This is a genomic window from Faecalicatena fissicatena (assembly GCF_016900595.1).
Classification (GTDB): Bacteria; Bacillota; Clostridia; order Lachnospirales; family Lachnospiraceae; genus Claveliimonas; species Claveliimonas intestinigallinarum.
The window spans coordinates 1-230,686 of sequence record NZ_JACLYY010000003.1 but is presented as its reverse complement, the minus strand read 5'-3'; the positions used below and the strand labels follow the sequence as shown (position 1 = coordinate 230,686).

The 230,686-nt window shown below is 53.2% G+C and carries 219 protein-coding genes and 3 pseudogenes (1 of these 222 cut by a window edge); 65 read left to right on the top strand and 157 right to left on the bottom strand.

Annotated elements, in window-relative coordinates; all coding sequences use genetic code 11:
• The 9 genes from H7U36_RS04820 to H7U36_RS04780 form a co-directional block, all read left to right on the top strand.
• On the top strand, positions 1-1,450 hold the 3' portion of the coding sequence (locus H7U36_RS04820) for a VirB4-like conjugal transfer ATPase, CD1110 family (RefSeq protein WP_087221613.1). The gene continues 947 nt to the left of window position 1, outside the view; the window shows 1,450 of its 2,397 coding nt (coding positions 948-2,397); its start codon lies off the left edge, out of view; it ends in the stop codon at positions 1,448-1,450.
• The gene (locus tag H7U36_RS04815; protein WP_044942460.1) at positions 1,447-2,403 is read left to right on the top strand and encodes a DNA-methyltransferase; all 957 of its coding nucleotides are present in this window, start codon (positions 1,447-1,449) and stop codon (positions 2,401-2,403) included. The genes H7U36_RS04820 and H7U36_RS04815 overlap by 4 nt, the downstream gene beginning before the upstream one ends.
• Positions 2,400-4,367, top strand: coding sequence for a C40 family peptidase (locus H7U36_RS04810; protein WP_044942463.1), 1,968 nt, complete (start codon positions 2,400-2,402; stop codon positions 4,365-4,367). The genes H7U36_RS04815 and H7U36_RS04810 overlap by 4 nt, the downstream gene beginning before the upstream one ends.
• 21 nt (positions 4,368-4,388) lie before the next feature.
• Entirely contained in the window at positions 4,389-4,655 is a 267-nt protein-coding gene (locus H7U36_RS04805) for a DUF4315 family protein (RefSeq protein ID WP_003508256.1), read from the top strand.
• Positions 4,645-5,370 carry a DUF4366 domain-containing protein gene (locus H7U36_RS04800; RefSeq protein WP_044942466.1) on the top strand — a complete coding sequence of 242 codons (726 nt, stop codon included), beginning with the start codon at positions 4,645-4,647 and terminating at the stop codon, positions 5,368-5,370. The genes H7U36_RS04805 and H7U36_RS04800 overlap by 11 nt, the downstream gene beginning before the upstream one ends.
• Positions 5,367-7,442: a type IA DNA topoisomerase gene (locus H7U36_RS04795; protein ID WP_044942468.1), complete on the top strand. Its 2,076-nt coding sequence runs from the start codon at positions 5,367-5,369 to the stop codon at positions 7,440-7,442. Before H7U36_RS04800 ends, H7U36_RS04795 begins: the two co-directional genes overlap by 4 nt.
• Positions 7,439-7,807: a cysteine-rich VLP domain-containing protein gene (locus H7U36_RS04790; RefSeq protein ID WP_002584962.1), complete on the top strand. Its 369-nt coding sequence runs from the start codon at positions 7,439-7,441 to the stop codon at positions 7,805-7,807. The genes H7U36_RS04795 and H7U36_RS04790 overlap by 4 nt, the downstream gene beginning before the upstream one ends.
• Before the next feature lie 125 nt (positions 7,808-7,932).
• The gene (locus tag H7U36_RS04785) at positions 7,933-11,280 is read left to right on the top strand and encodes a YodL domain-containing protein (RefSeq protein WP_058118381.1); all 3,348 of its coding nucleotides are present in this window, start codon (positions 7,933-7,935) and stop codon (positions 11,278-11,280) included.
• A gap of 4 nt (positions 11,281-11,284) precedes the next feature.
• A complete protein-coding gene (locus H7U36_RS04780) occupies positions 11,285-11,494 on the top strand; it encodes a transposon-transfer assisting family protein (RefSeq protein WP_002584960.1) in 210 nt (69 codons plus the stop codon).
• Positions 11,495-11,695: 201 nt separating this feature from the next.
• On the opposite strand, the gene H7U36_RS04775 is transcribed toward H7U36_RS04780, so the two are convergent.
• From H7U36_RS04775 to H7U36_RS04765, 3 genes are all read right to left on the bottom strand, one after another.
• Entirely contained in the window at positions 11,696-13,030 is a 1,335-nt protein-coding gene (locus H7U36_RS04775) for a relaxase/mobilization nuclease domain-containing protein (protein WP_044942473.1), read from the bottom strand.
• A complete protein-coding gene (locus tag H7U36_RS04770; protein ID WP_002584958.1) occupies positions 12,991-13,320 on the bottom strand; it encodes a plasmid mobilization protein in 330 nt (109 codons plus the stop codon). The genes H7U36_RS04775 and H7U36_RS04770 overlap by 40 nt, the downstream gene beginning before the upstream one ends.
• Positions 13,321-13,519: 199 nt before the next feature.
• Complete coding sequence (locus H7U36_RS04765; protein ID WP_044942672.1) at positions 13,520-13,876, bottom strand: helix-turn-helix transcriptional regulator; 357 nt, start codon at positions 13,874-13,876, stop codon at positions 13,520-13,522.
• A gap of 398 nt (positions 13,877-14,274) precedes the next feature.
• On the opposite strand from H7U36_RS04765, the gene H7U36_RS04760 reads away from it, so the two are divergent.
• From H7U36_RS04760 to H7U36_RS04735, 6 genes are all read left to right on the top strand, one after another.
• The gene (locus tag H7U36_RS04760) at positions 14,275-14,460 is read left to right on the top strand and encodes a cysteine-rich KTR domain-containing protein (protein ID WP_003431289.1); all 186 of its coding nucleotides are present in this window, start codon (positions 14,275-14,277) and stop codon (positions 14,458-14,460) included.
• A gap of 16 nt (positions 14,461-14,476) precedes the next feature.
• Positions 14,477-15,460: a 23S rRNA (adenine(2503)-C(2))-methyltransferase RlmN gene (gene rlmN, locus H7U36_RS04755; protein WP_002584956.1), complete on the top strand. Its 984-nt coding sequence runs from the start codon at positions 14,477-14,479 to the stop codon at positions 15,458-15,460.
• A 473-nt stretch (positions 15,461-15,933) separates the two neighbouring features.
• Positions 15,934-16,371, top strand: coding sequence for a sigma-70 family RNA polymerase sigma factor (locus H7U36_RS04750; protein ID WP_003502131.1), 438 nt, complete (start codon positions 15,934-15,936; stop codon positions 16,369-16,371).
• The gene (locus H7U36_RS04745; protein WP_002604473.1) at positions 16,355-16,597 is read left to right on the top strand and encodes a helix-turn-helix domain-containing protein; all 243 of its coding nucleotides are present in this window, start codon (positions 16,355-16,357) and stop codon (positions 16,595-16,597) included. Before H7U36_RS04750 ends, H7U36_RS04745 begins: the two co-directional genes overlap by 17 nt.
• A gap of 455 nt (positions 16,598-17,052) precedes the next feature.
• Positions 17,053-17,226, top strand: a complete 174-nt coding sequence (locus H7U36_RS04740) for a transposon-encoded TnpW family protein (protein ID WP_002604472.1) — start codon at positions 17,053-17,055, stop codon at positions 17,224-17,226.
• A 77-nt stretch (positions 17,227-17,303) separates the two neighbouring features.
• Entirely contained in the window at positions 17,304-18,977 is a 1,674-nt protein-coding gene (locus tag H7U36_RS04735; RefSeq protein WP_058118380.1) for a recombinase family protein, read from the top strand.
• Positions 18,978-18,984: 7 nt separating this feature from the next.
• Here H7U36_RS04735 and H7U36_RS04730 read toward each other — a convergent pair.
• Positions 18,985-19,170: pseudogene (locus tag H7U36_RS04730) on the bottom strand (recombinase family protein); the annotation flags it as partial.
• A gap of 225 nt (positions 19,171-19,395) precedes the next feature.
• Here H7U36_RS04730 and H7U36_RS04725 point away from each other — a divergent pair.
• Positions 19,396-19,596, top strand: coding sequence for a hypothetical protein (locus H7U36_RS04725; protein ID WP_002596235.1), 201 nt, complete (start codon positions 19,396-19,398; stop codon positions 19,594-19,596).
• Positions 19,597-19,660: 64 nt separating this feature from the next.
• Here the strand turns inward: H7U36_RS04725 and H7U36_RS04720 are convergent, their stop codons facing one another.
• The 13 genes and pseudogenes from H7U36_RS04720 to H7U36_RS04660 all read right to left on the bottom strand — a co-directional run bounded on the left by H7U36_RS04720 (position 19,661) and on the right by H7U36_RS04660 (position 30,296).
• A complete protein-coding gene (locus tag H7U36_RS04720; protein ID WP_002596234.1) occupies positions 19,661-19,855 on the bottom strand; it encodes a transposon-encoded TnpW family protein in 195 nt (64 codons plus the stop codon).
• A 14-nt stretch (positions 19,856-19,869) separates the two neighbouring features.
• Entirely contained in the window at positions 19,870-20,712 is an 843-nt protein-coding gene (locus H7U36_RS04715; RefSeq protein ID WP_002596233.1) for an ATP-binding protein, read from the bottom strand.
• Positions 20,709-21,443 (bottom strand): replication initiator protein A, encoded by a 735-nt coding sequence (locus tag H7U36_RS04710; RefSeq protein WP_456298512.1) that lies wholly within the window; start codon positions 21,441-21,443, stop codon positions 20,709-20,711. The genes H7U36_RS04715 and H7U36_RS04710 overlap by 4 nt, the downstream gene beginning before the upstream one ends.
• A 132-nt stretch (positions 21,444-21,575) precedes the next feature.
• A complete protein-coding gene (locus H7U36_RS04705; protein ID WP_002596231.1) occupies positions 21,576-21,962 on the bottom strand; it encodes an IME_Rho_tet family cysteine-rich VLP protein in 387 nt (128 codons plus the stop codon).
• Positions 21,952-23,577, bottom strand: coding sequence for a relaxase/mobilization nuclease domain-containing protein (locus H7U36_RS04700; RefSeq protein WP_002596230.1), 1,626 nt, complete (start codon positions 23,575-23,577; stop codon positions 21,952-21,954). Before H7U36_RS04700 ends, H7U36_RS04705 begins: the two co-directional genes overlap by 11 nt.
• On the bottom strand, positions 23,549-23,947 hold the full coding sequence (locus H7U36_RS04695) for an IME relaxosome accessory protein (protein WP_002596229.1): 399 nt from the start codon (positions 23,945-23,947) through the stop codon (positions 23,549-23,551). The genes H7U36_RS04700 and H7U36_RS04695 overlap by 29 nt, the downstream gene beginning before the upstream one ends.
• A 497-nt stretch (positions 23,948-24,444) precedes the next feature.
• Positions 24,445-24,657, bottom strand: a complete 213-nt coding sequence (locus H7U36_RS04690) for a helix-turn-helix domain-containing protein (RefSeq protein ID WP_002586615.1) — start codon at positions 24,655-24,657, stop codon at positions 24,445-24,447.
• Positions 24,650-25,072, bottom strand: a complete 423-nt coding sequence (locus H7U36_RS04685; protein ID WP_002586616.1) for a sigma-70 RNA polymerase sigma factor region 4 domain-containing protein — start codon at positions 25,070-25,072, stop codon at positions 24,650-24,652. The genes H7U36_RS04690 and H7U36_RS04685 overlap by 8 nt, the downstream gene beginning before the upstream one ends.
• Before the next feature lie 171 nt (positions 25,073-25,243).
• The gene (locus H7U36_RS04680; protein ID WP_002586626.1) at positions 25,244-26,011 is read right to left on the bottom strand and encodes a class I SAM-dependent methyltransferase; all 768 of its coding nucleotides are present in this window, start codon (positions 26,009-26,011) and stop codon (positions 25,244-25,246) included.
• Positions 26,012-26,061: 50 nt separating this feature from the next.
• Entirely contained in the window at positions 26,062-27,981 is a 1,920-nt protein-coding gene (gene tet(W) / locus H7U36_RS04675; protein ID WP_147513971.1) for a tetracycline resistance ribosomal protection protein Tet(W), read from the bottom strand.
• 657 nt (positions 27,982-28,638) lie between these two features.
• Positions 28,639-28,732 (bottom strand): annotated as a pseudogene (locus tag H7U36_RS15485) (Hsp70 family protein); the annotation flags it as partial.
• Positions 28,692-29,516, bottom strand: coding sequence for a DUF5685 family protein (locus H7U36_RS04665; protein ID WP_033126925.1), 825 nt, complete (start codon positions 29,514-29,516; stop codon positions 28,692-28,694). The pseudogene H7U36_RS15485 and the gene H7U36_RS04665, both read right to left, overlap by 41 nt.
• Before the next feature lie 231 nt (positions 29,517-29,747).
• Positions 29,748-30,296 (bottom strand): pyridoxamine 5'-phosphate oxidase family protein, encoded by a 549-nt coding sequence (locus tag H7U36_RS04660; protein WP_243426693.1) that lies wholly within the window; start codon positions 30,294-30,296, stop codon positions 29,748-29,750.
• A gap of 124 nt (positions 30,297-30,420) precedes the next feature.
• Here H7U36_RS04660 and H7U36_RS04655 point away from each other — a divergent pair, with 124 nt between their 5' ends.
• A complete protein-coding gene (locus H7U36_RS04655) occupies positions 30,421-31,095 on the top strand; it encodes a J domain-containing protein (protein ID WP_191428322.1) in 675 nt (224 codons plus the stop codon).
• 16 nt (positions 31,096-31,111) lie between these two features.
• On the top strand, positions 31,112-31,795 hold the full coding sequence (locus H7U36_RS04650) for an NUDIX domain-containing protein (protein WP_205155766.1): 684 nt from the start codon (positions 31,112-31,114) through the stop codon (positions 31,793-31,795).
• Between the two features lie 98 nt (positions 31,796-31,893).
• Here the strand turns inward: H7U36_RS04650 and H7U36_RS04645 are convergent, their stop codons facing one another.
• Entirely contained in the window at positions 31,894-32,769 is an 876-nt protein-coding gene (locus H7U36_RS04645; RefSeq protein WP_205155765.1) for a putative ABC transporter permease, read from the bottom strand.
• Positions 32,770-32,938: 169 nt separating this feature from the next.
• Between H7U36_RS04645 and H7U36_RS04640 the strand changes: the two genes are divergently transcribed.
• Both H7U36_RS04640 and feoB read left to right on the top strand, forming a co-directional pair.
• Positions 32,939-33,181 (top strand): FeoA family protein, encoded by a 243-nt coding sequence (locus H7U36_RS04640; RefSeq protein WP_191428320.1) that lies wholly within the window; start codon positions 32,939-32,941, stop codon positions 33,179-33,181.
• A complete protein-coding gene (gene feoB, locus H7U36_RS04635; protein WP_033126722.1) occupies positions 33,165-35,207 on the top strand; it encodes a ferrous iron transport protein B in 2,043 nt (680 codons plus the stop codon). The genes H7U36_RS04640 and feoB overlap by 17 nt, the downstream gene beginning before the upstream one ends.
• A 24-nt stretch (positions 35,208-35,231) precedes the next feature.
• On the opposite strand, the gene H7U36_RS04630 is transcribed toward feoB, so the two are convergent.
• The 16 genes from H7U36_RS04630 to H7U36_RS04555 all read right to left on the bottom strand — a co-directional run bounded on the left by H7U36_RS04630 (position 35,232) and on the right by H7U36_RS04555 (position 54,089).
• Entirely contained in the window at positions 35,232-36,599 is a 1,368-nt protein-coding gene (locus H7U36_RS04630) for an aldehyde dehydrogenase (protein WP_191428319.1), read from the bottom strand.
• A gap of 11 nt (positions 36,600-36,610) precedes the next feature.
• Positions 36,611-37,813: an iron-containing alcohol dehydrogenase gene (locus tag H7U36_RS04625; protein WP_191428318.1), complete on the bottom strand. Its 1,203-nt coding sequence runs from the start codon at positions 37,811-37,813 to the stop codon at positions 36,611-36,613.
• A gap of 172 nt (positions 37,814-37,985) precedes the next feature.
• The gene (locus tag H7U36_RS04620; RefSeq protein ID WP_191428317.1) at positions 37,986-38,816 is read right to left on the bottom strand and encodes a PHP domain-containing protein; all 831 of its coding nucleotides are present in this window, start codon (positions 38,814-38,816) and stop codon (positions 37,986-37,988) included.
• 121 nt (positions 38,817-38,937) lie between these two features.
• Positions 38,938-39,114 carry a hypothetical protein gene (locus H7U36_RS04615; protein ID WP_156111855.1) on the bottom strand — a complete coding sequence of 59 codons (177 nt, stop codon included), beginning with the start codon at positions 39,112-39,114 and terminating at the stop codon, positions 38,938-38,940.
• 64 nt (positions 39,115-39,178) lie between these two features.
• Positions 39,179-39,958, bottom strand: a complete 780-nt coding sequence (locus H7U36_RS04610; protein WP_205155764.1) for an ABC-2 transporter permease — start codon at positions 39,956-39,958, stop codon at positions 39,179-39,181.
• A gap of 786 nt (positions 39,959-40,744) precedes the next feature.
• Entirely contained in the window at positions 40,745-41,260 is a 516-nt protein-coding gene (locus H7U36_RS04605) for a DUF6465 family protein (protein WP_205155763.1), read from the bottom strand.
• Positions 41,261-41,454: 194 nt separating this feature from the next.
• Positions 41,455-42,135 carry a TIGR00266 family protein gene (locus H7U36_RS04600; RefSeq protein ID WP_052084120.1) on the bottom strand — a complete coding sequence of 227 codons (681 nt, stop codon included), beginning with the start codon at positions 42,133-42,135 and terminating at the stop codon, positions 41,455-41,457.
• A gap of 130 nt (positions 42,136-42,265) precedes the next feature.
• On the bottom strand, positions 42,266-43,777 hold the full coding sequence (locus tag H7U36_RS04595; RefSeq protein WP_205155762.1) for a CoA-transferase: 1,512 nt from the start codon (positions 43,775-43,777) through the stop codon (positions 42,266-42,268).
• Between the two features lie 145 nt (positions 43,778-43,922).
• Positions 43,923-46,415 carry an ABC transporter permease gene (locus H7U36_RS04590; RefSeq protein WP_205155761.1) on the bottom strand — a complete coding sequence of 831 codons (2,493 nt, stop codon included), beginning with the start codon at positions 46,413-46,415 and terminating at the stop codon, positions 43,923-43,925.
• Complete coding sequence (locus tag H7U36_RS04585; RefSeq protein WP_033126730.1) at positions 46,412-47,083, bottom strand: ABC transporter ATP-binding protein; 672 nt, start codon at positions 47,081-47,083, stop codon at positions 46,412-46,414. The genes H7U36_RS04590 and H7U36_RS04585 overlap by 4 nt, the downstream gene beginning before the upstream one ends.
• Positions 47,084-47,133: 50 nt before the next feature.
• Positions 47,134-48,306 carry a sensor histidine kinase gene (locus H7U36_RS04580; protein WP_205155760.1) on the bottom strand — a complete coding sequence of 391 codons (1,173 nt, stop codon included), beginning with the start codon at positions 48,304-48,306 and terminating at the stop codon, positions 47,134-47,136.
• Positions 48,279-48,968, bottom strand: a complete 690-nt coding sequence (locus H7U36_RS04575; protein ID WP_205155759.1) for a response regulator transcription factor — start codon at positions 48,966-48,968, stop codon at positions 48,279-48,281. The genes H7U36_RS04580 and H7U36_RS04575 overlap by 28 nt, the downstream gene beginning before the upstream one ends.
• Positions 48,969-48,981: 13 nt before the next feature.
• Entirely contained in the window at positions 48,982-49,323 is a 342-nt protein-coding gene (locus tag H7U36_RS04570) for an arsenate reductase family protein (RefSeq protein WP_138304700.1), read from the bottom strand.
• A 36-nt stretch (positions 49,324-49,359) separates the two neighbouring features.
• Complete coding sequence (locus H7U36_RS04565; RefSeq protein ID WP_033126733.1) at positions 49,360-49,983, bottom strand: cytidylate kinase-like family protein; 624 nt, start codon at positions 49,981-49,983, stop codon at positions 49,360-49,362.
• An 87-nt stretch (positions 49,984-50,070) separates the two neighbouring features.
• Positions 50,071-52,938, bottom strand: coding sequence for an AAA family ATPase (locus tag H7U36_RS04560; RefSeq protein WP_205155758.1), 2,868 nt, complete (start codon positions 52,936-52,938; stop codon positions 50,071-50,073).
• Positions 52,935-54,089, bottom strand: a complete 1,155-nt coding sequence (locus tag H7U36_RS04555; RefSeq protein ID WP_205155757.1) for an exonuclease SbcCD subunit D — start codon at positions 54,087-54,089, stop codon at positions 52,935-52,937. Before H7U36_RS04555 ends, H7U36_RS04560 begins: the two co-directional genes overlap by 4 nt.
• A gap of 219 nt (positions 54,090-54,308) precedes the next feature.
• Here H7U36_RS04555 and H7U36_RS04550 point away from each other — a divergent pair, with 219 nt between their 5' ends.
• Positions 54,309-54,671: a CidA/LrgA family protein gene (locus H7U36_RS04550; protein ID WP_033126736.1), complete on the top strand. Its 363-nt coding sequence runs from the start codon at positions 54,309-54,311 to the stop codon at positions 54,669-54,671.
• Positions 54,668-55,345, top strand: coding sequence for an LrgB family protein (locus H7U36_RS04545; protein WP_033126737.1), 678 nt, complete (start codon positions 54,668-54,670; stop codon positions 55,343-55,345). Before H7U36_RS04550 ends, H7U36_RS04545 begins: the two co-directional genes overlap by 4 nt.
• Positions 55,346-55,545: 200 nt before the next feature.
• Here H7U36_RS04545 and H7U36_RS04540 read toward each other — a convergent pair whose 3' ends face one another.
• The 4 genes from H7U36_RS04540 to H7U36_RS04525 form a co-directional block, all read right to left on the bottom strand.
• On the bottom strand, positions 55,546-57,387 hold the full coding sequence (locus H7U36_RS04540; RefSeq protein WP_205155756.1) for an ABC transporter ATP-binding protein: 1,842 nt from the start codon (positions 57,385-57,387) through the stop codon (positions 55,546-55,548).
• A 1-nt stretch (position 57,388) separates the two neighbouring features.
• Positions 57,389-59,626 carry an ABC transporter ATP-binding protein gene (locus H7U36_RS04535; RefSeq protein ID WP_205155755.1) on the bottom strand — a complete coding sequence of 746 codons (2,238 nt, stop codon included), beginning with the start codon at positions 59,624-59,626 and terminating at the stop codon, positions 57,389-57,391.
• A gap of 30 nt (positions 59,627-59,656) precedes the next feature.
• The gene (locus tag H7U36_RS04530; RefSeq protein ID WP_138304710.1) at positions 59,657-60,148 is read right to left on the bottom strand and encodes a MarR family winged helix-turn-helix transcriptional regulator; all 492 of its coding nucleotides are present in this window, start codon (positions 60,146-60,148) and stop codon (positions 59,657-59,659) included.
• 184 nt (positions 60,149-60,332) lie between these two features.
• Complete coding sequence (locus H7U36_RS04525) at positions 60,333-60,896, bottom strand: nucleotidyl transferase family protein (protein WP_033126741.1); 564 nt, start codon at positions 60,894-60,896, stop codon at positions 60,333-60,335.
• A 122-nt stretch (positions 60,897-61,018) separates the two neighbouring features.
• Between H7U36_RS04525 and H7U36_RS04520 the strand changes: the two genes are divergently transcribed.
• Positions 61,019-61,705, top strand: a complete 687-nt coding sequence (locus tag H7U36_RS04520; protein WP_033127071.1) for a Crp/Fnr family transcriptional regulator — start codon at positions 61,019-61,021, stop codon at positions 61,703-61,705.
• 34 nt (positions 61,706-61,739) lie between these two features.
• On the opposite strand, the gene proC is transcribed toward H7U36_RS04520, so the two are convergent.
• From proC to H7U36_RS04440, 16 genes are all read right to left on the bottom strand, one after another.
• The gene (proC, locus tag H7U36_RS04515; RefSeq protein ID WP_205155754.1) at positions 61,740-62,540 is read right to left on the bottom strand and encodes a pyrroline-5-carboxylate reductase; all 801 of its coding nucleotides are present in this window, start codon (positions 62,538-62,540) and stop codon (positions 61,740-61,742) included.
• A 78-nt stretch (positions 62,541-62,618) separates the two neighbouring features.
• Positions 62,619-63,275, bottom strand: a complete 657-nt coding sequence (locus H7U36_RS04510) for a ketopantoate reductase family protein (RefSeq protein ID WP_243426692.1) — start codon at positions 63,273-63,275, stop codon at positions 62,619-62,621.
• A 225-nt stretch (positions 63,276-63,500) separates the two neighbouring features.
• On the bottom strand, positions 63,501-63,938 hold the full coding sequence (locus H7U36_RS04505) for a hypothetical protein (protein ID WP_138304714.1): 438 nt from the start codon (positions 63,936-63,938) through the stop codon (positions 63,501-63,503).
• Complete coding sequence (locus H7U36_RS04500; protein ID WP_033127068.1) at positions 63,938-65,089, bottom strand: YdjY domain-containing protein; 1,152 nt, start codon at positions 65,087-65,089, stop codon at positions 63,938-63,940. The genes H7U36_RS04505 and H7U36_RS04500 overlap by 1 nt, the downstream gene beginning before the upstream one ends.
• Positions 65,090-65,344: 255 nt before the next feature.
• Positions 65,345-65,656 carry a thioredoxin gene (gene trxA, locus H7U36_RS04495; protein ID WP_033127067.1) on the bottom strand — a complete coding sequence of 104 codons (312 nt, stop codon included), beginning with the start codon at positions 65,654-65,656 and terminating at the stop codon, positions 65,345-65,347.
• Between the two features lie 91 nt (positions 65,657-65,747).
• Positions 65,748-67,232 (bottom strand): sensor histidine kinase, encoded by a 1,485-nt coding sequence (locus H7U36_RS04490; protein ID WP_205155753.1) that lies wholly within the window; start codon positions 67,230-67,232, stop codon positions 65,748-65,750.
• A gap of 38 nt (positions 67,233-67,270) precedes the next feature.
• Positions 67,271-67,936, bottom strand: a complete 666-nt coding sequence (locus H7U36_RS04485; RefSeq protein WP_033127065.1) for a response regulator transcription factor — start codon at positions 67,934-67,936, stop codon at positions 67,271-67,273.
• A 15-nt stretch (positions 67,937-67,951) separates the two neighbouring features.
• Complete coding sequence (locus H7U36_RS04480) at positions 67,952-68,695, bottom strand: lantibiotic immunity ABC transporter MutG family permease subunit (protein WP_033127064.1); 744 nt, start codon at positions 68,693-68,695, stop codon at positions 67,952-67,954.
• Positions 68,692-69,480 carry a lantibiotic immunity ABC transporter MutE/EpiE family permease subunit gene (locus tag H7U36_RS04475; RefSeq protein WP_033127063.1) on the bottom strand — a complete coding sequence of 263 codons (789 nt, stop codon included), beginning with the start codon at positions 69,478-69,480 and terminating at the stop codon, positions 68,692-68,694. Before H7U36_RS04475 ends, H7U36_RS04480 begins: the two co-directional genes overlap by 4 nt.
• Positions 69,481-69,491: 11 nt before the next feature.
• The gene (locus H7U36_RS04470; RefSeq protein ID WP_191493893.1) at positions 69,492-70,211 is read right to left on the bottom strand and encodes a lantibiotic protection ABC transporter ATP-binding subunit; all 720 of its coding nucleotides are present in this window, start codon (positions 70,209-70,211) and stop codon (positions 69,492-69,494) included.
• 393 nt (positions 70,212-70,604) lie between these two features.
• Complete coding sequence (locus tag H7U36_RS04465; protein ID WP_033127061.1) at positions 70,605-72,050, bottom strand: WD40/YVTN/BNR-like repeat-containing protein; 1,446 nt, start codon at positions 72,048-72,050, stop codon at positions 70,605-70,607.
• Between the two features lie 66 nt (positions 72,051-72,116).
• Positions 72,117-73,307: a type II toxin-antitoxin system RelB family anti-toxin gene (locus H7U36_RS04460; RefSeq protein WP_171031579.1), complete on the bottom strand. Its 1,191-nt coding sequence runs from the start codon at positions 73,305-73,307 to the stop codon at positions 72,117-72,119.
• A gap of 143 nt (positions 73,308-73,450) precedes the next feature.
• On the bottom strand, positions 73,451-74,872 hold the full coding sequence (locus H7U36_RS04455) for a hypothetical protein (RefSeq protein WP_138304728.1): 1,422 nt from the start codon (positions 74,870-74,872) through the stop codon (positions 73,451-73,453).
• A gap of 15 nt (positions 74,873-74,887) precedes the next feature.
• Complete coding sequence (locus tag H7U36_RS04450) at positions 74,888-75,277, bottom strand: GntR family transcriptional regulator (RefSeq protein WP_138304730.1); 390 nt, start codon at positions 75,275-75,277, stop codon at positions 74,888-74,890.
• A 174-nt stretch (positions 75,278-75,451) separates the two neighbouring features.
• Complete coding sequence (locus H7U36_RS04445) at positions 75,452-76,720, bottom strand: SLC13 family permease (protein ID WP_138304732.1); 1,269 nt, start codon at positions 76,718-76,720, stop codon at positions 75,452-75,454.
• Positions 76,721-76,732: 12 nt separating this feature from the next.
• Positions 76,733-78,244, bottom strand: coding sequence for a UxaA family hydrolase (locus tag H7U36_RS04440; protein WP_243426691.1), 1,512 nt, complete (start codon positions 78,242-78,244; stop codon positions 76,733-76,735).
• A gap of 155 nt (positions 78,245-78,399) precedes the next feature.
• Between H7U36_RS04440 and H7U36_RS04435 the strand changes: the two genes are divergently transcribed.
• Positions 78,400-79,368 carry a LysR family transcriptional regulator gene (locus tag H7U36_RS04435; RefSeq protein WP_033125927.1) on the top strand — a complete coding sequence of 323 codons (969 nt, stop codon included), beginning with the start codon at positions 78,400-78,402 and terminating at the stop codon, positions 79,366-79,368.
• Positions 79,369-79,522: 154 nt separating this feature from the next.
• A complete protein-coding gene (locus H7U36_RS04430; protein WP_033125926.1) occupies positions 79,523-80,587 on the top strand; it encodes a VanZ family protein in 1,065 nt (354 codons plus the stop codon).
• Positions 80,588-80,641: 54 nt separating this feature from the next.
• On the opposite strand, the gene H7U36_RS04425 is transcribed toward H7U36_RS04430, so the two are convergent.
• Complete coding sequence (locus H7U36_RS04425; protein WP_033125925.1) at positions 80,642-81,175, bottom strand: TetR/AcrR family transcriptional regulator; 534 nt, start codon at positions 81,173-81,175, stop codon at positions 80,642-80,644.
• A 167-nt stretch (positions 81,176-81,342) separates the two neighbouring features.
• On the opposite strand from H7U36_RS04425, the gene glgB reads away from it, so the two are divergent.
• Positions 81,343-83,130 carry a 1,4-alpha-glucan branching protein GlgB gene (gene glgB / locus H7U36_RS04420; RefSeq protein WP_033125924.1) on the top strand — a complete coding sequence of 596 codons (1,788 nt, stop codon included), beginning with the start codon at positions 81,343-81,345 and terminating at the stop codon, positions 83,128-83,130.
• 25 nt (positions 83,131-83,155) lie between these two features.
• On the top strand, positions 83,156-83,413 hold the full coding sequence (locus H7U36_RS04415) for a helix-turn-helix domain-containing protein (protein ID WP_033125923.1): 258 nt from the start codon (positions 83,156-83,158) through the stop codon (positions 83,411-83,413).
• Here H7U36_RS04415 and H7U36_RS04410 read toward each other — a convergent pair.
• The 19 genes from H7U36_RS04410 to H7U36_RS04320 form a co-directional block, all read right to left on the bottom strand.
• Positions 83,388-87,113, bottom strand: a complete 3,726-nt coding sequence (locus H7U36_RS04410) for a leucine-rich repeat domain-containing protein (RefSeq protein ID WP_205155752.1) — start codon at positions 87,111-87,113, stop codon at positions 83,388-83,390. The genes H7U36_RS04415 and H7U36_RS04410 overlap by 26 nt on opposite strands.
• Positions 87,031-88,644: a leucine-rich repeat domain-containing protein gene (locus tag H7U36_RS04405; protein ID WP_205155751.1), complete on the bottom strand. Its 1,614-nt coding sequence runs from the start codon at positions 88,642-88,644 to the stop codon at positions 87,031-87,033. The genes H7U36_RS04410 and H7U36_RS04405 overlap by 83 nt, the downstream gene beginning before the upstream one ends.
• A 316-nt stretch (positions 88,645-88,960) precedes the next feature.
• The gene (locus H7U36_RS04400) at positions 88,961-90,109 is read right to left on the bottom strand and encodes a glycosyltransferase (protein WP_243426697.1); all 1,149 of its coding nucleotides are present in this window, start codon (positions 90,107-90,109) and stop codon (positions 88,961-88,963) included.
• A gap of 20 nt (positions 90,110-90,129) precedes the next feature.
• Entirely contained in the window at positions 90,130-91,203 is a 1,074-nt protein-coding gene (locus H7U36_RS04395) for a sulfurtransferase (protein WP_138304739.1), read from the bottom strand.
• A gap of 5 nt (positions 91,204-91,208) precedes the next feature.
• Positions 91,209-92,222, bottom strand: coding sequence for an aminoglycoside phosphotransferase family protein (locus tag H7U36_RS04390; protein ID WP_052084029.1), 1,014 nt, complete (start codon positions 92,220-92,222; stop codon positions 91,209-91,211).
• 26 nt (positions 92,223-92,248) lie between these two features.
• Positions 92,249-93,586, bottom strand: coding sequence for a TIGR04283 family arsenosugar biosynthesis glycosyltransferase (locus H7U36_RS04385; RefSeq protein ID WP_205155750.1), 1,338 nt, complete (start codon positions 93,584-93,586; stop codon positions 92,249-92,251).
• Positions 93,587-94,015 carry a C-GCAxxG-C-C family protein gene (locus H7U36_RS04380; RefSeq protein ID WP_033125919.1) on the bottom strand — a complete coding sequence of 143 codons (429 nt, stop codon included), beginning with the start codon at positions 94,013-94,015 and terminating at the stop codon, positions 93,587-93,589.
• 11 nt (positions 94,016-94,026) lie between these two features.
• On the bottom strand, positions 94,027-95,010 hold the full coding sequence (arsS, locus tag H7U36_RS04375) for an arsenosugar biosynthesis radical SAM (seleno)protein ArsS (RefSeq protein ID WP_033125918.1): 984 nt from the start codon (positions 95,008-95,010) through the stop codon (positions 94,027-94,029).
• A gap of 4 nt (positions 95,011-95,014) precedes the next feature.
• Positions 95,015-95,347 (bottom strand): arsenosugar biosynthesis-associated peroxidase-like protein, encoded by a 333-nt coding sequence (locus tag H7U36_RS04370; protein WP_033125917.1) that lies wholly within the window; start codon positions 95,345-95,347, stop codon positions 95,015-95,017.
• Positions 95,347-96,057 (bottom strand): TVP38/TMEM64 family protein, encoded by a 711-nt coding sequence (locus H7U36_RS04365; protein ID WP_033125916.1) that lies wholly within the window; start codon positions 96,055-96,057, stop codon positions 95,347-95,349. The genes H7U36_RS04370 and H7U36_RS04365 overlap by 1 nt, the downstream gene beginning before the upstream one ends.
• Entirely contained in the window at positions 96,038-97,045 is a 1,008-nt protein-coding gene (locus H7U36_RS04360) for a heterodisulfide reductase-related iron-sulfur binding cluster (RefSeq protein WP_033125915.1), read from the bottom strand. Before H7U36_RS04360 ends, H7U36_RS04365 begins: the two co-directional genes overlap by 20 nt.
• Complete coding sequence (locus H7U36_RS04355) at positions 97,032-97,715, bottom strand: TVP38/TMEM64 family protein (RefSeq protein ID WP_033125914.1); 684 nt, start codon at positions 97,713-97,715, stop codon at positions 97,032-97,034. The genes H7U36_RS04360 and H7U36_RS04355 overlap by 14 nt, the downstream gene beginning before the upstream one ends.
• Positions 97,705-98,151, bottom strand: a complete 447-nt coding sequence (locus tag H7U36_RS04350) for a hypothetical protein (protein ID WP_033125913.1) — start codon at positions 98,149-98,151, stop codon at positions 97,705-97,707. Before H7U36_RS04350 ends, H7U36_RS04355 begins: the two co-directional genes overlap by 11 nt.
• Before the next feature lie 117 nt (positions 98,152-98,268).
• Complete coding sequence (locus H7U36_RS04345) at positions 98,269-99,375, bottom strand: sulfurtransferase (protein ID WP_033125912.1); 1,107 nt, start codon at positions 99,373-99,375, stop codon at positions 98,269-98,271.
• A gap of 129 nt (positions 99,376-99,504) precedes the next feature.
• Positions 99,505-100,656, bottom strand: coding sequence for a double-cubane-cluster-containing anaerobic reductase (locus H7U36_RS04340; RefSeq protein WP_033125911.1), 1,152 nt, complete (start codon positions 100,654-100,656; stop codon positions 99,505-99,507).
• Between the two features lie 6 nt (positions 100,657-100,662).
• Positions 100,663-101,439, bottom strand: a complete 777-nt coding sequence (locus H7U36_RS04335; protein ID WP_033125930.1) for an acyl-CoA dehydratase activase — start codon at positions 101,437-101,439, stop codon at positions 100,663-100,665.
• Between the two features lie 58 nt (positions 101,440-101,497).
• A complete protein-coding gene (locus tag H7U36_RS04330) occupies positions 101,498-101,758 on the bottom strand; it encodes a putative Se/S carrier protein (protein ID WP_033125910.1) in 261 nt (86 codons plus the stop codon).
• 1 nt (position 101,759) lies between these two features.
• The gene (locus tag H7U36_RS04325; RefSeq protein ID WP_033125909.1) at positions 101,760-103,034 is read right to left on the bottom strand and encodes a double-cubane-cluster-containing anaerobic reductase; all 1,275 of its coding nucleotides are present in this window, start codon (positions 103,032-103,034) and stop codon (positions 101,760-101,762) included.
• 179 nt (positions 103,035-103,213) lie between these two features.
• Complete coding sequence (locus tag H7U36_RS04320; RefSeq protein ID WP_205155749.1) at positions 103,214-104,374, bottom strand: aminotransferase class V-fold PLP-dependent enzyme; 1,161 nt, start codon at positions 104,372-104,374, stop codon at positions 103,214-103,216.
• 161 nt (positions 104,375-104,535) lie between these two features.
• Here H7U36_RS04320 and H7U36_RS04315 point away from each other — a divergent pair, with 161 nt between their 5' ends.
• Entirely contained in the window at positions 104,536-105,285 is a 750-nt protein-coding gene (locus H7U36_RS04315) for an acyl-ACP thioesterase domain-containing protein (protein WP_205155748.1), read from the top strand.
• Positions 105,278-106,219 carry a radical SAM protein gene (locus tag H7U36_RS04310; RefSeq protein WP_205155747.1) on the top strand — a complete coding sequence of 314 codons (942 nt, stop codon included), beginning with the start codon at positions 105,278-105,280 and terminating at the stop codon, positions 106,217-106,219. The genes H7U36_RS04315 and H7U36_RS04310 overlap by 8 nt, the downstream gene beginning before the upstream one ends.
• A gap of 16 nt (positions 106,220-106,235) precedes the next feature.
• Here H7U36_RS04310 and H7U36_RS04305 read toward each other — a convergent pair whose 3' ends face one another.
• The 3 genes from H7U36_RS04305 to H7U36_RS04295 form a co-directional block, all read right to left on the bottom strand.
• Complete coding sequence (locus H7U36_RS04305) at positions 106,236-106,922, bottom strand: alpha/beta fold hydrolase (RefSeq protein ID WP_205155746.1); 687 nt, start codon at positions 106,920-106,922, stop codon at positions 106,236-106,238.
• Between the two features lie 22 nt (positions 106,923-106,944).
• Positions 106,945-107,319 carry a hypothetical protein gene (locus H7U36_RS15125; protein WP_243426690.1) on the bottom strand — a complete coding sequence of 125 codons (375 nt, stop codon included), beginning with the start codon at positions 107,317-107,319 and terminating at the stop codon, positions 106,945-106,947.
• A 623-nt stretch (positions 107,320-107,942) separates the two neighbouring features.
• The gene (locus H7U36_RS04295) at positions 107,943-109,145 is read right to left on the bottom strand and encodes a class I SAM-dependent rRNA methyltransferase (protein WP_205155744.1); all 1,203 of its coding nucleotides are present in this window, start codon (positions 109,143-109,145) and stop codon (positions 107,943-107,945) included.
• A gap of 253 nt (positions 109,146-109,398) precedes the next feature.
• On the opposite strand from H7U36_RS04295, the gene H7U36_RS04290 reads away from it, so the two are divergent.
• Entirely contained in the window at positions 109,399-109,911 is a 513-nt protein-coding gene (locus H7U36_RS04290; RefSeq protein ID WP_205155743.1) for a ferritin, read from the top strand.
• 156 nt (positions 109,912-110,067) lie between these two features.
• Here H7U36_RS04290 and H7U36_RS04285 read toward each other — a convergent pair whose 3' ends face one another.
• The 8 genes from H7U36_RS04285 to H7U36_RS04250 all read right to left on the bottom strand — a co-directional run bounded on the left by H7U36_RS04285 (position 110,068) and on the right by H7U36_RS04250 (position 121,097).
• A complete protein-coding gene (locus tag H7U36_RS04285) occupies positions 110,068-112,722 on the bottom strand; it encodes a heavy metal translocating P-type ATPase (RefSeq protein ID WP_205155742.1) in 2,655 nt (884 codons plus the stop codon).
• A 129-nt stretch (positions 112,723-112,851) separates the two neighbouring features.
• Positions 112,852-114,048 (bottom strand): sporulation integral membrane protein YtvI, encoded by a 1,197-nt coding sequence (ytvI, locus tag H7U36_RS04280; protein WP_191428238.1) that lies wholly within the window; start codon positions 114,046-114,048, stop codon positions 112,852-112,854.
• Positions 114,049-114,070: 22 nt separating this feature from the next.
• A complete protein-coding gene (gene yihA / locus H7U36_RS04275; RefSeq protein ID WP_033125103.1) occupies positions 114,071-114,673 on the bottom strand; it encodes a ribosome biogenesis GTP-binding protein YihA/YsxC in 603 nt (200 codons plus the stop codon).
• 16 nt (positions 114,674-114,689) lie between these two features.
• Complete coding sequence (lon, locus tag H7U36_RS04270) at positions 114,690-117,032, bottom strand: endopeptidase La (protein WP_191428239.1); 2,343 nt, start codon at positions 117,030-117,032, stop codon at positions 114,690-114,692.
• An 86-nt stretch (positions 117,033-117,118) separates the two neighbouring features.
• On the bottom strand, positions 117,119-118,378 hold the full coding sequence (gene clpX, locus H7U36_RS04265; RefSeq protein WP_033125101.1) for an ATP-dependent Clp protease ATP-binding subunit ClpX: 1,260 nt from the start codon (positions 118,376-118,378) through the stop codon (positions 117,119-117,121).
• A 126-nt stretch (positions 118,379-118,504) separates the two neighbouring features.
• Complete coding sequence (gene clpP, locus H7U36_RS04260; protein WP_033125100.1) at positions 118,505-119,089, bottom strand: ATP-dependent Clp endopeptidase proteolytic subunit ClpP; 585 nt, start codon at positions 119,087-119,089, stop codon at positions 118,505-118,507.
• Positions 119,090-119,125: 36 nt separating this feature from the next.
• Positions 119,126-120,412 carry a trigger factor gene (gene tig, locus H7U36_RS04255; protein ID WP_033125099.1) on the bottom strand — a complete coding sequence of 429 codons (1,287 nt, stop codon included), beginning with the start codon at positions 120,410-120,412 and terminating at the stop codon, positions 119,126-119,128.
• 133 nt (positions 120,413-120,545) lie between these two features.
• Positions 120,546-121,097: a DJ-1 family glyoxalase III gene (locus tag H7U36_RS04250; protein WP_033125098.1), complete on the bottom strand. Its 552-nt coding sequence runs from the start codon at positions 121,095-121,097 to the stop codon at positions 120,546-120,548.
• Between the two features lie 153 nt (positions 121,098-121,250).
• Between H7U36_RS04250 and H7U36_RS04245 the strand changes: the two genes are divergently transcribed.
• Both H7U36_RS04245 and H7U36_RS04240 read left to right on the top strand, forming a co-directional pair.
• Positions 121,251-121,694 (top strand): CYTH domain-containing protein, encoded by a 444-nt coding sequence (locus H7U36_RS04245; protein ID WP_033125097.1) that lies wholly within the window; start codon positions 121,251-121,253, stop codon positions 121,692-121,694.
• 118 nt (positions 121,695-121,812) lie between these two features.
• On the top strand, positions 121,813-122,232 hold the full coding sequence (locus tag H7U36_RS04240) for a helix-turn-helix transcriptional regulator (RefSeq protein ID WP_052083942.1): 420 nt from the start codon (positions 121,813-121,815) through the stop codon (positions 122,230-122,232).
• Positions 122,233-122,244: 12 nt separating this feature from the next.
• Here the strand turns inward: H7U36_RS04240 and H7U36_RS04235 are convergent, their stop codons facing one another.
• The 11 genes from H7U36_RS04235 to H7U36_RS04185 all read right to left on the bottom strand — a co-directional run bounded on the left by H7U36_RS04235 (position 122,245) and on the right by H7U36_RS04185 (position 135,468).
• Positions 122,245-123,459, bottom strand: coding sequence for an aspartate kinase (locus H7U36_RS04235; protein ID WP_033125116.1), 1,215 nt, complete (start codon positions 123,457-123,459; stop codon positions 122,245-122,247).
• A 19-nt stretch (positions 123,460-123,478) separates the two neighbouring features.
• The gene (locus H7U36_RS04230) at positions 123,479-124,693 is read right to left on the bottom strand and encodes a cofactor-independent phosphoglycerate mutase (RefSeq protein ID WP_033125096.1); all 1,215 of its coding nucleotides are present in this window, start codon (positions 124,691-124,693) and stop codon (positions 123,479-123,481) included.
• 13 nt (positions 124,694-124,706) lie between these two features.
• Positions 124,707-125,927: a homoserine dehydrogenase gene (locus H7U36_RS04225; RefSeq protein WP_191493198.1), complete on the bottom strand. Its 1,221-nt coding sequence runs from the start codon at positions 125,925-125,927 to the stop codon at positions 124,707-124,709.
• 12 nt (positions 125,928-125,939) lie between these two features.
• Positions 125,940-127,044 (bottom strand): peptide chain release factor 2 gene (gene prfB, locus H7U36_RS04220; RefSeq protein ID WP_138303505.1). Its coding sequence is split into 2 segments (ribosomal slippage): positions 125,940-126,968 and positions 126,970-127,044, totalling 1,104 coding nucleotides; the frame shifts between segments, so codons are not numbered across the junction.
• A gap of 40 nt (positions 127,045-127,084) precedes the next feature.
• Positions 127,085-129,661 (bottom strand): preprotein translocase subunit SecA, encoded by a 2,577-nt coding sequence (secA, locus tag H7U36_RS04215; RefSeq protein ID WP_033125093.1) that lies wholly within the window; start codon positions 129,659-129,661, stop codon positions 127,085-127,087.
• A 117-nt stretch (positions 129,662-129,778) separates the two neighbouring features.
• Positions 129,779-130,567, bottom strand: a complete 789-nt coding sequence (gene hisA, locus H7U36_RS04210) for a phosphoribosylformimino-5-aminoimidazole carboxamide ribotide isomerase (RefSeq protein WP_191493196.1) — start codon at positions 130,565-130,567, stop codon at positions 129,779-129,781.
• A 99-nt stretch (positions 130,568-130,666) separates the two neighbouring features.
• Positions 130,667-130,909, bottom strand: a complete 243-nt coding sequence (locus tag H7U36_RS04205) for a hypothetical protein (RefSeq protein ID WP_191493195.1) — start codon at positions 130,907-130,909, stop codon at positions 130,667-130,669.
• 90 nt (positions 130,910-130,999) lie between these two features.
• Entirely contained in the window at positions 131,000-132,952 is a 1,953-nt protein-coding gene (locus tag H7U36_RS04200) for a fructose-1,6-bisphosphatase (protein ID WP_205155741.1), read from the bottom strand.
• Between the two features lie 37 nt (positions 132,953-132,989).
• Positions 132,990-133,748 (bottom strand): 4-hydroxy-tetrahydrodipicolinate reductase, encoded by a 759-nt coding sequence (gene dapB, locus H7U36_RS04195; RefSeq protein ID WP_033125090.1) that lies wholly within the window; start codon positions 133,746-133,748, stop codon positions 132,990-132,992.
• Positions 133,749-133,873: 125 nt separating this feature from the next.
• On the bottom strand, positions 133,874-134,764 hold the full coding sequence (gene dapA, locus H7U36_RS04190) for a 4-hydroxy-tetrahydrodipicolinate synthase (RefSeq protein WP_033125089.1): 891 nt from the start codon (positions 134,762-134,764) through the stop codon (positions 133,874-133,876).
• 74 nt (positions 134,765-134,838) lie between these two features.
• Positions 134,839-135,468, bottom strand: coding sequence for a single-stranded DNA-binding protein (locus tag H7U36_RS04185; RefSeq protein WP_033125088.1), 630 nt, complete (start codon positions 135,466-135,468; stop codon positions 134,839-134,841).
• A 176-nt stretch (positions 135,469-135,644) separates the two neighbouring features.
• Between H7U36_RS04185 and typA the strand changes: the two genes are divergently transcribed.
• From typA to hpf, 4 genes are all read left to right on the top strand, one after another.
• The gene (typA, locus tag H7U36_RS04180; protein WP_138303510.1) at positions 135,645-137,471 is read left to right on the top strand and encodes a translational GTPase TypA; all 1,827 of its coding nucleotides are present in this window, start codon (positions 135,645-135,647) and stop codon (positions 137,469-137,471) included.
• 24 nt (positions 137,472-137,495) lie between these two features.
• The gene (locus tag H7U36_RS04175; protein WP_138303512.1) at positions 137,496-138,395 is read left to right on the top strand and encodes a phosphatase PAP2 family protein; all 900 of its coding nucleotides are present in this window, start codon (positions 137,496-137,498) and stop codon (positions 138,393-138,395) included.
• An 18-nt stretch (positions 138,396-138,413) separates the two neighbouring features.
• A complete protein-coding gene (locus H7U36_RS04170) occupies positions 138,414-139,028 on the top strand; it encodes a hypothetical protein (RefSeq protein WP_033125085.1) in 615 nt (204 codons plus the stop codon).
• Positions 139,029-139,132: 104 nt separating this feature from the next.
• Positions 139,133-139,669 carry a ribosome hibernation-promoting factor, HPF/YfiA family gene (gene hpf / locus H7U36_RS04165; protein WP_033125084.1) on the top strand — a complete coding sequence of 179 codons (537 nt, stop codon included), beginning with the start codon at positions 139,133-139,135 and terminating at the stop codon, positions 139,667-139,669.
• Positions 139,670-139,706: 37 nt separating this feature from the next.
• On the opposite strand, the gene H7U36_RS04160 is transcribed toward hpf, so the two are convergent.
• Entirely contained in the window at positions 139,707-140,342 is a 636-nt protein-coding gene (locus H7U36_RS04160; RefSeq protein WP_033125083.1) for a YigZ family protein, read from the bottom strand.
• Between the two features lie 162 nt (positions 140,343-140,504).
• Between H7U36_RS04160 and H7U36_RS04155 the strand changes: the two genes are divergently transcribed.
• Entirely contained in the window at positions 140,505-143,084 is a 2,580-nt protein-coding gene (locus H7U36_RS04155) for a transglycosylase domain-containing protein (protein ID WP_033125082.1), read from the top strand.
• 108 nt (positions 143,085-143,192) lie between these two features.
• Here H7U36_RS04155 and H7U36_RS04150 read toward each other — a convergent pair whose 3' ends face one another.
• The 4 genes from H7U36_RS04150 to ftsH all read right to left on the bottom strand — a co-directional run bounded on the left by H7U36_RS04150 (position 143,193) and on the right by ftsH (position 149,055).
• Positions 143,193-144,122 carry an ROK family glucokinase gene (locus H7U36_RS04150; RefSeq protein WP_033125081.1) on the bottom strand — a complete coding sequence of 310 codons (930 nt, stop codon included), beginning with the start codon at positions 144,120-144,122 and terminating at the stop codon, positions 143,193-143,195.
• 25 nt (positions 144,123-144,147) lie between these two features.
• Positions 144,148-145,071: an HPr(Ser) kinase/phosphatase gene (hprK, locus tag H7U36_RS04145; protein ID WP_033125080.1), complete on the bottom strand. Its 924-nt coding sequence runs from the start codon at positions 145,069-145,071 to the stop codon at positions 144,148-144,150.
• A gap of 47 nt (positions 145,072-145,118) precedes the next feature.
• Positions 145,119-146,969: an excinuclease ABC subunit UvrC gene (gene uvrC / locus H7U36_RS04140; protein WP_138303515.1), complete on the bottom strand. Its 1,851-nt coding sequence runs from the start codon at positions 146,967-146,969 to the stop codon at positions 145,119-145,121.
• Positions 146,970-147,072: 103 nt separating this feature from the next.
• Positions 147,073-149,055 carry an ATP-dependent zinc metalloprotease FtsH gene (gene ftsH, locus H7U36_RS04135; RefSeq protein WP_033125079.1) on the bottom strand — a complete coding sequence of 661 codons (1,983 nt, stop codon included), beginning with the start codon at positions 149,053-149,055 and terminating at the stop codon, positions 147,073-147,075.
• Between the two features lie 173 nt (positions 149,056-149,228).
• On the opposite strand from ftsH, the gene H7U36_RS04130 reads away from it, so the two are divergent.
• Together H7U36_RS04130 and H7U36_RS04125 are read left to right on the top strand one after the other, a co-directional pair.
• Positions 149,229-150,722 (top strand): DUF1846 domain-containing protein, encoded by a 1,494-nt coding sequence (locus H7U36_RS04130; RefSeq protein WP_033125078.1) that lies wholly within the window; start codon positions 149,229-149,231, stop codon positions 150,720-150,722.
• A 56-nt stretch (positions 150,723-150,778) separates the two neighbouring features.
• Positions 150,779-152,395, top strand: coding sequence for a CTP synthase (locus tag H7U36_RS04125; protein ID WP_191493192.1), 1,617 nt, complete (start codon positions 150,779-150,781; stop codon positions 152,393-152,395).
• Between the two features lie 167 nt (positions 152,396-152,562).
• Here the strand turns inward: H7U36_RS04125 and hemW are convergent, their stop codons facing one another.
• The 14 genes from hemW to argC all read right to left on the bottom strand — a co-directional run bounded on the left by hemW (position 152,563) and on the right by argC (position 168,196).
• Complete coding sequence (gene hemW, locus H7U36_RS04120; RefSeq protein WP_205155740.1) at positions 152,563-153,699, bottom strand: radical SAM family heme chaperone HemW; 1,137 nt, start codon at positions 153,697-153,699, stop codon at positions 152,563-152,565.
• A 12-nt stretch (positions 153,700-153,711) separates the two neighbouring features.
• The gene (lepA, locus tag H7U36_RS04115) at positions 153,712-155,526 is read right to left on the bottom strand and encodes a translation elongation factor 4 (protein ID WP_307875386.1); all 1,815 of its coding nucleotides are present in this window, start codon (positions 155,524-155,526) and stop codon (positions 153,712-153,714) included.
• Between the two features lie 85 nt (positions 155,527-155,611).
• Positions 155,612-156,595, bottom strand: coding sequence for a DNA polymerase III subunit delta (gene holA / locus H7U36_RS04110; RefSeq protein ID WP_033125074.1), 984 nt, complete (start codon positions 156,593-156,595; stop codon positions 155,612-155,614).
• Between the two features lie 64 nt (positions 156,596-156,659).
• A complete protein-coding gene (locus H7U36_RS04105) occupies positions 156,660-158,954 on the bottom strand; it encodes a DNA internalization-related competence protein ComEC/Rec2 (RefSeq protein WP_081957974.1) in 2,295 nt (764 codons plus the stop codon).
• 2 nt (positions 158,955-158,956) lie between these two features.
• On the bottom strand, positions 158,957-159,910 hold the full coding sequence (locus H7U36_RS04100; RefSeq protein ID WP_052083932.1) for a GerMN domain-containing protein: 954 nt from the start codon (positions 159,908-159,910) through the stop codon (positions 158,957-158,959).
• 37 nt (positions 159,911-159,947) lie between these two features.
• Positions 159,948-161,282, bottom strand: coding sequence for a sensor histidine kinase (locus H7U36_RS04095; RefSeq protein ID WP_243425720.1), 1,335 nt, complete (start codon positions 161,280-161,282; stop codon positions 159,948-159,950).
• An 88-nt stretch (positions 161,283-161,370) separates the two neighbouring features.
• Complete coding sequence (locus tag H7U36_RS04090; RefSeq protein WP_138303523.1) at positions 161,371-162,060, bottom strand: response regulator transcription factor; 690 nt, start codon at positions 162,058-162,060, stop codon at positions 161,371-161,373.
• Positions 162,061-162,096: 36 nt separating this feature from the next.
• Positions 162,097-162,753, bottom strand: a complete 657-nt coding sequence (locus tag H7U36_RS04085) for a helix-hairpin-helix domain-containing protein (protein WP_033125072.1) — start codon at positions 162,751-162,753, stop codon at positions 162,097-162,099.
• Positions 162,754-162,820: 67 nt separating this feature from the next.
• Positions 162,821-163,252, bottom strand: coding sequence for a DMT family transporter (locus H7U36_RS04080; protein ID WP_033125071.1), 432 nt, complete (start codon positions 163,250-163,252; stop codon positions 162,821-162,823).
• 109 nt (positions 163,253-163,361) lie between these two features.
• Entirely contained in the window at positions 163,362-164,540 is a 1,179-nt protein-coding gene (locus tag H7U36_RS04075; RefSeq protein WP_033125070.1) for an aspartate aminotransferase family protein, read from the bottom strand.
• The gene (gene argB, locus H7U36_RS04070; RefSeq protein ID WP_138303527.1) at positions 164,530-165,429 is read right to left on the bottom strand and encodes an acetylglutamate kinase; all 900 of its coding nucleotides are present in this window, start codon (positions 165,427-165,429) and stop codon (positions 164,530-164,532) included. The genes H7U36_RS04075 and argB overlap by 11 nt, the downstream gene beginning before the upstream one ends.
• 5 nt (positions 165,430-165,434) lie before the next feature.
• The gene (gene argJ, locus H7U36_RS04065; protein WP_191428405.1) at positions 165,435-166,658 is read right to left on the bottom strand and encodes a bifunctional glutamate N-acetyltransferase/amino-acid acetyltransferase ArgJ; all 1,224 of its coding nucleotides are present in this window, start codon (positions 166,656-166,658) and stop codon (positions 165,435-165,437) included.
• Positions 166,659-166,692: 34 nt separating this feature from the next.
• Positions 166,693-167,142: a GNAT family N-acetyltransferase gene (locus H7U36_RS04060; protein ID WP_033125067.1), complete on the bottom strand. Its 450-nt coding sequence runs from the start codon at positions 167,140-167,142 to the stop codon at positions 166,693-166,695.
• 13 nt (positions 167,143-167,155) lie between these two features.
• The gene (gene argC, locus H7U36_RS04055; RefSeq protein WP_205155739.1) at positions 167,156-168,196 is read right to left on the bottom strand and encodes an N-acetyl-gamma-glutamyl-phosphate reductase; all 1,041 of its coding nucleotides are present in this window, start codon (positions 168,194-168,196) and stop codon (positions 167,156-167,158) included.
• A gap of 432 nt (positions 168,197-168,628) precedes the next feature.
• On the opposite strand from argC, the gene H7U36_RS04050 reads away from it, so the two are divergent.
• The gene (locus H7U36_RS04050) at positions 168,629-169,861 is read left to right on the top strand and encodes an argininosuccinate synthase (RefSeq protein WP_033125065.1); all 1,233 of its coding nucleotides are present in this window, start codon (positions 168,629-168,631) and stop codon (positions 169,859-169,861) included.
• A 270-nt stretch (positions 169,862-170,131) separates the two neighbouring features.
• On the opposite strand, the gene H7U36_RS04045 is transcribed toward H7U36_RS04050, so the two are convergent.
• Genes H7U36_RS04045 through H7U36_RS04035 form a run of 3 tightly spaced genes read right to left on the bottom strand, consistent with a single transcriptional unit; the run spans position 170,132 to position 174,942 of the window.
• Positions 170,132-171,547 carry an APC family permease gene (locus H7U36_RS04045; RefSeq protein WP_330637028.1) on the bottom strand — a complete coding sequence of 472 codons (1,416 nt, stop codon included), beginning with the start codon at positions 171,545-171,547 and terminating at the stop codon, positions 170,132-170,134.
• 24 nt (positions 171,548-171,571) lie between these two features.
• On the bottom strand, positions 171,572-173,620 hold the full coding sequence (locus tag H7U36_RS04040) for a CocE/NonD family hydrolase (protein WP_205155738.1): 2,049 nt from the start codon (positions 173,618-173,620) through the stop codon (positions 171,572-171,574).
• Between the two features lie 41 nt (positions 173,621-173,661).
• A complete protein-coding gene (locus H7U36_RS04035; RefSeq protein WP_033125063.1) occupies positions 173,662-174,942 on the bottom strand; it encodes an MFS transporter in 1,281 nt (426 codons plus the stop codon).
• 381 nt (positions 174,943-175,323) lie between these two features.
• Between H7U36_RS04035 and H7U36_RS15535 the strand changes: the two are divergent.
• Together H7U36_RS15535 and H7U36_RS04030 are read left to right on the top strand one after the other, a co-directional pair.
• Positions 175,324-175,518 (top strand): annotated as a pseudogene (locus H7U36_RS15535) (helix-turn-helix domain-containing protein); the annotation flags it as partial.
• 45 nt (positions 175,519-175,563) lie between these two features.
• Positions 175,564-176,016, top strand: a complete 453-nt coding sequence (locus H7U36_RS04030; protein WP_242842814.1) for a hypothetical protein — start codon at positions 175,564-175,566, stop codon at positions 176,014-176,016.
• A 98-nt stretch (positions 176,017-176,114) separates the two neighbouring features.
• On the opposite strand, the gene H7U36_RS04025 is transcribed toward H7U36_RS04030, so the two are convergent.
• The 8 genes from H7U36_RS04025 to H7U36_RS03990 form a co-directional block, all read right to left on the bottom strand.
• Positions 176,115-177,113 carry a LacI family DNA-binding transcriptional regulator gene (locus H7U36_RS04025; protein WP_205155737.1) on the bottom strand — a complete coding sequence of 333 codons (999 nt, stop codon included), beginning with the start codon at positions 177,111-177,113 and terminating at the stop codon, positions 176,115-176,117.
• A 195-nt stretch (positions 177,114-177,308) separates the two neighbouring features.
• Positions 177,309-178,232: a substrate-binding domain-containing protein gene (locus H7U36_RS04020; RefSeq protein ID WP_191428414.1), complete on the bottom strand. Its 924-nt coding sequence runs from the start codon at positions 178,230-178,232 to the stop codon at positions 177,309-177,311.
• Positions 178,233-178,254: 22 nt separating this feature from the next.
• Positions 178,255-179,190: an ABC transporter permease gene (locus H7U36_RS04015; RefSeq protein WP_205155736.1), complete on the bottom strand. Its 936-nt coding sequence runs from the start codon at positions 179,188-179,190 to the stop codon at positions 178,255-178,257.
• On the bottom strand, positions 179,183-180,673 hold the full coding sequence (locus H7U36_RS04010) for a sugar ABC transporter ATP-binding protein (RefSeq protein WP_205148330.1): 1,491 nt from the start codon (positions 180,671-180,673) through the stop codon (positions 179,183-179,185). Before H7U36_RS04010 ends, H7U36_RS04015 begins: the two co-directional genes overlap by 8 nt.
• 17 nt (positions 180,674-180,690) lie before the next feature.
• The gene (gene rbsD / locus H7U36_RS04005) at positions 180,691-181,101 is read right to left on the bottom strand and encodes a D-ribose pyranase (protein ID WP_205148331.1); all 411 of its coding nucleotides are present in this window, start codon (positions 181,099-181,101) and stop codon (positions 180,691-180,693) included.
• A complete protein-coding gene (gene rbsK / locus H7U36_RS04000) occupies positions 181,098-181,994 on the bottom strand; it encodes a ribokinase (RefSeq protein ID WP_205148332.1) in 897 nt (298 codons plus the stop codon). The genes rbsD and rbsK overlap by 4 nt, the downstream gene beginning before the upstream one ends.
• Positions 181,995-182,219: 225 nt before the next feature.
• A complete protein-coding gene (locus tag H7U36_RS03995; protein ID WP_205155735.1) occupies positions 182,220-182,723 on the bottom strand; it encodes a pyridoxamine 5'-phosphate oxidase family protein in 504 nt (167 codons plus the stop codon).
• Positions 182,724-182,752: 29 nt separating this feature from the next.
• Positions 182,753-183,724, bottom strand: coding sequence for a dipeptidase (locus tag H7U36_RS03990; RefSeq protein ID WP_205148334.1), 972 nt, complete (start codon positions 183,722-183,724; stop codon positions 182,753-182,755).
• 59 nt (positions 183,725-183,783) lie between these two features.
• On the opposite strand from H7U36_RS03990, the gene H7U36_RS03985 reads away from it, so the two are divergent.
• Positions 183,784-184,533: a gamma-glutamyl-gamma-aminobutyrate hydrolase family protein gene (locus H7U36_RS03985; RefSeq protein WP_205155734.1), complete on the top strand. Its 750-nt coding sequence runs from the start codon at positions 183,784-183,786 to the stop codon at positions 184,531-184,533.
• A gap of 16 nt (positions 184,534-184,549) precedes the next feature.
• Here the strand turns inward: H7U36_RS03985 and H7U36_RS03980 are convergent, their stop codons facing one another.
• From H7U36_RS03980 to H7U36_RS03970, 3 genes are all read right to left on the bottom strand, one after another.
• Positions 184,550-185,887 (bottom strand): MATE family efflux transporter, encoded by a 1,338-nt coding sequence (locus H7U36_RS03980; protein ID WP_205155733.1) that lies wholly within the window; start codon positions 185,885-185,887, stop codon positions 184,550-184,552.
• A gap of 43 nt (positions 185,888-185,930) precedes the next feature.
• Entirely contained in the window at positions 185,931-186,359 is a 429-nt protein-coding gene (locus H7U36_RS03975) for a MarR family winged helix-turn-helix transcriptional regulator (RefSeq protein ID WP_033125107.1), read from the bottom strand.
• A gap of 247 nt (positions 186,360-186,606) precedes the next feature.
• Entirely contained in the window at positions 186,607-187,575 is a 969-nt protein-coding gene (locus tag H7U36_RS03970; protein ID WP_205148337.1) for a Gfo/Idh/MocA family protein, read from the bottom strand.
• Positions 187,576-187,761: 186 nt separating this feature from the next.
• Here H7U36_RS03970 and H7U36_RS03965 point away from each other — a divergent pair, with 186 nt between their 5' ends.
• From H7U36_RS03965 to H7U36_RS03955, 3 genes are all read left to right on the top strand, one after another.
• On the top strand, positions 187,762-187,944 hold the full coding sequence (locus H7U36_RS03965) for a hypothetical protein (protein ID WP_033125053.1): 183 nt from the start codon (positions 187,762-187,764) through the stop codon (positions 187,942-187,944).
• 64 nt (positions 187,945-188,008) lie between these two features.
• On the top strand, positions 188,009-188,266 hold the full coding sequence (locus H7U36_RS03960) for a spore coat protein (protein WP_033125106.1): 258 nt from the start codon (positions 188,009-188,011) through the stop codon (positions 188,264-188,266).
• A gap of 300 nt (positions 188,267-188,566) precedes the next feature.
• A complete protein-coding gene (locus H7U36_RS03955; protein ID WP_191428392.1) occupies positions 188,567-189,853 on the top strand; it encodes an aspartate aminotransferase type Ic in 1,287 nt (428 codons plus the stop codon).
• A gap of 74 nt (positions 189,854-189,927) precedes the next feature.
• On the opposite strand, the gene H7U36_RS03950 is transcribed toward H7U36_RS03955, so the two are convergent.
• Complete coding sequence (locus H7U36_RS03950; RefSeq protein WP_191428391.1) at positions 189,928-191,220, bottom strand: cytochrome c biogenesis protein/redoxin; 1,293 nt, start codon at positions 191,218-191,220, stop codon at positions 189,928-189,930.
• A 146-nt stretch (positions 191,221-191,366) separates the two neighbouring features.
• On the opposite strand from H7U36_RS03950, the gene H7U36_RS03945 reads away from it, so the two are divergent.
• Complete coding sequence (locus H7U36_RS03945; protein ID WP_191428390.1) at positions 191,367-192,701, top strand: MATE family efflux transporter; 1,335 nt, start codon at positions 191,367-191,369, stop codon at positions 192,699-192,701.
• On the opposite strand, the gene H7U36_RS03940 is transcribed toward H7U36_RS03945, so the two are convergent.
• Positions 192,698-194,068: an MATE family efflux transporter gene (locus H7U36_RS03940; RefSeq protein ID WP_243425722.1), complete on the bottom strand. Its 1,371-nt coding sequence runs from the start codon at positions 194,066-194,068 to the stop codon at positions 192,698-192,700. The genes H7U36_RS03945 and H7U36_RS03940 overlap by 4 nt on opposite strands.
• A gap of 3 nt (positions 194,069-194,071) precedes the next feature.
• Positions 194,072-194,512, bottom strand: a complete 441-nt coding sequence (locus H7U36_RS03935) for a MarR family winged helix-turn-helix transcriptional regulator (RefSeq protein ID WP_205148338.1) — start codon at positions 194,510-194,512, stop codon at positions 194,072-194,074.
• A 309-nt stretch (positions 194,513-194,821) separates the two neighbouring features.
• On the opposite strand from H7U36_RS03935, the gene H7U36_RS03930 reads away from it, so the two are divergent.
• Both H7U36_RS03930 and H7U36_RS03925 read left to right on the top strand, forming a co-directional pair.
• Complete coding sequence (locus H7U36_RS03930; protein ID WP_191428388.1) at positions 194,822-196,135, top strand: MFS transporter; 1,314 nt, start codon at positions 194,822-194,824, stop codon at positions 196,133-196,135.
• Between the two features lie 77 nt (positions 196,136-196,212).
• Positions 196,213-196,734 carry a methyltransferase family protein gene (locus tag H7U36_RS03925; protein WP_191428387.1) on the top strand — a complete coding sequence of 174 codons (522 nt, stop codon included), beginning with the start codon at positions 196,213-196,215 and terminating at the stop codon, positions 196,732-196,734.
• A gap of 49 nt (positions 196,735-196,783) precedes the next feature.
• Here the strand turns inward: H7U36_RS03925 and H7U36_RS15365 are convergent, their stop codons facing one another.
• The 3 genes from H7U36_RS15365 to H7U36_RS03910 all read right to left on the bottom strand — a co-directional run bounded on the left by H7U36_RS15365 (position 196,784) and on the right by H7U36_RS03910 (position 199,253).
• Positions 196,784-197,770 (bottom strand): pyridoxamine 5'-phosphate oxidase family protein, encoded by a 987-nt coding sequence (locus H7U36_RS15365; protein WP_330637026.1) that lies wholly within the window; start codon positions 197,768-197,770, stop codon positions 196,784-196,786.
• A 14-nt stretch (positions 197,771-197,784) separates the two neighbouring features.
• Positions 197,785-198,432 (bottom strand): flavin reductase family protein, encoded by a 648-nt coding sequence (locus H7U36_RS03915; protein ID WP_191428386.1) that lies wholly within the window; start codon positions 198,430-198,432, stop codon positions 197,785-197,787.
• Between the two features lie 62 nt (positions 198,433-198,494).
• The gene (locus H7U36_RS03910; RefSeq protein ID WP_081958108.1) at positions 198,495-199,253 is read right to left on the bottom strand and encodes a carbon-nitrogen hydrolase family protein; all 759 of its coding nucleotides are present in this window, start codon (positions 199,251-199,253) and stop codon (positions 198,495-198,497) included.
• A 167-nt stretch (positions 199,254-199,420) separates the two neighbouring features.
• Between H7U36_RS03910 and H7U36_RS03905 the strand changes: the two genes are divergently transcribed.
• The 3 genes from H7U36_RS03905 to H7U36_RS03895 are packed head-to-tail and all read left to right on the top strand — an operon-like array spanning position 199,421 to position 201,342.
• Entirely contained in the window at positions 199,421-199,948 is a 528-nt protein-coding gene (locus H7U36_RS03905) for a flavodoxin family protein (RefSeq protein WP_191428385.1), read from the top strand.
• Positions 199,949-199,969: 21 nt separating this feature from the next.
• Positions 199,970-200,974, top strand: coding sequence for an aldo/keto reductase (locus H7U36_RS03900; RefSeq protein ID WP_191428384.1), 1,005 nt, complete (start codon positions 199,970-199,972; stop codon positions 200,972-200,974).
• A 47-nt stretch (positions 200,975-201,021) separates the two neighbouring features.
• Positions 201,022-201,342, top strand: a complete 321-nt coding sequence (locus H7U36_RS03895) for a putative quinol monooxygenase (protein WP_330637025.1) — start codon at positions 201,022-201,024, stop codon at positions 201,340-201,342.
• A 65-nt stretch (positions 201,343-201,407) separates the two neighbouring features.
• Here H7U36_RS03895 and H7U36_RS03890 read toward each other — a convergent pair whose 3' ends face one another.
• The 7 genes from H7U36_RS03890 to H7U36_RS03860 form a co-directional block, all read right to left on the bottom strand.
• A complete protein-coding gene (locus H7U36_RS03890; protein WP_138303545.1) occupies positions 201,408-202,349 on the bottom strand; it encodes an aldo/keto reductase in 942 nt (313 codons plus the stop codon).
• A gap of 165 nt (positions 202,350-202,514) precedes the next feature.
• On the bottom strand, positions 202,515-203,057 hold the full coding sequence (locus H7U36_RS03885; protein WP_033126895.1) for a flavin reductase family protein: 543 nt from the start codon (positions 203,055-203,057) through the stop codon (positions 202,515-202,517).
• 65 nt (positions 203,058-203,122) lie between these two features.
• The gene (locus H7U36_RS03880) at positions 203,123-204,022 is read right to left on the bottom strand and encodes a permease (RefSeq protein WP_191493182.1); all 900 of its coding nucleotides are present in this window, start codon (positions 204,020-204,022) and stop codon (positions 203,123-203,125) included.
• A 27-nt stretch (positions 204,023-204,049) separates the two neighbouring features.
• Entirely contained in the window at positions 204,050-204,892 is an 843-nt protein-coding gene (locus tag H7U36_RS03875) for a DUF362 domain-containing protein (protein ID WP_334299346.1), read from the bottom strand.
• A 176-nt stretch (positions 204,893-205,068) separates the two neighbouring features.
• Complete coding sequence (locus tag H7U36_RS03870; protein ID WP_243426689.1) at positions 205,069-205,821, bottom strand: DUF4405 domain-containing protein; 753 nt, start codon at positions 205,819-205,821, stop codon at positions 205,069-205,071.
• A gap of 12 nt (positions 205,822-205,833) precedes the next feature.
• Positions 205,834-206,319 carry a flavodoxin gene (locus tag H7U36_RS03865; protein WP_191428603.1) on the bottom strand — a complete coding sequence of 162 codons (486 nt, stop codon included), beginning with the start codon at positions 206,317-206,319 and terminating at the stop codon, positions 205,834-205,836.
• A 140-nt stretch (positions 206,320-206,459) separates the two neighbouring features.
• A complete protein-coding gene (locus H7U36_RS03860; RefSeq protein WP_191428602.1) occupies positions 206,460-207,332 on the bottom strand; it encodes a LysR family transcriptional regulator in 873 nt (290 codons plus the stop codon).
• A gap of 105 nt (positions 207,333-207,437) precedes the next feature.
• On the opposite strand from H7U36_RS03860, the gene H7U36_RS03855 reads away from it, so the two are divergent.
• From H7U36_RS03855 to H7U36_RS03840, 4 genes are all read left to right on the top strand, one after another.
• Positions 207,438-207,587, top strand: a complete 150-nt coding sequence (locus H7U36_RS03855) for a hypothetical protein (RefSeq protein ID WP_191493203.1) — start codon at positions 207,438-207,440, stop codon at positions 207,585-207,587.
• A gap of 164 nt (positions 207,588-207,751) precedes the next feature.
• Entirely contained in the window at positions 207,752-208,219 is a 468-nt protein-coding gene (locus H7U36_RS03850; protein WP_191493180.1) for a helix-turn-helix domain-containing protein, read from the top strand.
• The gene (locus tag H7U36_RS03845; protein WP_191493179.1) at positions 208,216-208,974 is read left to right on the top strand and encodes an ABC transporter ATP-binding protein; all 759 of its coding nucleotides are present in this window, start codon (positions 208,216-208,218) and stop codon (positions 208,972-208,974) included. Before H7U36_RS03850 ends, H7U36_RS03845 begins: the two co-directional genes overlap by 4 nt.
• Positions 208,958-209,596, top strand: a complete 639-nt coding sequence (locus tag H7U36_RS03840; RefSeq protein WP_191493178.1) for an ABC-2 transporter permease — start codon at positions 208,958-208,960, stop codon at positions 209,594-209,596. The genes H7U36_RS03845 and H7U36_RS03840 overlap by 17 nt, the downstream gene beginning before the upstream one ends.
• A 68-nt stretch (positions 209,597-209,664) precedes the next feature.
• Here the strand turns inward: H7U36_RS03840 and H7U36_RS03835 are convergent, their stop codons facing one another.
• Genes H7U36_RS03835 through H7U36_RS03820 form a run of 4 tightly spaced genes read right to left on the bottom strand, consistent with a single transcriptional unit; the run spans position 209,665 to position 211,587 of the window.
• Entirely contained in the window at positions 209,665-210,156 is a 492-nt protein-coding gene (locus H7U36_RS03835; RefSeq protein ID WP_191493177.1) for a P-loop NTPase family protein, read from the bottom strand.
• A 4-nt stretch (positions 210,157-210,160) separates the two neighbouring features.
• Positions 210,161-210,538: a DUF6483 family protein gene (locus H7U36_RS03830; protein ID WP_205155732.1), complete on the bottom strand. Its 378-nt coding sequence runs from the start codon at positions 210,536-210,538 to the stop codon at positions 210,161-210,163.
• A 13-nt stretch (positions 210,539-210,551) separates the two neighbouring features.
• Positions 210,552-211,208 (bottom strand): nucleotidyltransferase domain-containing protein, encoded by a 657-nt coding sequence (locus H7U36_RS03825; protein WP_033126908.1) that lies wholly within the window; start codon positions 211,206-211,208, stop codon positions 210,552-210,554.
• 10 nt (positions 211,209-211,218) lie between these two features.
• A complete protein-coding gene (locus tag H7U36_RS03820) occupies positions 211,219-211,587 on the bottom strand; it encodes an ACT domain-containing protein (protein ID WP_191493175.1) in 369 nt (122 codons plus the stop codon).
• Between the two features lie 336 nt (positions 211,588-211,923).
• Between H7U36_RS03820 and H7U36_RS03815 the strand changes: the two genes are divergently transcribed.
• On the top strand, positions 211,924-212,175 hold the full coding sequence (locus tag H7U36_RS03815; RefSeq protein ID WP_191493174.1) for a hypothetical protein: 252 nt from the start codon (positions 211,924-211,926) through the stop codon (positions 212,173-212,175).
• 29 nt (positions 212,176-212,204) lie between these two features.
• Positions 212,205-212,600, top strand: coding sequence for a hypothetical protein (locus tag H7U36_RS03810; RefSeq protein ID WP_205155731.1), 396 nt, complete (start codon positions 212,205-212,207; stop codon positions 212,598-212,600).
• Between the two features lies 1 nt (position 212,601).
• Here H7U36_RS03810 and H7U36_RS03805 read toward each other — a convergent pair whose 3' ends face one another.
• From H7U36_RS03805 to H7U36_RS03780, 6 genes are all read right to left on the bottom strand, one after another.
• Entirely contained in the window at positions 212,602-213,342 is a 741-nt protein-coding gene (locus H7U36_RS03805; protein ID WP_205155730.1) for a riboflavin kinase, read from the bottom strand.
• Between the two features lie 35 nt (positions 213,343-213,377).
• Positions 213,378-214,022, bottom strand: a complete 645-nt coding sequence (locus H7U36_RS03800; protein WP_191493171.1) for an ECF transporter S component — start codon at positions 214,020-214,022, stop codon at positions 213,378-213,380.
• Between the two features lie 131 nt (positions 214,023-214,153).
• The gene (locus tag H7U36_RS03795) at positions 214,154-214,414 is read right to left on the bottom strand and encodes a hypothetical protein (RefSeq protein WP_191493170.1); all 261 of its coding nucleotides are present in this window, start codon (positions 214,412-214,414) and stop codon (positions 214,154-214,156) included.
• A 14-nt stretch (positions 214,415-214,428) separates the two neighbouring features.
• A complete protein-coding gene (locus H7U36_RS03790) occupies positions 214,429-215,007 on the bottom strand; it encodes a hypothetical protein (protein ID WP_191493169.1) in 579 nt (192 codons plus the stop codon).
• Positions 215,000-215,602, bottom strand: a complete 603-nt coding sequence (locus H7U36_RS03785) for a DNA-3-methyladenine glycosylase I (RefSeq protein WP_033126912.1) — start codon at positions 215,600-215,602, stop codon at positions 215,000-215,002. Before H7U36_RS03785 ends, H7U36_RS03790 begins: the two co-directional genes overlap by 8 nt.
• Positions 215,603-215,625: 23 nt before the next feature.
• Positions 215,626-216,264, bottom strand: a complete 639-nt coding sequence (locus H7U36_RS03780; RefSeq protein ID WP_191493168.1) for a hypothetical protein — start codon at positions 216,262-216,264, stop codon at positions 215,626-215,628.
• A 191-nt stretch (positions 216,265-216,455) separates the two neighbouring features.
• On the opposite strand from H7U36_RS03780, the gene H7U36_RS03775 reads away from it, so the two are divergent.
• From H7U36_RS03775 to H7U36_RS03760, 5 genes are all read left to right on the top strand, one after another.
• The gene (locus H7U36_RS03775) at positions 216,456-217,127 is read left to right on the top strand and encodes a response regulator transcription factor (RefSeq protein WP_191493167.1); all 672 of its coding nucleotides are present in this window, start codon (positions 216,456-216,458) and stop codon (positions 217,125-217,127) included.
• The gene (locus H7U36_RS03770; protein WP_191493166.1) at positions 217,111-218,490 is read left to right on the top strand and encodes a sensor histidine kinase; all 1,380 of its coding nucleotides are present in this window, start codon (positions 217,111-217,113) and stop codon (positions 218,488-218,490) included. Before H7U36_RS03775 ends, H7U36_RS03770 begins: the two co-directional genes overlap by 17 nt.
• Before the next feature lie 69 nt (positions 218,491-218,559).
• The gene (locus H7U36_RS15115; RefSeq protein WP_243426688.1) at positions 218,560-219,258 is read left to right on the top strand and encodes a hypothetical protein; all 699 of its coding nucleotides are present in this window, start codon (positions 218,560-218,562) and stop codon (positions 219,256-219,258) included.
• Positions 219,255-219,905, top strand: coding sequence for an ABC transporter permease (locus H7U36_RS15110; protein ID WP_243426687.1), 651 nt, complete (start codon positions 219,255-219,257; stop codon positions 219,903-219,905). Before H7U36_RS15115 ends, H7U36_RS15110 begins: the two co-directional genes overlap by 4 nt.
• A gap of 12 nt (positions 219,906-219,917) precedes the next feature.
• Entirely contained in the window at positions 219,918-221,222 is a 1,305-nt protein-coding gene (locus tag H7U36_RS03760) for an ABC transporter permease (protein ID WP_205155729.1), read from the top strand.
• 333 nt (positions 221,223-221,555) lie between these two features.
• Here H7U36_RS03760 and H7U36_RS03755 read toward each other — a convergent pair whose 3' ends face one another.
• The gene (locus tag H7U36_RS03755) at positions 221,556-222,065 is read right to left on the bottom strand and encodes a flavin reductase (protein ID WP_191493201.1); all 510 of its coding nucleotides are present in this window, start codon (positions 222,063-222,065) and stop codon (positions 221,556-221,558) included.
• 17 nt (positions 222,066-222,082) lie between these two features.
• Positions 222,083-222,856, bottom strand: coding sequence for an SDR family NAD(P)-dependent oxidoreductase (locus H7U36_RS03750; RefSeq protein WP_191493163.1), 774 nt, complete (start codon positions 222,854-222,856; stop codon positions 222,083-222,085).
• A gap of 107 nt (positions 222,857-222,963) precedes the next feature.
• Here H7U36_RS03750 and H7U36_RS03745 point away from each other — a divergent pair, with 107 nt between their 5' ends.
• Positions 222,964-223,668 carry a FadR/GntR family transcriptional regulator gene (locus tag H7U36_RS03745; RefSeq protein WP_191493162.1) on the top strand — a complete coding sequence of 235 codons (705 nt, stop codon included), beginning with the start codon at positions 222,964-222,966 and terminating at the stop codon, positions 223,666-223,668.
• 69 nt (positions 223,669-223,737) lie between these two features.
• Here the strand turns inward: H7U36_RS03745 and H7U36_RS03740 are convergent, their stop codons facing one another.
• The 3 genes from H7U36_RS03740 to leuS form a co-directional block, all read right to left on the bottom strand.
• Entirely contained in the window at positions 223,738-225,069 is a 1,332-nt protein-coding gene (locus H7U36_RS03740; protein WP_243426686.1) for a GntP family permease, read from the bottom strand.
• A 75-nt stretch (positions 225,070-225,144) separates the two neighbouring features.
• The gene (ilvC, locus tag H7U36_RS03735) at positions 225,145-226,131 is read right to left on the bottom strand and encodes a ketol-acid reductoisomerase (protein WP_191493160.1); all 987 of its coding nucleotides are present in this window, start codon (positions 226,129-226,131) and stop codon (positions 225,145-225,147) included.
• Between the two features lie 325 nt (positions 226,132-226,456).
• A complete protein-coding gene (gene leuS / locus H7U36_RS03730) occupies positions 226,457-228,883 on the bottom strand; it encodes a leucine--tRNA ligase (protein ID WP_033127117.1) in 2,427 nt (808 codons plus the stop codon).
• Positions 228,884-229,148: 265 nt separating this feature from the next.
• Here leuS and H7U36_RS03725 point away from each other — a divergent pair, with 265 nt between their 5' ends.
• Positions 229,149-230,552 carry an alanine/glycine:cation symporter family protein gene (locus H7U36_RS03725; protein WP_033127118.1) on the top strand — a complete coding sequence of 468 codons (1,404 nt, stop codon included), beginning with the start codon at positions 229,149-229,151 and terminating at the stop codon, positions 230,550-230,552.
• Positions 230,553-230,686: the final 134 nt, after the last annotated feature.

The following is a 230,686-nucleotide window of genomic DNA, read 5'->3' as shown; positions in this document are numbered from 1 at the left end:
CGGCTACGACATGGATATTATTCCGTCTGACCTTGCCACCTACGGCGGGGAAGCAAAAAACCTACTCCGCGATTTGCAGAGCCGCAACGAAAGAATGTTTCTGCTCACGCTGCTTGTCTTAAACCTTGCAGATACCAAGCAGAAATTGGATAACGAAGTATTTGGGGCGGCGGCAATCGCACAGAAATACAACTGCATTTTGACCCGCCTTGACTACCGGCAGGAACAGGGGCTTATGTCCTCTATCCCGTTGGGGGAAAACCTTATCCATATCCAGCGCGGCTTGACGACCAGCAGCACCGCCGTTTTCGTTCCCTTTACGGTGCAAGAGCTGTTCCAAAGCGGCGAAGCATTGTATTACGGCTTAAACGCCCTTTCCAACAACATGATTTTGTGCGACCGAAAGAAGCTGAAAAACCCCAACGGCTTGATACTCGGCACACCGGGCAGCGGCAAAAGTTTTTCTGCAAAACGCGAAATCACAAACGCTTTTCTTATCACGTCCGACGACATTATCATTTGCGACCCCGAAGCCGAATATTATCCCCTTGTCGGACGTTTGAAAGGACAGGTTATCAAGGTTTCGCAGAACAGCACGCAGTACATTAACCCTATGGATATTAACCTCAATTACAGCGAGGGCGACACGCCCATAGCCTTAAAGAGCGATTTTATCCTTTCCTTTTGTGAGTTGATTATGGGAGGTAAAAACGGGCTGGAAGCTGTTGAAAAGACCTTGATTGACCGCGCTGTTATCAGCGTGTACCGCAACTACCTTGCCGACCCGAAGCCTAAAAATATGCCGATTTTGGGCGACCTCTACGACGAAATCAAGAAGCAGCCGGAAAAGGAAGCGCAGCGTATCGCGGCGGCATTGGAACTCTATGTAAACGGCAGCTTGAACATTTTTAACCACAGGACAAACGTTGACATTCATAACCGCCTTGTCTGCTTTGATATTAAGGAACTCGGTACGCAGCTTAAAAAAGTCGGTATGCTTATCGTCCAAGACCAAGTATGGAACAGAGTAACGGTAAACCGCAGCGAGGGCAAGGCGACGCGGTATTACATCGACGAGTTTCATTTGCTGCTCAAAGAGGAACAGACCGCAGCGTACAGCGTTGAGATTTGGAAGCGTTTTAGAAAGTGGGGCGGTATTCCGACAGGTATCACCCAAAACGTGAAAGATTTGTTGTCGTCCCGCGAGGTGGAGAACATCTTTGAAAACTCGGACTTTGTGTATATGCTCAACCAAGCCCAGGGCGACAGGGAAATCCTTGCAAAGCAGCTTAACATTTCGCAGCAGCAAATGACCTATGTAACCCATTCCGAAGCGGGCGAGGGGCTTATTTTCTACGGCAACGTGATTTTGCCCTTTATTGACCGTTTCCCGCAAAATACAGAACTCTATCGCGTCATGACGACCAAACCCGGCGAGGTGTCGGCATGAGGATAGAAACGGACAAAATCTATTGCGGCGACAGCTTGCAGGTACTTCAAACCTTGCCGGATAACTGTATGGATTGTTGCGTAACGTCCCCGCCCTACTATGCTTTGCGCGATTACGGCACAGACGGGCAGATCGGGCGGGAAGCAACGCCGGAGGAATATGTTTCCCGCATTACGGCGGTTTTCCATGAGGTAAAGCGGGTGCTTACGCCGGAGGGTACTTGTTGGCTGAATATCGCGGACACTTATTGCGGCACAGGCAGCAAAGCCGACCACCAAGACCCGAAATACCCCAAAGGCAGGAACGGGCAGCAAGTGGCGGTAAACCACCGCGCCCCCGGCTGCAAGCCGAAAGACCTAATCGGTATTCCGTGGCTTGTAGCCCTTGCCTTGCGGGGCGACGGTTGGTATTTGCGCAGTTCTATCATTTGGCATAAGGGGAACCCCATGCCGGAAAGCACGCGGGACAGGCCGACCCGCTGCTATGAATATGTGTTTCTGCTTACCAAGTCAAAGAAGTATTTTTACGATTGGCAAGCGGTAGCCGAGCCGATAGCCCTCACAACGGCGGGTCGGCTGAAAAGCGGAGTTAGCAAAGGAAACAAGTATAACGTTACTGTTCCGGGGCAAAACCAACCGCAGAAAATCAACCGCCCCCGCGAAAAGGGCGCATACGCCGATGAGTTGATATGCCCCGTCCGCAGCCGCCGCAACGTTTGGCAGATCAACACAGCTTCCTATCGCGGCGGGCATTTCGCAGCTTTCCCGCCGAAACTTGCGGAAACGTGCATTTTGGCGGGCTGTCCCGTCGGCGGGATTGTCCTTGACCCGTTTTTAGGCAGCGGAACCACCGCAGCGGCGGCAAAAAGCCTTGACCGCCGCTATATTGGTATTGAGATCAACCCCGAATACTGTAACCTTGCGAAACAGCGGATTGGAGGTGAAAGCCCATGAGCAAGGAATGGAAAGCCCCGGACAAGGTAACGCAGAAAATGACCCGCGACGGTGCGGTTGCGGAAAACCTCACGACGGGCGAAACGTCCAGTATCAGCGAAAGGCCGCAGGAGGAAAACTATTCAGCCCCCGCAGGCGCGGCAGCGGAAAAGGTTGTGCAGCATATCGGCGCAGAGATTGAGCGACACGCAGCAAAAGGCGCGGAGAAAAAAGCCCTTGACGCGGCGCAGCCTAAAACCCATTCTTCCCGCTTGCAGTTTTCCGAAGCGGAACGGGCAACGCCGGACCTGCAAAAGGCAATCAAAAAATCCGATACGGCGGCTGACCGTTTAGACAAAGCGCGGGCAGCTATCCCCAAACAGACCAAAATCAAGAAAGAGCGCGTTTTTGACGAAGCCAAAGGCAAAGCAAAGACGCGCCTTGCTTTTGAAAAAACGGATAAGCCCCCAAACGGCAAGTTGCGTCATAACCCGTTATCCCGTCCGGCGCAGGAATTGGACGCCGCCGTACATGGAAAAATCTATGAGGTGGAGAAAGAAAACGTCGGTGTGGAAAGCGGACACAGGATAGAACTTGTGGGCGAGAAAGCGGGCGGCATGACGACGCGGGCAGTAAAACGCGGCATACGCAGCCATAAGCTGAAACCTTACCGGGCGGCGGCAGCAGCCGAGAAAAAGGCAGCAAAGGCAAACGCCGATTTTCTCTATCAAAAGGCGCTGCATGATAACCCCGCCCTTGCGCACTCTAACCCGATTTCCCGTTTTTGGCAAAAGCAGCGCATTAAAAAGCAGTATGCAAAGGCGTTGAAAACGGGCGGCAAGGTGAAAAAGACCGCCGAAGCCACCGCAAAGGCAGCAAAGAAAACGGCGCAGGAAACCAAACGGGCGACGTTCTTTGTCGTCCGGCATTGGAAAGGCTGTTTGATCGTGGGCGGGATTGCCTTTATCGTGCTTCTGTTTTTCGGCGGTTTGTCCTCTTGTTCCCTGTTCGGCGGCAACAGCGGAAGCGGCTTGATTGCGTCGTCCTATCTCTCCGAGGACGCGGATATTACAGGCGCAGAAAGCGCGTATGTCGCTATGGAAGCCGAGTTACAGGATATGCTGGATAACATCGAAAGCGAATACCCCGGCTATGACGAATACCGGGTAACGGCTGACGAGATCGAGCATGACCCGTATGTGCTAATCTCTATCCTCTCCGCTTGGCATGAGGGCGTGTTTACTCTCGATGAAGCGCAAAGCACCCTTGAAATGCTCTTTGATAAACAGTATATCTTGACGGTTACGGAGGAAGTCGAGGTACGCTACCGCACCGAAACGCGGACGGACAGCGAGGGCAACGAATACGACGTTGAAGTAGCCTATAACTATTACATTCTCAATGTGGATTTGGAAAACTTCAACCTCTCCCATGTTCCCGTTTACATTATGGGCGAGGAACAGCTATCCATGTACGCTATGTATATGTCGTCGCTTGGGAACAGACCCGACCTTTTCCCGCAATCCGGCTATATTTCAAAATACTATGAAAACCCGCCAGCGGATTATGAAATCCCGCCCGCCTATCTGGAAGATGAACAGTTTGCGCGGCTCATTGAGGAAGCGGAAAAGTATGTCGGTTTTCCTTATGTGTGGGGCGGCAGCAGCCCGGAAACCTCTTTTGATTGCAGCGGTTTTGTTAGCTATGTGCTGACGAACAGCGGCCTATACAATACGGGCAGACTTGGGGCACAGGGGCTTTACAACATTTCAACCCGCGTTTCCAACCCGCAGCCGGGGGATTTGGTTTTCTTTACGGGTACATACGACACACCGGGCGTATCTCATGTGGGTATCTACGTTGGCGAGGACGGGGACGGAAGCCCCGTCATGCTGCATTGTGGCGACCCGATACAATACGCAAAACTTGATACAAGCTATTGGCAATCCCATTTTTACGCCTATGGGCGGCTACATTACAACTGACTTTGAAAGGAGTTTATTTCTATGGCAAACACGAAACTTGACCGTATCGAACGGGATATTGAGAAAACGAGGGCGAAAATCCTTGAATACCAAAAAAGACTGAAAGACCTTGAAGCGCAGAAAATCGAGGAAGAAAATGCGCAGATCGTTCAAATGGTGAAAGCGGTACACCTTGACGGGGCGCAGCTTGCCGCGTTCCTCTCCGCTTACGCCAGCGGCGAAATTGCTTTGCCGCAGCCGGACGCAGACTATACCGACGAACAGGAGGAAACCGAAGATGAAGCATAAAAAACTGTTCCGCAGCGTTACCGCTTTGCTTGCCGCCCTTGTACTCATGGGCGGCTTTTCTGTTACCGCTTTTGCGGGCGGCGGTGACGTGAGCGACGAGCCGCCTACCCCCGTAACCGAAACCGAGCCGGAAGAAACGACGGGCGGCTATGAGCCGCAGCCTTTAACGCCGGAGGGCAACATGAGCCTTGTGGACGACATAACGGGCGAAGCGTCCGGCGATAAGCAGTTTATTACCGTCGTTACGAAAAACGGAAACTATTTTTACATCATCATTGACCGCGCCGAGGACGGAGAAAACACCGTCCATTTCCTCAATCAAGTTGATGAAAAAGACCTTTTGCAGCTTATGGAGGACGAACAGACCGAAGCCCCCGCTTGTAGCTGTACTGAAAAATGCGTTGCCGGAAGCGTCAACACCGATTGCCCCGTTTGCAGCGTCAATATGAGCGAGTGCGCGGGCAAGGAAGCCGAGCCGGAGCCGGAAGAAACCGAGCAGCCGGAGCCGGAGGAAGATAAAGGCGGCGGCATGGGCGGTGCTATTCTGCTTGTCGTGCTGCTTCTTGCCGCAGTAAGCGGCGGCGCGTTCTATTACTTTAAGATTATGAAGCCCAAAAAGGACGCGGCAAAAGGCAGCAGCAACCTTGACGATCTCGATTTTGACGAGGACGACGAGGAAGAATTAGAAACCGAGCAGGAGGACGAGGAAGTATGAAACTTGTAATTGCAGAGAAACCGAGCGTCGGGGCGGCGATTGCCGCCGTTATTGGCGCGAATGAAAAGCGCAGCGGATATTTTGAGGGCAGCGGCTACCTTGTGTCGTGGTGTATCGGGCATTTGATTAGCCTTGCAGACGCGGCAACCTACAACGAGCAGTACCGAAAATGGAAGTATGACGATCTCCCCATTGTCCCGCAGGATTGGCAGTTTACCGTTGCCAGCGGCAAGGAGCAGCAGTTTTCCGTACTCAAAGACCTTATGCAGCGCAGCGACGTTTCCGAGATTGTCAATGCGTGCGACAGCGGGCGCGAGGGAGAACTCATTTTTCGATTTGTCTACGAACAGGTAAATTGCCAAAAGCCCTTTTCCCGCCTTTGGATTAGCAGCATGGAAGAAAGCGCAATCCGCGAGGGCTTTTCAAACCTCAAAGACGGGCGCAGCTATGACAACCTCTATCAATCCGCGCTTTGCAGAGCAAAGGCAGATTGGCTTGTCGGGATTAACGCGACCCGCCTTTTCTCTATCCTCTATCACAAAACGCTGAATGTCGGCAGAGTGCAGACGCCCACCCTTACCATGCTGGTAAACCGCGACTATGCGATCAGCAGCTTTAAGAAAGAAAAATATCATGTTGTCCGTCTGGACGCGGGCGGTGTTTCGGCTTTGTCCGAAAGGCTGAACGAAGAAGCGGCGGCGCAGCAGATGAAAGCGGCTTGCGAGAAATCGCAAGCCGTTTGTACTTCCCTCAAAAAAGAGAAAAAGACCGTTGCACCGCCGAAGCTGTTTGACCTTACCGCGTTGCAGCGCGAAGCCAACCGCCTGTACGGGTTTACGGCGAAACAGACCCTTGATTATGCGCAAGCCCTCTACGAAAAGCGGCTTTTGACCTATCCCCGCACCGACAGCAAATATATCACTTCCGATATGCAGCGCAGCACAAAGGAACTCATTACCGGGCTTTGTTCGCTGCTTCCCTTTATGCGGGACGTGAAGCTGCAAGCAGACCTTACAAGGGTTTGCGACAACAGCAAAGTAACCGACCACCACGCTATTTTGCCGACAGCCGAGTTTTTGAAAACGGGCTTTTCTTCCCTTACCGACAGCGAAACAAAACTTATGACCCTTGTATGCGCGAAGCTGCTTTGCGCCGCAGCCGCGCCCTATGAATATGAAGCGGTTACGGCGGTTATCTCTTGCGGCGGTTATACCTTTACCGCAAAGGGAAAGACGACGCTTTGCGAGGGGTGGCGTGAGATTGAAAAGCTGTCCCGCGCCGCGTCCGAGGAACAGGACGAGGACGCAGAGCCGGAAACCGTTTTGCCGCCGCTTGCCGAGGGGCAGACCTTTGACAATCCGGCAGCGGAGATCTCCGAGCGTTACACGCAGCCCCCAAAGGCATTTACCGAAGATACGCTTCTGTCCGCTATGGAGAACGCGGGCAAGGAAGAAACGCCGGAGGACGCAGAGCGCAAAGGGTTAGGCACTACCGCAACGCGGGCGGGTATCATTGAAAAACTCATTAGCGCGGGCTTTGCCGAGCGCAAGGGCAAAAAGCTAATCCCCACAAAGGACGGGTATAACCTTGCCGCTATCCTGCCCGAAGTCCTTACGTCCCCGCAGCTTACGGCAGAATGGGAAACCCGCCTTACCGGGATTGCCAAAGGCAGCGACAGCCCGGACGATTTCATGCGCAGCATTGAGGAAATGACAGCGGGGCTTGTCAAGACCTATTCCGCGATTTCCGAGGATAAAGCGAAGCTGTTTACCCCGCAGCGGGAAGCAATCGGCACTTGCCCCCGTTGCGGCGCGGCGGTTTACGAGGGCAAGAAAAACTTTTACTGCTCCGACAGGGCTTGCAGCTTTGTGATGTGGAAGAATGACCGCTTTTTTGAGCAGCGCAAAAAGGCTTTCACAAAGGCGATTGCCGCCGCCCTTTTGAAAGACGGAAAGGTAAAAATCAAAGGTATGTACTCGACCAAGACGGGAAAGACCTTTGACGGAGTTGTGCTGCTTGCCGACACAGGCGGCAAGTATGTAAACTTCCGCGTCGAGCAGAACCGAAAATGATAAGGCTTGATGAAAAGCAATACCGCGCCGTAAAGAAAATGACCCGCGCCGCTTGTGCAAACAACGATTGCGGGAATTGTCTGCTGCTGGACGACGGGGAAACTTGCGTTTGTGTGCAGAGTATCAGCTATTCGCTGCTATGCCGCTATTTCCGCGAAGCGGTATTACCCGCCGACAGGCAGCTTTGCGAACAGATCACCCGCAGCGGGGAAACCGATTTGAAGCGTTGCGCGGTATGCGGCAGCACGTTTGCGGCGGGCAGCAACCGGGCGAAATACTGCCCCGATTGCGCGGCAAAGATACGCCGCAGACAGAAAGCCCAAAGCGAGAGAAACAGGCGTTTACGGATAAAAACAACTACATAGCAAGCACAGCAAACGAGTACCCGTTTGCGAGAAATGCCCGCGCTTCCCATAGAGAGCGCGGGCATTTTGCTTGTTGGGATAGTCCCAAACCCTTATATGACCGAGAAAGGACGTGATGAAAGAATATGCCGTATTCCTCATACGACCATGACAAATTGGAAACCGCCGAAACCATGCGGATAGAACGCCGGATATATTTTGAAGCAAAGGACAGGGAGATTGCCCCTTATGCTTCCTTGCCGATTGCGCAGCTACTTTCCATGCGCAGCGAAAGCGCGGCGGCAGAACAGGCGATTTTTGACGACCTTAAAGAACGCGCCGCCGCATGGGAAGAACAGGCGGGAAGAACGCTTTTGCTGGATAAAACACTTGAATATGTGAGAACGCCGCACGTCCAGCACACCGCTAACGAGTGGCAGACCACCGAGCATAACCGCCATATTCGCAGCAACCGGGTATATCAGATGAATTACTACATTTACGAGAATACCCGCTACGACAAAGAAGCGCAGAAATCTATCCCGTATTCATGGACGCTTACATGGAGCGTGCGCACCAACAGCCCAAGCAGAACCCAAGCGAAGATTGCCGGACAAGATAGAAAGGTTTTCACCGACAAGGCAGCTATGGAAAAGTATCTGAATGGGCGTATCAAAGCGTATGACCGTCTGTTTACGGAAATCTCCCCGCCTATCCCGCAGGAGTACGCCGACTATTTCAAAGTAAACGGTATGCTCATGCCGGACTACACCATAGAGGGCGAAGAACCCCCGCAGCAGCAACAGGCGGCAGCTATCCCCGAAAATACCGGGCAGGAAAAGGAGCGTGAACACATGAGCGAACAGTTTTCTATTATGATAGGCAACCGCAGCCGCTTTGACGCGGGCGACCCCGGCGGCTATTGGCTGGATATGCCCGCCACAAAGGAGCAGTTGCACGAAGCTATGCGGAACGTCGGCATTACCGCCGACAACCCGCAGGATTTTTCCATTCGCGGCTATTCCGACGACCCGGAGAAACATATTGCCTTGCCTTATGAAATGGTATGCGCCGCCGACGTGGACGAACTCAATTTTCTTGCGGCGCGGCTCGAACAGCTTGACCCCGCCGAGGTTGGCAAGCTGAACGCAGCCTTGCAGCAGAAAAACGGGCTTGCAAATATTGGACAGGTAATTGACTTCACCTACAACGTGGATTTCTACGTCCATATCCCCGAAGTACATAACTACCACGATTTGGGCGACTATTACTTAAATCAATCCGGCATGGTACAAATGCCCGAAGAATGGAAAGGCGGCATTGACCTTTCTACTTTTGGCAGGAACGCTGCCGCGCAGGAAAAAGGCGCGTTTACCGAGTACGGCTATATCGTGGAAAGCGGCGACGAGTGGGAACGGCAGTTTGAGGGGCGCGAAGTGCCGGAAGAATACCGCATTATGAGTTACCCGCAGCCGGAGCGCGGCGAACAGGACAAAGCCTATATGGACGCAGCCGAAACGCAGCAAGCAGACGCACAGGCCGCAGAGCCGCAGCAGCCCCGCCCCGTCGTCCCCATTATCCTTACTTCCGAAAAGCCCGCCGAAAAGGTAAAGGAGATCACCGCGCGTTTGGAACAGGGCGTACAGGCGATTTTTGACAGCGACCGCTACAAAGAGTTTCTTACTGCCATGTCGAAGTTTCACGATTACAGCTTGAATAACACTATCCTAATTGCCATGCAGGGCGGCAATTTGGTAAAGGGCTATTCACAATGGCAGAAAGAGTTTGACCGCCATGTAAAGAAAGGCGAGAAAGGCATTAAAATCTTTGCCCCCGCGCCCTACAAGGTGAAAAAGCTGGTTGATAAAATCGACCCCGAAACGAGAAAGCCCATGCTTGACCGCGAGGGAAAAGTGGTAAAGGAAGAAAAGGAAATCACCGTCCCCGCCTTTAAGGTTATAACCGTCTTTGATATTTCGCAGACCGAGGGCAAGGAGTTTCCCGACCTTTCCGTTAAACCGCTGCTTGCCGATGTGGAGCAGTACGAGGATTTTTTCGCCGCCCTTGAAAAAGCGTCCCCCGTCCCGATTGCATTTGAGCAGATCACAAACGGCGCAAATGGGTATTTCAGTTTGACCGACAAGCGTATTGCAATCAAAGAGGGCGTGAGTGAATTACAGGCGGTAAAGACCGCCATTCACGAAATCGCCCATGCGAAGCTGCACGACGTAGACTTAAACGCCCCGCCGGAGCAGCAAAACCGCGTTGACCGCCATACCTGCGAGGTAGAAGCGGAAAGCGTCGCTTATACGGTTTGCCAGCATTTCGGCCTTGATACTTCCGATTACTCTTTCGGCTATGTGGCTGGTTGGAGCAGCGGCAAGGAAATGACCGAGTTAAAAGCGTCCCTTGAAACAATACAGACCACCGCAAAGGAACTCATTACCGAGATTGAGGGGCATTTTACCGAGTTGCAGCAGCAGCGGCAAGCCGAGCAGGAGCAGGGCGATACCTTTTCCATTTATCAGTTAAAGCGCGGGGACGAAACAAGGGACTTGCGCTTTGAGCCTTATGACCGTCTGCAAGCGGCTGGACTTACCATTGACCGGGTAAATTATGAACTCGTCTATACTGCACCGCTTACAAAGGATATGACGCTGGGCGACATTTGGGAAAGGTTTAATATCGACCACCCCGCCGATTTCAAGGGGCATAGCCTTTCCGTTTCCGACATTGTTGTGCTTCATCAGAACGACGAGGACACCGCCCACTATGTAGACAGTATCGGTTTTCAGCAAGTGCCGGAGTTTTTGCAGGAGCAGCAGACCCCCGTATTTGACAAGCTGCCGCCCGAACAGCAGCAAGCCTTGTCCGACACCGTACAAGACACTTTGCAAATGCTGGTTGACGCAGACAAGCGGATTTATGGCGACGTTACGGGCAAGACCCTTGAAGCAATCGCGGCGCAAGGATATTCCTACAAGGACGGGCAGCTTGAAAAGCAGCAGCCGGAAGCGACCCCCGACAGCCTTTTGACGGGTGAAACCGTCAGAACGCCGAGGGGCAATTTTCATATTACCGATATGAGCCGTGAACAGATCGAAGCGGCGGGATTTGGTTTTCACCATGCGTCGGAGGACGGGAAGTATCTCATTATGGGGAATGGCACACAGGCTTATGCCATAGCCGCCGAGCAGCCGCAGCGGGATAATCCCTTAAAGCACGTCGAGGACACCATAGAGCAGAACGACAACAATTTTGACGGGCTTATCAACAATACGCCGCAAACGCCCACCGTTGCAGATTTTGAGCAGCGGGCAAAGGCGGGGGAAGCGATTTCCGTTACCGACCTTGCAAAAGCGGTAAAAGCCGAGAAACGGGAACAGCCGCAGAAAAAACCGTCCATTTTGAAGAAGCTGGACGAATACAAGAAACAGGCGGCGCAGCAGCCGAAAGATAAACAGAAAGAGCATAAAAAGGATTTGGAGGTTTGATAGCATGAATACCCGCTTTACCATTGAGGAAGAAAACATTGTTGCGATCTACGCCGAGGACAGCCGGGAAACAACGCTTGAAAATATCCTTGCCGCCATGCCCTACATGGACGAGGATATGCGCCAGCTTGCCGCCGCAGCGGTGAACAAGCTGCAAGCCATGACGGACAGCGAGTTTTCCGAAAGGGAGTTTATCTTGACCGACGAGGAATAGCCCATAGAAAACAGGGGCGCGGTTGCCGATTTCCGGCACCGCGCCCCTGTTCTTTTTTTGTCCTTGCGTGGACAATTAGAAAGCCGTTTTTGCGGGTTTGAATATACTTTATCGTCTATGCTGTTTCCCCGCGCTGGAAGCCGCAGAAACACAGGCGTTTTCAGCCCTTAACGTTCCACTTGCCACCCCATGTTTTGCGCCTTATCGCTCCTGCTCCCGCGCCCTGCTTTGGGACGGGTAAAGAATACTATCGACGTTCTTTTTGACAATGCCGTATTCTTGCATTTGCTTTTTCGCTTGGCGGTAATCCTCATACAATTTGCTTTTTCTGTCGTTTAAGCTGCTATACTCCTTGCGCAGCGCGGCGAGATCGGGCAGCTTCTTTATCTGCATTTCCTTTAATGCCCTTGCCGCAGCTTCAAACAGGATAATTTCGCTTTCATGCCCCCGCAGATACTTTTCCTTGTCCCGCGACTTCTTGTATTCCTCGTAAATCGGTTTTAATTGTCGGTATGTGGTCGTGTGCTTGATAAGCAGCGACAAATCAGACATACGCTGCTCTACGTCCTTAACCGCCCTTGCCGCCGCGTCATGGGCGGTCATAATATCGGCTATCTTGCTTTCAAGTTCGCTATAATACTCAATCTTGTTTTCGGTTAGGAAGTTCATGCTTTTAGCAGCCTGTTTCAGATTATGGATTTTTGCCCACCGTTCATAGCCCGCCGACTGTTGGGCTTTGATACTGTTTTCAAGATCGACGACAAGCCGGATTTTCTTATCTTCCCGCAGCGTTTTTGTTTTGGCAACATACACGCCCTTGATACGCTCCTTTATCGCTTCTTCCGTATAGGCCGCGCCGAGCGTCTTTGTGCGGGTAAACCGTTCCTGTCCGGCAGCGCGAAAGGAAATGTATTTGCCCTGTTTGATTTCATACCCCATTTCCTGCAAGCGGCGCAGCAGTTCGTCAAAATCTTTCACTTGGGGAATGAGAGTATCTATCGCCGTTTTCAGCTTTGCTTTGTAGCTTGTCCCTTGCTTTTCGGCGGTGTATTCTGCATAGCTTTTTCCCTTGTCCTGTCCCGGTACGACGACGGATAGCCCATGCTCTTTACATATCCTGTCGCTGGTGCGCCGGATAAAGTGATAGCTTTGCTTGTTGGAATGGTACTTTTTGTAGTCAACGAAGCTAACCGCGTTGAAAATCAAGTGATTATGCAGATGGTCTTTATCGACGTGAGTTGTCAAAACAAACTCATACTTGCCGCCTAATACCGCCCCGGCAAGTTCCATGCCGATTTTGTGCGCTTCTTCCGGTGTGGTTTCTCCCACCGCAAAGGATTGTATCAAGTGCCGCCCTAAATGTGTGCCGCGATCTCCGGCAGCTTCCCGCGTCCATGCAAACTCAATATCGGCGGTTTCCAGCCCGCAGCCGAAAGAGGACGCAAGCAGCTTCCCGTCTGTCTTTTCGGGATTTAAGATATAGTCTATCGCAGCCTTTAAGGTTGATTTAATAGGGTGCGTCTTTGTAACCGCCATATCTCGTCCACCGCCTTTTTAATGTCCTCTATATCCTGCCTGTAAACCGTCCCCGTCGCATTGGCGCGTTTTGCAATCTGGTTGATGTTCCGGCTCACCGCTTGCAGTTCCCGGATATATGCTTTTGTGTCGCTTCGGTCAACGACAAGAATATACCCGTCTATCGCCATTTTACGGAAGTATGCCCCATACTGCTTTATGGGAAGCTGCTTCATCTTCTCGTCGATCAGCCGCTTTTCTTCTTCCGTAACGTAAAACTTCATCTGTATATTTCTCTTTCGGTTTTCCATTTCCGCACCGCCTTTCGGTATAAGGGTTTGGGATTATCCCAACAAGCACTTTTCGCAAACGGGTACTCGTTTGCTGTGCTTGCTATCTACTCCTTATCCCGTTTCAAAGGCAGCGTTTGTTGCACTCTCTTTCTAATTTGGCGCAAAAAAAGATTGCAGCCCCTATGCGCTGCAATCTCCTGCTTCCCATATTGTGAGGTTAGTCCTCTGCTTGTTCGACTTCTGTTATCTCCCTTGCCGTTGCGGTTACAATCCGTATGCCTTTATCGCTCATACCGTCCAGCAGCGCGTCAAGCTGCCGCCGCCCGGTGGATTTCTCCGCATTGCTGTTCGGGAAGAAAAATTGATCTACCGAAATATGATACCGGGTTACAAGGTCATAGAATACCTGTAAACTCGGCTGTTGTCCCTTGTTCTCGATATTCGCAAGGTAGCGCGGGGAAATATATAACTCGTCGCTTACCTTTTTGCGGCTCTCGCCGTATTCATTTCTCGCGGCTTTTATAGCTGCCCCGAAAGCCTTAAAGTCGTACAATGGTACGGGTCTTTTTGCCATTTTCATTCACCCTGTTACATTTTACAGTTCACCTTTCTTTTTGGATATGTCCACACAATTCATATCATTAGGTTAAATACTTCCTGTTGTGTATTGACAGTAGACTGATTTTCTGATAAAATAAAATTTATGTAAAAGGAGGCGGCGTTTATGTTGCATAGCATGCGTATTAGATAAGCATTGAAAAAAAGGATTTTCCCATTTTCAACATGGGCTTTTTTGTCATGCTTATTTTGCGGATGCTATACAAAAAACTAACGACGTATAGATATAGTATAGACATAGTGCAAGCTATGCCTTAGTTTTGTTGTACTGCTCTGTGCATTATAAATGCAGGTCAATGCTCATGTTGAGGATTGACCTGCATTTTTTTGTGTAAAAAGGACGAGTGAAATATAATGCTTAAAAAATATTGGATAAAATGTCCGATTTGTAACGGAAAGACGAGAGTTCAAGTATTTCATAATACTGTATTAAAAGATTTTCCTCTTTTCTGCCCTAAATGCAAATTGACGCATATCATTGATGTAGAAAAATTAGAGATTGTAATCAAAAATACAGAAAAACAAACTTTTATTATTTAGAAGAAAGGATATAAAAATGAAACGTTTACCTAAATATACGCCTGCGGAAGTACGGAATGATCCATACGGATTTACTTACAAAGAAATGTCGGAAGTTATTGGCGAGAATGAAGCAAAAGCCTTATATGAAGAATTATATAAGCAATTACCACGCAAAAAAAATCTATCAATGTTGGTAAAAAATATTTGCAAAAGCAGTGATACTGAAAAGTATGTTTACGAACTGAAAGACAACAAATACATTGAAACGGTTTTTATCAAGCGGCGAGATGGTGGAACTGTTTGCGTGAGCACACAAGTCGGTTGTCCTGTTGGTTGTATTTTTTGTGAGTCCGGGCGAAATGGCTTTGTTCGTAATCTAACATCGTCAGAAATCGTACAACAGATTATATTGTTGCGTCGAAAAGTAAACCGTATCGTTTTTATGGGTATGGGAGAGCCTTTATTCAATTATGACAACTTGATAAAAGCAATCCATATTCTCCGAGATAGATATGGGCTCAACTTTCCAACCGACGGCATTACCATATCAACAGTTGGTCCGGTCGATCAATTAAAAAAATTGCGCGAGGAACATCTTAAAATTCAGTTGACAATATCTTTACACGCAGCAACACAATCTGCAAGAAATCGTATTATTCCTCACATGCGCATATATGCTATTGAAGATGTTGTTAAGCAAGCCTTATCCTATTCTGAAAGGCATAATCGCAAAATTGTCTTTGCGTATTTGCTTTTACCGGGTATAAATGACCGGCCCTCAGATGTAAGACAACTTGCAAAATGGTTTCGGGGCAAAAAAGTTATGATTAACGTGTTACAATACAACCCAACAAGCAATTCAAGAATTAAAGCACCACAGAAACGGGAAATAGTTGCATTCAAACATCAATTAGAGCAAGCAGGACTTGAAGTTACTATGAGAGTTTCTCATGGCAGAGAGATTAACGCGGCTTGTGGACAGTTAGCTAACACATATAATAAATTCAAAAAAAAATGATTAAAAGTGCCAGACGCATAGACGCAGAGCCGATAACGCATTAGGTCAAAAAACCTATGTGTTATCGGCTTTTTTATTTAATATTGCGCAAAAGCCGCTGTTCCCTATTATAGAATGGATTGCGGGTAGTGTATTAAAGTCGCCCTTTTTTAAGGATACGGCGGTATCGGGGAGGTATCGCCGTGTCCATTTTTATTTACTGTAACCCGCCTAATGCTTTGCGGTCAAAAAAAGCTATGCTCCGCAAGCGGGATATTCCGGCTATGAGTATGAACTGTCAATACATCTAAATACTTCTTACATTTCCTTTGCGCTCGTCCGCGTCTTGCGGACGGGCGCATTTTGCTTTTTTCAACTTTTTTCTGAAAAACGCACTCAAGAGCCATCTCCCGAACGGGTACGGAGCGAAAGGGGCAGAGAGGACAAGCCCTTAACTCCCGTCCTCTACTCCACGCGGGAAGGAGGTGAACTCTATGGAGCTATCTTCTTCCGACAAGGAAAGAATACAACATCAGTACGACGCATTAGCAAAGAAAACTTTGGTTGGCGAAGCGAAAAGCCACCGCCGCACTCTTGCGAAACGCGCAGCACGCGAAGTACCTTTTTCGGATTTGAGCGAAAGCGAACTCGCGCAGCTTTTCACAACGGACGAATACAAAAGCGATTATTTCCGTTTTCAAGTGTCCGGCTTTGATGTACTCGTCAAAAATGAACTGCTTGCCGAAGCCCTTAACGCTTTGCCCGAAAGGAAACGCGACATTATCCTTTTGTCCTACTTCTTGGACATGAGCGACGCGGAAATTGCTGAACTGCTGAATGTTGTACGCACGACGGTTTTCCGGCACAGGAAATCCGCGCTTGCGAAAATCAAACAGTATTTGGAGGGAAAAGCAGATGATGAATACCGTTAGGAAATCTGAAAATCTGTTGCCGTTCCCTGTCATTTCCGCAGCGGCAAACGGCGACACAACCGCCATGTGCGCGATCTTGAAGCATTACGAGGGTTACATAGCGAAACTTTGTACCCGCACGCTGAAAGACGACGCGGGCAATACCTATTCCTATGTGGACGAGGAAATGCGTAACAGGCTGCAAGTGCGCCTTATTACCCGCACCCTTGCTTTTCATGTAGGATAATCTTTTAGCCCATGCGGGGAGCGTGTCCCCTTTCCACGCTTCCCGTTATGGGCTATTTGTCGTTCCGTAACAGCACATCGGAAACGGTGTACTGTTACAGGCCGACAAAGCCTATTGTTCCTTGACAAAGAAAGCGGCCTTTGGTGCGCAGCATAACAGGCAACGGGTACATTCCGTCTGTACCGAGCCGGGCGGCGGGTACGCCATGACCGCTTTTCCCCGTTGGGGAAAAGTCGAGCGAGAACTACCGCGCCGTAAAACAAGTTTAGCAGCTTGTGGGCGACGACATACAAGGCGGCACAATGATACTCCCGCGTTGAACACCCTCAAAGTATTGCGCGGCGCACCCATAAGCATGGGCCGGGGTGAAACTCCCGTGAGGTTGCAGCTAACAACCGCCCGTTTTGCCTTTTGACGAATATAGTTTATCCATACAGGAAAAGGAGGTTTTTCTAATGGATAAAAAACAGACAATTACAACCGAACGCAAAATAGGGAAAATCACCTATCTTGTTCAAGCGTTGCCGAGTGAAAAGGCAACCGATACAATCCATAAAAAGATTGAAAAACTCATTGTAAAGGATTTGCAGAAAAAGCCCGGAAATCCGGGCTTTTTAGCGTCCGAGTAGTGCATTAGGCGGCGGGATATGGTATAATGATAGCAACACATTATACCTGTTTATTCGGCTGTCGGAAAGGAGGACTAATGTTACAGTCGAATAAAATCACCGCCCTTTACTGCCGTTTAAGTCAAGAGGATATGCAGGCCGGAGAAAGCGGAAGCATACAGCACCAAAAAATGATACTTCAACGCTATGCGGACGAACACCATTTTTTGAACACAAAGTTTTTTGTGGACGACGGATTTTCCGGCGTGAGTTTTGAGCGCGAGGGGCTGCAAGCGATGTTGCAGGAAGTGGAAGCCGGACGAGTGGCGACGGTTATTACCAAAGACCTCTCCCGTCTTGGCAGAAACTATCTGAAAACGGGCGAACTCATAGAGATTGTATTTCCCGAAAACGGAGTGCGCTATATCGCGATTAACGACGGAGTTGACACAGCGCGGGAGGATAACGAGTTTACCCCCTTGCGGAACTGGTTTAACGAGTTTTACGCCCGCGATACAAGCAAGAAAATCCGTGCAGTTAAACAGGCACAGGCGCAAAAAGGCGAGCGTGTCAACGGGGAATATCCATACGGCTATATCCCAGACCCGAACAACCGCCACCACCTTATACCCGACCCGGAAACCGCGCCGATTGTCAAACAGGTTTTCGCTATGTTTGTTAGCGGCGTGCGTATGTGCGAAATCCAAAAATGGCTTGCGGAAAACAAAGTCTTGACGATTGGAGCGTTGCGCTATCAGCGCACAGGACAGGCGCGGTATCAGCGGGCAATGATCGCCCCCTATACTTGGCCGGACAAAACGCTCTATGACATATTAGCAAGGCAGGAATATTTAGGGCATACCATAACCGCGAAAACTCACAAGGTATCCTACAAGTCGAAAAAGACCCGGAAGAACGAAGAAGAACAACGCTATTTCTTCCCAAACACCCATGAGCCGCTTGTTGACGAGGAAACCTTTGAACTTGCGCAAAAGCGGATTGCTACCCGCCACCGCCCGACAAAAGCAGCGGAGATTGATATTTTTTCCGGCTTGCTGTTTTGCGCTGGTTGCGGACATAAGATGTATTACCAACAGGGCGTAAATATCGAGCCGCGCAAGTTTTCCTATTCTTGCGGCGCATGGCGCAACAGGGCAAGGACAGGCAGCGAGTGTACCTCTCATTATATCCGCAAAAACGTACTTCTTGATTTAGTGCTGGAAGATATGCGGCGGATTTTGCGGTATGTTAAGGAACACGAACAGGACTTTATCTGTAAAGCTACCGAGTACGGCGACATGGAAGCGAGAAAGGCATTAGCGCAGCAGCAAAAGGAACTTTCCAAAGCACAGGCGCGTATGACCGAACTTGACACGCTTTTCCGCAAGCTGTATGAGGACAACGCATTAGGCAGACTGACAGATGAACGGTTTGTGTTTCTAACTTCCGGCTATGAGGACGAAAAGAAATCCCTTGCCGCAAGGATAGACGAGTTACAACAGCAGATCGCAACCGTTACCGAGCGAAAAAGGGATATATCAAGGTTTATTCAGATTGTCGGGAAATACAGCGACATACAGGAATTGACCTATGAAAACGTCCATGAGTTTATCGACCGTATCTTGATACACGAATTGGATCGGGAAACCAACACCCGGAAAATCGAAATCCATTACAGCTTTGTCGGACAGGTTGATACCGAGCAGGAGCCGACGCAAGTTGTCAACCATGACCGCCGTAACATGGTTGATGTAAAAAGTATCGCTATCTAACCTCAGCAAAGTTCGCGCCGGAAAAACCGTCGTCGGTGTACCAGCGCAGATTGGTAAAGCCGTTCTGTTTTGCGTAGGTTTCGAGTATCCTTTTTTGGTTCGATATGGAATTACTCTCGCCTTGCAATTCATCCTCGTGGGACAATCTCGGATAAAGGGCGGTAATGAGGTTTTGGGTGGCTTGTCTTAACATAAAATCCTCCGTTTCCGACAGCCAGCCCCACTATTCCGTGGTTTCATTGTACCACGGAACGGCGGGGGCTGTACAGCGGCAAAAGCGTTAAATTTGCTTCTTTACAGCTTTTCAATTTTCCGATTTTTATGGTATGGGTTGTCGTCCCATATTTGCAGTAGAAAAGTTCATAACTCCGTGGTATACTCTGATTTAACAAAAAAATCAGAAGTTAAAGGAGAAAACATGAAGTATACAATAGATGAATTAACCGCGGCCAAAAGGCAAATTGATTCAACTCTGCACAAGCTAAGAGAAACAGTAAAAACATTTGAATCAAAGGATAATTCCGAGCGTTATAAATCACAAATCACATTGGCAAAGAGAAGAATAAAAGCCTTTGAAATTGCAAATTATTTTATAGAGAATGAGATTAAGAATTGCTAAAGCACTTCCGATTTTCGTTCCAGCGGTCATGCTCCCTGGCATGGCCGCTTTTCCATGCCCCGGTTCACGCCGGATAAGTCGGCTCCTGTGTAGCAGCGGCTTCCGCTTCCAGTACCCGCGCCATTTTGTCGGCGGCTGTGGTTGTGGTGTCTTTCTTGAAATAGCCGGACACGACAAGGACGGAATTGCCCATGCGGATTTCCGTCACACAGTCAGGGCGGCGGGTGGTGCGGGTGTCGTGCTGCTTGTTATCTGCCATAGGCAATACTCCTTTCAGTCGGTAATCAGTTTCTTCATGCTCTCCATTTTCCGCTTGGCGGTTTCCTGCCGGAAGTTGTCGCCGGTAAAGCGTACCGGGACGCACATGGAAAGCAGGCGGTCATAAATCCGGGAATGGGCGGTGTCCTCCGGGTTGTGCAGGTCGTCCAGCGTAAGGTTGGTCGTGACGATCAGCGGCTTGCCGCTGCGGTAACGGCTGTCAATCACATTGAACACCTGTTCCAGCCCGTATTCCGTCCCGCGTTCCATGCCGAAGTCGTCAAGGATCAGCAGCGGATAACGACAAAGGCGGGAAATGTACTCGTTGCGCCCCTCAAAGCTGGCGGCAAGGTCATTGAGGATAAGAGCAAAGTTCGTCATGCGGACGGGGATTTCTTTCTCCATGAGGGCGTTTGCGATACAGCCTGCAAGGTAGCTTTTGCCGGTGCCTACGCCGCCCCAGAACAGGCAGCCGATATTGTCTGTCCGCATATCTTCCCAATGCTCCACATACCGGCGGGCAAGCCCGGTCTGCGGGTTCCTGCCGTTGTCGTTCTCGAAAGTCCAGTCCCGCATGGTGGGGTCGGTAAAGCCCCGGCGTTTCAGTTCTTCCACGGTGTCAAGGTGTCTGCGCCGCTTTTCGGCGGCTTCCCGTTCCTCGCGGGCGGTTCTCTGGCAGTCGCACTCTGCCGGGTGGCGGTCGCGCCCGAAGATAGCGGCCTTATCCGGCGCAAAATAGGCTTCTTTCGGCTTGCGGCACTTGCCGCAGTACAGTAAACCGTCCTCGCCGGTGTAGTCCTCCGGCTCCGGGATGGTGGTCGTCATATTCTCCAAAACCGCGTTGATTTCATTCTTCATAAACTCTCGCCCTCCTTGCATGAGTAGTCTGGTATGCCCTTTTTAGGGGCTTCCTTTTTGTCGTTCCCCGCCCATATCCGCAGGGCGGCGGCATAGTTCTGGTAGCTTTTCCCGTTGGCGGCAAGGTAGCGGCTCATTTCCTCGATGAACCGTTCCAGCCTGTCAGGGTACTCTGCCTGCAACTCGTCGTATTCGGTCTGTGACAGAAAAATATTTCCATATCGGCCATAGGGCGCGGACGGCCCCCCACTCACTCCCTTTGTTTGGCTCTCTGTAAGGTTGTTTATAGTAGTTTGGTTAGGGGACGGTTTTCCGACCATCATAAGGTCGGTTTTCTGACCATCAGTAGGACGGTTTTCCGGCTCTATGAGGGGCGGACTTCCGGCCATCAGTTGGTCTGAAAACTGTACCTGTGGCACTGGCGGTACTTTGACATAAAGCCGGTTCGGTGCGGAGAAGCCGCCCCGTTCCCGTTCCAACAGCCCCGCCGTGTCCAGTTCATTAAGCGCCCCCTTGATGGTGGTGCTGCCTTTATCCAGTATTTCTGCTATCTCCGCGATGGGATAGATAATATAAATCCTGCCCTCGTCGTCCAGCCACTTGTTTTTCTGGGAGAGGGTGGAACGGTCTAACAGCAGCGAATACAGCAGCTTGGCGGTCTGTGAAATCTCCATTTTCAGCAGGAAACGGGGATACGGCAGATAGGCGGGCAGCCGCGTGTCTGCGCTGATATAATCAGCGATAGGATCACCTCCCTGTGTTCGGGTTGATTTTGGCGTATTGTCACGCATTAAAACGCCGTTTCCGGGGGAAAAGGATAAATGTATCGCGTACCCTTTGACACCCACGAAAAAAGCCTTGATTTATGCGGGTTTGAAAGGCTCTAAAGCGTGACATCTCTGCCTTTGTTTCCGCTTTCTCTCGGCGGCTTTGATTTTCTTCATGCGCCCGGCGCAGTCGGGGCAGTATTTTCCCCGGTTGGATTTGGGGACAAAGGCCGCCCCGCAGACGGCACACCGTTTCCGGCTTCCCCGGCACAAGAGGGCTGCGGCCAGCTCCCCGTCAAGGGGCAGGACAGCCACACGGAACCAGTGGCACATGAGGGAAAAGGAAATGCTCTGGACGCACACGCAAGGCTCCCCGTCGTCCAATAGCAGGCAGTTCCCCTCATCGTAGTTACAGCACTCATGTACCAGCCGCCGCGCCCGCCGGTGCTGGCGGTAGTCCATGTGGGGCAGGTTATCGCTCATGGCTCTGCTCCTTTCTGCGGTGCGGCTCGTCCCGGCGCAAAATCTGGTCGATGTTCCGCTTGACGGTCTGCAACTCCTTGAACCGCTGTTTCTGTTCGTGATAGGTGTTATACAGGCCGTCTTTCTCGGAGATAAGCTGCTCGATCTCGGCCTGCAACGCTTTCCGGGCGGGCAGCTTGGTAATGCCATGCGCCTTGAAATACCGGGCTGCTGCGTCGGCTATGATAAAATCGCTCTCATGGGCCTGCCGGTATGCGGCGCGGGCTTTCTCGGATTTCTGTGCCCGCAGCCCGTCGCGGGCGGCCTTGGTCTGGGCGTAGGCCAACACCTGCCGCTGCAACTTCTTTTTCCCTTGCAGCTTCGTTTCCAGTGCTTTCAGTTCGCCGCTGGTCTGGCGCATTTTCTGATAGGCGGTGTCAACGGCGGCTTCTAACTGCTCCGGGGAAGTAAAGCCGTATTGCTGGTAGACGGACAGCGTTTTGGCGGCCTGCTTCAGATTGTGTATCTTCGCCCAGCGTTCATAGCCCCGGCCTTTGCCCTCGGCCATTTTCTGCTCAATGTCCACAAGCCGCTGCACTCCGTCCTGTTTCGGGGCGGCTATCTCGGCTCTGGCAACCTGCAAGCGGTCTTTTATGGTGCGTGGGGGATCGGGGGATCTGGCTGGCGCTTCGGCTGCTCTGGCGGCGTTTTGCTCTAAAACGGCAAAGACAGCGGCGCGGTCAAAATCGTCGCCCAGCTTCCGGGCGGTAATTGGCTTTGTCCTGTCCGGCGTGAGGTAGGAAAGCCGCCCCCGGCTCTCCTTGACGGTCACACCCTCCTGCAGCAACAGAGAGGAAAACTCGTCAAAGCTGGCGGCGGTGGCAAGGGCTTTCCGTAGGGTCTGCCGCAGCTTCTCCTTGTTCGTTTCAAACTTGGTCTGCCGGGGCGTGATACTATCGGCAATCATGGGGGCGTTCTGCTTGTCCAGCGCGGCCTGTCCCTTTTTCTGCGCCCAATACTCCCGGTCGGTGACGCGGTTCTTGCTGCCGTTCAAGAGGTCGATTTGATAAAGCCCCTCCCGGTGGCACATCTCCATGACTTCGGATTTGAAGTAGCGCAGGGCAGCGTCGGTACATCGGTGCTTGCAGCCGACTTTCGTATCGGCCGGCCTGTCCATGTAGGGCAGGAACGGCACTTCCTCAATCCGCAGGCTGTTTATGACGATATGCACATGAATGTTGCCGCTGTGGTTATGCCCGTCCGGGTGGGTGCAGACAAGGGCCTGGTGGCCGGGAAAATGCTCTTTACAGAATTGTTCCCCCAACGCCTGCGCCCGGTCTACGGTCAGGCCGTTGTCCGGCCCGTCCCGCGGGTCAAAGCTGATGATGTAGTGGTGGCTTTTCACATCTTCCCGCCGCTGGTTTTTCTGATAGCGGAGATTGGCCCGCATACACGCAACGGCAAAATCCTCCCCGTCGCAGTTCAGCGTGGACAGCCGGTAGTCCTCGCGGGGGATAAGCCTGCCGGTTTCATCAAGGACGGGCTTCATGGTAAACTCGTCATGCTCAAAGAGAAGATATTGCTCGGCGGCTCCGTAGTCGGCGTTTTTAGAGTTGATATGCTTGAGTGTTGCCAACCGCGTCACCTACTTTCTTGAGGACTTCATACTTGAGGACGGCAAGGTCGGATATGGCGGCGCGTACCTCGCCGGAAAGGGTGTTGTAGGGTACGCCGTATTCGTTCAGATACCGGGCAATCTGATTGAGGTTGCCGCCGATCCTGCCGTACTCGGCTGTCAGCTTCCCGACAGCGGAAAGCAACTCGTCATTGACCGACGACACATGGACAACCGGGCGTATGGTCGCCCGCCGTATCGCCTGCCGGAGAAATTCGGACTGGCTGATACCATAGGGCGCAAGCCGCGCTGTGAAGTCGGCATACTCATCTTCGGACAGCCGGGTTTTCACAACGCGGCTGCGGTGGGGCGTGTTGTATTTCTTTCGCATGGTGTGACCTCCTTTCTCGCCCGTAAGGGCGCATGAGCAGGGTTTGGGGAAGGCACTCCCCAACAAGTTTCCCGCGAGGGGCAAAACTGCAGAATTGCGGATTTTGGCACCGTGGTAGAAACTTGCTCTCCGTGACTGCAAACTTTCTCTCACTTCCGTCCGCCACTTTTTTGGAAAACTGCAACCACAAAAGTTTGTTTCTCTTTTTCTGCTACTACTAATCCTGTAAAGGGCATTCCTGCCCGCTTTCGCTAAAATGACACCGGACGCAGTGGTTTCTACCCGGTGTTGGAGAAATCCTTTCTCTTTGCCCTCTACTACGGGTAAATGCTCCAAATGCCAAACACCAGGGCAGAAAAATTCCCTCCTCGCTTACTACTACAACCGGCAGGGGGCAAAATGGCCGGGAGCGGAGCCGGACAACAAAAAAAGCAGTAAATCTTTTTCAAGACTTACTGCTTTCGCTGGCCGCGTCGGTGGCGGCTGGTATTCAGTTTTTATGACTTGTCCGGTGGTTCGTCAAGCCGGAACTTGAATTGACAGTCAATTAACCGCTGCTTTACATAGTCCTCCACCTCGGCGTTGACCTGCCCGTTCACTTTTGAGAAATAGCGGATATATCCGGCGTAGTGGAGCAGGACAGCGTTCACGGCTTCTGGGTCGCCCTCACGGGCTTTGAGGATTGTTTCATAGGGGAGAAGTCTACTCATACCGGCTCACCCCCATTTCTTCGCGTAGCCGCTGCAAGGCAAGCTGGATATGCCGCCCCGCTGTGCTGCGTGACCGGCCAATACACGCGCCGATCACGCGCTGCGGCTGGCGCAGAAAGTAATAGCGCAGGATTTCTTCCCGCGTCTGCTCCGGCAAAACAGAGATCGCGTCGGCAAGGGCGGCGTTGCAGAGCAGGACGGTCTGACCGCAGACGGTAAATGGGTATTCCTCGTCCGGCTCCGACGCGGCAAACTGGACAAACTTCTCGTTCATCAGATAGTCAAGGGAAACTTGCCGTTCCCATTGCCGTTTAAGCTTCAAAATCTTGTCCAAGGCGGCACAGCGGATAACAGTCTTGCAAAAGGCGTTGTACCTGCGCTGGATATATTCTTGATAGGCTATCTGGTCGGTCATGGAAATTCCCCTTTCTGAATAATAGTGCGGGGCGGTGGCACTTCTTGCTGTCGCCCCTTGATTGCCTACCAGCAAAGGCGGGCGGGGCTGTCAACGGCTGCGCATATGCGCCGTTCATCTTGACCGTTGACTGGCTCGGCTGGGTTTGCTATTTACCCGACAAACTTGAATTTATTTTAAGCTATCACGTTTTACCTTCTTAAGCCTTACTATCATTACCATAGGAATTTCTTTGTTGGTTTTAAAACATTCTTCATAAAATCCATCAATGACAAATCCAGCTCTAAAACAAAGGTTAAAAATATCTTGTATGGAACGATGATAATAAATCTGCTCTTTCGGTTGCCCTTCAATCGCTATATCATAGTAACTGTGCGGTGTCATATATTTTTCAGTCAACGTGACAAAACAAGGGTGTTGCGTTGCAAAGACAAAAATTCCGCTTTCCTGCAACAGTTCATAAACAGCCATAAGAAGTGGTTCAATATCCGTAATATCCATAATTGCCATATTAGAAACTGCTTTCGTAAAGGCTCGATTTCTTTTTAATTCTAATATACTTTTTCTATCGGTCGCATCCGCCACACAAAATTCAATTTGTTTTGCATATTGTGATTGCCGTCTTTTAGCCAATTCTATCATTTTTTTGCTGTAATCAAAAGCGACAACCGAAGCGCCTCTTTGTGCAAGATACGAAGAATAATTTCCATTGCCACACGCAATATCCAAAATGTAATCCGCAGGATTAGGAGATAGAAGTTCCGTTACTTTGGGACGCACTACCTCTCTGTGAAATTCATTAGATTCGTCACCCATTGCATTATCCCAAAATTGTGCGTTCTCCTCCCAGATTTTTTTACTTTCCTCTGTTCCCATGTTCTCTCCCACTCCCCAAATTTGCTTTTTTGCTTCCATTAAATCTTCCTTACTATATTCCATTGTTACCCTCCATAACTTCTGATTGTTGCCGTCTTGACGATTATGTATCTTTACATTACCTTCTGAAACATATGGCGCACCTTGTCCAGGCGGCTGTTTGGACGGCGGGGCTGGATGACCGGCTGACCGACAGCGGCCTGATATCCTTTCAGCTCTGTAAGGCATACGCTCCGCCCGTTGGTGTAAAAGGCCAGATCAGTACGGTATGCCTGTATACAGCGGGCGGGAATCTCGCCAGTAAAGACAACTTCATCCTTTTTTACCTGGGCCGTTTCGATGGTGGCACAGTATTTCGGTGCATCATGATAAGCCCTGGAAAGGTATTCCTGGGGCGCATAGAGGATGAAGGAGAGATAAGGTTCCAGCAGCTGCGTCCCCGATTCCTTCAATGCCTGTTCCAATACAATCGGGGCCAATGAGCGGAAGTCCGCCGGCGTGCTGACCGGACTGTAATAAAGCCCGTATTCAAAGCAAATCTTACAGTCCGTTACGTTCCAGCCGAACAAGCCCTGCTCCAGCCCGTAACGGATACCATCCCTGACAGCGTTTTGAAAACTCTGGTTCAAGTATCCCAGCGAAACCCGGCTCTCGTATTGTACACCGGAGCCAAGCGGGAGTGGTGTAACAGACAGTCCGATGGATGCCCAAAACGGGTTGGGCGGCACCTCGATATGGATGGTGTGGCTGGCTGCTTTGAGCGGCCGCTCCATATAAATGACGGTGGGTTCCTTTACCACTGTTTCAAGCTTGTATTTTTCCGACAGCAAAGCGGAAACAACCTCCAACTGCACCCGGCCCAAAAAAGAAAGAATGATCTCATGGGTGATGGAATCCACCTCGCAGCGCAAAAGCGGGTCAGTATCCGCAAGTTGCGTAAGAGCGTCCAGCAGCCGTTCTCTTTGCGCTGCCGTTTTCGGCGCAATCGACGTCCGCAGCATGGGGAGGGGGTCCTCACGCCACCTTTTACGAGGGAGCCGGGTTGGGTCCCCTAATACATCGTTTAACCTCACGCTGTCGCTGGGAAGGATAACAATTTCACCCGGATAAGCGGTGTCTGTCCGAACAATTTCCCCTTTGGATGGAATACGCATCTCTGTGATTTTCAGCTTTTCTCTCCCGGCCAGGGCCACCGTATCCCGCAGGCGCAGCGTTCCGCTGTATAGCCGTAGATAGACACGCCGCTGGCCGCAATCGGTGTACTCCACCTTGAAAACGCTGCCGCATAGGGCGGCGCTCCCCTGTTCCCCAATCGGTTGGAACAGCCCTGTCACCGCATCCATCAACGGTTGAATGCCAAGGCCCTTTTTGGCGCTGCCATAATAGACCGGGAACAGGGAGGCGTCTTGAACCCGCCGCTGTTCCTCCCGCACAAGTTTTTCCCGGCTGATTGGTTCTCCTGCGATATACTTTTCCAATAATTTATCGTTATTTTCGATGACCGCATCCCATGCTTCTATGTCGGTATTTTCCTCCAGGACTATTTCCGGGGACAGCGACACCGTCTGCTTGATGATAATATCGGCGGAGAGCTTATCCCGAACAGACTGAACCACGCTCTGCAAATCAACGCCAGCCTGGTCGATCTTGTTGATAAAGATAACGGTGGGAATGTTCATTTTCCGCAGGGCATGGAACAGAATACGGGTCTGGGCCTGCACGCCATCTTTAGCGGAGATCACCAAGATGGCCCCATCTAAAACAGCCAAAGAGCGGTACACCTCCGCCAAAAAATCCATGTGGCCGGGCGTATCCACAATGTTGACTTTACATCTGTGCCACTGGAAGGAAGTGACTGCCGCTTGAATGGTAATTCCCCGCTGCTGTTCCAAAATCATAGTGTCTGTTCTTGTAGTCCCTTTATCCACGTTTCCCTGTTCCGCAATCGCTCCACTGGTGTATAGCAGACTTTCCGTCAATGTTGTTTTTCCTGCGTCTACGTGGGCAAGAATGCCAATATTGATTATTTTCATGTGATTGTCCTCCTTTTACAGCCCGAAAGGGCACAAAAATCCCCAGCAGTAAAATACTTTTACCACTGGGGATTATAATTTGCGGACATACACATATACAGCATACACCTATTTGTGACTGCTGTTTTTTTGGATATGTCAAAATTGATAAGGCAAAAGTATTCTTAAATTGGGTACAAAAAACTAAGCCCCTACAAAAGGGACTATCATAATCCTTTGTTCCCACTATTTGATTATAGTTTTATTTAAGAATACCTTGCCGCATATTTTTTACTCCTTTTCTGGAATGAAGCTATTATATCACATCAGTTTTAGGAAAACAAGTATCTAAAAGAAATTTTTCTTCCCCTTATATGTAACAATCATACCGGCTTCCTAGCGTTCAGAATGTTTTCTGCTGTCTGCTGTGGTGTTTGGTTGGAATTGTCCAACCAAAAGCCGATCCGTGGTGTTGTCTGCATTTTACTAAATACAAATTCAATGTATACAGAAAGATATAAGGAGTGGGAGGGATTCCGCCGTAGTTGGCATTGTAGGAAAATCCAAAAGTTTAGATTTTCCCACAATGCTTATCTTTTGGTCTTTGGTTCGGAATAGTGTAGTGCTGGCGGTCTATCTCTTGTTTTCGGTTGCTTGCTTCCTTACCGTACATGAGCATCCGGTCCGGGTTTGTCACGGCCTGCCGCCTGGCAGCCTCTCCTACCAGCCGCTCACCCTTCTTTGTAAAAGCCACTACGCTGGGAGTCGTCATGCTGCTGCCACACGCCCCTGTACAGGATATGCCGCATGAGGGCAGCGTCCTGGATAAGGGGAAGCTTCTCAAATATCCTCATGGCGTTCCCCAGAGGGATCTCCATGAGTTCCCTCATGTCCTCCGGCTTTCTTCTCATATAGAACAGAGGATTGTAATTTCCCTTTTTCTCATCCTTTTCATAATCCATGGCCGCGTCCATCAGATAGATGAACCTGCCGATCTCGCAGCCAAAGGTCCGCAGGCTGTCGCTCCAGAAATCCTCCCCGCAGACAAAGAGCTCTGACAGCATCTGCCCGGAGCAGTTGATGGCCCTGTCAAACTCCCGGGCCGCCTTCTTCTCCACCGCTTCCAGACCAGCCGTCCCCTCAGCCACAGCCCTCCACTGCCTGGGATACCGCATTTTCAGCTCCTCACACTTTTTTTCAAGGGACCGGGCATACCAGCGCTGAACGCGCTTTCCCTCGTCCTCCCAGTCGTCCCGGCATTTATAATAGGACAAAATAATGGTCATATCCGCCGCATAATCTGTAAATCTGTTCCTCGTCTCCTCCCTCCCACCGAGAGGATGGACGCTGCACCGGAACCTCCCGCTCCTCTCCTCCGGCTCATAGAGGGAAGACAGAAGGAGGATGAGAAAGGCCATATCGTAGGACAGACACATCCGCTCCATCTGCCCGTACCTCTCCTTTAGGCTCCTGCACAGTCCACAGTAAATACTCTGATACTGCTTCTGCTGATCCTCATCCAGATTTTCTTTTATACATCCGATATATCCGAACATAGATTTCTTCGATCCTTTCCGCCGGCAGACAGCTTGCCGGCCACAGCCATGACAAGCCCTCGCCCATCGTTTTCCAAGGATTACTTGGCACATTTTCCCGGCCGTTTCAACAAAACCCCAAAAAAGTTAATAGATTTCACAGTCTTTTTATTTTTCTCCTGCTCCCGCTCCGCAAAAAGAGACATAAAAAAGACATCCCCACAGGGATGTCTCTGTTCTCACTCTGTCGTCCTAGTTGGTGCCGTCGTGGTACTTGCAGGCGTACTCATCAAGCTCCACCTTCAGCACCTCCACAGCGCCCACCCACTTCTCGTCAAAATTGTCAAAATCCTTTCCGGTCTGGTGTCTCATCAGCTTCTTCAGCCCCTCCAGCTTCTCCTCATAGGTCTTCAGGACCTGCACCTTCCCGGTGCCGATGAGGCTGGCATAGTAATAGCTGTGGCTGCAGGGCAGCTCCGCCTCCATCAGCCCGTGCCGGCAGTCCAGTTCCACGCACACCTCCGGCTCCTCCCTAAACGCCTCGATCTTGCGGCCCACCTTCGCGCTGTGAAGATAGAAGGTGAGCTTTTCACCCTCCTGCTCATAGCCGAAATTCATGGGCACTACATAGATCTTTCCCTGGCTGCTCATACCGACCCGGCACACCATGCACTCCCTGAGCACCCCGGCAATCTCACCCACATCCGTCATCTGTCTCTTTGGCCTTCTCATAGCTTTCTCGTCCTTTCTCCTCTTGTGTCGCTCATTTGGCAGCTTACGCCCCGTCGGACGCTCACGCATTTACAGTCAGTTTACCACTCTTTCCTCTGAACAACAAGCTTGACTTTCCGGTTGATTTCCCGGCCCCTCTGAAGTATTATAATAGGTGGGAGTTTATAAACTGAATGAATAAGGGGAGATGTATATGAAAGATTGTACCTACTATGATCTTCTTGGCGTTTCCATGGATGCAGATGAAAAAGAGATTGCAGACGCCAAGAATTTTTTAGTGAAAAAAATGCATCCGGATGAAAACATAAACAGTACCTTTGACACTACATCCTACATCCAGAACGTGCTGACCGCCTACCGGATCCTGAGCAATCCGGACAGCCGCAGAGTCTACGACCGCAGGATACGCAATCCCATCCGCCGTGAGACCCAGGCTGAGCGGGCGAGGGAGAAGGAGGCCCGCCGCACCGGCCCTCTCTCCCCCAACTTCGCACCCTACTGGGAGGCCGCCAACAAGCTGAACGGCCTGGTCAGCGAGAGCGCCGTTCTGCTGAAGCCCAAAAAATTCAGCCGGCAGGAGCCGGACGCGGAGAGGCTGGCCGCCATCGCCGAGGAGGCCCACCCCCACATCCTGGTGCTAAAGGACGGAGAGATCCCCCGCAGATACTGGTTCTCCCACGCTATGAACTGGCTTTTGTTCCAGTGGAGCCAGAACCGGGATCTACCCTACGCACTGCTCTACTCCATGTACGACAGCTACCTGGAGCAGTGCAAATCCGCGCTGGAGAAGAAAAAAATCACCAGCCAGAACGCACTGTTCTTAAACAACCTGGACAAGCTGATCTCCTACAGACAGCTTCAATCCTGACAGGAGGCGCATGACAATGGAACCACTTCTAGACAAAAACGGACTGACGGAGGAAGAATTTCTGGCACGGTACCGGCCCGGCGACTATCCCCGGCCGTCCATGACAGTGGACATGCTCATCTTCGCCGCCCCGGGGCTTTCCTCCTGCCGCACAGGCAGTGAGGGGAGCGCATCCCCGGATCGGCTGCACTATCTGACTGACGGATCGCTGAAGCTCCTCATGGTCAGCCGGGGCGGGCATCCCTTCCTCGGCTGCCGCGCTCTTCCGGGAGGCTTTGTGGGGCCCAGCGAGACAGTCATGGAGGCGGCCAGAAGGGAGCTTTGGGAGGAGACCCACGTGGAGGGCATCCCCCTGCGGCAGCTCTACACCTTTTCAAAGCCCGGGAGAGATCCCCGCACCTGGGTCATGAGCTGCGCCCATCTGGCGGTCCTGGACACAGACCAGATTCCGGTAAAAGCGGGAGATGATGCCAGCGATGCCAGATGGTTCACCGTTTTCCTGATACGCCGGGAGGAAATCCGGCCGGGGCTGCTTCACTACGAACTCCGTCTGGAGGGAGGCGGTCAGGTCCTCTCCTCCTCCCTGGAATGTCCCCTCCTCTTTGATGAAGACTCCTGTCTTGCGAAGAACAGCCGGGGACTGGCCTTTGACCACGGCGCCATCATCCTGTGCGGCCTGAAAGAATTGTTTCACATTTGATGATTTCGTAATATCTGTTTGAAAAAAGGGCATTTCTGATCCTCTGTGTGATCGGAAATGCCCTTTTTCTGTTTGAAATGCCTTTTTTCTATCCTGCCCTATCTTTTTCTCGTCACTTCCTCCAGCTTCCTCTTCAGTTCCTCCAGCAGCTCCTTGTGCCTTCTGGACTCCATCCTGGGGAAGGCCCTCACAAGGCGTCGGCTGGCCTGAAGGGTCGCACCGGTCAGCTCCGCGTATCGCTGTCTGAGCATATCGTACCGCTCCCTCGTCTCCTCAGAGAGAAGGTCCAGGCGCTCCTTCGCCTCCCCGGAAATGGCGTCAAGCCGCTCTTTTCTGGCCTGAGCCATGTTCTCCAGCACCTCCGCCCTCTCCATGGCATCCATGACATTTTCGTGGATATTGGCTCCCATCCTGTCCGAGATCTCGCGGAGCTCCGCGCCGATCCGCTCCAGCATATCCAGACGCCTGTTCAGCTTCAGTATGCCCGCTGTCGTCACGGCCAGGTCAGCCGCGAGGCCTGCCGTCAGGACACAGATCAGGGCAAGGCCCGCGGCCTCTGGCAGGAGCCCCACCAGCCTTTCAACGAGGGGGTGGACGCCCTTTACGATCACCAGGCAGGCGGCTCCCCAGGCAATGGAGAAGGGCAGACACACATACCCGCCGATATTGAAGGGAAGACCTGTGTAGTCCCACCACTTGTGATGAAATATCTTATCCATGATAAATCCCGTCATGCCCTCGATCAGAGTCACCAGCACGAAGGAGGACAGATAAAGAAGCAGCAGACTGTCCTGGAAACCGTCCAGCAGCGTCACCACCGCGGACACGCCCACCCCGTATATGGGGCACCAGGGGCCGCCTAGAAATCCCCGGTTGACAAACCGCCTCTCCTTCACCGTGGCGTAAGCCACCTCTGTGCACCACCCGAGAAAGCTGTATAGAAAAAAATAAAGCAGCAGTCTGTATATCTGCATATGAAACTCCTTTCACAAAGCCCCCTCTTCCGCCGGCCTCATCAGAAAAAAAAAACAGAAGGCCGCGGGGAGCGTGACAGCAAGATTATACTTCACATTGTCAGTACAGTCAAATAATGCTATAATCATACACTAGAAGATAATTTTTCTCAATAAAGGAGACTTACAAATGACACTGAAACAAGGGAAAAATAACAACACATACCAGGTATGTGGAATACACACTGAAAAAAAGCTGGAGCGCCGTCTGGAGGCTCTGGGGCTAACGGAAGGAGCTCTGATCACCATTTTAAACAATGACAAGAAGGGCTCCCTGACAGCAAAATTCCGGGGCACCCGCTTTGCCCTCGGCCGGCAGATTGCCGACAATATCGATGTGAAGGAGGTGGCGGAAAATGGCAGACTCAATTAATGTGGCCTTCATAGGCAACCCCAACTGCGGCAAGACCACCCTCTTCAACGCCTTCACCGGCGCCAACCTGAAGGTGGCCAACTGGCCCGGCGTCACAGTGGAGAAGAAGGAGGGGCACGCAACCTACGAGGGACAGGATTTCCGCCTTATCGACCTCCCCGGCATCTACAGTCTCACCTCCTACACCATGGAGGAGACTGTGTCCAGGGAGTGCATCCTGAGCGACGAGGTGGATGTCATCGTGGATGTGGTGGACGCCTCCTGCCTGGAGAGAAACCTCTATCTGACTCTCCAGCTCATCGAGCTGGGCAAGCCCGTCGTACTGGCTCTGAACATGATGGACATTGTGGAGGAGCGGGGCATGGAGATCGACCTGCACCGCCTCCCGGAGATGCTGGGCATCCCGGCCATCCCGGTCTCCGCGAGAAAAAAAACAGGGCTGTCCATCCTGCTTCACGCAGTGGCGCATCACAAGGACCATGCCAAGCAGAGCCCCTTTATCCACCATCACCACGGAGAGCACTCCTCCCACAGACACAACCATCATCAGGAGTACGCCATGGTGTACGAGGATTACATAGAGGATAAGATCGACCAGATCATGGACAGATTGAACGCCTCCTATCCGGACATGGACAACAAGCGGTGGCATGCCATCAAATATCTGGAGAGGGATCAAAATGTCAACGACCAGTACCCCATTGATCTAACGGATGTCATCGACCGGGACTACGAAAAGGATATTATTAATCAGAAGTACAATTTTATCGAGGAGATTATTCAGGAGGTTCTTGTCAACAAATCGAAAAACGAGGCGCGCACAGACCATATTGACAGATACCTCACCAGCAGATGGCTGGGGCTTCCCATCTTCCTCGCCATCATGGCCCTTGTATTCTTCCTCACCTTCACAGTGGGAGACTTCCTGAAGGGCTACTTTGAGATCGGGCTGGACGCCTTCTCCAGAGTCGCTTCAGACAGTCTCGCCGCTGTGGGGACAGGCCCCATGGTCACCTCACTGATCGTGGACGGGATCATCTCCGGCGTGGGCGGTATCCTGACCTTCCTGCCCAACATTTTTATCCTGTTCCTGGCCCTGGCTTTTCTGGAGGACAGCGGGTATATGTCCCGGGTAGCCTTTGTCATGGATGATATCATGAGCCATCTGGGCCTCTCAGGGCGGGCTTTCATCCCCCTTCTCCTGGGGTTTGGATGCTCGGTTCCCGCTGTTATGGCCTCGAGAGCTCTGGAGCACAGAAAGGACCGGCTGAAGACGATCCTGATCACTCCTTTTATGTCCTGCAGCGCACGGCTTCCCATCTACGTACTGTTCTCCTCCATGTTCTTCGGGAAGAACGCCATGCTGGTGTGCTACTCCATGTACCTGCTGGGCATACTGGTAGCCATCGCCTCCGCATTCGTCATCTCCAAATTTGACGGAAGCAAGGCCGAGCACGCACTTCTCATCGAGCTGCCGGAGTACAAATCTCCCAACGCCCGGACAATCGCCATCTATGTATGGGAGAAAATCAAGGATTACCTGACCAAGGCGGGAACCGTCATCTTCCTGGCCTCCGTCATCATGTGGGCACTCCTGAATTTCGGTCCCTCCGGTTATGTGACAGATATAGGCACCAGCTTCGGCGCATATGTGGGAAAGGCGGTTGTGCCGCTGTTTACCCCCCTTGGACTTGGCTACTGGCAGATTGTGGTGGCGCTGATCGCGGGCATCGCCCAGAAAGAGGTGGTGGTCTCCAGCTGCAGCGTGCTTTTTGGCATCCAGAACATCACCACATCCCACGGCATGACCGCCATGGCCTCCACACTTGGGTCTATGGGCTTTGGCCCGGTAAACGCGTACGCCCTGATGGTCTTCTGTCTTCTCTATGTGCCCTGCACGGCTACTATTGCAACGATCCGCAGAGAGACAGAAAGCAGGCGTCTCACCGCCTGCTTCGTGTGTTTCCAATTTGTAGTGGCCTGGGTGATGAGCTTCCTCATCTACCACATCGGCCTGCTGCTGTAGCCCGGAGCGGGCGCAGCCGGCCTATCACTGGATCTTCTTGAGAAGATCCAGTTTTTTCTTAAATGGGGCATATCTGACCGGTATGTCGATGAGACAGGACTTCTTCATAATGCTCTTCCTGTGGGTAAACGTATCAAAGCTGTCCTTCCCGTGGTAACCGCCCATGCCGCTGTCCCCCACGCCGCCAAAGGGCATGTAGGAGGTGGCCAGGTGCACCACCGTGTCATTGATGCAGCCTCCGCCGTAGGAGACGTGCTTCAGCACATAGGCCTCTCTCTCCTTTTTCTTTGTAAACAGGTAGAGGGCAAGGGGCCTTGGCCTTGCGCTGACCTGTTCCACCACCTCCTTCAGATCAAAGAAGGTCATGACCGGCAGCACCGGCCCGAATATCTCCTCCTGCATGACCGGATGCTCCCATGTAACCTGGTCCAGGATGGTGGGCTCGATCTGCAGGGTATCCTGTCTGCTCCCGCCTCCACACACCACGTGGGCGTCCCGGATCAGGCCCAGCACTCTGTCAAAGTGCTTTCTGTTGATCATCTTCGGGTACTCCTCGTTTCTGCAGGGATCATTTCCATACATCCTGCGTATCTGCTTTGCCATCTGCTTAAGCAGCTTCTCCTTCACATTTTTGTGGACGAAAATGTAGTCAGGGGCCACGCAGGTCTGGCCGCAGTTCAGGAATTTTCCCCAGACGATCCGCTTCGCAGCCAGGGAGATATCCGCCGTCTCATCCACGATGCAGGGGCTCTTGCCGCCCAGCTCCAGGCTGACAGGAGTCAGGTTAGCGGAGGCCTTCTCCATCACGTAGCGCCCCACGTTCACGCTGCCCGTAAAGAAAATATAGTCAAATCGTTCGTTCAGGAGAGCCTCATTTTCTTTCCTTCCCCCTTCAATCACACTGACATACTTCTCCGGAAACAGCTCTCTGATCATCCGCCCGATGAGCGCCGAGGTGGCGGCGGAGTAGGCGGAGGGCTTCACAACCGCACAGTTGCCGGCACAGATAGCTCCCACGAGAGGAGCAATGGTGAGCTGGAAGGGATAATTCCAGGGCGACATGATCAGCACCACTCCGTAGGGCTCCGGGTAGATAAAGGACCTGGAGGGGAACTGGGTGATGGGAGTTGGCACCCTCTTCGGCCTCGCCCAGCTCCTGAGGTGCTTCAGTGTATATCGTATCTCCTCCTTGACAATCCCGATCTCCGTGGCGTAGGCCTCAAAGGGAGACTTGTGGAGATCCTGCTTCAGGGCCTCCATGATGTCCTCCTCATTCTGATCGATCCACTTCGCCATACGCTCAAGCTGCCGCAGCCGGAAAGCCACATTCTTTGTCTCGCCGGCGCGGAAATACTCTCTTTGCTTCTGCATCATTTCTTTATACTCTGCCATCTTTTCTCCTCCTACGCGCGTATCTGATAATAGATTTCCTTCAGCTGATCCTTCTTCATAATTTTGGGAACCGGGTACAGGGGATTGGCCTCCTTTGACGCCCTCTTTGCCAGCATATCAATATCGTCCTCCCGGATGCCCTCCAGCTTATCCGGAATTCCCATCCGCCTGTTCATGTCCCTGATCTCAGCGATAAACGCATTCGCCTTCTCCTGGTCGCTGTCCAGCTCCTGTCCGATCTTCACGATGTCCGCCAGCTCAGCCAGAGACATGTACACGGAGCTGCCGTAGTCCTCCAGCACATAGGGAAGAATCACTGCGTTTGCAAGGCCGTGAGGAATACCGTACTCCCCGCCCAGGCTGTGGGCAATGGCGTGGACGTAGCCCACATAGGCCCTTGTAAACGCGGCGCCGGCCAGGAAAGAGGCCTTCTGCATGTTCTCCCTGGCCTCCATATCTGATCCGTCCCTGTAGGCCCGCTCCAGATTTTTGAAGATCAGCTTCACAGCCGTCACACTGTCCTCTATGGTCTGGGCTGTGTTGCTCTTTCCTATGTATGCCTCCACCGCGTGGGTCAGGGCGTCCATACCGGTGGTCGCCGTGATAGAGGGCGGCAGCCCCTCTGTCAGGACCGGATCCAGAACCGCATATTTGGGGATCAGCACAAAGTCGTTGAGGGCGTATTTCTCATGGGTCCTCTCATCCGTCAGCACCGCCGCCAGGGTAGTCTCGCTTCCTGTCCCGGCCGTGGTGGGCACGGCGATGAGCAGAGGGATAGGCTTCAGGATCTTCAACTCCCCTCTCATGGAGGAAATCTTTTTGTGAGGCCTTGCCACTCTCGCTCCCACTCCCTTCGCACAGTCCATAGGGGAGCCGCCTCCGAAGGCAATGAGGGCGTGACAGCCGTGCTCCCTGTAGAGCTGCAGAGCCTCCTCCACATTGGCGATAGTTGGATTTGCCGTGGTCTTGTCGTACACCACGCACTCGATCCCCTCCTCCCGGATCCATTCCAGAAGCTGGTTGTGAAGTCCCAGGGCTGCGATTCCCGGGTCTGTCACCAGCATCACGTTCTTAATTCCCTTATGCCGCAGCATATCGGGAAGCTTTTTCAGGCTGTCCCTGCCTGTGATCATTTTCGGCTTGCGCCAGAAGGGAACAATATCCATAAAAAACTTCATCACCCTCTGAAACAGCCTGCACCATAAAACATACATCTTCTCTTTCTCCTTTGTCCTCTCTCTTCTCCGCCGTCCGGCCCGGCCGCAGTCACTCCCGGACACCGGCCGTCCCAGGCATACATAGTACAGGGACAGGCTTTTTTGCAGCCTGCCCCTTCTTTTTTGTCAGCTGTGCCCTGTCGGTCACTGACCTTTGCCCCGCCGCTTCCTATCTCTTGTTGATCTCGTCCAGATAGGGAATTTCGATGGGATCAATGGGATCTACCGGATTTTCAATCCTGCCCTTCTGCTTTCTCTTCCTCTTTCTCAGAAGAGCGCCTCCCTTGTTGTAAAACCAGAAGGAGTAGGGCAGGATCTTGTTCATTTTTCCCAGCTTCTCCTTCGTCGTCTTGCCGTACAGGGTACCTCCCGCCTCAATAGCCGCCTTCTCCCTTATCAGGGTGATCAGCTCTGTCTCACAGGTCACCCGCTGGGGCAGGATCGTATAACCCTTTCCCACACACTCGATCTTGTGGGAGTCGCTGCCGCCGATTCCCACCTTCTGATACTTCTCGGCCAGCCTGGCAGCCCTGACATTGGACTCCTCCGGCTCGCAGGAATTAAACACCTCGATGAAATCAAACCGCTTGATCGTCTCAGGCGATTTAAAATATTTCTTTGTGTTTGTAAAACTCAGATATTTCTCTCCGCAGGGGTGGGCGGGTCCCAGTATGCCGCCATGCCGGTGCACAAAGTCGATCAGCATCTGCACAGGCATCCCCTTCAGCTCCAGAAGGCGCATCTTCACGCCCTCGGGCATAATGCAGATGATATGTCCCGCGTCACAGGTATCGTACTCGATCCCCTTCAGCACGACAAAATCCTCATGGGCCTTCCCCTTCAGCTCATATTTCCAGTGCCTGTACCCCTTGTACGTGTCATGATCTGTAATGAGCATCCCGTCAAAGCCTTCCTGCTTCAGCTTTGTAATATAGTCATCCAAGCTTACCTTACTGTCAAGTGACCCTTCTTTTACATGACAATGCATATCCAGTTTCATCAGTAAGCCTCCTTTGCACTTTAATATGTCCCTTTGACATGATTTTATTATAGCACAACGGAGTGAAAAAACCAATGCGCTGTCCGGCTCTCCTGACCTGTTCTCCGCCTTGTCCCCTGCCTTAATGCTCCTGTGACAGTCCTTTGCTGGAACCGTAGATCATTGCCAGACCCAGAAGGCAGATCCACATATATGCGGTCCCGTCCATCCTGCACTCTGTAAAGCCAAAGATCAGTGCTGCTCCCGCCGCCAATACAAAGCCGGCTCCCATCAATAAAATTCTGCTTATCCTGTACATAAAAGAACACCTCTCTTCCTATGGGTATACCATAGCAGATGAGGTGTCCTATAAATCAGACTTGTTATTTTTCTTCCGTTTTTTCCTCCGGTTCTCCGTCAGCCTCCAGGTCTGTCTCTAGGTCTGTCTCCAGGTCCGCCGGATCATCCTCCAGCAGCATCCTTGCCTTCTCCACTTCCGTCTCCACCGACTTCTCCTCTTTCACAGACTCGGAATAGCGTTTTTCCTTCTTGCCCACTTCTCTGGACTTCATCATAAACTGCACGACTATGCCCAGGATGGCAAGAACTGCACATATCCCGTATGTAAGGAGGATATTCAGGTCAAGTCCCGGAAGCGCCGACACTGCCAGGCCAGCCACAATGCCTCCCCCTACGGAAGAGAGCACGATAATGATGGGATCCATCAGAATGGCTGTGATCACCGCGATCACCAGTCCCACGCCCAGACAGATCAGATGGAAGGGCACCGTGCCCGGCGCCAAAAACCATTCCAGCACACCCGCCGTGAGAACCCATATAAAGAGAAATCCTCCCACTCTCCTGAGGATTGCTCCAAGGCAGGCAAACAGAACTGCCCCCACGGCCGACGCAGCCAGGACAGCCGTCCCCTGCAGGCCGAACACCAAAGCCAGGGCCGCTCCCGCCACAGCTCCGATGCAGATACCCGTTATGGCCGCCAGTACGCGGATCAGCTTTAATCCAAAGAAACAGATGACAAGTCCCAGAACAACAGCAGCCACAGCGGGAACTATACTTTCCTGCATGATCTCCTGCACACTCTGTGCGACCTGCGCCGTCTCCCCATCGGCCAGTTGATTCATCATCGACATCAATTCGTCCATAACCTTCTCCTTTGTCCCTGTATTAATTATTCAGCAGTATTATAGCATCTTTTTCTTTCTCTGTTAAGTCTATATTTTTCTTCCCGTGCCGCACACAGCAGAAGACAGTAGAGACGGGCATCAATTTCAAACTAAACTGACACCCGTCTCTACTTTACTGTTTCAATCATTTTTCTTCCTTTCCCTACACATGTAGTAAAAAATGATCTTCTTTTTATACTGATCACTTTCAATTTCATCGTATGACTTTTACCTGTCTGCTATATTATTCCTGATACTAAAACCTTAATTCCCGGATATTTTCATATCCCTGTTAAAATTCTTTCTCAGTACTCTGGCTTTCAAGTATCAGCCTTTTTGGACTTCCTTCAACAATGATCAGTATAGATAGTTTAATTTTTTGGCGGTCCGTACCTCCTTTTCTTAAACTATTGACTCTGAATTCCGGCTTCTGTCTATAAATCTTTTTTAGAATATGAATACTTATTATCCAACTGTAATAAGCTAATTGTCATATTCCTTTTAACTTATAGATATCATCCGTCTTTCAAAGCTAAAATAATAAACCTATAAAAAACTTCTTATATTCTGTTTTTTATCTCGTTTATTATTTTGTGACTTTATATTACCACTCATTTTCATATTTGTCAATATTTATTTTAAATAAATTTTACTTATCTTTTAATTTATTTTTATTTTAGAAATATTCCGACTTTTTTTCGCGACAAAAAAAGAGGGCGCAGCACCTTTCTGCTCCACGCCCTCTGTCTGTTATGTTTTATGCTCCTAGTAAGCAACAGAACCTGTATCTGTTCCGTTCACCACATAGTAAACCGCGCCCTCCTCAGGCTTTACATAGAGATCGATGGACTTAATGTCTCCCACCTTTTTGCCGGAAGCCTTTGTCCAGCTCTTCTTTACAGCGGCGATCATATCCTTCTCTTCCACTTCTCTTCCCATGTACTGAACATAGGTCTTTACCTTGATCTCCTTTTTAGCTGCAGGCTTCTTTGCTGCCGGAGCCTTCTTCTGCGCTGTCTTTTTTTCTGCTGTCTTTGCTTCGTCAGCCTTCTTTGCCGCTGCGGCTGTAGTCTTTGCCTGCGCGGCAGCCTTCTTCGCTGTCTCCTCTTTGGCAGTTGTCTCTTTGGCAGCCTCTGTCTTAACAGCTTCCTTCTTTGCAGCCTCTTTTGTATCAGCAGCTGCCGCAGCCTTCTGTGCCGCCGCAGTCACAACATTGGTTGATGCCTTGCTTACTGTCTTCTGTGCACCAACTTTTGTTTCTGCTGTCTTTTTTGTAGCCATTTCAATTCCTCCTAGATCTTACTGCTTACAATATTTTTCTCTTTATGCCGTTCCTTTTTTAAGTCGTCAATATTATATCACACTCTCCGGAAAATGCAATCTCTCCTGACTACTGCTGTGAAAACTGCCCAATTTTCAGATTATTCGACATCCGGCGTTAGTATTTCTGCCTATAAAAATCCTGCGTTTTTTTGCTATTTTGCGGTTGTTATGTAATTGCGGAGCACGGCTGCCACATTGCTGATGGGCATAGTCTGAAGCCAGATGCGCCCCGGTCCGGTAATGATCGTGTTAAAAAATCCTTCTCCTCCAAAGAGCATATTTTTCACGCCCGGAACGCTCTTGATCTCCATGTTGCAGCTGGCGGTCATACCGGCGAGATGCCCTGTATCCACCACGATCTGCTGTCCTGCCTGGAGCTCGTACTCTATCACATGCCCGTCAAATTCCGCGAAAACTGTTCCGTTCCCGCTGAATTTCTGCATGATAAAGCCCTCGCCTCCAAAGAGTCCGGCTCCAATCTTCTTATTGAAGAAAATGGACATATTTACCCCTGCCTCGCCTGCCAGGAAAGCGCTTTTCTGGAAGATCATCTCGTTGCCGGGCGTAATCTCAAAGGCGCGGATAGATCCGGGAAAACTGGAGGCAAAGGCGATCATGCCGGGGCCTCCCATGGCCGTATAGTTGTTCTGGAACATGGACTCACCGGAGAACATCCGGCCAAAGGCCTTGCCTACACCGCCGTTGGTGGACGTCTCCATCTTCATGTTGGGGGACATCCAGGCCATGCCGCCGCCCTCTGTGATCATCGTCTCTCCGCCCTCCAGCTCGCAGATAACTACGGGAAGAGTCTCTCCCTGAATTTGATATCTCATGTTTTTTCCTCCTCGCTGATAAAGTATTCTGATTTCAGGATACTATCACGCACTCTGTTCTGTCAATATTATTGTGCTCTTTTGCGCGGCCCTTCTGTCCGCTCAGCCGCCCCTGGGGAAAAGGATGCTCTCAGCTCTCCACGTCAAAGGGGAGGCGGTCAAGGATATCTCTTTGCACATCCACACCCGGGTAGGCCTCTATGAGCTTCAGCCCCTTGGGCGTCAGCCGGAACACACAGCGCTCCGTCACATACAAAACCTTCTGTCCATTGGCAATGGCCCGGCTTGCCGAGAAGCTGACGCTTTTTACCTTTTCCACAAACTTGGGGATGGTCCCCTCTCTCTCAATCGTGACTGTTCCCTTTTTCTGGGAGACCTCCAGCCCTTTTGTGTTGAATGTGAGACAGAACACCACGGTGGGCGTTTTAGCTGTGATATTGGCAAATCCCCCGATGCCCGCGAAGGCTCCCGTTCCCCGGTGAGCATTGACATTCCCCTGCCTGTCCACCTCCAGGGCGCCCATGAAGCAGATGTCCAGTCCTCCGTTGTCATACAGGTCAAACTGGTTGGCCATGTCGTACACGGAAGCCGCCCCGATCATAGCCCCAAACACCTCCCCTGAGACAGGGAAGCCGCCGATGCCTCCGGACTCGACTGTGAGCGTCACCATATCCAGCATGCCGTTTTTGCGGGCGTGTCTGGACACCATCTCCGGGATGCCGATCCCTATATTCACGATGTCATCCACCCGCAGTTCCTTGGCGGCTCTCCTCCCGATGATATTTCCGGCCGCGCTGTTGCTGCGCTGCCTGGAGGAGACATTGTCAATCTTCTCATTCCAGGCGTTCCACTCCGAGTAAGGGATTTCAAAGCTTCCTGTAAGTGCGGAGTAGGCCTCGTTCCTCTCTTCCGGCTCAGCCACCACGATGGCGTCCACCAGACAACCGGGGATGATGGCGTTCCTTGGCCGCGAGGGAGTGTCCACCAGCCGGTCCACCTGGACGATCACCCTGCCGTGGTTAGCCTTCACCGCCTGGCAGATGGACAGAGCGTCACCGGACATGAACATATCGTCAAAGGAAATATTGCCCTTCCTGTCGGCGGCAGTGCCCTTTATGAGAGCCACCGTGATCTTCGGAAGTTTGTAGTAGAGGAACTCCTCCCCGTCCACCTCCACGTATTTTACAAGGGAGTCATCGATAGAGAGCCTGTTGATGCCCGGTCCCTCTTTTCTCGGATCCACAAAAATATCAAGCCCTACCTTGGAGAGAGCCCCCGGCAGCCCTCCCGCCTGCGCGCGGATGGCGTGGGAGATACATCCAAGAGGCAGGTTGTAGGCCTCGAACCTGTCCTCCAGCACCAGCTTCTTGGTGCTTGGCATAGCGCCGAAATGTCCGCAGATCAGTCGGTCCACAGCCCCCTCCCGTATGTACCCTTCCGCGTTTCTGTTTTCGTCCCAGACGCCAAACCCCGCGCTGGAGATAATGGTCAGATGGCTGGGAGACTGCATCCTCTGGTACCGCTTATACAGCGCCTCGTGGAGCTCCACCGGGTTCTCGATCCCCACAAACGAGTTGACGCAGATACAGTCTCCGTCCCGGATCAGGCGGATTGCCTCGTCAGCGCTCATCACTTCATACATAGCTCACATCCTCCTCACAACAGGAGCGCAGAATTTCCTTCACTCCCACATATTCAGTCTATTTTAGCAGAAGAGACCGGCAAAGTCCAGCGCAGCTATAGCGCTGGACTTTTTACAGGCCGCGGTGTTGTGCGGTGTTGTCCCTTTATTCTGAGTAGCGTATCCGGTCGATCAGGCTCATCTTCCGGAAGCTGCGGGACACGGCGCGGGTGAGGAGCATCTGGATGAGCACCACGGTAAGAGCCAGGAGCAGAGCCGGAAAAACCGGGTAGTGATAGCTGGTCACATTCATGATATTTTCCGCCTTCATGTACCGGAAAATGCCGTAGCCTGCCAGGCTTCCGATGCCCAGGGCCACTGCCAGAGTCCCCGCCGTGTAGAACAGGCCCTCCAGCTGCATCATCCCAAGGAGCTGCTTTTCCGACAGGCCGATAGCCTGCATCATTCCCAGCTCCTTCTTTCTCGTGTAGATGCTGTTGATCATGGTGTTCACAAGGTTCATGACGCCGATGGCTCCCAGGACAATGAGGAAGGCGTATCCGAGAAAGGCCATGATCCCCGTGCCGCTCTTCCACGTCTCGAGATGGGCGTCATAGGTGTCCGTGGCCAGGTAGGGGCTTGTCTGGGCCAGAGTGTCCAGGGTCTGGAAGGCCGCTTCCTTCTGGCCCTTATCCACAGTGATGACAAGGGTCTGGCTCAGGTTCGCCGGGGTGAACTGGGCAAAGGCCTCCTGGGGCAGAAGGAAATTGCCGCTGCTGATCCCCGATGGATAGTCCCCCACCGCGGCAATCTCAAAGGTCTTCTCCACCGGCCCCTGGTCCGTCTCCAGAAGGAGCTGCACCCGGCTTCCCGCTGTCAGATCCGGGAAGCAGTGCTGCAGACGCCGGTGCATGATGAGCTTTTCCCCTTTTTTCAGCTCCTCCCAGTCCGCTGTTCCCTCTGTGATACCTGACCGGATAACATCCTTATAGGAGTCCTCATAGCCCTCCAGGTTGGCCCTCGTGATCCGGGACTCCGGATCCAGCTCCGGAAGACTGCCTGACAGCCAGGATCGGACCTTCACCTCCTCCACGCCGGGGACAGAGCGAACCTCCTCTGTAAAGGCGGGGGAAAGGGGATTGTCCCTCATGAGGCTGGTCCAGGACCTGTCCGGGTTCATCTTGTCCCCCTCCCAGCTGTCCACGTAGATCTGGTAGTCCCCCTCAAACTCCTGCCTGGCGATCTCCTCCGGCGCAGCGCAGGAAAGGACCGTCGCCACAGCCATAAAGAGGACGCCTATGGAGCCCAGGGTGAGGATCGTGAGAACAGTCCGTCTTTTGTCTCTCCCCAGATTGGTCCGCGTAAGTCTGGAAACGTTCAGGCTCTCATATCCCTTTCTCTCCTTTTTCCGGCCGCCACCTCCCTGATAGCGCATGGCCTCCACAGGGGAAACTCTGGCCGCCAGGCGCATGGGCTTTACAAGGGACAGCCAGACGGTGGCAAGGACCGCCAGGATGGTCAGCAGGTAGATCCACCAGCGAAGGATGGGCACCTGCCCCTTTTCCAGCAGCTCGATGCAGAGCTGGTGCAGGCCCGGCTCTGTGTAGGTGGTCTCTATGTTGTCCGCCATTTTATAGATGATAAGCAGCACCGGCCTGGCCAGGATACTGCCCAGGAGAAGGCCCATGGGGAGCGCCGCAAAGGCCACTGCCAGCCCCTCCCGGAACACGATCTGCCGGATCTGTCTTTTCGTGGCCCCCATGGCCCTGAGGCGGCCGTACTCCTGTATTCTTGGCGCCATAGACACGTAGTAGATGCTGTAGATGGAAAGAACGCCGGCCACGGCTACCACCAGGATGATGGCCCCGATCCCGGTGTAAAGGCCCGGATCTGTATAGTTGGCCAGAAGGTAGGTCTTGTTGACAACTACATCGTCCGGGTCGACGCCAAAGTCCTCTCCTATCTCACAGGCTTTCTCCTCCAGAGCGTCCACAGTCTCGATCCCATCCCCCTCTCCGGCGGTGTCCTTCAGCCGGAGCAGGACCCGGTAGGCCCTGTCGCTTTCAGGGACAGCGGCCCGCATATAGTCCAGGGAGCAGACAACGCCGTAGGCTTTGTCCTCCGGGTCTGTGTCCGTCTCAAGGAAGCCGGTGATCCGGAAGGTGTCCTCCTGCTGCCACCCCAGGCCGCCATCCTCCACCAGCTGAAAGGGCAGCGTCACCTCGTCTCCGATGCCGGCCTCCACGCCGTACTCGGCAAGGAGTCCCCTGGAGAGGGCGATCTCCTTCCCCTCTCTGGGGAAACGACCCTCCCCCAGCTCCAGCTTGCTGAGGCGGGTCGCCTCCTCGTCCATGGCGTAAAAGCCGATGTCCGAGTCGTCGTCCACGCCAAAGGCGAAATCCTCTCTCAGTCCCATGGTCTCAATCTCATTCTGGCTTTCCAGCCTCTGCGCGTTCTCCTCCGTCACGCCCCGGAACATGGCGTGGTAGGTTGGATAGTAGACATTGACGGCGGCCAGCTCCACAGATCCCGCGGCCATCCCGATGGTGATAGTAAAAAATATAAGAAGAGTAGTCAGCAAAATGGCAAACCCGCTGATCAGGTTTCTCCCCCGATTCAGCTTCAGGTTGGCAAGGGCGGTCTTTGTCACTGTCTTCATGCGCTCACCACCCTCCCGTCCTCGATGAGGATCATCCGATCCGCCATCTGGGCGATCGTCTCATCGTGGGTGATCATCACAAGGGTCTGCCCGTACTCGCTGACACAGCTCTTTAAGAGGCTGATCACGTCCAGCTCGTTTTTGGAATCCAGATTGCCCGTGGGCTCGTCCGCCAGGATTATAGCGGGCTTGCTGGCCAGAGCTCTGGCGATAGCAGCCCGCTGCTGCTGCCCCCCTGACAGGGTGGAGGGAAGGGCGTGGAGCCTGTCCTCCATGCCGATCCGCCGTATAATACCCATGACAAAATCCCGGTCCACCCGCCGGCCGTCCAGGCCGATGGGGAGGACAATGTTCTCCCACACATTCAGGGAGGGGACCAGATTGTAGCTCTGGAAGATAAACCCGATTTTCCTCCTGCGGAACACAGCCAGCCGCTCTTCCTTCAGCTTAAATATGTCCTTTCCCTCTATGAGGACCTTCCCGCTGTCCGGCCGGTCCAGCCCTCCCAGCATGTGGAGCAGAGTGCTCTTTCCGGAGCCACTCCTCCCCACGATGGCGGTAAACTCGCCCCGTCGGATCGCAAGATCCGTATGGTCAATGGCCTTCACCACATTGGTGCCGGACCCGTAGTACTTTACCAGGTCGATCGTCTCCAGTATTGGTTTCATAGCTGCTCATCCTCCTTTTTCGACTCTGGTACCAGTATAGTATGCCCGGCTTACAGAACGCTTACAGAATTCATAACAGAATTGTAAGGAAGGGTCACGATAAAATTGCTGCCTCCCTGGCGGCCCCGTTTCACACAGATAGTGCCTCCCTGGGCCTCCAGGATCCGGCGGGCCAGGTAGAGCCCCACGCCGGCCCCCTCCCCCTCCTGGACCTGCCGGGCGCTGCCCCTGTAAAATCTCTGGAAGATCCGGTGAGCCTCCTCCTGGGGCACGCCTATCCCCTGGTCCTCGAACTCGATCATCACAGCGGAGGCAAGATAAGACATCCGCACAGTGACGGACGTGCCCTCCGGGGAGTACTTCACCGCATTGTCCAGGATATTGACAAAGGCCTCCCGCGTCCACTTTGGATCGTGGGGGATCCGGCGGTCCCGGGACTCCTCCAGGGACAGGCCGATGCCGCGGCGGAAGGCCTTCATATAGACGGCTCCCACTGCCCCGGCGAGAGTTTCCCGGATTGCCTCCATCCGGGGACAAATCCGGATCATGTCCGTCTCCAGCCTGGAGAGCTGGGTAAAGCCGTGCAAAAGCTCCTCCAGCTTTGCCACCTCCTGGAGCTCTCTGCCGGAAAATTCCCTCTTTTCCTCCTCCGTCAGCTCTGTAGTTTCCTTGAGCTCCAGGCTCATCCTGAGGGCGGCGATGGGAGTCTTGAGCTGGTGGGAAATATCCGTCACCAGAGACTTTGTCTCCTGCTCCTCCCGGATGAGGCGCTCCCTGGTGCCCTCCTCACGGAGCCGCAGTTCTCCCAGCTTCTCCTCCAGGCGCTCCCTTTCTTCTTCCGCCCTTCTCTGAGCCCGGAGGGCCAGCAGCGCCGCCAGGCAGGCGGCTGTCATACCGCCTGCGAGAAGTCCGCCGGCAAGGAAAAGATAGCGGCGGACTTCCCTGTAGGCCCCGCCGTCCCGGGCCTCATAGCCGTATTTCTCCATAATCCGCTCTCCCAGCCCGGAGGCGTCATCCGGGGCATCCCCGCACATGATCCGGGCATAGCTGTCCTCGTACTCCGGGTGTTCCCTGACAAGGGCGCCCAGCTTCTTTTGCTCCTCCGCCTTCACAGCCTCCCCGGCTGTGTGAAGGAGATCTCCCAGGGCCACCAGTATAAAAAACAGTATAAAAAAGAGCAGTCCCGCGGGCAGGACTACTCTCTGAAGCTTTCTTCGGTCCATATATAGCCAATCCCCCTTACATTCTGAATATAGCTGCCTCCAATCTTTCCCCTGAGACGGCTGATGTTGACAGGCACTGTATTGTCATCCACAAACTGACCCTCCGCACCCCACACCCGCTCCAGTATTTGCTCCTTTGTGAGGATCTGGCAGGCATTTTCCATCAGGAGCAGGAGAAGCTGCAGTTCTTTTTTGCTCAGGGGAACCGGCTCCGCTCCCCCCTCCGGCCTCTGCCGGAAGGCCTTCATCTCCCGCAGGGAGAGGAGGATATCGCCGGAGACGATGCAGGAAGCGGGAGCCTCCCTGGTCCTCCGCATGAAAGCGTGGACTTTGGAGACAAGCACCATAAGGCTGAAGGGCTTGGTCATGTAGTCGTCCGCCCCCAGGTCGTAGGCCGTCACCATGTCAATCTCTGAGTCCAGGGCAGTCAGGAACAGGATGAACACATCGCTGACCTGGCGCACCCTCCGGCAGAAATCCAGGCCGCTGCCGTCCGGCAGCCCCACATCGCAGATGAGAAGATCCCAGGCGGCGGAGGCAAAAAGTTCTTCTGCCTCCTCAAGGGAGAAGGCAGAAGAAACACGGTATCCTTCTTTTTTCAGTTTCAGTGTGATGCCCTGGTTCAGGCTCTTGTCGTCCTCCACAAGCAGTATACTTTTCATGGGATATCCTCTCCTAAAACGTCCACTCTTTTTCCTTAAATCCCACAAGGATCCGGTCCCCGTCTATGAGAAGGGGTCTCTTTACCAGCATGCCGTCGCTGGCAAGAAGGCGGATCTGCTCCTCGTCGCTCATGCCCGGGAGCCTGTCTTTGAGCCCCAGCTCTTTGTACTTCATGCCGCTTGTGTTAAAAAATTTCTTCACCGGCAGACCGCTCATGCGGATCCACTCTGTCAGCTCCTCCTCCGTGGGATTTTCCTCCACAATGTGGCGGTCCTGGAACTCTATCCCCTTGTCCTCCAGGTATTTTTTTGCCCGCCTGCATGTGCTGCATTTTGGATATTCGATAAAAAGCATGTGTTCTGTCTCCTTTTTTGTTCTGTGTCTTATGTCTTACTTCTGCCGCGCCCGGTAAATGGCCTCCAGCGCGTCCACGATCCCGTCCACGCCCATAAGGCTGGCGTTGAAGAGGATCTGGTGGGACTCGATGCTGCCCCAGGGTCTCTGCGCATGGGTCTCATAGTAGAGTCTTCTCTCCCGGTCAGTCCTCCTGATCTTGTCCCAGGCCTGCTTGTCGTTCAGCTTGTAGATCCGGGAAATCCTGCGTATCCGGTCCTCCTTGAAGGCGTGGATGAACACGTGGATGCAGTTGCTGTAGTCTCCCAGGATATAGTCCGCGCATCTGCCCACGATGACGCAGGAGCCCCGGGCAGCCAGCTTCTTCACAAGCTCTGTCTGCACCCGGTACATCTGCTCACTTAAGGGCTCCACATTTTCTCCGCTCATAAAGGTGGTGTAATCCCCCAGGCTCACCACATAGGAGGACAAAAACCTGCCAAGAGAGGTCTCGTTGATATTCTCCGCAGCCTCGTTGCTGATGCCGATCTCCTGGGCCGCCATATGGATCAGATTTCTGTCGTAGAGAGGAATGTCCAGCCGCTGTGCCAGCTTGTTCCCAATCTCGTGGCCGCCGCTCCCAAACTGGCGTCCAATGGTTATGATGGTATGGTCTGTCATATGGATCAGCTCCTTTCTTTATCTTCTGTCTTTATTATACTTCACACAGAGCGGATAAGCAAAAGGTTTTAGCGGTTCTTCCCTAACCTAACGGCTCCATCGTACGTGGCTGCCCCGTTTTGTCTTTGTGACCACAAGCTGCCGGTCAATGCTCTCCTTCAGCTCTGTCACGTGGGAGATGATGCCGATCATCCGGTCCGACCCGGCCAGCTCACTTAACACCCCTATGGCCTGCTCTCTGGAATACTCGTCCAGGGAGCCGAAGCCCTCGTCCACAAACATGGCCTTCATCTGGATACCTCCGGCGCTGCGGGAGATGACGTCCGCCATGCCAAGGGCCATGGACAGGGCTGCCATGAAGGACTCACCACCGGAGAGAGTGCGCACGTCCCGGAGCTTCCCCGTCTCCAGGCTGTACACATCCAGGTCCAGCCCCACACTACCCCGGTTGCCAAGCTGCTCCATGGAACGGCACCGCAGCACGAAATTCCCGCCTGTCATGGTCTCCAGCCGGCGGTTGGCAAAGGCGATGATCTGCTGGAAATAGCGGCGCTGCACATAGGCCTCAAAATCGATCTTGGGGCGGCCTGGAAGGGAGCCTCCTGCGGTCTGATCCAAAAGCCGCAGCCGGGCGCAGCGCTCCTGGAGCTTTTGGTTGTTCCCGTAGATCTTCTTCAGGCGCTCCCCCGCCTCCCGGTTGTTCTCATTTTTGCTGTACCACCTTCTCTGCTCCTCTTCCGCCTCCCGCCTGCTCTCATCCAGGACTTTTTTCTGCTCCTCCAGGCTCTCTGTCCTGGCGGGCTCCTTCCCGTCCAGCTGCTCCTCCAGGGCGTTCACACGGGCGTCAGCCTCTATGCACTTCTGCCGGTAATCCTCCAGATCGTTCTCCAGCCTTTCTTTTTCCTCCTCCGCAAGGAGGCTTCCCCGGCACTGGTCCTCTGTCTCAAAGGGGGACTCTTCCAGCGCCTTCTGGGCCTCCCTCGCAAGAGCCGCCTCCCGGGCGGCCGTCTCCTCCCGGGCGGCCTGGCGGGCCGCCTCCTCGCCTTTTGCCTGGCTGACAGACTGGTCCAGACAGCGGAGGCTCTCATCTGCGAGAGCAGTCTCCCTCTGCTGCTCCTCCTGCCTTTTGTAGCAGACGGCCTGCTGCCCGGCGAGGGACTGCCTTGCCTTCTCCAGCTCCTCCAGCTTTCCAACCTGCTGCCCGGCCTCCTCCTTCTGCCGGCGGCACTCCTTAAGCTCCTGGTCTCTTCTTTTCTCCTCCCGGTCAAGGCGCCTCTCCGGATCCTCACTCTCAAGTGAGAACTCCTCCCCAACCACATTTTTCCCTTCCGCGAGGAGACTCTGTAGCCGGGCGGTGCAGCGCTGCCCCGCCTCCAGAAGAAGCTGCTGCCTTCTGTCCTTCTCTGCTTCCGCCTCGTCCCGTCTCCTCCGGGCCGCTTTCACCTCCGCCTGGTCCGGGGTTCTCTCCGGCAGGGCGGCGGGAGCGGGGTGATGGAGGGCACCGCACACAGGGCAGGGGCTCCCCTCCTCAAGATCCCTGGCCAGGATACCCGCCTGTCCCAGAAGGAAGGCCTCGTTGCAGGCCAGGTAGGCGTCGGCGGCCTGCTGATAGGCCTGGCGGCTCTCCTCAAAGGCCCGGGCGCAGTCATCCCTTCTCTGTTCCTCCTTCTTAAGAAGAGGCAGCTTTTGTCTCAGCTCCCGCAGGCGTTTTTTTCGGTCGGCAGCCTGTACCTCCAGACTCTCCCACTTCTGCAGGAGTGCCCGGCTGCCGGAGAGCCGGGACGCCTGGTCTGTCACCCGGGCAATCTGCTCTGTCAGGGATCGGTACTCCTCCCGGCAGCGCTTCTCCTCCAGGAGCACCTTCTCCTTTCTCTTAAGAAGGGCTTCCCTCTTATGTCCCGCCTGGAGGATCTTCTCCTGTATGCCTTTGATTTCTTTCTCCAGAGACTGCCTCTGCCTGGACGCCTCCTGCCGCCTTTCATAAATCTCACAGACCAGAGCCGCCTCCCGGCTTCTCTCCAGTCTCCCTTTCCGCTGCTCCACAGAGGGGGCTTTTGCCTGAAGCTCCGCGCGGTTCCTTCTCTCTTTTGCCAGCCGGGCGAAGCGGCTGTTCAACTCCTGGGCCACAGCCAGCTCCCGGTTCACCTTATCAAGTTCCCCGTCAAGCTCCCGGATCTTTTTTTCTGCAGCTGCCTCCCGGGATCTCCCGTATTGCAAGATCTGCCGGACTGCCTCCAGCCGCTCCTTTGGCAGGGCAGCCTCCGCCAGCTTCTCAGGGAGGCCCTCAGCCTCCGGGCAGAAGAGGCGGGACAGCTCCTGCTCCTCCTGCCTCTCCATATCCTTCATCTGCCCGTAGAGGGCGCCGGCCTCCTCGTGAAGCCTCTGCTCCACCCGGGCATAGAGGTCTGTCTGGAAAATCCGGGAAAAGATCTCCCTCCTCTCATCAGAGCGGGCAGACAGAAGCTTCAGGAATTCCCCCTGGGCAATCATGACTGTCTGGGTGAACTGCCCCGCGTCCAGGCCGATGATGTCCACGATCTTCCGGTTTGTCTCCGCCTTTTTCCCCGTAAACTCCGTGCCGTCGGGGAGAAAGAGGGTGACGGAGGACCGCTCCAGGGTCATTTTCCTCTCCCCGTCCTTCCCCCTTCTGCGGCTTGCCCTCTCGTATTCCGGGCTCCGCAGGATCCGGTAATCCTGCCCTTTGTACTGGAATGAGAACTCCACAAAGGTGGGGGTGTCCTCCGCCGCGTACTGGCTGCGCATCATCCGGCCCTCCCGCCTGCCCCCGCTTGTCTGGTCATAGAGAGCATAGGTGATGGCGTCAAAAATGGTGGTCTTCCCCGCGCCGGTGTCCCCGGTCACGAGGAAAATGCCGGGCCCTGCCTCTGAAAAATCGATCTCCTCCCTCCCGGCGTAGGATCCAAAGGCCGACATAACTAATCTCTGTGGAATCATTCCATCCCCTCCTTAAATATCTCTCTCATGATCTGCTCTTCCTCCTCATCCATGGGACGGTCCTGCATCTCCTCAAAAAACTGTCCAAACACCTGCAGAGGGTCGCGGGGCTCCAGGTCCCGGAGATTTTCCTCTCCTGACAGGCGGGCCCGGAGATTTTCCAGCCGCACCTGGAGAAGCCTTGGGAAGACTCTCTCCAACTGATCCACCGGCTCATAGAGGGCCTTCTCATCTGTCAGGGTGACGCTTACATAGTCCTGCCGGATCTCCTCTGCGGCGCCGGCCAGGATTTCCTCCAGCGTACCCTTTACCTCCCGCACGTCGCGCAGAGGCACAAGAGGCAGCTCTGTCCGCACAGGGGGCGTACCCTTTTCCCCCAGCTCCACCAGGGTCAGCGTCTTCTCATCCCTGCTCTCAGAGACAGAGTATTTCAGAGGCGTCCCGCAGTACCAGGCAGGACCCTCCCCCACCTGCTGCCTCCTGTGGATGTGACCCAGGGCACAGTAGTCAAAGGGGGAAAGAGCGGAGATATCCACATTGTCCAGTCCTCCCACCCGGACACTCTCCGACCCGGCAGCCAGAGGAGAGACCCCTGCCGCCGTGTAGAACTGGTGGGTGACAATGACGTTTCTCACGGAGGTGTCGATCTCCTCTCTGTCAACAAGTCCCCGGACCGCCCCGTCGTAATCCTCAGGGGCCTGATCCTGGGGGAAGACAGGACGCACATACCCGGGCTTTACAAAGGGGAGCAGATAAAAATGCACCTCCCCATGTTCGTCCTCCAGAGTCACCCTCTTCATCCTCTCCCCTTCCTTTGCGGGGGGCCTGCCGGCTATATGGATATGCTGCCTGCCCAGGATGGAGCTGGCGTAGTCCAGCCGCTCCGCCGAGTCGTGGTTCCCCGCGATGGCCAGCACCGGGATGGCGGGCCGGATATCCGCCAGCCTGGTGAGAAACCAGTCAAAGAGAGAGACCGCCTCAGCGGAGGGAACGGACCGGTCGTAGATGTCCCCGGCGATGACGATGGCGTCGGGCCTCCGCTCACGGGCCATGTCGGCGATCCGGTCCAGGATATACCGCTGATCCTCCTTCAGGTCATAGTAGTGCAGATGCTTCCCAATATGGAGATCTGATATATGAAAAAAACGCATGGTGTACGCTCCTCCTTTTTTGTAAAGTTGTAATACCGTGGCCGCGCAGCGGATTTCTGCGGTTCCGCAGAAACCGCTCTATGCGCAGGTATATTAACCACGATGTGGTCATTATACCATACCCCCACAGCCCGGGAAAGTCTCTGAAAGCCGCCCTTGCGGCCCATGCAACTTTCCTGTATAATACTGAAATTGAGTAACTACGAAAGAAGGGATTGTATGAAAATCATCAAACAGGTGGGCATCATTTTTCTGATCTGCTGGCTGGGCCTGGTCATTGAGGCGGCTCTCCCGTTCTCTTTTCCCGCCAGCATTATCGGAATGATCCTCCTTTTTCTCTGCCTGCTCCTTGGCATCCTGAGGATTGAGCATATACAGGAGAAATCCGACTTTCTCCTGTCCAATATGGCCTTTTTCTTTGTACCTGCCGGAGTCAGCATCATCAACTACCTGGACCTTTTAAAGAGCAGCCTTGTGCCTCTTCTTGTCGTCTGTGTAGTCTCTACCGTTATCACCTTTGCCGTGACAGCCTGGAGCATCCGTCTGACCATGCGGCTGATGAACAGGAGGGACAGATCGTGAAAGAAGTATTTTCGTCGCCGCTCTTTGGTATTTTTCTGAGCATCCTGGCCTTCTGGGCCGGGGAAAAGCTGCAGAAGAAGACGGGGCTGACCGCCTGCAGTCCGCTGCTCACAGCCATCGTGCTGATCATCGGCGTTCTCCTCCTATTCGACATCCCCTATGAGTCCTACAACGAAGGCGGGGAGATCATCAACATGTTCCTGGCGCCGGCCACAGCCTGTCTGGCTGTATCCATCTACACAAGGATCCGGCTTCTGAAGAGGCACTGGCTTCCCATCCTGGTGGGCTGCACCTGCGGCTCCCTGGCATCCATGGGGAGCATTTACCTGATGTGCACCCTCTTCCGCCTGGATGAGAAAATCACCCACTCCCTGCTGTCCAAGTCCGTCACCACGCCCATTGCCGTGAGCATCACGGAGCGTTTCTCCGGCGTGGTGCCTGTGACAGTGGTAGCTGTCCTCATCACCGGAACACTGGGAAGTATACTGGCCCCCTTCTTTGTCCGGATCTTCCGGGTAAAGGATCCTCTCGAGGCGGGTCTTGCCATCGGGGCCTGCAGCCATGCGGTAGGAACCTCCAAGGCGCTGGAGATGGGGGAGACGGAAGGGGCCATGAGCGGACTTGCCATCGGCATCTGCGGCATTATCACAGTCATCTTTTCCCTGTTTATCTGATTTTTCAGGCTGAAGAACACAAAAGGACACAGCCGGCTCTGCCCATATGCGGCGTCGCCGGCTGTGTCCTTTTGTTTTTGGCTCTCGCTTCAGATGTGACATCTGCAGATGCGATTAGATATGCTGTCGACATAAGAAATATTAACATAAGGCTTTATGTCGTGCAATAGGGTTCCGCGAAACGCGTCATTTTGTGCCGATTAGGCACTCTTCTCAAACTGTGAATTATACAGCTCCGCATAGAAGCCGTTCCTGGCAAGGAGATCTTCGTGTCTTCCCTGTTCGATGATATCTCCATCCTTCATGACAAGGATCATGTCCGCGTCCCGGATGGTAGACAGCCTGTGGGCGATGATAAAGCTGGTCCTTCCCTTCATGAGATTGTCCATGGCTTTCTGGATCCGCACCTCTGTCCTTGTATCCACAGAACTTGTAGCCTCGTCCAGGATCAGGATCCGGGGATCTGCCAGGATGGCTCTTGCGATAGTGAGGAGCTGCTTCTGGCCCTGAGACACATTGCTCGCCTCCTCGTTGAGGACCATGTCATAGCCTCCCGGGAGGGTCTGCACAAAGCGGTGCACATAGGCTGCCTTCGCCGCCTCCACCACCTCCTCGTGGGTGGCTGTAAGCCGGCCGTAGCGGATATTTTCCTCGATGGTGCCATTGAACAGCCAGGTGTCCTGGAGCACCATGCCGAACATCCTGCGCAGCTCACCCCTGTTGAAGTCCCGCAGATCGTGGCCGTCTATCTTTATGGAGCCGCTGTTTACATCGTAAAACCGCATGAGCAGCTTTACCATGGTCGTCTTTCCGGCGCCGGTAGGACCTACAATGGCGATCTTCTGGCCCGGCTCCACCTTTGCGTTGAAATCGTGGATAATAATGTGGTCCGGGTTATAGCCAAAGTGTACATGGTCGAACTCTACCCGGCCCTCCAGGTTTTCCGTGGACACCGGATTGGGAACTGTCTGCTCCTCTTCCTCCTCGTCCAGGAACTCAAAGACTCGCTCTGAGGCTGCTGCTGTGGACTGGAGCATGTTTGCCACCTGGGCCACCTGCTGGATGGGCTGGGTGAACTGCCGCACATACTGGATAAAGGACTGGATATCTCCCACCTGAATGGTATTACGGATGGCCAGATACCCGCCCAGAATGGACACTGCCACGTACCCCAGATTTCCCACAAACTGCATGATGGGCATCATCATACCGGAAAAGAACTGGGACTTCCAGGCGGACTGGTAGAGGATCGTGTTTGTGTCGTTAAATGTCTTGATAATGTCCTCTTCCTTATTAAATGCCTTGACAATATTGTGTCCGCTGTACACCTCTTCCACCTGGCCGTTGATGTGGCCCAGGTATTCCTGCTGATCCTTGAAGTACCGCTGTGAGTGCTTCACGATGACAGAGATCAGGCACATGGACAGGGGAAGGATCAGGATGGCAATGACCGTCATCAGAGGGCTGATGCTGAGCATCATCACGAGGACGCCTATGATGGTGGTCACAGAGGTGATCACCTGGGTGGCGCTCTGGTTCAGGCTCTGTCCCAGTGTGTCCACATCGTTGGTGATGCGGGAGAGGATCTCGCCGTGGGTCATTGTGTCAAAATATTTCACAGGCATGCGTCCGATCTTCTCGGAAATCTCTTTTCGAAGCCGGTACGTCATTTTCTGGGAGATCCCTGTCATAATGTACCCCTGTATGAAGGAGAGCGCTGCGCTGACTACATAGAGAGACAGCGCGCTTAAAAGGATCCGTCCCACCTTTCCAAAATCAATGCCGTCTCCACCGGACACGCGGCTCACAAGGCCGTTGAAGATCTCTGTAGTGGCATTTCCCAGGATCTTTGGTCCGATAATGTTGAAGGCTGTTCCTCCCACCGCAAAGAGCATGACAAAGAGGATCGCGATCTTGTAGCTTCCCATATACGCCATCAGCTTCTTCATAGTGCCTTTAAAGTCTTTTGCCTTCTCTCCCGGCATCATGTGTCTTCCGCCGCCCATATGTCCGTGTCTTTTTGTCTGTCTTGTCTCTGCCATATCAGACCGCCTCCTTCATGTCTCGTTCCAGTTCTTCCTCCGAAAGCTGGGAGGACGCGATCTGGTAGTACGCCTCACAGTTTTTCAGAAGCTCCCTGTGTGTTCCTATGCCCGCGATCTTTCCGTCATCCAGGACAATGATCTGAGCCGCATGGAGGATCGTGCTGATCCTCTGCGCCACGATAATGACCGCCGCATCTTTTGTTCTGCTGGAAAGAGCAGACCGGACTGCCGCGTCAGTCTTGTAATCCAGCGCAGAAAAGCTGTCGTCAAAAATGAAGACTCTGGGATGTTTTGCGATGGCTCTCGCAATGGAAAGCCTCTGCTTCTGCCCGCCGGACACATTGGATCCGCCCTGGGAGATGGGACTTTCATATCTCTTTTTCTTATTGTCAATAAATTCTGTAGCCTGGGCGATCTGAGCCGCCTCTTCCATTTCCTCCCTGGATCCTTCCGGATTGCCATAGAGGATGTTGGAGGCTATATCGCCGGAGAACAGCACGCCCTTCTGGGGCACGTAGCCGAGCTGGGCCCGGAGGTCATGCTGGGTAAGACTGCGGATGTCATGGCCGTCCAGGGTGATCTTGCCCTCTGTCACGTCGTAAAATCGCGGGATCAGATTAACGAGAGTGGATTTCCCGCTTCCCGTGCTTCCTATGATGGCTGTCGTCTGTCCGGGGCGGACGGTGAAGCTCAGATCCTGGAGCACATCCTCCTCGGCCCCCGGATAGCGGAAGGACACGTGGTCAAAGCAGATTTCTCCCCGGCAGTCCCCCACCTTCTCCGGCTTCTCCGGATCGCTGATGGAGGTGGAGCTGCGGAGCACTTCATCCACACGCTCCGCGGACACGGCGGCCCTGGGCAGCATGACGGAGATCATACAGATCATGAGGAAGGACATGATGATCTGCATGGTGTACTGGATAAAGGCCATCATGTCGCCCACCTGCATGGTGCCATCGTTGACGCTGTGGGCCCCGGTCCAGACAATGAGGACGGAGATGCCGTTCATCACCAGCATCATGACAGGCATCATAAAGGTCATGGCCCGGTTGACAAACAGGTTCAGCCTTGTCAGATCCTTATTGGCCTTGTCAAACCGCTCCTCCTCGTACCGCTCCGTGCCGAAGGCCCTGATAACCTGCAGGCCTGTCAGGATTTCCCTGGAAACAAGGTTCAGCCGATCCACCATCTTCTGGACGATCTTGAACTTGGGCATGACTACAAGGAAGAGAACGATCACTACCATGAAAATCAGAGCCACGCCAAGAGCGATGATCCAGGTCATATCCACATTTGTGTTCAGCACCTTCCAGATGCCGCCCACCGCCATGATGGGGGCGTACAGCACCATCCGCAGGATCATGACCGTCAGCATCTGGATCTGCTGGATATCATTGGTGCTCCTGGTGATAAGGGACGCTGTGGAGAATTTGTCGAATTCCCCATTGGAAAATCCGACCACCTTCTGGAAGACCTTTCCCCTGGTTTCCCGGCCCACGCTGGCCGCCACCCGGGAGGCCATAAGTCCCACCGTGATGCTGGCCAGCATGCCAAGCGCCGCCAGGGCGAGCATTTTTCCACCTGTGACCAGGATGTAGTGGGTCTGCATAGCATCCATGTCTATGCCAAGCTCCTCGTAGGCGGACTGGATATAGAGAGTGGCCGCCTGCTCTACCATGGTGTCCGGCATGCTGTCCATGCTCTCGTCCATCTGTGCCACCACCTGGTCTCTCGCGGCAGAGTCCATCATTTCCAGCATGTCAAATATGGTCATATCCGATAAATCCACGCCGGCCTGGGCCTGCATCTGCTGGCGCATGGTCTCCTCCATGGATTTGGAGGTGTCGCTGCCGCTCTCAAACCCTGCTGTAAGGAGCATGGGTTTGCCCATGATCTCCGCCAGGTCATCCAGCTCCTCTGTGCTGTCTTTTACCGTTTCCTTCAGTTCAAGAACTGTGCCGTCGTAGTCATATTCCCCTGCTTTGGCCTCCTCATAGGCTTCCCGCACGGTGTCCTGTTCGTCGGAGGGGACAAAAAGAAGCAGCCGTTCAAGCTCGTCGCCAGCGATCTGCTCCGGCACGCTCTCGTCCACGCCTCCCTGCTGAATTCCCACATTTACGATATCCGACGTGTAGGTCGGCAGAGACAGGTCGCACCATGCCTGCACGACCAGTACACACAGGATAGCCAGCACGGTACCTGCATGTGGTTTCAGAAATTTTAATAGTTTTCCCATAAATACTTGTCACTCCTTTTTTGCTCTGGGTTAAAAATTCTTTTCCGGATGCAGCCGGCGCATGATTTCACTCAGATCCATGTCCTTCAGCTCCTTGGAGTCCATGATATTCTCCTCGATCTGCACGAGAAACCTCCGCAGGAGGAGCCTTTCCTCCTCCCGGAAATCCTGCAGGGTGATCTCCTCTGTCTTCCGGAAGAGCTGCTTCAGATCCTCTATGCGGCTCTTTCCCATATCTGTCAGATGGATCCGGGTCTTTCTCTGGTCGTCCGGATCTGCCTCCTTTTTGACCAGCCCCTTCTCCTCCATCTTCCGGAGAGCCACATTCATGGAGGGCGGTGTGATGCCTACCCTCCCGGAGAGCTGACGCTGCGTCAGATTGCCGTACCGTTTCAGGATAAACAGGATCGCCGCCTGCCCCAGGTTCATGTCAAATCGCTCCAGCAGTGAGACCGTCTGGTATTTCAGCAAATGCGCGCTCTTCATCAAAAGCATCTGAATAGGCATATTTCTGCTGTCCAAAAAAATAACACCTCACTTTTCATTAGTTATCTAACGGATATTCTAGAGATATGCCCATAGTAAGTCAACACATGAAGATAATTCTTTATCATTTTTTAATAATTTCTCACAAAAAATCATTTTTTAAACTAACGAAAAAACGCAATTTGGGACGTAATACTTTTAAAAAGTATTACGTCCCAAATTAGCGTTCTTCGTTGAACAGGCGGCGGATGCGCTCCTCAATGCCGTGCTCTGTGATGTATTGATATACGGCCCGGGGGACCAGATGCTCCCACTCCTGGCCTGTGGCGATGCAGCTCCGGATCCAGGTGCCGGTGACGCCGCACTCCTCCTTGCTGCGACGCCAGAGGACTTCCGTCTTCAGATCCAGCCCCTTCAGGATCTTCAGCTTCTCCTCGTCCCAGCCGTCGCAGATCCCCAGATAGTAGACCCCGTCGGAGGGCGTATACTGGGTGATGTACTCGGGGCGGTGGATGGGGAAGGGGACGATCTCATAATCGCCAAGGGGCACATTGAACTCCTCCATGGCTCCCCGGATCATCTCATAGCGCTCCAGATAGGTCAGCGGATTGGCCGCCGGCGTGGAGCGTATCTCATCGTTCACCGACTCCCTCACGCAGGAGGGATCCGGGTTGGTGATCCCGATGTACAGCTTCCGGCACCGCATTTTCGCGGCCAGGACATACTCAATATGCTTCAGGTGCGGGATCTGAAATCTCGCATTTACAACTCCTTTTTCAACCATAACAAACCTCTTTCGTATAATGCAAATCAAACCTAATGACAGTAACTGTAAACGAAACTTGTTCTTTTCCCGGCAATGTACTAAAATGATACCAGCATAAACACACAGGAGGTATCACACCTATGACCGTACAAGAAGACCAGGCATTTCTTGAAAATGCGCTCCCCTTTTTCCCCCGCCTCTCTCCCTCGGAGAGATCGCTGCTGTTGCAGAGCACCACGTCCGTTTCCTATAAGAAGGGAGCCTCCATCCACCGGGCGGACTACAAATGTCTGGGGCTTCTCCTTGTAAAAACAGGATCCCTGCGGGTGTACATCATGTCCGAAGACGGCAGGGAGATCACCCTGTACCGCATCTATCCCGGGGAGCTGTGCATCCTCTCCGCCTCCTGCGTCCTGTCCTCCATTACCTTTGACGTGTACATAGACGCCGTGGATGACAGCCAGGTCCTGCAGGTCAGCTCCGCTGTCATCTCCCTTCTGATGCACGACAACATCTACGTGGAGGCCTTTGCCAACAAGGCGGCGGCCGAGCGCTTCTCGGACGTCATGTGGGCTATGCAGCAGATCCTATTTATGAGCTTTGACAGGCGCCTTGCCATCTTTCTTCTGGACGAGTCCGCCTCCCTTGCCACAGACACCCTCTCCCTGACCCACGAGCAGATCGCAAAGCTCATGGGCAGCGCCCGGGAGGTGGTGACCCGGATGCTGAAATATTTCTCCCAGGAGGGCTATGTATCCCTGGCCAGGGGCAGCGTCACCATCCTGGACAAAAAGGCTCTCCGGAAGCTGGCTGACTCTGCGCAATAGCCGCTCCCTGGCCCGCTGGTCTATTCATAGGTCTCTATTCATAAGTCTTCATGGCGGCCTCCACCGCCTGGATGACGGCTGTACGAAGGCCTGCTCTCTCAAGGGCGGCCACGCCCCGGATAGTGGTGCCTCCCGGGGAGCACACATCGTCCTTCATCTGTCCCGGATGCTTTCCCTGGTGGAGCATCAGCTTCCCTGTGCCAGCCATCATGCCCGCGGCCAGCTCGTAGGCCTGAGGCCTCGTAAGCCCGTACATGACGCCCGCATCCCCCAGCGCCTCTATAAACATGCTGGCAAAGGCAGGCCCGCAGCCGCTGATGGTGTTGGCGATGTTGACTTTCCCTGTCTCCACCTCCACCGCCATGCCGATGTCAGACAGCAGGGAGAGGAAAAATGCGTGCTCCTCCTCCGTGAGGGAATGTCTCTTCTCGCAGGTGTAGATCCCCTCCCCCACTGCCGCCGGGGTGCTGGGGATGGCCGTGATGTGGTGGATGCCGGGCCCCAGCATCTCCTCAAAATCGTCGAACATGACGCCTGCCGCCACGGACCAGAGGACTTTTCCCGCAAAAAGGCCCTTCAGGGGCTCCAGCACCGCCCCGGCCATCCAGGGCTTCACCGCCAGCACTACAAGATCCGACTGCTCCACCACCTCTTTGCTGTCCCGGCAGGCTCTCATTCCCCTCGCCTCCGTGTTCTTTTTCAGCTTTTCCCGGTTCACTGCGCAGGCGCACATCCTGGACGGCTCCAGTGTGCGGGTGTACAAAAACCCATCCGCGATAGCCTGTCCCATATTTCCAAATCCGATAAATCCAAGCTTTACCTCTTCTCTTGTCATACCATACCTTCCATACGGGCGTCCTCATTCTTTTCCCGCGTTTTCTTATCTTTTCTTATCCTGATGCTATTGTAACAGTCAGTAGGACGCCTCTATCTCCTTTATCTTCTCATATAAAAATCTGTTGGCCAGCACAGGGATGCCGTGCCTCTCGGCCATGGGGATCACAGTCCCCGCAAACATCTCCACCTCCGAGGGCCGCCTGGACACAGCGTCCTGGCGCATGGAGGGCATGCCCTCCGGGGAGAGGGTGCGAAGGATGGCGATGTACTCCTCCAGATCCTCCTCTGTCAGCCGGATGCCCTCCGCACCTGCAAGGGCGATCACCTCCCGCATGGCGGCCAGCATAGTCTCATGGGCCCGGCTTCCCTCCTCCAGGGCTCCGCCGTAGTTGGTCTCAAAGTCCATGCATGTCTGATTGACTCCCACGTTCAGCATGAATTTCCCCCAGAGCCTGCGGAGGATATCCTCCTCCACTGTGTAGGGCATCTTTATCTCATCAAAGTAGGCTGCCACCTGCTCCAGATTCTCCTTCTGAGAAGCGTCCTCCGCGCCGATCCGCAGCTCTCCCATTTTTGTGTAGGTCAGCTTACTGCCAAATTTCATGGCGTCCATTCCCTGTGCCACCGTGTCGATCAGCCGCCCATGGCCATACCGCTCCCCGATAATCTTCTCACTGCTTATACCGTTCATCACAGAGAGGATGACCGTATTCTCTCCCACACAGTTTTTCATGGTGTCGAGAGCTCCGGCCCCTTTGCGGAGGCGATCTGGTCTCCGTAGAGAAGGCCCAGGGCACCCATTCCGATGATCGCTGTTCTCTCCATCATCCTCTTTCCCTCCTGCTCTTTTGTCTCCTGTAAAACAGGATACCACGGACCGGAAGGCATGTAAAGAAAAGCCGCCCGGCCGGGGATCATTTCCTCCTCCCCGGCCGGGCGGCCTCTCCTGTTTTCCTGTCTATTTTTTTGAGGGTCTTTTCTTTCTCTGTTCTCTTCGGTCTGTCAGTCGGTTTGTCAGCAGCACGGCCAGATATCCCAGCAGGGCCGCCGCCAGCAGAACGCCGTTGACAAGGTTCTGGGAGGGCGCCTGCCTGTGCAGTGCCAGCCGCAGAATAAAAGCCGGCCTTGTCAGGAGATCCTTCCCGTAGATAAACTGGTAGACCAGTACTGCCGCCAGTGTGCAGACCACCAGATTGACCAGGCTGAACAGGGCCCCTGCCCTCCTCCCTTTCAGGAAGGTAATGCCCCACAAAAGAAGGGCGCCCCCTGCGAACACAGCCAGGAACAGGGTGCCCATATTGACCTTCATGCAGATCACCACCGAGTTGACACAGAGCACCGTGGCCAGGCACGCCCAGATCAACCCGTTATAGACAGCTCCTGTGACCCTCGCCATCACTCCTCAACCGTAAATGTGGCGATGATGTGGGTTCCCTTGGCAGGCATCTTGTCAGAGGGTCCGAAGGTGATCTCCTCCTGATACTGGTAAGCCGCGTTGCTCGTGATGCCGGCCGGGCAGCTCTCCAGGCACATGATACAGCCTGTGGCGTACTCCTGGTTCACCTCCAGGTTGCCGCCGAAGCGCATGTCCATATCCCTCTCCTCGGAGGCCGTAAACAGATCCGCAAAGGAGCAGTTCTCTGTGCCGATCTCCACATTTACATCCAGTCCGGTTCCCTCAATGATGCCGTCCGGATCGTCCAGAGCGATGTTGTTGCCGTCCTGGGCGCCCAGCTGCTTCAAAGCCTCATAGAATTCCTTCGTGTCCGCTGTTGTGGTAAATAAGGTCTTATCCGCATTGGATCCCTCCTCATTTACGATGGCGTGGATTGTCGACTTGTCATAGCCGGTGGAAAGAATGTTCATGGAGATAGTCTTTGCCTCCTCATTTACCACCATGGACGTATCGTCCACTTTAATGGTAAAGGTGACATCTGTCCCCTCCTCCGGCATGCTGTCGGAGGGTGTAAACTCAATAGGCTCGTTGTACTGGTACGCCGCGTCGCTGGCAATACCTACAGAACAGCTCTCCATGCAGAGCAGGCAGCCTGTAGCATACTCCTGATTGAGGGCCACGTTGCCGCCAAAGCGCATATCCATCTCCCGCTCCTCGGAGGCTGTGATCAGATCGTATGTATCATACTCTGTCCCGTCCACTGTGATGGACACATCCAGGCCGCTGCCCAGAATGGTGCCGCTCTCCGCGTCAACAGGAATATTGTTTCCCGGAATACCTCCCAGCTCCACAAGGGCGTCGTAGAAGTCCATTGTGGACGCCTCTGTGGTGAAAAATGCGCTCTTGGCGTTGCTCCCCGACTCATTGACGAGCAGATGGATAGAGGACTCAGTGTTTCCTGTAGCTGTGGCCTGTACCGTGATAGTTTTAGACGCCTCGTCCACGGTCAGGGCATCTGTACCCTCCTGGGTCTCCCCCTGCGCCTCCTTCGTCGTCTCCTCTGCACTGTCACTGCCCGTGTCCTTCTGGGCTCCGCACCCGGTTATTCCCAGCGTCAGAAGCAGGGCGAGAAATACTGCTGTTTTTTTCATAAACCTCTCCTCCTTTGTCAAAAAGTGAACAATATTTCTTCTTTATCTTAACCCTGTCGCCTCCTAAAGGCCAATCGGTATTTATTATATATCATCTCATATATTCATTTTTTCTATATATGGCAGGGCTGCAGAAATTCCCTGACCTTGCGGCCGCAAAATAAAAAGCAGAGACCTCTCATCCCTGCTTTTCTCTCCTGCTCCCACCAACCGCAGCCGGGGAACAACATCTGTTACATTTTTAGGAATTCAAGCCTACACGCCCAGCAGATCCTTGATCTCCTCCTTGCCCTGGGCGCCGATGGCCATGTTCACCTTCTTGCCGTCCTTGAATACAATGAGAGTGGGGATGGACATCACTCTGTACTGCTTTGCCAGCTCCATCTCCTCGTCCACATTGACCTTGCCGATCTTCACGCCTGTCAGCTCATCAGAGAGCTCCTCAATGATAGGGCTCACCATCTGGCATGGGCCGCACCAGGTTGCCCAGAAGTCTACCAGTACCGGCACGTCTGACTGTAATACCTCTTTTTCAAAATTGTCCTTTGTAAAATGTAATGCTGCCATATTATCAATTCCTCCCTTTTGGATTTGTTTTTTTGTTTCTGTCTCTATTATACACGATCCGGGAGGTTTTTCTGTAACCAGGTCACATTCTTTACAGTTTTTTCATATTCTCAGGTTTTTGTAGATCGGAAAGCTTCCTGTCCTGCCCGCTCTGCGGCGTTTCCCGAAGCAGGGGCAGCTCCACAAGAACCTGCGCGCCGCCTTCGCACAGATTGGCAAGGCGGATGCTCCCGCCTGCCTCCTCTGCAAAAGTGCGGGCAATGTAAAGCCCCATGCCGTAATGCCCCTTCCGCCTGGCCTCCCCGTCCTGGTAGAAGCGCTCCGTGGCCCGCCAAAGGGCCTCCCTGGAAAAGCCGGGGCCCTCGTCCTCCACAGCCACCGTGAGCCTTCCCTCCCCGGAGGGGGCGAAGGTGGTCTCTGCCCTCACCTGCACCTTCCCCTTTTCCGGGGAGTGATCCACTGCGTTGGAGATCACGTTCAGCACAGCCCGGGAGAGCCTTTTTTTGTCCCCCTCCAGAACCCAGCCCACGCCGCCGTCTGCTGCTTTTGCCTCACAGCCCCTTGCCGCGCTGCTCCGGCAAATGACCTGCACCTGTCTGGATCTTCCAAGGGCCTGGGCCCTCTCAGCTATCTCCTCCATCCAGGGGCGAACCGGGAAGAGCTCCCGCCCGCCGTCCGCTGCCCTGGCGGAGTCCTTTTTCCCTCCCGCCGGGCCCATGGCCTCCTGGAGGATGGACAGGTAGGCCTCTATGTCTTCTACATTATCCAGGATCTCCCTGTCCCACTCCCGAATCTCCCGGATGTCCTCCGTCTCCAGAAAGAGCTCCGCGTTTCCCCGGATAATGGTGAGGGGCGTGCGGATGTCGTGGGCCAGGGCGCACACCTGCTCCTCCTTTTTTGCCTCCAGCTCCCACTGCTCCCGCAGGGATTTGCGGAGGGCTTCCTTCATTTTATAAATAGCTCCCAGCACCTGGTCGATCTCCCGGATATCCGAGCGCTCCCTCTCAAAATCCAGGTCCTCCCTCTCCACCCGGGCGGCGGCCCGGGACAGCACCAGAAGACGCCGATCCACATATCTGCCAAAGAACCGGGGCACCACCACTGTCAGCGCTGCCAGAAGAAGGCCCAGAACCGCCAGAAAGAGAAGCTCCGCATTGGGGAATATGGTGCGCAGAGCGGGAGAGACAAATTTCGCCATCACCTGGTAGCTGATGAAGGCGATGTTGCCGTTGTCCTTTTCTATTCTCTGCCAGAATTTACCGTACAGTCCGGTTGTCTGCCAGTCTCGCCCCTTCTCCCACACCGCTCTTTGCTCCTGCCCCGATAGGGTGCCGTAGAGATAGGATCCCTCCCTGCTGTATACGCCGTAGGAGCAGGTGTCCGGCAGAAGCTCTCCCTCCACCTGGCCGCCTGTACGGATGGCCTGGGAGGCCGCCATGATCTGGTTCTGCTCATAGGAGGGGATGCGGATGCAGTCGAGGGCGATGAGTGCAAAATAGAGTCCTATGACCACGCAGGCCAGCAGAGCGGCTCCGGTCCCGTATCCCAGGAGGAACCTCACAAAGATTGCATGCAATCTTTTTTGTCTTGGATTTTTCCTGTTTTTAGTCATTTTCAATTTCTCCATTTATAGCCCATTCCCCACACTGTCTCCACAGGCTCACAGCCTGCCTCCCGGCATTTTGCCCGGATGTTTTTTATGTGCTCCGTGATGGCGGAGCTGTCGCTCTCCCCATCGTATCCGAAGACATGTTCATAGATCTGCTCCCGGGAAAACACCTGCCCCCGGTGGAGGGCCAGATACTCGCATATCTCGTACTCGCTTTTCGTGAAGGGCAGCTCCCTCTCCCTGTACACTGCCCGCTTTTCCCGCAGATAGAACCGCACATCGCCGGCTATCACCGCGTGGGTCCTCTCCCGCCTCTCCCGGCGGATGTGAGCCTGTACCCGGGCGCGGAGCTCTCCTATGCCAAAGGGCTTGCGGATATAGTCGTCGGCTCCCAGCCCCAGTCCCCGCATAAGATCCTCCTCCCCGGTCTTTGCCGTGAGAAAGAGGACCGGGCAGTCCACCTCCCCCCGGATGCGTCTGCACAGGGAAAAGCCGTCCATCCCCGGCATCATCACATCCAGGAGGATCAGATCATACTGTCCCAGCCGAGCGGTGTCGATCGCCAGCGGGTCGCTCAGCGCGTCCACATGGCAGCCATCCTTCTCAAGAGCCCGCCTTATGACCCGCAAAATCCCCTCCTCATCGTCTATCGCCAATATATGCACTCCCATATTCTCCCTCTCCCACTAAAAATTCTTTCTCCCCATCCAGAGCAGCGACGCCCCGAAGATGAGGGCTGTCAGCCCGCCGCACACAACAAGCGCCGGCCATGCGTTTCCCGTAAGAACGGCCCGGTCCACGGCGCCCAGGCTATATACTAGCATAAAATCACACCATCTGCCACCAAAGGACCAGGGCAGATACATCCAGATCCCCTCGCCCATACCTGTCAGCATGAGGAAGGCCAGGATGGCACCTCCCACGCCCACACCAATGCTGGCTCCCCTCCCGAACTGGGCAGCCAGGAACAGGTGGAGCATGTACACAGGCGCCTGGCAGATCCAGATTACCGCCGCCTCCAGAAGATATACCTTCATGGAAAATACATTCCCCCCGGGGAGCAGGTGGAACAGAGCCCCAAATCCCAGAGCGGCGATGAGGGCGGCGATAAGGCCCAGGGCCATGAGACAGAGCCATTTGCCAAGGAGAGCCTGCCAGCGTCTCCCAGGCAGCAGAAGAAAGTTCTGAAATCCACTGTTCCTCTCCATCTCCACCGCCATGCCGCAGATGAGCCCTGCAAGAAAGGGCCAGATGCAGGCCAGCACCTCCAGGTAGGCCTGGGCCTTTGCCCCGCTCTCCCAGGCGGAAAAGCTGTAATATAGAAGGAACACCGCCATGCCCACAAGGGGCAGGATAAGGTGTACCCACAGGATGGAGGTGTGGGCGTATTTGCGCATCTCCCCGCAGAAAAGTCTCACACAGGATCTCATGCCTGCACCGCCCCCTTTCTCTCATACCACCTTCGGGACAGATACCAAAGAAAAACCAGAAGGGCCAGGCAGAGCGTCAACCCCGGAAGGATGGCGGAGGTGTCCAGCAGCTCCGGGGAGTAGGTGGGGATCCCCGGCCGGGCCGGCATATTGTTGGGGAGAACTCCTATGACCGCGCACATCAGCCTGGGAAGGACCGCATAGGGGTCTGCCATCCAGAAGGATGTGACGGCTGTGAGGACGCCGCTGGTGGCCAGGGCCACGTTTATGATAAGGGCCGGGAGCATGCCAAGTCTCTGCCCCATCCACAGGCAGAGGGGCACCTGCCAGATGCCGGCCGCTGTCATCACAAGAACCGCCGCCAGCGTCTGTGTCCAGGACACCTGGAGCGTCTGCTCTATCCCTACCGCCGGCAGGAGGATATTTCCCAGCACCCAGGCCAGGACGCCCACCAGGATGTTGGCCTTTGCCGCCGCCAGGGCGCAGGTCAGGATTTTGGCGTCCCACACCCGGGCCGGACGGACGGGGAGGGACAGGACTGCCCGGCTCCCCAGCTTTGCATCTTTTGCCGCTGTCATGCAGCAGACAAGAGAGAGCATGCCCGGATAGAGCCCCACATACCACCAGTTGTAGCCGCTGATAGTGCCGTAGCTCCTGCTCAGCCAGAAGGCCACGGCCAGGGTGACCGCGGGCATGAACAGCCACAGCTTTCCGGTGCCGCTGCGGCGGTATTTCATGGCCTCCGCCCGGCACAGACTCCAGAGAGATATTTTTTCAGAAGACATCCTATTCCCGCTCACGCCTGCCAGCCCCCTCTCCGGTTCTTCTCCACCACTTTCCCAAAGAGCTCCTCCAGATGCCCTCTCCCTGGCATCCCTCCCTGGTAGCCCAGAACGCCTCCTGCCAGGATGCCGATGTGGTCCGCCATCTGCTCCACCTCTCCCAGGATGTGGCTGGATATGAGCACGGTCATGCCCCTGTCCGCAAAGCCCCTCAGCATGGCGCGCAGCTGCTGGATGCCAAAGGGATCCAGGCCGTTGGTGGGCTCGTCCAGTATGAGAAGGTCCGGGTCCGGCAGAAGGGCCGCCGCAATGCCCAGCCTCTGCTTCATACCCAGGGAAAATTTCCCCGCCCGCTTCTTCCCCGTATCCGTCAGCTCCACAATCTCCAGCACCTCATCGATCCGGCTCTTTGGAAGCCCCAGGACAGTGGTGCGCACAAGGAGATTTTCCCGGGCGCTCAGGTTGTCGTAGATGGGCGGCGTCTCTATGAGGACTCCGGTCCTTCTTAAGTCCTGCCTCTGCCAGGGCTTTCCCTCAAAGAGCACCTCCCCCTCGTCCGGCCTCATCATGCCGGTGATAATTTTCAGCAGCGTGGACTTCCCGGCGCCGTTCGGCCCCAGCAGCCCGTAGACGCACCCTCTGGGGATGCGGACCGCCACCTTGTCCAGGGCCCGCGCCTCGCTGCCCCGGAACGTCTTTGTCAGTGATCTTGTCTCTAACACGATTGACTGCATATTCTTCTCCTCCATTTTCTTTTGGAATCGCCCCTTGACCGGGGCCTCCCTGCCTTACATCCGAAAGTATAGAGAGTGGTTATAAGGAATTTATAAGGATGGAGAAAATATGGTATAATGACTACATTGTAGTCATTATACCTGCGCATAAAGCGGTTTCTGCGGAACCGCAGAAATCCGCTGCGCATCTGCCGGAGCCCCATGGCGCTGTGCGGCCATGGTATAATGGCTTACAGAACAGGCTTTCAAATGCCGGAAAAGGAGCTGACATTTGTCACAGCCCCTGCCTTCGGGGCACAGGGCATCGGACAGGCTGCCTTTTGGTCGTCTACACGCTTATTCGGTACGGCATGTTTGTCTTCGGAGCCAAAGCTCCCAAAAAATGATCAACCATCAACCTACCGTGTGGATGGTTCCCTGATAGCTCTCCTTGAAGGTCCATCCGCCGGTCACATCAGTGCTCGTAAAGACAGCCTTTGTGTTGCCGGCTGTCCCCTGTCCCAGGGTCAGTGTGAACACACCGTCCTCCTCTGTGAGAGTGTCCACCTTGTCCAGAAAGCTTACGCTGGAGGGAAGGCTCTCCCAGGGGAGGACAAGCTCTGTAAAGGAGGCGCCTCCGTCAGTAGTCACGCGAAGAGCCGGATACTGCTCGTCCCCGTTCACCGTCTGGAGGCTCGCCACACCGTTTGAGGTGTCCGCAAAGGCAAGGCCGTCCAGCATCATACTGTCCTCATAGAGGCTGGTGGAGGAGGTCCATGTCGCTCCCCCGTCATGAGTCCAGTACACATAGACAGCGCCCCCTGTCCCCATAGTCCAGTCTGTCCCAAGCCCCGCGTAGCCGTTCTCACGGTCCAGGAACCGGACGATCCTTCTCGTGCAGAGCCTTGGCATGTAGTCTGTAAAGGGAATATCCTCCCAGGTCTGCCCTCCGTCCCCGGAGAGGCGGAGCACAGGCGTCTGCCCGTAAAACACGGCGTAGAGGCCGTTTTCCTTGTCCCCGTAATAGCTGTCCTCAAAGAGCAGTCCGCCCCGGCCGTAGGTCTCCACTGTCTCATCTACCTGCTCCTCGGTGAGCCCTGTATCAACCCAGGTCTCTCCCGCGTCTCCTGTCAGGAGCAGTTCCCCTCCGTTTAGCCGGTAATCCATCATCATCACAGACTCCGGGTGCCCCGCCAGGGCCTCCTGGTCCGCAGCCTCACAGTAGTATTCCAGGCGCTCTCCTGTGGCTCCGGTGCCGTCCGTCAGAGAGATGACCATAGCGGAGGAGCCGTCGCTGACACCGCCCTCTCCCCGCTCATACTCCTCCCAGGTGAGCACCGGGAAATCCTCTCCCCCGCTTCCGTCCAGCACAGGAGTCCCGGCGGGGAGCTGGGTGTCCTGCTGGTACTCTACCTTATATCGGTCAAAGGAGAGGAGGCGGATCTGGGCCTCAAAGGGAATTCGCCGGATCTGGCTGTCGATATAGGCAAAATCCGCGTTGGGGTCATAGTAGGTGGGAAGAGCCGTCTCACTGTACTCCCGGCAGGACAGCTCCCCGGCTTCCTCATCCCAGGTGTAGCCCACGTGGGAAATGTACTGGTCCTGGCTGTCAAAGCCGATGACTGTCAGGGTGAAGTCCGTCACCTCTCCCTCCTCTGTGATGTCCGCCCCCAGATAGGCGATATTGCAGTTTTCCGGAAACTCCTCCGTCTCCCTCACTTTATCCAGGATGGAGGAAAGTCCCTCCTGCTCCAGTGTCTCTTCTCCTCCCCGCTCTGTCCACGTTTTTATCAGAAACGCCGCCAGGGCCGCCGCGACCAGTATAGCCGCCACAAGCAGGATCTTCTTTTTTCCCTTCATAGTCTGTCCCCTTTCTGATCCTATACTGTCTGTCCTACGCTCTGTCCGCCAGGGCGGCCGTCTGTGCTATCCGGCCGCCCCGTCCATGACTCTTCTGAGTGTCACCGGCGTGGTGTCCTTCATGCTGACCCGGCACAGAGTGACCGTTCCCCCGTCATTTACCGTTGTCTCCCCGCTCTCCAGGATGCAGTCACGGTTCAGCACAAGAGTCCATTTCGGCCCCTGGCCTGGCAGGACGAGGGCCAGCGTCCCGTACTGCAGGCAGTCCTCATATTCGTAGAACTCCGTCCCTCTCGGAGTTTCAAGGATGATCCCTCCATCCGGACCGCCTGTCAGCTCCAGACGGTACCCGTCTTCTCCCACCCATGTGCCAAGGAGGGCATTTGACACATAGTAGTAAGCGACGCCATCGCTCCTGTCCCCGTAGGTGGCCACAAACTGATGCACGCCGCCGTCCTCCTCAGACTCATAGGTGACCGCGCACACATCCTTCTCAAGCCACTGGGTCTTCACCTCCCCCGCGACCGTAAAGGGAATCTCCTCCGCCGGTCGGACAAAGGGGCCGGCGGCAGGCCGGTACAGCCTTGCCGCCCCGCTGTCCTCCCTGATCTTTAGAACCATACAATTGCCTGAAAGCCCAGGCGAAAGGCGGATGACCTCCCTTTGATCTGTCCCTGTCAGGAAGGCCGCCGCCAGGTTGCCGCAAAAAAGAAGGCCAAAGACTGCCGCCACAGCCGGCTTCAGGGCAAAACGTCGCAGCCGGCGGACACAGATGCCGCCCAGCAGAAGGAAAAGAAGAGCTCCTGCGTTTACCACATAGAACATCCACCAGGCCATGTACTCAATCTGGTACCTCCCCCGGTTCAGAAGGAACCAGACCTGCAGGGCCAGGCAGAGCACCCCCAGCACAAGCAGCACCCACCCGGCTCCCTCAGACAGATAGCCGCCCAGCGAACAGGTCTTTTGGAAATTTATCTGTTTCTTTTGATCGCTTTTTTCTATCACATATAATGGATTGGTTTCTCCGACAGTCTCATAGGCACTCTCCTTGGATCCGCCACGGAGGATCTCCTCCACAGGCACCTCCAGCACCCTGGCAAGCTCAAGAAGGACGCTGATATCCGGCATCCCCTGGCCTGTCTCCCATTTGGAGACGGCTTTGTTGGTCACCCCCAGCCTGTCGGCCAGCTCCTTCTGAGTCATCTGCTTCCTTTTCCTGCAGGCCGCAATATATCTGCCTGTCTTTTCCGCATCCATACACCTGCCTCCCTTCGCTGTTTCTGCTCCTATCATACCCCGGCCCAGGAAATCTGGCAATATACGCAGGGAAGAGCGGGAGTCCACGGACAGTGGAGTCTCCCGCTCTTCCCTGCTTTTCAGCCCTTCCGGACTTTTATTTTCTATTCCCCAATCACCTGTCCGGCCAGCTCTTCATACCAGGAGAGGGTGGTCTCCTCCTGGCGGCTGTTTGCGAACACAGTCATGTCGTCGAGCTGTATCTCCAGGATGGGCTCACATCCCGTGTACAGGAACATCATGCATCTTCCTGTCTCCTTTCCCCTGAAGTATCCCACATGATACTCCTCCGTGCTGCCTCCGTTTGTTCTTGTAAAATTTTCCTCCGGCATACTGTCCAGGAGCTCCACGGACCGGATCCTGGCCCTGTCAAAGGAGCAGTCGTACCCGGCCGCCTCAAAGGTAAAGGTGTCCCCCTCCTGTGTGAACACCACCTCCACGTTGACAAAATCTGACAGGAGCACCGCGGTCCAGACCAGGCCGCCCAGGATGACAGCCGCCAGGACTCCTGTGATCACCTTGGCCGCCGGCCGCCCGTAGTTCATGGACATGTTCATGCTGTTGAACCTGTCCTGGACGAAGAGATGCCGGTCGCCCGGATTGTTGTACCAGCCCTTCTTCCAGTACTCGTCATCGTCAATGCAGCAGGCGGAGGTGTCCGCCTCCAGCACCTCCCTGCGCTTTCCCACGGACAGTCCCAGGGGAAGGAGGAGGACGGCGACGGCCAGGAATATAAGCCCTGTGTAGATAACATACACAGCTCCCGGCATGTCCGGGCCGTACCGGTAATAGGCGATGGCCATGAAGATCCAGGAGACGCCGTTTGCCCAGGAGGCGTACACAAGCCCCTCGGTCCAGGACCGCTTCGTCAGCTGGTTGGCCGCCAGATTGATCTGGCTGTCCTCGCTGTACACCCGGTTGGGACGGCGCTCCACTCCCACATGCATGGCCAGGAAGAGAAGGCAGAGCCCCACGCCGGTCCCGTAGAGCAGCCAGAAGGGCCAGGCCTCCGGGGTGTCCACCTGGAATTTTCTCTCCGCCACGGCCACGAAATACGCTGTGGCCACGGTCAGAACAAGGATGGGCAGATGCCACTTCCAGTCAAGGGACAGCTTCGAGGAAGCCGCCGAGACGGCTGTGTCAATGCGCACGATCTTCCTGCTCCTCTCATCCATCCAGCCGTTCTCCATCTTCAGCCTGTACATCCGCCTGTGGGGGACGATGATCAGATACTCCAGACCGCACACGTACTCCAGCAGCCAGAGCATCCACACGATGAGAAAGGCCATGTAGTCCAGAAAGCAGACAAAGCAGATGAGAAAGCTGGCCGCCAGGTTGATCCGGTGGAATAGGATCCAGCTTTTTTTATGCCTTTCACAGAGCTCCCTCACCCGGGGGTGCTGGACACAGGTAGCCGGAATATGGACCCCCAGCACCATCCCCTCCCGGTATTCCCACAGCTTTCCGTAGGAGTACTGGCAGAGTGGGACAATGATCAGATTGCAGACAAGAAAAATAAAAAACATGGCAATTTTCATCCCTTACCCCTCACTTTCCGCCGGGTGCATACTGGCAAACATCGCCTCACAGATGCCCATGAACTCGTCCTGTTTCATTCCCTTCAGGCAGGCCTCCGCCGACAAAAGCTCCAGCTCTGCCTCCAGCTTTTCCCGAAACCTCTCTTCCGCCTGCCCGGCCGGCAGGACCGTGGCCCCCTTCCTCCGGTCGATCTCGATAAAGCCCTCCGCCTTCAGGATCTGATAGGTCTTGTTGACCGTCATGGTGTTGATCCCCGCGTCCCGGGCCATCTGCCTCACGGAAGGGAGAGTCTCCCCGGCCCGCAGCTCCCCTCTCCCTATGCCTGTGACGATCTGGTTGCGAAGCTGCACGTAAATCGGGGTCTCACTGCTCATATCCAGCGAAATGATCATGGCTGACACCTCCTCTTTGCAATCCCATTTTCCCCTTTGTAATCTATGCCACTATAAAAAAAGTATTATCTGTATTACATTATATAATACAGATAATACTTTTTGGCAAGTACTTTTAGAAAGAAAGATCGCTGTCACAGCGCTTCTCCTGTCTTTATTTTCCATTCTTTATCTTTAATAGAAGGGATAGAAGACAGGCAGGAGTACCATGCTGACCACAAAGCACACAGCGCTGACTGCCAGGCCCGGTTTGATGAAATCCTTAAATCTCACATTTCCCGGCTCCAGGATCATGGAGTTGGCAGGAATAGCCATGGGTGTGCACACCGCCACGCTGCTGGCAATAAACACAGCGATAACCACCGCCCGTGGATCTGCTCCGAGGGCTTCCGCAATAGTCCAGGCAATAGGACACAGAAGGGTGCAGGCAGCCGTGTTGCTCATCACCTGTATCAGTCCCCATGTCAGGATCCAGAGAGCTGCCATCAGGATAATGGGGCTGGCATTTCCCGTCAGAGAGATCACAGCATTTGCGATCATCTCGCCGGCTCCGGTGTTGTTCAGAGCGTCTCCAAGGGGCATCATGAAGGCCAGCATGAACACGGTCAGTATCTCAAAGGAGGCAAATGCCTCTTTCTCCGTCAGCACTCCCGCAAGCACCAGCACTGCGGCCCCCAGACATGCGGTAATATGGATCGGGGGCAGGAAGTCCAGATAATCCTTCAGTACCATTCCCACAATGGTCAGTATCATGACAACCAGTGTAAACGTCCTCTTCCACTGAGGAATGTGGCTGTAGTCCGGGTTGTCCTCTATCTTTCTGCCGCTCTCACGCTCAGCGATCAGCTTGTCCCCGAAGAAGTAGTACAGCACGCCCACTGCGATCAGCATGGGAATTCCGATCTTGGCATACTCGAAAAATCCCACTGTCATTGTGCCTCCGCTGAACTGTTCTATCGTATTCTTGGCAATCAGATTACCCGGAGACCCGATGATGGAGATGTCCGCTCCAATGGTGGCACCTGCCACAAGCGGGATCAGGAGCTTAATCGGCTTGATGCCCGCTCCCCCCGCGATCCCCATAACAATGGGAAGAAGGATGGCCACGGTGCCTCTGTTGGACACAAAGCCGGACATGACGCCAGAGAAAAGGAAGACCACCAGCATCAGCCCTCTCTGGCTTTTCGTGTGCTTCAGCATCATCTGGCTGGTGGTGTAGGCCAGACCTGTCTTGAAAAAGGCCGCCCCAACCACACACATGCCAAGGATCAGGAGTACATTGGAATTGACCACGCTGGCAAAGATTTCTTCAGCCCCGATAACCCCTGTAAAATAGAGGGCCAGCGGGACGCAGAAGGCCACAAGCCCCATGGGCAGTTTGTCTATGACAAACAGGACTATGGCCGCCACAAGAATGATCAGTGTAATAGCTGCCTGAGACATAACCGCACCTCCCTATACAAACCTGCAGACATGGCCTACAGCAATGTCTGAGAACCCGAAGGCCTCAGCCTTTGTCATCTTTCCGTTGCAGATATCCCTGATGGTTCCCACCATCTCCCGGCCCATTTCCTGGTAGGTCTTCTCCCCGCTCACAATGGGACTCAGATCGATATCCATATTGTCCTCCATCTTCTCAAATGTCCGCCTGTTGGCCGTCACCTTCAGCACAGGGACGATGGCGTTGCCTGTGGGCGTTCCCCGGCCTGTGGTAAAGATCACAGCCTGGCAGCCTGCTGCCACCATAGAGGTTACAGAGGAAATGTCGTAGCCCGCCGTGTCCATGACAATAGCTCCGCGTTTGGTGGGGCGCTCCGCCTGCTCCAGCACCTCCACGATGGGCCTTGTCCCGCCCTTGCGGATACATCCGAGACTCTTTTCATCCAGCGTGGACAGACCCCCGGCCTTGTTGCCCGGCGTAGGCTGCCCTGCCCGGCAGTCCTGGCCGGCCGCCGCCAGATGCTCCTCATATCTGCGGCATACATCGATGACCTGGTCGTGGATCCTGCGGTCTGCCGCCCGCTTAGCCACCACGTGCTCACCGCCGATCCACTCGATGGACTCGCTCATCATGGAGGTAGCCCCCATGTCTACCAGGATATCGCTCAGCTCTCCCACCGCCGGGTTGCTGGCAATCCCGGACGTGGCATCCGAGCCTCCGCACTCTATACCCAGGAAAAATTCAGACACATCGAACAGCTCCTTCTGCTGCATAGCCGCCTCTGCAGCCATATCCCTGGCAGCCCTCACAGCCTTCTCAATGGTCTTCAGCGTGCCCCCTTCCTCCTGTATTCCAAAAGACACCCCCGGCTTGCTTGTCATGGATTGGATCTTTTCCCTCAGCTTATCATGGGGCACTGTCTCGCATCCCAGTCCGATGATGACCACGCCGTACACGTTCGGATTGCAGGCAAATCCGGTCAACACCTTCTGGCTCATGGCTGTGTTGGCCTCCACGTCGGAGCAGCCCGTGTTGAACACGATGTTCACCGCTCCCCTCACCTGACTGGCCACAACCCTGCAGCTCTCGCTTCCGCAGGCGCAGGTAGGAAGGATCAGCACGTGATTTCGGATGCCGGGACGTCCCTCCGCCCTGCGGTAGCCCCAGAACTGAAATCCCTTCATGTCCGGCGCCCCCTCTGACTGTCTGGCACACATCTCAAAGTCATTCCCCGCCAGCTCGCTGTCGTAATCCCTGGGAACGCTGAACAGATTGTGGTCAGCTACCCAGCCGCCTGTCCTGATCTCACAGGAGGTCTCTCCAAGGCTCTCCCCGTATTTGATAACCTGCCCTCCCTTCGCGATATCTGCGACCGCAGCCTTATGGCAGTAGGGAATGGGCTCAAGAGCCGTGACTGTACAGACCTCTCCGCCTTTTCTGTAGACGATCTTCTCTCCTTTTCCCACCTCACTGACACAGGTAACTACATGGTCCGTGGGATCCATCATCAGCGCATTAATTTCCATAAAAATATCCTCCTCTTTTTCCTGTTCCCAACTGCTCTTTGCCGGCTTTCGCAGATTGTTTTTCTTTTTGTATCTTTACAGTAACACGGAAAATCTATATAATCAATTTTATAAAATTTATATTAGTATTAATCAAATTTATACAGGAGGAAGTCATGGAACAGGAGATGAAATACATTTACACAGTCTACAAACACGCCAGCTTTTCCAAAGCCGCAAGCGCGCTATTTATGACTCAGCCCGCCCTGAGCCTTGCGGTCCAGCGGGTGGAGGCGAAGGTTGGCATGCCCCTCTTTGACCGCACCTGCAAGCCTCTGAAGCTGACCGCCGCCGGGGAGCTGTACATCCGGAAATACGTGGAGATCGAAAACCTGGAAAACGAGCTGGAGCAACAGATCAATGATCTGTCTACTTTGCAGGCGGGGACGCTGCGGATCGGCGGCTCCCACTACATCAACTCCTACGTTCTCCCTCCCGTTCTGGCCGCCTTTGCCCGGGAATACCCGAAAGTGCGCCTGGAACTGACAGAAGCCGGATCCAGCGATCTTCTGCAAATGCTCTACGACCACGACATTGACATCACCTTCAACTGCACCGAAAAGCCAAACGACTCATTCCGGAGAGCCCCCTGCTTTATCGACATGATCCTTCTGGCCGTCCCAGCGGATTTTCCGGTCAACCGTCGTCTGGCTGACTGCGCCTTCACCTCCGATGACATCCTGGAGAAAAAGCACCAGCTCTTCGGGACGCCCGGCGTTTCAATGGCAGAATTTGCCGACACTCCCTTCATCCTTCTGACTCCCGGCAACAATCTCTACAGCCGGAGCAGCCGTTTCTTCGAGGAGGCCGGCGTGACACCGGATATCCGCCTCCAGGTATCCCAGCTGGTCACCGCCTGGCACCTCTCCTGCGCAGGTATGGGCGCCGCCTTTATCAGCGATTTTCTCGTCACCTCCCGGACCGACAAGGTCCTGTTCTACAAGATCAGCTCCCCCGGCACGATCCGCGTCTTCGATATAGCCATGTCCGGGCGGCACTATGTCTCAAACGCCATGAAGGCCTTTGAGGAGCTGTTCCGCGAATGGTACGGGATGAATATTCCGGACAGAGAGCCGGAGAGATAAAAAAGCGGGAGGAACCGCAGGGGCTGTATGCCCGCGGTCCCTTTCCAGCACTTCCCACATTACATTTACCTTACATTTCTGTCATTTTCACAAATTCTTCGCCATGATGTGCTACAATACGACCCGTAAAAGAAAACACACGGAGGAAATGCTTATGGGTTCCTATGTACACATCATACTGACGGCTGTGATCGCCTTTCCCTTTATCGCCTTTTTATTTACCTTTCCATACATCATCTACAACTACCGGAAGTACGGCTCCGTGCTCAGCTTCCGCATCCTTGTGGTGTACTCCTTCATCCTGTACCTGCTGTGCGTCTACTTCCTTGTCATCCTGCCCCTCCCCTCCATCCACGAGGTGGCGCAGATGACAGGGCCCCGGGTGCAGCCGGTTCCCTTTATGTTCATACGGGACATTTTTAAGGAGTCCTCCTTCCGCCTGGGGGATCCGTCCACCTGGCTCTCTCTTGTCAAAAACGCCGCCTTTTTCCAGGTGTTTTACAACTTCCTCATGGTCATGCCCTTTGGCATCTATCTGAGGTACTACTTTCGGTGCAGCTTTAAGAGGACTCTCCTCTTCTCCTTCCTCCTGTCCCTGTTCTTTGAGCTGACTCAGCTCAGCGGCCTGTATTTTATCTATCCCAGAGGATACAGGCTCTTTGACGTAGACGACCTGATGAGCAACACCCTGGGCGGCGCTGCCGGATACCTGTGCGCGCCTGCCCTCATGCGGCTTCTCCCCTCCCGGGAGAACATGGACAAAGCCAGCCTGCGCAGGGGCCAGGAGATCTCCCTGACCCGACGCCTGCTGGCCCTTTGCTTTGACCTTTTTCTCATCTTTATTGTAAACAGTGTACTCCTTGCGCTGATCCAGGAGGAATGGGCAAAGGACAGCCGGCTTTCTCTGCTCCTCGCCTTTCTCTACTACACCCTTGTCCCCACCCTGACAGGGGGACGAACGCTGGGGAAGCTCATCCTGAGGATGCGCATCGCGGGGACAGACGGGGCTCGCCCGAAATGGTATCAGTATGCCCTCCGCTGTGGCAGCCTGCTGGCCTATCTCTTCGCGTTGCCCCCGCTTCTGTCCCTTCCCACCTTTCTTGTCTGGTTTTTCTATCTGCTGTGGACAGCCATCCTGGCTGTCCGGCACCGGGAGCTGTTCTACGAGAGGCTGTCCCGGACGAAAAATGTGAGCACCGTGCCCTGTGAGGATCCGTAATCGGCAGGGCGGCATCTCCAGGCATTGGCCGCTCGCTGTCAGAGCAGCTCTCCCCTAGAACATGGGCTTCAGGCACCTCACGATCTGCTCCACCACCCGGACAAAGCTTTCCGTATCTACAGACGGATTGTTCAGATAGGCGTGGTAGGTCCCCTGGATGCAGTAGGACAGGAGAATATCCTTCTCCGGATCCCTCTCATACTCCGGGTATTTCCTGTAGATCACCTTCTTCAGCTCCCCCTCCAGCTGCACGCCAAACCGGCTCTGCTCCTTCCCTGAAAACAGGATTTTTATAAGAGAAATATTGGACAGAAAGGCAAGGCAGAGGGCCCTTGTAAACACGTCCGGGTTCTCTGCGGAGTGTCCCTTCAGATCCGGGATGCTGCTCACAATGGAGGCCACGGTCTCCTTTTCCAGCGTCTCGGACAGGGCGTAAATGTCCGTGTAATGGGCATAAAAGGTTGATTTGTTGATGCAGGCCGCCGCGCACAGCTCCCTGACCCTGATCTTCTCCAGAGGCATCCTGGCCCGCAGCTCCATAAAGGCGTTTCGGATCGCCCTCTCCGTCTTTTCTATTCTTAAATCCATAATATCCTCCCATACCTGCCGCTTTTAACCGACCATTTTTCAAAAGGGTTGGTTTTCCGACATATTCGGTTTATTGTCGGTGGACATCCCTCTGTGACCTGTGATAATTATAGGATATAAAACGACTTGTGTCTATTATCTATGCGCATGATTTACGGAGGATAGCTATGGATTTTTATGGATTTTATACAGGGAAAATTTTTGACGCCTACGAATATCTGGGGGCCCACGCACAGAAGGACGGAACCACCTTCCGCACCTTTGCTCCCTCTGCCTCGCGAGTCTCCCTCATCGGGGAATTTAACGACTGGCAGGAGACGCCAATGGAGAAGGTACATGACGGAAATTTCTGGGAGGTTCACATGGAGAAGGCGCTGCCGGGCATGATGTACAAATACCGGATCTACGGCGGCGACGGCCGCTGCATCGACCACTGCGATCCCTACGGGTACGGCATGGAGCTGCGTCCCAACACCGCCTCCATCATTCGCAGCCGGGACAGCTTCCGTTTCCGGGATCAGGCCTGGATGAAGAAGCGGTCCGACTGTACGGACAAGCCTCTGAACATCTATGAGATCCACTTCGGCTCCTTCAGGAAGCCCTCCGGGGAGCCGGACGACTGGTATACCTATGAGCAGATGGCCGATATCCTGATCCCCTGGCTGAAAAAGACAGGCTACAATTATCTGGAGATCATGCCCCTGGCCGAATACCCCAGCGACGAGTCCTGGGGATATCAGGGAACCGGATTTTTCGCTCCCACCTCCCGGTACGGCACAGCCGACCAGCTCAAATACTTTGTCAACGCCTGCCATCAGAACGGCATCGGCGTGATCCTGGACTTTGTGCCAGTCCACTTTGCTGTTGACGACTATGCACTGGCCCACTATGACGGCACAGCCCTCTACGAGTATCCCCACTCCGCCGTGGGGCAGAGCGAGTGGGGAAGCTGCAATTTCATGCACTCCCGGGGAGAGGTCCGAAGCTTTCTCCAGTCAGCGGCCTTCTACTGGCTCTCCGAATTTCACATAGACGGTCTTCGGATGGATGCCATCAGCCGGGCCATCTACTGGCAGGGACAGCCGGAGCGGGGCGTGAACCAGAACGCGGTGGGATTTCTTAAGTACATGAACCAGGGACTGAAAAAGTTCTTCCCTGACGCCATCCTGTCGGCGGAGGACTCCACCTCCTTCCCGGACATCACGAAGCCGGCCGACCAGGGCGGCCTTGGCTTTGACTATAAGTGGGACATGGGCTGGATGAACGACACCCTGGACTACTTCCGCACAGATCCCGCCTCCAGGGTGCGGGATTACCACAGGCTCACCTTCTCCATGGCCTACTACGGTCAGGAGCGGTACCTTCTCCCCCTGTCGCACGACGAGGTGGTCCACGGGAAGGCCACCATCCTCCAGAAGATGTACGGGGACTACGACGGGAAATTCCCCCAGGCCAGAGCCTTCTACATGTACATGTATGCCCATCCCGGGAAAAAGCTGAACTTTATGGGAAATGAAATCGGACAGCTCCGGGAGTGGGACGAAAAGCGGGAGCAGGACTGGGATCTGCTGACCTATCCCATCCACGATGGCTTTTACCATTTCATGCGGGATCTGAACCACTTTTACCTGTCCTATGCCTCCCTCTGGGAGCTGGACTATGATGCAGAAGGCTTCCGGTGGCTGGACTGCCACGAGGAGGAGAAATGCGTCTACGCCTTTGAGCGCAGAAGCCAAAGGGAACGCCTTGTGGCCGTCTTCAATTTTTCCGATAAAGCCTGGGTGGATTTTGATCTGAAGGTGCCCGGAGCCAGGGAGCTAAAGCCTGCGTTTTCCAGCGATCTGGAACCATACGGGGGCTCCCGCCGGAAGCAGGAAACGCCCCTGGCGGAAGAGGATCACGTCTTCCGGATAGAACTGGAGGCCTACTCGGCACAGTATTTTCTGGTAAAATAGCACAGATCCGTGCACGAAAAGAGGGATGTCCTTCCTCCGGTACCTGAACGAGGTACGCGTCGCCCACGTCTACCAGGACCTGGTGAACACAGAGGAGCCCATCTCCTACATCATGGAAAAAAACGGATTTACCAATCAGAAGCTCTTCAACCGCACCTTCAGGGAGCTCTACGGGACGACGCCCTCGGCGGTGCGGAGAGGAGATAAAAAGTACAGCAAAAGGGGCTGCCATGATGGCATGCCCCTCTGTTACTTTATTACTTGTTCTCTTTTTTTCTTTTAGCGCTGACTGCAATAACCACAAGCGCAGCTACCATAACTGTCATTACCGCAATTGCGGATTGGGTGTCACCTGTTCTCACAGCTTTAGCTCCTTTTTGATCAGAAGCTGTTTCCGCTCCATTTCCGGAAGACGAAGACTGTCCATCTCCACTGCCTCCACCCGGTTTCTGCTCCGGCTGTTCTTCAAACACAATCTGTGCTCCTTCCAGCACGATATTTTTTAAACGCTCATAGCAGTCTTTGTCAGTTACAATGAGTTTTACGATCACACCGTTATCGGCAAATGCATCCTCTTCAATAATAGTCACCCCATCCGGAATGTTGATCGACGTCAGGGCATTTCCAGCAAAAGCTCCCTCGCCGATCTTCTGGAGTTTTTCCGGAAGTACAACCCCTGTAATTCCACATCCTTTAAATGCCCCAGGTGCGATTTCTGCCACATCAGTTCCTTCCGGTGTCTGCGACGGGATCACCATATAAGGATATACTTGCAACACTTCTCTTCCTTTATCTGTCAGGCCAGTAACAGTTGTCCCCTCATAAGTAAAACAGTCTGTTCCCCATTGTCCCTGATATACAATGCGGTGAGAACCTGAGTTTCCAAATTTTAGATGTTCCGGATTCATTGTATAGCACACTACGATATGGTCTCCATTGGTACCACTGTTCCCGTAAAATGGTTCTTCCCCCATTTCCTTGAGGCTGGATGGGAGCTGCACGCTCTCCAGATATCCTTCCTTAAACGCATATTTCCCAATCTTCTCAACCCCCTCTTCCAGAGTAAGGTTCCTCAAAGTGATAGCCTTGAAAGTTCCCTCGAAAGCAGACTCTCCGATTTCCTTGACACTTCCAGGAACTGTCAGCTCTGTCAAATGGTGAAGATGGAAAGCCCTTCTTCCTATCTTTTCCACGGAAGCCGGAATCTCCAGACTTGTCAGACGTGCGCCCGCAAAGGCCATTTCACCGATTTCTGTTACTGTATCCGGAATCGTCACCTGCTCCAGACGAATATTCATCGAAAAGGCTCCCTGCGGTATTACGGTGACATTCCTTGATAACGTAAGATCTATGATATTATTCTCGGAAAAGGCACCCGCTCCCAAAGCAGTCACCGTATCTGGGATAACAACTTTTGTCAGTTTATTTCCATGGAACGCACTTTCTCCAATGTCTGTAACAGCAGCGCCAAATCCCATTTCCACAAAATTGTTGTATTCAAAGGCCTTCTTTCCAATCTTTGTGACAGTCTCTGGAATTGACACTGTCTCCATCCCGTTTGGCGAATAAACACTGTCTTTCAGCTGCTCAATCTCATCATCCGGGATTTTGAACGCATTTTCTCCTATCTCTGTCACAGCCTCTCCTGTCTCAGGATTTATCTCTGGAAGTACAAGATTTTTTACTTCTTTTCTCGTCACATTTCCTTTGTCTGACCAACCTGTCAGCACAGATCCGTCAAATGTAAAGTCATCATAGGACCACCCTGTGCCGATCAGATTACTGTATACTACTTTATGTCCTTCGCTCTCCGGGATGAATGTATCTGTCTTCTGCAAATGTGCCGGATTCTTCGAGTACAGGATAACCTGTCCCGCTGCTCCGTCCTGGAAAGTATTCTCAGCAAGAGAAACCAACGTAGAGGGAATTTCCACAGTTGTCAGCGCACATTTTCGAAAAGCGGTTCTTCCGATTTCTTCCAGGCCCTCTCCTAAAACCAGCGTCTTAAGGGAGGAAGGTGACTGCTCAGAATATTGTGAAAATGCGCTGGATCCAATACTCTTTACGCTTCCAGGTATTGTAAGTTCTGTCAGCCGATTCGTTGCAAAAGCATTTGCACCGATTTCTGTCACTGTGTTTGGAATCACCAGAGATTCCACCGGTGCCCCGTTAAATGCCATTCTCCCAATTTCTGTGACTCCTTCCGGAATGCTGACTTCTTTTACCGCAGTCATCGCAAACATGGACTGTTCAATCTGTGTCATATTTTTAGAAAGAGTCACTTTTTCCAGATCAGTGCATGTTGCAAAAGCACCTGCCCCTACTTCTGTCACACTGTCAGGCAAAACTATTTCTGTCAAGCCAGATGCCCGGAAAGCTGCACTTCCAATTGTTGTCAGTGTAGATGGCAAATCCAGTTTCGTCATAGTATTCTGCGCAAATGCACTATTTCCGATTACCTGCAGCCGCGACGGAAGCGTCACGTTTTCGAAGGTCTCTCCTTCTGCTCCAAAGGTTCCATAAGCTCCTCCGTTTCCAATCTCCGTCACATATTCTCCGTTCGGCGTCAGATCCGGTATTCTCAGGTTCTGGTCCACTGTACGCTTGGCCTGTCCAGCCTCGGAGAGTCCGGTAACTTTTGTACCCTCGTAAGTGAAATGGATCGTGTTCCAGGGCTGTTCAGCCGGATCCTGTACACCAATTACCAGTTTCTGTACATTGGATTTGTTCCCCGTATTGTCAATGTGGGCGATCTGAGCCTCTGAATTCAGTACCTCATCCCCATACATATAGACGATACCGCCCTTCTTCTCCGCAGATGAGCCCTCAGTCACTGGCTCTTTTCCTGTATTCTGTAAAAAGGCCCATTTATTGACTTTTTCCGTCCTGTCAGGAAGTGCAACGGATACAATCTGATTGATTGCAAATGCCTGCGCATCTATATTCATCTTAAAATCGCATGTCGCAGGGAAGTCCACTATTGTAATCTGATTCTGAATAAAGGCTCCCTGCTCAATCCACCAGACAGTCTCTGGCAACGTCACATGTGTCAGTTCATTTTTGGCAAATGCCTGTCTCCCGACAAGGAGAACGCCTTCCGGCAGTGTTATCTCTTTCAATCCCTGGCCGTAGAAAGCCATACCCATAATCAGAAAGTTTCCTCTTTCATTCTTATCGGACAGCCGGCCCTCATATGCAGCTTTTACATTCTGTGGGAATGTAACAGAAGCAATCTTCTGCGGCATAGTATCCGCATCATATTTAAATGCATTGTCAGCTATAGCAGTCACCTGCCGTCCCTCCGGATCTTTTTCCGGAATGATAAGTTCCGGGTTTCGTCCCAGTTTCTTCAGGCCATTTTCTGTGAAGCCGGTCACTCCCCAGCCGGATACCTCCACCTCTTCTGTCATGGCCACATCATACAGCTTCTTCGGAGTAACCTCTCCATATGTAAAATCATAAGCACTCCACACCGTGTCGGACGGGTCATCCCTGAGAACAAACTTGTGATATTCTGAATCCGGGAAATTCGTCTTATCCGAAATCTGTGACTCATTCACATAGACCAAAGTCACCATTGCCTGCGTGGAGTCCGAATACTCTCTCGTAAACACATTCGCGGGAAAGGCCTTCACTGTCTCCGGAAGATCCAGGATCTCTACGATCTTATTCCTGAACGCATAGGAGCCTATCTTTTCCAGGCCCTCCGGAAGAGTGACTGTACACACAGTATCTTTCAAATAGTTTTTTGTAGAGAAAGCATAGTTTCCAATTTCCTTAACCGTAGACGGGATATTAATCTGAGTAAAATTGTTACCGGCAAATGCATTGTTCCCGATGACGGTAATTCCTTCAGGTATCTCAATCTGTGTAAGTCCAGCCATCCACTCGTCTGCCGTGCTACATCCGAATGCGCCGGCTGGTATCTCTGTCAAGCCTCTGGAAAGGATGGATGATCTGCTCCAGCTGAGGATTAGTGCCAAATGCACCTCCTCCCAATGTCACTACGCTGTCTGGAAGAATTACACTGGTCAGTTTATTTCTCTGAAATGCGGCAATACCGATTTCTTTTAAGGTCAGCGGAAATTCTATTCTCTGGATACCGCTGTTGCAAAAAGCCCTGTTGCCAATGCGTTCCAAATAGCAAGGAAGTACTACGGATTCAAACTGCTCGCCTTCTGCTGCGAAGAGTCCCGTATCATTTGTGGTATCTGCCAGCTCTGTTATATACTCTCCTGATGCATTCCTGTCAGGGAGAACAAGATTTTTATTCACCGCTCTCTTCCCTACTCCTGAAGGTGACAGTCCTGTAATCGTTGTCCCTTCAATAGTGAAATCATCAAGGCTCCATGTCTGGTTCGCATTTGGGTCTTCCCCTACGATCAGACGCTGATGATAGGACTTCTGGGAGGGTGCTGTCCTGTCAATATGGTGTATTCTTTCCATATTCACAAGATTCGGATTGTCCGTGTACATATACACAACGCCGCCAAACTTGGCCCCTTCATTTTCAGGCGCATCCGCCGGGCAGTCTTCCATACCCGGATTCCAGTAGAACGCTCTCTTATCTACTACCTCCGTATAGTCGGGCAGACGTACAGATTGAATATTGTTCTGGGCGAATGCCATGGCATGAATCTGTAACTGAAAATCACATGTCTTTGGAAAACCAACCGTTGTAAGCTGATTCTTAGCAAACGACTGATTTTCAATCCACCAGATCGTGTGAGGCAATGTCACACTCTTCAGCTGATTGCTTGAAAATGCCATGGACATAACTGCGATCACACCTTCAGGGAGATACACCGAGGTGAGGTTATTTCCATAAAACGCAGACGATCCGATGACAAAATTTCCCCGTCTGGTCACCACATGAGTGACCGTATCATTGTAATCCACCATCATACCTGTAGGAAATTCTACCGTTTCAAGTCCCATATTCTTAAACGCATTGCTGGCAACTCCTACGAGAGTCTCCCCATTATCGTCCGTAGATGGAAGCACAAGATTTTTATTTGTTTTTACTTTTTCCTCGCCATATTCGGAGAAGCCGGCAATGGCCCGGCCTTTAATTGTAAATTCTCTTGTGTAATCACATCCATTTAACGTCTGTTCCATTGTTGTGTAAGTAAAGTCTTCTGTTGTCCATACACTATTTTCAACATTCGTATCCGCCTGAACTGTTTCATTAGCGCTTTGTTTCTCAACTGTCTTCCCTTTATTTCCTAAAATAACTTCCGGCTGTTCTGTATCATCACCTGATTCCTCTGCCTTTGTGTCTTCTTCTGGCTGACCCGAATTATCTACAGTCATCTCCTCTTCAGGCGTATTATCCTCAATATCAGTACTATTTGGCTCATCTTCTAATATCTCATTGGCATCCGTCGTCTCCAATATGTTATCAGAAGACAGCGTCGTTTCCTCTCCTGGAATATCAGCTGCAAATGCCGGCATCGCCATAGATATCGACAAAATCACGGCTAAAATCCCACCTGCTAGTTTTTTTCTTTTCATTTAATTTCCTCCTAATGACCCATCAATAAAAATTCTGAATTTTTATCATTTCCCCCTCTCCAACGAAAAAATTTACGCTTTATTTTCAGAATTTCTTAGTTTGAGAATACCAGATATTCAGATAAGTTTGAAATCTTTCATTTCTATAAGTAATTCTTATTTATTTCTTTTTTCTATAAATATTTTCTCAAAAAAGAAAAACCATTTTAATTTGGTCCGGCTCTAAAAAGTACGGCCGTTTACAAAAAAATCTTCGTCAACTTCCGCTTATAGCCGGGTGCCACAAAACGGAAATCGACGAAGATTTATCCTTACATTATTTTGTTTTCTTGACTATACGCCGAACCATTCTTCCTACGCGCCTGAATGGTTCCGTATATCTCCAGCTGCTTGAATTCCGGTATTGATCTATCAGATATTCCTGCATGTTTACTTTTTCCTGATAAGCAGCCAGCTGCCTCTTTGCCTCAGATATTTTCTGTTCCAATATAAAATCTGTATACCAGTGGCCCCGATTCCAGGAATAAATTTCCTGCAAGGTAAGATCAAAATGCCTCTCCAGGACTTCAACAGCCCCCTCTATTTTCAAAACTTCCTCTAACTTATTTATGCCTGGAAGCCTCATTTCTGGGGAGTCATCTATGCAGTGCATTAAAAGAAACGCTTTTTCAAATTCCAGTTCAAGATGAGATGAAGAAGTTTTCTTCTGAAATTCCGATTTAAAGAACAGCAGCATCTGTTCGTCGCTCAGGCGATCTATCATCTGCTTTCGGATCAGCATCTGCTCGTTAAAAGAGCGGATCAAGTTCTTTTCTGTCGCGCTGCTTACCTGTTCCTGCTTATTTATATCCCACCGGAACCGTATCAGTTTTTCCGGCAGAACATATATAGGATGTTCAGTGACAATACGCACCCAGAGATCAAAATCAGCAAGCTGGCAGTACATCAGGTTAAAACCACCCACCTCATCCATGACTTTTTTTCGTACAAGTGCAGATGGATGGCACACACAGTTCCCCTTATGCAGAAAAAAATGCATCCAGTCTTTCTGATCTTCATAATGGTTTTCAAACAGTTTTTCCATGGGTAGACACCGCTCAGACAGATCATTCCCCTCATTGTCGATTAAAGTAACTTCTGTAAAACAAGCGCCAGCCTCTGTATGCTCCTCCATAAACCTCATCTGTTTTTCCAGTTTGTCCGGCAGCCATTCATCATCACTGTTCTGGAATGCCACGTAATCGCCTCTGCAATTCTGAAGGCCATAATTGGCGGCATAACAGTAAAAACGATTTTTATCCATCTTTATATAGCGGATCCTTGGATCCGGATAGAAAGCCACGAGTTGCTCCGTGTTGTCCGTCGATCCGTCATCCACAATGATCAGTTCCCACTCTGTATATGTCTGCGCTATCACACTGTCGATCGCACGCTTCAGATATTGTTCTCTGTTATATGTACACATCAATATACTGACCATTTTGCCTACTCCACTTCTCCAACTACCGACCAGCGCCAGAAAGACTGGTCATAATTCCATGTGTTCTCGTATCCACACATTTCAAGGACCAGTTGGGTGTACGCTGAACGAATGCCCCCTGTGCAGTACGTAACAACCTTATCATCCTTATCTACACCGGCACTCTCAAACATTTCGATCAGCTCTTGATTGGGCTTCAGTGTCCCGTCTTCCTGAAACAGATCTGTATACCGGACATGGATGGCTCCCGGAAGATGGCCGCCCTGTGCCTCATTGTACAGAATTGCGCCATTATATTCCTCGTCTGTCCTCACATCCACGATTGTATAATCATCATAGTTTTCCTGCAGCTCCTCTGTTGTCATTACATGTGTGTTGTCAATTTTGTCAACTGTAACTTCTCCTGGCTCGGCGCCGGAGGCGAACAGCTGTGTCTCTGCTCCCGCAGCTTTTGCCGCTGCATAACCCCCGTCTATCATTTTGACGTCCGCAAAGCCTGCTGCCAGAAATTCCCACACGAGGCGGGCATCATCCCCCCATCCGTCCACAGTATCGGCAAATACAATGATCTCTTTATCTTTTGTGATCCCAAGCTCTCCCAATCTTTTCTCCAGATCATCCGGCGCAGGAATCTTTCCCCAGCCCGCATCACCGGCCTGTCCCTCCTGACACGTACAGAGATCCTGCCAGGTCGTGGCTATAGCACCTTTCAGTGTGCCAAGGACTGCCTTCTGCCACCCTCTCGCATCGATAAAGAGGGCGTCTTCTGCACCTATTCGATCTTTAGCATAATCACCGGTAACCACATATTCTCCATGAAAATGTCCGTCGTCAGGTATGGTTTCTTCCTCTTCCACCTTATCCTCTTCCTGTTTATACTGCACATCATCATCTATTTTGTCAGTCACAGCCGGAACAGGATCGTCTGCATCGTTCCCACTACAGCCCGTTATCACAGCCAATACCGCCGTCAAACATAATACCAAAACTTTTTTTCTAAAACTCACTATTATTCCTCTCTCCCTCAACACCCTGTCTGCATATTTGCAACGCACTCCTTCTATGACAATACTTTTCATACAGACTATACTTGATGGTCTATAAATTTCTCAATCCTGTTTAGAAACTCCCAACTTAAGTACTGTTCTAGTTTTTCATACGTAGACCGGTTAAAGATTTCTTTATCCGGCTGCTGGTATTCTATCCATGCCATGGCACACCAGGTTATCCCTCTCAGGCATGTGACAGGGACATATACCATTGTTCTTTCTTTCAGACCCTCCGTGTTAAATCTGCCATCTACATATTTTATATATTCACCGATAAAGTCCTTCATTTCCTGCACAGTGAGGATCACATCCGTCTTCCAGAATGTGGTCGTGGGAGCCAGAAAATGTCCAAGATCCTGGGCCGGTTCACCGTATAACGGCTTTTCCCAGTCGATCAGATAGTTGTCCTTTTCCTCTCCGTTAATAAGAAAGTTTGTTGAATTCAGTTCTGTGTTGATACAGCAGCGATATGCCGGCTTATCCAGGCTGTCTGCCTTTTCCCATACCTTGTCCAGCATTTCACGGATCTTTGCAGCTTTCTGCCGGTCTGCCAGCAAGGAGCCCTCATATTTTGCAAACATTTCCTCACATTCTTCCAGTATGGCGCGGAGCTGGTTCAGCGGTGCGATCAGATGCGTATCTTCCGGCACGGATACACTGTGGATATCTGCAAGGCACTGTGCGGCGAAGACATTTTCTGTGCGGTAATCCAGGACATGTCCCGGGAGATATTCCATCACCATCACACCGTACGGTATATGCTTCAAAGATCCATCTACATACAATGGCTTTGGCGTACGTCCGGATCTTTCAAGCAGTTTCAGTGCTCGGTACTCGTACTCTATCTGATCATCCAAATGCATCTGGCTGCCAAAATTGACCCGAAATAAAAGTTTCTTGCCTGTCAGAGGATGGGTAAACAGATAGTTTCTGTTGTATTCTCCCTGTGCCAGCATGGTGTATTCCTCTGTTATATCTGCCGGAAGACCCAGCGCCTGTCTGTATGTGGGAAGCCCGGCATAGGCTATTAACTGTTCCATTTCATTCATAACATATTCCTCTTTCTGCAGGTCACTTATCTGATATCCTTGTACATCTTGGCAATTGTCTGTACAGGGATCTTGTCACGGTACATTTTTCGCATCCGGTTCATTTTCCACATCAGTTTCAGTTTAGGAATAGTTCCCTTTGGAAATCTCCGGTCAGATGTGTAGATCCTTTTTCTTGTCATCCCAAGACGTATCCCTTTCTCTTTCAGTGTCAGAGAGAACTGATAATCCTCCATGATCGGCATTTCAGGAAACATTCCAATATCAAAGAACAGCTTTCTGTCAACAAATATACCCTGATCCCCGAACATGACTTTTCTGTCCTTTACCCGGTGATTGGATATGATCCGGCACGTAAACATGAAAAAATTCCGGGAATGAAAAGCAATCCCAAAGCATCCTGCCCGGTGATCTCTCATGACCTCCCGTATCTGGGCCAGAGGATGCGCCGGGAGCTCGCTGTCACAGTGAAGGAAAAAAAGGACATCACCGTGACTTGCTTTCGCACCGGCATTCATTTGAGCCGCACGGCTTTTTGGAGCATGTAATAATGTGAAATCATTTGAGATCTTATCCAGAGTATGGTCAGTACTGCCTCCGTCTACCAAAATAATCTCACACTTGCCCTTCAGTTCCCTGAGCTGATCCTGCAGGTATCCTATCGTCTTCTCTTCATTATACACAGGCACGATAATGGAAATGCGGCTGTTAGACGCAAGATATTTCCCTGTCTTTGATCCTTTCAGGAAATCATCTGCACGCATACGATCCCTATACCCCTGAAGGTCAGCCGGTGTGTCCATATCCTGCAATTCAGCCGTGGAGCCGATAGAAACCCCGAGACTTCGAAGTCTGCAAAGGGTTTCCTCAAATACTGTACTGACACCATATTGTTCCAATCCAAAAGCTTCTTTCCACGGCTTTTTCATGCCGATCAGGTAATAGCCGCCATCTTTTGTTTTCCCAAATACAATATCATGTTCTACAAGCAGATCAAACGCCCGGATCATGTGCTCAGCTCTGAGCTCCGGGACATCGGTACCGATCAAGATACAGCTTTTGTATCCCTTCTCAAGCACTTTTTCTATAGCGTGGTACATTCTCTGCCCCAATGTATCCCCCTGCTGTGGAAAGTATTCTGCATCTCTGCCGAAAATATCCCGCAGTATCCCTGTTTTCTGTTCATCCTCTGGTGTATAATTCACATACACATCCTCTCTGCACGCCTGACAGGCTTCACATATATCCTGCAGAAAGTAAGTGTGCAACCTGGCACACTCTTTCCCGGACAATGCCGGCATCATACGCGTCTTTGTCTTTCCCGGCAGGGGCACACGTGTGAACACAATAATCGCTCTATCCATTTACAGAACCTTCTCCAGCGCCTCTATAGCAGCTTCCACAACCCCCGGACAGAAGTCAAGCAGGAGCCCTTCCTCCATCACCTTCTCGAGTTCCCCTGGTTTTCCCAGATCATACCCCAAAAGTTCCCGGCACATGCAGGAGGGATATTTCTGCTGAAAATAAGCCTTAAATTCTGCTGTTTTCTGCATCATAATGTTCTTCTGATCCATGTCGTCTTCCTTGCAATGACCATATTTCATTCCAAGAACCATCAAAGCTCCCGTAACTGCCCCGCAGGTTTCCCCGCACATCATCCCACCTCCGAAGCAGGCAGATACTTTTCTTGCCTCTTCTTCTGTCATTCCCATTTCTTCTGCAAATGCCCCGGCGACCACCTGTGAACAGTCTATTCCCTTTATAAACAACTCCCTGATCTCTTCTTGTTTCATTGTATCCTCCCTTACTCTGTTGCTCCGCCACAGCTGGATCCCTGCCCTGCTGTACATCCGTAGCAGTGATTTGCAAGACATATCTTCCGCTTTTTATAGGGTTTACCCACCATGTCAAAAATCGTTTCTCCTGTCAGGACAGGCAGGTCTGCGGCCTGATTAAAATCACAGTCGTACACTTTTCCGTCATATCTCACTGAAATCTGGAACCGGCACATAAGCCCCGGAAGAGTAGCTGTATTAAACGCATCAGAAAGCTTTTTCATATAACTTTCCAAATTTCCGCTTCTCTTCAAAAAGGTCTCAAAACGTCCCATAGGATTATTGGTGATCGTAAAGAGACTATTGAACACAATACCGTAGTCCTTCCACAATTTCATTTTATACTCTTTTTCCATAGCATCCTGTGCCGGCGGGAAAAATGCTCCGGCAGGATTATACACCATGTTCAGCACCAGATCCTCTTCTTTTCCATAGCCCAGCTTGTTGAGTTCCCGGATCACCTCTATAGCAGTCTCAAATGTGCCGTCTCCTCTGACCCTGTTCATCTCCTTGGCCCTGTAATAGGGGAGGGAGCAGACTACCTCCACTTTATGATCTGCATAAAATTTCGGCAGATGTCTATACTTCTCTTCTTTTAAAATAACAAGGTTAGTACGGACAATCACATGACTGCATATTTTACAGGACTCCTCCACAAGCCATTCAAAGTCCGGGTTCATCTCAGGTGCTCCTCCGGTTATGTCGATAGTGGACACCTGCTGCTCCCTGCAGACTGCAAGGCAGGCCTCCATGACTTTTCGGGGCATGATTTCTGTTCTGCCCGGTCCCGCCTCTACGTGACAGTGTTTACAGGCAAGGTTACACAGTCTGCCCACATTAATCTGCATAACATCCAACTTATCTGTTGTATATTTATATTCCTCCGATGTAATCCTGTCCTCAAAATCAGGAATACACTTTAATCCTCTTAAATCTTCCAATGCCTGACTCATATTTTTACAGCTCCAGTTTCTTTACAATATTTTTCATTTGCACACCATGCACCAGTGTAGCTCCCCCTCTGATCGCAGCCGCTACATGAACAGCTTCTATCATCTGCTCTTCGCTGACTCCCTTATTCAGGCAGTCGTTTGTATAAGAGTCTATACAGTAAGGGCACTGCACCGCATGTGCTACAGCCAGTGCGATCAAAGCTTTCTCTCTTGCGGTCAGAGCTCCCTCTGCAAACACAGCTCCATAATAGTCAAAAAATTTCTCTGCCAACTGGGGAGCCTCCTCGCCAATCGTACCAAATTTTGCAAGATCCTCCGGGTTGTAATAAGTTTCCATTACTCATTTCCTCCTTTTTTCTTTTGTCTATCCATATATATTTTTCTGATCATAACAATCAGAGCTGATAGAGCAAACAATATCATTAAAGCTGTCACAAACATTTGTGCACCGCCTGTCAACATTCCTCCCACATAGGAATAAACAATCGTTGCAGGCAACTGTCCAATACCTGTCGCGATAAAAAAAGATCCAAAAGACATGGATGTAAGCCCCGCCGCATAGCTTACGATATCAAATGATACAAATGGAAGTAAACGGCATACAAGGACTGTATTTTTCCCATATTTCTCAAAAAACTCATCTATTTGTTTCAATCCGGCTTTACTTGTCAGCCGTTCCACCACATCTCTCCCAAGTATCTTTGCAATACAAAAGCATACAGCTGCTCCTGCCATAGCACTGGTCCAGGATAAAATAGCGCCCTGCCACCAACCGAACAGATTGGCATTGGCAAAAGTCAACAAAAAGGCCGGCAGAGGCGCTGCCACGGACTGAAATATCATCAGAAGAAAGGAAATGAGCGCAGCATATGCACCATATGATGCCACAAAATCCTTTACAACTCCAAAATCGCCACTCGCAAACATCTTAAAGACTTTATTCATATTCTCATTGACTGCCGGTATCAGATAATAGCATGCAACAGCAGCCGCTGCGCATAACAGTAAGATAACTTTTTTCATCCAGCTATTTTTCTTTTTTTCCATACGCTCCTCCCTGCCAGTACTTTGTCTTCATTCGATTTATCATTGATTTTGCAGTATCTGGTTTCTCAGTAATTCCCAGGATTTTCAGGAGAATGTGATCAGCCTGATCGAAGCCTTTTCTTGCAAAGCTTCCCGAGCAGGAAGCGCAGTATGTACATACATTTCCTCCCGTTGCTGCCGCTTTTACCATTTCCATCGCCAGATCCGCCTCCTTCTGTCCGGCACATCCCCCCAGTCCGCAGCACTGACTCTCTGTGATAATTTCCGGCTCTTCTTCTAAAAACGGGCGGATCGTACCTAGGATTTTCTCCGTGCCCCGATCCGGACACGGCGGAAAGATCCTGATTTTTTCCTTGATCTTTTCTCCGATCCCTAGTTCCCTCAGCTTGTCATAGATCATAACAACTTTTATATTTAGTCTCCCATTCAAATAGGCATAACAGTTTGGGCAGACCATAATAAGCTCATCCACATGCATAGCCTGCAGTTTTCGATCTATTCGGTTTACAATCTTCTGCGCATCTTCTTCCATCCCCAATTCTGCCACTGGTTTCCCGCAACAGTCAAAGACTATCCCAATCTCATCCTTTTCCCACAAAAGATCCGCAAGCAATCTTGTCGTTTCAGGATAAAAGGACGGAAAATTGCACCCTGGAAAAAGAACTCTTTTATATCTCCCATTCCGGTAATTCTGAAACATATAATCCTTTTTCTCTTTTATGAGCATCGCATAGCCTTTTTCTTTTACTCTTCCCTTATTTTCCCTTACCTGACTGCGTCTGAGATTTAATATGATCTCTCTGCCGTCTATCCCTTTTGGACATACCTGTGTACATTTTCCACAGAGGAAACAATGGTATGCCAATGGTTCTATCTTATGGATATCCCCAATGTCCATCTGATACTTTTCCAAAAACCGACAGCTTTTCTGACAAAGATGGCAGTGCACGCAGGCAGAGGGATCCGCGGTCTTCTTATTCTGACTCATCTGTCTTCTCCTGTATATATTTTTTCTTCAAAACCATTCCCACAAGGATCACCACCACCGCAATGGCCACCGCGATGCCTATGTAGAGCAGACGGTTCTCGGCGTCCGCCAGGCCGGCTGTCCCGATGGTGTACATAGCCGTCCCGGGGATCATGAACACAAAGGATCCCACCGTGTAGGTGGCAAAGCTGATGTCTGTCACACCGTAGGCAAAGTTCTGGAGATTGTAGGGAAAGACCGGCACAAGCCTGGTGATCATGAGGATAAAGATCTGGTTCTTCCCGGACTCGTCAAAGAGCCATTTTTTCAGATACCTGTTCTTCATAGCCGCGGGCCTTATGCTGTCCCGCAAGAAAAATCTTCCCGCCAGAAAGGCAAGCACTGCCCCGGCTGTGGCGGACAGGGCGCACAGCACCGTGCCAAGCGCCGGTCCGAACAAAAGACCTGCCAGTATGGCAAAGGTAACGCCGGGGAGGGCCAGGACCACGCTGCCAATCACCGTCACCGCCATGTAAATGGCGATGGCCCCCGCCAGATTGTCCTGTATCATGGTCTCCAAAAAGGCCAGGTTGTCCGTGTCCCCCAGGTAGGAGGACCACCCGAATATGTGGTTGAGGATCAGAACCAGAACCACCAGCCCCACAAAAATCCAAAGCTTTTTATTTTTCACCTTGCTCTCCCTCTGCTCTCCTCTTTGATATCAGCACGGCAATGCCTGTCTTGAGGATCTGGATCATCGCCGCCACAAGGAACAGGATGCTGATAAAATAGTAGTCTGTCATGACGTCCGTGGAGCATCCCAGTGTGTAACCCCCATACAGCGCCGTCAATGCGATCATGAGGGCCGTCATAGCCCCTGCCAGCAGGGTGGTCTCCCTGCGCTTTTTCAGGAAGAAGAGAAGGATCAGGACTGTCAGCAGGGCCGCCGCTGCCACGCAGGCCAGCTTCAGCGCCTCCACCGGGTAGTCCCTCTCCCAGGACATGTTCTTGTAATTCAGATACCTGACCATCCCCAGCTTCCGCCTTGCGAAATAATGTATGATCCAGGCGCCTGCATAGGCCCCGATCTCCAGGATCAGCGCCAGGATATATGCTATCTTTTTCATTGTCTCCTCCAGCTTTTGTCAGGATGCTTTTCGAGAGAAAAAGCGCTGCCGTCAGGTTAAACGGCAGCGCTTTTTGCATCCTGCTTATCATTCGGCAGATTATAATCCGTCAGCTCCTTATTTAGCAGCTTTATCTGTCGGCAGCTCGCCTACTGTCGTGTGCACACAGTCATCGCTTGCAGGGTCGCCTACCTGTACCGGATAATCGTCATGCATCTGCCACTCGTACCATCCGCCGTCATATACGGAAATGTTGTCGTATCCATTCTCGTACAGGACAAGGAAGGGAACGCTTGCTCTCCAGCCTGTGCCGCAGTAGAAGGAAAGCTCATTGTCCAGTGTGAAGTCACAGTCTGCCCACACTTCCTCAAAGCCTGCCAGATCCTTTACTGTTCCGTCATCGTTGAGGAACTGGTTTACATCGGAGGAGGAGTCTGAGCCCTTGCCCCACACGGCGCCCTCCGGCTCACCTGCCCTGTCAATGTAGTTGTATCCGCTTGTCTCGCCAAGCCACTCTTCCTCGCTGCGGATGCTGACAAGCTTAAAGTTGTCATCTGTCTCCAGCTTCTCTTTCGCATCTACTATATCCAGACGGTACTCCGGATGCGCGGGGGCCTCTACGCCGAAGTCATCTGCGGCCTCGCCCTCGTTCACATCTGTCTCTGTATCATAGCCCGCAGCCTTCCAGGCGTCAATTCCGCCGTTGATAACCTTGACATCCTCAACACCTGCCCAGAGGTAGGCAAATGCCTGTCTGGCTGTACCGCTGACGTCCGCTCCGTAGAGAACTACCTTTGTGTCCTTTGTGATGCCGTGGCTGAGCATGTTGTCCACTACCTCGTCCGCTGCCAGAAGGTTGTATGCACCCTCCTCGCTTCCTGTGGCGTCCTCCACCTCGCAGTTATCTACATAGATAGCTCCAGGGACATGTCCCTCATTGTAGGACGCGCAGTCTGCCACGTCGCCGTAGCCTACCTCCGCGATCAGGATATCCTCATATCCCTCCTGGTCACCGTTCAGTGCGCTCTGTACCCACTGGGGAGTTACATACACGGTTCTCGTCTCCACCGGCTCTGCTTCCACATTCTCTGCTGACTCATCTGTCGTCTCGTCTGTGGACTCCTGAGTGGTATCCTCCTTCGTGGATGACTCTGAGCCGCATCCGGCCAGCATAGCTGTTGTCATGGCCATACATAAAAGTGCCGCTAACACTCTCTTCTTCATAATACTATATACCTCCTTATGACTGTAGTATGTCCTCCATTATTATAGCCATTCATACCTGGCCCGTCCAATCGATAAGAAGTATATATAAACAAATTTATAGATAATATCTATATCCATCCGCGCGCCTTACAGCATCTCGATAAAGGCTGCAATACGGGTGTTCAGCTGTCCGATATCTGCCTGGGAGTAATCCGTCTCCACATTGATATAGGGGATGCCCTTCTCCTCATTGACAAATTTGCGGATGGCAAAGGATTCCACATTGTAGGTGTGGCACGCCTGGAGAGTCATCTCCACCACGCCGTCCACCTTGTACTCGTCGATCAGCCTTCCCAGGAGCTCAAAGCGGTTCTTGTCCGGTGTCATGACGGAGCATCCGATATTAAGATACCTCTCCGCCAGAGCCTGGTATACATCCGGCTCCTCCTCGTCCACCAGCTTGTCGATGGATTTGGCTCCGCTGCAGTTCTCAAAGGTGACTACAACTCCGCCGTTGTTCTCCACCGCGTCGATGATCTTCTCCGTGGCGCCGCCCACCGGGCAACCGGTGATGAGGATGCGGGGCTTCTTCTCCAGCATTTTCCCCTCCGCGTACTCCTTATTGATCTTCTCAACCAGGGCGTCTACCTCTCCCGGGATGGCCTTCCTGTCAAATTTGAAGGTGCTTCCGTACAGGACCTTGAAGAGATCGTGGCCTGTGATGGGAGCCGGGTCATTGCGCATCACTTCGTAGAGGTGCTTCAGGGATGTCCTGACCTGGTTGTTGACCCGGATGGCCTCCCGGATGTCGTCCTCTGTGATGGTAACGTCGAATTTCTTCTCCAGGTATTCCTTAAAGCGGATGATCTCCCCTTTCCAAAGCTGCAGAGCCTCCGGTCTCTGGGTGTTGGGCAGCTCCATGATAAATACATCCTTAAACTGGGACATATATTCATACATCTTCTTCTTTCCGTCGCAGGTCGTCTCACCCACAACCACGTCAGAGAAATAGAAGAAGGGACATTTGTCTGTCTTGGCAAACCCGTAGCTGGACTTGATAAGAGGGCACAGGTTCTTGGGCAGATCCCTCTCCGCGTCCGCTATGGTCTCATCGGAGGTGGAGCACAGAGACACTGTGGCGGCCCCCAAGGCCATGGCAATCTCCTGGGGGAAATAAGTACAGTAAGATCCCACAACGGGGACTCCCTGCTCCTTCAGCTTTTTCACCCCGAGGAAAGAGTTTTTCCTCTGTTCTGCAAATTCTTCAAATACTTCTGGTAAATCTTTGATCAGTTCCATTTTGTTTTATTTCTCCTTCCGTCTCTTTGTCTTCTCCTCCGCCAGCAGGGCCGCCCCCAGGGCGCCCGCATATCTGCCTCTGTCTGTGGGGGACACGGTCTTTCCAATCTTTTCGGACAGGATCTTTGTAAAATACCGGCTGTCCGAGAGCCCGCCCGTCAGGATGATCTGGTCCGGCAGATTCTTTCTCATAGCCAGCTGGGCCACCTTGGCCGCCACAGAGTCCACCACCCCGGCGGCAATGTCCTCCCGCCTGCGGCCTTCACCGATATAGTTGATGACCTCGGACTCGGCGAACACCGTGCACAGGGAGCTGATGGACAGGGTCTGTCCCGCCTCCGCCATGTCGAACAGCTCGCCCAGATCCACTCCCAGCCGGTTGGCCATGATCTCCAGGAACTTCCCGGTTCCCGCGGAGCACTTGTCGTTCATGAGGAAGTCCTGGACCGCGCCGTGGCTGATGAGGATCACCTTGGTGTCCTGTCCTCCCACGTCGATGACCGCGCAGTCGTCGCTTCCCATCTCACGGCCTCCCCTGGCGTGGCAGGTAATCTCTGTGATGACGTAGTCGGCGTACTCCACCGCCACGCGCCCGTAGCCGGTAGCCACCACTTTAGCCGACTCATCCGACACGTCAACGCCCTCCTGCCCAAGCCGATCCCTGATGATCCGGGCCGTCTCCTTACTGCTCCACCCTGTAGGGAGCGTGAAAGCCATCTCATGGTCTCCCCTGGCCACCACCTTGGCAGCTGTGGAGCCTATATCAATGCCTATGTAATCCATTTTCCTGTTATCCTTTCCACCTTCTGTCAAAGGCTTGTCCTTTTTTCTCAGCAGTTTATCAGCAGTATCTGTCACGGCCCGGGTTCACATCCTTCTCCACCGCCGCGATATCCAGTATCTCAATGCCGTTCTCCTGCACGCAGCCGCGAATCCTCTCTATATCCTTCTCCTTCACCAGAAGGGAGATGCCGCAGCATTTGCTGGCACTTCTCGGGGTGGGCGCGATGACCGCACCCACCCCCTCTTCTTTCAGCTTCTTATAGAGCCTCATCCCATTGTCATGGTTTGGGAAAAGCACATAATACTGTATCTCTTTCATTCTACTCTCCCAGCATCTCGATGAAAGCGCTGATCCTTGTGCGGAGCTGCTGCGCGTCGCTGTCCACGTAGTCTGTCTCAATGCCAAGAACAGGGATGCCGGCCTTCTGGAGCTCTCTCTCCACTGTGTATCCCTCCACATCGTAGAGGCTGCAGAACTTCAGGTTCACGTCAATAACGCCATCCACCTTGTACTCCTTAGCCAGGCGGATAATATCGTCAATCCTTGCGTGGTTGGGAGTGAAGCATGCACAGTTAATGCCCATGTATCTCTCCGCCAGGGCGTCAATCTGCTCGTCCACTGTGGTCTTTGTCTCGTCTACAAGACGCTCAAAGTAGCGGGTTCCCGTGCACATCTCCTCGCAGACTACGGCGCCGCCGCTTGTCTCCACCAGGTTGTGGATCTTCCAGTTGGGGATGGCCATAGGCGTACCTGTCAGCATGATCCTCTTTGTTCCCTCCGGGAACACGCTGACGCCGTCTGCCACCCTCTTCTCCAGCTCATCGCAGAGCTTGTTAGTCATCTCAGTAAATCTTGTGGGATCGTCGTAGAAGGCAATCTGAGAAATGAGGAGCACGTCCTTTCCGCTGATGGGGAGCTTGTCGTTCTTTCGGAAAGCATAGAGCCTCTCCAGGGCCTTTCTCTTGTTGTTGATCATATGTATGCTGGCCGCCAGCTTCTCCGCCGTAATCTCGTTTCCGGTAAAGTCCTCCACTACTTTCTTGAAGGTGCGGATCTCATCGGCCCAGGAACAGACATCCTTCTCTCTCTTCATCTGGGGCAGATCCATCACATGCACCGGCACATCCTCGGCCAGGATCTCCCAGGCCTTCTTTTTGCCGTCGCAGGTTGTCTCACCCACATACATATCCGCGATGCGGAAGAAGGGGCAGGTCCGGTCCAGCCTTGCGCCCACAGACGCCTTGATAAGGGGGCATGTGTTGGTGGGAAGGACCTTCTCTCCTCCCGGCACCCAGAACTGGGAGCCTCCGCACAGCCCTGTGGCGATGGCATCTGCCGCGAACACGATCTCATCGGGCACGTACACACAGAAGGTGCCGAAGACCTTTCCGCCCTTTTTCTGGTGCTCGATGAGCTCCGCCGGCCTCACACCGTGGATCTCCGCCACCACAAAATTATAATAGTCCATAGACTCCGGCCTGTTTTCCTGGGAGAGATAGACATCCCCAAAGGCCTGGGGCAGCACCTCGCAAAGCTGGTCGTGCGTCTCAACATCCATACCAAGATCTTCCCACATTTTTCTGTAATCAGCCATAAAAAAACCTCCTCTTGCGTATCTGAATATTTTCAGAATAGTCCTTTTATAACCGTAACACTTTTACAATTATGGGACAATGACAAGAGCGAGGTTTGCTATTGATTTTTATAATGTATACTTTTATATATAGGTTTTCTCTATTATAATATGCGTTTTTCTGTCCTGGGAAGAGACGCTCAGTCCAGTATGCTGTGGAGAGCCCGGACGCAGCGGTCAATCTCATCCTCTGTGTTGGAGGCGCTGAAGGCAAACCGGACCGTCCCCTGAGGGAAGGTGCCAAGAGCCCTGTGGGCCATGGGCGCGCAGTGGAGCCCGACCCGGGTCATGATGCCGTACTCCTGCTCCAGCCGGAAGGCAGTCACCGCATTGTCCCTTCCCTCAAAATCCAGAGACACAACGGCCACTCTCCCCTCTGTCCCCTGCCTTCCCGCGATGCGGACGGAAGGAAGCTTCTTCACCTCCTCCAGGAAATAGCCGGTCAGTTCCAGCTTCCTCCTGCGGATCGTCTCCAGCCCTGTCCTCTCCAGGTAGGAGAGGGCCGCGTGGAGGCCGATGATGCCGGGCAGGTTCATAGTGCCGCTCTCGTACTTGTCGGGCAGGGTGCGGGGCATGTCCAGGCTGTCAGAGCTGCTGCCCGTGCCCCCCGCGATGAGGGGCTCCATCTGCCCGTCCAGCCTGTCGGAGATGAGAAATCCGCCCACCCCCTGGGGGCCCAAAAGCCCCTTGTGGCCTGTGAAAGCCAGGAAATCCACGCAGGCCTCCTCCATGTGAAGGGGGATAGTCCCCGCGCTCTGGGCTGTGTCCACCACAAAGAAGACGCCCCTCTCCCGGCAGATCCGGCCAATCTCCTCCACAGGCACGATGGTACCGCACACGTTGGAGGCGTGAAGGGCGATGACAGCCTTCGTATCCTTTCGGATCATCCCCGCCACGTCAGAGGCCCGCACATTCCCCTCCCGGTCCGTGGGAATACACTCCCAGGTCACGCCCTCCCTCTCCATGCACCGGAGGGGCCGCATGACCGCGTTGTGCTCCATCCCGGTGACAAGCACATGATCCCCTCCCTTCAGAAATCCCCGGATAAAATAGTTCAGGGAGTGGGTGATCCCCGGCGTAAAAATGACCCGACGGGAATTTTCCGCGTGGAAAAGCCGGGCCAGCTGATCCCTTGTATCCAGCACCGCCTCCTCCACCTCGTAGGCTCCCTCGTAATTTCCCCGGTTAATGTTGAAGGCCCCCTCTGTCAGGAGGCGCCCCACCGCCTCCGCCACTCCCGGTGCCTTGGGCCAGGAGGTGCTCCCGTTGTCAAAATAGATCCTGCCGTTTTCTCCTTCCATATTCCCCTGCCTCCTTTTCTTTCGCGCTGTGTACTGTACTCATTATAGGTCCTGCCGCTCATTCTGCGCAAGATGCTTCTTGAGGGATTAGAAAAATGACTTTTGCCGCGCCCCGCAAAGGGCTATAATAGAAAGGAATGAATAGAAGGAGGATTTGTTCCATGATCTACAGAAAAGAGTATTTTCCCCAGTTCCGCGAGTCCGACCACACCGGGCTTGTGGGAGCCGGCGGCTATTTTGAATATTTTCAGGACGCGGTGACCGCCTACATGCACACTCTAGGCAAGGGCAACGACACCCTGCCAGAGGACTATGGCATCTGCTGGGTCTTCACCAAATATAAACTCCACATCGAAAAGCGGACGGGCTATGACTCTCCCCTGGAGCTGGCCTCCTGGGTGGAAAATCCCCGCCCTTCAGTTCGGTTCCACCAGGCCTTCACCGTCTCCCGTGGGCAGGAGGTCCTGGCCAAGGGGCGGATGGAGAGCTGCCTGTGCGACCTGAATGCTGGGAAAATCTGCCCCCCGCAGGACATCGATTATCCCACAGACACCGATGAGGGCACTGCCCTTGAGCTTCCTCCCTTCCAGCGTTTTCCCAAGACCGCGGAAGGCATGGAGCTCTGCTATACCCACACTGTCCGCTACACGGACCTGGACAAGAGCCGCCACATGAACAACCAGAAGTACATTCCTCTCTTTCTCAACGCCTTTGATCTGGATTTCCAGACAGGAAAGCAGATCACAGACTTTGAGATCCACTACCTGCGGCAGTGCTTTGAAAAAGAACGCATTTCCATCTGGCGCGCAAAGAGAGCGCATGATTTTCTCCTGACGGGCATAAAGGAGGACGGGACTTTGGCAGTCCAGGCCAGCATCACCTTCCGGGAGGAGGCGTGCAGCCATGCATAGTCCCCTGCCCCCCTCTGACACAGCTCCCAATTTCGACCCATGTGACCTTTACCGGGACTGCACTCTCTGTCCCCGCATGTGCCATGCCAACCGGTATGTCCGGACCGGCATCTGCGGCTGCGGCCCCGAAATCAGGGCGGCCCGGGCGGCCCTCCACTTCTGGGAGGAGCCCTGCATCAGCGGTCAGGATGGCAGCGGCGCTGTCTTCTTCTCCGGCTGTACGCTGAAGTGCTGCTACTGCCAGAACTATCCCATCAGCCGGGGGGAAGTGGGAAAGGCCATCTCACAGGAGCGGCTGGAAGAGATCTTTCTTGAGCTGCAGGACCAGGGCGCCCGAAACATCGACCTGATCACCGCCACCCAGTTTCTCCCCTCCATCCTGCCGGTCCTTGAGAAGGTACGCCCGAAGCTGCATATCCCTATCGTCTACAACTGCGGCGGCTACGAGAGAGTGGAGACGCTGCGGATGCTGGAGGGGTACGTGGACGTGTATCTGCCGGACCTTAAATATTTTTCTTCCGACAAGGCAAAAAAATATTCCGGCGCGCCGGATTACTTCCAGCACGCCTCCGCGGCTGTGGAGGAAATGATCCGGCAGACCGAAAAGCCTGTCTTTGACGAAAATGGGATACTGGTCCGAGGCACTCTCATACGGCACATGGTCCTCCCGGGCCAGAAGGAGGACTCCATCCGCCTGCTTGGCTGGATGGCGGAAAATCTTCCAAAGGGCGGCTTTCTCCTAAGTCTCCTGAGCCAGTACACTCCCTTCTTCAAGGCAGCAGAGCACCCTCAGATCAACCGCCGCCTCACCTCCTACGAATATGGGAAAGTGCTGGACGCGGCCCTGGAGCTTGGTCTGGATACAGGCTACATGCAGGAGCGGTCCAGCGCCAGGGAAGAGTACACCCCTCCCTTTGACCTGGAGGGGTTGTAAAAGCAGGCAGGCTCTCCTATGAAACTGTCTCCCGGAGGAACCGATCCACCTCCCGGTTGAAGGCCTCCGGGTTCCCGGCCGCAATAAAGTGGTCGCCCGGGATGATGCGAAGCTCTGCCCCCGGTATCTCCGCCGCGATCAGCCTGGTGTGCTCCTCCCGTATCATATCCCTCTCCCCTGCGATCACAAGCGTGGGGCTCTGGATGTTCCGGAGCTCCTCCTGTTCTATATTGGGATCCTTTACCATGAGCCGCAGCAGCTCCGCGTTGGCCCTGGCTTTCCCGCTGAAGTGGCCGAAAAAGGAGGCCGCGTAATACCCCAGGATAATGGGGATCTGGACCGACGGCTTCACTCCCCGGGACCACAGGTTGGCCCCGTTCAGGATGAGACGATCCACCCTTTCCGGATACCGCAGGGCAAAAATAATCGCGATATTTCCCCCGTCTGAAAATCCCAGAAGATCCGCTCTCTCGATCCCCATCTCCTCCACAAATTCCCGCAGATCCTCGGCGAACTGGCGGATGGTGAAGGGCGCGGGGCCCCGGGGCGATCTGCCGTGTCCCCTCGTGTCCACTGCGATGACCCGCCGCGTCTGTGAAAAATAGTCCATCTGGCTCTCAAAATAGCTGCTGTCCTCCCCGTTTCCGTGGAGGAGGATCAGGGGCTTGCCCTTGCCTTTTTCTTTGTAGTACAGGTGTGTCATAAGCAAATCCTCTCCTGTGGCTTTAATGAATCTTTATCACACATATATTGATCTCTCCGTAGATAAAATCCCCGCCCTCACTGTCCACCTGAAGCACCGCAGGGGCGGAGGGCACTTCCAGTATCTGGGAAAACGACATCCCGGCCGTGGCCCCCTGGACAGTAAAGGTGTGGACAGCCGAGGCGCCTGCCTCCTCTGTCCCCTGCCGGTCAAGGAACAGTCTCACGCTCAGGGGAAGGGAAGTGCCCGGCCCCGGAGTGATGGCCCCGTGAAAAGAGACGTAGTAAACGCCCATCTGCCGGATGGTAATGTCCGAACTGTTCTGTCCGTGGGCTATCGCCTCCCCCAGGACTGCGCCATTTCTGTCAAAGATCAGGGGCATTCCCGGCGTTCCCAACTGAGGCGGAGTGGAAAAAGCGCTGAGGAAATCCCCTGTCCCTCCTGCCGGCCCCTGAGGACCTGGTTCCCCCTGAGGCCCAGGAGGGCCGGCTGGACCCTGTTCTCCACGGGGCCCCGGTTCTCCCTGGGGGCCGGGAGGGCCTGGAGGACCAGGCCGTCCATTCTGGCATCCTAGTCTGCACTTTGGACACTGACATTTCTTCTTTCTATATCCGTCTTCACATTGCATTGAAAAAAACCTTTTTTGTTATCAGTATATGCAGGGGGTGGGGAGGGCGACTCATCAGAGACGTAAAATATAGGAACAGTCACTTATCCTTACATCACTTTTAGTTCACGACCTCACAAGGAGGTCGACTATAGGAATATACACTTATCATTGTGGCAAGATACTCACATCTTTAACTGTCTTGCAATAAATTTTTATATTTCTTCTATAAATAAAATAATAATCTAATAATTTAAAGTCATATTATAATTTCTTACTTTAATCTCTGTCTGTATATGCTATTTTTCTTATGTCAGGTGTAAAGCCTGTAAGTTGAAAAAAATTTTTAGAAATTTGTTATTGTTTTGTCGAAAAAGCGACAGGCTTATGCTTATCGCTTTTTCACATTCTCTCTACTTTTCCCTGCACACCTGAAAAACATAAAACTTCAGATAATAGCTCTCATCCGCCGCCCACAGGATCGGATGATCCGGCGCCTGGGTGCGGAACTCCACCTGCCGCAGGCGCACGTGGGCATTCCTGGCCGCCTCCCGGATGGTCTTTGTAAAAAGCTCAAAGTCCATAAAGTGGGAGCAGGAGCAGGTGGCGAGAAAGCCGCCGTCCTTTACCAGCTTCATGCCCCGCAGGTTGATCTCCCGGTAGCCCTTCACCGCATTTTTGATGGAGCTTCTGGACTTTGTGAAGGCCGGCGGGTCCAGCACTACCACATCGTACTTCTCTCCCTTCTCCACCAGGGAGGGAAGCAGGTCAAACACATCAGCCTCCAGAAATTCCACCCGGTCTGACAGCCCGTTTAGCTCTGCGTTCTCCCTGGCCTGGGCCACTGCAAGGCCGGAGGCGTCCACACCAAGGACGCTCTTCGCCCCGGCAACCCCCGCATTAAGGGCAAAGGACCCTGTGTGGGTGAAGCAGTCCAGCACCCGTGCTCCCCGGCACAGCTTCTGGATCGCCAGCCGGTTGTATTTCTGATCCAGGAAAAATCCGGTCTTCTGTCCGTCCTTGACGTCCACGATGTATTTGACCCCATTCTCCTCAATATGGACAAAGGTGTCAAAAGGCTCCCCAAGAAACCCCTTCGTCTTCCTCATGCCCTCTTTTTCCCGCTCCCTAGCATCGCTCCTCTCGTAGACGCCCCGGATGCTAATGCCATCCTCTGCAAGGATCTCTTTCAATATAAGGAGCAGCTTCTCCTTGTGCCTGTCCATCCCAAGAGCCAGGCACTGGAAGACGAGCACGTCCGAGAACTTGTCCACCACCAGGCCCGGCAGGAAATCCGCCTCCCCGAAGACGATCCGGCAGCTCCCTGTGTCCACAGTCCTTTTCCGGTACTCCCAGGCATCCTTAAGGCGTTGCCTGAAAAATTCTTCATTGATCTCCTGGTCCGGGTTTCTTGTCAGCATCCGGATGCGGATCTTGGAGTGCATATTGATAAAGCCCCGTCCCATTGGATAGCCGTCAAAGTCGTGGACCATCACAACATCCCCATTCTCAAAGGCTCCTGTCACGCTACCTATCTCATTGTCAAAAATCCAGGCGCCCCCCGCCTTCAGCGTGCGCCCTTCTCCTTTTTTCAGTACTGCCAATGCCAAACTCATATCGTTTCTCCTATACTCTCTGCTTTGTATTTTTTTCTGTAGTTTCCCCCGTCTTTTTCAGTCTGCCGTCCATATCATCATACCATATTTCTCCGCTTTTTTCATTCCGGATCAGAGACGAGTTTATCAGAAATATGTCCGGAAGGCATGCACATCCGGTCTTGAGTTTTCACACTAACAGAGCTATACTTATAGGCGGAAAATACAGCATCTTCCTCTGCGGAAGATGCAAATACAAAAGGAGATGCTTGATATGTTGAACGAAAAAGTAGCAAAACTGTTAAACGAGCAGGTAAACAAAGAATTCTACTCCGCTTATCTGTACCTGAGTTTTTCTAACTTCTATAAGGATCTGGGACTGGACGGATTCGCCAACTGGTATAATGTGCAGGCTCAGGAGGAGAGAGACCACGCCATGCTCTTCATCCAGTATATGCAGAACAATGATGTTCCTGTCACTCTGGAGGCCATCGAAAAGCCGGACGCCAAACTGAAAGAGAAAATGGATGCGCTGAAGGCAGGATACGCCCATGAGCAGTATGTGACCGGCCTCATCCACAATATCTATGAGGCAGCCTACGAGGTAAAAGACTTCCGCACCATGCAGTTCCTGGACTGGTTTGTCAAGGAACAGGGTGAAGAGGAGACAAACGCAAGCGACCTGATCAAAAAAATGGAGCTCTTCGGGGACGATGCCAAGAGCCTCTATATGCTGGATCAGGAGCTGGGCGGACGCACATATGCGGCACCTTCACTGGTACTGTAGTAAGCTCTGCGGCGGGAACCGCAACCTGTGCGGCGCCTGCATACATGAAAGACAAGTCCATATAGCATAAAAGACGGCGCAGCCTTCCCTCACGAAAGGGTCTGCGCCGTCTGATTTTTATTCTTCTGCCTTGTCAGCGTTCAGCGGGTCGTCTCTCTACTGTGCTGTGCAGCTCACCGGCTCATATCCGGCCTCTTTGACCGCGTCCATCAGCACCTGGTCAGCCACGTCCTCTGTCATGGAGACAGTGGCTGTCTTTTTCTCCAGATCCACCTGGGCGCTGTCCACGCCTGCCACTCCCGCCAGAGCCTTCTCCACGTGCATCTTGCAGTGCTCACACATCATACCTTCTACTACCAGTGTCTTTTTCATCGTTACCATTCCTTTCTCGTCACTTTGCTCATTTTTACTGTCCAAACCGGAGTCCTCCGGAATGTTCGCTGTCATATGGCCTGCCTTCTCTCCGTCTTCTGCCCTTGCCTTCGGTCCGTCTGTCCGGCCTGTCAGGGCCGGCTTGAAGAACCGCAGCCGCAGTGCGTTGGTCACTACGCACACGGAGGAGAGGCTCATGGCCGCGGAGCCGATCATGGGGCTTAAACGCAGGCCGAAGGCCGGGAACAGAGCTCCCGCCGCCACAGGGATGCCGAGGATATTGTAGAAGAACGCCCAGAACAGGTTCATATGGATATTCCTTATAACCGCTCTGCTCAGCTCGATGGCTGTCACCACGTCCTGGAGGGAGTCCTTCATCAGCACCACATCCGCCGACTCGATGGCAATGTCCGTACCCGCTCCGATGGCGATGCCGATATCCGCCCTTGTGAGAGCCGGGGCGTCGTTGATGCCGTCCCCCACCATGGCTACCTTATGTCCCTTCTCCTGCCAGGAGCGGACGCAGGCCTCCTTCTCTGTGGGGAGCACGTCGGACACGGCCTCGGCGATGTCCAGCTCCTTCCGGATAGCCTCCGCCGTCACCTTGTTGTCCCCTGTCAGCATGACCACCGTAAGGCCCATCTCTTTGAACCTCCGGATGGCCTCCCGGCTGGTCTCTCGGACTGTGTCGGCCACTGCGATGATGCCGGCCGCCTGCCCGTCACGTGAAAAGAGAAGGGGCGTCTTGCCCTGTGAAGCGTACCGCTCCATCCGCTCCTGCACGGAAGCCTCTTCTTCCGGGGATGCCACTGCCTTCTCCTCTTTCATGAAGGCCAGGTTGCCGGCCAGCCATGCCTTTCCGGAGATAAGGGCTGATACGCCCCGACCTGTCCGGGCCTGGAAATCCTCTGCCTTTGACTGGGATACGCCGTCTCCTCTCGCCTTCTCCACCACTGCCTGGGCCAGGGGATGCTCGCTCCCCGCCTCCAGGGCAGCTGCCTGGGCCAGGAATTCCTCTCGGCTCATGGATGGATCCAGGACTTCTATGTCCGTCACCTCCGGGTGTCCGGACGTGATAGTGCCGGTCTTATCCAGGATAACCGTGTCGATGGAGTGGAGATTTTCCAGGCTCTCCGCCGACTTGATAAGGATGCCGTACTCCGCCGCCTTTCCGGTTCCCACCATGATGGCCACCGGAGTGGCAAGGCCAAGGGCACAGGGACAGGAAATGACGAGCACCGCGATGGCGTTTGAGAGGGCAAACTCAAAGTCCTGCCCCGCCGCGATCCACACAATGGCTGTCAGGATGGCAATGCAGATGACCACCGGCACGAAGACGCCGCTGACCTTATCCGCCAGCCTGGCGATGGGCGCCTTTGAGTTGCCAGCCTCGTCCACAAGGCGGATGATCTGGGAGAGAGTAGTGTCCTCTCCCACCTTGGACGCACGGAACCGAAAGGTCCCGTTTTTGTTGATCGTAGCCGAGATGACTGTATCCCCGGGCAGCTTCTCCACCGGGATGCTCTCCCCGGTGATGGCCGCCTGGTCCACGTACCCGGCGCCCTCTGTCACGACACCGTCCACGGGGATGCTGCCGCCGGGCTTAATGACCACGATGTCTCCGGCTGCCACCTGCTCCGCAGGCACAGTCACCTCCTGGCCATTCTTTATAATAATCGCTGTCTTGGGCGCTAAGTCCACCAGCTTCCCGAGGGCGTCGGAGGTCTTTGACTTGGATCTTGCCTCCAGGTATTTTCCCACTGTCACAAGGGTCAGGATCGTAGCGGAGGACTCAAAATACAGGGCGTGGGCGTACTCGTGGACCACAGCCATGTCCTGGTGTCCAAAGCCCCAGGCCATGCGGTACATGGCAAAGAGGCCGTATATCAGGGAAGCCCCTGAGCCGATGGCCACAAGGGAGTCCATGTTGGGAGCCCGCTTTATAAGCGCCTTCAGCCCCACCTTGTAGAATTTCCGGTTCAGCACAAGGATAGGCACAGTCAGGATGAGCTGTGTCAGGGCCGAGATCATGGCGTTCTCCATGCCGGTCAGGATGCCGGGCACGGGAAGTCCTATCATGGGGCCCATGGCCACGTACATCAGAGGAACCAGCAGGATGACGGAGGATATCAGCCGCACCTTCATGCTGCGGCGCTCCTCCTGGGCTCTGCTCTGGCGGGTCTCCCATTCGCTGCGGAAGCCTCCGCCCTTCTCGTCAGGGACAGCGTCCGCAGGGGAGGCTCCGTAGCCAATCCCCTCGACAGCATGGACGATAGCCACGCTGTCCAGCTTCGTCTCATCATAGTCCACTGTCATTTGATTCGCCAGGAGGCTCACGTTCACGTCCTCCACGCCCTCTAATTTCTGCACGCACCGGGTCACATTTGCCTGGCAGGCTGCACAGGTCATGCCGGTTACGTTATATTTTTCTTTTTTCATTACCAGGGTCACCTACTTTCTTCAAATGCTGCCTTTATACCCCCTATTGGTATTTTCAGTGTTATTATATACCCCGGTACGGTGTATTGCAATACCTTTTTCAGCTTTTTTCGAAAAGCATTCTCATTTTTATTTTCCGTCCACATTCTCGGATCCCTCGTTCGTCCCGCCGTCTGCCGGCTCCTGGCACCTCAGGCTCAGGATCCCGTCTGCCAGGATCTTCACATCGTCCAGGATATAGTCAAAGGCTCCCGCCTTGTAAAGGTTGACCACAAGAAGGCCGATGGGCACCGCCAGGATCATCCACAGGATGCCGCCGGCCCGATATCCGGCGTATAGCAGCACCAGGGTGAAGAGGGGATTCATACCCATGCTGTCCCCCACCAGCTTTGGCTGGATCAGCTGCCGCACGATCTGAGTCACAGCGTAGAGCACAGCCAGAGCCACCACCCTGCGGTAGTCGCCTGTCAGGAGCTCATAGAGAGCCCAGGGAAGAAGTGCGGTGCCTGTCCCGAAGAAGGGCAGGAAATCCAGGAAGGCGATACCGATGGCCAGCAGGATGGAAAAATGTACGCCCATGATCCCAAATCCCACCAGCAGGATCGCAAACACTACTGCCATGATCTTGAGCTGCGCCTTGAAATACCCGCCCACCGCATATTTCAGGTTGTCCGTCACCATAGTCATCCGCTCCACAATGGGATCCGGGAAAATCTTTTTCGCCCAGACGATAATGCTCTCTCTGTCAGCAATAAAGAAATAGGCGGAGATGATTGTGACAATGAAGGAGATCAGGATGGAAGGGATACGCTTGGCAAAGTTGCCCGCCGCCTCCACAGTGGGTTCACTTATAGTACTGATGATGCCGCTCATGGTCTCATCCAGGTTGGCAGCCACCGCATCCAGTCCCTCCTGCACATTGTCCGGAAGCAGCTGGGAGAGCTGGGAGGTCCTCTCCCCGATCTGACGGAAGCCTCTCTCAAGATCCCTGTACATGGACGGGAAATCCTGGATGAGGGAGCTGATTTCTCCCCATATCCTGCTGATGGCAAAATAGATCAGGCCGATACAGGCCGCCAGCACCACGATGATGATGATGGCGGAGCCCAGCTTCTTGACGATCTTCAGCCTTTTCTCCAGCCATACTACAAGGGGGCTGGCGATAAAAGACAGAAACCATCCGATCACAAAGGGCATGAAATAGAACAGCGCCCTCACGCCCACATAGATAAACAAAATTGTCCCGATCAGGCTGAAGGCCAGGCTGACGATCACCTTCCAGTAGGGCCTGTTGTCCTTCACGGCGTCCCCTTCATTTGTCCCCATTTTTCTCCACCTCTCTTAGCATTTATTCTTCTTTTCCCCTGTCCAGGAATTCTGTCTCCACGAGCTCCCAGATCTCGTCTCTCCCCTGTTTCGTCACCGATGAGAATGGGATGATCCTTGTACCGGGCACCAGCTTCAGCCCCTGCCGGAGCATTTTCACATGCTTGTCCACCTGGCTTCTCTTCAGCTTGTCCAGCTTGGTGGCGATGATGATAGGGTTATAGCCCTGGCTCACCACCCAGTCGTACATCATCTTGTCGTTGGCCGACGGCTCGTGGCGGATGTCGATAAGGAGAAACACTGCCCGCAGCTGCTTTGAGCCGTGGAGGTATCTCTCGATCATCTTCCCCCATTTTTCCTTCTCCTGCTGGGACACCTTCGCGTAGCCGTATCCCGGCAGGTCTACCAGATACATCTCATCGTTGATGTTGTAAAAATTGATAGTCTGAGTCTTTCCCGGCGTGGCCGATATCCTGGCGTAGGACTTCCGGTTCATGAGGGCGTTGATGAGGGAGGATTTACCCACATTGGACTTCCCCGCAAACGCGATCTCCGGCTTGTCGTTTTCCGGCAGTCTGCTTGTGATGCCGCACACGGTTTCCAGATTAATATTTTTTATGATCATAGCTTTATTCCTCTGTTTACTCTTCTTTTACAAACGCTTCCTCAAGCACCTGCTCCATGTGGGACACAGGGATGATCTTCAGCCCCTTTGTGATTTCCGCGGAGAGCTCTGCCACGTCTTTTTCGTTCTCCTTGGGCACAAGAACCGTCTTCATACCTGCGCTTCCGGCCGCCAGCAGCTTTTCCTTCAGTCCGCCGATGGGCAGGACTCTTCCCCGCAGGGTGATCTCCCCTGTCATAGCCACATCCGCCCGGACCTTCCGTCCTGTAACTGCGGAGAGCATGGCCGTGGCCATGGTGATGCCGGCGGAGGGGCCGTCCTTGGGAACCGCGCCCTCGGGAATGTGGATGTGGATGTCATGGTTCTCAAAGAAATCCTCCGCAATGCCATACCGGCTCCCCACGGAACGGATGTAGCTGATGCCGGTGCGGGCGGACTCCTTCATCACGTCCCCCAGCTGTCCTGTCAGGATCAGCTCACCCTTCCCGGGCATCACGTTGACCTCGATCTGCAGGGTGTCGCCGCCCACACTGGTCCAGGCGAGTCCCCGCACGATGCCCACCTCATCCGTCAGGTTGGCCTTCTGGTATGTATATTTCTCGTTGCCCAGATATTTGTGCAGATTGCTCTCGGTTACACGGACCTTTTCCTTCTTCCCCTCCAGGATCTCTCTGGCCGCCTTCCGGCAGATGTTTCCGATCTCCCTCTCAAGCTGGCGCACGCCCGCTTCCTTTGTGTAGTTCCGGGCCATCCTCCAGACAGCCCCGCGGCTGATAGAGAGCTGCTCCGGCTTCAGGCCGTGGCGCTCAAGCTGCTTGGGGATCAGGTGCTCCATGGCGATGTGGAGCTTCTCGTTCTCCGTGTAGCTGGACACCTCGATGACCTCCATCCGGTCCAAAAGGGGCCTGGGGATGGTCTGCAGGGTGTTGGCGGTGGTCACAAAGAGGACCTCGGAAAGATCCAGTGGCACCTCCAGGTAGTGGTCCCGGAAGCGGTAGTTCTGCTCGCTGTCCAGCACCTCCAGAAGGGCGGAAAAGGTGTCCCCCTTGTAGTCGTTGCTCACCTTGTCAATCTCGTCCAGCAGCATGAGGGGATTTTTCACCCCGGCGCTGCGGATGCCCGCCGCGATGCGCCCCGGCATGGCTCCCACGTAGGTCTTCCTGTGGCCTCTGATCTCCGCCTCGTCCCGCACGCCTCCCAGGGAGATGCGCACGTAGGGCTTCTTCAGCGCCCGGGCCAGGGATCTGGCGATGGAGGTTTTCCCCGTTCCCGGAGGTCCCACCAGGCAGAGGATGGGGCTTTCTCCCTTTCTCGTCAGGGCCCGCACAGCCAGGAACTCCAGCACTCTCTCCTTCACCTGCTCCAGTCCGTAGTGGTCCTCCTCCAGCACCTGCCTGGCGTAGGCTATGTCCCTGTGGTCCTCCACAGCCTTGTCCCAGGGCATCTCCAGCATGGTCTCGATGTAGGTCCGGATCACGCCGTTCTCCGCCGGGCTGTTCAGGGTGCTCTTGAAGCGTCCTATCTCCTTTTGCAGCTTCTCCTTCACCTCGTCGGAGGCCTGCAGTCTGTCCGCCGCGGCCTGGAACTCCTCGGCATCGGAGATGGTGTTCTCCTCCCCCAGCTCCTCCCGGATGAGCTTTAGCTGCTCCCGCAGGATGTACTCCCGCTGGTTCTGGTCCACCCTCTCCCGGACCTTGGTCTGGATCTCCTCCTTGATGTTCATGATCTGCATCTCGTTCACCAGCTTGAAGGCCAGCAGCTGGTAGCGCTTCAGAAGATCCGTCTCCTCCAGGAGCTCCTGCAGGTCCTTCTGCTCCAGGGGCACGTTGGCAGCGATCCAGTTCACCACCTTGGCCAGCTCCGTGTACTCCTGCACCTGCTTCAGCATATCCTTGGGATACTTGGGCAGACGGCCTGCGTACTCCGCGTAGATCTCCTTCAGGCCCCTCGTCATAGCCTCCTGGCTCACCTGGTCCGCCGCAGCCTCCAGCGGCTCCTCCCCGCTGTCCGGCAGGGGGCTCACCTCGGCACGCATGTAGGGCGTCTCAAACTCCACTCGCCGGATGACCGCCCTCTCCTCCCCGGAGATCAGGACCCGAAGAAGGTTCCTGGGCAGCTTGATGACCTGCCGGATGGAAGCGATCGTCCCCACCTCGTACAGGTCCGCCGCCGTCGGTTCCTCCACTTCTATATCTCTCTGGGCCGTCAGGAAAATCTTCTGGCCTTCCTCCTGCATGGCCTCCTCGATGGCCTCAATGGAGCGCTCCCTGCTGACGTCAAAATGGGTCACCATCTCAGGCATCACCGTCATCCCCCGCAGGGCCACCATGGGGAGGCTCATTATTTCTCTATCCGTCATTTCGTCTTCTCCTGTCCTGTATATTTTCACAGTGCATTGCAAAAAGCGGGCGCAATCACTCTTGCACCCGCCCCGTTCACGCACTTTTAAGCACTTTCAATTCTCAGATCATCATGTCCGCAGATCGGCTTGCCTGTGCCGTTCACCACGGATTTCGTGATGCGGCATGTCTTCAGCGTCTCGTCAGATGGGGCATGATACATGGTATCCATCATAATATTTTCCATAATGGCCCGGAGCCCTCTGGCACCGGTCTTCCTCTTCAGCGATGTGTCTGCAATAGCCTCCAGGGCATCCTGGTCAAAGGTCAGCTCCACGCCGTCCAGCTCCAGCATCTTCTGGTACTGCTTGACAATAGCGCTCTTTGGCTCCGTCAGGATGCGGATCAGGGCATCCCGGTCCAGCATCTCCAGCGATACCGTCACCGGAAGACGTCCCACCAGCTCAGGGATCAGCCCGAACTTCACCAGATCCTGGGGAAGCACCTGCTTTAAGAGCCGGTCAATGTCGTCCTCATGTCCTGCAGCGATCTCCGCATTAAAGCCAATGGACTTCTGATCGATCCTCTTCTCAATGATCTTCTCCAGTCCCTCAAAGGCTCCGCCGCAGATAAACAGGATGTTGGTGGTGTCTATCTGGATCAGCTCCTGGTGCGGATGCTTTCTCCCTCCCTGGGGAGGCACATTTGCCACAGTGCCCTCAATGATCTTCAGGAGCGCCTGCTGCACACCCTCGCCGGACACATCCCTGGTGATAGAGGGATTTTCTGACTTCCTTGTGATCTTGTCGATCTCGTCAATATAGATGATGCCGTACTCGGCTCTCTCGATATCCCCGTCAGCGGCCTGGATGATCTTCAGCAGGATGTTCTCCACATCCTCGCCCACATAGCCCGCCTCTGTCAGGGCTGTGGCGTCCGCGATGGCAAAGGGCACGTTGAGGATCTTGGCCAGCGTCTGGGCCAGCAGCGTCTTGCCGCAGCCCGTGGGCCCCAGCATGAGGATGTTGCTCTTCTTCAGCTCCACCCCCAGGTCCTTCTGGGCCATGATCCGTTTATAGTGATTATATACTGCAACAGACAATACCTTCTTCGCCTCCTCCTGGCCGATGACATAGTCGTCCAGGAAGGCTTTGATCTCCTCCGGCTTCAGCAGATTGATATCGTCAAAGGGATTGATATTTCTGGTATTTTCATATTCAAATTCTTCTTCCATGATCTCGGCGCACACGTCAATGCACTCATCGCAGATGTACACGCCTCCCGGTCCTGCAATCAGCTTTCGAACCTGTGACTGGGGCTTGTTGCAGAACGAGCATCTGATCTGGTCGTCATTTCTTCCTGCCATACTCTCACCTCATCTTATCAATTTTCAAGTGACCGGAGGATACTCCCGAAATCGCTCCGGTCCTTGAACACAAACGAAGGACCGGCATACCAGGAGGTTATTCTCCCGGTACGCCCGCCCCCGGTCTTATTTACGGCTTGATATAATTTCATCCACTAATCCGTATGCCTTGGCCTCTTCAGCCGACATAAAATTATCGCGGTCCGTATCGGCACAGATGACCTCCAGCGGCTGCCCTGTGTTCTGTGCAAGGATCCTGTTCAGGGTATCCTTTGTCTTCTGGATATGCTGGGCTGCTATCTGGATTTCCGTCGCCTGTCCCTGTGCTCCGCCGGAGGGCTGATGGATCATGATCTCTGAATGTGGCAGGGCAAACCTCTTGCCCTTTGCTCCCCCGGCAAGGAGGAAGGATCCCATGCTTGCCGCCATACCGATACAGTATGTGCACACATCACATTTAATATACTGCATGGTATCGTAAATTGCCATTCCCGCTGTGACAGATCCGCCCGGGCTGTTGATGTAGAGATGGATATCCTTCTCCGGATCCTCAGCCTCCAGGAACATAAGCTGTGCCACAACAACGCTTGCGGACACGTCTGTCACTTCCTCTCCAAGGAAAATGATCCTGTCCTTTAAAAGTCTGGAATAAATGTCGTAGGAGCGCTCTCCACGGCTGGTCTGTTCAATGACATAAGGTACTAAACTCATGCAAATTCCTCCTGTCTATATGCCACGGCTGTCCACTTACTCTGTAACGGCGTTCTCCACCAGGAAGGTTACTGCCTCCTGTACAGCCATGTCCTCTTTCATCTGTTTTTTCTCTTCCTCGCCCATGTACTCTTTCAGCTTGTCAGCCTCCATCTTGTACATCTCGGCCATCTTGTTAATCTCCTCGTCCAGCTTCTCATCGCTGATCTCAATGTTCTCAGCCTTTGCGATAGCCTCCAGGACAAGGCGTGTCTGGATGCGGTTCACAGCCTGGGGCTTCAAATCCTCAAGCATCTTGTCTGTTGTCTGTCCTGTGAACTGGCAGTACTGCTCCATAGTCAGGCCCTGCTGCTGCATCCTTCTGGCAAAGTCGTCCAGCATCTGTCTTGCCTGGGTGTCGATCATGGCGTCCGGGATCTCCATTGTGGCATTGGCGATAGCCTGCTCCACTGCCTGGTTCTCCTGCTTTGTCTTGCCCTCAGACTCCTTCTGCTCCTTGATCTTTGCCTTGATGTCTGCCTTGTATTCATCTAATGTGTCAAACTCGGAAACCTCTGCCGCGAACTCGTCGTCGATCTCCGGCAGCTCCTTCGCCTTGATCTCATGGATGGTGCACTTGAACACAGCCTCTTTCCCCTTCAGATCCTCTGCGTGGTAATCCTCCGGGAAGGTAACCTTTACTTCCTTCTCCTCGCCGGAATTCACGCCGATAAGCTGCTCCTCAAATCCCGGGATAAAGGAACCGGAACCAATGGTCAGCGGATAGTTCTCTCCCTTTCCTCCCTCGAAGGCCTCGCCGTCAACGAATCCCTCAAAGTCCAGGATCACCTCGTCTCCATCCTGTACCGGACGGTCCTCAACTGTGATAGTTCTCGCGTTCTTCTCAGCCTCCTCCTGAAGCTTTGCGTCGATCTCCTTCTGTGTCACGCGGTTGGAGACCTTGTCAACCTTCAGTCCCTTGTACTCACCAAGTGTCACTTCCGGTTTCACAGCAACCTCTGCTGTAAAGATAAACGGCTTGCCCTTCTCGATCTGAACGATGTCGATCTTCGGCTGGGAGGCAATCTCCAGCTCGCACTCGTCGTAGGCATCGGAATATGCCTTCGGGATCAGCGCGTTTGCAGCGTCATCGTAAAAGATCTCAGCTCCGTACATTTTCTCGATCATCTGGCGCGGTACCTTTCCCTTGCGGAAGCCCGGGATGCTGATCTTGGATTTCTGTCTGTTGTATGCGGTCTGAAGCGCTTTCTCAAGTTCTTCAGCAGAAACCTCGATGGTCAGCTTTGCCATGTTTTTCTCTAATTTCTCTACCTGTAAACTCATGAAAATATTCCTCCTGTTTCTAACCTGCCGTGGGCCCTCACAAAGCGCCTCTTCCCAGAAAAGTATGCAAGGCAGGCAATTCTGCATACACTCATTTAAAGAGTATAACACAAACGTGTAAAAATAGCCAGCTTTATTTCAGATAAATAATGGACTCCGCCACCTCGTCCGCCTTCAGCTTGTCGGACAGAACCTCCACCAGCTTCAGTCCGAAGTCAATGGCTGTTCCCATTCCCCGGCTCGTGATGATATTGCCGTCCTGGACTACAGGCGCCTTCACCAGCACGGCGCCGGAGAGCTTCTCCTCAAAGGATGGGTAGCAGATGGCCCGCTTTCCTTTTAAAAGGCCCATATTCCCCAGAATACTGGGTGCCGCGCAGATGGCGCCCACATACTTTCCGCCCTCGCAGAAGGCCCTCACTACCTGCTTCACGCCCGGGTGAGCCTCCAGGTTCGTGGTGCCCGGCATGCCTCCGGGAAGGACCAGCATGTCAAATTCGTCAAAATTCACCTCATCGAACAGATCCTCCGTCTGCACATTGATGCCGTGGGAGCCCGCCACCATGTAGTCGTCCGATATGGAGACAGTGTCCACATATATCCTCGCGCGCCTGAGCAGGTCCACTGCCGTGAGCGCCTCAATCTCTTCAAAACCATCTGCAAGTAACACTGCTGCTTTTTTCATTGCAATTCCTCCTCTTTTTTCCATATTGTTATAGTAGCAGACTGCCTCTCAAAAAGCAATTCATTTACATTTTTCGTTTTTTACGCTATCTTATATTAGTATAAGAGCGGAGCGCCCACCGGGCGCCGCCAAGGAAAGGAGATCGTATTGATTATGGAAATCGAGCGCAAATATCTGATCCCGGAGATCCCCTCCGGCCTGGACATACAGAAAACCCGCGTCATCGAACAGGGGTATCTCTGCACCGCCCCTGTGGTCCGCATCCGCAGGGACAATGACGACTATATACTCACCTACAAATCCAAGGGCCTGATGGAGCGGGAGGAGTACAACCTTCCCCTGACACGTGAGGCTTACGAGCATCTGAAGGCAAAGATCGACGGCCGTCTCATCGAGAAGGTCCGCCATGTGATCCCCCTGGAGGAGGGCCTCTTTATCGAGCTGGATGTCTTCAAAGGAGACCTGGCGCCTCTTGTGCTGGCGGAGGTGGAGTTTCCCACCCGGGAGATGGCAGAGGACTTCTGCCCGCCGGACTGGTTCGGGGAAGATGTGACCTTCTCCGCCCTCTATCACAACAGCACCTTAAGTCAGATCTGATTTTCCGCAACAATCTGTTGCTTTTATTGTCGTTTCAGCTACGTTTCGTTGCATAAGGATCCACGGATCTGGTTAATTGCTATACTATGTGTTACAAAAAAACGACGGAGGTACAGCAATGGCCAGCATCCAGTATCTTGCCAACAATCTAAAATTTCTGCGGACCATGACCGGCAGGACCCAGGATGACCTGGCTGTTCTTCTGAACATATCCAGGCAGGCCTACTCCAACTACGAGGCCGCGAAGCGGACACCCGGCCTGGATACTCTTCTGCGCCTCTCCGCCCTCTACCACGTCTCTGTGGATGTACTCCTGGGCGTGGATCTGTCCGCCTTTCCGACCAGGTATGCCGGGAACGCCATAGTCATGGAGGAGCAGCCGCCCTACGGCGAAAAGGGGAGCGGATACGAAGAGGATATGTGCCTGTTCTGTCTGACAAAAGAAGAAGCGGAATTTATCACTAAACTCCGCGTTCTCCCACCCTCGGAAAGAGAGAAATTCTTCAGTCTTTCCCGTATTTTCTTTAAAAATCCCTGATCCGCCCCTGCTCTACTCTACAAGGGCGAGGGCGAAGCCCTCGTGCACTGCGTTCATGGCCTCGTCAATATCCTTCTCGTCGATCAGCACTGTGATGCGGATCTCTGATGTGGAGATCATGTTGATGTTGATACGTGAATTGTAGAGAGACTCAAACATCTTGGCAGCCACACCCGGATTGCTCATCATGCCGGCTCCCACAACAGAGATCTTTGCCACCTTTGCATTGTATGTAATCTCCTGGATCGTCAGAGCCTCCTTGTGCTCTTCCAGGATTTCCAGCGCCCGCTTCAGCTCATCTTCGGCCACTGTAAAGGAGATGTCCTTTGTCCCCTCTCTTCCTACAGACTGGAGGATGATATCCACGTTGATATTGTTTGCGGCGAGCGTGTTGAAGATCCTGAAGGCGATGCCCGGTTTATCCTCCACACCGATGACAGAGATCCTGGCTGTATTTTTGTCGGCTGCAACGCCTGTAATTAACATTTTTTCCATCTTTACTTTCTCCTTGATAATCGTTCCTTCGCTGCGGTTCAGGCTGGATCTGACCACCAGCTCAACCCCGTATTTTTTGGCCATCTCCACAGACCGGTTGTGCAGTACCTTCGCTCCCAGCGTGGCCAGCTCCAGCATCTCATCGTAGGTGATGGCGTCCAGCTTTCTGGCAGTCTTCACAACCCGCGGATCCGCCGTGTAGACTCCGTCCACATCTGTGTAGATCTCGCATTTGTCCGCATGGAGGACAGCCGCCAGGGCCACCGCTGTGGTGTCAGAGCCACCTCTTCCCAGAGTGGTGATATCCTCGTACTTGTTCACTCCCTGGAACCCGGTGACAATGACGATCTTCCGGGAGTCCAGCTCATGGCGGATTCTCTTAGTGTCAATGGACTTAAATCTGGCATTGCCGTAGCGGGAGGTGGAGTTCATCTTCACCTGAAAGGCGTTCAGGGAGACCGCCGGCACGTGCATGGCGTCCATAGCCATGGCCATCAGCGCAACTGATACCTGCTCTCCCGTTGTCATGAGCATATCCAGCTCTCTCTTTTTCGGCTCAGGATTGATGGATCTTGCGAGGGAGATCAGGTCATCCGTGGTATCTCCCATGGCAGATAGCACCACCACCACGTCGTGTCCCTCCCTGTAATCCTCAATGCAGCGCTGGGCCACATTGTAGATCCTGTCCTTGTCAGCGACGGAAGTCCCGCCGAATTTCTTTACAATCAGCATCTTCTCTTCTCTCTTTCCTTTATCTTTCATCCAGCTCCAGCAGATGGTCTATGAGCCGGAACCCTTCCGGCCAGGCAAGACCGCTGCGCCTGGCAGCGCTCTCCCCGTATGTATGAACGCTGCCCTCAAAGGGCCTGCGGCTGTCGTAGATCATGTAGGGAACCGGATCCTTTGTGTGGGTCCGCACCTGGATGGGTGTGGGATGGTCCGGCAGCACCATGATCCGGTAATCCTCACCTGCCGCGTCCAGTCCGCCGGTGATGCGCCCTATGACTCTGGCGTCCAGATACTCGATAGCTTTGATCTTATCTGATGCGCTGCCCTGGTGGCCCATCTCATCCGGTGCCTCCACATGAACGTAGGCAAAATCGTATCCGTCCTCCAGAAGGGCCTTTACCGCCGCGTCCGCCTTTCCCTCGTAGTTGGTGTCAAGACCGCCGTTGGCTCCCTCCACGAGGACGCGGTCCATGTCAGCTCCCACGGCCAGGCCCTTCAGAAGGTCCACAGCTGAGATCATGACGCCCCGCTTTCCCGTCCTCTCCTCAAAGGAGGTGAGGGCAGGTCGGGTTCCGGCCCCCCAGAACCAGGCGGAGTTCGCCGGGTGCAGTCCCCTTTTCTTCCGCTCTATATTCAGAGGGTGAGCGGACAGGATCTCATAGCTCTTCTCCATCATCTCCCGCAGCACCGGATCCTGGGGCAGATAGTCTCCCACCCGCTTTGTCAGTATATCGTGAGGGGGCGTCAGCTCTGTCACCTTCCCGTGGCTCCACACGAGGAGATGGCGGTAGCTCGTTCCCCTGTAAAAAGCATAGCCCTCCCTGGCCAGTCCCTGCTTCAGGGCCTCCAGAAGGACGCCCGCATCCTCCGTGGAGATCTCGCTTGAGCTGTGATCCACCATATGTCTGTCTTCGTAGGAGTCCTCCTCCTCGGACAGGGTCACCAGGTTGCAGCGGAAGGACACGTCGTCGTCCGCCATATCCACGCCGATGCTGAGAGCCTCCAGCGGGGAGCGGCCTGTGTAGTAGATCTTCGGGTCATACCCCATGACGGACAGATTGGCCGTGTCGCTTCCCGGCGCCATATCCTCCGGCACCATGGAGGCCGTCCCGATCTCCGCCTCCCTGGCAAGCCGGTCCATGGCAGGGGTGGAGGCCGCCTCCAGGGTCGTCCTCCCGCCCAGCTCCTCCAGGGGCCAGCCGGCCATTCCGTCTCCAAGAACAACTATATATTTCATCGCGCCTTCCTTTCTATTCCTCCACCCGGATCATGCCAAGGATCTGCCCGCCAAACCGCTCTGCCTTTTCCTCGTAGCTTCCCTCCGGCATCTCCTCCGTCACAAAGCCGAACTCGCCGGACAGGCCCTCCGCCTGGACGAACTGAACCATGCCGAAGACCGCTGCCACCTGCTCCTGCAGCTCCTCTCTGTCTCCCTTCACCCGGACAAAGAACCGGCGTTCCACGTCTCTGCGGTCCTCCAGGGTCAGCTTCTCGCTGCTCCACATCACGCCCAGGTTGCGGTCCAGATTGCGGGCCTCCTCCACAATATCGCCCACCACAGCGCTGGCTGTAGGCAGCTTGCCGGCACCGCTTCCGTAGAACATGGCGTCCCCCAGCATGTTGCCGTGGACAAAGATGGAGTTGAACACGCCGTTGACGGAAAAGAGGGGATGCTCCGCCCGCAGTAGACAGGGAGCCACCATGGCGTTCAGCTTCCCGCCGTCCCTCTTGCAGGTGGCCAAAAGCTTGATAGTCATACCCATGGCCTTGGCGTACTTCATATCCTCCGCCGTGATCTTTGTGATGCCCTCGCAGTAGATATCCTCGAAATCCACCTGCTTTCCGGAGATGATGGAGGAGAGGATAGCAATCTTGCGGCAGGCGTCATAGCCCTCCACATCCGCCTCCGGATTGCGCTCGGCAAACCCGTTATCCTGGGCCTCTTCCAGCACCTCGTCATAGTCAGCACCCTCGTAGAACATCTTTGTCATCATATAGTTGGTAGTCCCGTTGAGGATACCTGTGATCTCCTCGATCACATCCCCGGTGAGGGATGAGTGGAGGGGACGCAGGATGGGAATACCGCCGCCCACGCTGGCCTCGAAGAGGAAGTTCACATTCTTCTCCTTTGCCGTCCTCAGAAGCTCCGCGCCGTGCTTTGCCACCAGGGCCTTGTTGGAGGTGGCCACGCTCTTCCCTGCCTCCAGGGAGCGCTTCACAAATGTATATGCGGGCTCAATGCCGCCCATAACCTCCACCACGATCTTCACTTCGTCGTCATTCACAATATCCTCAAAGTCATGGGTGATGAGCTCCTGCACCGGGTCATCCGGGAAATCCCGCAGATCCAGCACATATTTAATGCGCAGCTCCTCTCCCAGCCTCTCGTCTATGACCTTCTGGTTAGTCCGGAGCACTTCCACCACACCGGATCCCACTGTTCCATAACCAAGTACTGCTATCTTTACCATAATTCCTCCCTTTTACTGCTGTGCCTTTAAGTATGCGTTCATAAACGGATCCAGATCCCCGTCCAGTACGGCGGAGACGTTGGCGCTCTCCTCCCCTGTCCGGCGGTCCTTCACCAGTGTGTAGGGCTGCATGACGTAGGACCGGATCTGATTGCCAAATCCAATCTCCTTCACCTCGCCCCGGATATCAGATACCTTCTCCGCCTGCTCCTGCTCCTTCAGCAGCTTCAGCTTGGCCTTCAGCATCTGCATAGCCTTCTCCTTATTGTGGTGCTGGGATCTCTCATTCTGGCACTGCACCACAATCCCTGTGGGCAGGTGGGTAATGCGGATGGCCGACGACGTCTTATTGACGTGCTGCCCGCCCGCCCCGCTGGCCCGGTAGGTATCGATCTTCAGCTCATCATCGGGGATTTCGATGTCCCCCACATTGTCCTCCATGTCCGGTATGACATCGCAGGAGGCAAAAGAGGTCTGTCTCTTTCCCGCCGCGTTGAAGGGGGAAATGCGCACAAGGCGGTGGACTCCCTTCTCGGACTTCAGATACCCGTAGGCGTTCATGCCGTTCACCTCAAAGGTGACGTTCTTGATGCCCGCGATGTCTCCGTCCAGATAGTCCAGTACCTGGATGCTGTACCCCTTTTTCTCCGCCCACCGGGTATACATCCGGTAGAGCATGCCGGTCCAGTCGCAGGACTCCGTGCCTCCCTCTCCCGCGTGAAGGGTGACAATGGCATTACACCCATCATACTCGCCCGACAGCAGCGTCTGTATGCGGAGAGCCTCAAAGCTCTCCGTGAACTGCTGCAGCTCCGACGCGATCTCCGGGAGGACAGACTCGTCGTTTTCCTCCTCCGCCATCTCGATGAGAACCTCTATATCCTCGTAAGCCCTCTTCAGTCCTTCCACCGTGTCCAGCAGGTCCTTCAGGTCCTTAAGCTCCTTCATCACGTGCTGGGACTTCTCCGTGTCATCCCAAAAGCCGGGCTCCTCGATCTTTCGCTCCAGCTCCTCTACCCTTTTCTCCTTGCCAGGGACGTCAAAGTGAATCCCTCATTCCGGCAAGAGGCTCCTCGTAGGCACTCAGTTCACTTTTATACTGATCCAGTACGACCACTTATCCTTCACCTCTTTCATTATGTTCTATTTCCTGCTGCCTATGCACTCTGCTTGCGCCCGCAGCACTGTTTGTATTTCTTTCCGCTTCCGCAGGGGCAGGGATCGTTTGGATAGATCTTCTTCTCCGCCCTCTTCTTGGGAGCTCTCACAGATGTATCGTCCTTGTTGGTTCCGGTCACCTTGGCAACCTGCTCTCTCTCCACCTTCTGCTCGATCTTGATGTGGAACAGGGTGCGGATGGTATCGGCGGTGATGGCCTTCGTCATCTCGTCGAACATCTCGTAGCCAAGCATCTTGTACTCCACCTTCGGGTCACGCTGGCCGTAGGCCTGCAGTCCGATACCCTGGCGAAGCTGATCCATATCGTCGATATGGTCCATCCACTTGGCATCGATCACCTTCAGGAGAACAACCCGCTCCACCTCTCTTAAATGCTCCGGCTCCGGGAACTCCGACTCCTTCATCTCGTAGGCCTTGACAGCCTTCTCCTTCAGGAAGTGCTTCAGCTTCTTCTGGTCCATCTTCTTCACATCGTCGGGGGTGACGGCCTCGATCATGGGGATGGTGTTCTTCAGCGTCACGTTCAGCTCTGTCAGGTTCCACTCCTCCGGATCAAGATCCGCGGAGATCTCTGTGTCAACCAGGTTCTCCACATACTCGTTGATCATATGGTAGATGGAGTCGCGCATGCTCTCCCCGTCCAGGACCTTGCGCCTCTCCTCGTAGATGATCTCCCTCTGCTCGTTCATAACCTGGTCATACTCCAGCAGGTTCTTACGGATACCGAAGTTGTTGCTCTCGATCTTCTCCTGGGCCTTCTCGATGGCGCTGGAGAGCATCTTGTGCTCGATCTGCTCTCCGTCCTCCACACCCAGTGCGTTGAACACGTTCATCAGGCGCTCGGAGCCGAACAGGCGCATCAGGTCGTCCTCCAGGGAGATGTAGAATCTGGACTCACCCGGGTCTCCCTGACGTCCGGAACGTCCCCGGAGCTGATTGTCGATACGGCGGGACTCATGCCGCTCTGTGCCGATGATCTTCAGTCCACCGGCCGCTCTGGCCTCGTCATCCAGCTTGATATCCGTACCACGGCCGGCCATGTTGGTGGCGATGGTGACAGCCCCGTGCTGTCCCGCCTGGGCCACGATCTCTGCCTCCAGCTCATGGTACTTGGCATTCAGCACATTGTGCTTGATGCCCCGCTTCTTCAGCATGCTGCTCAGATGCTCGGACACCTCGATGGTGATAGTTCCCACAAGGACCGGCTGGCCCTTCGCGTGGGCCCGCTCCACCTCATCGCAGACAGCCCGGAATTTTTCCCTCTGTGTCTTGTAGACGGCATCCTCCATATCCACACGGATCACCGGCATGTTGGTGGGGATTTCCACAACGTCCATACCGTAGATCTCGCGGAACTCCTTCTCCTCGGTCAGGGCGGTACCGGTCATACCGCTCTTCTTCGCGTATTTATTAAACAGGTTCTGGAAGGTGATGGTGGCCAGGGTCTTGCTCTCCCTCTTCACCTTCACGTGCTCCTTGGCCTCAATGGCCTGGTGGAGGCCGTCAGAGTAACGGCGTCCGGGCATGATACGGCCCGTAAACTCATCCACGATGAGCACCTCGTCGTCCTTCACCACGTAGTCCTGATCGCGGAACATGAGATAGTGGGCCCGCAGGGCCAGGATGATATTGTGCTGAATCTCCAGGTTCTCCGGGTCTGCCAGGTTCTCGATGTGGAAGAATTTCTCCACCTTCTTGACGCCCTCCTCCGTCAGGTTGACGTTCTTCTCCTTCTCATTGACGATAAAGTCTCCCGTCTCCTCGATCTCCTCTCCCATGAGGGCGTTGATCTTGGAGAACTCTCCGCTGGCCTCGCCCTTTTCCAGCTGGCGGGCCAGAATATCGCAGGCCTCGTAGAGCTTTGTGGACTTGCCGCTCTGGCCGGAGATGATCAGCGGAGTACGGGCCTCGTCGATGAGCACGGAGTCCACCTCGTCGATGATGGCGAACTTCAGTCCTCTCTGCACCAGCTGCTCCTTGTAGATCACCATATTGTCACGGAGGTAGTCAAATCCCAGCTCGTTGTTTGTCACGTAAGTGATGTCGCAGGCGTAGGCGGCTCTCCTCTCATCATTGTCCATGCCGTTGAGGACAACACCCACAGTCAGTCCCAGGAACTCATGCACCTGTCCCATCCACTCCGCGTCACGCTTTGCCAGATAGTCGTTGACTGTAACGATATGGACGCCCTCGCCTGTCAGTCCGTTCAGGTAGGCGGGCAGGGTGGAAACGAGAGTCTTTCCTTCACCTGTCTTCATCTCCGCGATACGCCCCTGATGGAGGATGATACCGCCGATGAGCTGTACCCTGTAGTGACGCATGCCCAGCACGCGGGCAGCCGCCTCCCTCACAACAGCAAAAGCCTCCGGAAGTATATCATCCAGAGTCTCGCCTTTTGAGAGACGCTCCTTGAATTCCCGCGTCTTGTCCTTCAGTTCACTGTCAGAGAGCTGCTTCATCTCCGGCTCCAGGGCCTCGATGTGATCCACGATGGGATAGATGCGCTTCAGCTCATTCTGGCTGTGTGTACCGAATATTTTTTCTATTAAACCCATGGTATTACTCCTTATCCAAAAAAATTACTCTATTCCACATTCTAACACTATCATCCGGCCAATTCAACATGTTTATAAAGTGTTCATAATGTTCACAGACCTGTCATATTTTTGCTTTTACCTGGCTTGGTCTGCCTCACTGTAATTTTTTACTTCCTCGTAAGGGATGGATCCGCCATAGAGATCCAGGCCGCTGCCGATGGTGAAATCCAGTTTCCCGCCGCTCAGCTGCCGAAAACGCTCCAGCTCCTCCAGGCTGCTGATGCCGCCTGCATATGTAATCGGGATGCCCTGGACAGCGGAGAGCATCTCCACCAGAGCGTCCTCCACGCCGGAAGCCTTCCCCTCCACGTCCACGCCGTGGACGAGAAATTCATCGCAGTACTCCTTCATCCAGTAGAGGATCTCCTCGCTGAGCTGCACCTTGGTAAATTTCTGCCAGCGGTCCGTCACAATATAGTACTTTCCGTCCTTCTTTCTGCAGCTTACATCCAGGACCACATGCCCGGCTCCCGCCGCGTCCGCCAGCTTTTCCAGATTGCCCCACTGTACCTCGCCATCCTTGAACACATAGGAGGTGACGATGACATGGCTGGCTCCCGCTTCTATATAAGAAGCGGCGTTGTCCGCGGTGATGCCGCCGCCGATCTGGAGCCCTCCCGGCCAGGCTGAAAGAGCCGCGGCCGCCTGCTGCCTGTCCGCCTCATAATACGGCGAGGAGGGCGGATTGAGCAGGATCACATGTCCCCCCTTAAGGTTGTCCCTGCGGAACAGCTCCGCATAGAAGGCCGCGGATCTTTCGGAGACAAAATTCTCCTCCGCCCGATCCCTCTCGTCCCGCAGGCTTCCGCCTACGATCTGCTTCACTTTGCCATTATGTATGTCGATGCACGGTCTGAATTTCATAGTCTTCCTCCTGCCTACGCTTTGCTCCTTTAATCTGCTGAATTATAATACCACAGGCGGAGAAAAAAATCCACCTGTGGCTTCTTTCGCTCATTGTCTTTAATTCTTGATATCCTCCATGCCGTCCCGGACTTCATCGGCCATATCATCCGCCTCATCCCGAATCTCATCTCCCGCCTCGTCCAGAACGCCCTCGTCTCTCGTCCCGTCTGTGGCGTCGTTCATCGTATCGTCCTCCTGCTTCACCGCCCCATTGTCGCTGCTGTCACTGCCGCAGGCTGTCAGAGAGGCGAAGGACATCATGCATAAAAATAAAAGAATACCTTTTTTTAACTGTTTCATAGCATTTCTCCCTTTCATTGTTTTCTTTAGATACTATCCGCAGTTAAAGCTGTTTTATGCACATCCCCGCAGGGGAAATTTTTTCCTTTTTTAAAGCTTTTCCGGGATCAGGCCGCTCCGGTAGGCGCCAAGGAGCTCGTTCAGATCCTGAATCCGCTCCCTCAGCCTGCGGCCGATGTCCGTGTCTCCCACTGTCTTGCGGGCCAGAGTCCTCTTCACCACAATGCTGTCCGAGTGGATGTCGCTCTCCTTCTCTATGGCCGCCTCCGTGGACTCAAAGGGCTCGTGGGCCGCCAGGATCAGGCCGTAGGAGTTGTAGATGAGGGTGTAGCCGGCAATTCCCGTCTCCTTCTGGTAGGCTCTGGAAAAGCCTCCGTCGATGACAAGCACCTTGCCCCCGCACTTGATAGGGCTCTCCCCTGCCTTGGACTTCACCGGCACATGGCCGTTGATGATGTGGGTTCCCTCCTCCGGCAGCCCGAACTCCCGCAGGATCCGGTTCACCACGGCCTCGTCCTCCAGCAGCTCGTAGTAGGGATTTTTCTTCTCTCTGTGGGTCTCCTTCTCGGCCAGGAAATACCGCTCAAAGGTGGCCATCTTGTCCTTGCCAAAGAGAGGGGAATTCTCGTGGAGCCAGATATACCACATCATATCCTTTCCCCGCTCCCTCTCCTTTTTGTCCAGAGCAAAAAACCCCTTTCTCACGTAGCTCTCCAGCACCTCGTAGAGGGCCTTCCCCTTGTAAGCCCGGCCGTAAATGCGCACCGATTTCAGAGTGCCGTCCTGATTCAGGGGCACGCACCCGTGGTAGAGCAGGTTCTGGTTGTAGACCTTGTACAGCCCGCCCTTGTTCAGCAGAAAACGCATGTGGGCCTGCAGCTTCTCGCAGTTCAGGAAAGCCTTCTCCAACCGGTCCATGACATCCGCCTCCTCCTGGGAGAAGGCATAGGGGTGAGCCGGGTCCACTGTGGGGAAATTCTTATCCAGCAGCTCATAGGTGCGGCCCTCTATCTCGATGGTGCCGGCCTCAAAGTCAATCTGATGCAGAAGGTTTCTCTTCTCCAGCTTAAAGCCCGGATTTTTCCGGATAATCTGGCCCTCCGCCTTGAACTGGATGATGGAGATGGCCTTGTGCATCTTCCTCTCCATCTCCTGCTCACGGGCCGTAGCACCTCCTCTCCCCTTCAGGGCAAAGCAGGCGCAGGGATCATCCCCGTAGGTGTCCATGGCAAAGGATGCCAGGGGGAGCAGGTTGATGCCGTAGCCGTCCTCCAGTATGTCCAGATTTCCATACCTGGCGCAGATCCGGATCACGTTGGCGATGCAGCCCCTCTGTCCCGCTGCGGCTCCCATCCATAGCACATCATGATTGCCCCACTGGATGTCCACCGAGTGGTGCTGCATCAGCCGGTCCATGATGATGTGGGGACCCGGGCCCCTGTCGTAAATGTCCCCCACAATGTGCAGATGGTCCACTGTCAGCCTCTGTATGACGCCGCTCAGCGCCACGATGAACTCCTCCGCCCTCTCCGTCTCAATGATGCTGCTTATGATGGCGTTATAGTAGAACTCCTTGTCCCGCAGGTCCGGCTTCTCTGTGATCAGCTCCTCGATCACGTAGGCAAAATCCTCCGGCAGGGCCTTGCGCACCTTGGACCGGGTGTATTTGCTCATGGCGCACTTGCACACTTCAATGAGCCGGTAAAGGGTGATCCTGTACCAGTCCTCCATGTTCGCCTCCTCACGCCGGATCCGGTCCATCTTCTCCCTGGGATAGTAGATCAGAGTGGCCAGGGACTGCTTGTCCCGGGCGCTTAAGGTGTTGCCGAACACGTCTCCTATCTTGCGCCGGATGGAGCCGGATCCGTTTTTCAGGACGTGGGCAAAGGCCTCGTACTCCCCGTGGATATCTGTCAGAAAATGCTCCGTGGCCTTGGGCAGGTTCAGGATGGCCTGCAGGTTGATGATCTCCGTGGACGCCTTGGCGATGGAGGGGTAGAGGTCTGAGAGTCTCTCCAGATATTTCAGCTTCAGTTCTTCCATATTTTATTTCCTCCGTGAGAGAGTGGGGCTGCCCCTGCTACAGCTGTATCACGTCCGACATGTCATAGCGGCCGGGTCCCTTTCCCGCCAGGAACTTGGCGGCAGCCACAGCTCCCTTGGCAAAGAGGGCCTTGGAGTAGGCTGTGTGCTTAAACTCGATGACCTCGTCCTCCCCGGCAAAGATCACCTCGTGCTCGCCCACGATGGTGCCTCCCCGTACAGCCGATATGCCGATCTCATGGCTGTCTCTCTTCTTTCTCTGGCCGCTCCTGTCATAGACGTACTCGTAGTCCTCCTCCAGAGCGCCGTTCAGGGCGTCCGCAAGGGCGATGGCGGTGCCGCTGGGGGCGTCCACCTTCTGGTTGTGGTGCCTCTCCACGATCTCCATGTCAAAGCCCTCCGGGGCCAGCACCTTCGCCGCATCCTGCAGAAGCTTCATGAGCAGATTCACTCCCAGGGACATGTTGGCTGACTTGAGGACCGCCGTCCTCTTTGCCGCATCCTCCACTTTTTTCAGCTGCTCCTCAGACAGGCCGGTAGTGCACAGGACAACCGGCATCTGCTTCTCCTGACACCAGTCCAGCAGGTGATCCACAGCCGCCGCGTTGGAGAAGTCGATGACCACATCCGCCTCCGCGTCGCAGTCGCTGATATCCCCGAATACCGGATAGTCGTTCAGAGCCTGGGCTCTTGCGTCCACTCCGGCCACGATCTTAAGTTCCGGGTCAGAGGCCGCCATTCTGGTGATGACCTGTCCCATTTTTCCGTTGCATCCGTGCATGATCACTTTTACCATATTGTTTTCCTCCCTTGTGTATGTGTTCAAGTCGTAGATAGATTCAGAAGCCGGCAGGACAGAAAAGGCAGAAAGGCCCCTGCTCTTCCCTGCAGGGGACAGCCTTTCTGCCTCTGTCCGCCTTTTTATGCAAGTTTGATACCAAAATCTCTCATGGCCTGAGCCAGGCTCTTCTCGTGCTCCGGCGTCAGCTCTGTCAGAGGCATGCGCAGTCCGCCGCACTCCATTCCCATCAGGTTCACAGCCTTCTTCACCGGGATGGGGTTCACCTCGCAGAACAGCTGCTCAATGAGGGGGATGGCCTTCACCTGCAGCTCGCAGGCCCCCTTCACATCGCCCGCAAAAAACTTCGCGCAGATGTCGTGGGTCTCCCTCGGAGCCACGTTTGACAGAACCGAGATCACACCCTTTCCGCCCAGGGAGAGGAGAGGCACGATCTGGTCGTCATTTCCTGAGTAGAGATCGAGATTGCCGTCTGTCAGGCTCATGATCTTCGCCACCTGGCTGATATTGCCGGAGGCCTCCTTCACGCCCACAATGTTGGGAACCTCCTTCACCAGGGTAGCCACTGTCTCCGGGGCGATGTTCAGCCCTGTCCGGCTGGCCACACTGTACATGATGATGGGTGCCTTGGCCTCGGCGGCCACGGCCTTGTAGTGGGCGATCAGTCCGTTCTGAGTAGCCTTGTTGTAGTAGGGGGTCACGATGAGCAGTCCATCCACGCCGTCCTCCACGGCCTCCTTTGACATATCGATAGTCGTATATGTAGCATTGGAGCCTGTGCCCGCGATTACGGGAAGGCGGTGCTTCGTCCGCTCCACCGCGAATTTGATACACTCCATATGTTCCTCTTCTGATAAAGTGGATGACTCTCCCGTAGTCCCGCAGATGATCAGACTGTCCGTCCCGTTCTCGCAATGATAGTCGATCAGCTCATCCAGTTTATCAAAATTCACGCTTCCGTCTTCATGAAACGGAGTAACCAGCGCTACTCCTGCGCCTGTAAAAATAGCCATAGTTTTCCTCCTGCCCTTAAAAAATTTATCTTTAAAAAGTGTATCATTATTCATTTCCAATGTCAATGGAACCCTCAGTCGTCCATGCACTCCAGCTTGCTCACAGACACCTCGTAGGCCGTGCGCTTCTCCGACTCGGTCTCTGACAGCCGCTTCACATACTCCCTGCTCTGGATCCTCCCCAGCACCTGCACGTGCTCGCCCACCTCAAAGGAGGCGGCAAACCTGGCGTTCCTTCCCCAGCAGATGCAGGGAATGTAGTCAGACTTCCCGTAGGGCCTGTTTACGGCCAGCAGGAGATCCGCGATCTCTCTGCCCAGGGGCGTCTTCCGGTAGACAGGCAGCTTGCAGATGTAGCCGTCCAGCAGGATGGTGTTCGTCTTTGCCCCGTCCGGCTCCTCGTCGATGAAGGATATCTCCCGCACAAAGACAGAGAGGATCAGCCGGTTCTTCTGCTCCTCGTGCCGATTGTAGGACCGGAACTGTCCGCTGGCCATGATAAACTCCCCTGTGTAGTCCTGGGTCACGTCCAGGAGGCGCTCCGAGATCATGAGCGGGATCCTGTCCTTGGAGCTGCTAAGGCGCCTCACCAGCACATCCACCATATAAAAGCCTTCCCCGAACACCGTGTGGCTGAAGGTGAAGCCGGACGCGATCTGTCCCATAATAGTTACCTGGTTGTTTTCAATGATCTTATCTGACATGGTCTTAATATCTCCCTTCCTCTTGATCGTATTTTGATGCTTTTAGAGTCAATACCTAATCTATGCGGGAATTGCATATATTAGAACTATATTCCTTGTTTTTTTTCCGAAATATGATACACTATTAAAGTTACAGAAAAAAAGTTTAAAATAAGAAGAGAAAAGGAAGATTTCATATGAAGACAAAACGCGAAGATGTGCGTAATATTGCGATCATCGCCCATGTTGACCATGGCAAGACAACACTTGTGGATGAACTTTTAAAGCAGAGCGGCGTGTTCCGCGAGAATCAGGAGGTGGCCGAGAGGGTCATGGACTCCAACGATATCGAGCGGGAACGTGGAATTACCATTCTCTCCAAAAATACAGCCGTCTTCTATAAGGGGACAAAGATCAATATCGTAGACACGCCGGGACACGCCGACTTCGGCGGCGAGGTGGAGCGCGTGCTGAAGATGGTAAACGGGGTCATCCTTGTTGTGGACGCCTTTGAGGGAGCCATGCCCCAGACAAAGTTCGTCCTGCGCAAGGCCCTGGAGCTGGATCTGCCTGTCATCGTCTGCATCAACAAAATCGATCGGCCGGAGGCCCGGCCGGCGGAGGTCATCGATGAAGTACTGGAGCTCTTCATCGACCTGGATGCCTCCGAGGAGCAGCTGGACTGTCCCTTCATCTACGCCTCAGCCAAGGACGGATACGCCATGCTGGACATGGACGACAAGCCGGAAAACATGATCCCGCTTTTCGAGACTATCCTGGACTATATTCCCGCCCCGGAGGGAGACCCGGACGCTCACACCCAGGTGCTCATCAGCACCATCGACTACAACGAGTATGTGGGCCGGATCGGCATCGGCAAGGTGGACAACGGTACCATCCGCACCAACCAGGATGTGGTCGTGGTCAACCACCACGACCCGGAGCGCCAGGAGAAGGTGCGCATCAGCAGGCTCTATGAGTTTGACGGACTGAACCGGGTGGAGGTCAAAGAGGCCACCATCGGTTCCATCGTGGCCATCTCCGGCATCGCGGACCTGTCCATCGGTGACACCATCTGCTCGCCCGAGAACCCCCAGGCCATCCCCTTCCAGAAGATCTCCGAGCCCACCATTGCCATGCAGTTCAAGGTCAACGACAGCCCCTTTGCCGGCAGGGAGGGCAAATACGTGACATCCCGGCACCTCCGCGACCGCCTCTTCCGGGAGCTGAACACAGATGTCAGCCTCCGGGTGGAGGAGACCGAGGACATGGATACCTTTAAGGTGTCCGGCCGGGGTGAGCTCCATCTGTCCGTCCTCATTGAGAACATGCGCCGGGAGGGCTACGAGTTCGCTGTCAGCAAGGCGGAGGTTCTCTACAAGAAGGATGAGAGCGGAAAACTCCTGGAGCCCATGGAGATGGCCTACATCGACGTGCCGGATGAATTTACGGGCGTAGTCATCGAAAAGCTGGGCCAGAGAAAAGGGGAGCTGCGCAGCATGGGTCCCATCGGCGGCAATTACACCCGGATGGAGTTCTCCATCCCCTCCCGCGGACTTATCGGCTACAGAGGAGACTTCCTGACGGACACAAAGGGAAACGGCATCATGAACACCGCCTTTGACGGATACGCCCCTTACAAGGGAGACATCCAGTACCGGAAGCAGGGCTCCCTCATCGCCTACGAGACCGGAGAGTCTGTCACCTACGGCCTCTACAGCGCCCAGGAGAGGGGTACCCTCTTTATCGGGCCCGGCGAGAAGGTGTACGCCGGAATGGTCATCGGCGAAAACGGCAAGACGGATGACATCGAGGTCAATGTCTGCAAGACTAAGCACCTCACCAACACCCGCTCCTCCAGCGCGGACGAGGCGCTCCGCCTGACGCCGCCGCGGATCCTCAGCCTGGAGCAGGCCCTGGACTTCATCGACACGGACGAGCTTCTGGAGGTAACTCCCGAGTCGCTGCGCATCCGCAAGAAGATCCTGGATCCCAAGCTCCGCAAGAGGAGCAATAATAAATAATCTTTCTGATCACAAGGAGCATTTATGGTTTTTTTATGGTTTCTGGAGTCGCTGCGCACCCCAGCCGCAGACCGGATCATGCAGTTTATCACACAGCTTGGGGAGGAGACAGCGGTCATACTGGTGCTCTGTCTCCTCTACTGGTGCGTCAGCAAAGGGCTGGCCCTCCAGATCGGCTTTTCCTACTTTCTGGCAGGGCTTGCCGTGCAGACTCTGAAGATCACTTTCCGGGTGCCCCGCCCCTGGGTGCTGGATCCTGCCTTCTCCCCCGTGGAGAGCGCAGTGCCTGCGGCCACAGGCTACTCCTTTCCAAGCGGCCACACCCAGAGCGCTGCCTGCCTGTACGGATCCCTGGGCCTCCAGACCTCCAGAAAGGGGCTGCGATGGCTCTGCTTTGCCGTCGTCCTGCTGGTGGGCTTCTCCCGCATGTACCTGGGATGCCACACGCCCTGGGACGTGCTGGGCTCCCTGGCCGTATCCGCCCTTTTTATATGGCTGACCCGGCGGTTCCTGCCCCGGCTGACAGCCGACCCGGTGTCCATGCGTGTCTTCTTCGCGCTGCTCCTTCTGGTCTGTCTGGGGATCACGGTCTTAGCCCTCCTCCTTCGCCAATACGGCCTCCTGCCCCAGGTGTACGCCGTGGACTGCTTCAAGGCTGTGGGCGCCGGACTGGGCTTTGCCGTGGGATGGTATCTGGAGGCCACCAGGCTCCGGTTTCAGACCGCCGCTCCCTGTCTCTGGATGCAGGCTGTCAAATTCGCGGCCGGTATTTTCGGGATTTTTGTCCTGAACAGCACCATTCCCCTCATCACGGGCGAATGTGTGATTGCAAAAATCATAAAATACTTTATACTGGTATTATGGATCATGGTAATCTATCCCGCCCTCTTCAGCCGGGTAGTGCCGCCCTGTCCGAAAAACTAATACCCAAAGGAGGATTTTATGAAAAAGTATTTCGCCGCTTTTCTCTCCCGTCTGGCCATGTTCATGGAATTTTTTATCTCCATCATGCTGGCCGTCGGCATCATTCTTCTGTGCTTACGGCTTGCCAGCTCCCTGATCTACATACCGGACCTGGACAGGTACCCGAACTACGAAGATCTCCTTGAGGCCTGCTTTGAGCTCATCATCGGCGTGGAGCTGATACGGATGATGTACTACCACACGCCGGACACCGTGTTCGAGGTGCTCCTCTTTGCCATTGCCAGGCAGATCATCATCGACCACTCTTCCGCTTTTTCCAGCCTGATCGGCGTGTGCGCCATCGCTGTCCTGTTCGCCACGAGGAAATATCTCTTCTTCGGCTTTGACCTGGCAGAGAAAAATATGTTCCGGGGCTCGTCCCGGGTGCGGGTAGTCAATAAGATCATGGGGTGTCAAATCCCCCACGAGACGGACGCCGAGACACTGGAGGCTGTCCTGCGGGCAAAATGCAGGGCAGAGGATATTGAACCCAGAGAGGGGGCCTGCGTCTATTTTGAAGATACCGGCCTGCGGGTGGCCAAAATGCGTGACGGAAAAATTTCAAGAATTGAAGTAATACATGCTATACATTGACAGAAAAACATGTTATACTCCTTATATCAGATAGAAATGAATTGTCCTACATTTTTGTCAGACATTATTTCTCCTGAAATCATATCGTAAAGGAGTTGGACAGCATGAAATTTATCATTAGTGGAAAGAACATCGAGATCACGCCCGGCTTAAAAGACACCATTACACGCAAGCTCGGTAAACTGGAGAGGTACTTCACCCCTGACACCGAGATCATCGTCACACTGAGCGTGGAAAAGGAACGCCAGAAGATTGAGGTGACCATTCCTGTAAAGGGAAATATTATCCGCTCCGAACAGGTCAGCAGCGACATGTATGTATCCATTGATCTTGTGGAGGAAGTCATTGAGAGACAGCTTCGCAAATATAAAACAAAGCTCATCGCGAGACATCAGGACGGCAGCAATTTCAAGCAGGAATTCTTCGACGAGGAGGACGCTCCCGAGAGCGACGAGGAAATTAAGATCGTCCGCACAAAGCGCTTCGGCATCAAGCCTATGTATCCGGAGGATGCCTGCATCCAGATGGAGCTTCTGGGGCACGATTTCTTCGTATTCTGCAACGCGGAGACCGATGAGGTGAATGTCGTATATAAGAGAAAGAACGGAACCTTCGGCCTGATCGAGCCGGAATTCCAGTAAAAATACAGTCTTCCAAAATACAGGTCCTGGAATGAAATCATTCCAGGACCTGTATTTTTCCGTCTATGTCGCCGTAGAAGCACTTTCCCGCCTCCTCCAGCACCGCTTTCCCGTTTGTCCCGTCTGTCAGCTCCTCCTCCAGGGCAGGCCAAAGCGCCTCCGGCACCAGGGCGGTCAGCTCCACCTTCTCTGTGTAGGAGCTGTCCAGCACCGGTATGCCCCTCTCTCCCAGAATGTACTGTATCTTTCCCAGGCCGGTGTAATCTGTGGTGATCTTCAGTTTAACTCCCTGTATCCTGGTTATAATCAAAGAGGAGGCCAGTCCTTCCTTCGCCGCACCCTGGTAGGCTCTCACAAGTCCCCCTGTGCCCAGGAGGATACCGCCGAAATACCGGGTTACCACCACCGCCGTGTCATGGATGTTCTCCCCCAGGAGCACATCCAGCATGGGCCTGCCCGCCGTGCCGCCCGGCTCCCCGTCATCGCTGTACCGCTGTATGTCCTGGTGATCCCCGATGACGTAGGCGTAGCAGTTGTGCCTGGCGTCCCAGTACTTCTTCCTGACCGTTTCGATAAACTCCGCGGCCTCCTCCTCGCTCTTTACCGGGCGGACTGTGGCGATAAATCTGGACCTTTTCTCCGTGATCTCCCCTTCTCCGCCCCGGAATACCATTCTGTGATCCACTTTGCGTTCCTCCTCTGTTCTTTGCGCTGTCATCTACTACTATAACGGATTTCTTAAGTTTTTCCTACCTAAATATGAAGTTTTCATTTTTTTCTTTATTTCAATATGTATATTTGCTATAATGTCTAAAGTATGAAGGAGGCTGAATACATGAATTATGGAAAGAAAAAGGCTTCTAAAAAACAAAAGCAGATAACGTCGAAATCAACCATGCAGGGTAAGCGGGTCACTGTCCGGCTGTTGAAGGCTTTTATCCTGTGTGTTCTTGCTATATGTATCATCGGGATGATCGGCGGTCTGATTTTTGTGAAGAGGATCCTTGACAATTCACCGGAGGTCACACCTGACGATGTGCGTCCGAAAGGGTACACGACCATCGTCTACGCTGACGACGGGGCCACTGAGCTGGAGCGGTTCGTGGAGGCCGGCTCCAACCGCGAATACAAATCCATCGACCAGATCCCCGTGGATCTGCAGCACGCTTTCGTCGCCATTGAGGACGAGCGCTTCTATGAGCACAACGGTATTGACCCGCAGGGTATCCTGCGAGCCGCTGTCACGGGAATTACTTCAGGCGGCGACTTCTCACAGGGAGCCAGCACGCTGACCCAGCAGCTCATAAAGAACAACGTCTTTCCCGACTTTGTAAATGAGGAAACCTTTTACGACCGTCTGGAGAGAAAGATCCAGGAGCAGTTCCTGGCTCTGGACATCGAAAAACAGATGTCAAAGGACGAGATCATGGAGGCATATCTGAACACCATCAACCTGGGGCAGAACACCCTGGGCGTGCAGTCCGCCTCCAAGCGCTATTTCAACAAGGATGTATCCGAGCTGACGCTGTCCGAGTGCGCGGTTCTCGCCAGCATCACCCAGAACCCGTCCCTCTACAATCCCATCACCAACCCAGACGCCAACGCGAAACGGCGCACCGAGGTTCTGAACAAGATGCTGGATCAGGGATATATCGACCAGGCGGCCTACGATGAGGCGGCAGCCGACGACGTGTACGCCAGAATTCAGGCTGTCAACGCGGCCATCGGAGAGGATTCACCTTATTCCTATTTTATAGACGCCCTCTCCGAGCAGGTCATCGACGATCTCATGTCCCGCCTCGGGTACACGGAAAGCCAGGCATACAACGCCCTCTACAGCGGCGGCCTGACTATCATCTCCACACAGAACACTGCCATGCAGCAGATCTGCGATGAGGAGATGAACAATGACGCCAACTTCCCATGGCTGAAGGAGTACGGTCTCTCCTACGCGCTGACCGTCACCCGGGCGGACGGCACCATAGAGAACTACGGCTCTGAGAGCGTGGAGGCGTACAGGGAAAACACCTATGGCATTGAAAACGCCCTCATCTTTTCCTCCGAGGACGCTGCCAGAGCTATGGTGGAGGAGTGGAAGGCCACGATTGCCCAGGAGGGCGACACCTATGACGAGCGCATCACCATCACGCCTCAGCCCCAGGCTTCTGTCACCATCATCGACCAGGCCACCGGCCAGATCAAGGCCATGGTAGGCGGAAGGGGCGCCAAGGAGACAAGCCAGAGCCTGAACAGGGCCTACAGAGGCTCCACAAGGCAGCCGGGTTCCTGCTTCAAGATCCTGGCCACCTACGCCCCCGCCCTGGACACGAACCAGATCACGCTGGCCAGCGTCTTTGACGACCAGCCCTGGCATTACTCAAACGGCACGGAATTCAAGAACGTGGGCAACAAGTACTACGGCAACGTCACCGTCCGGGAGGCCATCGCCCAGTCCATGAACTCTGTGGCCGTGCAGACCATACAGCAGATCGGTCCCCAGCTGGGATATGAGTACGCAAAGAACAACTTTTCCATGAGCTCACTTGTGGAGAGTGATATGTACGAGCCCATCGCTCTGGGAGGTCTGACAAATGGTGTATACAACTATGAGCTGTGCGCGGCCTTTGCGTCCATCGCCAACGGCGGCGTATACAACACGCCAACCCTATACTCAAAGATCCTGGATCACGACGGCAATGTGCTGATCGAGAACCCCACGGAGTCTCATCAGTCCGTCAAGGACAGCACAGCCGCTCTCCTCACAAGCGCCATGCAGAGCGTTGTGGAGGAGGGAAGCGGATCAGCCGCTGCCCTGGACAACATGCCGGTAGCCGGCAAGACGGGAACAGCGGACAGTGACAAGGATATCTGGTTCTGCGGCTTCACCCCCTATTACACCTGTGCGGTGTGGGGCGGCTACGATGACCCGAAATCCATGACCAACATTGACACTACCTTCCGTTTCCGGATCTGGAAGTCCATTATGAGCCGCATCCACGCGGGTCTGGAGACAAAGCAGTTTGAGATGCCCACATCGGTGGAGCAGAAGACCATCTGCACAGTGACCGGGCAGCTCGCGAGGCCTGGATGCCCCTCAAGGACAGAGTTCTTTGCGTCAGACAATTCACCTACAGAGACCTGTCCGGGACACGGTTCTACGGGATCCACCGACGACACAGGAACTGACACCACCACTGATGGCAGCACTTCCGACACTAGCGGAGGCAGCACCACCACGACCACACCGGGCAGCGGCGGAGATACTACCCCCACTCCCGATCCGGGCGCCGGAGGCGGCGGAGGTGGCGGCGAAACCACCAATCCTGATCCGGGCACCGGAGGCGGAGGTGGCGGCGAAACCACCAATCCTGATCCGGGCACCGGAGGCGGAGGTGGCGGCGAAACCACCGGATAGAAATCAAAATAAAAGCAGGTGCGAATGAGCAGCAGCTCATTCACACCTGCTTTTATTTATACCTCTTTTTTCTACATCTCTGCCTATATCCACCCGGCTCTGTCCGTGTCAGATGATCAGCCTTGCCGCTCCGCAGATACCGGCGTCATTGCCCAGTGTGGCCAGCACGATCTTTGTATCCTTGTTGGCAAAGAAAGCCTTCTCCTGGAAGGGCTTCTCGATGAAAGGCAGAAGGGCAGGTCCCGCATTGGAAACGCCGCCGCCGATGACGATCATCTCGGGATCCACGATCACTGCCATGTTGGCGAGGGCATGTCCCAGATAAGCTCCAAACTCCTCCGCAATCTCAATCGCCACTCTGTCGTCCTTCTTCACCGCGTCAAAGACTGACTTTGCGCTGAGGTTTTTCCCCTCCAGCAGCGTCTTCCCGTGTAGCTTTGCAAGGCGCAGCTTTGCAAGACGGGCGATTCCTGTGGCGGACGCGTACTGCTCCAGACATCCGGTCTTCCCGCAGCCGCACTTTTCTGTCTCGCTGTAGTTCACACAGATATGTCCGATCTCGCCGCCGGCTCCGTTTGCCCCTGCAATGACATGTCCCTGGCAGATCACGCCGCCGCCCACGCCAGTGCCCAGCGTCACCATAATCATGTTGCTGCAGCCCTTTCCGGCTCCCAGCCACATCTCGCCCAGGGCCGCCACATTGGCATCGTTTCCGATTTCAGCCCGGATTCCCGGCAGAAGCTCCTCCATCTCCTTTTTAACATTTTTATAGCCCCATCCGATATTGGCGCTGTTCTTTACAATTCCTTCACTAACCGGAGCCGGCACGCCGACTCCCACGCCCGCTGTCTCCTCCGCGGAAATTCCTTTTTCCTCCATCTTAGCGCGGACAGAGGCCGCGATATCCGGCAGGACCTGCTTTCCCTCATTCTCTGTGTGAGTCTTGATCTCCCATTTCTCGTACAGCTCTCCCTCCGTGGAAAACAGTCCCATCTTCACGGTTGTTCCGCCAATATCTACTCCAAAACAATACTTCATCTTCTGACTCCCTATTCCTTATTTTCTATTTCTTTGCCAGGTTCCTCTGCACCCTTTTGTACAGCTCCTCCGCCGCGTTATAGCCCATCTTCTTCTGTCTGTAGTTGATGGCCGCCGTCTCCACGATGATGGAGAGGTTACGCCCGGGACGGATGGGAAGCTGATGGCAGACAACCTTGTTGCCGAGGAACTCTGTGTACTGCTCCTCCATACCAAGCCTGTCGTATTTCTTCTCCCTGTCCCAGTCCTCCAGGGTGATGACCAGCTCGATATTCTGGGTCTCCCTGACGCTCTGCACGCCGTAGAGCATTTTGACATCCACAATACCGATACCGCGCAGCTCGATAAAATGCTTTGTCACGTCGGGCGCGGTTCCCACCAGGGTGTCGTCACTGACCTTGCGGATCTCCACCACGTCGTCGCTGACAAGACGGTGTCCCCTTCTCACCAGCTCCAGAGCCGCCTCGCTCTTGCCGATGCCACTCTCGCCCATGATCATCACGCCCACGCCGTACACATCTACCAGTACGCCGTGGATGGAAATGCAGGGCGCCAGCTGCACATTCAGCCAGCGGATCAGCTCTGCGGTAAAGGCGGAGGTCTTCATCTCCGTGGAGAAGATGGGCACATCCAGCTCCTGCGCCTTCTCCAGCAGCTCCTGATCCGGCTTCAGGGCACGACAGAAGATAATGCAGGGGATCTTGTAGGCGAGCAGCGTCTCGTAGACCTTGATCTTTGTGGCCTCATCCATCTGCTCTAAAAACGTATATTCCACATATCCGATAATCTGCACTCTCTCCGCGTCGAAATGGTCAAAGAAGCCTGTAAGCTGCAGAGCCGGCCTGTTGATATCCGGCACCTCCACATATTTGTCAGCCAGCCCCACGTCGGGAGTCAGATTTTTCAGGTTCATCTTCTCGACGATCTTCTGAATTTCTATTTTTGACATGTCTTATCTCCTTTTCTGTTTTTAAATACTATGACAAGTATAACACATCAGTGAAAAAACTTATACACCTCCTGCGCTGATTTTTCATTCATGCTGGGCAGTTTTTTCAGGTCCTCCACATCCGCCTGCCGTATCTCATCCAGGCTGGCAAAATGCTTCATCAGATCCTTTCTCCTGGCCGGCCCCACCCCGGGGATATCGTCCAGGACAGAATGAACCTGCTCCTTGCTGCGCAGCTTTCTGTGAAACTCTATGGCAAACCGGTGGGCCTCGTCCTGTATCCTGGTGATCAGCTTAAAGCCCTCTGAATTCCGGTCAATGGGAAGCTCTTTATTATTATAGTAGAGTCCTCTGGTACGATGGCTGTCGTCCTTCACCATACCGCACACAGGTATGTTCAGGTGGAGCTCATCCAGCACCTGGAGGGCGATCCCTACCTGTCCCTTTCCTCCGTCCATGAGGATCAGGTCCGGAAAAGCGGTAAAGCTTCCCGTCTCCTTCCCCTCTTCCCGCTCCTCCAGGCCGTGGCGGAACCTTCTTGTCAGCACCTCTTTCATGCTGGCGTAGTCGTCCGGCCCCTGGACGCTCTTAATGCGGAATTTGCGGTAATCGTTTCTCTTTGGCTTTCCCTTCTCGTAGACCACCATAGAACCGACAGAGGCAAACCCGCTGATATTGGAGATGTCATAGGCCTCCATCCGGTTCAGGTGCTCCAGGCCAAGAAGGCGGGCAATCTCCTTCACCGCGCCGATGGTGCGGCCCTCCTCCCGCTTCAGCCTCTCCCTGTCCTTACTGAGCACCAGGGCAGCATTCTTTTCCGCCAGCTCCACCAGCTTCTCCTTTGTCCCTTTTTTGGGCACACGGATATGCACCCTGTGGCCTCGCTTCTGGCTCAGCCATTCCTCCAGGACCTCCCCGTCCTCGATCTCAGTCTGGGTCATCAGCTCCGCCGGTATATAGGGTGTACCGGCGTAGAACTGCTTGATAAAGCTGGAGATGATCTCCCCTGTGGTCTCGTCCCCGCTCAGCTTCAGATAAAAATGGTCTCTCCCAATCAGCCTGCCGCCCCGGATAAAGAAGACCTGCACCACCGCGTCCTCTTTGTCCGTGGCTGCCGCCAGGATATCCCTGTCGTTGCCGGCTGTGTCGGTAATCTTCTGCTTCTGGGCGATCTTCTTCACGCTTCCCAGAAGCTCCCTGTACTCGATGGCCTTCTCGAACTCCAGGTCCTCGGAGGCCTTCATCATCTTCTCCTCCAGCTCCTTCAAAATAACCTCATAATTTCCTCCCAAAAAGCGGAGCACCTCGTCTATGGATTTCCTGTAGGTCTCCTGGGACACGTACCCCTGACAGGGGGCGTCGCACTGGTGGATATGATAGTTCAGGCAGGGCCTCTCCTTCCCCGTATCTCTGGGAAGGCGGCGGTTGCAGCTCCTCACCTTGTACAGCTTGCGGATCAGCTCGATGGTGTCCTTGACAGCCCCCGCGCTCGTGTAGGGGCCAAAGTATTTCGCCTTGTCCTTCACCATGCGCCTGGCCATCATGATCCGGGGAAAGGGCTCATCCACCGACACCTTGATAAAGGGATAGGCCTTGTCGTCCATGAGCATGGTGTTGTATTTGGGCCTGTGCTCCTTGATCAGATTACACTCCAGGACAAGGGCCTCCAGCTCCGAATCTGTCACAATGTACTCAAAGCGGGTGATGTGGGTCACCATCTGCTCAATCTTCACGCTCTTGCCTCGGCTGCTCTGGAAATACTGCCGCACCCGATTCTTCAGGCTGATAGCCTTCCCCACATAGATGATCTCATCCTTCTCATCGTGCATCAGATACACGCCGGGCTTCCCCGGCAATTTTTTCAGTTCTTCCTGTATATCAAAATTACTGTTTTCCATATTCCTGCTTTCCATGGTTAACATTATACTGTCCCGCATGAAAAAGGACAAGGGAAAATCTTCCCCTGTCCTAAACTCAAGCCTTAGTTATCTCACAATCCGCTTATACTGTGCTGTTGTTCTCAGTTTCGCTCTCATCTGTTGCCGTCTCTTCAGTGTTGCCCTCCACCGGCTTCATGGAGATGCGGGCCTCCTTCGGCTCCTCGCCGTCCTGCCTGTCCTCAGTCTCGGGAAGTCCCTCTACCTCCCGGAAGATCTTCATAAACTCTTTTCCGGTGATGGTCTCCTTCTCAATCAGGAAGGCAGCGATCCTGTCCAGCGCCTCCCTGTGCTCGCTCAGCAGCCTCTTGGCCTCCTCATAGGCCCCCTTGAGCATCTTCATCACTTCCTGGTCGATCTCAGAGGCTGTCTCCTGGCCGCAGTTCAGGACCGGTCTTCCATCCAGATAGCGGTTCTGGATCGACTCAAGGCCGATCAGGCCAAATCTCTCGCTCATGCCGTACTGGGTGATCATGGCCCTGGCAATGCTTGTGGCCTTCTCGATATCGTTGGAGGCTCCGGTTGTGACTGTGTCAAAGACGATCTCCTCGGCGGCACGGCCTGCCAGCATACCTACCAGCATGGCCTCCAGCTCCTTCTTCGTGTTCAGGAACTTCTCCTCCTCAGGCGTCTGCATCACATAGCCGAGGGCTCCCATGGTCCTGGGGACGATGGTGATCTTCTGCACCGGCTCCGCGTGCTTCTCGAGAGCGCTCACAAGGGCGTGCCCCACCTCGTGGTAGGATACGATCCTTCTCTCCTCCTGGCTCATGATACGGTCCTTCTTCTCCTTGCCCACAAGGACTGTCTCCACCGCCTCAAAGAGGTCGCTCTGAGAGACAGCGTTTCTGCCGTGCTTCACCGCATTGATAGCGGCCTCGTTGATCATGTTGGCCAGGTCTGAGCCCACAGCGCCGGATGTGGCCAGGGCAATGGCCTCCAGATCCACGGTCTCATCCATGCGCACGTCCTTGGCGTGAACCTTCAGCACGTCGATACGGCCCTTCAGATCCGGCCGCTCCACGATGATCCGCCTGTCGAACCGTCCCGGGCGCAGAAGCGCCGGATCCAGGATCTCCGGACGGTTGGTGGCTGCCAGAAGAAGCAGTCCCTTATTTGTGTCAAATCCATCCATCTCCGCCAGGAGCTGGTTCAGTGTCTGCTCCCTCTCGTCGTTGCCGCCAAGCTGGGTGTCGCGGCTCTTTCCGATGGCGTCGATCTCATCGATGAAAATGATACAGGGCGCCATCTGCTGGGCCTGCTTGAAAAGGTCGCGGACTCTGGAAGCGCCCACGCCCACATACATCTCCACAAAGGCCGATCCTGACAGGGAGAAGAAGGGCACCTTCGCCTCCCCCGCTACCGCCTTGGCAAGCAGCGTCTTTCCGGTTCCCGGAGGTCCCACAAGGAGGGCGCCCTTGGGAAGCTTGGCCCCCACGCCGGTATACTTTCCCGGATTGTGCAGGAAATCCACTACCTCCTGGAGTGACTCCTTGGCCTCGTCCTGGCCCGCCACATCCTTGAAGGTGACGCCTGTCTGCTTCTCCACATACATCTTGGCGTTGCTCTTTCCAATACCCATCATGCCGCCGCCCTTGGACATCTTCTTTGTAAACCACACGCAGAGGCCCACAATGCAGGCAATGGGAAGGAAGGTAAAAATGATACTCAGCAGCATGGAGGATGTGGTGTCAGGTATCTCCTGGTTCACCTCCACTCCCGCATCCAGCAGGCGGTCCACAAGCTGGTCATCGTTGACGATACCCGTGTAGTATTCCTTCTGCACAGTGTCGTCCTTTCCCTGCTTGGCTGTTATATCGATCTGGTTGGCTCCTATATCAACCTTTTCTACGTCTCCGTCCTCTACCATCTTGATAAACTTGTTGTAGGATATCTCCTCAGCGCTCTCCATTCCCTGGAACTGGAAGAGGAGCAGCACGAGGATCGTTGTGATCAGCGTTACGATCAAAACGAACGAGGCTCCCTGCCGGTTGTTCCGGTTCGGATCCTGGTTGTTATTTCTGTTCTGATTGTTCTGGTTGTCCATATTTCTCCTCCTGTACATATGTACCATCTTATTATAAGTATCCCCTGTTTTAAAATCAATAAAAACATTATGAAAAGATTGTAAACTCGGGCTTTCCTGTAGTATACTTGTGAAGGAAATGTGTATTTTTCTTTACATATATTACAGGGAAAATAAATGAAAGGAACTGACAAATGAAAATTGGATTTGACAACGAAAAATATCTTCACATGCAATCCTCCCACATCCGTGAGAGGATTGACAAATTCGGCGGTAAGCTCTATCTGGAGTTCGGCGGAAAGCTCTTCGACGACTACCACGCCTCCAGAGTGCTGCCCGGCTTTGCACCTGACAGCAAGCTTCGGCTGCTGAAGCAGCTGGCAGACCAGGCGGAGATCGTCATTGTCATCAGCGCGGGGGACATCGAGAAGAACAAGGTGCGGGGAGATCTGGGGATCACCTACGATTCAGACGTTATCCGCCTGCGGGACGAGTTCATCCGGGCCGGACTCTATGTGGGGAGCGTTGTCATCACCCAGTACAGCGGGCAGAGCAGCGCGGATCTTTTCAAGGCCCGGCTGGAGCGCCTGGGCATCCGCGTGTACCTCCACTACATCATTCCCGGCTATCCGGGAAATGTGCCTCTTATCGTCAGCGACGAGGGCTACGGAAAAAATGATTATATTGAGACATCCAGACCTCTTGTAGTCATCACCGCTCCGGGGCCGGGAAGCGGAAAGATGGCCACCTGCCTCTCTCAGCTCTACCACGAGCACAATCGGGGCGTCCAGGCGGGGTACGCGAAATTCGAGACCTTCCCCATCTGGAACATTCCTCTGAAGCACCCGGTGAACCTGGCCTACGAGGCAGCCACAGCGGATCTCAACGACGTGAACATGATCGACCCCTTCCACCTGGAGGCCTACGGCGAGACAACGGTCAACTACAACAGGGACATTGAGATTTTCCCGGTCCTGCGCACTACCTTTGAGCGCATTTACGGGGAGAGCCCCTACAAGTCCCCCACAGACATGGGCGTAAACATGGCCGGCAACTGTATCTGCGACGATGAGGTATGCCGCCAGGCCTCCCTCCAGGAGATCATCCGCCGGTACTACGACACCATGGACCGGTTTATCGCCGGCGCCTGCTCCGAGGAGGAGGTGTTCAAGATCGAGATGCTCATGAACCAGGCAGGGATCACCGCCCACGACCGTCCTGTTGTGGACGCGGCCCTGAACCGGGCGGAGCAGACCGGGGCTCCGGCCGCCGCCCTGGAGCTACCGGACGGAAGGATCGTCACCGGAAAGACAAGCGACCTGCTGGGCGCCTCCGCAGCTCTTCTTCTGAACGCGCTCAAGGAGCTGGCAGGCATTGACCACGCATGCCACGTGATCTCCCCGGAGGCCATTGAGCCCATCCAGAAGCTGAAGGTCAACTACCTGGGAAGCCACAATCCCCGGCTTCACACGGACGAGGTGCTCATCGCCCTCTCCGTCAGCGCGGCCACGGACAGAAACGCCCAGCTGGCTCTGGAGCAGCTGCCGAAGCTGAAGGGCTGTCAGCTTCACACCTCTGTCATGGTCAGCCAGGTGGACATCAATATCTTTAAGAAATTGTTTATACAGGCAACTTTCGAGCCAAAATATGAAAAAAAGACTGTTTTTCAGGAAGAAAAAGGTATATAATATGTTTTTTAAAAGAAATGAACCACGAAACATCTGACAGACAAAAGGAGGAAACTATGGCAGTAAAATATGTATTTGTGACAGGCGGCGTAGTATCGGGACTTGGCAAGGGCATCACAGCCGCATCCCTTGGCCGGCTCCTGAAGGCGAGAGGGTATACGGTGACCATGCAGAAGTTTGATCCCTATATCAACATCGACCCGGGAACCATGAACCCGGTACAGCACGGAGAGGTCTTTGTCACAGACGACGGGGCGGAGACGGACCTGGATCTGGGCCACTATGAGCGCTTTATCGACGAGAGCCTCACAAAGAATTCCAATGTGACCACAGGCAAGATCTACTGGTCTGTCCTGCAGAAGGAAAGGCGGGGCGATTTCGGCGGAGGCACCGTACAGGTGATCCCCCACATCACGAACGAGATCAAGAGCCGCTTCTACCGCAATCCTGTCGCAAAGGATACAGAGATTGCCATTATCGAGGTGGGCGGCACGGTAGGCGACATTGAGAGCCAGCCCTTCCTGGAGGCCATCCGGCAGTTCCAGCACGAGAAGGGACGGGAAAATGTCATCCTCATCCACGTCACCCTCATCCCCTACCTGCGGGCATCCCAGGAGATGAAGACAAAGCCCACCCAGGCCAGCGTCAAGGATCTGCAGGGCATGGGCATCCAGCCTGACATCATCGTGTGCCGCTCCGAGCATCCTCTGGACCAGGGCATCAAGGACAAGATCGCCCTCTTCTGCAATGTGCCGGCTGACCATGTGCTCCAGAACCTGGATGTGGAGTATCTGTATGAGGCTCCCCTTGCCATGGAAAAAGAGCACCTGGCAGAGGTTGTCTGCGAGTCACTTCACCTGGAGTGCCCTGAGCCGGATCTGAAGGACTGGACAGAGATGGTGGACTACTTAAAGAGCCCCAACACAGAGGTCACAGTGGCTCTTGTCGGAAAATATATCCAGCTCCACGACGCCTACATCAGCGTAGTGGAGGCGCTGAAGCACGGAGGCATCTTCTCCCGGGCCACCGTCAACATCAAGTGGGTGGACTCGGAGACTGTCACGCCTGACAACGTGGGCGAGCTTCTGGGCGATGTGAGCGGTATTCTCGTACCCGGCGGCTTTGGCAGCCGGGGCATTGACGGCAAGATCCAGGCCATCCGCTATGCCAGAGAGAACAACATCCCCTTCCTGGGCCTGTGCCTTGGCATGCAGCTTGCCATTGTGGAATTTGCCAGGGATGTGGTTGGCTTCCACGACGCACACAGCGCGGAGCTGGACCCGGACACCACGCACCCGGTCATCCACATCATGCCGGACCAGATCGGCATCGAGGACATCGGCGGCACCCTGCGTCTCGGCTCCTACCCCTGTGTGCTTGATAAGAGCTCCAAGGCCTACGCCCTCTACGGCAAGGAGGAGATCCACGAGCGTCACCGCCACCGCTATGAGGTGAACAACGACTACAGGGATGACCTCACCTCTCACGGCATGATGCTCTCCGGCCTGTCACCGGACGGACGCATCATCGAGATGATCGAGATCCCCTCCCACCCGTGGTTTATAGCCACCCAGGCCCACCCCGAGCTGAAATCAAGACCCAACAGGCCCCACCCGCTGTTCAAGGGATTTGTGGAGGCAGCGCTGAAATATCAGAGTGAGCACGAAAAATAGAACAAAAGAAAGACTGGAAATATATAGGGAAAAGCGAAAAAGTTCAGGAGCTTCCGCAAGGGCTCCTGAACTTTTTCTTTGTGGCGTCATCATAATGCTCTGCGCCGTCACAACCTCTGTTGCAACGATTTCCGCCGCTGTCTGCTCCCCCTTCCCACTTTTGCCTCCTACTCCCCATCCAACAGGAACTCGCTCATCACATAGTTGCTGACATCAATCCCTCTCTTCGTCAGCCGCACCTTGTCCCCGGCTGATTTTAGCAGTCCCTGGCCCTGCAGGCGCTCTATGGTCGCTCCATAGACCTGATCCATGTCCTCCTGAAACTGCTCCTGAAAGCGTCGGCGGGAGACCCCCTCCATCTTCCGCAGTCCCAGGAACATGAACTCCTCCATGGCATCCTTCCTGGTGAGGGTTTCCGGCTCCTCTCCTTCCGTCCAGCGCCTTCCGCCCATGAGGGAGGCAGCTCCCGGTCCGATGCCCAGATACTCCCGGCGATCCCAGTAGCCCAGATTGTGGCGGCACTCGTACCCGGGGCGGGCGTAATTGGAGATCTCATAGCGATGGAGGCTGTACTCCGACAGGATTTCCTCTGTCCGCTCATACATCCGCCTCTCTGTGTCCTCGTCCGGCAGCTCCTCTGCGTGCCTGCCACCTCCATACCTCTCATAGAAGGGCGTCCCCTCCTCTATGATGAGACTGTAGGCGGAAATATGGGCAGGTGGCGGGGTCAGTCCTGCCACAGCCCGCAGGGTCTTCTCCCAGCTCTCCTCTGTCTGAAAGGGGATGGCGGACATGAGATCCACATTGATATTGGAAAATCCCGTCTCCACCGCAGCCTGGTAGGTGTCCCTGAAGTCTCTCCATGTGTGGATCCGTCCCAGAGCCTCCAGCTCCCGGTCGTCCGCCGACTGCAGCCCGATGCTCAGCCGGTTGATGCCGGCCTGCCGCCAGACCCTCAGCTTCTCCCGGGAAAGTCCCATTTCTTCTGCCCCGGATCCGGCCACGGTTCCCGGGTTGCACTCCAGGGTGATCTCCGCATCCCCGTCCACAGAAAAGGCCCCCCGGATGGCCGCAAAAATCTGCAGGATCTGCTCTCCTGTCAGGATGGACGGCGTTCCCCCGCCAAGGAAAATGCTGACAACATGATAAGCCTTCGCGATGTCCCGGTAAGACCGGAGCTTTTCGCAAAGGCTGTCCACATACTCCTGCCGCTCCCGCCGGCCTGCGGGGGCGGACAAGAAGTCACAGTATTTACATTTTCTGACGCAGAAGGGAATGTGGATATATAATTCCAGTTCTTTCATCTGCTTCTCCTCTTATTTGTCATCCAGCTTCAGCACGCTCATGAAGGCCTTCTGTGGGATCTCCACATTGCCCACCTGGCGCATCCGCTTCTTTCCTTCCTTCTGCTTTTCCAGCAGCTTTCTCTTCCGGCTGATATCGCCGCCGTAGCACTTGGCAAGCACGTCCTTGCGCAGAGCCTTGACCGTCTCTCTGGCGATGATCTTGCTTCCGATGGCAGCCTGGATAGGGATCTCAAAGAGCTGGCGGGGGATCTCCTCCTTCAGCTTCTCGCACATCTTCCTGCCCCTCTCGTAGGCAGTCCCGGCGTGGACGATAAAGGACAGGGCATCCACCTCCTCCTTGTTGATCAGGATGTCCAGCTTCACCAGCTCAGATCTCTGGTAGCCCAGCATCTCATAGTCAAAGGAGGCGTAGCCCCTTGACCGGGATTTGAGAGCGTCAAAGAAGTCGTAAATGATCTCGTTCAGGGGCAGGTGATACCGGAGAACCGCTCTCGTCTCCTCAATGTACTCCATGCCCTGGTACTCGCCCCGCCTCTCCTGGCAGAGCTCCATGATGGAGCCGATGTACTCGGAGGTCACCATGATCTCCGCTTTTACCATAGGCTCCTCCATGTATTCGATCTCCGAGGGATCCGGCAGGTTGGAGGGATTGGTCAGCTCGATGACCTCCCCGTTTGTCTTGTGCACCTTGTAGATAACACCCGGTGCCGTGGTCACCAGATCCAGGTTGTACTCTCTCTCCAGTCTCTCCTGGATGATCTCCAGGTGGAGCAGTCCCAGGAAGCCGCAGCGAAATCCAAAGCCCAGGGCCACAGAGGTCTCCGGCTCGAACTGCAGGGACGCGTCGTTGAGCTGCAGCTTTTCCAGGGCGTCTCTCAGATCCGGATACTTGGCCCCGTCTGCGGGATACATGCCGCAGTACACCATGGGCTGCACCTTCTTGTAGCCCGGAAGGGGCTCGCTGCAGGGATGGTTCGCGTCTGTCACCGTATCTCCCACCCGGGTGTCCTTTACATTTTTCAGGCTGGCTGTAAAGTAGCCCACCATGCCGGCCTCCAGCTCATTGCAGGGGATGAACTGCCCTGCTCCGAAGTAGCCCACCTCCACCACATCAGCGGTAGTGCCTGTGGCCATCATGTGGATGGACATTCCCTTGCGGATTGTCCCCTCCATGATCCGGCAGAAGACAATGACACCCTTGTAGGAGTCGTACAGGGAGTCAAAGATCAGGGCCTTGAGGGGCGCCTTCGGATCCCCTGTGGGGGCAGGTATCTTCTGGATGATCTGCTCCAGCACCTGATCCACGTTCAGGCCTGTCTTGGCGGAGATGAGGGGCGCGTCCTGGGCCTCGATCCCGATCACATCCTCGATCTCCTCGATGACTCTCTCCGGCTCCGCGCTTGGCAGATCCACCTTGTTGATGACCGGCATCACATCCAGGTCGTGATCCAGCGCCAGATACACATTGGCCAGCGTCTGGGCCTCCACACCCTGTGCCGCGTCCACCACCAGGATCGCGCCGTCGCAGGCCGCCAGGCTCCGGGACACTTCATAGTTAAAGTCCACATGTCCCGGTGTGTCGATAAGGTTGAAAATATATTCGTGACCGTCCTTTGCCTTGTAGACGGTCCGGACGGCCTGGGACTTGATGGTGATGCCCCTCTCCCGCTCCAGATCCATATTATCCAGCACCTGGGACTGCATCTCACGGCTTGTGAGAAGGCCGGTCATCTCGATGATGCGGTCCGCCAGGGTTGATTTCCCATGGTCAATATGGGCAATGATACAAAAATTCCGAATTCTGCTCTGTTCTATTTCTCCCACTTCTATCGTTCCTTCCATAGTAAGTAATATTCCATTTCAGCTCCCATATCATAGCATGACTGCCCCGCTTTGCGCAAGCGCACTGTCATGCCTGAGCGCTGTATTTTACAATAAAGATCTCCACGCACATGGTGTTGTCCAGCCGCCCCGTCTTGGCCGCCTCCTCCATATCCGCGGCGTCCTCCAGTATACTGCGGATCTGCCGCCCGGAAAATCCTTTGCTCTGATCCATACATTTCCCAGCCACGTAGGGGTGTAGCCCCGCGCTCTGGGCAATCTGCTGCCTTCCGAGGCCCTTCTTCATCAGGTCCTTCACCTCCAGCAGGATGCGGAACTGCCTTGTCAGGAGGGCCAGGATCCGAAGAGGCGGCTCCTTCAGCGCCACCAGGTCATAGTAGTAGTCCAGTGCCTTTTTCTGCTGCTTTTTGGCCACAGCGTCCACCATGTCAAAGATCCGGTTTGTGATTTGGGTCGTGCAGATGTCCTCCACGTCCTGTATGGTGATCTCATCCTTAAAAGCCGTGTAGGAGAACAGCTTCTCCAGCTCCTTTTCCAGATTTTCCATATCTGTCCCAGCCTTTGAGATCAGATACCGCACCGTAGACTCCTGGATCCTTTTGTTCTCTCTTTTCACAGCCGAGGCGATCCACAGAAGGAGGGTCTTCTCGTCCTGCATGCCCATCTCCACGACGCGCCCTTTGTCCTTGACCGCCTTGTACAGCTTTCCCCGCTTGTCCACCTCTGTCTCGACAAAGAGAAAGATCACCGTGTCCGGCATCGTCTTAATATAGTCCGCCAGCTCCGGGGATGCGGTCTTGAAAAATCCCGAGTTCTCCACCACAATGAGCCGGTGGTCCGCAAAAAAGGGCATGGTCTCCGCCAGATCTATAATCTCCGGGACACTGGTATTTTTCCCCTCATAGTAGGAATAGTTCATAGTGTCCCCCTCAGGGATGATGGCCTTTGTGAGCCGCTGCTTGTATTGTTTCTTCAGGTAGGCCTCCTCCCCGTAGAGGAGATATACGTTTTTAAATTGTCCGGTCTTTATATCTTCATTTAAATTCTTCATGTTGACTATTATAAGCGATTTGTGCCGGTCTTGACAAGGGAAGATAACATCCGGGGCAGCGAAATCAGATCAGGAACCCGCGGATACTCATTTTCCTGCCGTCTGTCCGGATGGTCACAGCTCCGCTGCGTGCCGTCTGGTATACCAGGCAGCCAGCCTGCGAAAGCCTCTCCATCGTCTCCTTATGGGGATGTCCGTACCGGTTGTCCCGGCCGGCTGAAATAAGGGCCACATCAGGGGATGCCTGCCTTAGAAGCTCCTCTGATGTGGAATTTTTCGAGCCGTGATGGGCCACCTTCAACACATCGTATGTCTTTTCCAGCCTCTGTGCCAGCACCTCCTCGCCCTCCCCCTCCACGTCACCTGTAAGGAGCATGTCAAAGGCACCGCAGGATACGTCCAGCACAAGGGAGGCCCCGTTTCCCGGCATCAGCTCATCTCCTCTCCCGGGCTGGAGGCAGGTCACTGTGAGGCTGCCCCAGGACAGAGCACCTCCCCTGTCCATGAACGCAAGGGGAACGCCCCGCTTTTCAGCCTCCTTTGCCAGAGCCTGCAGCTTCTCATCCCACACTTCGGGAACAGGCAGCACAAGGCAGCACACCTTCACTCCCATCTCCTGCCTTCCCAGCAGCTCTTCCACCCCATTCATGTGGTCGCCGTCCCCGTGGGTCACGAATACATAGTCCAGCTTTCCCACACCTTTCGCCTTTAAAAACGGCTCGATCCGGTATCTGCCGGCCTGGTCCGTATCGCTGCTGCCCCCGTCCACAAGAATGCTGGTTCCGTCGTCCGCCCGGATAAAAATGCTGTCCCCCTGGCCCACATCCAGCACAGTGATCTCCGTCTGGCCCAGACTGCCCAGCCGGGAGGCAGGCCCGGCAAAGAGCAGGACTGCCAGCCCCGCCAGCACAGGGACGAAGGCTCTGCGCCTCTCCCGCGGGCAGTGCCGGTCCTCCTTCCTCTCCCTTCTTCTGGCCAAAGCCCAGAGAACCATGGTGATCCCCAGCGCCGCATAGTAGAACCAGACCGTATCCATCCCCGGCTGCCCTGTCACAAGGCGGCTCCCCGGGAGGGCAAGGGCAGCCCGGCAGCTGACCTCATAGACATCCAGTATCCTGCCGGATATCCAGAGGAGCGCCAGCCCTGCCGGCTCAACTGCCATGTACAGAAGGCTGCCCGCCATCCCCAGAAAAAGGAGGGCTGACATGAGGGGGATCACAAGCAGATTTAAGAGCACAGAGTAGACGGGAAACTCAAAATAGTGGTACAGTGTGACCGGAAAGAGGATCATCTGCACACCCAGGCTGGATTGCAGCGCCTGCACCAGACCTGTCTTTGCTTTCGCCAGCCTGCCCCTGCTCCCTGCCTGACGTCTCCTGTTCTCCTCCGCCTGCCGGTTCTTTCCTGGCAGCCGGATCAGCTCGCCGAGAAGCCACATCCCAAGGATCGCCCCGAAGGACATCTGAAATCCCCCGTCATAGAAGGACAGGGGCTGCCACAGGATGACCACCACAGCTGCCGCGGACAGGGCGGTGATCATGTCGTAGACCCTTCCTGTCATATCTGCTCCCACCCGTATGAGAAACATGACAAGGGAGCGCAGCACCGCCACGCCTGCGCCGATCATGAGGATGTACAGCAGCAGAAACCCAATGCCGAGAAGACCTCCCACCAGATAGGAGCCTGTGCGGCGCCTCAGAAACTGATAGGAGCCGATGCCGATAAAGGACAGGTGTAGCCCTGATATGGACAGGATGTGGGCAATGCCGTTGACCTGGTAGAGCTCCTTTGTCTCCGGATCCATGCCCTGCCGGTCCCCCAGGATCATAGCCGCCAGGATGCCGCCGTCCTTCTCTCCCGCCGCCTCCAAAAGAGCGGCTTTCCACGCTCTGCGGAACCTCTCAAGAGCGTCCCGCAGACGCCAGAAGGTGCCATCTGTCACCTCTACGCTCTGTGTCCACAGGCCTGCGTGTATGTTCTGTCTCTGATAATAAAACTTCTGATCAAAATTTCCGGGATTTCGCGCCTCATCGAAGAAAAAGAGCTGTCCCCTGGCGCGCAGGATATTTCCTGTCCGAAGATCCGTCTTATCAGGATCGTATAAGATCACGCCGGCCTCCCCCACGGTTCGGCCGGACTTTGTGATAGAATTCTCTCTTAGATAAAATACATTGTAATCTGCCTTCTCTTCCCTTTTCCACACCTGCCCTTCTATAAGGACCGTGTCCCCCTCCTCAAAGGCCGCCCGGGCAGGGGGATCCCTAAGCTCCTCCAGGAAAACGTCTCCGCCCAGGTGGACGGCGAGAAAAGCGGCAAGCAGGAAGAGCGAGCAAAAAATAAACAATCGTCTTTCTTTCAATATTATTCCGTTTCCTCCACCAAATCCGGATTTCTCTCCAGGGGATGGCTCAGATCCACCGCATTTCTGAATTTGATATCAGACTCTCCATTCACAGAGATCTGCACAGACTGAACCTCCCCGTCTCCGTTCTCCACAAGGGAATTCACTATGGAGTAGACTGCCAGCTCCGGGGAGACCTGGTAATCCTGGGAGAGAAATCCCTCATCAAAATTCACATAGCAGATGCCATCCTTTACAGAAACTCCCAGGAGGATCGTGTCCGACGGCAGCGTGTCCTGGCACTCCTGGGTCCGGGGCCCCTTCAGGAGCTGCTCCAGGATCAGCTTCTGCAGGGATGTATTGCTGTTGTACCTCACATTTACCGTCTCCCGCGCCAGACTGTTCCCATCTGCGTCGGCAAAGTACAGAGTCAGATCTGTCTTCTCATAGGAATTCAGGGCAGAGCCTATATTTCGCACAAAGTCCTCCGCCCCCATGTAGCCTGTCTCTGTCCCGTCCGCCTCCCGGAGAGGCTGATCGCCTATGAAGAAGCGGACCCTGCTGATGCCCTCGATCTGCGTCAGGGACTGAACCACAGCGGCCCGCAGCAGTACCTCGCTCTTCTTGGAGAGACTGCTGTAGGAGTCGCTGAAGGTCAGGTCCAGCTTCCCGTTCCGGAGATCCTTTACCTCCACGGACACCTCCTCAGGGATCGCACTCACATACCCCTCCGGGGCCCCGGGCTCTTTCATCTCCTCAAGGGCCTCCCGAACCATATCCCGGGTTTCTCCTGCGGACGGCTCCCAGGCCACCGGCATAAGAGACACGCTTCCCTGCTCCACATAGAGCAGATACTCCTCTCCCTGCTTCGGGGCGCTCCTATCCCCACCGCATCCGGTGAGAAGTCCCAGGGCCAGAAGAAGGGCCGCAGACAGGGCTGCCGCTCTCTTCACTGGTCTGTACAGATTTTTCATATGCAGAAACCTCCTTCCAATCTCCCTGTCCAGGCGATCAGACAACATAGCTCAAGGGGATGCGCACTGTAAATGTGGTTCCCTCCCCCACCTGGCTGTACACCTTGACAGCGCCCCGGTGAAGAACCACCGCATTTCTGGCAATGGCAAGGCCAAGCCCGGTGCCGCCGATCTCCCTGGAGTGGGATTTATCCACCCGGTAGAACCGCTCGAAAATGTGCTCCTGTGCCTCCGCCGGTATGCCGATGCCCGAGTCAGCCACCTCGATGTAGAAGAATTTATGGTCTGCGTTCAAGGACACATGAACCCATCCGCCCTCCACATTGTACTTCACAGCGTTCTCCACAAGATTTGTAATAGCAAGGGAAAGCTTTACCTCGTCAATTTCTGCGTTTACAGGCCGAAAGCTTTCAAAGACCACCTCGATGTTGGCCGCCGCCGCGATGGGCTGAAGCCGCTTCAGGATCTTCTCCACCAGTTCGTTGATGTTGGTCTGCTTCACATCCAGAGTGGAAGCCGTCTTGTCCATCTTGACAAGGGACAGAAGGTCGTTGATGATCTTGTCCTCCCGCTCGATCTCCTCCGAAAGATCCGCCATAAACTCCCTGTACAGCTCCACAGGCGCGTCCTCCTGCACAAGCAGGGAGTCCGCCAGCACCTTCATGGAGGTGATGGGTGTCTTCAGCTCGTGAGACACGTTGGCCACAAACTCCTGCCTGGAATCGTCTAGTATCTTCAGACGGCCCAGCATCTTGTTAAAGGCCTCAGACAGAAGACTTGTCTCTGTGTATGCATTTTCGTGGAGATAGTTGGTGTCATAGCCCTCGCTGACCGCCTCGATGGAGGAGGTGATCCTGGCAAAGGGGCGGACCATGACAGAGCCCAGTATGACAGCGAGAGCTGCTACCAGGAGGGCTGTCACTCCCACAGCCACCCAGGCTGTGCCTCCCAGCACGCTCAGGCCGTCCAGGACAGAGTCAGCGGACACGCTGGCAAGCAGAACGCCGGACACCTGCTCGCTTCCCGGGACGAACACCGGAGAAGTCACCTCAATATACTGGTTGTCCCGGTCGTAGATCTTCGTTCCCTCCCCCTCAAAGCACTGCATCACATCCTCGGACACAATGATCTTCCCTGTATCCAGGTCATATGTATCCTCCGTGATCTGATACTGACTGTTGATCAGCATGATGCGGCCATTGTAAATACCTGACATCTGCTCCAGCTCAGCCTCCAGCACCTCCGAGAGACCTGTATCCAGGTATCCCCCGGCGCCGATCTGATTGCACAGGATCGTGCACTGGTTCTGCAGCTGGGCGGTCCGCACATCGACCGCCCTGTTTTCATAGCTTTCCAGGATAACTGCTTTCAAGACAAGGCAGGGAATGATCCCCACTGCTATAAAAAGAAATATGATTCGAAACTTCAGACTTTTCAAAAAATGATTTCTGAAATATAATCTAACCCCTGAAATAGTAACCAACTCCCCACTTTGTGTACACGTATTTCGGATCGCTGGGCTGCGCCTCGATCTTCTCCCTGAGCCTTCGGATATGTACATCCACTGTGCGCACGTCGCCCGGGTACTCGTAGCCCCACACAAGGTTCAGCAGATTCTCCCGGCTGTACACCTTATTCGGATGGGTAGCCAGAAGCTCCAGAAGGTCGAACTCCTTGGCAGTCAGGTTAATCTCCCGATCACCGATCACCACTCTGCGGCTCTCGCAGTCAATCTTCATATCTCCCTTGACCACCAGCTTTCCGTCTTCCTTCTGATCCTTCTTCTTCCCTGTGCGGCGAATGATGGCCTTGATCCTGGCCTTCACCTCCAGGATGTTGAAGGGCTTGGTGATATAGTCGTCAGCCCCGTACTCCAGCCCCAGGATCTTGTCCATGTCCTCTCCCTTGGCGGTCAGCATGATGATAGGGACGTCCGAGTACTCCCGAATCTGTCTGCACACCTCAAAGCCGTCATGCTTGGGCAGCATGACGTCCAGGAGGATAATGTCGTATGTATTTTCGGCGGCCAGCTTTAAGGCCTCCTCCCCGTCGTAAGCGCAGTCCACTTCCATGTCGTCCTGCTCCAGACTGAACCGTATTCCCTTCACGATCAGTTTTTCATCGTCCACAACCAATACTTTCCAACCCATAATGTCTCCCTTAGCTTTTTTGTTCTTCTTCTGTCATCACACAGTGATCTCATCCTTCAGCTTCTCGTAGATGCCTTCCTTGATGCCGTCCACCTTCATAATATCCTCCGGCGCTTGGAAAGCTCCCTCTTCCTCCCGGTAGGTGATAATGGCCTCCGCCCGGGTCTGTCCGATCCCCGTGAGGGTCATCAGCTCCTCCAGACCAGCGGTGTTCAGGTTCACCTTTCCTCCGCCCTGCTCCCGGGAAGAAGACGCCGCCCCCCAGGAGTCGTCCTGAGGAAACGTGCCCGCCTCTGCCTCCTCCTTTGAGGGGACATAGATCTTCTGTCCGTCCTCCGCCTGCTGGGCCAGGTTCAGGCTCTCCGGGCTGGCCCCCTCCAGAGTGCCTCCGGCCCTCTCTATGGCCTGGTACACGCGGGCCCCCGCAGACAGCTCATAGACGCCCGGGGCGGCCACCTGGCCGCACACATAGACAAAGATGGCGTCAGTCTCCTGTTCCGGCTCCTGCCCCTTCTCCCGGGTCTCCTCACCTGTCTTCTCCGGGGAGTCCTCCTCGCCTGAAGAGGCCTCCTCCCCGTCTTCTTCCAGAGAGATCTCCTCTATGCCGGAGGTCTCTTCCTTCTTTTCACATCCGTTTAAACAGCCGGTCAGGATCACAAGAATCCAGAGAACCGCTGTCAGTCTTCTACGCATAATTTACTCCTTTACAGCCGTATCCCAGCTGCGGACACCCCTCTTATGCTTAGATAAAGCCATTGTACTATTTCCACTGAAAAATTGCAACTCCAATCAGAGCCAGGGCCATGCCTCCCACCTTCCGCCATTCCAGGGGCTCCTTCTCCACACCAAAAAGCCCTGCCAGCTCGATGAGATAGGCCACGATGAGCTGGGCGATGACGATGAGAAGAGCCGCCTTTGCAGGCCCCAGCTGCTCCATGCTGCGGATGACAGTCCAGGTGATCCCCGCCCCGATGACGCCTCCCAGGAGCATATATTTCGGTTCCACCCGGGCGATGGCCCCAAAGCTGTCCCTCCCCGCAAAGAACCAGACCCCCAGACAGACCGCCAGGGCAGAGAACTGCACCCAGGCATTGCTCACATACTCCCCCGTGGTCTTGGTGACCTGGGTGTTAAATACGCCCTGCACACTCATGAGGGCGCCCGACAATAGTGCAATAAAAAAGCCGGCCATAGAAAATCACTTCCTTCCTCTTGATCAGAAGTTAGTATTTCCCACAGCCAGCCTGTATATTCCGCCGAAATCTGTATTTATCCGGTCATTTTCTTTTGTGGATCTTCTCCTAGAGCGCCTTCTCCAGCTTTTCGATCATCTCGTCCACATGCTCCTCCGTGATCACAAGGGGCGGAACCATGCGGAGCACATTTCCCCCGGCGGTGATGACAAGAAGCCCCTCCTTCTGCGCCTTCACCACGACCTCGCCCACCGGCACGTTCAGGACAAGGCCCTGCATCAGGCCCTTTCCTCTGCGCAGCTTCACGGACTCTTTGCGCTCTGCCAGGGCGTCCAGCTGCTTCTCCAGGTAGGCTCCCACCTGCTTCACGTGATCGCAGAGCTTTTCCTTTTCAAAAATGTCCAGCACTGCGCTGACCGCCGCGCACACAAAGGGATTTCCCCCGTAGGTGGTGCCGTGGTCTCCCGGAGCCAGGGACTTCTCCGCCACCTTCTCTGTCATGGCAAAGGCACCCACCGGGACGCCGCCGCCGATGGCCTTGGCCATAGCCATGATGTCCGGCTTCACGCCATAGTCCTGCCAGGCGAACATGGTGCCTGTGCGCCCCATACCGCACTGGATCTCATCCAGGATGAGGAGCACATTGTTCTCATCGCAGAGCTTCCTCACGCCCTGCAGGAATTCCGGGTCAATGGGATAGATGCCTCCCTCGCCCTGGAGTGTCTCCATGATCACCGCGCAGGTGTGCCCGTTCATCTGCTCCTTCACGCTGTCCAGGTCATTGTACCGGGCAAATCGCACGCCCCCTATAAGGGGCTCAAAGGGAGTCCGGTATGCCTCGTTGCCTGTCACAGCCACAGCCCCCATGGTGCGCCCGTGGAAGGAGTGCTCCATGGCGATAAACTCATACCGGCCGGAGCCCTCTGTGTAGGCGTATTTTCTGGCCGCCTTCAGGGCTCCCTCTATGGCCTCGGTGCCGCTGTTTGTAAAGAAAACCCGGTCCATCTGAGCCGCCTTTGTCAGCTTTTGGGCCGCCTCAGCCGCCGGTTTGCTGTAGTACAGGTTGGAGGTGTGGAGCAGGGTGTCCACCTGGTTCTTCAGAGCCTCTGTGTACTCCTTGTGGCCGTAGCCAAGTCCGCACACAGCGATGCCTGCGGCAAAGTCCAGGTATTTTTTCCCCTCCGTGTCATACAGGTACACGCCCTCGCCCCTCTCCAGGACGATGGGATACCGGTTGTAGGTGTGCAGGAGCGACTGCTCCGCCTCGTCGATCCATTTATTTGTCATTGTAAAATCTGCTCCCTTCATCGTCTAAGATGGCGGTTCCGATTCCTCTGTTGGTGAAAATCTCCAGCAGGAGGCAGTGGGGGATCCTGCCGTCCAGGATATGCACTCTGGAAACGCCGTTTTCAATTGCGTCGATACAGTTGTTCAGCTTGGGAAGCATGCCGCCTCCGATGTAGCCCTCCTCCATCAGCTTTCTGGCCTCAGACACCTTCAGCTCCGAGATCAGTGTCTCCGGGTCCTTGGGATCCTTGTAGACACCTTCAATGTCTGTCAGGAAGGCCAGCTTCTCCGCATGCATGGCCCTGGCGATGGCGCAGGCCGCGTCGTCCGCGTTGATGTTGTAGGTGTTGTTCCTGTCGTCCAGTCCCACAGGGCACACGATGGGGAGGAAATCCTTCTCCAGCAGATCCCATAGGATGTCCGCGTTCACTTCCCTCACATCTCCCACAAAGCCGATGTCCTGGCCGTCGGAGAGCTTCTTTGTCACCCGCAGGAGGCCTCCGTCCTTTCCGCTGATGCCGATGGCCCGCACGCCCAGGCCCTCCACGAACTGGACCAGCTCTTTATTTACCTTTCCAAGAACCATCTCCGCCAGCTCCATGGTGGCCGCGTCGGTCACCCGCAGACCGTTGACAAAATGGGGCTCCATGCCCACCTTGCCCACCCAGCGGCTGATCTCCTTTCCGCCGCCGTGGACGATGATGGGCTTAAAGCCCACCAGCTTCAGCAGGGTCACGTCCTGAATCACTCTCTCCTTGAGGGTCTCGTCCACCATGGCGCTGCCGCCGTATTTCACAACAATGACTTTCCGGTTAAACCGCTGGATGTAGGGGAGGGCCTCGATGAGCACCTCCGCCTTGTCCAGATATTTCTGCATATTGTTATCCATTTTTTTTAGCTCCTGTAATCCGCGTTGATTTCAATGTATCCGTGTGTCAGGTCGCAGCCCCAGGCGGAGGCGCTCTCCTGTCCCAGCTTCACGTCCGCGATGGCTGTCACCTCCGGCTGGGAGAGGATTTTCGTTGCCTCCTCCTCGCTGTAGTCCACAGCCGTGCCGTTCTCTATGATCTGGATTTTGCCTGCCTGGCTCTCAAAGAAGAGGTCCACCTTTTCCGGGTCAAACTGGGCGCCGGAGTAGCCCATGGCGCAGAGGATCCTTCCCCAGTTGGCGTCGTGGCCCGCGATGGCTGTCTTGGTCAGATTGGAGCAGACGATGGATTTGGCCAGCACCTTTGCCTGCTCCTTGCTCTCGGCTCCGATGACCTTGGCCTCGAAGAGGGCTGTGGCACCTTCTCCATCCCCGGCGATCTTCTTTGCCAGGTACTCGTTGATCACGTGGAGAGCTGCCTTGAACTCCTGGTATTCCGGCGTACCGCAGGTGATCTCCTCGTTTTCCGCCATCCCGTTGGCCAGCAGGAGCACCGTGTCGTTGGTGGAGGTATCCCCGTCCACGGAGATCATATTGTATGTATCCGGCACATCCTCACTGAGAGCGCTCTGGAGAGCCTCCTTTGTGATGACTGCGTCTGTTGTGATAAAGGAGAGCATAGTGCACATGTTGGGATGGATCATTCCGGAGCCCTTTGCCATGCCGCCGATGGTGACGGTCTTATCCTTCACCTGGATAGTGACAGCAATCTCCTTCTCCTTTGTGTCTGTAGTCATGATGGCCCTGGCTGCCTCCGTGCCGGCCTCCAGGGTGGACGCCTTTTTCGGGGCCAGAGCCTCAATGCCGGCCTTCAGCTTTTCAATGGGCATCTGCTTTCCGATCACGCCGGTGGAGCCGATGAGCACTCCGGCCGGGTCAATGCCCAGCACCTCTCCGGCCTTGTCCGCCGTGTCCTTGCAATAGCCGAAGCCCTCCGCTCCTGTGCAGGCATTAGCAATTCCTGAGTTTACAATGATAGCCTGTGATTTCTTTCCACTCTTTACCACCTGCTGGTCCCACTTTACGGGAGCTGCCTTTACTACATTTGTGGTAAAGGTTCCTGCTGTCACGCAGGGCACCTGGCTGTAGATCAGGGCCATATCCGTGCGGTCCTTGTACTTCAGCCCTGCAGCCGCGCAGGCTGCCTCAAATCCTTTTGCCGCGGTCACGCCGCCTTCTATTCTCTCCATGTTATCCACCTTCCCCTGAAAATATTTTTCTTTATTACTGTTCATTGAACGCCGTGATGTTGGCGTCATTCAGCACGAAATCGTAGTAGTTCAGATCTTCTCTCTCTGTCCAGCCGATGGTGTTCCAGAAGGCATTTCCGATGTCATTTTTTGTAAATGCAATAAGACAGACCTTGTTGATCTTCTCCGCCTTCAGGGCCTCCATGGCCCTCACCACCATGGCCTTTCCTATGCCGTGGCGCCGGTAGGCCTCGTCCACGCACACGTGGTAGAGACAGCCTCTCCTGCCGTCATGTCCGCACAGGATGCTGCCCACGATCTTCCCGTCCTTCTCCGCCACTACACTGGTGGTGGGATTTCTCATAAGGAAGCGCTCCACGCCCTCCCTGGAGTCGTCAATGCTCCGGATACCGAAGCCCTTGATCTGCTTCCAGAGGTGGTACACCTCCTCGTAATCATCTATTGTCATTTCCCGGATTGTCATGTCTGGTTACCTCCTATGGGAACATGGGCACAAGATCCAGCCCTGTATCCTCGGTCAGTCCGAAGGCCAGGTTCATGTTCTGCACCGCCTGTCCGGCCGCTCCTTTCACAAGATTGTCAATGGCTCCGATCATGATGATGCGGCCTGTCCTCTCATCGATCTTAAAGCCGATGTCCACGTAATTGCTGCCCTCCACCCACTTGGTTTCTGGGTAGACGCCCTCATCCAGAAGGCGGATGAATTTCTCATCCTTATAATATTTCTCGTACACGGCCTTCACGTCCTCATAGCTCACATCCTTTGTCAGCTTCGCGTACTCTGTGGCCAGGATGCCCCGGTTCATGGGTACCAGATGAGGCGTAAAGTTCAGCACCACCGGGTGTCCGCAGGCGTAGCCGAGCTGCTCCTCAATCTCCGGAGTGTGCCTGTGGGAGGCGATGCCGTAGGCCTTCATGTTTTCATTGACCTCACAGAAGAGGTTGGGCACCTTGACCCCTCTCCCTGCGCCGGAGGTGCCGGACTTGGCGTCAATGATGAGAGTGTCCATGTCGATGAGCCCCTCCTTCGCCAGAGGGTAGGCCGTCAGGATGGAGCAGGTGGTGTAGCAGCCCGGGTTTGCGATGAGCCGGGCCTTCTTCACATCCTCCCTGTTGATCTCGCACAGGCCGTAGACTGCCTCCTTTATAAACTCCGGGCTCTTGTGTTCTATGCCGTACCACTTCTCGTAGGTAGCCACGTCCTTGATTCGGAAATCCGCGCTCAGGTCAATGATCTTCACCTTGCTTAGGATGTCCTCATTGACAAGGGAAGCGCACAGTCCCTGGGGGGTGGCTGTGAAGATCACGTCCGCCGCCGCTGCCAGCTCGTCCATGTTGTCATCCATGCAGACCGCGTCCACGATCTGGAACATATTCTGGTACACACTTGCGTACTTCTTATCTATATAGCTCCTGGAGCCGTACCACACGATCTCGGCGTCCTTATGTCCCATCAGGATGCGGACCAGCTCTGCTCCCGCGTATCCGGTGGAACCGATAATTCCTGCTCTTATCATCTTTCGCATATCCTTTCTTATTAAAATAGAATAACACTTGTTAAAGTTTATACCACTTTTCTTTCTGTGTAAAGTGGATTGCCGGAACTTTTTCCCCGCTGTACGTTTGTACTGCATGATTATACATCCATAATGAATATTATGCAAGTTTTTTCTGTCATTATTTCCTGTGCCCCTCCTGTTTCCCTCTGTTCGCCCAGCGTTCCCTGCTCCCGCGCGCTCTCGTCTATCCCTCATTTTTATGCGGTTTCTCCCGGCGCAATCGGATTTTTTCCAAAAGCTTTGTATAATATACACTAAAATTCGTTTTTTTTGCATTACACTTGCATAATTATAAAATATGGTGTATAGTAAACCTTGCGATTTAGGTTATTTTAAGCGCGGCTCACAGCAGCGCAGAAAAATGAAAATACATTTCAGGAGGAAAATGCAATGAAAGAAAAAGTGGTACTTGCCTATTCAGGCGGACTTGACACAACAGCCGTCATCCCGTGGCTGAAGGAGACATTCGGATACGATGTTATCTGCTGCTGCGTGAACTGCGGACAGGGCGAAGAGCTGGACGGTCTGGAGGAGAGAGCGAAGATGTCCGGCGCTTCCAAATTATATATAGAAGATATTGTGGATGATTTCTGCGACAATTACATTGTTCCCTGCGTGCAGGCCCACGCAGTGTACGAGAACAAATACCTTATCGGCACGGCCATGGCCCGCCCCGCCATCACAAAGCGACTCGTTGAGATCGCAAGGAAGGAAGGCGCTGTTGCCATCTGCCACGGCGCCACAGGAAAAGGAAACGATCAGATCCGCTTTGAGCTGGCCATCAAGGCTCTGGCTCCGGACATCAAGATCATCGCCCCCTGGCGGATGACAGATCTTTGGACCATGCAGTCCAGGGAGGACGAGATCGAGTACTGCCGCCAGCACGGCATCGACCTTCCCTTTGACGCAAAGCACAGCTACAGCCGTGACCGCAACCTGTGGCACATCAGCCACGAGGGCCTGGAGCTGGAGGATCCGGCCAACGAGCCAAACTACGATGATCTTTTAGTCCTCACTGTACCTCCGGAGAAGGCACCGGACGAGCCGGAGTATGTGACTATGACATTTGAAAAGGGTGTTCCAAAGAGCATTAACGGCGTTGAGATGAAGGTTTCCGACATCATCCGCAAGCTGAACGAGCTGGGCGGCAAGCACGGCATCGGCATCATTGACATTGTAGAGAACCGTGTAGTGGGTATGAAGTCCCGCGGCGTCTACGAGACCCCTGGCGGAACTATCCTCTATGAGGCGCACCAGCAGCTTGAGGAGCTAGTTCTGGACCGCGCCACAACGGAAATGAAAAAGGAAATGGGCGACAAGCTGGCCCAGGTCGTATACGAGGGCAAGTGGTTCACACCCCTCCGGGAGGCCATTCAGGCATTCGTGGAGAGCACCCAGGAGTATGTGACCGGCGAAGTCAAATTCAAGCTCTACAAGGGCAACATCATCAAGGCCGGCACCACCTCCCCCTACTCACTGTACAGCGAGTCCCTGGCAAGCTTCACAACAGGCGATATGTATGACCACCACGACGCTGACGGCTTCATCACCCTGTTCGGGCTTCCGCTCAAGGTCCGCGCCCTGAAGATGCAGGAGATGAAAAAGCAAAGCGAGAGTAAATAATGAATTGGGGACGTAATGCTTTACAAAAGTGTTACGTCTCAAACTAATCCAACTGGTGTATAATTGTGTCAAACCACCACTGTGTTCACACACAATTTCCACTCATATCGTGATTAACCTGAAAAAAGCAAGAGCTTCTTCCGCGTAATACGTGAGAAACTCTTGCTTTTTTCGTGATACCAATCAAAACAGGCGGAGTCGCAACCGATTATATTTGACACAATTACACACCAGTTAGTCTAAATCCAGACGTAATACTTTTGCAAAGTGTTACGTCCCCATTTTGTTCTCCAGCCCGGATCGCTTCCAAAGCCACAGGCCGGACAACAGTACGAACAGCGCGCCGCCGATCAGCTCAATCTCGCAAATGATGTTCTCACCTGTTGTGGACATCACCGGTAGGGCGGAGCATACGATGGCGATCCCGCAGATCACCAGCTCTGAATACCCAAGGAAGCAGCCCCACTTTTTATTTGTCGTCATCTGATACAGCTCCGGCTTATCCTCTTTTTCCTTCTTTATCTTAATGTACGCTGCAAACAGCAGCACATAGGGGAACAGGGATGTCAGCGCTGTCATGGTGACGAGCACGTTGTAGATGGTCTCCACTGCCGAAAAAAGATTGACTCCCGCCAGGAGCACTGTAATCAGCACAGCCTGGAACAGGATGGCTTTCTCCGGCACATCGTACTGGTTTTTCTTCATGAACTTATCCGAGAAGATCCCCGGCTCTGAATAGCCAAACAGCATCTTCACCGGCTGCACAATGTACAGGACAAGAGCTCCCAGAACAGACAGGGCGATACCAAACGCCAGGATCTGCACAAGAACCTGCGGCACTCCAAGGAGCTCACTTGCCTTTGCCAGAGCATCCAGTGTGCCTGTATAGGCGAAGATCTCCGAGGTGGGAAGCAGCATAGTCATGCAGACAGCTCCCACAACATAGAGCACGCAGATCAATCCCGCCGCGATCATGATAGCCCGTGGATAATCCTTCTGGGGGTTTTTCATGTCGGACACAAAGTTGGCTGTAAATTCCGCCCCTGTGTAGGCAAATGTAATGCCGGATATAGCCACAAGAGAATTCATATTCATTTTCGGCGTCAGCGTAGACACCGTGTACTCGGAAGCGCTGGGGGCAGCCTTCAGGACAACTACGGCCAGAATGGCCATGCCGATCAGAAAAATGGTCGGTATCACCGACCCGAAGGCCCCCACGCTTGTAAAGTATTTTCCAAGCTTCATGCCCCTCATACTGACAAAGGACAGCCCCCAGATCACCACCAGCGACATGATCAGCACAAATGGCTTATTGTCCGCCAGTTCCGGCTTCCCGATCATGTAGCTGATGTTAATGGCCAGAAAGGTCAGGAAGGAGGCGTACCAGAAGATCAGAGCTGTCCAGTGCATCCAGGACACGAGAAATCCGTACTTTGTTCCAAACGCGATCTTCACCCAGTCATTGAGTCCCCCATCTGTGGGATAGGCCGAGGCCAGCTCCGCACACATCAGCGCCTGTGGGATGAAAAAGATCAGCATAAAAATGACCCACATGGGGATTGCCCCCAACCCCAGGCCAAAGCTGTCTGAGGTTGATTTGGCAATCCATCTGATCCCGTAGAGTGCGGAGACATTCATCAACACAAGTTCCTTAAAACTGATTTTTTTATACTTGATGGTCCTCACCCCTTTCGGTTCTGTCTTCTGTCCTTAAAGACCGTTTCTCTTTACTTTATAATCGTAATCCCGGTGGAACACATGCTCCCCATTGATGGATGCATCCATATAGCCGGTGATGTAGAAGTTTTCCAGATCCGCAGTCTGGGTCACCACGATATCGCAGTCCGTAAGCCAGCCCTCCCGTCCGTTCTTCATCTTCTGATAAATTGTATATTTCGCTGAGAGGGGATTCTTGTTGCTCATGGTCAGCTCCCTCTTCAGATTGTGCTCTACAACTGTGCCGATATCGTCAAAGCGGTACACGCCCTCTCCGAACACTCCTCCCACGCCATCAGTGATGGAGGTCCACGTATCCGTGATCAGATCATATGTGATCTGCCGGTCCACATGTCCCGGCGAGAGTGTAGTCATTGGTGTGAGCGGCGCGCATCTTGCCTCCATGTCCGGTCCCTTGGCATCCTTTCCCTTAAACAGGGGCAGGGAAAATTTGGCAGTGGACAGATCCAGCTTCAGCGTAGCAAGCTCCGGCGATGGCCATATCATGGGCCAGAAGGAATTGGCAATGGCAAGTCTGATCCTGTGGCCGGCAGGGAAATTGTGTCCGCACACATCCAGCTGCACCCTGGCCTTATATTTCTTGCCCGGCTCCAGATAAACCACCTTCTCGTGGCCCTCCAGATGGGTCAGGTTCATCAGCCCATAGGACACTCTCGTGGCCGCTCCGTCGGGATGGATGTCACAGAGCTCAGCGTAGAGGAAGGCGTTTGGCTTATCGCTGGTAAGCTCCACCTCAAATTCCGGATAGCCTAATATTTCCACCTCTTCCTTTAAAATGTCAGAGTCAAATACCATGGCCATACCGTCGTCCACCCGCATATCGGCCGGGCTCTCTCCCGGAACTCCAGCTCCCATCCACTCGTTGGCCAGAAGCCCGTGATTGGGAAGGGTGCACAGATCCACCACTTCCTCCTTCGTGTTTGCCTCCTCCTGGAGATGTCCGTAGGTCATGGACAGCGTCTTTGTCTCCACATCCGCAGAGGGCCATTTGTCCAGTGCCACCCAACGGCCATCGCTGACAGGGTGTACCGTCTCCGGCTTCATGCTGTCTTCCAGCCATACCTGTACCATAGGGCAGTCCAGTGTATCATTGTCAATGCCTTTGAGCCATTTATCCCACCACTTTGTAGCCTCTCCCAGAAAATCGATGGCTGGCTGGGGAGCCCCGTCATGGGCAAACACGTGGGCCCAGGGTCCGATAAGCGCCTTTCTCGGAACGCTCAGCCCCTCCATCAGGGTGAGCACGCTGTTTGTGTAGGAGTCAGCCCATCCGTCCAGGGCAAAGACCGGCACCTTGATGTCATCGTAGTTCACGCTGACTGAGCCGTGCTTCCAGTAGTCATCCCTTGTCTGATGCTCCAGCCAGTTAGCCGGCCACAGAGGCATCTCCTCCAGGCGCCGGATAGACTCCTCATACCAGGTGTCCGGCTTGATCTCAGAGTCAATGGCACGGCACATGTAGGCCAGCATAATGTTGCCCCACCAGAAATTGTCATTCAGCAGACAGCCGCCTTTATAGTGAATATCCTGAGTATATCTGTCATCCACAAAGCCCACGCAGATAATAGCCTTCAGCCCTTTTGGCTGTCTCGCCGCCACCTGCAGGGAGTTAAAGCCGCTCCACGATTTTCCCATCATTCCCACATTACCGTCGCACCAGGTCTGCTGGGCAATCCACTCGATGCACTCCACCGCATCATCCTGCTCCTGCTTCAGATACTCATCGTAAAAGCACTGGTCAGACTCTCCCGCGCCCCGCATGTCCACGCGGACCACATTGTATCCCATGCCGGCGAAAAATCCGTACATGGGCTCGTCCCGCCCTCTCATGCCGTCCCGCTTGCGGTAGGGCTGGGTCTCAAACACTGTGGGCAACGGCTTGTCTGTCTTTGGATGCCAGACGCGGGCAGACAGCCTGCACCCGTCTGACATGGTGATCCACTGGTTCTCGATCACATCCCACTCATAGGGGAACTCCTCTCTCTTCATCACCCGTTTTGCTTTTGGTTCTACTTTTGCCATATTCACGAACCTCCTTTATTAATAAATATATGAAAATAGTTTTAGATTTCCTCACTTTTGGCCGCTGCCGGCTTTTTCGCATATTTTTTTGTCCAGATAACAGCCACGATGAGACCGATAATGCCCATCGCGATCATATACATATGGTTCAGGTGATAGCCTTGGTATCCCGGATATGTATCCAACAGCTTTCCTGCGATGGTGTAGCTCAGTACCTCTGGCAGATAGCCGAATGTGGATGCCATGCCGATAGCCACTCCTCCCAGCTCCACCGGGATTCCCGCCTCTGAGATAAAGGAAAAATACAGTCCGAAGTTGGAGAACATACCCGCATATACAAGCACGCAGGCTGCCACAACAAGGATCATCCTCGTGTCAGAGCTCATTCTTCCCGTCATATCCATGATGATCACTCCGGCTACCATGAGAACGTATCCCACGATCATGGTCTTGCTCTTTCCCACCTTATCCCCTGCAAACCCGCCGATGGTAGCGGCAAAGGGGCGAATATACTGAGACATGACTGTCAGGATCGCCGCAATCACAGCCGTAACTCCGATGATATTGCTGGCGTACGGTGTAAAATAGTAGGAAGACATATTAAATGTATAGCTTGTGTAGATCATAATAATGATCAGCCACATAACAGGCATTTTCAGGACGCTCAGGATCTGTTTGAAGGAAACCTGCTGTGAGGAGCCTGTCTCATCCACTGTATCCGGCTCCTTCAGGATAAATATAAAGATGATACCCACGATCAATGGCGCCAGGGAATAGAACCAGATGATGGCATCAATTCCCATATAGGGCATTGCCCTCGCCTCGAACACGCCGAAGATCGCAGTTGCCACAGCCAGATGCGCCGCATTGAACACGCCCCGGCCTCCCTCGAAAATGCCATAAGCCCTGCTCTGCTCCTCGTCCGTCGCCTGGATCCTTACAATCTTCATCAGGGCCGGCCAAAAGGTCAGGAGCGAGGTCACGCCCCACAGTCCGTAAATAGCCGCCAACGCGTAGAAGTCGCTCACCACCAGATGCAGAAGTCCTCCAAGACCTGTGGCAATCATGGAGAAAATCAGCAGCTTCTTCGCCTTGATCTTGTCCGCCAGAACCCCTCCTATAACATAGGAAAACACGCCGAGGAGGCCATAGGCGCTCCCCAGAAGTCCCATCTGCGTGTTGGTCAGATTATACATATTCTGATAGGTGTCATAATAGTAGGAGCGAAAATAGGGAAGTCCGTAAATAATCGATCCGGCAAATGCCAGCAAAAGGATCGTTCCCAGATTTTTCTTGTAGCCTTGTTTGGCCTCTTTAGCCATCCATACCGCCTCCATTCCAATCTCTCATTTTCATGTGTTCATATGCGCCGCGCCTCTTTTTTTACAAAGATCTTTACAAAGATTATAGCTTTATTGATAACAAATTCACAAATCCGGTCTTTTTCGTATTACGAAATTTTGTTCCCCACAAATTCTATTAAAGAGATAATTATTTGGCTTTTCATCTCCCTCCCTTCAATTTTCAATTTATTTTTATCGTTTTTCATCTATTTTTCTCAATATAGGATAGGAAACACTATTTTTAGTCAACTTTATCCATTCCGCTTTTATTTTCCCAAAAAACATTTGTCCATCTCACTGTTTATATGGTAAAATCTGTATTAAAATGAAGATTGTTTTTATGCAGAGAGGAATGATCGTATGAATTCTGGTTCTTTTTACACAACCTTAGGTCAGAAGCTCCGGGCCAGACGCCGGGCCAAGCATTTGACCTTAAATGATCTGGCAGAAAAATTGAACAAAAGTACAGCCACTATATCCAAATACGAAAAAGGGGAAATATTCATCAGTATTGACACTCTTGTAGACATCTGCAGAATCCTCAATATCGAAATCTCCTCCCTGTTGCCCGACACCTGCGTAACAGAGGATTCAAATGATTTGACACGATATCAAAAATATTTTTCAGAGCAGCTCTATCTCTACTGGTTTAACGGGGAGAAAAATAAACTGCAGAAGGCAGTTCTCATCAACCAGAAAATGTCCTTCAAGTCTACCATGTATTACGATGTGGCAGACACGGCAAACTATTATGATGCCAACTATGTCTATGACGGAAGGGTATCCTACACGGATTCCTGCATTGATTTTATCCTGAGCTGCACAGAGCCGCCATTTGACACCCTCACCCTCCGGGTTTCATCCCTGAACCGGCACACCTCCTACAAGATCGGTCTTCTCACGACCATCAGCTATTTCTACCAGAATATCGCCATGAAGGTCATTGTCTCGGAGACACCGCTGCCGGAGGACGAGGCGCTTATCTCCTCCCTGCGCCTGACGCCGGAAGAGCTGAAAAATATCAAGCGCACCAATTTCTTCTATGCGCAGTAAATTAGCGCTTGCTAAACACAAGAGGGGCTGCCTCTGAATAGCAATTCAGGACAGCCCCTCCCATATTTCTTGTTTTACCTTTTATTTTATTCTCTCTTCTATTTCTTCTGCTCTTTTTTCCTTCTCGTCGTATCCCGCTCCACCAGCTTCACATCGAACACATTCTCCTGCAGGAACTCCTCCCCCTCCACGTGCCGGATGATGATGCCTGCCGCCAGGGAGCCCATCTCCCTGATAGGCTGGGACACTGTGGTCAGCTCTGGCGTGCACATCCTGCTGAATTTGATATCGTCAAATCCAATCAGCTGGATCTCCTCCGGTATGCGCCTGCCCCGGGCCGTAAGCTCCTTGTATACAGAGATGGCCACCATATCGTTGCAGGCAATGATGCCATCTGTGTCCGGGAATCTTCGCATCAGCTCGCCTGCTGCCCGCCGTCCGGCCTCATAGTCGTAGGTGCAGTTCACGTGCTGTTCCTTCAGACCGTATTTTTCGCATATGTCCAGATAGCCCTGGTAGCGCTGCCGGCCGCTGGAATAGGCCAAAGGTCCCTGCAGACAGACGATATTCTTACATCCGCACTCCACCAGATGCCGGGCCGCCAGACGCCCGCCCTTATAGTGGTCCGCCTCGATAAAGGCGGTGCCGCTCTCACCCTTCAGCTTTCTGTCCACCACCACCACAGGGATGGGGCAGTCCCCCAGCACCCGGCTGGTGCTGTCGCAATTGGTGGTGATGATGATCCCGTCCGCCTTCATCTGGACAAGCATCTGGATATTCATCATCTCCTTTTGCGGATCGTCGTCAGAGTTGCACAGAAGGATCCGGTACCCGGTCCGGTATGCCTGCTCCTCCACCGCCTTGGAGAGCTCACTAAAAAACGGATTCTCAATGTCCGGGACGATCACGCCGATCATCCGGGACGACTTTTTGTAAAGGGCCCGGGCCAACTCATTGGGGCGAAAGCCTGTCTTTTCTATGGCCTCCAGCACTCTCTGCCTTTTTTTCTCATCCACGTTTGCGGTGCCGTTCATCACCCGGGAAACAGTGGCGGGGGACACACCTGCTATTTTTGCCACTTCTCTGATACTGGTCATATATGGTCTGTTTGCTCCTTCCGTTTTGAAACCTGTTTCATACCCTTTATTATATTTTTCGCCCAACAGTCTGTCAACCCGGCCCGGCAGGGATCCGGAAAAGGCAGACAATAAGCCGAAATACCCGGCAGAACCGCATCAGTTCGCCGGGTATCTCTTTTTTCCTGTTGGTTGCTTTTTGTCTAGTTTTTTCTTTTACTTTGTGATCAGCTCCACCTCAACCGGGATCTCCTTTTCCACTGTCTCGCCGTTTACCAGGCTGATGGCTGTCTCCACCGCTGTAGCGCCCATAAGGTCTGGCTTCTGTGCAACGGTTGCTGCCATTCTTCCCTGCTGGATGGCTGCCAGGGCATCGTCTGTGGCGTCAAATCCCACTACCACAATGTCCCTGTTTCCGATGGCCTCCACCGCGCCCAAGGCCATCTCGTCATTGTGGGCAAACACGCCCTTGAGATCCGGCTGAGCCTGGAGGATGTTCTCCATGACAGTCATTCCCTCTGAGCGGCTGAAGTTGGCTGTCTGGCTGGACACAACGTCGAGCTGCTCATCTGCCACAAGGTGGAAGCCCTCTCCTCTGTCGATGGTGGCGCTGGCCCCGGAGGTTCCCTGGATCTCCGCTGTCTTTGCCCCCTCGCCGATGAGGCTCACCATATACTCTGTGGCCATCCTGGCTCCCTCCACATTGTCGGAGGCAATGGCACAGTCCACGTCCACTCCGTTGACTACGCGGTCCACGGAGATGACCTTGATTCCCGCCGCGACCGCGTCCTGCACGGCCGGAGCCACTGCGTCAGAGTCCACCGGATTGACAATGAGGACGCTGATATTTCTGGAGATCAGATCCTCGATATCACTTGTCTGCTTTGCCGCGTCATCGCCGGCGTCCACCACGATCAGATCTGCTCCCTCCTCCTCGGCCTTTGCCTCGGCGCCTTCGCTCAGAGTCACAAAAAATGGATTGTTCAGTGTGGATACGGAAAAGCCAATGCTGCCGTTTCCCCCGCTTCCTCCCTCTGTGATACTCCCCTCTTCGCCGTCGATGGTGATGGCGTTGCAGCCGGCCAGCGAAAATCCCATGACTGCTGTCAGCAGAAGTGCTGCCATTTTCTTTATTTTCATCATTGCTCTTCTCCTTTCTCTCCTAGCGTTTTCTGTCGGACAGCACCGCGATCAGGATCACGATACCCTTTACCACATCCTGGTAGTAGGATGAAACGCCCAGGATGTTCAGCCCGTTATTCAGGACAGCGATGATCAGTACGCCGACAAAGGTTCCCCAGATGCGTCCCCGGCCGCCGTTCATACTTGTACCGCCAAGAGCCACCGCGGCGATGGCGTCCAGCTCATACCCGTCTCCCAGGTTTGGCTGGGCAGATCCCAGTCTGGACAGGAGAATGAGTCCGGACAGCGCTGCCATACCGCCGGAGATGGCATAGACGGCAAGCTTTGTCCTGTGGATGTTCACACCCGCCAGCCGGGCTGCTTCCCGGTTGCTTCCTGTGGCGTACACTCTTCTGCCGAATGTAGTCTTCTCAAGAATGAACATAAAGAGGGCGAAAATCAGGATAAACAGGATTACAGGGATGGGAATGTGATAGAAATTCCCCTTTCCCACTACCTTTAAGGTAAAGCTGTCTCCCAGGTTGGAGATGGGCTTCCCGTCCATGAAGATCATGGTCAGTCCCCTGTAGACTGTCATAGTCACAAGGGTAGCGATAAAGGGCTGCAGTCTTCCCTTTGTGACAAGGATACCACTGATAAAGCCAAGTCCTGTCCCGATCACCAGAGCCAGCAGCATGGCAGCCCCCACGGGCATCCCGTTTGATATAAATCCCGCGCACAGCGCAGTGGACAGAGCCAGGACAGAGCCCACGGACAGGTCAATGCCCCCGGTCAGGATAACGCAGGTCATTCCAAATGCGATCAGTCCGTTGATGGAGGACTGCCTCAGCAGTGACAAAAAGTTTCCCACAGTCCGGAACTCCGGGCTGATGATACCGATGACTACCACTAAAAGGATCAGCGCGATCAGGGCGCCCAGATCCTGTATCTTATTGATCGTTTTCTGCTTATTCATTTAAATTCCCTCCTGTCGCCAGGATCATGATATTTTCCTGGTCCGCCTCTTCCTTACTCAGAATTCCCCGCACAAGTCCCTCTCTCACTACCATGATGCGGTCCGCCATTCCCAGCACCTCCGGGAGCTCCGAAGACACCATGATGATCGCCACGCCTTTTGCGGCAAGGTCATTGATGATATTGTAAATCTCCTTTTTTGCGCCTATATCCACGCCTCTGGTGGGCTCGTCCAGGATCAGCACCTTCGGATCTGTGTAGATCCACTTTGCGAAGACCACCTTCTGCTGATTTCCGCCGCTCAGTCTGCCGCACTCGTGCTCCGGCCCAAAGCATTTGATATGTAGTTCTTCGATTCCCTTTTGCACCAGCTCCCGCTCCTCTTTTTTCCTGAGAACGCCCCTCCTGGAAATGCGTCCCAGATTGGCGAGGGAGATGTTCTTGCGGATGCTCTCCTCCAGCATCAGGCCCTCGGTCTTGCGGTCCTCGGTGATAAAGCCGATACCGTTTTTCATGGCCTGCCCGGGATTATGGTTATGTATTTCCTCTCCGTTCAAAAAAAGCTTCCCGGTGACATGGGGCATATTTCCGAAGATCGCCTGCATGATCTCTGTTCTTCCCGCGCCCATCAGGCCTGATACGCCAAGCACCTCCCCGGCATGGACTTCAAAGGACACATCCTTAAATACGCCCGGACAGGTGAGTCCCTCTACCTTAAAGACAACCTCTCCGATGCTGGCTTCGCGGAGGGGGTAACGCTCTCCGATCTCCCGGCCGATCATCATCTTCACCACATCGTTCATATCCGTGTCCTGGATACGTTTTGTATCAATGTAGGAGCCGTCCCGGAGCACAGTGATCCGGTCGCAGAGCTCAAAGATCTCCTCCATTCTGTGGGAAATGTAGACGATGGAGACGCCCTTTTCCTTCAGCGATCTCACCACCTGGAACAAAACCTCCGTCTCACTCTGGGTCAGCGCCGCGGTGGGCTCATCCATGATTATGACTTTGGCGTCCACCATAAGCGCCTTGGCGATCTCGATCATCTGCTGCTGCCCCACGGACAGCTCGCTCATTCTCTGCTGTGGATCAATGGACACGCCCAGTCTGTCCAGGATCTTTCTGACCTCGGCCCTCATAGCCTTCTTGTCGCACACGCCAAACCGGCCGTGTATCTCTTTCCCCAGGAACATATTTTCCTCCACTGTCAGATCAAACAGCACATTCAGCTCCTGGTGAATAAAGACAATCCCCGCCTTTTCCGCTTCCTGCGGATTTTTGTAGTACACCTCCTGTCCGTCCACAATGACCTGCCCGGCGTCCTTTGTGTAGACTCCCGTCAGGATCTTCATCAGGGTGGATTTCCCCGCGCCGTTCTCGCCCATCAGCGCGTGGATCTCACCGTGATCCAGCAGAAATCCGGCTTCCTTAAGAACCGCGTTGCCGCCAAAGGACTTGTCAATTCCGCGCATCTCAATCTGCATGGTTCTCCCTCCTCTTCCTAAAAAATGCATCCCGACTGCAGGATGATATTTGCATAGGGTGTCGTCTCTCCTGTCCGAATCACTGCCCTGCAGTCTCTGGTCAACCGTTTCAGCTCCTCATGGGGAACGAACTCGATCATCTCCCCGTCAATCCCCTCTCCCCGCAGATATTCCTCTATTTCTTTGAGCAGAGCGGGGCTTTTCTCTTTGATCTCCTCCGCCAGGATGACCTTCTCAATCTTCATGTCAGCGCCCGTCTCACAGAGCACATCCATAAAGGAGGGAAGTCCGAACCGCAGGGCCAGATCGATGCGCCTGGTGCCCTCCGGAATAGGGAGACCGCAGTCCCCGATGCAGATCCTGTCCGTGTGTCCCATGTGAGCCAGGACATCCGCCACCTCACTGTTCAAAATACCGTGTTTTTTCAACCTATCTTCCCCCCTAATTCTCGCTCCACTTCCTCAGCAGAGGGCATCCCGCTCTGAGCGCCGAACTTTTCTGTGGAAAGTCCTGCCGCTGTATTGGCGTACACAAGGGCGTCCCGGATGTCATCGCCAGCGCAGATCCGCACACAGAAGGCTCCGTTCAGCGTATCGCCTGCCCCTGTCGTGTCTGCCACCTCTGACATTCTCGCCGGTACCCGCAGGATTTCCCCGCTCCTTAAACATGTCACCACGCCTCTGGATCCCTGGGTAATGACCAGCTTTTCCGGATATTTCCTGAGCATATCCTCCGTGTCCTTCTGCTCTCCGAAAATCAGCACTGCCTCGTGCTCATTGGGGGTCAGGTAAGTCACCATATCCACGATCTCCTCCGGAACAGCGGCTGCCGGCGCCGGGTTCAGCACGACCGGGATTTTCTTTTCGTGACACATTTTCACGGTGTAAATGACTGTCTCCAGAGGGATCTCGTGCTGGAGCACCACCATGTCATATTTTCCCAGCTCACCGCTGATGCTGTCCACATAGGCCTGATCCACTTTCCCGTTTGCGCCCGGAACCACTACGATTGTATTGTCATTTTCCGCCACTGTGATCATGGCCAGCCCTGTAGGGACTCCCTCCAGGACCCGGACGTGATCTGTTCTGACACCTGCGCCCTGCAGGTTTTTCAGGAGGAGCTTCCCGTTGTCGTCATCCCCCACGCATCCGAACATCTCCACCTCAGCTCCCAGTCTTGCCATGGCCACCGCCTGGTTGGCGCCTTTTCCTCCGGGTATGCGGCTGATGCTGTCCGCCCGGAGCGTCTCTCCCTTCAGAGGAATCCGCTCTGCCGTCACTGTCATGTCCATATTGATGCTTCCCACTACTGCAAGTTTCATCCCATGTCTTCTCCTTTCATTTCCTCTTTTCTTGAAACCGGTTTCAGATCTTTTGAAAAAGTAGGATCTCCATCTGAGATCCTCTTCGTTTCATCGCATTTCCGGTCTCGTTCTTTCTTGAAACCGGTTTCAATTTCTGGCTATATTATAGGTCTACTTCCCTTTCCTGTCAATCTGTTTTGTTCTTTTCGTCAGACATGCACATTTTTCAGGTTTATTTTTTGTCTATTTTTCACAATCCATTTGTTCTTTTACCAGCTCAATGGCCTCTTTTCCTGTCATGTGGTCAATGGTCATCTCCAGCATGCACAGGGGCTTCCACTCCCGGTCAATGGCCGCCGCCCGGTCCTGCGGTGTGCTCCGGGGCGCATACTTTTGGGCCAGCTTTTCTATTGCCTGACGCTTTTCTGCCTCATCCTCCATGACCCGAACCCGGCCAAAGGCGATGACGCTCCTGAAATAGGTAGTGTACTCCTCCGGCACGATCCTGTCCTGATCAATGACACAGAAGGAAGCCTTCGGCTCCGCTGCGATGGCATCCAGCTTGTGTCCGCTTTTCGCGCTGTGAAAATAAAGCTTCTCCCCGTCATACACGTAGCTGATGGGCACCGCATAAGGGTATCCGTCATCTCCCGCCAGCGCCAGCACGCCGGACGTGCCCCTCTTTAATATTTCCCCTGCCTCCTTCTCTGACAGGAGCTGTCTTTTTCTTCTCATTTCTCGAAACATATGTCCTCTTCCCTTTCTCAATGCCTGTTTTATCTTTCCTTCCAGATTCGGAGGGCGTTTTTATACCAGATCTTATCAAGCTGACTCTCCGACAGACCCTCCTTCTTCAGCGCCTCCCACAGTCTTCCCATGCACCCTGTGTCGGGAATATCCATCCTTTTCATCCCGTCGAAGCCGTCAAAATCTGTCCCGATGGCGGGAAGATCCTCTCCCCCTGCCCGGAGCATGTGAAGCACGTGGGCCGTCATCTCCTCCAGCCGGGACTCCTCCGGCGTGCCAAGGAAGGGGCCGTAAAGATTAAGGCCCGTCACGCCGCCACGCTCTCCCAGAGCCCGCAGCATTCCATCTGTCAGGTTCCGGGGGTGGGCCGCCAGGGCGCGGCAGTTGGAGTGGGTGGCCGCCACAGGCTTTTTGCTGCATTTCATGACATCCCAAAACACGCCGTCAGATGCGTGGGAGACATCCACGATCATGCCCAGCTCGTTCATCCTCTCCACGACCCGGACGCCAAAGGGCGTCAGCCCCCGTTCCATGACAGAGGGCTCCCGGCTGCCTGGGGCGCCGATACAGTTCTCGTAGTTCCAGAGGAGGGTGATGAGCCGCACATCCCTTCTGTAAAGCTCCTCCAGGCGCTCCAGGCTGCCGTTCAATATGCCGCCCTCCTCCACAGTGAGGATTGCGGCTGTCTTTCCCCTCCTGCGGATGGCTTCTATATCCCCCGGCTCCGCTGCGATCTCAAGCCGGCCGCCCCACCTTTCTGCCTGCTCGTGCAGATAATCTGTCATAGCCAGTACACGGCGGTACCCCGCATTGTACTGCTCCGCGGAGGTATTTCCCTCCATGGCGTCCCTGTAGGCAAAGCAGGCAAAGAACTGGGCGAGGGCTTCCTCCTCTTCCAGCTTCCGAATGCTGACAGATCCGTCATTTTCCAGGAGATCCCCCTCTCCTCCCAGGTCCAGAAGTCTCCACAGCGTGTCGCAGTGCAGATCGATCAAATTCATGTCTTACCTCCTCCTTTCGCACATATACTATACTACATTATTTTTGAGGAGGAAAGCGTATGACTCCTGTTCGTACCTCTGCCGGAACTCCTGTGATCGGGATCGTCACCTGTGGCTTTGCAGGGAACCGCCAGTTTGTCACAGACAGCTACATTTCTTCCGTGTGCCGCGGGGGAGGCTGCCCGGTCCTTCTGCCCTGCGTGGAGAACGGGAACCGGAGACTGATGGAGGTCATGGCCTCCTGCTGCCACGGATTTCTATTCTGCGGCGGCGGGGACATCACCCCCTTTCTTCTGGACCGCCCTCCCCTGTCTCCCTCCGGGGAGACGGACATAAAAACGGACATATTTCAGATTCTTTTCTTGAAATATGTCCTTTCCACGTCAAAGCCCGTCCTCGCCATCTGCCGGGGCATGCAGGTTTTGAACGCCGCCTGCGGCGGGGAGCTTCTCCAGGATCTCTCCTTAAGGGAGGAGCCGGTCCTGAACCACATGCAAAGATCCCGGCTGCGCAGCGATTTCTGCCATACTATCTCCGTCAAAAAAGATAGCATCCTATATAAAATCTTTGGAGAAACCACAGCTGTCAACAGTTTTCATCATCAGGCAGTCCTGACGCCGGGGGAAGGGCTCACAGTCACTGCCAGGGCTCCGGACGGAATCCCCGAGGGGCTGGAGATGCCCTCCCACCCCTTTGTCCTGGGAGTCCAGTGGCATCCCGAGTGCATGACCCGGTCCCTCAATATGCGCCGCCTGTTTCTCGCCTTTGTGGATGCGGCAAGAGGACAGGACAGCAGGGAAGGGAGATAACAGCGGCAGGTCATTTTTACAGAGATTTCCGGATCCTTCTCCAGATGATGATGGAGAGGAGCACCGCAATGTAATCTGTGATGGCCTGCCCGTAGATCACTCCGTTCAGACCGGCCACCGCCTGCAGCAGATAGAGGAGAGGGATAAGAAGAACCCCCTGTCTCATGACCGACAGGATCGTAGCCGGCAGGGCGTGTTCCACAGACTGCATGCAGTTCATGTTAACGAAGAGGATGCCGATAAAGGGGCCGGAGACCATGTAGGCCACCAGCATCTCCACGCCGTAGCGGACCACGTCGCTGTCACTGATAAACAGGCGGATGATGGGCTCCCTCGCCACAAAGAAGAGGACCGTGGCAGCCACACCCACGACAACGCAGCATTTCTTCGTAAAGCTCTCCACCTCCCGGAACCGGGCTGTGCTGCCCGCCCCATAGCTGTAGCCGAGAAGAGGCTGGACGCCGTTTGCAAGTCCCATCTGGAGGAATGTGATAAACATATTTGCCTTGAACACAATACCGATAGCTGCTACCGGATCATTTCCGTAGGCCACAAGGATCTGGTTCAGCACAATGGTGGACACACTCATGAGGGCTGAGAAGATGGCTGTCGGAAGGCCGGTAGAACAGACTCCCTTCAGTATGCCGTCCCCACAGTTGAAATCCCTGGGGCTCAGGGACATGGACACAGACTTTCTCAAAAAGTACCACAGGTAGTAGGCGCTTGCCATGACATTTCCAATGGTGGTGGCAATGGCCGCCCCGGCAGCTCCCATGCCAAAGCCGAATATAAAGAGGGGATCCAGCACAATGTTGGCGATAGTCCCGATCATGCTGCCGATCATAGCCTCCCTGCTGGCTCCCTCCGCCCGGACCACAAAGCTGGCAGCGGCGGACCAGATGATAAAGGGGGCTCCAACGGCCACGTAAATCGTGTACCCTCTCGCATACTCATAGGTCTGGGCATCCGCTCCAAAAAGAGACAGGATGGGACCGGTGAACACAAGAAGAACCACAGCGAAAAACACGCCTACAATGAGAGAGGCGTAGGTGACAAAGGAGGATACCTGCCGCACTCTTCTCTCATTTTTCTGTCCAAGGGCCATGGAAGCGGCGGCACTGCCGCCCATGCCGAACATGTTTGCAAAAGCCATAAAGAGGATAAAGATGGGGTTCGTCAGACTCACAGCCGCCACCTGCAGGGCATCGCCGGTCTGTCCCACGAAAAAAGTGTCCGCCATATTGTAGAGCACGGTCACAAGACTGCTGATGACGCTGGGAATAGCCATCTTCGCCACCGCGCTGGACACCTTCATAGTTCCCATCCAGTCCTTTTCCAGTTCATTTTCCTTCATTTTCTGCTCTCTCCTTCCAGTTTCATCTATTGTGCTGTCTGCTTTACCTGTAATGCTCATCAAGATTTTTCAGCATTTTTCCCGCAATCTCAAGAAATGTCTCCTGCTCCTCCCGGGAAATGCCCCGCAGGAGGAGGGCCTCCGACTCCTCGATCTCCCGCCTGAGCGCCTCGTGGATCTTCTCCGCCTTCTTGGTGAAGACAATCCGCTTCCAGCGGCCGTCCTCCTCGTCCGGAACACGGCAGATCAGCTCCCTTTTCTCCAGGGCTTTAAGTACCTCCGATGCGGTGGGCGGCCGCAGTCCGAACTCCCTCTCTATATCCTTCTGGTAGACCTTGCGCTTCATGCCCTCCACCAAAATGTAATCCAGTATATTCCCCTGGGAACCGCTGATCCCCACTGATTCCTGCACCGCCATAGAGCGCCTCCTGAGCCGGTTGGAGATCATGTTGATCATTTTTCCTGTTTCCACACACAACACCGCCTTTCTTCTGCGCAGCTCCGAAACTCACCTCAAATCCGGTAAAGTCCCGTAAATTCGGGCCATTTATTTATTTAGGTTCCTAAGTATTATAGTGTCAATTGTCGCTATTGTCAAGAAAATATGCAGTCTGACACACCAGACCGGGCACAATTATGCACCAGTAGATGTAAACGCAGACGTAATGCTTTTAAAAAGCATTACGTCTGCGTTTACATGTGCATCTACATATTTTCCTCTATTCAAACGGATATTTCACGCCCCAGTCGGCCCGGAGGGCGTCCATCCACTCCATGATCCGCAGCGTCTCGGCGTGGGGCATCTCCTCGCATTCCAGCTCTCCTGCGGCGATGGCGCGCCGGCAGGCCTGAACCTCGTACTCGTAGCCTGTGATCTGCTCCGGCACTTTTATCTCCCGCACAAGATGGCGGTCCGGCGCATAGATTTGAATTGTATCAATATTGTTAATATTGCAGGCAATCATATACCCCTTTGTTCCATAAATAATCCCGTACTGCTCTGTATCCGCCCACATGCCTGTGTGGAGCACAGCCAGCTTTCCGTCCCTGTAGGTGAGGATGATAGCGTCCTGGCCATCCACGCCTGTGTCGGTCTTCACGCACTCAGAGGTCATTTTCACAATGTCGTCCCCCAGCACCATGCTGGCAAAATTAAGGGTGTAGACACCCACATCCAGAAGAGCGCCGCCGGCAAGGTCAGGTCTTAACATCCTTTCTTTATCTGTCAGCTCATATCCCAGATTGGCGCTGATCATCTTGATCTCTCCCAGTTCCCCGGAGGCGATGATGTCGTCGATCATCTTCCGGGAGGGCATATATCTTGTCCAGATGGCCTCTGTGATAAACACCTTCTTTTCCGCCGCATAGTCCAGCAGCTCCCTGGCCTGGGCCGCGTTGGCTGTAAACGACTTTTCGCAGAGTACCGGCTTGCCGTAGGAAATACACAGCTTCCCATGCTCCAGGTGATGGGAATGTGGCGTGGCTATGTACACCAGCTCCACCTCCTCGTCAGCCAGCATCTCCTCGTAGGAGCCGTATGCCTTTTCCACATGATTTTTCCTGGCAAATTCCTCCGCCTTCTCAAGGCTCCTGGACGCCACGGCGTAAGCCTCCGCCTCCTTCATCCCATTTAATGTCTTTGCCATGGTTGCTGCGATCCGGCCCGCCCCCAAAATACCTACCTTCATATTCTGTCTGTACCTCCTGTTTCCTTATTAATGATATCTGTCTGTAATATATCACCTGCCGCCCGGGAAGTAAAGACAGAAGCTGTTCGACGCGTCCATATGGCAGGATTTTTTTCGTATCCTGTATATTTTCTCCTGTTTTCCCAAACACTAACAGCGCAGTACACAAAAAGGAGGTAGAAAAACATGTCTGAAATATCTGTTCTCGACCTGCAGAACCTGCGCCATCTCATCGGCGGCTACGAGACCAGCTGTCAGAAAATGTCAGAGTACGCCAGCATGGCTCAGGACGCTGAAGTAAAAAAGCTGTTCCAGGACGCAGCCGACAGCGCCATGCAGAACAAGCAGGAGCTCCTTCGCTTTCTGTAGGCTCTGCCTGCCGGAAGCCAAAGACAGAAAAAGGAAAAAATAACAGCGAGGAGGAAAGAAAATGCTGAATGAAAAGACAATGGTTGCGGACGCCCTTGCCGGAGTGAACGGGGAGCTCACCCGATTTGGCGAGATGATCCCACAGACAGAAAACAAGGAGCTGAAGCAGTGCTTAAAGCAGATGCGGAACGCTTGTGAAATGTCCCAGGAAAAGCTCTACGATCTGGCCCGCGAGCGCAGCTACTATGTGCCCGCCGCCAAGGCGAGCCAGCAGGAGATCGAGCACGTCCGCTCGATTCTGACCCAGCCGTCCATGAAATAGGCGGATCATCCTTTGCAGCGCGTGGCCGGAGCGGACGCCCTCGGCCACGCCGCCTACATACCGGGATAGCCCGGACAGGCCAGAGCTGCGTCCCCCTCTTTCCCATCCGCTCCAGTCGCTCCTCTCCCTCCTGCAAAATGAATGAAAAACGCTTATAAATTTCATTTTTCTTGATATTTCTTACGAATTTCCTTATTAAATGGATATTTTTTGCAGGAAACGATTGACGGGCGTTCAGTTTGCCGCTACAATGGTAACATTGAGTGAAAAATGAGAAAAATGATGATGGAGGATGCAAGGATGGCAGCATATGAAGAATTGTCAAAAGAGGAACTGTTGAAAATCAAATCTGAACTGGAGGCTGAGTTTGAGCAGGTAAAAGCCCAGGGGCTGAAGCTGGATATGTCCAGAGGAAAACCGTCCACAGAGCAGTTAAATCTGTCCATGGGCATGATGGATGTTCTGAACAGCAGCTCTGACCTTGTGTGCGAGGAAGGCGTAGACTGCCGTAACTACGGCGTTCTGGACGGCATCCGGGAGGCGAAGCAGCTTCTCGCCGATATGATGGAGGTCCCGAAGGACAATATCGTGATCTTCGGCAACTCCAGCCTGAATATCATGTACGACACCATCGCCCGCTCCATGACCCACGGCGTGATGGGAAGCACCCCATGGTGCAAGCTGGACAAGGTAAAATTCTTATGTCCCGTCCCCGGCTATGACCGCCATTTCAAGATCACAGAGTACTTTGGCATTGAGATGATCAATGTGCCCATGACTCCCACCGGCCCGGACATGGACATGGTGGAGGAGCTGGTGAGCACTGACCCGGCCATCAAGGGTATCTGGTGCGTTCCGAAATACTCCAATCCCCAGGGCATCACCTACTCTGATGAGACTGTGCACCGCTTTGCCAAGCTGAACCCGGCCGCGGAGGACTTCCGCATCTTCTGGGACAACGCGTACGGCATCCACCATTTATATGAAGATAAACAGGATTACCTCATCGAGATCCTCATGGAGTGCAAAAAAGAGGGGCATCCGGATATGGTATACAAATTCTCATCCACATCCAAGATCAGCTTCCCCGGCTCCGGCATCGCCGCTATCGCCGCCTCCACAGCCAACCTGAAGGCGATCCGGGAGCAGATGAGCATCCAGACTATCGGTCACGACAAGGTGAACCAGCTCCGCCACGCGAGATATTTCAAGGATATCCACGGCATGGTACAGCACATGAAAAAGCACGCGGACATCATGCGTCCCAAGTTCGAGGCTGTCCTCTCCACTCTGGAAAGAGAGATCGGAGGCCTTGGAATCGGCTCCTGGCTGTCCCCGAGAGGAGGCTACTTCATCTCCTTTGATGCCCTCCCGGGATGCGCGAAGAAAATCGTGGCAAAGGCAAAGGAGGCGGGCCTGATCATGACAGAGGCGGGCGCCACCTTCCCCTACGGAAAGGATCCCCAGGACAGCAACATCCGCATCGCTCCCTCCTACCCCACAGCCGAGGAGCTTAAGGTCGCCACAGAGATCTTTGTCCTCAGCGTCAAGCTGGTGAGCATTGACAAGATCCTTGAGAGCAAATAAAAAGCAAGATATAAATGTACAAAAACGTGCGCAAAGAAGAAATCTCCTTCCGCGCACGTTTTCTTTTTCCTCTCTCAGCTCTCTTTGGCTCCCTCCAGCGTCTGCCGGATGATGCTCTCCATGTTCTCCCGGCTCAGGGCGCCGCTGACATAGCCGTACACCTTCCCCTCCCGGTCGATCATGTAGGTGGTGGGGTAGGCGCTGATCCCGAACATGGCACTCACCTCCCCTGTCTCATCCATAAGAACCGGGTAGGTGTAGCCATTTTCTTCCATGAAGCTTATCACCTCTTCCTTTGTCCCCTCGCCTCCCAGCCCCGGCGTGGCGACACTCAGGAAAACAACCTCTGCCTCCTCTCCCATAGCTTCGTATTCCTGGTAGAGGGCCTGGATATCCGGCATCTCCATCCTGCAGGGAGAGCACCAGGTGGCCCAGAAGTTCAGGAAGATGACCTTCCCCCTGTAGTCGGAAATGCTGTGCCGCGCGCCGTACTGATCTGTCAATGTGAACTCCACCGCACCGGAACTGCTCTCCTGGTCAGTGCCGTCCTGCTGACTGCCCTCGCCTCCGCTCTCCTCTCCATCGCTCTCGCCGCCATCCTCTGTATTTTCGGACACACGCTCCTGGCCCGTGTCTCCCACGCCGGACAGATAGCCCGTGATATCATTCATTTTCCCGGTAAACATCATAAGTCCCATGAGGATCATCAGCACAGCACCGATCTTGACCGTGTACTTTACAATATTCATATGCCTCCTGAAAAGCTTCAGAAGGGAGGTGGTGAAAATGCCCACCGCCAGGAAGGGCAGGACAAATCCCAGGGTGTAGACGCCGATCATGAGAAATCCCTTCGCCCTTGTGCCGGCGGAGGCCGTCATGAGGAGTACACTGGATAGGGCCGGTCCCACGCAGGGCGTCCAGGCAAAGCTGAAGGAAAAGCCCATCAGGAGGGCTGTCACAGGGGACATGGCCATCCGATCCAGGTGAAAGGGCAGCCTGTGCTCATTTCCCAGCAGTCTCGAGGAGCCGAACACCCCCAGCTGGTAGAGCCCCAGGGCGACGACAAGGATACCGCCCGCCTTTGCGAACATGCTCTGATAATCTCTGAAAAAGCTGCCCGCCGCGGACACGCCAAACCCCAGCAGAAAAAAGGTAAAGCTGATGCCGAGGACGAAAAATACGGTGTTTACCAGTACCTTTCCCCTGGGATAGTGCCAGACTCCCTCCTCATCCTTCACTCCTGTCCCGCCCGACAGGTAGCCGATGTAGAGCGGAATGAGGGGGAATACGCAGGGGGAGAGAAAGCTCAAAAGCCCCTGGATCAATACTGTCAAAGCCGGAATACTCACATCCAGATCAAAACCCATAGAAACCTCCAAAGGGCGGCCCGGGCCGCCAATAATTTTCTCCTATCATATCTGTTTTTCCCCATACCGTCAACCGCTATCCTGCATTGACACACACTGTTTCCCTCCCTATAATAGAAAATAGTGCATTTGGGAGGGAAATTTTTATGCAGGAAAGCAAACTTCTGACAGGCAGCATCACAAAGAGCCTGCTCATCTTCGCACTGCCCATGATCGCGGGAAATCTCCTGCAGCAGTGCTACAATATCGCGGACACCATCATCGTGGGCCGCTTTCTCGGGGCGGACGCCCTGGCGGCAGTGGGGAGTGCCTACACTCTGATGACCTTTCTTACCTCTATCATCCTGGGGCTCTGTATGGGCAGCGGCGCCTCCTTTTCCATCAGCTACGGCCAGCAGGATTTTGACCGGATGAAGTCGGGCATCTTTCAGTCCTTTGTCTTTATCGGCGCGGTGACAGTCGTGCTGAACGTGGCGGTCTTTGCCGGCATCCGGGGAATCATCTGGTTCCTGCGTGTCCCCGGCTCTATCACAGGATTGATGGAGGATTATCTCCTTGTCATATTCGCAGGAATTGTCGGGACATTTCTCTACAATTATTTCGCCTGCCTGCTGCGGTCCATCGGGAACTCCAGAGTCCCCCTCATCTTCCTGGCTGTGTCCGCGGTGATGAACATTGTGCTTGATCTGGTGTTTGTGGTTGTCTTTTACTGGGGCGTGGCAGGGGCTGCCTTTGCCACCATCCTCTCCCAGTATGTGTCCGGCGTCGGTCTTGCCGTCTACACAAGGATCCGCTTCCCGGAGATGATGCCCGGGAAGCAGCACAGAAAATGGGACCACAAAATCTTCCACGAAATCACCAGCTTTTCCTTTCTCACCTGTCTCCAGCAGTCTGTCATGAATTTTGGCATCCTCATGGTCCAAGGGCTTGTCAACAGCTTCGGCCCTGTCATCATGGCGGCCTTCGCGGCGGCGGTGAAGATCGACTCCTTCGCCTACATGCCGGTACAGGACTTTGGGAACGCGTTTTCCACCTTTATCGCCCAGAATTACGGCGCAAAAAAAGAAGACCGGATCCGGAAGGGAATGAAGAGCGCTTTCCTGTGCGCCTTCTTCTTCTGTCTCATCATCAGTCTTCTTGTATGTGTCTTCGCCAAGCCTCTGATGCAGATTTTTGTGTCTGCCGGAGAGACGGAGATCATCGCCGCCGGCGTCCACTACCTTCACATAGAGGGCTCCTTCTACTTCGGCATCGGTCTTCTCTTTCTCCTCTACGGGCTCTACCGGGCCATCGCCCGGCCCGGCATGTCCGTGGTGCTCACAGTCATCTCCCTCGGCACCCGGGTGGCTCTTGCCTACATCCTGTCCGCTGTCCCCTGGATCGGGGTCACCGGCATCTGGATGTCCGTCCCCATCGGGTGGGTGCTGGCCGATCTGACAGGGGTGCTGTACTATATCCACATTTCGCGAAAGAGGAACTAGGGTTCCTCTTTTTTCATGAGCTTTTTAAACTCCCTGTAAAACAAAGTAGACGTAGTCAGCACCGCGATGGCGTCCGCCACCGGCTCCGCCAGGAACACGGCGAACACCTTATCCTCCAGAAGAGCCGGGAGAATGTAGATCAAGGGGATGAGCACGATGATCTTCCGGAAAATAGCCAGGAAGGCGCTGACTCTGGAATTGCCCAGGGCGATGAAGGACTGCTGGCAGGAAATCTGGATGCCCATCAGGAGCACGGAGCCCATGTAAATCCGCAGGGCCCACTTGGTCAGCTCCGCAAGCTGGGCGTCATTGGTAAAAATGGCCACAAAGAGTCCCGGCACAAGCTGCACTGCCGCCCACAGCACAAAGGCGAAGGTAAAACAGCAGATCGTCTGGATCTGGAAGGCCTTCTTCACTCTGGCCATGTTTCCCGCGCCGTAGTTAAAGCTGATGATGGGCTGTCCGCCCTGGGTCAGGCCCTGCAGGGGCAGCATGGCAAACTGCATGACGCTGGACAGAATAGTCATGGCTCCCACCGCCAGATCCCCGCCGTACTTCAGCAGAGAAGAGTTAAAGCACAGAAGCAGGATGCTCTCCGTGGACTGCATGACAAAGGGCGCCACGCCAAGGCCCACGCAGGGCATGAGAAGAGACAGGCGGATGCGCAGGTTTTCTTTTTTCAGCCTGAGCACGGTCTTTTTCCCGCACAGGAACCAGACCGCCCACACGGCGCTCAGCGCCTGAGACAGGATGGTGGCCAGGGCTGCTCCCGCCACGCCCATGTCAAACAGGAAAATGAACACCGGGTCAAGCACAATGTTGGTGACCGCCCCGATCACCACGGTGAGCATGCTGATCTTGGAAAATCCCTGGGCGGAGATAAAGGCGTTCATGCCCAGCGTCAGCTGCACAAAGATGGTTCCAACGGCATAGATGCTCATGTACTCCTTGGCGTAGCCTATGGTATCGCTGCTGGCGCTGAAAAGATAGAGGAGGGGTTCCTGGAAGAGGAGCACCGCCGCCGTCAGGATGACAGCTATCACGATCAGGGCCGTAAAACAGTTCCCCATGATCTTCTCCGCGGTTTTGTTGTCCTTTTTTCCCATGTAGATACTGGCTCTGGGCGCTCCGCCCATGCCGATCAAACTGGCAAAGGCGGATATGATCATGATCAGGGGGAAGCAGACCCCCACTCCCGTCAGAGCCGTGGAGCCGATCTCCGGTATGTGCCCGATGTACATCCGATCCACCATGTTATAAAGCGCATTCACGAGCTGGGATGTGATGGCCGGCACTGCCAGCGTCATCAGAAGTCGCCCTATGGGCTCCTCTCCCAGATTCACTTCTCTCGACATCTCCATCTTCATTGTCTATCTCTCTCCTTTTTCTGTAAATCTGTCAAGAATTTTCGTCATAGTCGCCTCCATCTGGTCGATCTCCTCCTGGGAAATCCCCTCCAGAAAGGCTTCATTGATCTTTTTTATCTCCCCCTGCAGTCTGCTGACAAGAGGCGCTGCCTGCTCTGTCAGACAAATTCTCTGAATCCTCCTGTCCCGCTCATCCTGCCGGCACTCCACCAGTCCTTTGGCGGCCAGGGACTCCAGGCTCCGGCTCACAAGCCCTTTGGAGACGCCCAGGATGACCCGCAGCTGGCTGGCCGTGTCAATGGTCCGGTTGTTGGACAGGAGAATAAGTATGGAAATCTCATTGGGTGAAAACCGCTCCTCCTCGAATTTTCTGTTCAGTTCATTGGCATACACCTGCCGAATCTGGTTAAAATAGCCAAGCATGGCCTCCACTGTTCTCTGCATGTCTCTTCCCCCGCAAGGTCACTATAGTTTACTTGTAAACAATATGTAGTGTATAACAAAAGGCGGCATCTGTCAATGCCGATGTTGTCATAAGGAGACGTTTCCGGTATAATAGCAGATACACGACACATATGCGCACTTTCTGAGAGAGGAGGCATCCACGTGAGGCTTTGTATTGCAGCTGCTCCGTGCAGAGTCTGATCCCGGACGGGACTGACACGGAGCTTTGTCAAACGGAAAATACTGCCGTCCGGAAAGGGCTTTGCACTTTTGATCTGTTTTATCAAAAAAGAGAAAAGGAGCAAAGTCATGATACAAAAACTGAATACTTTATTTAATGGATTACATACATTTATCATCCTCTGGGCCACCCAGGGATTCTCAGCCCTTGGCAGCTCCATGACGAGCTACGCCCTTGTCATATGGGCCTACCAGCAGGAGGGATCGGCTCTGGCCTCCTCCCTTCTGACTGTGTGTTCCTACGCCCCCTATGTGCTGCTGAGCATTTTTGCGGGAGCCTTAAGCGACCGCTGGAACAAAAAGCTCACCATGCTGGTGTGCGACAGCTTTGCGGCTCTGTGCACGCTTTCCGTCCTGGCCTTCCTTGCGACCGGACGCCTGGAGCTTTGGCACCTCTATGTGGTCAACGCCTTGAGCGGTCTTGGGAACACCCTGCAGCAGCCCGCCTCGGATGTGGCGGTGAGCCTTTTGACTCCCAGAGAGCAGTACCAGAAGGCAGCTGGGATGCGGGCCTTTTCCAACTCCCTTGTGACTATACTGGCGCCGGTTTTCGCCACAGCCCTTCTGTCGGCCCTGGGCATTTACGCGGTCATTGCCTTTGACCTTCTCACCTTCACGACAGCCTTCCTCTGTCTGGTCTTCTTTGTGAAGATACCGGAGCGGGATCTGTCCAAAGGCTCTGAGGGACAGTCGTCTGTGCTGGTGGCTGCCGGCCAGGGCCTGCGCTACCTGGGGGAAAACCGGGGGATCCTGGATCTCATCCTCTTTCTGGCCTCCATCAACCTGGTGGCCTCGGTGTACAATGCGGCCCTTCCCGCCATGCTTCTCTCCAGAAACGGGGGAAGCCAGGGGGCGCTGGCATTGGTATCCGCATGTACAGGCCTGGCAAATGTGGCAGGCAGCGCCATCGTCACCTTCCTGCCGGCACCCAGGAGCCGGGTCAGAGCCATCTGCCTCTCCCTCCTCTTTGCCATGAGCACGGAAAACTTTCTTCTTGCTCTTGGACGGGGCACCCCTGTGTGGTGCCTGGGAGCTGTCCTTGGCTGGCTCTTCATCCCGGTCATGAACACCAACATGGACGCTCTCTTCCGCACCCACATACCCTTGGAGATGCAGGGGCGGGTCTACTCCGCGAGAAATACTCTGCAGTTTTTCACCATACCTGTAGGCTATCTGCTGGGCGGTGTTCTCGTAGACCGGGTCTTTGAGCCCTTTATGGCAGGCCAGGACAGGGGCAGCATCCCGTCCATCCTGTTTGGCACTGGAAAGGGATCAGGCGCAGCCTTTCTGTTCTTTGTGATCGCATTTGCAGGCATACTGGTATGCCTCTACTTCCAGAGAGACAGGCATATATGGGAGCTGGAGGGCAAAAGAAACGATTAAATTTACACCAATAAAATGTGCAGGCGCAGACTTCTTGGTCTGCGCCTGTATGCCATACATTTCCAGGAGGAAACAAAATGAACGGATTTATACTGCTGCTTCCCTTTTTCTTTATCAGGTTCGTCGTCCTGGCATTTCTTGATAAAGCCTCTCTACAAAGAGCAGCCATGTTTGCACCCCTGAAGGGAAACGAAAAACCAGCTTATTACATATATCAGTTGACAAATGCAGGAATTATTCTCTATCCTTTCTTCCTCACAGTAAAGCCGGCTCTGTCCCCGTTCTTCCTCCTTGGGCTCATCTGCTATCTTCTGGGACTGCTCCTCTGTCTGGTCACGGTGGCGGCCTTCGCCTCGCCGGGTGAAAACGGGCTCAACACTGACGGAATTTACCGCTTTTCCCGCAATCCCATGTATGTCTCTTACTTTTTCTGCTTTCTTGGGATAGCGCTGCTGACCAGGTCACTGCTCCTGCTCGGGGTCGTCCTCCTATTTCAGGTCAGCGGCCATTTCATCATCCTCTCCGAGGAGAGATGGTGCCGCGAGAAATTCGGGGCGGCATATGAGGAGTACTGCCGGAAAGTGCGGCGGTATATATAAATATATATGAGTAAGGTCAGCTCCTGCGGCCAAACAGGCAGGTCTCCTCTCATTCCCCCTGGTATTCTGTCAGGGAATACCTCTCTCCTTCCGCTTCAAACACCTCTTCAAAGGGCAGGCCCTCCCGGTAGATCCATCTCTTGATGTAGACCGGGCTCATCACAAACAGCCTCTCGTTTTTCAGGCCGGAATACCTCTCAAAGGAGCCGGGAAAATGCTTTCTGTACAGTCCGGCAAATCTCTCATTTTCCATGGGATGTCCCAGCTCCCTGCAGACGCCCTCAATCTGTATATTGTCCATGCACAGAGCCGCCTTCTTATTCTCCGCAAGCTGCCTGTACTTGAGGAAGGTTTGGTCTGTCTGAAAATACAGAAGCCCCTCCATCTGGATAATGCTCATCATCCTGGAGGAAACTCTGTCTTTCGCGGCAGTGGAGAGCACCATCTTCTTCGCCTCGCCAAAGGCTGCCCAGAAAGAGCTCTGCTGCCTTCGAAACTCATTTTCATGGTTCCTGGCGTACTGCAGGAGCTCCGGCGTCCCGGACCAGTACCGGACGCCCCAGTGTTCAAAATCCCATTCCTCCATATAGTCGTTGCACTCATAGTCAATATAATATAAGACGCCCTCCCGCAGGATAAAGTTGGTGGGAAAATAATCGATGTTAAGTCCTGCCGTGCCGAGGCGGAGGCACATGTCTTCGACCTGCTCCTGGCAGATTTCCGGCAGCACACCTCTAAGCACGAGGTCATACACGGTCTCTCCCTCTATGAACTCCTTGACGATCCTCTCCTTCTCCCGATCCACGTCCAGCAGCTCTGGCATGGGAATTCCAATATTTCTCAGTCTTTTATAGTCCTGCAGCTCCGACTCCAGCTTATCCCCGAACTGGTAGTAATCGCAGGGCTCATGGTGGATCTGCTTTAAGACCACGTAGTTTCCTCCCGCAAGGGCCAGGTAGGAATAGCCGCCCTTCCCTTTCCCCAGAAGCTTCAGCATCGTGTACTTTGTTCCGTTTACAATGACTGTCTGTTCCACGCTTTCTCTCCCCTTCAATCGTATTTCTCAATCTTCACCGTCCCGATGGCCGACAGATCCGGCTCCCCGGTGACAAGGTTCTGAGGCGAGGGCACAAGCATCATAAAGCCCTCCTCCCCGTATCTTTTCGCATAGCCCTGGGCGTAGTCCTCCTCCACGGACATGTGCTCCACTTTTCCGATGACCATGGCCGCCATGCCGGCTCCGCTTAAGTCCTGCACGTCCCGCAGAGTGCACTCCATAGTCAGGAACGCCTCCCTTATCACGGGGGCATGGATGGACCTGGCCTCCTCCAGAGTGAAATCCCCTGTCTGAAACTCATCGCTGTCGTACTCGTTATGGAAAATAGTCTCTGTCAGCCTGTCGTAACAGCTGATGGGCAGGAAATTGACGCAGAAGCATCTCTCCCGCAGGATGTTGGCGTAGGTGTGGGTGTGCTGGTACAGATTGCCCATGACCGCGAAAAAGGCGGTCTTGTCCCCGTGAAAGCAGCTCCAGCTGTGGAGGCACACATTGGGCTTCCCGTTCTCCTTCCATGTAGTGATGGCAAAGAGCGCGCCGGGGACAGCGGCGGTCGTCTCAAAGTGGGAGAAAAGCTGGAACTCCTCCGGGTACAGGGATTTGAAATATCCGGGGAACTCTTTCCCAATCTCAATCTTCATGTTCTGCATCCTCCTTCTTAAAAATCAGGATTTTATAAATGACTATACGCGGTTGCCCCCTGCTATATCCGGTGGTCACTCCTGACAAAGGGCTCCTCCGATCCGGCCTGCAGGATGCACATGTCTCTTGAGCCCGGAAGCTCCGGCAGGTACGCCACCCCGTCAAAGACGGTGGAGCCCCCGTTGCAGTCCGGTACTGTGCCCGGGTAATTGCAGGTACAGATGGCCGTCATGTTCTCAAAGGCCCTGGCCCGGATCTGGGAGAGCCGGTTGATCTCCATGGGACAGGCGTTGGGCACGAGAATGAGCTCCGCCCCCTTCAGCATCAGAATTCTGGCGCTCTCCGGAAATTCCCGGTCATAGCATATCATGGCTCCGGTCTTCACCGGGCCCAGGGGCGTGTCCAGGTCTGCCACATAGAAATCCTCTCCCGGCAACAGGTCCGCCTCCGCCCCGAACTCGCAGGTGTGCACCTTTGCGTAGGTGAGGACCCTCTCCCCGTTCCGATCAAATAGTGCCAGCGCATTGCGGCATCCCGCTCCGCATTTTTCCAGAAATGTAATGCCGATGGCCATGGAAAGCTCCCGGGCCAGCTCGCCAAAAGCCCGGACAAAGGGGCCATCCGCCGGAACCGCCTCCTTTTTCCACTCCTCATAGTTCCTGCTGCCTATATCGTAGCCACAGCTCCACATCTCCGGAAAAAGGGCGATGTGTGCTCCCATCTTTTTCGCTTCTTTACAGTATTCTATCCCCTTCTTCAGATTGCCCTCCAGCGTGCCGCAGGGGGCAATCTGGAGGAGGGCTGTCCTCAACAGCTCCATATCCTTCTCTCCTTCCATTTGCCTATACTATATCTGTCTTTCAAAGTCCTGACAAGTATCATCAGCATCTTGACGCAATGTCAACAAAAGAATATAATAATATTGCTGACACAGTGTCAGCATTTCATGTAAACAATACGGGAGACAATCAGATTGGAGGAATGTAAATGAAACATGTTTTAATTCTTTCAGCAAGCCCGAGGAAAAACGGAAACTCGGACATTCTCTGCCGCCAGTTTATGCGCGGCGCTCAGGATGCCGGGCACAGGACAGAGTTAATCTCTCTGTACGATAAAAGCACTGAATTCTGCCGGGCCTGCTACGCCTGCTTCACAACAGGCAGATGCGTCCTCAGGGACGATATGGAAGAAATTCTCGATAAAATGCAGCAGGCAGACGTCATCGTTGTGGCGACGCCCACCTATTTCTACTCTATGAACGGAAAGCTGAAGACAGTGATCGACCGCTTTCTTCCCAGATGGCAAAATCTCGGCGGACATGATGTCTATCTGATCATCACCGGACATGACAGAAAAGAAGGGCTGAAGCTCGTGGAGGAAGAGCTGAACACAATCTTTACCGGCCTGGGAAACCAGGTCAAAGGCTGTATCTGGGGAGAGGAAGTCTGGCAAAAAGGTGAAGTGGAAAACACAAAGGCTATGGACGAAGCCTATCAGGCCGGCAGTCACATATAATTTGGATAAGGAGGAAACAAAATGGAATACACAAAACTTGGGAACACAGATATAGAAGTGTCAAAGCTCTGTGTGGGCTGCATGAGCTTTGGAAAAGCCGGCACAATGCATGACTGGACAGTGGATGAGTCCGCCACAGAAAAGATCGTAAAACACGCCCTGGATCTGGGCATCAATTTCTTCGACACAGCCAACGGATATTCAGAGGGCACCAGCGAGGAATACCTGGGCCGCGCGCTCAAAAAGAATATCGCGAGAGACAAGGTCGTCATCGCCTCAAAGGTCTACTTCAATCCGGGAAGGCTTTCTTCCGAGGCCATCCACCGGGAGATCGACGGAAGCCTGAAGCGTCTCGGCACGGATTACCTGGATCTGTATATCATCCACAGGTTTGATTACGAGACGCCCATCGAGGAGACCATGGAGGCACTGAACGATCTTGTGGTGTCCGGAAAGGTGCGGGCCATCGGGGCCTCGGCCATGTACGGATACCAGTTCTACAATATGCAGCTGGCCGCCAGGGATAACGGGTGGACACCCTTTGTGGCGATGGAAAATCACTACAATCTGCTCTACCGGGAGGATGAGCGGGAGCTGATCCCCATCTGCCGCCAGATGAATGTATCCCTCATGCCCTACAGCCCTCTCGCGGCGGGACACCTCACCCGGCCGGAATGGAATTCCGACTCTCTCCGCAGCAAAACCGATCGGGCAGCGATGGGAAAATATGACAGCACCCAGGAGCAGGATATGGAGATTGTCCGCCGCGTCCACTCTCTGTCGGAAAAATACGGCGTGAAGATGCAGCAGATCGCGCTGGCATGGGAGTGGGCCAAGGGTGTGGCGTCTCCCATCATCGGAGCCACAAAAGCCGCGCATTTTGACGATGCCGCAGGGGCATTTTCCGTAAAGCTCACCAAGGAAGACATCGCTTTTCTGGAGGAGCCCTATGTGCCCCACAGGATCGTGGGAGCCATTGACCATAATCCGGCAGACGGCGTCATGCTGCTGGACGAAAAGAAATAAAATCCTATCAATTTCAGAGAAGCGAGGTATATGAAATGAGCATCACAATGAATTTATATTATACAGGCGAGAGCGGCAATGCGCGCAGGTTTGCCGAGGAGATGGAGAAAAGCGGGACAGCCGCGCGGATCCGGTCAGAAGCCGGGAACGAGAAATACGATTACTTCTTCCCCATGAAGGATCCTGAGACAGTACTGCTGATCGACAGCTGGAGAGATCAGGAGGCACTCGACGCCCATCACGCCTCACCTATGATGGAGACCATCGCTCAGCTCCGGGAGAAATACGATCTGCATATGAGAGCGGAAAGATACGTGTCTGACAGCGAAGGGATTTCCGCTTCAGACTCAAAATTCATCAAAAAATAGGGTTAAAACAAAGAAAATCGCTGAGGCCGCAAGACTTCAGCGATTTTTTTGAAATAACCGTCCTTCTATTTCATTTCCTTTTCCCAGTAACGGATCACATTCACCTGTGCCCCATCACCAAGTTTTTCCAACGTCTCGATCTCTTCCGCAGTGAGCTCTATTTCCGCTGCTTTCACAGCGTCCTCCACCTGATAGACCTTCGTCACACCAATGATCGGCAGTGTCCCTTTGGCGATTGCCCAGGCGACCGGGATCTGCGCGATTGCCGCGTGATGGCGGTCCGCAATCTCTTTCAGCCCCACATTCAGCTTCTCCAGCTCCGGGAGCATGGGATTATATGTCCTTCCCCGGTCTGAGTCCGCCGGGAACGGATGCTCTGTGTCGTATTTTCCGGTCAGTGCTCCCTGCTCCAGTACCATATAGGAGAAGAAGATAATGTTATTTTCTTTGCAGTAGTCCAGAATCCCGGAGGTTTCGGAAGACCGGTTCAGAAGGCTGTAGTGGTTCTGGATCGCGGAGATCTTCAGCCCCTCTTTGGCAAGGATATCCGCTGCCTCTTTGATTTCCGCCAGACTGTGGTTTGAGAGACCGATCTTCCCTATCTTTCCGCTCTTTGCAAGGGGGATCAGCTCTGTCACCCATTTTGGCGCGTCCACAGGGTTGTGTATCCAGTAAAAATCCATATAATCTGTCCCCAGCAGCTCTGCGCTTTTTTCATACAGTGCGGTCACTGCATTTTCTGCTGCTGGATCCGCACACTGCGGGGTAAATTTATCTGAGATCAAATAGCTGTCTCTTGGGATTGTTCTGAGGAAATCCCCCAGCACCTTTTCAGAGGTTCCCATCCCGTACGCATACGCGGTATCCCAGAGATTGAGTCCTGCTTTCATCGCTGCGTCAAATACAGGCCTGAGAGTTTCCGGCGCAAGGTTTCCTCCAAATGTACCGTCATTTCCCCACGCCCATGCCCCAAGAGCAATCCTGGGAATATCTTTTATTTCTGCCATGTTATTTCCCTCCAATATTTATTTAATTTCTATAATTATTATAAAAAGCGTTCCCGCTTAAGTCTAATACCTGTCAATCATCATTTTTCATGCCCCACATGTATAATTCTGAGCAGCGGATACTTTAACGGCTTGCCATCCCATCCAGGCACAGAAAATATCCTGCTACTCACTTAGGTTCATACATTTCCCGATCACGTCCCCTGTGGTAAGATACTCATACGTCGGCATTTCAAAAAGAACCGGCTTCAGTGTGCGGTAATCGATCTTCCCGGCTTCGTTCAGCACGCTCTCCTCCGCATAGACCCCGTCGATCCTGCAGATGAAGCTCTCAAAGCCTTCTGTCTCGTAAATGTCGTCTACAGTGCAGTCCATGACAACCGGAGCCTCGTCGATGACCGGCGCGCCCGTTCCCTCTGTGCGGTAGGCAAACATCCCGGATTTATCCACCTTGTTTCCGCTGACGCATCCGGCGCGATCCGCTTTCTTCAGCATTGCCTTGTCCACGATATTTACCGTCAGAGCCCTCGTCTCTCTAATACCCTGATTAGTATAGTGGGCTTTCGCGAGGCTGACCATGATCCGGTCATGTCCGATGATCCCCACATGTCCCACCAGAGCATAGTTCGGTTTCCCGTTCACCATCGCTCCCACCACGACAAGGGGCGTGGGATAGAGCGCAATACTGTCTCCAATATGCTTTTTCATCTGCTTTTCCTTCCTTTCATTTTCCACTTATTTTTTATCGTCCTATATATAGCAAAGATGTCCGCTCACAGGATCCGATCTACTGTCAGCCCGATCACCAGGGAAATCAGGATTACATAGCCCAGATAGAGGACAAATCTTTTCGCCCCCAGCACGATCTTCAGCGCTCCCAGGTTCGTGATCTTGGTAGCCGGTCCAGTGACCATAAAGGCCGCCGCGGAGCCCATGCTCATCCCCGATGCCAGCCACTGCTGCAATAGAGGGACCGTGCCTCCGCCGCAGGCGTAGAGAGGCACTCCGATGGTGGCAGCCAGCAGCACGCCGAACCCCTCCTGCTCCCCGAAAAGCTTTGCAAATGCATCCGCGGGAACGTATCTCTGAAACAGTGAGGAGAGCAGCACCCCCACAAGAAACCAGGGCGCCGTCGCCCGGATATTCCTGCCCAGGCTCTTCAGAAACCGCATGGCCGGGTCTGGATCTGTGTCCCTGTTTTCCGCTTCTGAAAACCCGGTAAAATTAAAATAGCTCCTGCCTTTATAAAAAAACCGCACGCAGAGTCCCGCGCCCAGCCCGCCCAGAAAGGCGGACAGAAATCTCACGGTCACTGCCTCCGGGCCGAGGATCCCGCTTGTGATCAGCAGCTGCGGGTTCAGAAGGATGGAGCTCATCATAAAGGCCGCAAGGAGGTCATCCTTCATCCCCTTCTGAGAGAAGGACGCCGCAATGGGGATGGTGCCGTACATGCACAGCGGGGAGGCGATTCCAAGGAGGCTGGCCGGAATAAGGCCCAGGACTCCCAGCCTTTTTTCTCCAAGAGCCCCAAAGGCGGACTGGATCTTCCCTTTGCCGAACACAGAGATAGCAGAGCCGATCACCATCCCCAATACCCAGTAAAAGAAAACCTGCTCCAGCTGGATGCTGAAATAGTACCATATGTAAATAAATTCTCTTCTCAAAATCTCCATGCCGTCCCGCCTTCCGCCGTCTCGTCTCTAACCTTCTATATTGATCAGCTCATATGTCCTGCTGCCAAGTCCTATTTCCTCCGCGTGCTCCAGCGTGTGCAGACCGTTTCTGGATTCAATCCTCTCCACCATAGAGTCCCCGTCCCGCGCGCTGTAGACCAGGTTAACACAGGCCTGATCCAGGGCCACCGGGTCATAGGACGCGAGTATCCCGATATCGTGCATGTCAGGCTGAGCCGGGTTCCCGTCGCAGTCGCAGTCCACAGAAAGACGGTTCATGACATTGATATACAGGATATTCCCATCCAGGTAATCCACAACAGATTTTCCTGCCTCCGCCATGGACTCCAGAAAAGCGTCCTGGTCTCCGCCCCACATGCTGCCGCCGGTGCCGCCGCTGTGGATATGGGCCTTTCCCTCCGGGGAAGCAATACCGATGGAAATATTTTTTATAGCGCCGCCGTACCCTGCCATGGAATGGCCCTTGAAGTGCGAGAGCACTACATAGTAATCATAGTCCGCAAAATGGCTGCCCACATAGTTTTCTTCCAGATTAGCGCCTCCCGTCACAGGCAGCGTCATGGAGCCCTCCTCGTCCATGATGTCCACATCCGCTATCTCCGTATAGCCGTGGTCTTCCGCCACCTGATAGTGCATGGCCGTGCTGACCCGGGAACCACCGTATGCTGTGTTGCACTCCACGATGGTCGGATCATCAAAGGACTGCACCAGATCCCCGATCAGGTCTGTCCGCAGATAATTGCTGCCCGGCTCCCCTGTGGAGAGCTTGACCGCAAGCTTTCCCTCCGGGGAAGCCTGAAGGGCCTCATAGACGGCGATCAATCCATCTGAGCTGATGTCTGTCGCCATATAGACCGCCGGGGAATCGGCGGCAGCGTCCGGACTGCCTGTGCCAGCGGCTTCATCGCCGGACGAGACCTCTGTCTCTGGTTCCTGTGTCCTGCCGCATCCGGTCAGCAGGCCTGCAAAAGTCATGGCAGCGACCAGTGTGATCACAAATTTCTTTCTCATAAAACCACCTCGTTTCAAGCTTTCTGTTTTCCGTGCTTCTGAAGAATTCTGGACAAATAGTAGGCGATCCAGATAAACAGCCCCATCATTGCCGCGTAATCTATATAGAAAGTGATCGGGGATTCACTGTAATCCAGGAAAACAAATTCTGTCCTAAGAAACATATAAGTTGCCAAACCCCTTCTCACAAACGCATACAACCCATAGCAGGCGATTCCCGCGCCCAGAAGCCTGAGGACCAGGGCTCGGATCCCGGGAGACGCTTTCTCTCCTGAGCCGCCACCCGGCATCTCTCCTGATGTCTTTCCCGCTATCTTTTCCGACATCTTTCGCGCCCCTGCCAGCGCCATGCCCCAGTGGAGCCCCAGATGCAGCGCCATCAGCACAAATCCCCAGTAGCAGGCTGCCATGTGCATCAGCCTTGCCGTCCCCATCCCACTGTCGATGGGAAGGAACACAAACACATGCCGGGACATCCTGATGCCGCTTGCCAGCAGGCAGAGCATCACAGCCAGCAGTACAAGGTCCACCGCGGTGACCAGCGCTCTCATCCCTGTATATTTTCCGCGGAACAGATTTCTGTGCCAGCCCGGGTTCAGCAGGTGATGGGCTATAAAGAGCACGAGCATGCCTGTCCCCGCCCATTCATGGGCCTCCTCTCCCCAGAGCTGATATCCCATCAGGAACAGGAGCGCCAGAGTCATGAGAAGGTCTACTGCCAGCCTGATTTTGGACTTTGTTTTCATTTTTTTCTTTTCTTCACTCATGACCATACCCTTTCAATCTTTCGGAAAATTCTGTTTCAGCCACGTCGAAATCCTGCCCTGCAGGTCACCGCTTCCGTTTTCCAGCACATACAGACTGCTCCCTATCTTCGCGCCCGGGCAGAGTTCCCTGACGGCCTGCTCCATCCCTCTGTCCTCCCCTCCGCAGTGGCTGAAAAATGGAAGAACGGTCTTCCCTGCCAGATCATTTTCACTGAGCCAGGACGCCAGAGGCGGAGCAATCGTCCCGCACCAGTTGGGCGTGCCGACAAAGATCACATCGTACGCATCCGCCTTGTCATCTACGGGGAGCAGCAGAGGCCTGGTCCGCGTCCGGATCTCTTTTTTCACCTGGGTCAGAAGCCTCTCAAAATTTGACGGATAGGGCTGTCTTGGATAGATCCGGCCAAGACGCCCTCCTGTCTGTCTCTGTATCACTTCCGCGATCCTGCGGGTTTTCCCTGAGTAGGAATAACAGACAATCAAAACATTTCCCTGCATATGGCGGCCCTCCTTTTCGTCCATTATCCTATGGCCGCCCCGTTCTGTCTAATACTTGTCCGGTATGGGAAATCATGCTTTCCCCGCATGGCAGAAAATGGCTGCGGCATCAGACCCGTAAGCCGATGCCGCAGCCATTTTCAATGCTCCTGTATTGTCTGTACAAAAAGAGACGCCGCCTGGGAAAACAGATGATTTTTCTTCCAGAGGATCACGCTCCTTGTGACATGCGCCGGGTGGATCTGCCGGAAGCAGAGCTCCGGGTCCGCATGGATGGACAAAGCTCCGTCCAGGCAGACCGCGCACCCCATCCCGGCCTCCACCAGAAGAGCCGCATTGGAAAGGATATTGTAGTAAGCCGGGATATCCAGATGGCGCTCCTCACACTGCATCCAGTGGAGGATCTGCTCCTTCGCGTTTTCCCGCCCCGGCATGATCAGGGGATACTGCTTGATGTCCTCCGCTGTCACGGTCTCCTTTTTCGCAAGCTGGTGATCCCGTCGGACGAGAATTCCCCAGGTCTCCTTCTGGGGCATCCTCACATACTCAAATTTTGCGGTGTCAATGGGCTCCATCACAAGGCCAAGGTCAAGCAGGCCGTGCTCGATCATCTCTTTGATATTGTCCGCCATTCCATTGTAGAGTTCAAACTGAACGCCGGGATATTTTTCACGGAATTCTTTCATACAGACAGCCAGTGTGCGCCCGCCCACAGCCTCCGTGGCGCCGATCCGCACAGTGCCGCAGATGATATCCTTCTTGTCTGTAAATGTATGCTCCAGCTTGTCCGCCAGCTCTACAATGGTTTCCGCCTGCTGCCTGAACAGGAAGCCCTCATCCGTCAGCGTGACAGAGCGTTTCCCCCGGATCAGCAGCGCCGTCCCCAGCTCGTCCTCCAGCTCCTTCAGCTGGCGGCTGAGTGTGGGCTGGGTCACATGAAGAATATCGGCGGCTCTCGTGATATTCCCCTCGGCCGCCACTGTCAGAAAATATTTCAGCACACGCAGTTCCATCCTGATCCCTCCTGTAGGTTTTCTTACTATCCGGTTTCTTTTTACTTCTAATTTACCAGCTATTCGGTCAGAGGGCAAATGCTTATATTTTATAACAGGATATCAATGTCAGGCATAGGGGCCCCCTATGTGTACACGGCAATCCTCGCCTGCACCAAAAAGGAATTTTCAGAAAAGGGCTACAGGGATGCATCCCTGCGGGTCATCGCCCGCCGCCTCTCCGCCATCACAGACACGGACAAAACTTTGTGGTGACGGACAGACAGCTTGCGGACGCTGTGCCGGAACAGATACAGGACATGAGCGGGAGTATTGATTCCCACCTGAAAAGGCAACTAAAACGCACACTTTTTGTTAAGGGCTGTTGGTAGAAATCTGTCAGGAACTCAGTATAATAAAGTCAAGGAGGTTGGAAATACATGAAAAAGCAAACAAATCTGATTTCTCGGAATTTAACTGCCCTGCGCCAGTATCATCAATATTCACAGGAAGAAGTAGCCGAAAAGGTGGGCGTGACAAGACAGTCTGTGGCCAAATGGGAGTCCGGAGAAACTGTTCCTGATATTCTTAACTGCGATGCGTTAGCGGAGCTTTACGATGTATCAGTGGACGCCCTGATCCACCACGACCAGGAGGAATCCCATATGCCCATCCCGCCCAAAGGCAAACATCTTTTTGGGACTGTCAAAGTAGGGGATCGGGGGCAGATTGTCCTCCCCAAAAAGGCTCGGGATCTGTTCCATATTAAATCCGGTGATCTTCTCGTTGTTTTAGGCGATGAGCATCCGGGAAATGCAGGGATCGCCCTAATCTCCGAAGACACCGTACTTCACAATATCGCCTTTCTGCAGGATATGTTAGACAATGAAAAGGAGGCTCACGAATGAACGATCTCTTACAGGTAGAGCATCTAAATAAGCTTTACCCGGGATTTACTCTGAAAGATGTATCTTTTTCTGTAAAACCCGGACACATCATGGGACTGATCGGCAAAAATGGTGCTGGTAAAAGCACCACATTAAAATCTATTTTAAATATGGTACGGCCCGAATCCGGAACCGTTACCATGCTGGGGAAAGATTTTTACGGACATGAAAAAAAATGTAAGCAGGATATCGGCATTGTCTTTGGAGGGATTGATTTCTACCCTCTCAAAAAGCTCTCCGCCATTACCGCTGTGACCCGGCGCTTTTACAAAGACTGGGATCAGGAACGGTACAACGATTATCTCCGGCAGTTTTCTTTAGACGAAAGTAAGCAGTTCCGCTCCCTTTCCAACGGAATGAAGGTGAAATATCTGCTGGCACTGGCCCTGTCCCACCACGCCACGCTTTACCTTCTCGATGAACCCACTTCCGGGCTTGACCCGGTATCAAGGGATGAGATTCTGCACATCTTTACCCGCATCGTCAAAGATGGGAAGCGCTCCGTTTTATTTTCTACCCATATTACTTCCGATTTGGATCGGTGCGCGGATGATATTACCTATATTAAAAACGGTACAGTATTAAAAAGCGCAGACAAAGAGACTTTTCTCCATTCCTTTGAACATTTAAGGACTGACCGGGATACCGGGCCGCTCTCCTTGGAAAAGATCATGCTGCGCACAGAAGGGAGTGATATTGATGAAACTGCTTTATAAAGAGCTGGCTCTGGCAGCCCACCCCACCTCCATTATCTTTGCGTTTCTTGGCTGCCTGGTCATTGTACCGGCCTATCCTTACACCGTCATCTTTATGTTTGGCTGTCTGGCTCCTTATTTGACGTTTCTCTATGCCAGAGAGACCAATGACCAGTGGTATACTGCCATTCTACCTATAACAAAAAGAGAAAGTGTCCAGGGTAAATGTATGCTGGTCATTTCTATCCAGCTATTTCAATTATTGATTGCTGTTCCATCTGTCTTTTTGAGAAAAATTCTTGAGGTAGAAAACAATCCGGTGGGCATTGATGCCACCATTGCCTGGTTTGGATTTGGGCTGATGATCTATAGTGTCTTTGACCTTATATTCTTTCCGGCTTATTACAGGAACGGATATAAAGCCGGCAGGGCCTTTGTAATGGCCGCTATTCCCATGCTGCTGATGATGGTCACTGTGGAGGGCGCTGTCCGTTTTCCCCAGCTTACATGGCTGGACAGCTACGCGCCGTCGGATTGTTTGAGACAAATTCCTTTTCTTCTCATTGGTATCCTTTGTTACGGATGCTTTGTCACTTTAGCATACAAACTTTCTGTAAAGCGATTTGAAAACGTAGATCTGTAGGCTTGCTTCTGCCGCAGTCTCAAGGCCAATCTACGATCATATCTAAAAAAATTTTTTACATCAAATGCTTATCCTGGCAAAGCCAGATACTCGTTCGCATCCTCTCTTCTCCGGAAGATATAGATATCTCTGCCGTCTCTGTACTTCTCCAGCATGTCGTAGATCCTGGGAAGCTGATCATTTGGAAAGTCCACGATCCACTGGCGGAATTCCATGTCAAGCTCTGTCTCCACCCAGGGCAGATCCTCCCGCTTTTTCCCGATCCGCTCCCCGGCTCCTGCCAGGCAGAGCTCCAAAGGATAGTCCAGGAGAAAGACGGTATCGCAGGCCGCAAGCCGCATTTCCAGGGTGCGCAGATAATTTCCGTCGATGATCCACTGTTTTCCGCATATGATCTCTCCCAGCTTCCTGTCAAATTCTTCCCTGGGGATATTTGTGCCGTCAGCCCTGTGCCAGATCATGTCCAGGTAATATAAGGGCAGCGATGTCCTGTCCCGCAGCTTCCGGGCAAAGGTGCTTTTCCCCGCGCCGGGACAGCCTATCACGATCGCCTTTTTCATCCTCTTACCTGCTCACCGGATCCCACAGGTCCCCGTATCCGTAGGAATCCACGATGTATTTCATTCCGTCTACGACCTCGTCCTGGGTAAAACCGTGCTCCTCCAGGAATTCCTCGCTCTTGCACCCCAGCTTCTCATAAAAGCGCAAAGCCATCTCAAAGTAGGACTGGCTGTCCGGATCCAGCTCATCCAGGAGCTGATTTTCCGCCTCGTTGATCTGCCCGCCGTCTATCATGGCGGTCAGATTTTTAAACTGCCGCAGTCTCTCCACAGAAACCGGGAGCTCATCCTCCTTGTCAATATCCCTGCCAAATATCAGTCTTATGAGCATGCGCGCGATCTCGTGGGTGAGGCGCATGATATAGTCCTTGTCCTCAATCATCTGTCCATCCTCCTTATAGTCTGTTGATCCATCCCTGGGCCCACAGAAGCAGCCTGTCCGACATTTCCTCAAAGTCCGCCTGTCCGCCTTCCTTCAGGGCCAGAAACGTTTCCACAATATTCTGTTCCTCTTTCCCGGCTATGTCAAGCAGATCCCTCTGTTTTTTCGTATATTTTCCTGTCTGCCTGAAGCAGATGGCCTGCACCACAAAGGATGCCGACTTGTACAGGCCCTTTAGGATCTCCTCCTGCCTGTCGTAGAGCATATTGTGGACGCAGCCATGGTAAATATTGCACACACCGATCTTTATCGCCCGCCGCACCGCCTCGTCGTCGATCCGCTCCAGCAGTCCATCCAGGCTTCCCACAATAGGCCTGGTGTCATAGTAAAACTGAAAGAGATCCGACGGCTCCCATCTGAGCAGCTCCTCCTTTCCGGATAGAAAGCCGCAGACAAGCTCCCGTTCCGGCAGCCTGTCCAGCATCCCCTCGTAGATCCGCACATCCGCAGGTGTCAGCTTATCAAGGATCACTACCAGGTCGATGTCGCTGCCTTCCGTCTCCTCTCCCCGCCCCCGGCTTCCCTGAAGGCCCGCGAACCAGATCCGTTCCTCAAAGGTCTCCTCCAGCGCCCTGATAAAATTTTCTGTCCAGCTCTTTATTTCGATCATGCTTTCCTCCTCACTCTGCTATGCTGTATCCGTCCTCCTTCAGCACAGAAAGCGCTCTTCCAAACTGTTCCTTCTTGATCAGTACATAGTCCGTGTTGTAGGTAGACACCGCAAAGATACTGATTTCTCTGTGCGCCAGGAGATCTGCGATCTTCGCCAGTATCCCGGTCAGAGAAAAGTCCAGCACACCCTTCAGCCGGAAGGCTCTCCATCCATCCTCCCGCTCTATCGTGCTCTCCGGGGTCTTCTCTGTGGCGCATACAAGAGAGCACTCCTCATCCGTCTTGCCCACAAAGCAGTACGTATCTGTCAGATCCACCTCACTGAAATCCTTCACTTTGCACACCGTAAATTCCTCGTTTATCACTTCGATCTCCATGCTGTTCCTCCTCGTCTTATTCTCCTTTGGCCCTTCCAGAAGAACCCTGCTGTCTAAAAGTAGAACACAGGCCGGGTTGCTTGTCAATATTTTTATTTTTCTGTTGCTATTCCCCTTCTTTTTATGTATAATGTAAACCAATCACCGGGAGAATTCTTTCTCTCAAAGGCTGCGTGTCAGCCGCTCTTATTTACATCATCCGGCACGTGTCCGGGGCGGTTTCCGCCAGAACATTTCCTTTTATTAAGTTTGCAGACGTCTAAAAGGTTGCAGTCCGTTGTCTTTATGTCTACAATGGAGGTATAACGATTTATGTGTATAACCAAAAAAGTAAATATGGATCGCTCAGAATATCCCACTGCGGATCGGGAGTACAAGGACCGTCTCTTCCGCTTTGTCTTCAACAACAGGGAGGACCTTCTGTCTCTGTACAACGCTGTGGCCGGGACCAGCTACACAGACCCGGACAGTCTTGGGATCAACATTGCGAAGCTGTACGAGAAGATCATTGCCCAGAATAATATCAACATCTACAGCTCGGGAGCCAAAAAATTCCCCTTCCCCCAGCACATTGTGTTCTACAACTGAACATCAACTACGGCCACAACCGGGCGCTCATGGAAAAATGCCGCCGGCTGGAGGAGTACGCCATCTTTGTGGACCGAGTGCGAGGACGGCTGGCGGAAAGCCTGCCCCTGGCGGAAGCCATCATGGCAGCCATCGACGACTGCATCCAGGACAGTATTCTAAAGGATATCCTGATCCAGCAGAAAGCGGAGGTAGTGCAGATGATACTGGAAACATTTGACAAAGACAAGTACGAGAAAGCCATCAAGAGTGAGGCCTATGAGGATGGGTATACAGAGGGCAGAAAGGAGGGCTATGACCTGAGGCTCCTGGAGCAGGTGCAGAAGAAGCTGGCCAGAGGAAAATCCGCAGAGGAGATTGCCCAAGACCTGGAGGAGACGCCGGAGACCATCGCCGGTCTGATCTCCCGGCTTCAGGAAAAGTAAGTCAGCTCCCGCTGTATTTATAGCCAAAGCCTGTGATGGTTTTTATGGTTTCATGCCCGCAGGTAAAAGGCCTTAGCTTTTTCCGTATCTGATAGACGGTATTTTCCACTGCGTGGCAGGACTGATTGGAGGGCTCCTGCCACACAGTTTCGTATATGTTTTCTTTTGTAAAAGAGATGTCCGGATGGGACCAGAGAAGATACAGGACCGCAAATTCCTTTTCTGAGAGATAGATTTCCCGGTCTCCCAGCACTGCCTGGCGTATGGAGGCGTCCATCGTCAGCCTGCTGGCCAGGGGCACTTCCATCCCCCAGAGTCTTCGTATCTCCAGACAGTCCTTTTCTATCTGCGCAAGGAGCAGGGAGGCGCTGTCAAAGCTTCTGACATCCCGTATTTTTCTGTACAGGCGCAGAGTCGCCCTGCTGCCGAATATTTCTCTTTGAAAGTCCAGAATATGGATTTTGACGAGCACAGCCTTGTCGCTGTCCATGGTGGGGCAGGGGCCGATGTGTACGGCGCAGCAGTACCTCTCACTTTCTCTCCCTGGGTATTCCCCGCAGCCTTCCTCACTGTCCAGAAGGATTTTCCCCGCATACACGCCTGTCCCAGGCAGCTGTGTGCCCTGATCCGGCCGCAGATCCGCGGTGGGAATCCCCACAAGCCGCCCGATACCCCTCTTGTGTATGATTTCCCCTCTTATCTCACCTGACAGCAGCTCTTCCTCTGCCTTCTTCTCTGTCATTTTCATCCCTCACTGCTCCCTTCCGGGTATCTGTCTCACATCATTCCATTTAATACAAGGATCAGCATAACACAGGTAACGATCACCGCTGCCGCCAGCAGGAGGAGACCCCTGTGCCGTCCTCCGCCCCTCTGTTCCGCTCCCTCTATGCAGCCGCTCTTCCTGAGGGCAGTGACCACCGGCTTGTAGAGCAGAAAGGTAAATGCCGCGTTCAGGCCGCTTTTTAGCAGATTGAAGGGGAGAAAGGCCGGCAGGAGAAGCTGCGCCACCGCCTCCCGCGGGTAGCCCATGTAAATGGGAGTGACCAGGTAGTTCCAGAGCAGCATCACCGCTGTCATGGCCACGCAGGCCGCTCCCAGTGCAGCCAGCGCCCCCTTCAGGCTGCGGAATTTCCGGTAGATGACCGCTGCCATGCAGGCAAAGGCACAGGTGGACACGATGTTCATAACGCATCCTATAACCCCCGTATCGCTGACCGTCACCATCTCGATCACGGATACAATGACTGACACGGCGAAGGCGGTCAGCGGTCCCCAGATCAGCCCTCCCAGAGTAATCACAATATCTTTCGGATCATAGCTCAAAAAGAGCACAACCGGGATGCGCCCCAAAGCCATGACCACATAGGCAATGGCAGACAGCATGGCGGCTGCCGTGATTTTCTTTGTCCTGTCGTCCATACAGCTTTTACCTCCAGAGAAAATGAAGCACCCGGAAGGGATCTCCCCTCCCGGATGTTATAAAGCATACACTCCGGAGGCATCCGCGGCAAGACTACGGCCTGATTTCGGAAACAATTCGGAACTGCCGCCTAGTATGTATTGACCAAATACCTGGCCCTCTCCAGATCCTTTCTCAGAACAAAGATTTCATACTCATACATAAGATCAATCGAACTTCCCACGCTTCCAAAGCTTCCACGGGCCGTGCCATGGCCCATCCATCGGTTTCCGCTGCTCCTCGTCCTGTAGGTATAGGGAATTTTCTCCCTCTCCAGCACATCCCTCATCTCGTTAAAACGCTTCATGTCTCTTCCGATCCACAGGCTCTCCCTGTTAAAAATTGTGATCATAGTCCCCCTCCTCTTCAGGCCTGACAAAGTCCGGCCATTCGATATACATATACAATTTTCACAACACTCACAACAACCAGCCCAATCCCGCAGGCCAACATTGCGATCACTCCCGGTAAAAACAAAAGGGCACTGCAGACAGTACCTCCCGCAAATCCTGCCAGCATGCCCACATACCACTGACGCAGCCTGAGCCACTTTTCACTCAGTATCACATCTCTGTCGTGGACAAATTCAGCATGTCCCGCAAATTCCTGGTACTCTCCTGCTATATCCACAGCGGCTGATGCAATGACCACCAGAATGATAAGAGTGACCAACAGGCTGCCATCCAGAAAATAGGACACGGCAGAAGATAGGACTCCTACTACTGCCGACGCGGCTTTACAGAACCCCGCCATTCTGAAGTGAGCACTGAAATGTTCCATCTTAAGCAGGACGGCTCCATAAACCACTGTCGCCAGGATATTCACAAACCACAGCAGCGTGTAGAGCCTTCCGTCCCCTTCCCCATTAGAAATGGTCCTTGCAACAGTACATACGATTAGAAGCCAGAACAGACTCTGGTACCATTTTCCACTTATCTCACTCATTTTTTCTCTCTCCTCTCTCCTCCACATCCGCCAGCTTCAGCAGCTCCCCGTACCGAAAACAGTCTCTCTGATGGTCGTTTATTATGCCGCAGGCCTGCAGATGGGAGTACACAGTGACAGGTCCCATGTACTTCAGTCCCCGCTTTTTGAGGTCCCGACTGATCCTGTCGGAGAGCTCGTTGCTTGCCGGCAGCCCTTCTGTCTGATGGGAGGGATAAATGTAGGTCTTCCCCCCTGTAAAGCTCCACAGGTAGGCACTGAAGGATCCTGCCTCCTGATGGATCCTCTGAAAGCACCGGGCGTTGTGTATAACAGCCCGGATCTTCCTCTCTGATCGGATCATGCCCTCTGTCTGCAAAATCCGCTCCACATCCTCCTCGCCGTAGCCTGCCACCTTGTCAAAATCAAAGTCGTCAAAGCACTGCCGGAAAATCTCCCTCTTCTGTATCATCATGTTCCAGTTCAGGCCGCACTGCATGACCTCCATCATCAGGAACTCAAACTGTTTCCGGTCGTCATGGAGGGGCACGCCCCACTCCTCATCATGATACCGGATCATCTTCTCATTGCACATGCACCACTGACATTTCTCCAAGCTCTGTCCCTCCTCTCACCGCCCTATCTTGTGTAGTAAAACATATTGCCGTCATACTTTTCATCCAGCGTCTGGCGGCTTGTGAACACGCACTGCACCCCCTCTGCAAACGCGCCAAAGGGATCGTGCCGCTCTGCGATGGCATCCAGCTTTCTTCTGATACTGCCGCACACGCCGTCGTCCTGGTGACGGTTCTTTTGCTCATCCGTCTCAAAAAAGACATGCACCCTGTCAAAAAGAATTTCCACCCGCCAAATATCCGGGGCCTCTATGCTCCTGATCTCCCCGGCGCACCTTTGGAGCGCCCTTTTTTGTATCTCGTCCCTGAGCGTGTCGCAGGTCACAAGGAAGTCCCCGGGTCTTTGGTAAGTGGGATGCATATTATGCCTGACACACAAAGCGGCAAATTTCTCCGCTGTGCGTCTCTGCTTCCGCTCATCTGGGTTTGCCCCCTTTTTCATCTTCCCGACGCAGTCCCTGTCCCACAGAAGCAGGCGCAGTCGGGGCCGCCCCGCGTTAGTCCGTTCGCAGAAATAATCGTAGACCCGCAGGCCGTAGGTTTCCTCAAACCATTGCTCCAGCTCTGTAAAAAGAGGGCCTTTCTCCTCCCTGCCGTCCAGGATCGCTATCGCATGGCTGTACTCTTCTTCTCTTAATAGCATACCGTCACCCTCTGTTCTGTTTTTTTCTGTTATTCCGCTTCGTTTTTTTCATTATAATACATATGGCGGGCTTTTTCTCCCTTGCATAGCAAAAATCTTATATTCTATTAAAATGAACTTTTTATGTTTCTAAATCAAATCTAAATAAATGTATGTTAAAATTGGAATATTCTTTTTTAGGTGGTGCTTACATGAAAGAACAGATACTGATTATTGAAGATGAAAAAGCGATACAGAATGTTTTATATGATTTGTTGACGGACGCTGGATATGAAGTATCCTTAGCCAGTGATGGCTTAGAGGGGCTTTCGCTTTTTCAGTCACAGCCATTTGCTCTTATTCTCTTAGATATTATGATGCCGAAAATTGACGGGTACGCTGTATGTGAGCTTATACGCAAAGAGTCTGATATCCCCATTATGATGCTTACCGCAATGGATGAAGAGGAAGCACAAATAAGAGCATTTGAACTACAGGTAGATGATTATATTACAAAACCTTTTTCTCTAAAACTTGTATTGATGCGAATAGAGGCTGTTCTCAGACGCATAAAAGAAAAAACAGGAAATCAGAAAATATTGACTTCTCATGGGATTGAACTAAATGTAGACAGCTATGAAGTGTGTAAAAATGGTATCCCTGTCAAATTAACACAACTGGAATTCGAGTTGTTATTGACTTTTCTGAAACACAAAAATCAAGTCCTTACACGGGATAATCTTATTTCACAGGTGTGGGGATATGATTTTGCGGGTGATGAAAAAGCAGTAAACATTCATATTATGAATTTGCGACGTAAATTAGATGTTGACTGTATTCAAACGATACGAGGGGTGGGCTATAAGTTTGAAAGCGAAAATTAAAAGCAGTTTAAGCATAAAAGTATTTTTATTAATCGCCGGGTCTTTACTCTTTTGTAGTTTTCTTATTTACGGAAGTATTATGTTGTTTCTTCCTAAAAGTTATGTTGCTGTTTCATCAGAGCAGACTAATATGGAAATAGATAGATTGGTAGAAACACTGTCTGAAACAAAATTAGAAAATGCGGAAAATATACTTGAAAGGTTTTGCGAAAATAATCATGCTACAATCATATTTCAATATAATGGCGAAAAACATCAGTATGGTAATCCTTCAAATTTATCTTCAAATAGTTCAGAAATGATGTCTTTTGCTCAGGAAATTAAATTTGCAGATACCGTTGAAACTTACGTAATAAATATTGTTGTACCTATTTCTTCTAACCATGAACTTAATAACGCATTGTTGAAACTATTGCCATTTCTTTTGATAATCATATTTGTTGTTTCATTTTTGGGAGCATGGTTCTGTAGTCGGCTGATTGCAAAGCCGATCATAGAAATCAGTCAAGTATCCAAACGAATGGCAAAGCTGGATATGACATGGAAATGTACGATTACCCGTTCTGATGAAATCGGGATACTGGCAGATAGTTTAAATACAATGTCAACAGAATTGTCTGATACTATGAATGCTCTTGAAACTGCCAATGAACAGTTGAAGTTGGAGATGGAACACATTGAAGAACTGAATAAACAGCGTCAGCATTTTTTCGCTACGGCTTCGCATGAATTAAAAACACCGATCACCATTATTAAAGGGCAGGTAGAAGGTATGATTATGGAAATCGGGCGTTATAAAGATACGAGAAAAATCCTGCCAGAGACATTACGTGAGATTGAAAATATGGAAAATCTCGTAAAAGAAATTTTGTCTATTTCAAAATTAGAGCTGGGAGAAATAGATAACCTGTCAGCTTTGCCCGTGACAGATATTGTAAAACGTGTCTGCGAACATTTGAAGCCATTAGCTGACGAAAAAAATATTACAATTTATCCGAGGTTAACAGATGATGTGCAGGTTATCGGAAATCAGTCCCTCTTTGAAAAAGCATTGCATAACATTATCAATAATGCAATCCGCCATTCACCTGTTGAAACAAATGTATATGTTACTCTTACAGATAAGGAATTGCTTGTTAAAAACGAGGGAATTACAATTCCGCAGGAAGATTTGAATAAAATATTTACACCATTTTATCGTGTCGAAAAGTCCCATAATAAATTAACCGGTGGCAGTGGATTAGGGCTTTATCTAGTTAAGAATATTTTAGAAAAACACGGTCTTTTATATACGATAAATAATGATGAAAATGGAGTCTGCTTTAAAATCACAATAAATTCTCAAAATCTAAATCAAAATTAAATTGAAATTAAATCAAAACGAAACCGTCCTTTTTTATGATAGAAACAGAAAAGAAAGGACGGTGTTTTTATGCATATTGGAAAGCGGGTTTTCCTATATTTAACTCGCAAAAAGGGGAAAAACCTTATCCTATGTGGGATTTTTTTCCTTATTTCATTTTCAGTGTTAGCTGGAATTTCGGTGTTTGCAGGTGCTTCACAGATTTCTAAAGACCTGCGTTCTAATATTGGAGCTTCTTTTGATATCCGACCTTATGAACAATTTGTGACAGAAAACGGTCAAGCTTCCAGTAATGGAACACCTGTCATTTATGAAAGTGCTATTCGACAAATATTAGATGTGATTGGTACGGAACTGAAAACGTACAACACCGAGCACCAGGGCTTTGCAAAAGGACAAAATCTTTCATTTATTGCCGGAATGGGACATAGTGAAGACAGTAACATGGGAGAAGTGATTGCGGTGAGAGACTCCAGCTTAACAAAAACTTTTTTTAACGAAGAATGCAGGCTGATAGAGGGAAGTCATATTAAGCCGGAAGATAAAAATAAGGTTCTCATTAGTAAAGAGCTTGCAAGAGAAAATCTGTTATCTGTCGGAGATACGCTAAGGCTCACCCATGCGGAATTAGGAAGCGAAAATGGAAATTACATTGATCTGATTAAGGAAAAGACTGCGTTTGCTACTGTGGAAATCAAAGGGATTTTTGAAATTAAAAACATGACTGACAGCGGATTAAATCCAACTGCAAAAAAGCAGAAAATATGATTTTCTCCGACAGACAACTACTTTTTGATTTGAGAGAGCAGAAACAGGATGTTTATGAGGGAGAATTGTCATTTTTTATTTCTGACCCACTGTTTCTTAATGATATAACAGAGAAAGTCGAAAATTTAACTTCGATTGACTGGAATAATCATATTGTGCAAAAGAATGATTTCAAGTTTTCAAAGATTTCCGCACAGTTGCAGACAATACAGAATATAGTTACCTCTTTAATCGTAATAGTATCTGTTCTGGGAATTGTAATCTTAATGCTGATGATGACACTGAGGATAAGAGGGCGGATAAAAGAAGCGGGCATTTTGCTTTCCATAGGCAGAAGCAAAAAAGAGATTGTCGGGCAATTTGTGATAGAAGCTGTTTTTGTACTGCTCATGGGCTTTTTGTTAGCTGTTATTATTTTCATTCCCGTATCTTCTATGCTAAACACACACTTGTTTGCTGCAGTCATGCAGGAAACCATAAAGGATATTCAACTGACAACAAGGAATACCAATTATCTACAGCTTGATTTTTATAAAACGATATTGTTATTGGGGACGGAAACTGGCATGACGGCATTAACAGTGATTGTGTCAAGTGCAATGGTGCTTTCTCTAAAACCAAAAGAAATATTGACGAAAATGAGTTAGGAGGATTTTTAGATGAATTTTTTTAAACGAGCCATGAAATATTGCTTTAGACAGCGACTTCGCAGTTTATTGCTTTTCTTAACTTTTACTTTACTGTCGACAACAGTATTAATAGCGATTTCCAGCAAGGAAGCGGTTCAGCAGGGAACAAAGCAGATAAAAGAAACGGTTGGGGCTTCTGTTCGTATAGAAATTGATACAAATGACATGAATAACTATGGTTCTGCTGAAGATTATGGTAATGGGGCTTCTGGCTATACCTATAACGGGGATTTTATTACACAAAAAATAGTTGATAAAATCGCTGGTCTTGGTAAGGTTATCGGATATAATGCAAAAAGCTCCGAGGGATTTTGGGGAATACCTCAAAGTTTTGAACCTTTACCCGGTATGATAAATGCTTCGGGACTGGCAACACCGTATCAGTCTTTACTTGACTCGTCCTTAGATACTAAATTTTTGAATGGGACTTATAAATTAGAGGAAGGTCGGCATATAAAACCAGATGACAAATACGTTGCTCTGATTTCAAAAGAACTGGCGGACAAAAATAATCTTGCCGTTGATGATAAAATTACATTTCAAAATGGGATTGATGAAGCTGGAACCTCTACGTTTACTATCGTAGGAATTTTCAGCGGAACGGAAGGATTGACACATTCGGCAATAACACCAGATGGTATTCCTGCTAATCTTGGATATATTGATGTGAATAGCCTAAAAGAAATTTACGAATTACAGGGCTATGATTATCTTGATGTTTATACACATACTCCGGAAGAAGCAAAAGAGCTGATGGAAACAATTAAAAATCTTCCGGAAGTAAAGGGAAAAACATTTGTATTCAATGTTAACACAGAAGATTTTGATTTAGTATCAACGCCACTTTCCTCTTTTGGAAGCATGATTGATGCAGCAGTATTATTGATTACGGTTATCGGAAGTTTAGTCATTATTCTGCTTCTGGTGCTTTGGACAAGAGGTCGCAAAAAGGAAATCGGTATTCTGCTTGCGATCGGACGAAGCAAAGTAGAAATCATAGGACAATTATTATCTGAAAACATCTTAATAGGGTTGCTTTCTATGGGTGCAACAGCTTGTTTATCAAATATTCTGACGGATAAAATTGGCAGATACATCATTGGTAAGGCAGGAGAAAGTGTAACAGATATAACCGTATCTATCGCAACTCCTGATATGGTAAGAGTATATGGCATTGGTCTTTTGCTTGTTTGTTTTGCAGTATTCGTTGCTTCTTATACTGTAATTCGATTAAAACCAAAAGATATTTTAACAAAAATGGATTACTCATTCTAATGAAATCGCAAAAAGGGCAGATGTCGTATTTCATTTGAAAAGAACAGATTTACGAAAAAGTACATGGATATGACAATCCACGATACATTATCACTGTCTGGGGCGTGGAATTTAAATTCAGCAAAGAAGAAAAACCGTAGCTATATTTCACAATACAATGTGATCTGCGCGCTACGGTTTTACCTATTAAACTAATTGCTTACTTCCTTTTCCCTACGCATGGCTGATTTTGCGTTCAAAAAGAGCTGTTGAGTGAAGCATTGCTGGAGCTTTATAAAAAAGCGAGCACCTTTTTCGCATAAATAAGGTGCCGCTTTTCTAATGCCCAAAAATTTATTGCTCTGCCTTAAGAACCTTTACAATCTCCAGCATATACATTTGATGATAATCCTTTTGCGGATAACACCTCTCATCATTTGTTCTCTCAAGAAACAACTGCGGGTCTATCCACTGTGCATACTGTTTTTTCCCTATTAATATAAGTTCTGCTTCTGCCACCGCTGTAGTTCTATCAATGTAATATGGATGCAGACCAGAGGCTTTCCACTTATCCACATTTTTTCCGGACAACGTACCACATATCTTTAATGCGGTTTTGTATTGTTCTGGCAAAAATGACAGCGTAATCAAATCTTCCTGATCTACAAATTTCTTTGTGTATCTCTGCGGACGTATAAAAATCTCCGCAATATTTTTTCTCCACAATACACCAAACAATCCCCACGATGCTGTCATTGTATTATTTCCACTTTCATCTCCCGCGGTTATCAACATCCAGTCTCCTGACATTTTCTGAAACGGCTGAAACGATAGCTCATTGATCGAAATTTCCTTAAACACTATTTTCCCTCCTGTTATGTTCAAACACAAGTGTATCCCCCATCTATGCATATCATCTGCCCTGTTGTATATTGAGATGCATCGGAAGCAAAATATACAACAATCCCTGCCAGATCCGTCATTGGGTTTCCAAACCTCCCCACTGGTATGTGTTCTAAAAGCTTTCTGCTAATCTTTTTGTCTTCAAAAAGAACTTTTGTCATCTCCGTCTCAAAAAAGCCCGGAGCAATGGAATTCACAGTAATTCCATACGCAGCCCACTCTACAGCCAACGCCTTTGTCATCTGCATGACTGCTCCTTTTGCCGCTACATAGGAAACGATATCCGGCCGTGCTATAATTTTTGCGTTTATAGAAGCTATATTAATTATCCGCCCTTTGACATTGTTCTCTACCATTGCCTTTGCCGCAGTCTGGCATGTAAAAAAAGGACCCTTAAGCTGAACATTCTGTACTTCGTCCCAGTCCTGCTCCGTATAGTCCATAGACGGTTTTCTGATATTTATTCCTGCACTGTTGACCAGAATATCTATCCCTCCAAGCTTATCTTCTGCTTTACAGATAATCTGCCTGGCTCCTGCACAGGTAGAGATATCACCAACAATTCCATACACTGTCTTTTCTGTTTCGTTCTGAAGCTTTTTGGACTGTTCTTCACATTCTTGCTCATTCCGGGATGCTATAACAACAACAGCTCCCGCTTGTGACAGAGCTTTTGCCATTTCTTTTCCCAATCCTTTTGTTCCTCCTATAACAACAGCTTTTTTCCCTTGTAAAGAAAAAATATCTCTCATTCTATTCACTTCCTTTCCAAAATATTTTCATTTATCTTTTTCGAAAACCCAATAGAATTGACAGGCTATTTATGTTAAAATAGTGATAAATATGAGGAGGTTACATTATGAAAAGCTCAAATGACTCCTGGCTGTCGCCAGTTCCCAAAAAAAACCTGAGTCGGATGGTTACTGATAAAATTACAGAAGCACTGGCTAACGGCCAGATCAAACCTGGTGAATATCTTCCATCTGAAACTCAGCTTTCTGAAAGTCTCAATGTCGGGAAATCCAGCGTAAGAGAGGCCACAAAAATGCTGGAGGCAGTCGGCGTTGTTGAAGTTGTCAAGGGACATGGTTGCAGAGTGCGCACTTCAATAGATTCCCATGCCCTCAATCCTCTCGCCTATCAGCTCATACTGCAAAATAACAGCAACCACGAGAAACTTGTAGAATTTCGTCGCATTATAGAAGATGCGGCCAGCTGTCTTGCTGTGAGCACAATCTCTGATAAAGAAATTGAAACTTTAAAAGAGCTTCATACACAAATGCTTGAAAACATAGAGAATAATATCAGTAATCTGGATCTGGATGTCCAATTTCATGAATTTATATATGCAGCAACACAAAATCCGTTTTTTGCCTGTGTCGGGAGCGCAATTATGACTCTTTTCAAACCCTCTATGAAGGTTTCAAATGAGGTTTATCCCCATATTGTAATTGAAAATCATTCACGGATTTTAACAGCATTTGAGACAAGGAGCAGCGAGGCCATGCATGAGGCCATTTTACATTCCATCCGAAAATGGGACACTCTGGCTCTTAACCCATAAGTCTGTGGACCGACATCTGACATAATGTCGGTCCATACGTAGAGCAAAATAAAGTTTATACCATAATTCTTATATGGAGCTGATAAGTGCCGCTATTATACATACGATCATAGTAAATACTGCTATAAATGCTCCGGCCAATGTGTAGGACTTTAAGCCTCCTTTTACAGTATAACCAGACATATTGGTCACTACCCAAAAACCACTGTCATTTACATGTCCAATACTAATTCCACCGGCAAGACACGCTAACGCAATAAACACCGGATGTAAGGTTGTCATACCTGCAAAGCCTGCCATAATATTCATTGTTGTAATTGATGCAACGGTCCCGGATCCAAGAGCCACTCTGAATACTACCGCTATTCCAAATGCGAACAAAACAAGGACAAGCGGTGAAGATCCAATATTCCCAAAGCTTTCAGCTATTATATCTGCAAAACCTGTAGCACTGATCACTGCCCCAAAAGAACCGCCTGCGCCTGTAATAAGGAGAACAATTCCTGAGTCTGCCACCGCTTTATTTGCCACATCTTCCAGCCGTTTCCCTATAGATTTAATAGAAATAAGATAAGCTGCCAGAGTTCCGAGAAGCATAGCTATCGTCTTATCGCTTACAAATGAAAGGACAGGAGACTCTATTCCCATAGCGGAACCTACTGTACTTAAGAGTATACATACTACAGGAAGTAAAAGCGGTATAAGTGCCATTCCAAAGCTAGGTGCTCCTTCCGGGATAGGTGAAGGTTCTCCTAATTCAAGAATACCTGTCTCATCTGTCTGTTTATTCCAAAAACCTTTATCCAACAGCTTAAAGTAGATAAATGTACCCAAAAGATAGGCAAACAGGCATACCAGTGCGCCTACTCCAATCATAATACCCAGATCAAACCCAAAAATCGAAGCTGCCGCAAGAGGGTTTGGTGTCGGTGGTACAAGTGTATGTGCCCCTGCCGCTCCAATGGTAACCGCTCCAATTGCGTATGGCAAAGGTTTCTTTAACGTCTTGCTAACTTCAATGGCCAGAGGAACCAAAATGATAAATGTAATATCGAAGAACACTGGAATTGCAAGCAGAAATGCTGCAAATCCCAAAGCATACAGCGCATACTTTTCTCCCGCTTTTCCTACCAAAGTCTCGGCGATTACGCGAGCTCCGCCGTTTTCTTCTAGGAGCTTTCCCAAGATGACGCCAAGACCTATCGGAAGACCAATGCTTGCCAGAAGATCTCCAAAACCAGTCCCTATTGTTGTTATAGTCTCAACCAGTCCCAGGCCACATCCAAATCCCATAACCAAACTTCCAAAAATAAGTCCAATCACAGGGCTTAATTTTAATTTCATAATAGAAATCAAAATTACAATAATCGATACCACAAGCCATATTGTTACCTGTGTCATACTAGACATCCTTATTCCTCCTTTCCTTTATATACCGGCGGTACGAATACCGCCGGATATATAGTGATACGCCAGTTATTTGATTTTTTCAAAAAGTCTCTCTTCCGCTTTTGTAAGTTCATTGTCAAGCGCCTTCTGACTCAGAGACTTTAAGGTTGACAGATGATTTTCCTTCTGCTCTTTATCCCACTCTTCCGCAAAAATGCCATTGCGGATCCTGTCGTATCTGTCACGTAGGAACTCCCTAATCTGTGTCGGATCGAATGTTTCATAGCTCGTCAGCTGTCCGTATTGGCTGGTATGAGAATGAAATGGTAATTGCTTAAACATTCCCATTTCAGCTGCCTTTTCCATCATAAACATAGGCTCTTTTGAAACGTACTCTTCCATTAGCACAGCTTCCTCCGGATGTCCCATTTCCACTTCAAGCCTAAATGCTTCTGTAAATACATGATAGATAATGGGCCAGATTCCTTGCTCTGTCATCAAATCCAGACATGTCTCATCATCAAAGCGAACTTCAATAGCTCCCTTTTTGGTTGAACCGATCGCCTTACACAGTGCCTTTCCATATTCCAAAGCATTCCCCGATGCATCCTGTGCTACTCCCACAAATGCCGGGAAACCTTCTCCTCTCAGGTACATCTCCCTAACACCTTCTCCAATCATTCTGGGCGCAGCCATCACGACATCCACGAATTCAGGTGGAACAATTTTCTTAAAAGTAATATTGTAAGCCGATGCAAAGTTAATAATATTTCCTTTCTCAAGTCCGGGCTCAATCTGTTCTTTGAAAATCTCCGGCGCAAATTCATCTGGCAAAAGCATAAAGATGATATCTGCTTTCTTACAAGCCTCTGCAATCGGAAAAACTTCAAATCCATCTTTCTCAGCCTGCTCATATGATCCATCCGGTCTGCTACCTACAATAATCTTCTGTACACCTGAGTCCTTCATATTAAGAGCCTGCGCACGCCCCTGATTTCCATACCCGACAATTGCAACCACTTTGTCTGTTACCAGACCTAAATCCGCATCTCCATCATAATAAATCTTTGCCATTTTATTTCCTCCTTTTGTTCATCTGACATCTGATGTCTTACGTCTGATGTAATATTACATCCGTTGTGCTATTTTGTCAATAATCTTTTTTATATATATTTATTTTTAGTGATTTTCAACAATTTCAAATTGGTGTTTTTGTAAATTAATTTTTACAGAATGCTATTGTCAGATTTTTTACTCTAGTAAAAAAAGACTGATCAAGATTTGATTTCTAATTATACTTATAAAAAAGCTGCCACTGTGCTCTTTTAAAAACACAGTGGCAACTTATAATGACTACATCTTTTCGAAATGATAACAATAAAATATACTGCTTTTTCTATTATTTCTGCACAATATTGATAATCCTTCCCGGCACATAGATTTCCTTCACAATATTGCCGGTCAGCTTATCCTTTACAGCTTCCTTGCCTTTCGCGATGGCATCCTCCTTGGATATGTCCGCCGGAAGAGCTACCACTGCCCTTGTCTTTCCGTTGACCTGGACAGCGATCTCCACCTCGTCGTCCTTCATGGCATCCTCATCGTAGGACGGCCATCCTGCGTGGAAGACAGTCTCTGTGTGGCCCAGCTCCTCCCACATCTCCTCTGCCATGTGAGGAGCGAAGGGCGCCAGGAGAACAGCCATTGTCTCCATGGTCTCCCTGTCCACGCCGCCCTCTTTCTTGGCGATGGCGGCCAGGCTGTTGGTGTGCTCCATGAACGCGGAGATGACCGTGTTCAGGCTGAAGTTCTCCAGACGCGTTGTCACGTCGTAGACCAGCTTGTGACGCTCCTTGAGCATCTCCTTTGTGGCCTTGATATCCTTGTCCTTGCTGTCCTGCAGCAGGTTCCAGACTTTCTTGAGGAAACGGTACACACCGTCAATTCCCCTGTCGTCCCACTCTGCGTCCAGCTCCGGAGGTCCCACGAAGAGCTCGTACATGCGCAGGGAGTCGCAGCCGTAATCGCGAACAAGGTCGTCCGGGGACACCACATTCCCCTTGGACTTGCTCATCTTGATACCGTTCTTTCCTGTGATCATGCCCTGGTTGAACAGCTTGGTAAAGGGCTCGTCAAAGTCGATCACGCCGATGTCGCAGAGGAACTTTGTATAAAATCTGGAGTACAGGAGGTGAAGCACCGCGTGCTCCACACCGCCGATGTACATGTCCACCGGCAGGAGGGCGTCTGCCTTCTCCCTGGAAACCAGCTCCTTGTCATTGTGGTTGTCCACGTAGCGGAGAAAATACCAGGAGGATCCAGCCCACTGGGGCATAGTGTTTGTCTCTCTCTTGGCCGGCTTTCCGCAGACCGGACACTTGCAGTTTACCCACTCGTCGATGGCAGCCAGCGGTGACTCGCCGGTTCCTGTGGGCTCATAGGACTCCACATCCGGCAGCCGCAGCGGAAGCTCCTCCTCCGGAACGGGCACGGCGCCGCAGTCCGGGCAGTGCACGATGGGGATGGGCTCACCCCAGTAGCGCTGGCGGGAGAATACCCAGTCGCGCAGCTTGTAGTTGACAGTAGCGCGGCCAATTCCCTTCTCTTCTATAATGTGTGGGCCTTCCTTCTTCAGCACGGAGGACTCCATGCCGTTCCACTCGCCGGAGTTGATCATGACTCCGGACGCCTCTGTGTAGGCCTCTGTCATATTCTCGATCTCTTTCCCGTCCTTGGAGATAACCTGGATGATGGGAATGTCAAATTTCTTTGCGAACTCAAAGTCACGGTCATCGTGGGCAGGCACGCACATGATGGCTCCTGTACCATAGTCAGCCAGCACATAGTCGGAGAGCCAGATCGGCACCTTGGCGCCGTTCAGCGGGTTGATGGCGTATGTCCCTGTGAACACACCTGTCTTCTCCTTGTCCTGCATACGGTCCACGTTGGACTTCATGGAAGCCTCGTAGATGTATTTGTCCACAGCCTCCTTGTTCTCCGGTGTGGCCAGGGAAGCCGCCAGGGCGTGCTCCGGAGCCAGCACCATGAAGGTAGCGCCGTACAGAGTGTCGGGGCGAGTAGTGTAGACCGTGATCTTCTCCTCTCTTCCCTCCACCGGGAAATCCACCTCTGCTCCGTAGGACTTTCCGATCCAGTCTGTCTGCATCTTCTTAACCTTCTCCGGCCAGTCCAGCTTGTCCAGGTCGTTCAGAAGACGCTCCGCGTACTTTGTGATCCGCAGCATCCACTGGCGTAGATTTTTCTTTGTCACCTCTGTGCCGCAGCGCTCACATTTTCCGTTGACAACCTCCTCATTGGCAAGACCTGTCTTGCAGGAGGGACACCAGTTGATGGGGAACTCCTTCTCATAGGCGAGCCCCGCCTTGAACATCTTCACAAAGATCCACTGTGTCCACTTGTAGAACTCCGGATCTGTGGTGTTGACCTCCATATCCCAGTCATAGAGAGCCGCGATCTGGTTGATCTGCTCCTTGATGTGCTTGATGTTCTCAGCTGTGGATTTGGCCGGGTGTACGCCCATCTTGATGGCGTAGTTCTCAGCCGGAAGGCCGAAGGCGTCCCAGCCCATGGGATGGATGATATAGTAGCCCTGGAGAAGCTTGTATCTGCTCCACACATCGGAGATCACATACCCTCTCCAGTGTCCTACATGGAGCCCGTTTCCTGATGGGTACGGGAACATGTCCAGACAGTAATATTTCTCACGCTTGTTGCCGTTCTTATCTACCTTGGTATTCACCGGGTTCTTCTCCCAGTTTTCCCTCCACTTCTTCTCGATCGCCTTATGGTTATAAGGTACTGCCATTGTTCATTCCTCCTAAATACTTTGCGTAAATGTACACTATTTCTAATTTTACCATAGGAAGATTGTCTGTCAAGTTTTCACTTCGGATTTTGTGCATTTTATCGGGAAATTTTGCTGGACAAACCCCCTTTTTCTGAGATATGATATAGGAGTCTGCCACTCCCTTTTCAACATGGCTGAGGTCTTGGCTTTGAGGGCAGATATCCGACTTTATTTTCACCACACAGACACAAAAGATAAAAATATGAGAAAGAGAGGGGCAAACATGTTTGCACAGATTATCAACAGTTTAAGTGACCTGCTGTACACCTACATTCTGATCGTCCTTCTGGTTGGAACCGGCATCTATTTCACCATCCGGACACGGGGCGTACAGTTCCGCCTGCTGCGGGAAGCGATCCGGGTCGTCATGGAACCAAAGGACAGCGAGGACGGGCTCTCCTCCTTCCAGGCTCTGATGGTCTCCACGGCCTCCAGAGTAGGAACGGGAAATATTGCCGGCATCTCCACCGCCATCTGCATCGGCGGTCCGGGAGCTGTCTTCTGGATGTGGCTGACGGCTCTGCTGGGAAGCGCCTCAGCCTTCATTGAGAGCACTCTGGCACAGATCTATAAAAGGAAAGCCCAGGACGGTACCTGCTACGGAGGCCCCGCCTACTATATCCAGGCCGCGCTGAAAAAGCGCTGGTTGGGAGCCGTCTTTGCCGTATTCCTGATCCTCACCTACATGGTGGGCTTCAACATGGTGGCCTCCTTCAACATAACCGACTCCTTCAGGGCATACGGCTTTTTTAACGAGACGACTACTCCCTACGTCATCGGTGGCATACTGGCAGTCATCTTCTGTATCTGTATATTCGGCGGAAGCACGCAGATTTCAAAGATCACCGGTATACTTGTCCCTGTCATGGGTATCTTCTATCTGGCAGTAGCCCTCTTCATCGTTGTGACACACTTCAGCCTGATACCGAAGATGTTCGTGGATATTTTTACAAACGCCTTTGATTTCCAGGCCATCTTTGGCGGCTTTACAGGCTCCTGCATCATGCAGGGTATCAAGAGAGGACTTTTCTCCAATGAGGCCGGCGTCGGTTCCGCCCCTAATGCGGCCGCCAGCGCCTCCGTCTCCCACCCTGTCAAGCAGGGGCTTGTACAGATGCTCTCCGTATTTATCGACACCATCGTGATCTGCTCTGCAACCTCCTTCATGCTTCTCTGCTCCGGAGTTGCACCAAGCGATGCGCTGAAGGGAATGCCCTGGGTACAGACAGCGGCAGCGGAGACACTGGGAAGCTTTGGAACCACCTTCATCACAATCGCGCTGTTCCTCTTCGCATTCACCACACTCATCGGCAACTACTTTTATGCGGAGATGGGCCTCGGTTATCTGTGTGACAAAAAGCCGGGGAAAAAGCTGCTGACCGTTTTCCGCCTTTTTGCTACGGTCGTTGTATTTGGCGGCGCCCTCATGGAGTTCTCCGTCGCATGGGCCACAGCCGATGTTATCATGGGATTCCTGGCTCTCATCAACCTGCCTGTCATCATCATCCTTGGCAAGCCGGCCATCCGCTGCCTGAAGGATTACATGATGCAGAAAAAGGCGGGCAAAAACCCGGTCTTCAAGGCTGCTGACATCCAGCTTAGGGACAGGACAGATTTCTGGAACTAGGGGCTTCTCGAGGGTGTCCCAAAACTATGAATTTTTAAATTTATAGGAAAGGGGCATCCCTTTCTTTTATCAAAAGGCTCTTTCATATCTGAAAAACGGCACTGGTCCTTAGCCTTCCAGTGCCATTTTTGTGA

Bases quoted from the DNA above. Each gene is read 5' to 3' on its own strand.
- H7U36_RS04050 (WP_033125065.1), top strand. From the start codon at position 168,629: ATGAAAGAAAAAGTGGTACTTGCCTATTCAGGCGGACTTGACACAACA.
- H7U36_RS04340 (WP_033125911.1), bottom strand. From the start codon at position 100,656: ATGGAACTGATCAAAGATTTACCAGAAGTATTTGAAGAATTTGCAGAA.
- H7U36_RS04715 (WP_002596233.1), bottom strand. From the start codon at position 20,712: ATGAAGAATGAAATCAACGCGGTTTTGGAGAATATGACGACCACCATC.
- H7U36_RS03910 (WP_081958108.1), bottom strand. From the start codon at position 199,253: ATGGAGCTGTTGAGGACAGCCCTCCTCCAGATTGCCCCCTGCGGCACG.
- H7U36_RS03845 (WP_191493179.1), top strand. From the start codon at position 208,216: ATGAACGATCTCTTACAGGTAGAGCATCTAAATAAGCTTTACCCGGGA.
- H7U36_RS04500 (WP_033127068.1), bottom strand. From the start codon at position 65,089: ATGAAAAAAACAGCAGTATTTCTCGCCCTGCTTCTGACGCTGGGAATA.
- H7U36_RS04185 (WP_033125088.1), bottom strand. From the start codon at position 135,468: ATGTCAGATAAGATCATTGAAAACAACCAGGTAACTATTATGGGACAG.
- H7U36_RS04170 (WP_033125085.1), top strand. From the start codon at position 138,414: ATGAAAAAGTATTTCGCCGCTTTTCTCTCCCGTCTGGCCATGTTCATG.
- H7U36_RS04585 (WP_033126730.1), bottom strand. From the start codon at position 47,083: ATGAAACCAATACTGGAGACGATCGACCTGGTAAAGTACTACGGGTCC.
- H7U36_RS04565 (WP_033126733.1), bottom strand. From the start codon at position 49,983: ATGACAGACCATACCATCATAACCATTGGACGCCAGTTTGGGAGCGGC.
- H7U36_RS03865 (WP_191428603.1), bottom strand. From the start codon at position 206,319: ATGCAGGGAAATGTTTTGATTGTCTGTTATTCCTACTCAGGGAAAACC.
- H7U36_RS04435 (WP_033125927.1), top strand. From the start codon at position 78,400: ATGGAACAGGAGATGAAATACATTTACACAGTCTACAAACACGCCAGC.
- H7U36_RS04560 (WP_205155758.1), bottom strand. From the start codon at position 52,938: ATGATTCCACAGAGATTAGTTATGTCGGCCTTTGGATCCTACGCCGGG.
- H7U36_RS04605 (WP_205155763.1), bottom strand. From the start codon at position 41,260: ATGGCTACAAAAAAGACAGCAGAAACAAAAGTTGGTGCACAGAAGACA.
- H7U36_RS04470 (WP_191493893.1), bottom strand. From the start codon at position 70,211: ATGCAGTCAATCGTGTTAGAGACAAGATCACTGACAAAGACGTTCCGG.
- H7U36_RS04555 (WP_205155757.1), bottom strand. From the start codon at position 54,089: ATGCGTTTTTTTCATATATCAGATCTCCATATTGGGAAGCATCTGCAC.
- H7U36_RS04640 (WP_191428320.1), top strand. From the start codon at position 32,939: ATGACACTGAAACAAGGGAAAAATAACAACACATACCAGGTATGTGGA.
- H7U36_RS04790 (WP_002584962.1), top strand. From the start codon at position 7,439: ATGATAAGGCTTGATGAAAAGCAATACCGCGCCGTAAAGAAAATGACC.
- H7U36_RS03915 (WP_191428386.1), bottom strand. From the start codon at position 198,432: ATGAAGATTGAGATTGGGAAAGAGTTCCCCGGATATTTCAAATCCCTG.
- H7U36_RS04750 (WP_003502131.1), top strand. From the start codon at position 15,934: ATGGAGCTATCTTCTTCCGACAAGGAAAGAATACAACATCAGTACGAC.
- H7U36_RS04650 (WP_205155766.1), top strand. From the start codon at position 31,112: ATGGAACCACTTCTAGACAAAAACGGACTGACGGAGGAAGAATTTCTG.
- proC (WP_205155754.1), bottom strand. From the start codon at position 62,540: ATGACAAGAGAAGAGGTAAAGCTTGGATTTATCGGATTTGGAAATATG.
- H7U36_RS04415 (WP_033125923.1), top strand. From the start codon at position 83,156: ATGTCCTTCCTCCGGTACCTGAACGAGGTACGCGTCGCCCACGTCTAC.
- H7U36_RS04590 (WP_205155761.1), bottom strand. From the start codon at position 46,415: ATGAAGACAGTGACAAAGACCGCCCTTGCCAACCTGAAGCTGAATCGG.
- H7U36_RS04815 (WP_044942460.1), top strand. From the start codon at position 1,447: ATGAGGATAGAAACGGACAAAATCTATTGCGGCGACAGCTTGCAGGTA.
- H7U36_RS03830 (WP_205155732.1), bottom strand. From the start codon at position 210,538: ATGATTGAGGACAAGGACTATATCATGCGCCTCACCCACGAGATCGCG.
- dapB (WP_033125090.1), bottom strand. From the start codon at position 133,748: ATGGTAAAAGTGATCATGCACGGATGCAACGGAAAAATGGGACAGGTC.
- hprK (WP_033125080.1), bottom strand. From the start codon at position 145,071: ATGTCAAAAATAGAAATTCAGAAGATCGTCGAGAAGATGAACCTGAAA.
- H7U36_RS04200 (WP_205155741.1), bottom strand. From the start codon at position 132,952: ATGGAAGAACTGAAGCTGAAATATCTGGAGAGACTCTCAGACCTCTAC.
- hpf (WP_033125084.1), top strand. From the start codon at position 139,133: ATGAAATTTATCATTAGTGGAAAGAACATCGAGATCACGCCCGGCTTA.
- H7U36_RS03840 (WP_191493178.1), top strand. From the start codon at position 208,958: ATGAAACTGCTTTATAAAGAGCTGGCTCTGGCAGCCCACCCCACCTCC.
- H7U36_RS04150 (WP_033125081.1), bottom strand. From the start codon at position 144,122: ATGAAGTATTGTTTTGGAGTAGATATTGGCGGAACAACCGTGAAGATG.
- H7U36_RS04100 (WP_052083932.1), bottom strand. From the start codon at position 159,910: ATGAAAAATCTGTACAGACCAGTGAAGAGAGCGGCAGCCCTGTCTGCG.
- H7U36_RS03985 (WP_205155734.1), top strand. From the start codon at position 183,784: ATGACTCCTGTTCGTACCTCTGCCGGAACTCCTGTGATCGGGATCGTC.
- H7U36_RS04090 (WP_138303523.1), bottom strand. From the start codon at position 162,060: ATGGGTTGGAAAGTATTGGTTGTGGACGATGAAAAACTGATCGTGAAG.
- H7U36_RS04390 (WP_052084029.1), bottom strand. From the start codon at position 92,222: ATGAATGAAATGGAACAGTTAATAGCCTATGCCGGGCTTCCCACATAC.
- H7U36_RS04600 (WP_052084120.1), bottom strand. From the start codon at position 42,135: ATGAGATATCAAATTCAGGGAGAGACTCTTCCCGTAGTTATCTGCGAG.
- H7U36_RS03810 (WP_205155731.1), top strand. From the start codon at position 212,205: ATGGAAAAATGCCGCCGGCTGGAGGAGTACGCCATCTTTGTGGACCGA.
- H7U36_RS04035 (WP_033125063.1), bottom strand. From the start codon at position 174,942: ATGGCTAAAGAGGCCAAACAAGGCTACAAGAAAAATCTGGGAACGATC.
- H7U36_RS04805 (WP_003508256.1), top strand. From the start codon at position 4,389: ATGGCAAACACGAAACTTGACCGTATCGAACGGGATATTGAGAAAACG.
- H7U36_RS04525 (WP_033126741.1), bottom strand. From the start codon at position 60,896: ATGGTTGAAAAAGGAGTTGTAAATGCGAGATTTCAGATCCCGCACCTG.
- H7U36_RS03935 (WP_205148338.1), bottom strand. From the start codon at position 194,512: ATGCAGAGAACAGTGGAGGCCATGCTTGGCTATTTTAACCAGATTCGG.
- yihA (WP_033125103.1), bottom strand. From the start codon at position 114,673: ATGATCATAAAAAATATTAATCTGGAAACCGTGTGCGGCATCACAAGC.
- H7U36_RS04250 (WP_033125098.1), bottom strand. From the start codon at position 121,097: ATGAAAAAAGCAGCAGTGTTACTTGCAGATGGTTTTGAAGAGATTGAG.
- H7U36_RS04680 (WP_002586626.1), bottom strand. From the start codon at position 26,011: ATGGAATATAGTAAGGAAGATTTAATGGAAGCAAAAAAGCAAATTTGG.
- H7U36_RS04085 (WP_033125072.1), bottom strand. From the start codon at position 162,753: ATGCGTAGAAGACTGACAGCGGTTCTCTGGATTCTTGTGATCCTGACC.
- H7U36_RS04315 (WP_205155748.1), top strand. From the start codon at position 104,536: ATGATCTACAGAAAAGAGTATTTTCCCCAGTTCCGCGAGTCCGACCAC.
- H7U36_RS04360 (WP_033125915.1), bottom strand. From the start codon at position 97,045: ATGAGTCAGAATAAGAAGACCGCGGATCCCTCTGCCTGCGTGCACTGC.
- H7U36_RS03815 (WP_191493174.1), top strand. From the start codon at position 211,924: ATGGATCGCTCAGAATATCCCACTGCGGATCGGGAGTACAAGGACCGT.
- H7U36_RS15110 (WP_243426687.1), top strand. From the start codon at position 219,255: ATGATTTTCTCCGACAGACAACTACTTTTTGATTTGAGAGAGCAGAAA.
- H7U36_RS04535 (WP_205155755.1), bottom strand. From the start codon at position 59,626: ATGGGAAAACTATTAAAATTTCTGAAACCACATGCAGGTACCGTGCTG.
- rbsK (WP_205148332.1), bottom strand. From the start codon at position 181,994: ATGAAACTTGCAGTAGTGGGAAGCATCAATATGGACATGACAGTGACG.
- H7U36_RS04690 (WP_002586615.1), bottom strand. From the start codon at position 24,657: ATGAGTAGACTTCTCCCCTATGAAACAATCCTCAAAGCCCGTGAGGGC.
- H7U36_RS04460 (WP_171031579.1), bottom strand. From the start codon at position 73,307: ATGGATGCGGAAAAGACAGGCAGATATATTGCGGCCTGCAGGAAAAGG.
- H7U36_RS04740 (WP_002604472.1), top strand. From the start codon at position 17,053: ATGGATAAAAAACAGACAATTACAACCGAACGCAAAATAGGGAAAATC.
- H7U36_RS04465 (WP_033127061.1), bottom strand. From the start codon at position 72,050: ATGAAGGGAAAAAAGAAGATCCTGCTTGTGGCGGCTATACTGGTCGCG.
- H7U36_RS03725 (WP_033127118.1), top strand. From the start codon at position 229,149: ATGTTTGCACAGATTATCAACAGTTTAAGTGACCTGCTGTACACCTAC.
- H7U36_RS03980 (WP_205155733.1), bottom strand. From the start codon at position 185,887: ATGAAGGAAAATGAACTGGAAAAGGACTGGATGGGAACTATGAAGGTG.
- H7U36_RS03995 (WP_205155735.1), bottom strand. From the start codon at position 182,723: ATGTTTCGAGAAATGAGAAGAAAAAGACAGCTCCTGTCAGAGAAGGAG.
- ftsH (WP_033125079.1), bottom strand. From the start codon at position 149,055: ATGGACAACCAGAACAATCAGAACAGAAATAACAACCAGGATCCGAAC.
- H7U36_RS04615 (WP_156111855.1), bottom strand. From the start codon at position 39,114: ATGTACAGGATAAGCAGAATTTTATTGATGGGAGCCGGCTTTGTATTG.
- ytvI (WP_191428238.1), bottom strand. From the start codon at position 114,048: ATGGGGACAAATGAAGGGGACGCCGTGAAGGACAACAGGCCCTACTGG.
- H7U36_RS03820 (WP_191493175.1), bottom strand. From the start codon at position 211,587: ATGGAGATCGAAGTGATAAACGAGGAATTTACGGTGTGCAAAGTGAAG.
- H7U36_RS04705 (WP_002596231.1), bottom strand. From the start codon at position 21,962: ATGAGCGATAACCTGCCCCACATGGACTACCGCCAGCACCGGCGGGCG.
- holA (WP_033125074.1), bottom strand. From the start codon at position 156,595: ATGAAGAATTTAAATGAAGATATAAAGACCGGACAATTTAAAAACGTA.
- H7U36_RS04520 (WP_033127071.1), top strand. From the start codon at position 61,019: ATGACCGTACAAGAAGACCAGGCATTTCTTGAAAATGCGCTCCCCTTT.
- feoB (WP_033126722.1), top strand. From the start codon at position 33,165: ATGGCAGACTCAATTAATGTGGCCTTCATAGGCAACCCCAACTGCGGC.
- H7U36_RS03790 (WP_191493169.1), bottom strand. From the start codon at position 215,007: ATGAGTGAGATAAGTGGAAAATGGTACCAGAGTCTGTTCTGGCTTCTA.
- H7U36_RS04795 (WP_044942468.1), top strand. From the start codon at position 5,367: ATGAAACTTGTAATTGCAGAGAAACCGAGCGTCGGGGCGGCGATTGCC.
- H7U36_RS03885 (WP_033126895.1), bottom strand. From the start codon at position 203,057: ATGAAAAAGCATATTGGAGACAGTATTGCGCTCTATCCCACGCCCCTT.
- H7U36_RS04800 (WP_044942466.1), top strand. From the start codon at position 4,645: ATGAAGCATAAAAAACTGTTCCGCAGCGTTACCGCTTTGCTTGCCGCC.
- secA (WP_033125093.1), bottom strand. From the start codon at position 129,661: ATGGGTTTAATAGAAAAAATATTCGGTACACACAGCCAGAATGAGCTG.
- H7U36_RS04765 (WP_044942672.1), bottom strand. From the start codon at position 13,876: ATGGCAAAAAGACCCGTACCATTGTACGACTTTAAGGCTTTCGGGGCA.
- argC (WP_205155739.1), bottom strand. From the start codon at position 168,196: ATGATAAGAGCAGGAATTATCGGTTCCACCGGATACGCGGGAGCAGAG.
- dapA (WP_033125089.1), bottom strand. From the start codon at position 134,764: ATGGCTATTTTTACAGGCGCAGGAGTAGCGCTGGTTACTCCGTTTCAT.
- H7U36_RS04380 (WP_033125919.1), bottom strand. From the start codon at position 94,015: ATGAAACAAGAAGAGATCAGGGAGTTGTTTATAAAGGGAATAGACTGT.
- H7U36_RS04745 (WP_002604473.1), top strand. From the start codon at position 16,355: ATGATGAATACCGTTAGGAAATCTGAAAATCTGTTGCCGTTCCCTGTC.
- H7U36_RS04335 (WP_033125930.1), bottom strand. From the start codon at position 101,439: ATGGATTACATAGGCATTGATATAGGCTCCACAGCTGCCAAGGTGGTG.
- H7U36_RS04505 (WP_138304714.1), bottom strand. From the start codon at position 63,938: ATGGCGAGGGTCACAGGAGCTGTCTATAACGGGTTGATCTGGGCGTGC.
- H7U36_RS03955 (WP_191428392.1), top strand. From the start codon at position 188,567: ATGGCAGCATATGAAGAATTGTCAAAAGAGGAACTGTTGAAAATCAAA.
- H7U36_RS04385 (WP_205155750.1), bottom strand. From the start codon at position 93,586: ATGGATAGAGCGATTATTGTGTTCACACGTGTGCCCCTGCCGGGAAAG.
- H7U36_RS04330 (WP_033125910.1), bottom strand. From the start codon at position 101,758: ATGAAAGAGATACAGTATTATGTGCTTTTCCCAAACCATGACAATGGG.
- H7U36_RS04725 (WP_002596235.1), top strand. From the start codon at position 19,396: ATGAAGTATACAATAGATGAATTAACCGCGGCCAAAAGGCAAATTGAT.
- H7U36_RS03875 (WP_334299346.1), bottom strand. From the start codon at position 204,892: ATGGCGACAGACATCAGCTCAGATGGATTGATCGCCGTCTATGAGGCC.
- H7U36_RS03880 (WP_191493182.1), bottom strand. From the start codon at position 204,022: ATGGAGATTTTGAGAAGAGAATTTATTTACATATGGTACTATTTCAGC.
- H7U36_RS03950 (WP_191428391.1), bottom strand. From the start codon at position 191,220: ATGGGTTTTGATCTGGATGTGAGTATTCCGGCTTTGACAGTATTGATC.
- H7U36_RS04040 (WP_205155738.1), bottom strand. From the start codon at position 173,620: ATGGCAAAAGTAGAACCAAAAGCAAAACGGGTGATGAAGAGAGAGGAG.
- H7U36_RS04290 (WP_205155743.1), top strand. From the start codon at position 109,399: ATGTTGAACGAAAAAGTAGCAAAACTGTTAAACGAGCAGGTAAACAAA.
- H7U36_RS04445 (WP_138304732.1), bottom strand. From the start codon at position 76,720: ATGTCTCAGGCAGCTATTACACTGATCATTCTTGTGGCGGCCATAGTC.
- H7U36_RS04540 (WP_205155756.1), bottom strand. From the start codon at position 57,387: ATGGCAGAGACAAGACAGACAAAAAGACACGGACATATGGGCGGCGGA.
- H7U36_RS04735 (WP_058118380.1), top strand. From the start codon at position 17,304: ATGTTACAGTCGAATAAAATCACCGCCCTTTACTGCCGTTTAAGTCAA.
- H7U36_RS04695 (WP_002596229.1), bottom strand. From the start codon at position 23,947: ATGCGAAAGAAATACAACACGCCCCACCGCAGCCGCGTTGTGAAAACC.
- H7U36_RS04770 (WP_002584958.1), bottom strand. From the start codon at position 13,320: ATGGAAAACCGAAAGAGAAATATACAGATGAAGTTTTACGTTACGGAA.
- H7U36_RS04225 (WP_191493198.1), bottom strand. From the start codon at position 125,927: ATGGTAAAGATAGCAGTACTTGGTTATGGAACAGTGGGATCCGGTGTG.
- H7U36_RS04400 (WP_243426697.1), bottom strand. From the start codon at position 90,109: ATGTGTACATATAACAGAGAACAATATCTGAAGCGTGCGATCGACAGT.
- H7U36_RS03930 (WP_191428388.1), top strand. From the start codon at position 194,822: ATGATACAAAAACTGAATACTTTATTTAATGGATTACATACATTTATC.
- glgB (WP_033125924.1), top strand. From the start codon at position 81,343: ATGGATTTTTATGGATTTTATACAGGGAAAATTTTTGACGCCTACGAA.
- H7U36_RS03870 (WP_243426689.1), bottom strand. From the start codon at position 205,821: ATGAGTGAAGAAAAGAAAAAAATGAAAACAAAGTCCAAAATCAGGCTG.
- H7U36_RS03945 (WP_191428390.1), top strand. From the start codon at position 191,367: ATGCAGGAAAGCAAACTTCTGACAGGCAGCATCACAAAGAGCCTGCTC.
- H7U36_RS03855 (WP_191493203.1), top strand. From the start codon at position 207,438: ATGTCAGGCATAGGGGCCCCCTATGTGTACACGGCAATCCTCGCCTGC.
- H7U36_RS04510 (WP_243426692.1), bottom strand. From the start codon at position 63,275: ATGAAAAACTGTGTGGGAGAGAATACGGTCATCCTCTCTGTGATGAAC.
- H7U36_RS03860 (WP_191428602.1), bottom strand. From the start codon at position 207,332: ATGGAACTGCGTGTGCTGAAATATTTTCTGACAGTGGCGGCCGAGGGG.
- H7U36_RS04295 (WP_205155744.1), bottom strand. From the start codon at position 109,145: ATGAGTTTGGCATTGGCAGTACTGAAAAAAGGAGAAGGGCGCACGCTG.
- H7U36_RS04130 (WP_033125078.1), top strand. From the start codon at position 149,229: ATGAAAATTGGATTTGACAACGAAAAATATCTTCACATGCAATCCTCC.
- H7U36_RS04645 (WP_205155765.1), bottom strand. From the start codon at position 32,769: ATGCAGATATACAGACTGCTGCTTTATTTTTTTCTATACAGCTTTCTC.
- H7U36_RS04720 (WP_002596234.1), bottom strand. From the start codon at position 19,855: ATGGCAGATAACAAGCAGCACGACACCCGCACCACCCGCCGCCCTGAC.
- argB (WP_138303527.1), bottom strand. From the start codon at position 165,429: ATGGATAACAATATGCAGAAATATCTGGACAAGGCGGAGGTGCTCATC.
- H7U36_RS03780 (WP_191493168.1), bottom strand. From the start codon at position 216,264: ATGCTATTAAGAGAAGAAGAGTACAGCCATGCGATAGCGATCCTGGAC.
- H7U36_RS04245 (WP_033125097.1), top strand. From the start codon at position 121,251: ATGGAAATCGAGCGCAAATATCTGATCCCGGAGATCCCCTCCGGCCTG.
- H7U36_RS04455 (WP_138304728.1), bottom strand. From the start codon at position 74,872: ATGTTTTTTATTTTTCTTGTCTGCAATCTGATCATTGTCCCACTCTGC.
- H7U36_RS03745 (WP_191493162.1), top strand. From the start codon at position 222,964: ATGAAAAGCTCAAATGACTCCTGGCTGTCGCCAGTTCCCAAAAAAAAC.
- H7U36_RS03795 (WP_191493170.1), bottom strand. From the start codon at position 214,414: ATGATCACAATTTTTAACAGGGAGAGCCTGTGGATCGGAAGAGACATG.
- H7U36_RS04810 (WP_044942463.1), top strand. From the start codon at position 2,400: ATGAGCAAGGAATGGAAAGCCCCGGACAAGGTAACGCAGAAAATGACC.
- H7U36_RS04325 (WP_033125909.1), bottom strand. From the start codon at position 103,034: ATGGCTGATTACAGAAAAATGTGGGAAGATCTTGGTATGGATGTTGAG.
- H7U36_RS03775 (WP_191493167.1), top strand. From the start codon at position 216,456: ATGAAAGAACAGATACTGATTATTGAAGATGAAAAAGCGATACAGAAT.
- H7U36_RS04450 (WP_138304730.1), bottom strand. From the start codon at position 75,277: ATGATCATTTCGCTGGATATGAGCAGTGAGACCCCGATTTACGTGCAG.
- H7U36_RS04395 (WP_138304739.1), bottom strand. From the start codon at position 91,203: ATGAAAAGTATTGTCATAGAAGGAGTGCGTTGCAAATATGCAGACAGG.
- hemW (WP_205155740.1), bottom strand. From the start codon at position 153,699: ATGAAAGAACTGGAATTATATATCCACATTCCCTTCTGCGTCAGAAAA.
- H7U36_RS04365 (WP_033125916.1), bottom strand. From the start codon at position 96,057: ATGGAAAAAAAGAAAAATAGCTGGATGAAAAAAGTTATCTTACTGTTA.
- H7U36_RS04305 (WP_205155746.1), bottom strand. From the start codon at position 106,922: ATGACACACCTGTACTACAAAGAAAAAGGCAAGGGCAAGCCCCTGATC.
- H7U36_RS03760 (WP_205155729.1), top strand. From the start codon at position 219,918: ATGAATTTTTTTAAACGAGCCATGAAATATTGCTTTAGACAGCGACTT.
- H7U36_RS04775 (WP_044942473.1), bottom strand. From the start codon at position 13,030: ATGGCGGTTACAAAGACGCACCCTATTAAATCAACCTTAAAGGCTGCG.
- rlmN (WP_002584956.1), top strand. From the start codon at position 14,477: ATGAAACGTTTACCTAAATATACGCCTGCGGAAGTACGGAATGATCCA.
- clpP (WP_033125100.1), bottom strand. From the start codon at position 119,089: ATGAGTTTAGTACCTTATGTCATTGAACAGACCAGCCGTGGAGAGCGC.
- H7U36_RS04595 (WP_205155762.1), bottom strand. From the start codon at position 43,777: ATGTATGAAGTGATGAGCGCTGACGAGGCAATCCGCCTGATCCGGGAC.
- H7U36_RS04780 (WP_002584960.1), top strand. From the start codon at position 11,285: ATGAATACCCGCTTTACCATTGAGGAAGAAAACATTGTTGCGATCTAC.
- clpX (WP_033125101.1), bottom strand. From the start codon at position 118,378: ATGGCAGGAAGAAATGACGACCAGATCAGATGCTCGTTCTGCAACAAG.
- lon (WP_191428239.1), bottom strand. From the start codon at position 117,032: ATGACGGATAGAGAAATAATGAGCCTCCCCATGGTGGCCCTGCGGGGG.
- leuS (WP_033127117.1), bottom strand. From the start codon at position 228,883: ATGGCAGTACCTTATAACCATAAGGCGATCGAGAAGAAGTGGAGGGAA.
- H7U36_RS04580 (WP_205155760.1), bottom strand. From the start codon at position 48,306: ATGGACCGAAGAAAGCTTCAGAGAGTAGTCCTGCCCGCGGGACTGCTC.
- H7U36_RS03835 (WP_191493177.1), bottom strand. From the start codon at position 210,156: ATGAAAAAGGCGATCGTGATAGGCTGTCCCGGCGCGGGGAAAAGCACC.
- H7U36_RS03900 (WP_191428384.1), top strand. From the start codon at position 199,970: ATGGAATACACAAAACTTGGGAACACAGATATAGAAGTGTCAAAGCTC.
- H7U36_RS04080 (WP_033125071.1), bottom strand. From the start codon at position 163,252: ATGGCCGGCTTTTTTATTGCACTATTGTCGGGCGCCCTCATGAGTGTG.
- H7U36_RS03940 (WP_243425722.1), bottom strand. From the start codon at position 194,068: ATGAAGATGGAGATGTCGAGAGAAGTGAATCTGGGAGAGGAGCCCATA.
- H7U36_RS04405 (WP_205155751.1), bottom strand. From the start codon at position 88,644: ATGAAAAGAAAAAAACTAGCAGGTGGGATTTTAGCCGTGATTTTGTCG.
- H7U36_RS04160 (WP_033125083.1), bottom strand. From the start codon at position 140,342: ATGGTATTCCGGGGCGGAGAAGGGGAGATCACGGAGAAAAGGTCCAGA.
- H7U36_RS04625 (WP_191428318.1), bottom strand. From the start codon at position 37,813: ATGTATGTTTTATGGTGCAGGCTGTTTCAGAGGGTGATGAAGTTTTTT.
- H7U36_RS03965 (WP_033125053.1), top strand. From the start codon at position 187,762: ATGTCTGAAATATCTGTTCTCGACCTGCAGAACCTGCGCCATCTCATC.
- H7U36_RS04685 (WP_002586616.1), bottom strand. From the start codon at position 25,072: ATGACCGACCAGATAGCCTATCAAGAATATATCCAGCGCAGGTACAAC.
- H7U36_RS03850 (WP_191493180.1), top strand. From the start codon at position 207,752: ATGAAAAAGCAAACAAATCTGATTTCTCGGAATTTAACTGCCCTGCGC.
- H7U36_RS04550 (WP_033126736.1), top strand. From the start codon at position 54,309: ATGAAAATCATCAAACAGGTGGGCATCATTTTTCTGATCTGCTGGCTG.
- H7U36_RS03990 (WP_205148334.1), bottom strand. From the start codon at position 183,724: ATGAATTTGATCGATCTGCACTGCGACACGCTGTGGAGACTTCTGGAC.
- H7U36_RS04665 (WP_033126925.1), bottom strand. From the start codon at position 29,516: ATGTTCGGATATATCGGATGTATAAAAGAAAATCTGGATGAGGATCAG.
- H7U36_RS04155 (WP_033125082.1), top strand. From the start codon at position 140,505: ATGAATTATGGAAAGAAAAAGGCTTCTAAAAAACAAAAGCAGATAACG.
- H7U36_RS04075 (WP_033125070.1), bottom strand. From the start codon at position 164,540: ATGACAAATAAATGGATCGACGAGGCGGAGCAGTCGCTCCTGCACACC.
- hisA (WP_191493196.1), bottom strand. From the start codon at position 130,567: ATGAAATTCAGACCGTGCATCGACATACATAATGGCAAAGTGAAGCAG.
- H7U36_RS03825 (WP_033126908.1), bottom strand. From the start codon at position 211,208: ATGATCGAAATAAAGAGCTGGACAGAAAATTTTATCAGGGCGCTGGAG.
- H7U36_RS04015 (WP_205155736.1), bottom strand. From the start codon at position 179,190: ATGAATAAGCAGAAAACGATCAATAAGATACAGGATCTGGGCGCCCTG.
- H7U36_RS04285 (WP_205155742.1), bottom strand. From the start codon at position 112,722: ATGAAAAAAGAAAAATATAACGTAACCGGCATGACCTGTGCAGCCTGC.
- H7U36_RS04630 (WP_191428319.1), bottom strand. From the start codon at position 36,599: ATGGCAGAGTATAAAGAAATGATGCAGAAGCAAAGAGAGTATTTCCGC.
- H7U36_RS03905 (WP_191428385.1), top strand. From the start codon at position 199,421: ATGAAACATGTTTTAATTCTTTCAGCAAGCCCGAGGAAAAACGGAAAC.
- H7U36_RS04025 (WP_205155737.1), bottom strand. From the start codon at position 177,113: ATGACCAGTATCAGAGAAGTGGCAAAAATAGCAGGTGTGTCCCCCGCC.
- H7U36_RS04235 (WP_033125116.1), bottom strand. From the start codon at position 123,459: ATGCTGATTGTAAAGAAATTCGGCGGGACTTCCGTCGCTGACAAGGAC.
- H7U36_RS04310 (WP_205155747.1), top strand. From the start codon at position 105,278: ATGCATAGTCCCCTGCCCCCCTCTGACACAGCTCCCAATTTCGACCCA.
- H7U36_RS04760 (WP_003431289.1), top strand. From the start codon at position 14,275: ATGCTTAAAAAATATTGGATAAAATGTCCGATTTGTAACGGAAAGACG.
- H7U36_RS04125 (WP_191493192.1), top strand. From the start codon at position 150,779: ATGGCAGTAAAATATGTATTTGTGACAGGCGGCGTAGTATCGGGACTT.
- H7U36_RS15115 (WP_243426688.1), top strand. From the start codon at position 218,560: ATGCATATTGGAAAGCGGGTTTTCCTATATTTAACTCGCAAAAAGGGG.
- H7U36_RS03890 (WP_138303545.1), bottom strand. From the start codon at position 202,349: ATGGCAGAAATAAAAGATATTCCCAGGATTGCTCTTGGGGCATGGGCG.
- H7U36_RS04175 (WP_138303512.1), top strand. From the start codon at position 137,496: ATGGTTTTTTTATGGTTTCTGGAGTCGCTGCGCACCCCAGCCGCAGAC.
- H7U36_RS04430 (WP_033125926.1), top strand. From the start codon at position 79,523: ATGGGTTCCTATGTACACATCATACTGACGGCTGTGATCGCCTTTCCC.
- H7U36_RS04575 (WP_205155759.1), bottom strand. From the start codon at position 48,968: ATGAAAAGTATACTGCTTGTGGAGGACGACAAGAGCCTGAACCAGGGC.
- H7U36_RS04010 (WP_205148330.1), bottom strand. From the start codon at position 180,673: ATGCAGATTGAGATGCGCGGAATTGACAAGTCCTTTGGCGGCAACGCG.
- H7U36_RS03925 (WP_191428387.1), top strand. From the start codon at position 196,213: ATGAACGGATTTATACTGCTGCTTCCCTTTTTCTTTATCAGGTTCGTC.
- H7U36_RS04205 (WP_191493195.1), bottom strand. From the start codon at position 130,909: ATGAAACAGTTAAAAAAAGGTATTCTTTTATTTTTATGCATGATGTCC.
- typA (WP_138303510.1), top strand. From the start codon at position 135,645: ATGAAGACAAAACGCGAAGATGTGCGTAATATTGCGATCATCGCCCAT.
- H7U36_RS03740 (WP_243426686.1), bottom strand. From the start codon at position 225,069: ATGACACAGGTAACAATATGGCTTGTGGTATCGATTATTGTAATTTTG.
- H7U36_RS03970 (WP_205148337.1), bottom strand. From the start codon at position 187,575: ATGAAGGTAGGTATTTTGGGGGCGGGCCGGATCGCAGCAACCATGGCA.
- H7U36_RS04475 (WP_033127063.1), bottom strand. From the start codon at position 69,480: ATGTCTTCTGAAAAAATATCTCTCTGGAGTCTGTGCCGGGCGGAGGCC.
- H7U36_RS04345 (WP_033125912.1), bottom strand. From the start codon at position 99,375: ATGAAGAAGAGAGTGTTAGCGGCACTTTTATGTATGGCCATGACAACA.
- H7U36_RS03800 (WP_191493171.1), bottom strand. From the start codon at position 214,022: ATGGACGACAGGACAAAGAAAATCACGGCAGCCGCCATGCTGTCTGCC.
- H7U36_RS04655 (WP_191428322.1), top strand. From the start codon at position 30,421: ATGAAAGATTGTACCTACTATGATCTTCTTGGCGTTTCCATGGATGCA.
- uvrC (WP_138303515.1), bottom strand. From the start codon at position 146,969: ATGGAAAACAGTAATTTTGATATACAGGAAGAACTGAAAAAATTGCCG.
- ilvC (WP_191493160.1), bottom strand. From the start codon at position 226,131: ATGGCAAAGATTTATTATGATGGAGATGCGGATTTAGGTCTGGTAACA.
- H7U36_RS04320 (WP_205155749.1), bottom strand. From the start codon at position 104,374: ATGGAAGGAGAAAACGGCAGGATCTATTTTGACAACGGGAGCACCTCC.
- H7U36_RS04370 (WP_033125917.1), bottom strand. From the start codon at position 95,347: ATGGAAACTTATTACAACCCGGAGGATCTTGCAAAATTTGGTACGATT.
- arsS (WP_033125918.1), bottom strand. From the start codon at position 95,010: ATGAGTCAGGCATTGGAAGATTTAAGAGGATTAAAGTGTATTCCTGAT.
- H7U36_RS04485 (WP_033127065.1), bottom strand. From the start codon at position 67,936: ATGGGAGTGCATATATTGGCGATAGACGATGAGGAGGGGATTTTGCGG.
- argJ (WP_191428405.1), bottom strand. From the start codon at position 166,658: ATGGAGAGAATAGAAGGCGGCGTGACCGCGGCAAAAGGATTTGAGGCA.
- H7U36_RS04350 (WP_033125913.1), bottom strand. From the start codon at position 98,151: ATGAAAAAGATAGCATATATCCTGGCGCTGATCCTGGAGATCGGGGCC.
- H7U36_RS04440 (WP_243426691.1), bottom strand. From the start codon at position 78,244: ATGGAAATTAATGCGCTGATGATGGATCCCACGGACCATGTAGTTACC.
- H7U36_RS04570 (WP_138304700.1), bottom strand. From the start codon at position 49,323: ATGCTTTTTATCGAATATCCAAAATGCAGCACATGCAGGCGGGCAAAA.
- H7U36_RS04785 (WP_058118381.1), top strand. From the start codon at position 7,933: ATGCCGTATTCCTCATACGACCATGACAAATTGGAAACCGCCGAAACC.
- H7U36_RS04020 (WP_191428414.1), bottom strand. From the start codon at position 178,232: ATGAAAATAAAGAAAATGGCAGCACTTCTGCTGACAGCAGTCATGGGA.
- trxA (WP_033127067.1), bottom strand. From the start codon at position 65,656: ATGGCAGCATTACATTTTACAAAGGACAATTTTGAAAAAGAGGTATTA.
- H7U36_RS04240 (WP_052083942.1), top strand. From the start codon at position 121,813: ATGGCCAGCATCCAGTATCTTGCCAACAATCTAAAATTTCTGCGGACC.
- H7U36_RS04620 (WP_191428317.1), bottom strand. From the start codon at position 38,816: ATGAAACTGGATATGCATTGTCATGTAAAAGAAGGGTCACTTGACAGT.
- H7U36_RS03805 (WP_205155730.1), bottom strand. From the start codon at position 213,342: ATGACAGAGAAGAAGGCAGAGGAAGAGCTGCTGTCAGGTGAGATAAGA.
- H7U36_RS04480 (WP_033127064.1), bottom strand. From the start codon at position 68,695: ATGAGATCCTGTGTGAGACTTTTCTGCGGGGAGATGCGCAAATACGCC.
- H7U36_RS03750 (WP_191493163.1), bottom strand. From the start codon at position 222,856: ATGAGAGATATTTTTTCTTTACAAGGGAAAAAAGCTGTTGTTATAGGA.
- H7U36_RS04660 (WP_243426693.1), bottom strand. From the start codon at position 30,296: ATGCGTGAGCGTCCGACGGGGCGTAAGCTGCCAAATGAGCGACACAAG.
- H7U36_RS04060 (WP_033125067.1), bottom strand. From the start codon at position 167,142: ATGACAATCCGGGAAATGACAATAGATGATTACGAGGAGGTGTACCAC.
- H7U36_RS04230 (WP_033125096.1), bottom strand. From the start codon at position 124,693: ATGAAATATATAGTTGTTCTTGGAGACGGAATGGCCGGCTGGCCCCTG.
- tig (WP_033125099.1), bottom strand. From the start codon at position 120,412: ATGAGTTTACAGGTAGAGAAATTAGAGAAAAACATGGCAAAGCTGACC.
- H7U36_RS04610 (WP_205155764.1), bottom strand. From the start codon at position 39,958: ATGGACGAATTGATGTCGATGATGAATCAACTGGCCGATGGGGAGACG.
- H7U36_RS04425 (WP_033125925.1), bottom strand. From the start codon at position 81,175: ATGGATTTAAGAATAGAAAAGACGGAGAGGGCGATCCGAAACGCCTTT.
- H7U36_RS03895 (WP_330637025.1), top strand. From the start codon at position 201,022: ATGAATTTATATTATACAGGCGAGAGCGGCAATGCGCGCAGGTTTGCC.